Genomic DNA, 230,686 nt, shown 5'->3' with positions numbered 1-230,686 from the left:
CGGCCGCATTCATGGATGTGGTGTAACTGTCGTCAGCAACAGTGTACGCCTGCAGGTCGGTGTCGTATGGCCGTAGCTCGGCAACATCGCCCTTCAGCTCTCCGATCTGCACGTCCATTGCAGCACGCAGATGCGGATCTTCGACCTCTCGTGCAAGAGCCTCCATGTTCTCGATGGAGTTCACAATGTCCTTGGTCTGCTGTTCGTAGTTCTCGAAACCGGCCTGCCCCAGAGCGGATTGCATATACAGAACATAGCGATCACCGGGCGACTGGTAGTCGTCGGAATCCTGAAAACCTTTGTCGCCGGACAGATCCGCAAGGGACGAATAGTAGGGGTGATACAGGTCGTATTCCTGAGCATCGTTCATGTGCTGAGAAACCAATGCCTGCATATCGTTCAGATCAACCGGCTCCCCCGACCGCTCCGCAGCCTCCAATTCGATTTTCAGTTCTTCAACCAGATCTTGTTGCGCCGTATGTTCGTCAACACGGCGGTTGGCCTGGTCCTCGATGTCGAAGCTGTTTGAAGCGATGGCGGCACGATCATAGCCCAACGCCTGCTGCTCTTTCTTGATGATGTCGATCTGCTCTGAAACGCGATCTTCACGCGGGGCCGATTGATCAAATTGGGAATAGGGTGCGAAGTGTTCGACTTCGTTCAAAAGATAGTCTGTACGCGAAACCATAGTTTTTCCTTTGCGAGTTGATGGATAACTCTTTGATGGTCCTGCAGATGGCGTTGGCGCGCTCATCAGGCAGACCGGGTGAAGTCCTTACAAGCTGTGTCCGTCATCGTCGCCGCGCCCTTGCAAGAGCGGGTGCGTTGCGTGGGCGTGAACGTCCGAGAGTTCTTCTGAGACTGCGATGATCCTGGAAGAAGCAAGCTGGTGCAGTTCGTCAACAACGGCCTCCGCGCGGTCGTGGCTGTCCGACAATCCCTGAGCCTGGAAGTGGGCTGCGGCGGTCGAAATGTCGTCGCTGCGCCATCCCATTGTAGTGCCCAAAGTGACGTTGTGATGATCGTCAAAACGAGCAACGAACGCCTCGCCATCGAGGCCGTAGCTGCTGGCCGTGTCGGTGACTTCCTTGCGGATCGCTGCCCACTGTTCGGCCTCTGGATAGTCGAGGGTATCCATTTCGGCGGTGCCCATTCCCATCATCGTTGAGTAGCGCCGGTCCTCGATGATGAAGGCTTGAAGGTCCGGATCGTTGGTACGCAGATCCGCAACGTCGCCCTTCAGTTCGCCAATCTGAATGTCCATAGCGACACGCAGATTTGGGTCGTCAACCTCACGGGCCAGCCCTTCCATCTTGTCGATGGATTGCAGCAATTCTTTGGTCTGAGTCTGGAAGTCCTCATAAGCCCCCTCGCCCAAGGTGTCCTGCATATAGACCTCGTACCGGCGTGCTGCCGGGGCATAATCTGCGGACGCCTGGAACTCCTTGTCATCGACAATATCAGCAAGGGCAGACAGATACGGATGGCTCTGTTCGTTGTCCCGAACGTCGCTGATATGGGCAACAACCTGAGCCTTCAGCTCGGGCGCGATTGTTTCCTCAGAACCGCCTAATTCGATGTGTCGCCGCAAGTTGCTCATGACCTCGGGGGACACATAAGACGGGCCTCCTGGCTCACCGTAATCATCAAAGTGATCAGCTTGATCCAGCAGATGTTCCATTTTCGATACCATAGGTTCCTCTCCTTCAACGAGCATGATGGCGTACTCTTCGATCCGGTCTTTGACGGCGTTGGCGCGCTCATCAAACAGATCCGACATTCTTGCGATGGATAGTGTCATCACATCGGCGGCCATGTCGCGGGCCGTAACTTCGACTTCCGGGGTGCTTTCAACAACCGACATTCCGGCCTGAACTTTCCACGTATCGGTCTCGACTTCCTGCCGCAAACCGCGCTCAAGGCGGGTCGTTGCGGTCAGCTCAATTCCGTATTCCTCAGCAACCTCGACCTGGATAGAGCGCTGGACGTCGATGTTCATTTCACTGCTCATACCCATAGCTAACCACTGCCCATGTTCGACGCCTCGGTTGTTCACAACGATGTGGACATGGGGGTTGTCAGTGTCGCTGTGGAACACTGTCAGGTAGTCCCAGGTATCGCCAAAATCACCGCTGCCAAATAGCCGATCAGCGAACTCCAAACCGGCCTCATGAGCGGCATCCGGATAGGTGCCTTCGGGAAAAGAAACGATCATGTGACGGGTGTAACCGTAGTTGGTTTTCCCGTTAAAATCCTCGGCCCAGGTCTCGACCAAATCACTGACCTGATCCGCATCAAGCGGGGTCACGCCGTTGTCGCGGATGTCTAACACACCCTCTGCCCTGACGGTCAGATAGTTGATCTGGCGGCGCAGCTCATGCGCGTTTTTCACCCCACCCTTGCGGACGTGCTTTACAACCGCCTCAGGCTTGCCAACCACAGCACCAAGCCGCGCCTTGATGGATGAGGCCCGCGAGATCATGAACTTCATGCGCTTGGCGGTCTGCAGCTGCTGAGTGATCTTCTTGGTACGATCGACACCTTTCTGAGCCTCGCGGAACGCAAGCTCCAGCAAGTCGCCTGCTGTCATATCACGGGCAGCGGCATTCATTCTTCAGGTCTCCAATCGTCGTCACGCAAGATCCGGCGAATGGCAGATTCCGGCTCTCGATTTTGGCGGGCCGCTGTGATCATCGCCTTCAAGTCCTGCCGGTGCTGGATGATCGCACGATGGAGATTTTCGACGTCACGCCGGTCGTCATCCGTCCAGATCACGCTGCCACGCTTGGCCGATTTTGCAAGCTGATTCAGGTTCGTGTATCCACCCTGAACTTGCCGCAGATGCTTCTGCCAGAGATCCACAACAGCGGGGTCAGGATCGAGATAACCGATCAGCCGATAGATCAGACGCTGGATGATCTGATTGCGGCTCTTGGCCCCGAGCGCAGACACAGACCCCTCCAAACGCTCCAGCGCATCCACTGGCAACCGCACAGAGAAAACGGTGGTTTCTTTGGTCCTGCTCTCGCTCAAAACCTGCTCACTCGATTATCAACTCTTGGTTGAGTCATTTTGTAACACAACTACCTTATCCTGTCATACTCTCCAAGAGGAAACCGGGGGTGGTTTTAGAAATCCGTATTTTCTCAAATCGCCCTCGGAACAGTTTTGCTCTTGGAGGCAATCTCCACGCCGGGAAAAGGGTCCCGCCCCTTTTCCAACCAACAGGCGTGGGTGCCGGTGGACTGGCGCAGGGCAATCACGCGAAGCGTGAGCTGCCCGAACAGCGCCCGTCACATACCGGCACGTTCAAGTTCAGTATGGCATTTTCGCGCGCCTCAGCGTGCTCTGTTTCCCGCCGCTTGCGCGGCGGGTGTGGCAGGGGTGCGAACTGCCGCGTTGCGGCCGGACGGTGCCCCTGCCAGGCCGTTGGTCCGCGCGCCACGTGTGGCGCATGTGTGGTCCGGCTCTTTGGCCGGAGCAAAGAAAAGGGCGGCTTGCGCCGCCCTGCCCTCGTGTCATTCGGTGACGGGCTCGTCATCGACCCGCTTCGGGAAGGCCACCATCTCGACGCCGGGGAACATGCTGTGCCGGACCTGGATTGAGGTGATGTTGCCGGTCTCATCGGTATTGACGAAGAGAACCCCGCAATGGTCCCAGAAAGTCTTGCCTTCTTTTTCGCCGGTCTTGACGTTCAGTTTCAGAGTTTGAGTTGCCATTGTTTGATCCTCGCTGTGGCGTGTTTCGATGAACATGGGAAAAGCGGGCATCAAGGGGATGTCAGCAGGGAATTTGGTCCGCGCGGAATGCGCCGCAGGCGCAGGGGAAATTCCTTGTTGAAGCGCGGTGCCCGGGCCAGGCACCGCGCGTCTTCCCCAACTGCCCGCTTATGTTCATCCCTTCAGAAACACCGCAGCCGAGGATCATCTTCGGCAACGGTTTTGAAACTGTCAGGCCAAGTGAAAAGGCAAGACTTTCTGGGATCGCTGCGCACGGGTCATCCGAACAAAGCGATTTGGTTTATGGCGGCAACATCACCTCGGTCCGACACATGCGCGGTGCTCAGTTCCGGGTGCGTGTGGCCTTTCTGGGTCAGAATAACCCTCGTGGCGCAGGAGGGAGGATCACCGGTGGCAAAAGCCGCCCTTTCCATCTGGCGGAGGCCAAAGAGCCGGACGGTCCGGCCCTGGGCCGCGCTTGCGCGGATCAGGTCATCAGCCGGACTCAATTTGGCGGGGTAGGTTTCGTCGCAACATCTCAACGCCTCGCGGAATCTATCTACCACGCGCCTGGCGGCAGAATCTGCGCATGGGAAAAAACGCGCGATGCCGCCCCAAGAAAGAGGCCCACCGAAGCGGGCCACAAGTCTAACCAAAGGAAAGTCTCGGGGTATCGAATACAGGCTAGCGCTTGCGCGCGCGATCGACAACACCATCGGCTGTGATCGTGGCAATGCGATCCTCGGTGCGCCGGGTCATTTCCACGCCGTCACCCGTCATATGCGCCTCGGCAAACTCGGTGAACTTGAAGATGCTGCCATCGGCTTCGACATGGGTTTCATCTTCCGCCGAGCGGCGCTTCACCGATCCGTCATGGCGGATTTCAATGATCGTGTTGTCGGCCATGCGGACCGTCACGGAATGCTCATCCACCGCCACGCCTTGCCACCACATATCCGCGTCCCGGCGCACAACAATGCGGTTTGGATGCAGCTTAATCTGCACATCCTGTGCGGCTTCCGGATCAGCGGCTTTCACCACAACAATCGCTTCCTGTGCGCTGGGGTCACCATGGATTGACGCGCTCCCGTTTTTGGGCGGCCAGAGCTTAGGCTGTTCGCGCGGCTTGCCTTTCTGATCCGTATGAAACCCGACAAACATCTGCGCGGATTTCCAAACGCGGCGGGCGGCTTTCTCGAGCTTGTTCGATGAGGTATCCATGGGTCTTACCAAATCCGTTCTGATCAAGTGATCGCTTTTGAGAATGAGCCGGGTGACCGACCTCTGATAGCTATGCGCGACGGGGTGTTTGCGCAATGCCACTTTGAGTTTTCATCATTGAGGCTGGCACAGCCAGAGATTGATAGGCAGGGCGCAACGCGCCCTGCCCCGTTAGGTTCAAATGCAATCCGGCACCCACACATCGATCCGGGCTTTCTGTGCCTCGGTCACGCCTAGTGCATCCTGATGTTCTTTGTCGTTGAAGAGCTTGTGCAGCGCCTCGTTCTTTGCGCCTTTCTTGGATTTCGCGAAAGCCTTGAACGTGTCGGTATCGACATTCAGGTCGAGCAGGTCTTTGTAGAGATCATCCAGCTGCCAGCCTTTCAGGCGTTTAAAGCAGTTCTCAGCCGTCGGGGTCCAGATCGCGCGCATGTCTGCGCCAATCTCAGCCTCGATCTCCGCCATGAACTCCGGGCGTTGAGTCAGAAACCGCCGCGCCAGAAAGGCTGTGATCTCTCCATTACGGGTTTTCTTGCCCAGACCGCGAAACGCTTTGAACGCCTCCTCGCTGCCTTGTGCGGCCATCTCCTGAAATTGGTCATAGGCTGCCTCTGCCGCTTCGTCCCGCTCCCCGCCAAGGCGCGGGTCGAGGATGAACTGATCATCAATCTCAGGCGCATTCCGCTCGGCGCCACCATAGCCAAACCCAAACAGGTTGCTGGTCAGACCGGAGGCCGGGGTTGCGGAGAAGGCAAACAGGCTCAGCACATAATCAGGTTTGTCCAGCAAAGCCGTTTGAATTGCCGCCAGACGGATGGCCACCATGTCATCAATGAACTTCTGCGAATAGGCCGGTTTTGGTGCCTCCTTGGTCTTTGTCTCTTTGACCGGGGCCAGAACGCCGACCTCAATGGCGGCTTGAACATGTTCCGCCGCGACATAGGCCGATGATGTTTTGATCTCGCCGTTGTTGCCGACATAGACAAACACACCGGACAGTTTGCGCTGATCGTCGGAATAGAAGGGTGCTGCATAGTCCTCGAGCGCGACCAGCTCCTTTTCACCATCCGCGTCCAGAGCCTCTGCCTCATAGAGTTCGACAAGTTCGTCATACCGCTCGGCCTGTTCTTTGGTGAACTCCCGGCTCACCATCTCCAGACGGTGCATGCCTTCGATGCCCGAAAACCCATACGGAATGTAGCTGTCTTCATGGGTGTCCACCCAGTCCCAGCCTTCTGCTTCGCGTAGCTTTGCTGCTTCTGCCGCCAGTTTCTCAGCAAACAGATGATCCAGTAGCGCGCCTTGATTGAACAGGGTTTCATCAGCGAAGAGATCAGCGGTGACCGTGCCGCCTGCTTCAACATAAGCCTCCTGCCCGACAAACATGGCCTTGCGGTTGGTGCTGCGGACAGCCTCCGATGTCAGGGCCTGTTTGACATCATACTCACTGAACCATCGGCATTCCTGGGCCTGTTCCAGCACCTCCAGAATTTTCTCTTCTTCGGTGCTGACGGTCATGGCCTTGGCCAGCCCCATGCTGATCTCACCCGCCTTGAGCGCATCCAGAACGGCGGCGGGCAGACCCGCCAGCGCAAGACGGCGGCGCACATGGGCTTCGGTCACGCCAAACGCATTGCTGATCTTAGCAACAGACAGGGATTTCCCGGCCATCTTGCCATAGGCACGGACCTCGTCTACCGGGTCCAGTTCCTCACGGGCGGTGTTTTCCGCATTGGCCCATTGTTCGGCCACGAAGGGATTGTCGGTCACCTTCACTGGAACCTGTGCCAGATCAGCACGCTCGGTCACGGCGATCTTCAAGGCCCGCAGGCGGCGGCCACCGGCAACGATGGCAACTTTGCCGTCCGCATCACGCAGACCGCTGAGGTTCTGGATCAGGCCGCACATAACCAGACTGTCGGCTAAGAGGGCGATGCCTTCCTCAGCAACCTCCTGACGTGGGTTCAGATCAGACAGGTAGAGATCGGAGAGCGAGATGGTTTCGATGGTTTCCGGTGCGATGAATGTTTCAACTTTGCTCATGGGGCAAATCCTTGTTTGAGTGTGTCGCTTCGTGTTAAGGGTGCCCTACCCCTTCCGGGGTAGAGCGGGGCCGCTTAGGCGGCTGCGTGTTGTTTCAAGAAGGCGAGGCCGATCTTGGCGGAGAGACCTCCCTTCTTGACCAGCTCGACGGCTTCGCGCCGTCGTTGCTGCAAGGTTTCCTGACTTATTTTCATCACCCCCTTTCTGAGCTGCGTTGGAAATCAGTATTCGCTGGGGCACATGATGGTCAGGACGCGACGCGTCACTGACGTGTCAAACGGGCGGTCGGAGCCGTATCTGTAATCCGCGTCATACAGATCGATTTTCCAGAACAGCTTTTGACCGCTGACTGTCACCGTTCCGAACGTGTGATCGCCATAAGGGTCATTGCCTTCATCAAACTGGTCATCCGACGCCACTGCAGCCAAAGCCGCAGTCTGAAACTCCACCCCTTCGCCGGACACGCCGGGCGTGACAAACACCTGACCCTGAATGCCTTTGGAGTGCATCTCAATTGCTGCCGTCGGATCGATCAGGGATTTCCGAAACAGATCATTCTGGACCGCAATCTCTGCCGCCTGAAGGCTGGTATCGTTCTCGATGTCATTTGTTGCTTCACTGTTCAAAACCGTCTCTCCTATGTCATGCGATCTTCGGGGCTGATCCCCTTTTGGTGCTGGTTTTGAGCCAAGCCCTGAAAGGGCGTCGTCTCTAAAACCTGCCTCGTGGCGAACGCGGAGGGGGGCGAGACAGGACAAATCGACAAGAGTGGTGCGGCCCGCAGCGCCGCGCGCGAGGACACGGTCTTGTCTATTTGTCTTGTCCGAGGGGGGAGGCTGCGCCTTCCCCCTGACGTCGGGGGGCGTTTGGCTTGTCCAAATCCCGCCTGACCCACCAAAAAAAGCCAAAGGATCTTCGATCCTGCGGAGGCGCAAAAGGGATCGTCACCCGAATGGGCAGATCACCACGGCATGGAGCGACCATGACCCAAAGCCCCTGCCCCGGCTCACACGAGACGGGTCAGGGACTATTGCGTCAGGGAGATCATGCCGGGGTGTTCTGGGTGGAAGCCGGCATGCCGGCTGAAACCTAGAGCCCGCTCACGAGCCGACAGGCTCGGGATTTGCTATGGAAACAGATTGCAACCCGAAGTTACTCACCGACCGGAACATAGCCTCGGCGGCGCTTTTGCTTTTCGATTTTTTGGAGTGCATCAGTGGCCTGGGCTTCGCCTTCGTAAGTCACCATCATGGCTTGCCCATTTGTGCCTATACGTCCCCAGGTGCGAAGGACGGACACTTCGCCAAACAGCGTCGGCTGCAATTCTATTCCGTAAAACCGCGCCATGTTGACGTCTGGATCCACATGGATCAGGTGGACAGGTGTGGTAGCTGTCAGCTCCATGATACGATTGTCGGTCAATTCAGACCGTCTGTCCAATGACTTTGCAAGATCCATTCGTCGGAATGGATTCTGATCCTCAATGGAACGGACCTACATTTACTGAGCGGACAGCCGCACAGTTTTCTCTCTTTAATGACCGTTCTCACGCAGAAGAGAATTTTTCACGGCCGGAAACTGCCGCATTTAGTCAGATGATGAAATTCCGCGTGAGATAGCCAGAAGCAATGTGGAAATGTTGCCGCCTCAGATTAGGGCGCATACGATGTTCACTACTCTTCCCAGTGGACATAGAGGGATGAACGAACATGGCGCAATCATTGGAAGGTGGGTGCTTCTGTGGTGAAGTGCGCTACCGGATCACCGGTGAAGCGGTACTGCAACTCATGTGTTTTTGCAGAGATTGCCTATCGATGACCGGTACAGATGGCTACGCCGGGTACATGATAAAGTCAGAAAATCTACAGCTACTGAAGGGCAAACCACGGACCTTTGAGAAGACCTCAAAGGAAGGCCGACCTGTTATCAAGCATTTCTGCGGTACCTGCGGGTCAGGCTTGTGGGGTGTGACAGCCTTCGGATTGACGAGCATTGCAGCTGGGACACTGGATGAACCAAACAACTTCAGCCCATCGAAAAAGGTTTTTGCGAAAGATGCCCCCAACTGGGCCAGAGTTCCCCACCACTTGGAAGATATGTAGGGGTTTAGGCTTTGGTATCACGTACATTTCTTTCTGCGAGTTGTTCCTTCTGGTGACCCGAATTGCTACGATTGTAGTTGAGGCAACAAGCAGGACATCAAGATGCGCAATGCAATCTTCTCACCCTTAGCGGCTTTGCTCCTAGGGGTCGTCACGGGCGTTGAGCCGGCTGCGGCGGCGTCACTGGGACCATATGAGGTTTTTGGAGTCGAAGACGGTGACATGCTAAAAATGCGCAGCGGACCTGGAACAGGGTTCAATGTGATCGTTGGTCTTCCAAATGGAACCGCACTACGAGTTCACAGCTGCGAGCAGACCGGTGGCACACGTTGGTGCCGCGTTTCATTGGAGCGTGCTCGTAGACTAAAGGGGTATGTCTCTTGGGCATACTTGCGGAAAATCTAATACGACGATGATCAGCGATGCCATCTTACTGTAATAATAGAATGCTGGCAGAAAAGGCCGCAGTGAAGCTTTCTTGTTGCCGGTGATGGGATCAAGCGGGAAACCACGATCGTGTTTCCGGCCCTTTGCTGCCCTTGACTGTCCAGCTCCGATGCTGCAGCCGCATCCCGCATTCCGGACGTTCTCTGCAACTGCGAAGTTTCGGGCGATTCGAACTCACGTTGCAGACAAAACGGTCAGTCAGGTTGAAGGTAAGTGGATATTCTCAGGACTTTGCCCTTGGCTGGACGTAACGAACGAAGAGGCTGTTGCCCTGTCTCTTCGTTTCGAAGCCTTTGATCGCAGCTACGAGATCGCTCAGTTTTCCCTTTCCGTAGGTCCGAGCATCAAAATCTGGATGTGCAGCGACTACTGACTGGCCAAGTTGCCCAAGGTGAAACCACTCGTCATCTTGTTGGATACGTGCCATAGCATCCAAGAGTAACTTTGCCGCTTTTTGGGGCTGCTCCTTTGCAGAAGCTAGTTTCTTGGCTTCGCCTTCGTCTGCTACAAGGTTTTCAATAAAAATGAACCGGTTGCACACGTTCCGAAGTGGCTCCGGAGTTTTTTCTCTCCGATGCCAATCACCATTAAGCCATCCTCTCTGAGACGATTGGCTAAACTGGTGAAATCACTGTCGGAAGAAACCAAGACAAACCCGTCGAACCGACCTCCATGTAGGATGTCCATCGCATCTATCACAAGACCAATATCGGATGCGTTCTTACCCGACGTATTGGCGGTCTGCTGGTGTGCAACAAGACCCAGCGATAAGATTACCTCGGACCAACCTTTCAACCGACTACTGGTCCAATCGCCATAAACTCGTCTAAGCGCGGGTTCGCCTATTGAAGCGACCTCCTTGAGAATTGCTTCCGCAAATTTGGCTGGTACGTTGTCGGCATCAATCAGCGTCGCCAATAACGGTTGAGCACGTTCGGTCATCTGGTTGGCACCATGATTTGTCTACTCTTGTCTTAACTTGTCGCTACTTATCGAACTGCCGACACGAAAACCAGAACACTCACAAAAACAGAGACCTGGAGTTTACTTAGCGGTCAGCGATAGGCTCGCATCTGCCCTTCTCTGCGACAAGCCCGAATTGGTACTATGAGCCCCAACCGGACCTTAACTGCACTTTGAGTTTTTGCTCGCGCAGAAGGCTCTAAACCACGCAAACCGGACCTTCCCACGCGCTTCTCAGATGGCAGGGCAGCGGGACCAAGCGCCATTTCGCTGCAAAAGGCTTCAAAGTCCGGTGAAGACGTATCAAGACCACCGTGCCCGGCACCTGGGGTGGAAACCGGTCATTCGCTGTAATCGAAAAACTCTCTTTGATTGTGACAGGTTTCGGGTTCCGAGCAGAAATTGAAACAAACTACAGGGCTATGGGAAGCTCGAGCGTGACGCTTGCTCCTTTTTCGGCTTGGTTGATTGCGGCCACTCCTCCGTGGCGCTTCGCGACAGCTGAGACAATCGACAACCCTAAACCGCTACCTTCGGAATATTCCAGCTGCGAAAATCGACTGAAAACGGCTTCGCTTTGTTCGGGTGAAAGGCCGGTTCCGTCATCGGATACGGTAAGCTTTATGTTCTCGCCATCAGAACGCAGCGCGACTGAAATTTGGCTCAACTTAGTCCCACCGTGCTTAACTGCGTTGTCCAGCAGGTTTTTGATGGCCTCAGTTAAAAAAACCTGATCTCCTGAAACCGGAATTGTCGAGTCCGGCATCGTAACATCAAACTCGATCCCTTTTGCGAGGATCTGTACACCCATGTCAGCGCAGGCTTCTTCCACAACCGCACGGAAATCAATCTTGTCCATCTGATCCTGATGCGTAGGTTGCCGCAACCGCTCCAACGATAATAGCTGCTCGGCCACCGTGGCGGAGTTTTTCGCTGCCGACACAAGCTCGATAATCCGTTTGTCCTTGTCCTCATCCGATTTTGCGTCCCGCAACGCCTCGGCCATGGACTGGACCGCTGCCGCCGGATTTCGCAGCTGATGCGCGGCTTCTGAGATAAACACCTGATGGGCGTTGATGCTGTGCTCGACCTGTCCAAACAGCCTGTTCAAGGTCTGAACAATGCCATGAACCTCGACCGGGACCGGGCGTTTGATTTCGCTCAGGTCGTCAGGTGAGCGTAGGTCGATCGCATCCTGCAAATCCAGCAAGGGCCGCAGCCCTCGCGCGACGCCGAACCACACGACAACAGCAAGGGTGGCCAGCAGGATACCCATCAGGATCGCGGCGCGGATCGACAGTTCGTTGGCAAAGGCGTTGCGATCCGCAACGCGTTGCCAAGCTGTTACTGTCGCATCGCCCACAAGGTTATCAAGTGTGACGCGCTCGGTCATTTTCAGTACGCGCACCGGCTCATCCCGATAGATCGCCTCGAAAAACCTCGGCTGGTACGCGTCTTGCTCAGACGGGTTTGCAGCGGCCGGAGGGTATGCATACCCTGTGACGTAGATGCCACCGGGTCCGGTCACGTGATAAAAAATCTCTCCGCCCGATGCGTCGCGGATCAAGCTGCGCGTGGTGGGCGACAGGGCATCGCCTTCTGACACCGCCACATCGCGAGAAATGGCCAGACCGGCGGACAATAGGCTGTCGTCAAAAAGCTCCTGTGCCGTTTGTTGAGCAACCGTGTAGCGCCAGTATCCAAGCAGGATTGCGAGCAGCACCAATGGCGTCAGGATCAGAATGAAAAGCCTGAGCCTGAGTGAGCCGTGCCGGATCACTTCTGCACCTCTAGCAGATATCCAAGGCCACGGGCGGTCTTGATCCGGATGCCAAGGTTCTGAAGGCGTTTTCGCAGTCGTGACACATGCGGCTCGACGGCCGAATCGTCGACATCGGCTCCCACGCCGTAGACGTAGTCGATCAACTGACTTTTGGGGACGATCCTGCCGCGACGTTCCAGCAGGCATTCAAGCACAGCCATTTCCCGACGCGGCACATCGAGAACTTGGCCCTTTGCGCTCACCTGCCGGGCGGTGCGGTCGAATTCCAGGTCTCCGATCGTTTCGCGCGCACCGTAATCCAGTTGTTTGCGGCGGGACAGGGCACGGATGCGGGCCTCGAGTTCATCCATCTCGAAGGGTTTCACTAAGTAATCGTCGGCGCCCATATCCAGACCCGAAACGCGGTCGCTGGTCTCGGTGCGCGCGGTCAGCAGGATGACGGGCGCGCTGTCACCCCGGTTGCGAAGGGACCGCAAAATCTCAAGCCCAGACCGACCCGGCAGGTTGATGTCCAGAACGATCAGATCTGCGCCTTCTTGCTCCAGATACAAATCGGCCGCGCCGCCATCTGTCAGCACGTCAGCGGCATGGCCCCGATCCCGCAGGCGATAGGCAATGGCGTTGGCAAGGGTCTCATTATCCTCGACAATGACGATCCGCATCAGGTCTCCCGCAAGTTTCGCGCAAGGTTGGCGCCCCATGATTGCCAGATGGGAGGGGGAATCAACCCCGCAGTTCTAATTGCAATCACGGTGGCGCGGAGGGCGCCGACGTGGTTGTCTGGTCAACAGGGAGGAACCAATGGCCATTTCCAACTTCACTCGTCGTGCCGTCGTGGGGCTGATCGCCGCTGCCGGATTCGCTGCACCTGCCGCTGCCGAGGTCGATTTCTCGGGCAAGACCATCGAATGGGTCATTCCGTTCTCGGAAACGGGCGGGTCGGCTAAATGGGCCAACTTCTTCGCGCCACTATTATCCGAGGCATTGCCCGGTCAGCCGACTGTGGTGGTCAAGTTCATGCCGGGCGCGGGATCAACCAAAGGCGCGAACTGGTTTCAGGAAAAAAGCCATGATGACGGTACCCTTTTGTTTGGCACGTCCGGGTCTACTCAGTTCCCGTATCTGCTGAGCGATCCCCGCGTACGCTATGAATACAACGATTGGATTCCGGTAATGGCATCTGGAACGGGTGGTGTTGCGTATCTGAACGCCGAGGACGGAACCAAGTTTGACGGCTCTGCCAATGCGCTGAAGGACACCAATTTCATCTACGGCTCGCAGGGTGCAACCCGTTTGGACCTTGTGCCTCTGCTGGCCTGGCAGATGTTGGGTATGAATGTGGAACCGGTATTTGGGATCAAAGGCCGCGGGGATGGTCGGCTGATGTTTGAACGTGGTGAAGCCAATATAGATTACCAGACGTCCTCGGGCTATCTGGGTGGTTCGGTCCCGCTGGTCGAAGCCGGTCAGGCCGTTCCCATGATGACTTGGGGCGCATTGGATGCTGATGGCAATATCGTTCGTGACCCGACCTTCCCGGACATTCCGACTTTCAAGGAGGTCTGCGAGGCCACCGATGGCTGCGAAACCAGTGGTGAGGCATGGGACGCATGGAAAGCCTTCTTCGTGGCAGGTTTCCCGGTTCAAAAGCTGGCCTTCCTGCCCGGTGACACGCCGCAAGACGTCGTCGACGCCTATACCGCAGCGTTTCAAGCAGTGACCGAGCGGGGTGATTTTGCTGATATCTCCTCGAAGCACGTCGGCAAGTATCCGGTGTTCGTCGGCGACGGCTCGAAATCTGCTCTGCAGACGGCGACCAATGTGGATGACAATGCCAAGCAATACGTCCTGAACTGGCTGAAAGAGGCCTACGGCGTCGAGCTGAACTAAGCTGACACGTCGTCGCGCCCAACGAAGGGCGCGCGTTTCTCTACATACAAAACAGTTTATGAAAGGCGGCCGCTATGGAGGTTTTCGCCACCGCTCTACCTGCGCTTGGTGACGCGTGGGGTTTGATCCTGCAACCCATCGTTCTGGGGTATCTCATTCTCGGCGTCGTCATGGGGCTGGCTGTGGGCGTCTTTCCGGGGCTTGGCGGTATTGCCGGTCTGTCCCTGCTGTTGCCTTTCATGTTCGGAATGGACCCGATCCTTGGTCTGGCGCTGATGATCGGGATGGTCGCGGTGGTGCCGACCTCGGACACGTTTGCGTCCGTCTTGATGGGCATCCCCGGCAGTTCTGCTTCGCAGGCCACCGTGCTGGACGGCTTTCCGATGGCGAAAAAGGGCGAGGCTGCACGGGCCTTGTCAGCAGCCTTTTCCTCGTCCCTATTCGGAGGGCTCGTCGGCGCGACCTTCCTGACCATGTTCATACTTATCGCGCGACCCATCGTTCTGGCCTTCGGCCTGCCCGAGATGTTGATGATCACAATTCTCGGCCTGTCGATGGTCGCCATTTTGGCCGGGCGGATCCCGCTGAAAGGAGTCGCCGCCGCCGGTCTGGGCCTGATGGTCGGCACGATTGGTGAGGCGGATGCAGGCGGTTCGCTGCGCATGGCAACTTACGACATTCCTTATCTGACGGACGGTTTGAAGCTGGTCATCGTTGGCCTGGGTATCTTTGCGGTGCCCGAGATCGTATCGCTGCTGCGTCAAGATCGGTCGATTGCCAAGGGGGCCTCACTGGGCGCCGGTTGGCTGGACGGCGTCAAAGACTGGTTCGCAAATATATGGCTGTCGGTGCGTTGTTCGATCATTGGCGTGATTGTTGGAGTCATTCCCGGCCTCGGCGGCTCGGTTGTCGACTGGATCGCCTACGGTCACTCGGTGCAATCGACCAAGGACAAGAGCAATTTCGGCAAAGGCGAAGTGCGCGGCGTCATCGGCCCGGAAAGCTCGAACAACGCCAAAGAGGGTGGAGGGCTGGTGCCAACTCTGCTGTTTGGCATCCCTGGTTCAGGCTCGATGGCGATCTTCATCGGCGCGGTGGCTTTGCTGGGGTCAGGCGATATCGAGGTCGGTCCGAGCATGCTCAAGGACAATCTCGACATCACCTATTCGATCGTCTGGCTGCTGGCGTTGGCCAACGTCGTCGGGACCATCCTGTGCATCGCGGCATCGGGCGGGATCGCCAAGCTGACCACGATCCGCTTCACCTATCTGGCGCCGTTCCTGTTCATGTTGATCAGCTTTGCGGCGTTCCAATCCGGCCAAAACTTCGAAGACTTGCTGGCCCTGTTCGTGATCGGCCTGATCGGCATCTTTTTACGCCGTTTCGACTGGTCGCGCCCGGCCTTCCTGATCGGTTTCGTTCTGTCGAACCCGGTTGAGAAGTTCACCAATCAGGCGTTCCAGATCGCCTCATTCCGGTTCCGCAAAAGCTTTGGCGAGGGGATGGAATATGTCTTCAGCCCTATCGTCATCGTGCTGATCGTGGTCACGGTTGTTTCGGTCATTCTGGGTATCCGGCAGGCCAAGATGATCATGGCCGAGGGTGATGTTCAGGCCGGTACCAAACGCGCGCCGCTTATCTTTCTGCTGGTGATCATGGCCTATCTGATCGTCGCATTGGTCAACGCCAACATGATCCCCGACTACAATATGACCGACAAGATCATCCCGCTGGTTATCGGCAGCGTCTCGCTATTCTGTTGCGTGGTCCTTCTGATCCAGATGATGCGACGTCCCGAAGGCGACGTGATCTTTTCCGACAAGGAAATCGCCGGTGAAGACGCCAGCGCACCCCACGGTCTGTGGTCCACTCTGGCGTGGTTCGCCAGTATGATCGCGGCCACGTGGGTGGTGGGCTTCATCCTCGCCCTGATAGGGTTCCTGATCGCCTTTCTCCGTATCCGCGCCGGGTCCAGCTGGCAGATGACTCTGATCCTGACCGCCTGCGGCATCGGGTTCATGTGCCTGATGGCGGGCGCTCTGAACCGCGATTTCCCGCCAGGCCTGTTGCAGGACATGGTCAGCCTGCCCTGGCCGTTGAAGTGAGGGGTTCAAAATGACTCAAACCGCAATCCCTTATATCTTGATGCGTGGCGGCACGTCGAAAGGCCCGTATTTCCGCCGCTCGGATTTGCCTGAGGATCTGGACGCGCTGGCCGAGGTGCTGATCGCCGCTCTTGGGTCCGGGCAGTCGCTGAACATCGACGGCATCGGCGGCGGCGCGGCGGTGACCACAAAGGTCGCGATGCTGTCGGTCAGCGAGGATGACTGGGCCGATATCGACTATTTCTTTGCGCAGGTCTCGGTCGAGGACAAGCTGGTCGATTTCAAACCGACTTGCGGCAACATCCTGTCCGGGGTTGCCCCTGCTGCCATCGAGATGGGCTTGTTCAAACCGCAGGGTGATGAAACTGAAGTTCGCATTCGGGCCGTCAACACTGGGGCTCGGGTCGTGGCCAAGGTGAATACACCCGGGGGCGAATTGACCTATGAGGGTGATGCGGAGATCGCCGGCGTTCCCGGTCATTCAGCGCCGGTGCAGTTGAGTTTCATGGGCGTGGTGGGCTCGGCCACCGGAGCGTTCCTGCCTACGGGCAACCTGCGCGATGCAGTTCAGGGCGTCGAACTGACCTTCATGGATGTCGCTATGCCGATGGCTATCGCCCGCGCCACAGACTTCGGATTGACGGGCTATGAGAGCGCCAAGGAACTTGACGCAAACCGCGCGTTCTTTGACCGGATGGAGGCCGTTAGGATCGAAGCAGGGCAGCGGATGGGTATGGGGGATGTGTCCAAATCGGTCACCCCTAAGTTCGGCCTTGTTGCTCCGGCCAGAGAGGGCGGAACGCTCGCAGTGCGGTATTTCATGCCGTGGAAAACCCACCCGACCATGGCGGTCACCGGCGCGCAATGCATGGCGTCTTGCGCTTTGACTCCCGGAACCGTCGCCGACGGTTTGCTGGATCGCCCCACGAACAGCCCGGCTGAAGTCGTTCTGGAACACGCCTCGGGCAATATCGACGTGTTGGTGGATTTTTCCACCACCGACGGGTTCACAGTGAACGCGGCGGGTTTGGTGCGGACCGCGCGCAAGTTGGCGGACGGGCATGTTTATGTGCCTGAGTCTGTTTGGAACAGGAGTTGATCAAGTGCAACCCAAATAGTATACTATTGTATACATAATGGGAGGACACGATGGACAACTACTCGGAATGCCTCGATATCGCGCGTCAGGAACTCATGTTGGCGCAGTCGGCCCTACGGCGGGACATCGCGGTCTATCCGACACCGATTGCTGGCTGCGATGAGCAGTTCAACCATCTGCTGGATCAAAGCGAACGGGTCCGCAATGCACTTGCCGCTCTCGACACATGTCATTTTGTGCCGACGCCAAGAAAACTGAACACCGAGCAGGGTATAGAAAGCCGATGAAGGTCCACATTCTTGATGACTGGTTTGACACGCTGCGTGGCCTGCCTTGCTTTGAGAGACTCACGGGTCATGAGGTGTCGGTATGGACGGATCATGTCGAAGACACTGACACTCTGGCCGAGAGATTGCAGGAAGCAGAGGTGCTGGTGCTGTTCCGCGAACGTACCAAAGTCACTCGCTCCTTGCTGGGGAAGTTACCGAACCTGAAACTGATCAGCCAGCGCAGCGTTTATCCTCATGTCGATGTCGAAGCCTGTACAGATCACCGCGTGTTGTTGTGTTCGAACATGCATGGTGGAACGCCGTCTTATGCTGCAGCTGAACTTACTTGGGCGTTAATCATGGTCGGGATGCGGGATTTGCCCGCACAAATGGCCTCGGTCAAAGCAGGGCACTGGCAGGCGGGCGTGGGCAAGACGCTGCGGGGGCGTCAGTTGGGGCTCTATGGCTATGGCCGCATTGCTCGCGCCATTGCAAGTTATGCCGAGGCCTTTGGGATGAATGTGGTCTGGTGGTCATCCGTAGAAGGCCGGGCGCGTGCGCAGGCCGATGGCGCGCAGGTCGCGCCCAGCCGTGAAGCGTTCTTTGGCAGCAGCGATGTTGTCTCGGTCCATGTGCGCTTGAAACCGGATACGCGCGGGATCATCACCGCATCGGATTTCGCACAGATGCAGCCGGAGGCACTGTTTGTGAACACCTCGCGAGCCGGGCTGATCGCACCTGGTGCTTTGCTTGAGGCGCTGAACGTCGGTCGCCCCGGCAAAGCGGCGATTGATGTGTTCGATTCCGAGCCACTGATTGATCCGACCGACCCGCTTTTGTCACATCCCAACCTGATCGCGACCCCACATATCGGCTTTGTGACTGAAGACGAGTTCGACCTGCAATTCGCGGATATTTTCGATCAGGTGAACGCCTATGCCGAAGGCGCTCCGATCAACATGATCAACCCCGAGGTTTGGACCAACGCAGAATAAGATTTGCGGCGATGGGCGCACCGATGATCACCAGCACGATCCTTGTCAGATGGTGGGTGATCACAAAGCCCAAATCCGCGCCCGAGACGATGGCCAGCACCGTCATCTCTGCCTGCCCACCGGGCGCGAAGGCCAGAAACGCCTCGACAGGTTGGCCCAGTCCCAAGGTGGTGACAACGGCGGTGAAAGCGGCTGCCAGGACGGCAAGGACAATGACATAGGCGAAGCCCGCTGCCACTACCCGGCGTAGTTCGACCCATGTGACACCTACGAATTTCACACCAATTCCGCAGCCAATGAAAAACTGCGCTGCAAGTATGGCCTCGCGAGGCGGTCGGGTATGAATGAAGTCGCCCAGTGACAAGGCGGCCGTAAGGATCATTGGCCCCAGGATTGACGCCCCGAACAGGCCGATCCGCTCCCCGCCTTTCCAGCCGATAATGGCGGACAGAACCATCAGCGCCAATTCATGTATTGGCAGGTTGTGCGCGGGCTCGCCAATCGGATTGGTGAGTTGGGCATCATAGAGCACGGTGAGGAACAAGGGGGCCAACGTCACGATGATCAGCACGCGCGTACCGTGGATCAAGGACAAGGTACGCGGATTGGCCCCCGCCTCAGTGCCAAAGATGATCATGTCTTGCAAACCGCCCGGCATGGCTGCGTAGAAAGCCGTTGTGGAGTCAAAGCCCCAGAATTTGCGAAAGAATGGCACACCTACCAGCGCGATTAGCAGGATGAAGAACGGGATCAGCGCAATTGACGCGGCCATTTTTGGCAATTCAGCAAACAGAGCCGGCGTAATCGATGCCCCTACCGCCACGCCCAGTATAGTGCGGGCGGCAACCGAGACCTTTCCAAAGCCTTCCATCGGTGCGTGCGCAAGAGCTGCAATCAAACATGCGCTCATTGGCCCGAACAGAAAAGGTAGCGGCAGGTTTAGCGCCCAAAATACCCCAGTGCCCGACACCGCCAGGCCGAGCGTGACGGCCCGTTTCGTCAGAAGAGAGGGGGTATCGGTTTGGCTGTGCAAGGTAAGCGTTCCAGCTTCGTTGACTTATAATGTATCCATGTGTATACAACTGGACGCAAGATGACAAGAGAGCCTGCGATGACCCTTCAGGACGACCCGTTACAACCTGGCCCACAAGGCAATTCTGCGTATCAGCGCCTGCTGTGCGAGATTCGCGAGGGCACTCTTTTGCCCGGCGACCGGCTGCGCGAGATTGAGCTCTCGGAACGGTTGGGCGTCAGCCGTACCCCGGTGCGCGAGGCGATAAGGCAGTTGGAAGCCGACGGGCTGGTCACACATGTGCCACGGCAAGGTGCCACCGTGCGCAGTCTGGATTACGCCGAGGTCATGGAACTCTATGAGATGCGCGCCGTGCTTGAAGGGACAGCGGCCCGTCTGGCAGCCCGCGCGGCGTCTGATGTCGAACTGGACGAGCTTGAAGTTCTGAACGACCGGCTGGCCGAGGCGGGTACTGGCCCCGATGCGGCCCAAATCAACAAGATCTTTCACGAAACACTTCTGGATGCGGCCAAGAACCGATTTCTGGCAAAATCCATGTTGTCCTTGCAAAAGGCGCTGTTGATCCTGGGTCCCTCGCAATTGCTGGATAGCGACCGCGCCGAGGCCGCAGTGGCCGAGCATCGGCGCATCATGGCGGCTTTGAAAGCCCGCGATGGCGCAGCGGCCGAGACAGAGATGCGCGCGCATATTCAGGCTGCGCAGCGGATGCGCATCCGCGCGTTGCAGGACCGCGACCGCTCAATCGACGAAAGCCAGTAGGTAGACAGGATATGGCCACCCCAAAGGAAGCTTACAATATCGCTGTGATCGGTGGCGGCAATGCGGCTCTCTGCGCTGCGATGACTGCAGCCGAGGCAGGCGCCCGTGTTCTGATCCTTGAAACGGCGCCAAAACCTTATCGCGGCGGAAACTCACGCCATACGCGCAATTTTCGCTGCATGCATTCGGGCCCGTTGGGTCCGCTCGTCGAGGCGTATAGCGAAGACGAATACCTCTCGGATCTGCTGAAAGTCACCGGTGGAAAAACCGATGAACATCTTGCCCGGTTGGCGATCCGCACGTCGGAAGAATGCCTTCCCTGGATGCAAGAACACGGGGTCCGGTTTCAGCCGTCGCTTTCCGGCACATTGTCATTGGCACAGACCAATGCGTTTTTCATGGGGGGCGGCAAATCTCTGGTGAATGCCTATTACCGCACGGCGGCAGGTTTGGGTGTAGATGTGCTGTACGAAGCCGCCGTCACGCATTTGGAACTGAATGGTGATCGGATCGAGTGGGTCGACTATAGCTATGAAGGCCAGTCTCATCGCATCGCGCCCAAGGCGGTCATCGTTGCCTCCGGCGGCTTTCAGGCCGACACGGATTGGCTCACCCGAGCCTGGGGTGAACCTGCCAAGAACTTCCTGATCCGGGGAACGCCTTACAACCGAGGCGTTGTCCTGTCTGATCTACTGGACCAAGGAGTAGGAAGCGTTGGCGACCCGACCCAATGCCACGCCGTTGCCATCGACGGGCGCGCGCCGAAATTCGACGGCGGCATCGTCACCCGTCTGGACTGCGTTCCGTTTTCCGTCGTCGTGAACAAACATGCTGAGCGGTTCTATGACGAGGGCGAAGACGTCTGGCCCAAACGCTACGCGATCTGGGGCCGTTTGGTGGCGGCGCAGCCGGATCAGGTGGGATATGCCATCATCGACGCCAAATCGCTGAACCTGTTCATGCCATCCGTGTTCCCTCCGCTAAAGGCGGACACGTTGGACGAATTGGCCGGGATGATGGACCTGCCCGCGGAGAAACTGAAAGCAACCGTCAGCGCATTCAACGCCGCCTGCGGTGACACCAGCGGGTTTCATCCGACCGAACTGGACGGGGTGGCGACCTCGGGCCTGATCCCGCCCAAGACCAACTGGGCGCGCCCAATTACCGAACCGCCGTTTTACGGCTACTCGATGCGGACCGGCGTGACCTTTACCTATCTTGGGTTGAAGGTTGACGAGACAGCCCAGTGCTCGACCCCAAGCGGCAAGATCAAAAACCTTTGGGCGGCCGGGGAAACGATGGCCGGGTCCATCCTTGGGCAAGGCTATCTGGCGGGCTTTGGCATGACCATCGGAACTGTCTTTGGACGCATCGCAGGACGAGAGGCCGCCGCTTATGCAAACTGATCTTATTCAGGAAGCCCGCCGCCAGGCCGAGATCTGCAACGCCTGCCGCTATTGCGAGGGTTATTGCTCGGTCTTCCCGTCGCTGCACGCAGAGCGCGCGTTCTCGGATGGGGACATCACGCAATTGGCCAACCTGTGCCACAACTGCCGGGGCTGTTACTACGCCTGTCAGTACACCGCCCCGCACGCGTTTGACCTGAACCTGCCCAAGGCGCTGGCTGAAGTGCGGCGAGACAGTTGGGAAAGCTTCGCCTGGCCGCAGCCGCTGGCACGCCGGTTCCACACCCATGGCGGAGCCATCGCCCTGGCGTTGGTGGTCGGATTTGCCCTGTTGTTCTGGGCGACCCGCGCCATCGGTTCCAGTGGAGGCGAAGGGTTTTATGCCGTCCTGTCCCACAACGCGATGGTCGCGATCTTTGCGCCTGCATTCCTGCTTCCTCTGTTCAGTATCGCCTTCAGCCTGAGGCGCTATTGGGCAGAGGTTGGTGGCAAACCGATCCAGATGTCTGATCTGACGGTTGCGCTCAAACGCGCGGGCAAGATGCAGGATCTGGCCGCAGGCCATGGCGAGGGTTGTAACTTTGAGGACGAAGACCGGTTCAGTCAGGGCCGACGTCACATCCACCACGCTGTTATGTATGGTTTTCTGCTGTGCTTTGCGTCGACCTCGGTGGCGACGATCATGCACTATGTCTTCGGAATGTACGCGACTTACGGGTTCTGGTCGTTGCCGAAACTGTTCGGGATTTCCGGGGGGCTTCTGCTGACGGTGGGGTGCGGTGCGATGGCGCTGCTCAAGCTAAAGTCAGACCGAGACCTCGGCGATCCGTCGGCCTGGGGCGGGGATATCGGCTTCATCCTGTTGCTCGGGTTTGTGGGGCTCAGCGGGCTGGTTCTTTACGCCCTCGGTTCAACACCTCTGATGCCCGCACTGCTGGCCATCCACCTCGGATCGGTCCTGACCTTCTTCCTGCTGACGCCCTACACAAAAATGGCACACGGCTTCTATCGGCTTGCGGCGCTGGTCCGAGACGCACAACGAAAAAGAGATGCGTCCATGGTCCGTTAACAGCCCGTCGCGTCTGAGTGAGCAGAAAGAACATGCAATAGGATCAAATATGATTGTGAAGAACTCTGCGTTGCGGCACTTCGAGTGGCGGTCAACGTCCGGAATGGGCCGTCCATTGTAGGACCAACGGCAGCGACGCACGCTTCGCACGTATTTGGGCCGACCGCAGCAATTTGCACTCTGGGCTCTTCGCGGTCATTGGGTCAGTTGCAGCATTCTACCCATCGAGAACCACAAACCCAAACAGGGACGGCCCTTTGCGGCCCTTCTCCCCGCTTGCAGTCTCCGCAGTGCGGCGTCGCCGGACCTGCCATTCGCTGCGGCCGCACATTCTCAAGAACGGCAAATGCCGGCAGAGCGGACGAAGCGCAGGTCTGGGAAATTCGAAATTTTTTGGCAGACTTCGGGACGCCTAGCGTTTCCAGAAAATCCATCGTGTATATGCGAATGTGATCAGCGGCAACGACTCAAGTGTTTGTGTTTCGGTTTCCCCGGAAGCTCTTTGGTGAAGAGCCGGTCCACTCCCTGAACGCACGGCGAAAGCTTCTCGGCTCTTTGTATCCCAGCATTTCGGCGATCCGTTCGACCGGAATGTCCGATTTCTGAAGCATTTCGCGCGCCTGCTCCTCGATGAGCATAGAGCGGATTGTCCTGTATGCCGTCCCTTCCGCCCTAAGGGCCCTCTGAAGTGACCTGGGGCCGATCGCAAGATGGGCCGCAACTTTGCTCTCGGAAAGCACACTTGTCGGAAGATGAGCGCGCATGATTTGCAAAACCGCGCCTTCAATGGACTGAACCGGCTCAACCCCCATGAGCGCACCCAGGTCCCCCAATGTAATAGTCTTCCGAGACTGCAAGGGGTGCGGGTTTCGCGTGTCAAGGTCGCAAAGCCGAAGCGCGACGGACGGTGACTGGGCTCCCGTCCTAACAGGTGCGCCGAACAGATCTGCAAGCTTTGACTTGTCGTCACCATTGCCATCGGGAAGTTCAAACCAATCGGGCTGCCAGTCCGTGCCGAGGAAATGCCTGGCCACCTTGGAAATAACGAACAGCGCCCCTTCGTCGAGGTGTCGGTGGCCGACGACCGAGAAGCCTTTCGAGTCTCGTCCGACGACAACGTGCGTGTCAGTCTGTCGGATCACGATTTCAGAGCCAGGATGCGTCAGCGACAGCGCGCGTCGCCCGCGGTCAAGCGCAGATCGCAGATCCGGTGCGCCCAGCACGTAGTTCGCATAAGCTCCGTAAGCCAAGTAGTCGAAGGCCCAGCCAACCCTGGCACCCAGATGGCGATCGCTTATCATGCGGGCGACGGACTCCAGAATGACGGCCTCAGCAGCGTAGGAAACAAACCCGGTTCCTTCTGACAGCATCTTACGGTCGAGACCAGCCGTTCGGAGCGCACTCTCGACGACGTGTTTCGGGACGAAGCTGTCAAGAATGTCCACGACGTGCGCCAGTTCGATGATGTTGACCAACTTCTGTCTCATAGCGTCTCTTTGTCACAAAATGACCGGTCGCACTATGATAAAACGCCAGGAAAACGAAGACTTGAGGGGCGACTCATGAAAGGTAAACAGTTGGCAAACCGCATATTTTTGTTTCTTGCATTCCTGGCCGCGATCGTCTCTGGTCCCGCTCATGCCCAAAACTTCGACACCACAGTGGACCAACTTGCCGACAGCAGGGAAATCCCAGTCACGGTAGACAACTTTATCCGTGCCGCGACAGATATCGAGTTCGGCAAATATGTTGCCCTCGCTGGAGGGGTAAACAAGTTCTACCACTTCCGCGAAATGATGCCCGTCCATGCTCAGACCACCATCAGCGCGAACCGGGACACTCTCTATAGCGTCGCGATCATCAATATCAGCAAGGGCGCGACGGTCACCCTTCCGGATGTCGGCGACCGCTACATGTCGGCGATGGTCATCAACCAGGACCACTACCTGAACAAGGTCTTGCACGGTGGCGGCGCCTATACACTCGATATGGACACGTTTGACACGCCATATGTCGCCGTCTATCTGCGCGTCCTGCTGGATGCGACCGATTCCGCGGACCTGGCCGCCGTGCACGCGATCCAGGACCAGATGTCGATCGACGCTGCCTCGTCCAAACCCTTCATCGTCCCGCCCTATGACGAAGAGGACTATATAGGGCTCGTAAGGGCCGCCGTCGGTGTCGGCGCCTACCTTCCGGACAGTTTCCACATGTTCGGCAAGAAGGAGGATGTCGATCCAGTGCGGCATTTCATTGGGACGGCCGGTGGCTGGGGTGGGTTGCCAGAGGATGAGGCACTTTATCTCGGGATCTCGCCGAACCTGCCGGTCGGGAAATACAAGATCGAAGTGCCGGCCGACGTGCCCGTCAAGGATTTCTGGTCGGTCAGCCTCTATGATGCAAACCGTTATTTCGCGCCGAACGCGATGGACGCCTATGTCATCAACTCCGTCAGCGGGACGTACAATGAGGACGGCTCGATGACCGTGCATCTGGGCGGCTGCGAGGACGGGCGCGTGAATTGCCTGCCGCTTGTCGAGGGGTGGCAATACACCGTGCGGCTCTATCGTGCAGCGCCGGAAGTGCTGGATGGAAGCTGGGTCTTCCCGGGTGTCGAGCCCGCGAACTGACAGAAAGGACAGAAAAATGAAACACCTTCTCCTTGCCGCTGCCCTCTGCGCACCCGCACCAGTTCTCGCCGAAGATATCACGATCCGGAACCTCATGCGCGCCGAGAGCGATACGATGTTCCGGCTCACTATGAAGAACAACGGAACAGGTGTCGGCGAGATCGCCCATGAGCGCGAGGTAACCTCCGCCGACAAGCCGCAGCCAGTCATCCGGCCCAACCAGGACACCTTGTATTCGTCCGCCCTCATCGATCTGTCCGAGCCGGTGACGGTGACGCTGCCGGAGGGCGACGGACGGTTCCAGTCGGTGCTGGTGATCAGCCAGGACCACTACAACTTTGCCTATGCCGAACCCGGTGCATACGAGCTGACCGAGGACGAGGTCGGGACCCGCTTCGCGATGCTCCTGTTCCGCACCTTCATCGACGCGGGCGATCCCGACGATACGGCGCGCGCCCATGCGGTGCAGGACGGAATTCGCCTCGAAGGCGGCGGAACCGGCCCCTTCGAGGCTCCGGACTGGGATCTCGACGCCCTTGCCGCTGCACGGAAGGCGGTCAGTGACCTCGCCGCTGCCGTCGGCCTTGATGCCAGCATCGCCTTTGGCCGCCGCGACGAGGTGGACCCGCTGGGCCATCTGATCGGGATGGCGGGCTGGGCGGGGCAGCCGGCCACGACGGCCAGCGCCTTTGTCGACGCCGTCGATAGGAATGACGGCGCGACCCCCCATGCCGTGACGCTGCAAGACGTTCCGGTGGACGCGTTCTGGTCGATCACCGTCTACGACGCTGACGGCTTCCTCGCGCCAAACGATTTGGGGCGGAACAGCTATAACAACACCTCGGCCACCCCGAATAAGGATGGTTCCTTCACCATCCATTTCGGTGGCTGCGAGGATGGCCGGATCAACTGCATCCCTCTTACGCCGGGCTGGAACTACACGGTCCGGCTATACCAGCCACGCGCCGAAATCCTCGATGGCAGCTGGACCTTCCCGGATGTCCTGCCCCTAAACTGATGACGCGACGGCCCGCGCACCGCGTGGGCCGATCGACGAGAGGAAGGAGCCTTCGATGTTGAAAAAGCCACCTGTCCAAACGGCCAGTTGCGCCGTCTTCCTGGCGTTTTCCTTGGCGAACGGTGCATTAGCCGAGGATAAGCCGCGCCTCATCCTCCAGATCACTGTGGATCAGCTGCGGGGCGACCTGCCTTTCCGCCACTACGACCAATTTGGCTCGGGCGGATTCCGCTATCTGATGGATCAGGGCGTCTACTACGACAACGCCCACCACGCCCACGCCAATACTGAAACCGTCGTCGGCCATACCACGCTGGCCACCGGCGCGCATCCGTCGGCCCATGGCATGGTAGGCAACCTCTGGTACGACCGCGCCACGGGGCGCACTATCTACAATGTCGAGGACGCCGACTATCCACTCCTCACTCGGGGCGCGGACGTGAACCCCGACACCGAGGTCGACCCCACCCAGCTTGCCGCCAGTTCCGATGGCCGTTCGCCCCGCGCCATCCTGACCACCACCTTTTCCGACGAGCTGTCCATCGCCACCCAGGGCCGCGCCAAGGTCTTTGGCGTCTCGGTCAAGGATCGTGGTGCCGTCTCGATGGCGGGCCACACCGGCAAGGCGTTCTGGTTCTCCAAATCCGCCGGGGAATTCGTCACCTCCAGCTATTATTACGACAGCTACCCGGATTGGGTGACCGATTGGAACGCTAAGGATTTCCTGCAAAACTATCTCGGCACTTCGTGGCAGCTGACCCATCCCATCGATAGCTATCTTTTTGGCGATCGCGACGATCAGGATTGGGAAACCGATCTTGCCGGGTTCGGGCGCACCTTCCCGCACCCCTATTCGACCGTCGATCCGCTTTCGTGGAAGAACGATCCCTATTTCCCCACGCTGCTCACCTTCAGCCCTGCCGGGGACGAGATCACCGCCGATTTCGCCAAGACCCTGATCACAGCCGAGGGCCTGGGGCAGGATGATGTCACCGATTACCTCTCCGTCAGCTTCTCGGCGACCGATTACATTGGCCACGGCTTCGGCCCCTCCAGCCTCGAGGCCGAGGAAAACCTGCTCCGGCTCGACCGCACCCTGACCGATCTCTTCGCCTTTATCGACGCCGAGATCGGGCTCGAGAACACCCTGATCGCGCTGTCCGCCGATCACGGCACGCCCGAGGCGCCGGGATACCTGGCCGAGCTGGGAGAGATGGGCGGCTACGTCAACCCCGAGCACTGGGCGACCCAGCCCGCCGCCGATCGCATCCGCGCGCGCTTTGGCCTTAGCGATCCGCTGATAGCCGGCTATGACCACCCCTACCTCACCCTCTCGGAAGAGGTGCACAGTCGCGACGACATCGACCTTGTCGCGCTGGAAACCGCCATCGCCGAAGAACTGTCGACCTTCGAAGGTATCGCCTTCGCTGTGCCTTCGTCCCGCATTCGTACGGGCGCCCTGCCCGACAATGCGCTGATGCGCGCCGTGGCCAACAACTACAACCCCGACCGCTCGGGCGACATCTATCTGGTGGCCAGCCCCGGCTGGTTCATCAACGATTTCGACGGTCTCTCGGTCACAGTCACCCACGGCTCGCCCTGGCGTTATGACACCCACGTGCCCATAGCTTTTGCCGGTTTCAGCCTCGCGCCACAGCGGGTCTCGCGTCGAGTGCATACAGTCGATCTGGCGCTGACGCTTGCCGCGGTCGCAGATACGCGCCCACCCGACGGCGGCGCAGGAGAAGTGTTGGGGGAAGTCGTCGGGTACTAGGCGCCTCGCGGTAATGCAAAGCGGAGACAGTAACTGGGTCGGATTGAACGGCATCTGTGGGTGGCTCCTGCATTGCAAGAGTTTTTTAGCGATTTTCGCGGTCGTTTCGTCAGTACTGTCGTCTGTCCGGCCTGTTTGTGTTTTGGCATTGCCTCCACTGGCCCTGATGAATTCCGCGAGCGAGGTTCCAATCGGCTTATCGACCTCAGAGGGCCGGAGACATTCCCGGAGTGTCCTTGCTCTTGGTTGACTTACTTCCGCATCATCACTTCAACGTCTTGCATCTCGTGGGCAGTCTGTGCGGTCAGAACGCTGGCTGCCGGTATTCCTGTTTCTTTGTCAGCATTGCCCAGATGGAACGCGCTGCCTTGTTTGCCATCGCGACTGTTGCCAGCCGAAACGGCTTGTCGGCAATGATCTTGGCTGTCCAGAGATCGACTTTCTCTGGCGACCGTTTTGCCATGACCGCGCGCGATGTCATACCCACAACCAGCAGCTTTCGAAGGTAGCGATCCCCTTGCTTGGTGATCTTGCCCAGTTTCTCTTTGCCGCCGCTCGACTTGTTGAGCGGGGTGAGGCCCAGCCAGGCGGCCAGATCTCGTCCTGTTCGGAACTGATGCGCATCGCCGATAGTGGCGACAATCGCTGAAGCCGTGATCGGGCCGATACCAGGCATACGCATCAATCTACGCGCATCTGCATTCAGAAGGGCATGTTGCTGGATCATCTTAGAATAGCCATCGATGCGTTCGTTTAGGCCGAGGATCTGATAGCACTGGATACCGAGCATGCCGTTGGCGATCTCTGGCATTTCTGGATGGTCGCCATCACGGTGACGCTTTGCAAAAGCCGTCACTGCTTCGATCCCAATGGGCAAGATATGCCCAAACTCACGCAAAAGGCTGCGGATCATGTTGGCCAGTTGGGTGCGCTGCCGGACGGCCAGATCTCGAGTCCGGTGGATTGAGAGAATGGCTTGCTGCTCTTCCGTCTTGATCTCGACGAAGCGCATGGTTGGTCGACGGACCGCTTCACAGATTGCCTCAGCATCAACGGGATCATTCTTGCCGCGCTTCACGTAGGGTTTGACGTAGCCAGCCGGCATCAGCTTCACATCATGACCGAGCGTGCGCAGCTGACGGCCCCAATGATGGGATGAACCGCAGGCATCCATGCCTACGACGCAGGGCGGAAGCGTCTCAAAAAAGGCCAGTAGCTTCGCGCGCTTGATCGGCTTGTTGAAAATAACCCGGCCGCTCTCAGAAATGCCGTGCACTTGAAAAACGTCCTTGGCCAAATCGAGGCCGACGGTCTTTACTGTCATTGGGTGGCTCCTTTCCTAGCAGTCGTTGATAACTGCACTTTGGCACATTCGATGCCGGTGGAGCAGGAGCCACCCACCTCATCCGCTTCCAGCTTTTCGCGCTGACAGGTTCGCGGTAGCAGAGATGGACCGCTTTCCGGTTTTAAAGCGGGCAAAGGCGATGCTATGCTGTGTGAAGCAAGGCATTTGGGTTTGTCGGTGGTGTGGGGATGACCTGCCCGACTATCGCAGGACTGATGCGCGGTATTGCTCTGAGGGGTGTAGAAAACGGTCAGCGAGGGCACGCAGGAAAGTCAGGAAAAGAACTCAGGAAGTGTAAAGATCCACTGGATATCTGGTTTGGTTTCGGCACTAGCCACACTAAGATTACCTAAGGTTTCTACTCATTCCCCATGAAGCCCAACGCGCCTTCGTTGTTCAAAACCTCAATTGCTGTATCAAGGGCCGCTTGGTCCGAATTGAACTTGTCGTCCCAGACATAACTGGCGTCTTCATGGTCCACCACTTCCAACGTCCATTTGTCCTGGTTGTCCAAGCGGTAGATTTCGATTTCAAACCGATACCCGTCTAAAAGCACAGCCTTGCACCTGTCTGACATCACCAGCTTCGGTTCATCTACATTCATGTCCGTGCCATCCTGACTATAAGCTCTGTGGTTTGGCGGACTTGCGACAGCCTGTGGGTTTCCGTCCGTTTCCAGAATATGCTGTAACACCGCATGCCCGACAATTCCAAGCGCACAGAGTTTCCTTGTCCTGCGCGGTTTCTCTCTTCCAGCGGCACGAGACTTTCTCTTTGTTTGCCCCGAATACGCGGAGCATCAATCGCAAGGTCAAATACAGTAGGATGACGCCCAGAAGTATTCCGGCGATGAGCCAAAAATCCGGGCCGCTACTCTGCACTGAAATAGATTTCAAACCGCCTCCAATAGGACCCTAACAACCAGCCAGATTTTCCCATGACTTGGCCGGTATCGATAATGCGTCACCCCCAAACTCGTACCCCTTTAGCGAATGGAAACAACCTTACATTTACTCAGTCCGAAGCGGCGTGTGAGCTTCGCTGCCTTCAGCGCTTTTACCAAGCGGGCGCTAAAAAACAGGCTCCAGTACAAGCGCGGATCAACCCACAAATCGGGTCCCTCCAAGGCTATACCTGAAACAACAATGTCGAAGTCTTTGGGTTTCATGCCCCGCTTCATCCAAGTATCTGGTTTATTCCCCATAGGTTTGACCATATTCGACCGATCCGGAACAAACGCCGTTTTTTGTTCACCAAGGGCGAGTGTAAAATACTCGCCTTCAACTGGTGTCACACGGTCGTGTTGGCAAACGTTCAAAGGATAGATTTTCGTTTTTCCCAGTTCTGCTTCGCGAAGTACATTCGCTACCGCGCGAGATACGACTGGACCATATGGCCCATTGAAAATTTCGGGCAGCGCCTGAAGCTTTTTGTTCGGATACATTCCAAAAACTAATTTAGGAAAGGCCTCACGGGATTGAACGATCCAGCCCTGTTTTTGTTGTCTACTGCACCAGCAGTCGGCAAGTTGCTTAAAGCCTGCTCGGAGGTAATGGGCTTCATCAACGTTGTGTCATACATGACCTGGCTAAACCAGACGCCTTCATTCTCTTCCACTAATCACCCATTCACAAAAATCGCAAACCGGATCAAAAGATAGTATTTAAACAAATCAAAGGACAACGAGTATGTCCGGCGGTGGTGGTACGACGCGCCGAACTCGTACCCCCTCATTGAAATCATAATCCCCATCAAGACGCGCCGCTCCGCACTGATATTTGCGGAGAGTGTTCAAATTGCGTCCATGAGATGAAAAGTGCGTTGGCGCTCCGGCACTCGGAAAGTGCAGTTCAATACTCTGGCGGTTCGATGAAGTACTCGTGGGGCGGCGCGCCGAACTCAACAACCCCCTCAAATCCAGATGGAAAAACTGGAACGCTCTAAAATCAACACGCGCCATCCACGGATAGAGGATCGCATTGTGGCGAAATTGTGTCCACATCTCGTTTTGAAACTCACTGTTCGCCTTTAGGAAACAAACTTTTTCGGTGAAGTTTGCAATGTTACGGGAATCCCCCAATTTCGGGCTTTGCTTGAGTTGGATAGATTGGGATCAGAATAACCACTTACCCCCTCGTGACGAAGATAGGGGCTGGCCTCGACCCCCTCAGCCAGCCCTTATTCCTTTTCTGGCCACCCCGGCAGATTTTTTGGAGCAGGAACGTCATTCCGAACCAGCCAGTCACGCATCTCCGCCCAGTGGTCCTGTGACCCAGCTGTGTATCGCCGTGAATGTAAATCGGCTAACTGCTGTTCAAGGGAAGGCCACAAGTGCAGCTTGACCCAAGCGGCGATCCGCGCCTGGGCCAAAGCACTTGAGTCGGTCGTCATGATGCCGTCAGTGCCGAGAGCGGAGATTGATACATGCTGAAAGGAACTTGCCACTGCGGCGAAGTTGGCTGGACTCTCGATGCTGTGCCAAAGTCGGTCATGGCCTGCAATTGCACAATCTGTCGGCGTTACGGTGCCCTTTGGGCCTACGGGCACATTGGCTATGACATTCAAACTACCGGGAAAACAAATACATATCTGCGTCGCGATAGCGGGGATATCCATTTCCACTTCTGCGCCAATTGCGGGTGTGTGACGCACTACGTTGCGTGTTTCTCGGACGAAAACGGCCGCAAACTGTCTGCGGTTAATGTTCGAATGTCTGATCCTTCACCAATCAGTGAGATTCCAATCCGTCACTTCGAGGGGCACGACAGCTTTCGAGAACTTCCTCGTGACAGCCGAACTGTAAAGGACATGTGGTTTTGACGTGCTTCCAGGCAGCGGACTTTGGAGCGACTGCTGCGAAGGCCCTTTTCGTCGTCGTCCCGCAGGGCGGATGATATGCAAATCGTTCGCCGCGGCGAGAGTGAGAAGTCAGTTCCGTTGACCTGAATGCTCCACCCTTTGGGCTTTTCATTCATCCGTGCCGACATCAGAGGCAACGCAGTATTAGCTGTCGCACGGCGAGATGATACATCGGGGACGACCCATTGCTGACCTTCACCATTCCTAACAGATGCTGCAGTGCGCCCACCAAAGCGGATGAGGTGGGTGGCTCCTGCTCCACCGGCATCGAATGTGCCAAAGTGCAGTTATCAACGACTGCTAGGAAAGGAGCCACCCAATGACAGTAAAGACCGTCGGCCTCGATTTGGCCAAGGACGTTTTTCAAGTGCACGGCATTTCTGAGAGCGGCCGGGTTATTTTCAACAAGCCGATCAAGCGCGCGAAGCTACTGGCCTTTTTTGAGACGCTTCCGCCCTGCGTCGTAGGCATGGATGCCTGCGGTTCATCCGACCGTGTTGCACGGATCGTTTCATCGGCGTAGCCAGTTGCTTGATTTAATGACGGGATGGCGGGATGCCTTTCAAGCACAACGCGACGCGGCGGGACAAGTTTGAGAAGGCCAAGTACCGGGTCACGAACTGGCCTGAGTACAACGAGGCGCTTCGCCAGCGTGGTGATGTTACGGTCTGGTTCAGCGAGGATGCGGTATCCGGGTGGTGCGCCCCAAGGTCGGGGAAACGTGGTGGTCAGCGGCAGTATTCTGACCTGGCGATTGAGACCTGCCTGACCCTGCGCGCCGTCTTCGGCCTGCCGCTTCGGCAAACGCAAGGGTTTGTACGAAGCCTACTACGGCTCATGCAGATCGACGTTCCCGTTTCGGATTTTTCCACGCTCTGCCGGCGCGCACAATTGCTTCGGATCACACCGAACACCCGGCCCACGAACGGCCCAGTGACGCTGATCGTAGACAGCACAGGGCTTCGCGTTCACAGCGGTCGAGACTGGATGCAGAAGAAACACGGGTTACCGAAGGCCCGTAAAACATGGTGCAAACTGCACATCGGCTTCGTTCCCGAGAGCGCGGAGCTTATGGCCTCCTGCCTGACAACCGAGCACATCGGAGACGCCGGCGCACTGCCCGAATTGCTGGCTGATGTGGCAGGTCCTGTTCATCGTATCATCGGCGACGGCGCCTATGATGGTGCGCCGACCACAGCGACGATCCGGCAGGCGTTGGGATCGGATGTCGAACTGATCGTACCGCCGCCGAAGAATGCCGTCCCAGGTGATTGCAAAACACGCAACGCCCATATCGACATGATCGCCAAGGGAGGTCGTATGGCCTGGAAGAAGGCCACTGGCTATGGCCAAAGATCACGCGGCGAGGCCCAGATCGGGCGCTACAAACAGGTCATCGGACCGGAGCTGCGCAGCCGCAAAATGGAGAGTCAGACAACCGAAACCAAGATCGCTGTCAAAGCTCTCAACCGCATGACCCATCTCGGTCGTGCGACCTATGAACGTGTCGCATAACGAACCGGGGAAAGGGGCAAATGCGGCCCAGCCGCTATTCGTGCAACACAGTCTTAAAAGCCAAAGCCCATGACAAATGCCACGGCAATCGCAAGAAGGAAGAGGGTTTCGACGACAAGAATAAGGCCATAGCTGGGCTTGACGCGCAGAATGGTGGCAAGGCTGGTTTTCACCCCAAGGGCAGAAATCGCGATGACCAGACACCAGCCGGACAGGGTGGCGATTGCATCGGTGATCACCTGCGGCACCAGCCCGGTATTTGTCAAAATCGCCAGCGCGACAAACATGACAAGGAACCACGGCAGGATGATCTTCTGGGATTGTGCGCCGCGAAAGCTCGCCATGACCACAATCATCACCACCGGCAACAAGGCCACGCGCACCATCTTGACGAAGGTCGCAATCACCCCCGCCTCGTCACTGATCGAATATCCGGCACCAACAACCTGGGCCACATCGTGAATGGTCGCCCCGATCAGAAATCCGCTTTCCAGATCGCTCATCCCCAGGGCCGCAAACAAGACCGGATAGGCAATCATTGCGATGGTCGACAGGGCGGTGACGCCGATCACAACAAACAGCGTATCCTGTTCGCGGTCATCTTTCGCGGGCAGAACCGAGGTGATGGCAAGGGCGGCCGAGGCCCCGCAGATCGCCACAGACCCGCCCGCCAACAGGCCAAAGGCCAGTTTGCGACCGAAGAGAAAGGACAGGATTGCCCCGCAGGCCAGTGTTGCCATGACAAAGCCGACAACCGCGCCCACCGCGCCCAGCCCGACACTTTCCACATCCCCAATGCTTAGATGCAGGCCCAACAGGCCGACCCCGAATCGCAACAGCGTTTTGGCGGAAAACTCCAGCCCCGGGGTGAATTTCTGATCGTCATAAAGAAAGTGGAACGCCATGCCGATCAGCAGTGCAAACAGCATCGCAGGCGCGCCGTAATGTTCGGACAGAAAGGTCGCGGCGGCGGCAATCACGCACACCAGAAGAATGCCACCAAAGTGGGTGTCCCAGCGGGACCTGATCAGCGACACCATGGTTCGCTCCTGACTGCGGGAATGTGAAATTGGCGCGCGCAGCCTGTGTCAGGCCGCACACACCTGGTACTGTCTGGCGTCAGCCGACCCAGCGATTGCTGTGATCAAAGGCCGCGTCGTAACCAAAGAGCGCGACCGACCCGCCAGTGTGCAGGAAGACGACACGTTCGCCTTTCTTGAAGTGACCTTTGCGGATCAGATCAATGAAACCCGCGGCCCCCTTGGCGGAATAGACCGGGTCGAGAAGGATCGATTCCAGCTCGGCAAACATCTGGATCGCCTCGATGCCGCTGTCGGTCGGGATGCCATAACCTTCGCCGACGTAATCGGTGTTGGCGACCACATCTTCGCGCTGCACGACACCGGCACAGCCCAGCTTTTCGGCGGTGGCACAGGCGAGGTTATAGACGTTTTCTTCCTGTTTCGGTTTGGGCGCACGTACGCCGATGCCCAGAAGAGGAATCTGTGCGTTCATTGCTTTCAAACCCACAATCAGACCGGCCTGCGTGCCTGCGCTGCCGGTGGCGTGAACGATGTGGTCGAGCTTCAACCCGCGATCATTGGCTTGCGCCAGCATCTCAAACGCGCAGTTCACATAGCCCAGCGCACCGGTCGGGTTCGACCCGCCCCCGGGGATGGTGTACACTTTTTTGCCATCTGCGCGCAGCTTGTCGGCAGCCGCTTCCATCTCGGCATTCATGTCCAGACCACCGGGGCGCTTTTCGGTGGTGGCGCCATGCAGATGGTCCAGCAGAACATTGCCGTTGTAATTGTAGTTGTGGTTGGTGGAGCCGGTGCGATCCTCCAAAAGGATGTGGCACTCCATGCCCAGTTTCGCCGCAAAAGCAGCCGTTTGGCGCGCGTGGTTTGATTGGGTTGCCCCCTGGGTCATCACCATCTCTGCGCCCTGCAACTCGGCCTCGGCCATCAGGAATTCCAGCTTGCGGGTCTTGTTGCCGCCGGTGGACAGGCCGGTGCAATCGTCACGTTTGATCCAGATTTCCGGGCCGCCGAGCTCTGCGGTCAGACGGTCCAGGCGCTCAAGCGGGGTGGGCAGGTGGGCGATGAAGCGGCGGGGGTAACGGGAGAGATGCATCGGAAAACTCCTAAATTGGTTTTCTCGCATTTTATGGAGGTCATTCCCACTATTCTAATTCGAAATATGCGCTATAAAATGCACATCTTGCATAATATCAGTGTGCCGCTATGGTGACATCATGCAGTTGGATTGGATTGATGACATCCTGGCGGTGATCGACACGGGGTCCCTGACACGGGCGGCAGAGCGGCGGTTTCTGACCCAATCGGCGTTCACGCGGCGCGTGCGATTGATCGAAGAGCGCATCGGTGCACCCCTGTTTGACCGGTCCTGCAAGCCGGTCACCATCCTGCCCGGCGTGCAGGCGACGGAACCAGAACTGCGAGAGCTTGGCGCGCGGCTGCGTCGCCTGCAACACGACTTGAAAGCGGCCGCAGAGGGCGCAAAGCGGGATGTGACTTTTGTGTGCCAGCACGCCATCACCACCACAATCTCGCCGTGGGTGGTGCGGCAACTGACCCAATCGCAGGACATTTCCGTGCGGGTGCGATCCGGAAATCGGGACAATTGCCTGATGCTGCTTTTGTCCGGCGAGGCCGATTTCGCAATGACATATGAACGCCCGGAGGCCCCCGGCCCTGCGGTGCCACAGGCGTTTGAAATGCGGCGGCTGGGCGGCGATACATTGGTGCCGGTGGCGTCACCCGATCTTGCGCTCCACGTTGATGACCCCGAGATCCCGTTCATCTCATATCCCCCAGATGTTTTCCTGGGGCGCCTGTTCAGCCAAAGCATTCTGCCCCTGTTGCCCGAAGGCGTGATGCTGTCCCCAAAGGCGGAAACTGCACTGACGCTTGCCGCCTGTGAATACGCGCTGGATGGCATTGGGGTGGCGTGGTTGCCGCTGACCCTGGTCAAGCGGCATTTAACCGAAGGGCGGCTGCGGCGGTTACATGACCTGCCGCATCAGGATCTGGGCATCATGCTGATCCGCCTCTCTGATCAACAGGGCGAGGGGACCGCGCAAATCTGGTCTGATCTGACAAATATTCCCGAACCGTCCGTGGGACTATAGCGCGTTCCAGACCTGCTCGCCGGTTTTGTCCAGACGCTCAAGCGAGCAGAACAAGGACAGGGTCAGCGTGGCCGGCCAATTTTCCCCGCCAACCTGTGTCATTACCGGGGATCAACTTAATTGAATTTACGCGTTGGGATAAGGGCGGAGGGTGACGGCATTAACCAGGCGACGTCCTGAGCAGAAAAACGACCGCCCTTTTCGGGGCGGCCGCTGTGATGTGCTTTGTCACTTACGCCCGCGAAACGTCGGGTGATTTTAGCACATGGGGCGTATCGTAGGCATCCAGATCCAGTTGATCTTCGGATTTCGCAATAATAACGGTGCAGGCTGCGTCGCCCGTAACGTTGAGCGATGTACGTGCCATGTCGAGAATGCGGTCGATGCCTGCGATGATGGCAACACCTTCCAAAGGCAGGCCAACCGAGCTCAGAACAAGCGACAGCATCACCAGCCCGGCACCCGGCACACCAGCGGTGCCGATGGAGGCAAGTGTCGACGTCAGAATGATTGTGACATATTCCGACATGCCCAGCTCTATCCCAAAGGCCTGTGCCACGAAAAGAGCCGCAACGCCTTGGTACATGGCGGTTCCGTCCATGTTGATTGTCGCGCCAAGCGGCAGCGTAAAGCTTGCAACCGACCGGTTCACGCCAAGGTTCTGCTGAACCGCCGTCATCGTGACCGGCAGTGTCCCCGAAGAGGAGGTGCTGGTGAAGGCCACGATCTGCGGCTCGATGATGCCTTGGAAGAAGCGAATTGGGTTCAAGCGCGCAAAGATCGAAACAAGCCCGCCATAAACAATGACGGCATGCAGAACGCAACCAATATAGAGCGCAGCAATCACGGTTCCCAAAGGCAACAGGAGATCCAGACCATAGGTTCCGGCGACCCAGGCCATCAGTGCAAACACACCATATGGTGCAAAACTGATCACAATCTCAGTCAGCTTCAAGATGACGGAATTTAGGGCTTCAAAGAAATCCCTGACCGGCTTTCCAGCGTCACCCACCAGGTTGATGGCCAGACCGAACATAATCGCAAAGAAAATGATCTGAAGCACGTTGCCATCCGCGGCAGCGGCGATTGGGTTTTTGGGAACGATCCCGATAAGTTGCTGGATGAAAGGCGGAGATGCTTTGGGTTCCATTGCGGCTGCGGTGCTCAGATCAATTCCTGCGCCGGGTTGCAACAGCAGGCCCAAAGCGAGTCCAATCGTGATCGCGAATGCAGTTGTGCCCAGATAGAATACAATCGACTTCAGGCCAATTCGCCCCATGCGGGCCATGTCGCTGACCGATGTCATACCGCAAACGAGCGATACGAAGATCAACGGGACAATCAGCATTTTGATAAGCGACAGGAACAGGGTTCCAATGTTCTTGATCATGCCCGCAATTGCTGCGTTTCCGGTTGCGTTCAGCAACACGCCCGTAACCACCCCAAGAACAAGCGCGATCACGATTTGCTTCCAAAGAAGCATATTCCTCCAAGGTGCCATAAACCCTGTTTTGCGACTGGTATTCATCAATAGGTTCTCCCTTTCCATGGCAGTCAACTGGAATGAGCTGCCTGCAGTCGCCGCAAGGTAACACCGTCGTGCCGGTCATGGTTGCGCAAATAGAGAAACGGCATTGCAATATTTGCAATACCGTTTCTTCTGTCGGATAAAGTTTCGGTGGCGCCTAGAATTTTGCGAGCTGTACACATTTGCGGGCGAGCACATCGGTCGGGTCGACAGGAAGCGCCCCCAATGCGTCTGCGCTTTCAGTCACGATGAGCGGCAATTCCGTACAGCCGAGAATGATTGCCTCGGCTCCGCGCGCAACCAGATGGGAAAAGGCCCGGCTAATCTGTTCTTTGCAGAGGCCGTCGGTATATCCAGCTTTGACGCCAAACGGGCCATAAATTGAATCCATGACTAGGTTTTGATGATCGTCATCGGGAATGATGTGGGCAAGGCCTGCCTCATCAAGTGCTGTCTGATACAAGCCACTTTGTATTGTTCCATCCGTGCCGAGGACCCCGACCACACGCGTCTCTGGGGCGGTTTCTTTAATGTGTTCAGTGGTCGCGGCAAGGATACTGATGATCGGAATATCAAGGTGGCGCTGAATCCGATCGACATACGCGTGGGCGGTGTTGCAAGGGATGACCAGCATATCAGCACCACCGCGTTCCAGTTTTTTGCAGGTAGAATAGAGGGCGACAGTTGGATCGGTGCCTGCGCGGACCAGATTTTCAGTGCGGTCAGGAATCTGCGGGTTCTGTTCAACCAAGACTTTTATGTGATCCTGATCGCGGGTCGCCTCGGTCCCTTTGACCAGTTTGGCAAGGAAATCTACGGTTGCGGCAGGTCCGACACCGCCGACCACTCCAACTTTGAACCGGTGACGGCGGTCTGGCTGGGTCTCTTGCAGGGCGTAATCCGCGTAAACCGCTGCCGTGTCTATGGCCGTCATGTTGTCTGGCAGGTCAAGCTGGTTGAGCAACAAGGGCAGTTCAGAAAGACCGGGCACAAACACGGTCGCGCCTTGTTCGAATAGGTTGGTCAGGGCGGCATTTATGGGTTTCAGAACGTCTTCATTGCAGTGTCCTGCTTTGAAACCGATGCGTCCATATACGGCCTCCATGACGGCACTTTCCAGATCTTCCCGGGGATGGAGGATCTGTATTTCCCTGCCAAACAGGTTCTCGAACAAACCAGTTTTCCTGACAAAAGGCGTCGTGATGACACCAATCTTTGTCGGCTCGGGACGCAGTCTGGTAACGGCGGCGGCGATCGCCTCTGTCATGCTGATCAGCTTCAGTTCAAGCTCGTCCTGCAGTTCATGCAGAAAGCTATGGGTGACAAAACATGGAAGCAGCGCCACGTCACATCCATCCCGTTCCATGCGGGACAGTGTGTCAAAAACATAGAGTTTTCGGTGTGTTGGGCTGTAGCTCAGCTCTTTGGGGGAGGCTGGTTCGCGCAGCGGTTTCTGGTGAAATATCAATTCCCTGTGGTCTTCTTCCGACCTGACCGGTGTCCTTTGAACAATTCTGTTCAGCAGGTCGGCTCCGGCAAGGGCGCCCAGGCCGCCAACGATTCCTATGCGTAAAGATTGGTTTTTGTTCATTGGGCAATCTCCGGAGCCCTGCCGTGCATGTGCTGCAATGCAGTCTCGGCAAGTTCTCCTGGCAAAGCGGGTTTTGCGGCCTCTTGCAGGTTCAAGCCATGCGCCTGTGCATATTTTGCAAGTTTGGTGGCAGCCTCATATCCGATCACCGGGGCCAGTGCGGTGACATGTACAAGGCTGTTGCTCAGCAACATCTCGCATCTTTTCTCATCCGCAACGATACCGTCCACGCAGCGGGTGCGCAGCACATTCATTGCATTGGTCAGAGACCCCATGGTTTCCAACACTTTATGGATGATGACCGGCTCCATCGCGTTGAGCTGGAACTGGCCGGCCTCGGCGGCCATTGTGACGGTCAGGTCATTTCCGATTGCCTGATAGCAAACCTGATTTACAACTTCGGGAATAACCGGGTTTATCTTGCCGGGCATAATGGACGATCCTGCCTGAACCGCGGGCAGAATGATTTCTCCAAGCCCAGCCCGCGGCCCAGAGGACATTAGGCGTAAATCATTACAGATCTTAGACAGTTTGATGCCAACCCGCTTGAGCGTGCTTGAGAACATCACAAAGGCACCCAGATCAGATGAAGCCTCAATCAGGTCCGGGGCCAGTTTAAGTGGCTCGCCGGTAATGTCGCGCAAATGCGCCAAAGCGACTTCGCCAAACCTTTCGGGGGCATTGATGCCGGTGCCAATGGCCGTGCCTCCAAGGTTCACTTCTGTCAGAAGGCGCGACAGGTCCCTCAACCGGTCGGCATCCTCGTTGATTGTTGTGGCAAACCCCCGGAACTCCGCACCAAGTGGCATGGGTACAGCGTCCTGAAGTTGGGTACGCCCGACCTTCATAATATGCTGAAACTCACATGCCTTTTGGTCGAAGGATTTGGTCAGCAGATGCATTGCTTCAATCATAGGCGCGATCCTGGACAGAACAGCCAGACGGATTGCTGTGGGGTAAACGTCATTTGTGGATTGTGACCGGTTCACATCATCATTCGGATGAAGCTGGCTGTAATCGCCATGATCTGCCCCAAGCTTTTCCAGCCCAAGATTTGCAATGACTTCATTGGCATTCATGTTGGTCGATGTGCCAGCACCACCCTGCATGACATCAACAACAAACTGATCGTGATGGCCCCCGGCAATGATCTTGTCACAGACATCCGTAATGGCCGACGCTTTCCGGTGGGGCAGGACGCCCAGGTCCTTGTTGGCCATAGCACAGGCTTTTTTGACCGACGCCAGTCCGACAATCAATTCCGGATAGTGGCTGATCGCCACCCCCGTAATCGGGAAATTTTCCAGCGCCCGTTGGGTCTGGCTGCCCCAGGTCGCTGCCAGCGGGATCTTTACCGGGCCAAGGCTGTCGGATTCGGTTCTGTGTTGTTTCATGATCTGAGACCTTTTTGTGGTCATGCGGCCTGCATCAAATGCGAGGGGCCGAGACTCTGTGAGTGTGTTGGTCTGACCGTACCGCCATCAAGTCCGCCCACCCATGACAACTTTCGCAAAGGTGTTGCGAATTTTGCAACATGCTTCTACCGTGTGAAGTTTCTGCAATTGGAGAATTTAGATGGAGATCGATTGGCTGGAAGACTTCTTGGCACTTTCAGCTGCTGGGGTATTTGCCCGCGCGGCGGATGCGCGCAACATAAGCCAGTCGGCTTTCACGCGGCGGATCAAAAACCTGGAAAACTGGACCGGGACCCCATTGTTTGACAGGAGCGTACACCCGGTTGAGCTTACGTCAGCAGGTCATGCATTCAAGCAAACCGCAATCGACACGGTTGCCGCACTAAAGCAATCCAAAAGCGATATCCGTGGCTTATCTCGTCAGGAAGCATCGGTGCTTGATTTCGTCGCGCTTCATTCGTTGGCAATTTCCTTCTTCCCGAACTGGCTGACACGAATGTCCAGCCATCTTGGTCCCACCAAAACCAGGCTGGTCGCGGAAAACTTCTCCGGCTGCGCCGAGGCAATTTTATCCGGAAGCGCAGACTTTATGTTGTGCTATTCCCATCCGACCGTGCCCACTATTTCAGATGAAAACCGATACCCGTCTTCGACCATCGCAAAAGACCGGATCATAGCCGTCAGCGTTGTCGATGCTGATGGGCGAGCCAAATACAGCTTCGAAGGGGAAAGCCCGGTTCCATTGCTGTCATACACTCCTGACAGTTTTCTGGGCCGCGTGTCCCAGGTTTGTCTGGATCGCGGAGGTCTGAGTCACATTGTGAGCCCCATCTATGAAAACTCCGTTGCCGAGGCGCTTAAGTCCGCTTGTCTTGCGGGAATTGGCGTTGCATTCCTTCCCGAAAGCGCGGCGGATCGAGAGTTGAAAGACGGGAGTTTGCAGAAGATCAGCCAACCAGAATTCGAGCTTTCAATCGACATCAAACTCTACCGTTCGATCGAGAGGTCCCGAGCAGAGTTGGAACGCTTTTGGATGATGGCTCAAAACCTGTAAGGCACATCGCAAGTCTGTAATGGAGAAGGGTGATGCTTACGGCGGGTTTCCTGGCCCTTACTCTGTTTCGGCGACCATCTTTCTGAAGTTCGTACCGCGCGGGTTGGAAACGTGGGTGTAAAGAATAATATCCAGCGGCAGGCGGCCGTATTCCGGAGAGAGGATGACGGCATCGCCAGTAATTATGTGATTCTGGATGAGCGAGTGAGGAACCCAGGCAGCGCCGCTTCCTTCCAAAACCATCTGGGAGATCCCCACCGAAAACGCGCTTTCCACAGCCGATCTTCCCGTCCAGGCACGGTCCGCTTTAGCTTGATGCAGTAAAACAATCTGCCCAAAAAAGCTGTCTGCGGGGAAATCAATGCAGGGGGCGTCCGGTGGTAGGATCTGACCTTCCAGCAGCTCATATTTTAATGCGCCTCCGACGACCGGAAGCAAAGTGTCCCGCCGCCAAATGTAACGATCAACGGTGTCGTCGAAAGGCACCTGGGGCAGCTCACGGAATTCATAGCTCACCAGAATGTCGCATTCATGGCGCAGGAATGTGGACATCGCTGTCACCTGGTTCTGCGTGCGCAATCGGATTTGCGGCAATCCGCTGCGTGCGCGGAGTTTGCGAAGAATCTCCGGAACGACGGACACCGAAAGCGAGTGCTGCGTCGCCATCACCAGCGGTTCTCCGATGCCTTCCGGGTTATTAAGATGCCCATGCAATTGCCGCAAATGCGCGAGCAGCGACCGGATTTGAGGTTCGCTTTGTAGTAGCGTCGGAGACAGCTCTACCCGGTTGGCCTCACGGACCAGCAAGCTTTTTCCGATCCAATGTTCCAGTGATCTAATGCGCCGTGAAAAGGCGGGTTGTGTTACATTCCTGCGCGCGGCAGCGGCGGTCAGGCTGCGCTCTTCCAACAGGATCAGAGCGTCTTCTAGAAGGCGTGTATCCATGCTTACCCATACCTTATGTACGGGTACACTGCAATATTGGCATTATCCTACACGATTTTTTGCGTTTAGCCTTACTTAGAATACGCAAGGGGAATGTACACAATGCAAACCGCAGCGGCAGAAGGTGCTATGGCAGTGGGCGGCAACCTCGCGCTTGTAAGGCGCGCGCTTGAGAACTTTCCACGTGTGCGTTTTGGTCATTTTCCGACCCCTTTGGAGCCGCTGGAAAGGTTGAGCGACGAGCTGGGCGGGCCGCGCATCTGGGTCAAGCGCGATGACTGCACGGGCCTTTCGTCGGGCGGCAACAAGACTCGCAAACTGGAATTTCTGATGGCCGACGCCATGAAGCTGGGTGCTGACACAGTGATCACACAAGGCGCCACCCAGTCCAATCATGCACGACAGACAGCAGCCGCAGCAGCCCGGTTGGGGCTGAACTGCCATATCCTGCTTGAGGATCGCACCGGGTCGAATGACGAGACTTATAACTTCAACGGTAATGTTCTGCTGGATCAGCTACATGGCGCAACCGTTTCCAAACGAGCAGGTGGTGCCGACATGAACGCTGAAATGGAAGCCTTGGCCAGCACGCTGCAAGATCAGGGCCGCAAGACCTACATCATCCCGGGCGGCGGCTCCAATCGCGTTGGGGCGTTGGGTTATGTGAATTGTGCCGCCGAGTTGGAAGAGCAAGCCGGAAACATCGGTCTCAAGATTGACGCCCTGGTTCATGCCACCGGCAGTGCGGGAACCCAAGCAGGACTGGTGGCTGGACTTGCTGCCCTTGGCAGCAACATTCACTTGCTTGGGATCGGTGTTCGGGCACCTCAGGGGAAACAGGAAGGCATGGTCTATGACCTGGCCTGCAAGACCATGGATTACCTTGGAATGGGGGCCGTGATTGAACGTACCTCGGTGCGCGCGAACTGTGATTATGTTGGCCCAGGCTACGGCCTGCCGACCGACGGCATGCGTGCGGCGCTTCTGAAACTGGCTCAACTCGAAGGGCTTTTGTTTGACCCGGTCTATTCGGGCAAAGGGCTCGATGGCCTGATTGATCAAGTTCGCAAAGGCTACTTCGAAGGAATGGATAATGTTGTGTTTCTGCACACCGGTGGAAGTGCAGCGTTATTTGGATATTCCGGCATTTTCGATCTGCCGGGCTATCAGGACTAACAAAAGCAACAGAAACTAAGGGAGAAAACCATGAAATATATGAAACCAGCGGCCGTATTGGCTTTTGCCTTGGCCTTTTCTGCTCCGGCTGTGGCTGAGGATCGCACGGGAACTTTGGCCAAGATTGACGCCTCGGGCGAAATTGTCATTGGACACCGGGAAAGCTCTGTTCCGTTTGCCTATCTGGACGAGAACCAAAATCCGGTTGGGTATTCGATCGACCTTTGCATGAAGGTGGTCGAAGCGGTTTCCGCCGAGCTGGGTAAGGAACTGACGATCAAATATGTGCCGGTGAACCCCAAGACCCGGATTGCACTGATGGCCAATGGCACGATTGACCTTGAATGCGGCTCGACCACGAACAACCTGACCCGTCAGGAGCAGGTCGAATATCTGCCCACGACCTTCATCACCGGTACCAAACTGATGGTCCGTAAAGACTCCGGCATCAATTCGGTTGCAGATCTGGGCGGCAAGGCCGTTGCGTTGGCGCAGGGCACCACCAACGAGCGTGCCGTCAAGGCGGCAATTGAAGAGCTGCGGCTGGACGTGAAGGTTCTTCCGGTGCGGGATCATGCCGAGGGCATGTTGTCTTTGGAAACTGATCGTGTGGATGTCTATGCCACGGATCACATCCTTCTGTTCGGGCTCATTGCAAAATCCAAGACCCCCGAAGATTTCGCGGTGGTCGGTGATTTCCTGTCTTTCGATCCCTATGCGTTGATGGTGCGCCGCGACGACAGCGCCTTTGAACTGATCGGCAAGAAGGCTATGGCAGATGTGTTCCGCTCGGGTGAGATCAACGACATCTATGCCAAGTGGTTCGATCCGCTGGGTGTCGGTCAGACAGACCTGCTGAAGGCTGCGTTCCAGCTTAATGCGCTGCCGGAATAACCTCCTCCTGTAGCAACACTGTCGGGCCTGCACCGTGCGCGGGAGGCCCGGCACCATTCTTATCAGGGTAGAAAGCATGAACTACAACTGGAACTGGGGTGTCCTCTTTGAAGAGGAATACCTTGGCTGGCTGATATCGGGGCTGGGGTGGACCTTTGCGGTCGCGCTTGTGGCCTGGGTTCTTGCGCTGGCCGTCGGTGTTCTAATTGGCGTCGGGCGCACACTGCCATCGCGGCCTGTTGCCTTACTTTGCACCACCTACGTTGAACTTTTTCGTAATGTGCCGCTTCTTGTACAACTGTTCCTGTGGTACTTCGTCATGCCTGAGATCGTTCCGGACGATCTGGGTCGTTGGATGAAGCGGGACATGCCAAATCCCGAGTATGTTACGGCTGTTATCGGTCTAGGACTTTACACCGCAAGCCGCGTTGCCGAACAGGTTCGTGCCGGGATCAATGCCGTCGGTCACGGGTTGACCAGCGCAGCCTATGCCAATGGCTTCTCGACTGCGCAGACATATCGCTACGTGTTGTTGCCGATTTCCTTCCGGTTGATCGTGCCGCCGATGACCTCTGAATTCCTGACTATCTTCAAGAATTCCTCACTGGCGCTGACCATCGGCCTTCTTGAACTGACGGCGCAAAGCCAGCAGATCGCGGAATACACTTTTCAGGGATTTGAGGCCTTTACCGCAGCGACGGTCATCTACGTCGTCATCGCTCTTGGTGCGACAGTCATCGCGCAGACTCTTGAAAAATACACCCGCATCCCGGGTTTTGTCGGAAAAGGCTGAATTATGGGTGATTTTGATCTTTCCGTCATCTGGAACAATCTTCCATTTCTGTGGCAGGGCTTGCAGCTCTCGCTATGGCTTACCTTTCTTGCTGTGATCGGCGGTATCATTTTGGGGACCGGCCTTGCCTTGATGCGGCTATCTGGTATCGCGCCATTGGCTCTCCTCGCCGCAGGTTATGTGAACCTGATCCGCTCGGTGCCGCTGATCTTGGTGATCTTCTGGTTCTACTTCCTGGTGCCTCTTGCTTTGGGTCGACCGATTGGCGGCTTCTATTCAGCGCTGATCGCCTTTGTCATGTTCGAGGCGGCCTACTATTCAGAAATTATCCGGGCAGGCATTCAGTCAGTCCGCAAAGGACAGGTGCATGCCGGACAGGCCACTGGCCTCAGCTACTGGCAGATCCAGCGCTATGTGGTCCTGCCACAGGCGTTCCGGAACATGATCCCGATCCTTGTGACGCAGGGCATCATTCTGTTCCAGGATACCAGCCTTGTCTTTGTTGTCAGCTTGCGCGACTTCATGACCGCCTCATCTATTGTCGCCCGAACCGAGGGCCGGCTTGCTGAGATGTATATCTTCGCCGCCCTTGTCTACTTCAGCATTTGCTTCGCCGGTTCACTTGTTGTCCGGCACCTTCAGAAGGCCAAAACAGCATGATCAGCATTGAAAACATCTCTAAATGGTACGGCAACTTTCAGGTGCTGACCGATTGCACCACCAACGTCAAAAAAGGCGAGGTTGTAGTGGTCTGCGGTCCGTCCGGATCAGGAAAGTCCACCCTTATCAAATGCGTTAACGGGTTGGAGCCGGTGCAGCAGGGCCGCATTCAGGTTGAAGACGTGGATGTCACCGCAAAAGGCACCAATCTTACCAAGCTGCGCTCGCGCATTGGTATGGTGTTCCAGCACTTTGAGCTTTACCCACATATGAGCGTGCGCGAGAACCTTTGTCTGGGTCAGCAGAAAGTCCTGGGCCGGTCACGTGACGAGGCCAACGCCAAAGCTGAAGCTCTGATCAATCGGGTTGGGCTCCTGCCACATATCGAAAAATTTCCCGGGCAGCTTTCAGGTGGACAGCAGCAGAGGGTCGCCATCAGCCGGGCGCTGGCTATGGACCCGATTGCGATGCTGTTTGATGAACCGACTTCGGCCCTTGATCCGGAAATGATCAATGAGGTTCTGGATGTGATGGTCGAACTGGCAAAGGACGGTATGACAATGATGGTTGTCACGCACGAGATGGGCTTTGCACGCAAGGTGGCGGATCGGGTGGTGTTCATGGATGCCGGTCTGGTAATTGAAGACCGTCCCACCGAGCAGTTTTTTGGCAACCCGGAAAGTGATCGAGCGCAGGATTTTCTGAGCAAGATTCTGAACCACTAGGCCTGCGATGCCGGGCAAGCGTTTGAAACTGGTTTCAGATTATAGGAGACACACAGCGTGTTGATGAGTAAACTTTTCCCCTGCTCTCGCTGGAAAAGAGGTTGAAAATGACAAGGGGTACGGCCAGCCAATCAGATATGCGGGACGCGCTGGCAGCACGACTAAACCACCTCGCCAAACAGGTTGGGTCAGTGAAATTCTTGACTGATGTTGCAGGTGTGAACCGTACGCAAATGAGCCGATACTTGGCCGGAACTTCGGTGCCCAGGGCCGAGCTTTTAGCTCAGGTTGGAAAGCGCCTAGCAATCCCCTTGGATTGGTTTTTTGAAACTGGAGAGCCGGGTAGAGACCTTGCAGAGCTCAAATTTGGGATGTCTTTCCGGAACGCAGTTGTCGATAGGAAATTTGGTTGTGTCGCGAATTTTGACCGAGGTTGACGAAATCGCGTGCCCTGGTGCTTGTTGCTTTCAAATCAATCGCGAGCAGGTTTCAGAATGGTTTCTTTGAAAGGCTGCCACTTCCCGAAGGATGTGGTTTTGTACGCTGTGTTTTTCTATTTGCGCCACACTGTTTCCTATCGCGACCTTGAAGAAATTATGGCTGAACGGGGCGTTTCCGTCGATCACGCCACGTTGAATAGATGGGTTGTAAAATATTTTCCGATGATCGCTGCGCGGGCGCAATCGAAAAAGCGTCCAACACAGAAATCTTGGAGAATGGACGAAACCTACCTCCGTGTGCGCGGTAAGTGGGTGTATCTCTATCGGGCCGTCGACAAAGCAGGGAACACCCTTGATTTTATGCTGTCTGAGCGAAGAAACGGTCCCGCAGCAACCAGGTTCTTTACCAAAGCGCTGTCATCAAACGGAATCCCAGACAAAGTCGTCATCGATAAGAGCGGAGCCAACGCAGCCGGCATTCGAGAAGTGAACAGGATTCTGAAGCGGTTTGGTTGCCAAGCCAAGGTGCAGACAATCAGGTCCAAATTTTTGAACAATATGATCGAGCAGGATCATCGGTTCATAAAACGGCGTGTTCGACATATGTGTGGGTTCAAATCATTCGCATCCGCGTCCGCTACGTTGGATGGCATCAAAGTCGTCAACATGATCCGGAAACAGCAATTCTTCAGCGCAGCCACCTCTGGCTTTCGGGTGTTTGCTGAGATCGTAGGATAAGTGTGCCTGGTAAGACGCTTACTTTGATCGTTCCAAAAATTTGCAACACAACCGTTCCAGGTTCTGATGGAATGGACATCCCCTGATCTCTCATCTGGTAGGTTTTGGAGATGGAAACCATCAGGAGGGTAGCAAAATGGCGAACTTGGACCTTGTCGGCATAGATCTGGCGAAGAATGTGTTTCAACTTCATGGGTGCAGCTCCACGGGCGAGGTGGTGTTTCGTAAACAGCTGAGACGCCACAAACTTCTGACGTTCATTGCTGAACTGCCAGCGTGCACCATTGCGATGGAAGCTTGTTCTGGGAGCCATTATTGGGGCCGGGAATTTGAAGCACTCGGACAACCGGTTCGTTTGATCGCGCCCAAATATGTCAAACCGTTTGTGAAACGCAGCAAGAGTGATTTGATCGACGCTGAAGCCGTTTGTGAGGCAGCCCTGCGACCAACGATGCGGTTTGTGCTGGTCCGCAGCGAAGACAATCAGGCTGCGGCCCTGGCATTCAAAGCGCGGGATTTGTTGGTCCGGCAACGCACGCAGATCATCAATGCCTTGCGCGGCCACCTGTCCGAGTTCGGTTTTGTGGTTGCCAAAGGCCCAACACACGTCCGTAAACTTGTTTCTGCAGTCGAAGACGGCACCATTGAATTGCCGGAGATGTCCCGCCCTCTCCTGAGCATTTTTGTCGATACGCTTGACGCTTTGAATGGCCGCATCAGACAGCTGGAGGCGCAAATCGCACAGCGTGCCAGGGAAGATGAAACATGTCAGAGGTTGACCGCGATACCAGGCGTTGGCCCGATAATTGCGACCGCGCTTGCTGCACTTGCGCCACCCCCTTCGACATTCAGACGGGGGCGCGATTTTGCAGCATGGGTAGGCTTAACCCCACTCCAGCATTCGACTGGTGGCAAGCAGCGCCTGGGGCGCACGTCAAAAATGGGAAACCGGACGTTGCGACGCCTCCTCATTATTGGCGCCAGTGCCGTGGTTAGGTGGGCTGAACAAAAAGGAGCCGTCCCGGGATCCTGGCTCGCAAGGATGCTGGAGCGCAAGCCACCCATGTTAATCAGGGTAGCACTGGCCAATAAAATGGCGCGTATCGTCTGGGCGCTGATGGCACATGGCGAAGAATACCGGGATCAATCGTTACACGTTAGAGCCGTGCAAACGATCTGATCTCGGAGGCGTGGGAAGGTCAAACGGAAGGTAAGGCGCAACAGTCGAAGAGACGAGATCAGGAAAACCAGCTTGCGACACAGTGCCTGCAGCACGTGGTTCTGAATTGGACTTGATCCGAGAACTCCATACGGGCCCGCGGCATGTGTAGGCCGCACTATGAGGCCGCATACATGTCAGCACCCGACTACGCGAATTGCCAACCAAAGATTCTTCTTGCCCAAAGGGGGATGTCCATACATGTCGCAAATTTTGCTCCCAACTGTCAGTTCGAGCGCATTTCTGCTAGCGCTCAAACGAACATATCTTCGGCAACCTGGCTGAAGCCCGAAAGATCATCAAAAACTGGAGGATTGACTACGATACACAGCGACCGCACATTTCTCTCGGCGGACTGGCACCAGCCGTTTACGCTAATCTTAACCGTACCGCCCGGCCTGCTTCGCTTGAGTTGCGCAACGGTTCCGCTCAGCAGGCCTTGACCGCAACCTAATCACGAGAAAGAAACGGGAACGGATTCTACATCCGATCGGCCCGGATCAAGGGGCCGAGTCATTGAATATCACTCTCAGGGCACCTCGAGATCATAGAAGTGTGCGGCGGTTTCTCTGAAAACCGCCGATTGTGCTTCAGCCGGAACCAGATCACGGTAAGCCTTTACCAGCGATGTGTAATTGCCATAGAGTTTGTCGACCGGGAAATTCGAGCCAAACATGACCCTTTTAGGTCCGAATTGTTCAAGGCAAATCTCCACGATCGGGCGAATACTGTCAGGCGTCCAGTTGTGATCGAACATGCCCAGACCTGAGAGCTTGCATGAGACGTGCGGCAGATCGGACAGCGCGCGCAATCTTTGAGCCCAGCTTTTCAGGCCCGCCGGAGTGCGGTCATATGGTGATCCGGCATGGCATAGAGCGACTCGTGTATTCGAGGCTTGAGCAAGAAATCGGGTAGTTTTTCCGATCAATTCGGGAATGAGTTGCAGATCAAAGCTGAGATCGCGCTGTCCAGCCTCCTTCAGTCCGTCCAGAAATCGCGGATCATCCAGCAGAGAATTTGTGCCCGTCTGCGCGTCCTCTCCGGGTGCGCGCCCGACGATCTGGCGCACACCGCGTACAGTTGGAAGGGCCTGAAACGTATCAAGCTGGGCGTGTAGGTCAGCCGAGGTCAGGTCACAGAACACAACCTGCGCCATTGGCCAGTCTGGATTGGTTTCGGCGACAGCTTGAACCCACCGGGCTTCGTCCAGACCGTTTTTGGCCCCCACCTGGATATGGATCGAGGCACCGACTCCGCAGGGCGCGGCTTCGGACCGGAACTCGCGCAGCAGATAATCCCGTTGAATCGGCGTCGGGTCGCCAAAGAACCTTTCCACCCCGCGCGCCATCAGCCAGGGGTAGTTTACAGCTTCAAGGTCCCAAAGGTGGTGATGGGCATCGATCCAGCCGGTCATGTTCGCGGTACTTTCGACATGCGCCCCAAAATATCGACACCCTGTTGTTTCCAGAAGTGCAGCAGGTCAATGAAAACCCAGTTCTCGGCCAGCTTGTCACCCGCGCGACGATAGATGTCGATCACACGGAATTCACCGGCCTTGTCTGTGGCGGGCATACCCATGAACCCGCCGGTGGGCCGCGCCGTGAAATTCGGCCAGCCGAAAAAGCCGCCATAGTGACCCTCAGCCAAGCGGCAAATGTGCTTGGTCTTCGAGCGGTCCGTTAAAGATGCGCGGAACGGGCCTGAGTGCTGCTTTGCATAACGCTCAATCGTATAGGTCGCACCGATCCCGGCGGGCCCCCACCAAATCATGTCTTCGCTCCATGTCTGGCGCAATTCTTCCTCAAGGCTCAAGCCGCTGTTCCATTGGCCGAGATTGGAAATCATGGCATTGATCGTGTCGAGAGTTTTCTCGCCTTCTTCGGCAGGCTGCGGGCTGAACATCAACCCGTCATGCGTCATCGGTCCGGGTTGAACCAGATGGGCTGCAGTTTGAGGCGGGAAGGGCTGCAACCCGACCTGCATCATGAAATGCGGGATGTCGAAATACATCGCCGTTTCGGCGATCTTGCCATTCTCGATCTTGTTGAACTCACAATAGCGCAATAACGCCATCTTGCCCGTGGGGGCGATGCCCAGCCACGCATTGTCGAACAGGCCCATCAGATGCCCCATTGAAACAACCCAGACCGAGGTGAATCCGTCCATCTCGTTTTTCCCGGCCATGAACACGTCCATCCGGCGCTGCATTTTCCTTAGACTTTGCTTCAGGGGACGCCAGAATGCCTGTGCTACGTCATGGGTGCCCCGAAGCTCATCAAACGGGTGGAAACCGCGCCACAGGTAGTCTTCTGTGCAGAACTCAGACAACGTGTTGGCGATATCCGATTCTTTTACGCTGCTGAGCGCCGAGTAGTAATCCAAGATGATCGCTTTTTGGATTTCATGGGACATTATTACTTTCTTTCAGTTCTTTAGTCGCTGTCATGGGGCGAGTTGCGAAGAAGATGAAGTCGATGTTTGCACACGCATGCAAAAAAAGCTTGCCAGATGTTTCTTTTGTTGTCTATGGTTTTGCAAGCGTATGCACGATGAGTGCAGCAGGGAGGACAGAATGGCCGAAATTCAACTTCGCAATGTTGGAAAGCGTTGGGGATCGTTTGTTGGAGTTGACAATTTTGACCTGACGATAGCCGACAAGGAATTCCTGGTACTTCTTGGGCCGTCAGGTTGCGGAAAGACCACGACAATGCGCATGATTGCTGGTCTCGAGGACGCGTCTGAGGGCGATATCCTGATCGATGGCGCCCGAGTAAATGACATGGAGCCCAAAGACCGCGATGTCGCGATGGTGTTCCAGTCATACGCGCTCTATCCGAATATGAATGTATATGAGAACATTCGCTTCCCGCTGAAAGTTCGCGGTATTGACCCTGCTACCCATGACGAAAAAGTGCGGCGCGCTTCGGCTATGGTCGAGCTGGATGACTTCCTGCACCGCAAACCGGCGGAACTGTCTGGCGGTCAGCGTCAGAGGGTTGCCCTGGCTCGTGCCATTGTGCGCGAGCCGAACGTGTTCCTGATGGACGAGCCACTATCTAACCTTGACGCAAAACTGCGCGTTTCTACCCGCGCGCAGATCAAGAACCTGAGCCACGAATTGGCGGTCACCACGATCTATGTGACCCACGACCAGATCGAGGCAATGACCTTGGCTGATCGGGTGGTGATCATGAAACAAGGTGTGGTTCAGCAGGTTGGCTCCCCAACCGATATTTACGATGAACCTGCAAATACATTTGTGGCCAGCTTCATCGGCAACCCGGCAATGAACCTTGTCGATGGCGAGGTTCAGGGTGGCGTGTTCCGCGCCCAAAGCACAGAGGTGCACGGGGTGAACGCGCCGGACGGTCCTATCACGCTGGGGTTTCGCGCCGAGGACGCAAATGTTGTGGAAAGTGACGGCGAGATCAACGCGCCGATCTATACGCAAGAGTTGTTGGGCGACAGCACCATGGTTTCGGTTCGGATCGGTGGTGCGCTGGTCTCGGTCAAGGCCGACAAAACCTATCGGGCCGAAATCGACGATCAGGTCTCTATTCATATCCATACCGATCACTGCCATCTGTTTGATGCGAAAACCGGGGCTCGCCTGGAGGGCTGAGAACCGCAAACCACACCCGTTGGGACGGGGTAATCTGGGTGCAGACTTCGAAGATGCACCATCCATCTAGGGAGGAATATTGATGTTTCTAAAGAAAATTGCATTGGCCGGCTCGGTAGCCGCCTTTGCCGCAAGCGCGGGATATGCCTGCGAAATCGGCGCACGTGTCAATATAGTCGGCAATGAATTTGCGGCCATCCAGGCCGTCGCAGCCGGAGCGAAGGAATGCACCGGGGCGTCGGTAGAATCCAACCTGACATCCGAGCACCAGACCATCAACGTGGCTGGCCTGTCGGGCAATCCGTCGGAATACACGACCGCAATCATCGCCAATAGTTCGGTTGTGGCACTGATGAACGAAGACGTTATTCGTCCGCTCAATGATCTGGTGGAAAAGTATGGTCAGGACCTGCAGCCTGGGCAGCTGATCAAGATTGGCGACAACATCATGGCTATCGCCTTCATGGCGAACGCGCAGCATCTGATGTACCGCAAGGACATCCTTGAGCAAGCCAGTGTGGAAGTCCCGACTACCTATGAGGAGATGCTCGAGGTGGCCGAGGCCATTCGTGCGCAGGGTATTATGCAAAACCCGGTTGGTGGAGCCTATGCATCGGGTTGGAACCTGGCGCAGGAATTTAACAATATGTTCCTTGGTTATGGCGGCAGCCATTTTAAACCCGGTACGGCCGAACCCAACGTGAATTCTGAGGCCGGTGTCAACGCCTTGAATATGATGAAGGCTTTGTCGGAATACATGAATCCCGACTTCCTGACTCATGACTCCAACGCTACCAATGCCGAATACCGTGCTGGCAACGTTGCAATCATGAATATGTGGGGTTCGCGCGCATCGCAGCAAACCACCACCGAAGGTGTGTTGCAGGAGGTAATCGACGGCCATGCGATTGGCGCGCCGCTGACAGTTGGTGGCGGAGATATCCCTGCAACGACCCTGTGGTGGGACGGTTGGACTGTCGGAAAGAACATCTCAGATGAAGAGGCCGAGGCCACATTCATTGCAATGAAACATGGCATCCGTCCTGACATGCTGAACGATGAAACCACGCCGTTGGCGGTCTGGCTGATTGAAGGCTACCAGCCGGGAAAAGATGCCGAGGGTGTGTTTGCTGCGGCCAAAATGGGCACACCACCCTATCCGATGCTACCGTACATGGGGCTCATGCACAGCGCACTTGGCAACGAACTTGCTGATTTCATGCAGGGCAAGGAAAGCGCGGAACAAGCGTTGGCTGATGTAGAAGCCGCCTATCGTGCCGCCGCCATCGAGCAAGGCTATCTGCAATAAGAAGCCTATTGCGCGGGTGCCTTTGATACCCACCCGCGCAATCCTACTCACGCGAGGATTGCAACATGCGCCATAAGACATTCCTTTGGTTCTTCCTGCCCACAGGACTCGCGATGCTGCTGTTCATTGCAATGCCAATTGTCTCGGTGGTGACTCAATCGATCTTCGCGCCCCACCCGGCCGTTCTGTTAGAGGTGGAAAACTGTACCCCGCTTATCGGATGCACAACTGAGACCACTGTTGATCAAGAGGCCACCGCGGCGCTTCGCGCCGAGCAACCTCTGGGCCGGTTTGTGGGATTGGACATTTACTTTAACCGAGGCCATCTGGCGATACAGGAAATTGGTCAAATCTGGGCCGCAAATGAAACATGGGGCGGCTTTTTCTCGGAACTCGGCAATTTGCCCTTTTACCGGGCGATGGCATTCACGCTGACCTTCGTTGCTGTCGTGACACCGCTCACAATTGTATTGGGGCTGGTGATTGCGCTGGCAGTAAACTCCCTGCACAGGCAACTCAAAGGTCTGATGATCTTTTTCTCTCTTCTGCCCATGATCGTGACCCCGCTGATCGGCTCGCTCATCCTGTTTTGGATGATTGACAGTCGCGGGGTGATCGGCAACGCCCTCGTATATCTTGCTGGAGATCCGGATTTCAGCCTGAAAGCATCAACAGGGCTGATGTGGGTAGCGCTGATGGTCTATGGTGTTTGGCACGCTGCGCCGTTTGCCTTTGTCGTGTTCTATGCTGGCCTGCAAACCTTGCCCCAAGACCAGATTGAGGCCGCCCAGATAGACGGGGCGACGCGCTGGCAGCAGGTCAAATTCGTGGTTGTGCCCCATCTCATGCCCCTGGTCACATTTGTTGCGCTGATCCAGTTGATGGACAATTTCAAGGTGTTTGAACCTATCATCGGCTTCAGTGCACAAGCGCATGCGCAATCACTCAGCACCTTCATCTTCTACGATCTCGGTGGCGAGACTCGGCAACTGTCTTCCGCTGCTGCTACCTCTGTGATGACGATTTTCGGGGTCGCAATTCTTCTGTCGCCCGTGCTTGTCCGCACCTGGCGCGATTTCAAAGGAGCAAGATAATATGGCCAGCCGCGCGCAAAGAATGCCTACAAGCCTTCGGATCGCCTCATCCCTGTTTGTGCTCCTATGGTTTATCCTGGCCGCCTTTCCGTTCCTCTGGACGGTTTGGGGGTCGTTCAAGGTCGAGCTGGATTTCTTCTCGATCGCTGACTGGACCAACGCCCTGACCGGTGCCCGAACCGAAGCGGTTTATGGCTCGCCGTTCACCACCACCGGATATGAGGGCGCATGGATTCAGGAAGAGTTCTGGCGCAATGTTCTGAACACCGGGATCGTCTGTTTCTTTGTTGTTACCATCTCACTGACTATCGGGACGTTAGGGGGCTATGCCCTTTCGCGGTCTACTTACAACTACACATTCTGGCTTTTGATCACGGCGTTAATTTTCCGTGCAATGCCGCCAATCACTCTGGTCTCGGGTTATCTGTTACCCTTCTTTGAATGGAATGTTTGGGGAATTCTTCCAACCACCATTATCGTGCTTGTGGCGATCAACCAGCCGTTCACTCTTTGGATGTTGCATTCCTTCTTCAAGAACATCCCGAGCGAGTTGGATGAAAGTGCCAAGGTCGACGGATGCAACCAGTTTCAGGCTTTCCGACGTGTGATCATTCCGGTGATGTGGCCAGGCGTCATCACGACCGGGCTGTTCTCGTTCCTTCTGGCCTATAACGACTTTGCCGTGGGGGCGATGCTGCTGTCTGAAAGCAACCGTACTATGGTGCCTGCCATTGCCGCATTCCTCGGTACAACGCAAACCGAGGGCAACGTGATGTTCGCTGTTGCAGCCGTGGTTTCAGCCACTGTTCCACTGTTCATACTGGTGATGTTCTTCCAGCGTCAGATCGTCGGCGGCCTGACCGCCGGGGCTGTGAAAGGCTGACATAAATGGGGCGCACTCATCCTCAGTCCGTATCTGCCCATGCGCACGCAGCCAGCCTGAACTTGGCTGCGCGCCGGGCCCGACGGCCGGGACGAATTCCATTTGCCATGATGCGCGCGGGTCCTCGTGCCTGCACACCGCCACAGCGAATAGGAAAACGTCCTAAAAAGGAAAGCGCCATGAACAAGCGCGCAAATCGCCCAGCGATGGGTATTGCTACCGGAACCACGTTTGAAAACAAACAGCTTTATCGTCAGTTTCTCGAAAGCTTTGATAAGGGCCTCGGCGAGACCATGGAGACGGCCGCCAGCGAGATTTTCGCCGCAACGGCCACTACCGAAGCGAGCCATCCGATCAATGCAGCCCCCGATGGCAACGGCTACGTCAGCTCTGTCATCTTGCCGATTTCAGAGGCGTTCGAGGGGCTCACCCGTCAGAACTATGTGGTCACAGGTGGCGAATACCTGGGAAGCGAGTGGGTCACCTCGACCGGGTATTTCCACGGTCATTTCAAGCGACCGCTTTGTGGTATTCCACCCAGCGGCAAACTGGCATTTCTGCGCTTTGGTGAATTCCACCGAATGGAAGATGGCAAGATCGTCGAATCCTATGTCTTTCTCGGCTTTGCCGAGTTGATCATCGCGCTTGGCCTCTGGCCGCTGGAACTGCAGGGCTATGAAGGTGTCGTGCCGGGTCCGGCAACGCATGACGGCATCGTCATTGGGCCTTCAGACTCAGCGCAGTCACGCGCCACAGCAGATCTGGTCGAGGACATGTTAAAACAGCTAACGACCGAGGACCAAAGCTGGCGGCCTTATTGGGATGACCGAATGGTGTGGTACGGTCCCGGCGGGCTGGGATCCTATGCCACGGTCGATGCCTTCGCTGATTTCCAATCCCCCTTCGAGGACACGTTCGAAGGCTGGGGTGACGGCAGGGACGCAGGCGTCACCGGGGTCGGCTCGAATTGCAAGGCCGGGGATGGCGACTATGCATTCCTGTGCGGCTGGCCGCAGATCACCGGCGTCCACGTCAAATCCTTCCTGGGCCTGGAGCCAACGGGAAAGCGCGTTTTTATGCGTGACTGCGACTGGTGGCGCTGCGCAGACGGCAAGATCATCGAGAACTGGTGCATGCTCGATATTCCACATCTGCTGTTGCAACTGGGTTACGACCTTTTTGCCCAAATTTCTGAACAGACCCGATGAGCTGTTCCGCCAGACATAACGCCATTGCGCGCCACCCGGCGCTCAACCGGATGCCAAGGGATTTTCTGACGGCCGACCAACCCTCCCCGTCCAGACAGAAAGCCCCTTGGTAACCATAAAAGGAAAAGACACATGAAGGGCTCCCGCCCCGAACAGGCCGTGCTGACACGTAACACGGACATGAGAAAAACCGACGAGACCCGCGCCGTGATCGAGGGGATGGTCGATGGTTTGAACGATCACCGCATCGACGATATCGGCGAATTCTTCGCAGAAGGGTTCCGCTGGATCGGCAACCGGGGCTGCGGCACCAAAACTGGGCTCAAGGAGTTTCAGAACAACTGGCAACGCCCGTTCCAGGCAGCGTTTTCTGATAAGATTTGCATCGATGAGGCCCGGCTTTACATGGGCGAATGGGCTGCGGCCTTTGGCCGACAGGAGGCAACTCATTCGGGCGAGTTCCTGGGCATCGCTCCGACGGGAAAGCGGGTCGAGATCCGGTACATGGATTTCTGGAAAGTCGTCGATGGCAAGATCGTTGACAACTGGGTGAACGTCGATTTCGCCCATGTCGCCGCGCAGCTTGGCGTTGATCTGTTCAATGGTGAAGGCTGGGAAGCATTTGACCGGGGAGAAAAAACTCCACCCCGGCCCGAAAACTGAGGATAGAGACAATGGCTATTGAATACCTGAAACGCGGCAAACCTGAAGCTGATCGGGCGGAAGACGATGCCAAAACCCGAGCTGTTGTCGAAGCAACGCTGGCGGATATCGAAACCCGCGGCGATACCGCTGTGCGCGAGCTGTCAGAGAAGTTCGACAACTACTCGCCGGAAAGCTTCCGCCTGAGCCAGGATCAGATCGACGAGTTGATCAACTCGCTGACTGAACGCGAACTGGCCGATATCAAATTCGCGCAGAAGCAAGTGACGAACTTTGCGCAGGCACAACGCGACTCGATGCTGGATATCGAGGTTGAAACTCTGCCAGGAGTGATCCTTGGTCACAAGAACATCCCTGTTCAGTCAGTGGGATGCTATGTCCCCGGTGGCAAATTCCCGATGGTGGCTTCGGCGCATATGTCAGTGGCAACTGCCAAGGTCGCCGGTGTTCCGCGCATCATAGCTTGTACCCCACCCTTCCAAGGCAAACCCAATGCGGCCGTGATCGCAGCGATGCATCTAGGAGGCGCGCATGAGATCTATGTTATGGGCGGTATCCAGGCCATCGGTGCCATGGCGATAGGGACTGAGACCATTGATCCGGTTCACATGCTGGTTGGCCCCGGCAACGCCTTTGTGGCCGAAGCCAAGCGCCAGCTGTTTGGCCGGGTGGGCATCGACCTGTTCGCGGGTCCGACCGAGACGATGGTCATCGCCGACGAAACCGCAGCGGATGCGGAGCTCTGTGCGACCGATTTGCTGGGACAGGCCGAGCATGGCTATAACAGCCCCTGCGTTCTGGTCACCAACTCGCGCAAACTGGCCGAAGAGACACTGAGCGAGATCGACCGTATCCTCGAGATCCTACCCACCGCCGGCACTGCCAAGGTCAGTTGGGAGGAATACGGCGAGGTCATCGTCTGCGACACCTATGACGAGATGCTTCAAGTGGCCGATGACATCGCGTCAGAGCATGTGCAGGTCATGACTGACCGCGACGACTGGTTCCTGGAAAACATGACCTGCTATGGCGCGCTGTTCCTTGGTCCGCGCACCAACGTGGCCAACGGCGACAAGGTGATCGGTACCAACCATACACTGCCGACCAAAAAGGCCGGGCGCTATACCGGCGGGCTCTGGGTCGGCAAATTCATGAAAACCCACAGCTATCAGAAGGTCGTCACTGATGAGGCCGCAGCGATGATCGGCGAATACGGCTCACGTCTGTGTATGCTGGAAGGCTTTGTCGGCCATGCCGAACAATGCAACATCCGTGTCCGGCGTTATGGGGGCATCAACGTGCCCTATGGTGAAGGCGCACCATACCGCGAGACGGCCGATGCGACTTCGTAAGCGTGACGAATCTTGCGCAGGGATTCGACCGGGGCCCTACAGAATTTTTTGGATAAGAAGTTAAAATAATGCGAGATTTCGCAATGGATACTCACTCTACCCACAAGGTCCTGATCGCGCCCCTGCGCGAGGCAATGTATAAATTCGACGAAGCCGGAGTACGAGCGGCGCTGGAGGCGGTGATTGCGCCCGATGCTGCCATCCACATGTTGTATCCATTCGGAGATCTGACCGGCCCGCAGGAACTCTATGACACCTGTTACGCGCCACTTCTGAAATCCATGCCCGATCTTGAGCGTCGCGATTGGATCGTCATGGGTGGTCGGACAGAACAGGGCAACGACTGGGTTGGCTGCGGCGGCCACTACTTCGGCACCTTCGTCGCCCCCTGGCTGGACATCCCGCCGACCGGGCATCTGACCCACATGCGGTTCCACGAATTCTACCGCTTTGAAAATGGCAAGGTTGTCGAGATTCAGGCACTCTGGGACGTTCCCGAAGTCATGATGCAGGCGAATGCCTGGCCAATGGCCCCGTCTCTGGGGCTGGAGTTCTGCATTCCCGGCCCGGCGACTCTGGATGGCGTTGTGTCCGGACCGTGGGATGAGGTGAAATCTCTGGCCTCGTGCAATCATATCGTCGACATGCTGAAACATCTTGAGAAACACCCCAGCCAGGGTGGGCCCGAAGTGATGGAGATGGAGCGGTTCTGGCATCCGCGCATGAACTGGTACGGTCCCGCAGGGATCGGGACAGCGCGCGGTATCGCGGGATTCCGCAACTGGCACCAGATTCCATTCCTCAACGGAATGCCCGATCGTGGTCAGTATGCCGACGAGATCACCTTTCACTTTTTTGGTGATGGCGACTACGCCGCTGTGACCGGCTGGCCGAACATGATCCAGACCGTCACCCATGACGGCTGGATGGGGATTGCGCCTTCGGGCAAACGGATCACTTTGAAGTCACTTGATTTCTGGCGTCTGGAAGGTGGGCTGATCCGCGAGAATTGGGTGTTGGTCGATCTGCTGGATGTGTATCGGCAATTGGGCGTAGATGTTTTTGCCCGACTGCGTGAGTTCAATAAGGCACGTGTACCCGGCACCATCCCATTCCCGGTCGGCGAGGTCTGATATGCCACATTTTCCCAGCACCCCCAGTTTCGACCTGAGCGGCAAGCGAGCTTTGGTCGCCGGAGCCTCGTCGGGCATAGGCATGGCCTGCGCTGTGGCGCTGGCGGAACATGGTGCTGAGGTCACTTTGGCGGCGCGCCGTGCTGGTGCGCTTCAGGATATTGCAAAAGATATGTCGGCGCAGGGTTGGTCTGCCAGGGTTCTGGAACTGGATGTTTCGGACGTGGCGGCAACCGCTGAAGCCGTGGCGCAAAATGGGCCGTTCGATATTCTGCTGAACTCAGCTGGGCTTGCCCGACACAGCAAGGCCGTGGAAACACAGCCGGAAGATTTCGATGCGGTGATAGGCGTCAATGTCAAAGGTGCTTATTTCCTGACCCAGGCTGTTGCCAAAGGCCTTCTCGACGCTGGCCGCCCCGGTTCGCTGATCAATATCTCTAGCCAGATGGGCCATGTTGGTGGTCGCGAACGCGCGGTTTATTGTGCGTCGAAATTCGCGGTCGAAGGCTTCACCAAGGCGATGGCGCTTGAGTTGGGACCGTCAAAGATCCGGGTTAACACGATTTGCCCCACCTTCATTCTGACGGATCTGACAAAGTCGACTTTTGACGATCCGGACAAGCGGGCCTGGATTCTGGACAAGATTAAACTGGGTCGCCCCGGAGAGGTTGAAGACATAATGGGGGCGGTGGTTTATCTGGCCTCGGATGCATCGTCGCTGGTGACGGGCACGGCATTGATGGTTGACGGAGGTTGGACGGCAGACTGATGGCGACACAAAAAGTTACATCACTGGAAGTTGCCCGTCTCGCCGGGGTCAGCCAATCTGCGGTCAGCCGTGTGTTCACCCCCGGCGCGTCTGCGTCGAAAAAAACCGTTGAAAAGGTGCGCAAGGCGGCCAAGGAACTGGGCTATCGCCCGAACGTTCTGGCCCGCGCTGTAGTGTCCGGGAAAAGCCGGATCATCGGGCTTGTCGTGGCCTATCTGAACAACCAGTTCTATCCCGAGGCGCTGGAGAAGCTGACAAACACGTTACAGGAACGTGGATACCACGTGCTGATATTCATGGCCTCGCATGAATCTGGAAACATCGACAATGTGGTCGAGGAAATACTCGACTTTCAGGTCGAAGGGATTATCGCCGCTTCGGTGGCTTTGTCCTCAGATTTGTCAGACCGCTGCCGAACGGCCGGTATACCGATGGTGTTGTTCAATCGGGCACAAGACGACACGGCGATGTCGTCAGTTACATCTGACAACGTTGCCGGTGGTCGAAAGGCTGCCGAGTTCTTGTTGGCAGCTGGGCACCAAAAGATCGGATATATCGCCGGGTGGGAAGGAGCTTCGACCCAGCGTGACCGCGAAACAGGGTTTGTTGCGACCTTGCAGAAAGCCGGGGTTACGCTGCACGCCCGCGAAGTAGGAAACTTTTCGACGGAAGAAGCCCGGCAAGCCACGCTGCGGATGTTCGAAGCCGATCCGCCTGATGCGGTGTTTGTCGCCAACGATCACATGGCCGTTTCCGTGATGGACACGCTGCGGTTCGAATTGGGGCTGAATGTTCCGGGCGACGTTTCGGTCATCGGGTATGACGATGTCACTGTCGCCTCATGGCCAGCCTACAACCTGACCACCATTCGACAGCCCGCCAATCGCATGGTCACGGAAACTGTCGATATTCTGCTCGGCAAGATCGAGGACCCCGATGCCGGCCCGCGTCGGGTCGAGATTGACGGACCGCTAATTGTGCGCGGCTCCGCCCGCATACCTGAAGGATGGAAGACATGAAGGGATTTGATCCCAAGTTCAAAGATTTCCCCGACTACATAATCGGGATTACCAAAGAAATCTGGGAAGATCGTGGCATTGCCACGCTGCACGACTATTACGCCCCGGACATCGTCGTGCGATCACCTGGGTCGGTGGTTGTCGGAAACCAGAATGTCATTGCTGCCACTATGGCAACTCTGGCAGAATTCCCTGATCGAACGCTGTTGGGTGAGGATGTGATCTGGTCGGGAACGCCGGAAGAGGGCATGCTGTCGTCGCATCGCCTTTTGTCCACAGCGACCCATCTGGGTGACGGTGTGTATGGCAAGGCGACCGGCAAGAAACTGGTCTACCGCATTTTAGCCGACTGCCACGCCATCAACAACCAGATCAACGATGAGTGGCTCATCCGCGACCAGAGCGCGATCGTGCAGCAGATGGGTTGGGACCCCAAGGAATATGCCCGCGATCTGATCGCGCGCGAGGGTGGGGCTGACGCCTGCGTGCAACCTTTCACACCGGCGAACGATCAGCCCGGCCCCTATAAAGGCCGTGGCAATGACAATGAATGGGGCCAGAAATACGCGGATATCCTGACCCGGATCATGAATGCCGATATGAGGGTGATCGAGGCTGAATACGACCGCGCTGTTCTGTCAGAATATCCCGGGGGCAAGACCGGCCACAGTTGGGGGCCGGTTGATCGGTTCTGGATGGGCCTGCGCGCGGCGTTCCCACGTGCCGAATTCAAGATCCACCACCAGATCGGCCGTGATGACCCGATGATGCCGCCGCGCGCCGCGATCCGCTGGTCTTTGCATGGCACACATGACGGCTGGGGCGTGTTCGGTGTGCCCACAGGGGCCGAGGTCTTTGTGCTGGGCATCAGCCAGGCCGAGTTCGGTCCATGGGGTCTGCGCAAGGAATACACCTTGTTTGACGAAACCTCGATCTGGAAACAGATTCTTCTGAAAACCGGCGATCTCTAGAATGTCGCACCGTATCTCAAATCTGGATGCCGGGCAGGCGTTGCGGCGGTACCACGCCCATCGCGCCAGCCTGCGCGCCCGGCGACTGAACAATCGTCCGCCGGGTGGTTTGGTTTGATCCGATCAAACCCAAATCAAAAGGAGAAAAGATATGAGTACCATCGAAAGCCGCATCGTCCGTTATGGCGAACTGAAGCCATGTAAAACCGCGTTCATCGACGCGCACACTCCGGGCTCGAACCAGAAAGAAAATTTTACCATCATTGGCGGTGGGGTCAGCGAAAGCCCGGATCAGCACGTCCACATCACCGACAAGATCGGGTTCAACATCGGTGCAGCGGGTCAACCGCCGAAATGCCGCAACTCGCTGCACAGCCACACCACCGCCGAGGTGTTCTTTGTTGCTAAAGGTCGATGGCGGTTCTTCTGGGGTCGTTATGGCACGGCTGGCGAGTTCATCGCCGAAGAAGGCGACATCTTCAACATCCCGACCGGGATCTTCCGCGGCTTCGAGAATGTCGGCCAGGACTATGGGATGATCATGTCGATGCTTGGTGGCGACGATGCCGGTGGCGGCGTGACCTGGGCTCCGCAAGTCATTCAGGATGCGCAGGCCCATGGCCTGATGTTGGGCAATAACGGCGTCCTTTACGATAGCAAAAAGGGTGAGGAACTGCCACACTATGTGCAGCCGATGCCGCTACTGACCGAGGAAGAGCTGAAAGCCTACCCTGAGGTTCCCGTTGATGCGGTGATCGGCAAATACGTCGCTCGCTACTGGGACCTGATGGCGCTGGCGGCGGACAAACCTGCGGTTGTGATCGGTGAAAATGGCCTGATCAAAGACAAGCCCGGTTTCGAGGTTGATTTTTTGACGCGCGGTTCGGCTGTGGCTGAACTGGTCAAGGCGGACAAACCCGTGGTTCTGATGCCGGCGAGTGGCCATTGGCGCATCAAGATCAATGAGGTCGAGGTTACCCTGTCCAACGGTGATACCGCTCTGGTTCTGCCCGGTGAAAGCTACAGCGCTGAACCGTCTATGACCGGGCAAGCGGGTCTGTACCGGATCACCGCAACCGACGACCCTGCTGGGGCGACTTGGACAGGAGAATAACGCCGAAATTACACGTCCCGGTTTCAATCGGGGCGCGCGCAGCACATCCATCGCCGGCTTTCCGGCCCGGCGATGGACCTAGATTTGAATGGAGATCCTAACATGACCCGCGTTTCAACCACCCATGTGGGAAGTCTGCCACGAAATCAGGAGGTCGTTGACTTCATCTTTGCTCGCGAGCGAGAGGAACCGTTCGATCAGGCTGCATTTGACGCCTGCATGACCGCGGCCGTGTCCGAAACCGTGCGGAAACAAGTCAAGGCTGGGGTAGATATCGCCTCGGACGGTGAGACCTCAAAGATCTCTTACGCCACTTACGTCAAGGACCGCTATACCGGCTTTGCAGGTGACAGCGCGCGCAATGCGCCAGCTGACCTCAAGATGTTTCCGGGCTTTCTGCAACGATTGGCCGATGACGGTGGAACGCCCCAGTATGCTCGACCCATGTGTGTGGGCGAGGTGCGCTCAAAAGGGCAAGGTGAGCTGCAGAAGGACATCGACAATCTCAAAGCCGCGATGGCCGAGCACGGGGTCGAGCGCGGTTTTATGAACGCCGCCAGCCCCGGAGTTATTTCCCTGTTTCTGCAAAATGATTTCTATCCGACGCGCGAGGCCTATCTGGCCGCGCTGGCCGATGCGATGAAGGAAGAATATGAGACCATCGTTGGTGCGGGTCTGGATCTGCAATTGGACTGCCCCGATCTGGCCCTGTCGCGCCATATGCTGTTCACCGATCTGTCCGACGACGAGTTCGTGAAAATCGCCAACATGCATGTTGAGGCATTGAACCACGCATTGCAGAATGTCCCATCTGACAAAGTGCGTGTCCATATCTGCTGGGGCAACTACGAGGGGCCGCATTGCTGCGACATCGGCATGGACAAGGTGTTTTCGACGCTGATGTCGACCAAATCGCGCTATGTGCTGTTCGAAACCTCTAACCCGCGACACGCGCATGAATGGACGGTGTTCCGTGACCGCAAGGGTGAAATTCCGGGTGACAAGGTTCTTGTGCCCGGTGTGGTGGACACCACGACGAATTTTGTCGAACACCCGGAACTGATTGCTCAGCGTACCGAGCGGTTTACGAACATAGTTGGAAATGAGCGTGTAATCGCCGGATCAGATTGCGGCTTTGGCACCTTTGCGGGCTTTGGTGCGGTAGATCCGGATATCGCCTACGCCAAGCTGGGCGCGCTTGCCGAAGGGGCTGCCCTGGTCAAATGACGCCGCTTATCCTCCTGCCCGGAATGATGTGCGATGCGCGGTTGTTCGCACCGCAGATTGACGCTTTGTCAGGCAAATACCCGATCCTGTGCGCACCAATCGGAGGACAGGACACAATGCAGGCGCTGGCCGCCGATGTGTTAGCCTATGCGCCCGAACGCTTTGCTCTGGCGGGACTCTCGATGGGTGGCATTGTGGGGATGGAAATCCTGCGTCAGGCACCGGACCGTGTGGCTGGTTTGGCGTTGATGGACACGAACCCGCTTGCTGATTTGGACGAGGTCAAAGCCAGGCGCGGCCCTCAGATCGATGCGGTCGGACGTGGCAACCTACGCAAGGTCATGGCCGAAGAGATGAAACCGAACTACCTGACTGAAGGTCCGCGCCGCGCCGCCATTCTGGACCTGTGCATGGATATGGCCATGGATCTTGGCCCGGACGTTTTTGTCAATCAATCTAAAGCTCTGCGTGATCGCCCTGACCAGAGCAACACTCTGCGCAACTTCACCGACGCAGCACTCATTCTCTGCGGGCGCGACGATGCCCTGTGCCCTGTTTCAAGGCATGAATTGATGCACGATCTGATGCCACAGAGCCGGTTGGAAATCATAGAAAACGCCGGCCACCTGCCGACACTGGAACAACCGCGACAAACAACGGCGGCTTTGATCCGCTGGCTGGAGTTGATATGAACCAATCCTTGCTGGACCTGCTGAAAAAGATCGACACGCCGACTGTTTGTAACGCAATCGAAGTGGCGCAGGGCAAGCGCGGATTCAATGAATTCACCCGGGGCACGATGTTATGTTCTGATCCCGATGCGGGCGCGATGGTTGGATATGCCCGTACCGCGAAGATTGCCGCCGTGAACCCGCCGTCAGAACCGCCTGAGGAGATCCGCCAACGTCGGATGGATTATTACAGGCATATGGCAACTGGGAGCGACCCGGCTGTCACCGTGGTTGAGGATTTGGATTATCCAGATTGCATCGGCGCCTTTTGGGGTGAGATCAATACGACGATCCACAAGGGCTTCGGCATCAGTGGTGCGCTGACCAACGGGGTAATGCGCGACCTGGGCGATCTACCCGGTAACTTCCCGGTTGTTGCCGGGTCAATCGGGCCCAGTCACGGGTTCGTACATGTGCGCAAAATCGGCACCTCGGTTTCTATCTTTGGTCTGAAGATCCAGAACGGCGATCTTGTGCACGCGGACCGTCATGGTGCGCTGGTTATCCCGCCCGAAGTCGTGGGCAAGCTTGAACGGGCGATCATCAAATTGCTTGAAACCGAAAAACTGATTCTGGATCCCGCCCGCGCAACCGGGTTCGATTTCGATGCCTTCGAAAAAGCATGGGCGGCGTTTGAAGCCTCTCGGACTTAAACTTGCGATCTGTATTCCCCGGTTCTGAAGGTGTAGACCCCGCTGGGATCTGTTGCAAATCTTCGACTTCAATATTCCGATATCCATTCACTCGAAGCACTTATGAGCGTCAACAGTCAAAGGTTTGCAACAGATCCCCGCCCCTGCGCATGGGACGCACTGCTAGCTTCTGTTCCTAAATCGTACCAACGCCGCGAATTGCAGCTTTGGCAACCTGTTCAAACATCGATCGATCGTTTGACGCTGATGCGACGATCATGCCCCCTTCAAGGGCGGCGACGATGAGGTTTGCCTTGTCAGCGGCATCCTTGACCCCATGCTTGACGAGCAGATTTTGGAGCCATGCCTTGTTCATCTCGAAGAAGGCTTTTGTGCGTTGGTTGATGTTTTCCGGCAGTCCGATGGCCTCGGCGCCCATGACGGCGCAAAGGCATATCGATTCGTTCAGCACAAGCGCTTTGGAGTAGAGCGAAACGAAGCAGTCCAGAGCGGTTTGCAGATCGTTCAGGTCAATCTTGTCCAGTTCTGCCTTGAATTGCTCGGCGTAGCGGGTGACGAGAGCCTCCCCGAGATCCGGTTTGGTGGGGAAATGGTAGTGTACGCTGGCACTTTTGATTCCCACATCGTTCGCCAGGTCACGGAAACTCATCTCCGAAAAGCCCGCACTGCGCACGCGTTTCTCGGCGGCGATGAGAATTTTTTCTTTCATTGTCAGTGGCATGACTACCTCCAATCTACCGATTGATAGATAAACGTTGACAGCCCAGGAATCAACTTCTAACTGTTATCTACCTAGTGATAGATAGATATTGATGAAAGGATCACGCTGATGGCTACTGGAAACAAACAAAAACGCGTCTTGCTGGTCATGTCGTCCGTTGACGAAATGGGCATCTCGGGCAAGCAAACCGGCACCTGGTTCGAAGAGGTCGCAACCCCGTATTACGTCCTGACGGAAGCGGGCTATGAGGTTGTCTTTGCCTCGCCCAAAGGCGGCAACGCGCCGATTGACCTGCTGTCGATGAAGGCTCCGTTCACTACCGAAAACACTGACCGCTTCTTCAACGATCCGGTGGCCATGTTCGCGGTACAGAATACCCGCAAACTGCGCGAGATCGACTATTCGACCTTCGATGCGCTTTTCGTACCCGGCGGTTATGGATTGATCTGGGATCTGGCGTCGGACAGCCATGCTATCAAGATGATCCGGGAGTTCTACGAATCCGAACGGCCTGTCGCGATGGTCTGCCACGCGCCGGCCATACTGCGGGATATCAAGAAGTCAGACGGCAGCTACCTGGTTGAGGGCCTCAGCCTGACCGGTTTCAAGAACGACGAAGACAGTGAGATCGAGCTTCTGCATCACCTTCTGTTCTCTCTCGAAGATGAACTGAAACGCCGTGGCGCCACCTACGTCAGCAAGGCCAACTGGGAGGCCAACGTGGTCGAAGATGGCGCCCTGATGACCGGCCAAAGCCCGGCGTCGGCACCACCACTCGCGGAAGCGCTCAAGCAGCGCCTGGCTGCCTGACGCCTTACGTCGGGGCGGGCACCTGTCCGCCCCGGCAATTCGAAATGGAGAAGTCCCATGTCCGCCGATCTGCAACCCATCGACAGTGTCGAGATTCTCGTTCTCATCGACAACCGGACGGACAGCCTGTCCAGCGTGCCCGAGGGGTTCACCCATGAGTGGATCAACCTCCACAACGTCGGGATGAAGCAAATCTCGGGCGCCGGTCAGTGTTGTGCCAATCACGGCTTGGCGTTGATCATCACAGCCCGGCGCGGTGTGACGGAACATACATTGCTCTTTGACGCCGGGCCGGTGGATTTTGCCGTCGAGTTCAACGCATCACGCCTTGGCAAATCCTTTGCAGCCATCGAGGCGATCGCCCTGTCGCATGGGCATTGGGACCATGCAGGCGGCATTCCAGCGGCAATCGACCTGATCCGCAAGGATGGCCAGACCGGCGAGTTACCGGTTTATCTGCATCCCGGGATGTTCCGCAAACGCGCCTTTCCGCTTTCATCGGGGGAACTGATCGAAATTCGCGAAATCGCCACGCCCGAAGCCCTGGCTGCGCAGGGGGCTACACCCGTTGTTACGGATCAACCGGTCAGCGTGCTGGACGATATGTTCTATATTTCGGGCGAAATTCCCCGTGTCACGGATTACGAGGTCGGATTTCCGGGTCATGTCCGCCGCACCGAAGACGGCGCGGGTTGGGAAGACGACCCGTTGCTCATGGACGAACGCTATGTGGCGGTGAACATCGCGGGCAAAGGGCTGGTGGTGTTTTCGGCCTGTAGCCATGCGGGTATCGTCAATGTCCTTCATGCCGCTCAAAGGGATATCCCCGGAGTGCCGATCCATGGCCTAACCGGCGGCTTTCACCTTGCCGGTGGCAACGAAAAGATCATCGACCGGACCGTCGCCGACTTTGCGCAGTTCGACATCGACCTGATCATGCCCGGCCACTGCACAGGTTGGCGTGCGACAAACGCGCTGGAACGCCAATACGGCGAACGGGTTGTGCCGATTGCCGTCGGCATGAAGATCAACCTTTGAGAAAGGGAATGAGCCATGGAAATCAATGCAAACTTTGATGAACGCGCTGTCGTCCACTCGGAGAACGAGCCCTGGGTCCCCTCGCCAATGAAGGGTGTCGACCGTCGCATGCTCGACCGGATCGGCGACGAGGTTGCACGGGCAACAACGATTGTCCGCTATGCACCAGGCAGCGCCTTTTCGGCCCATACCCATACCGGTGGCGAAGAGTTTCTGGTGCTTGACGGCGTCTTTCAGGACGAGCACGGGGATCTTCCCGTCGGCACCTATGTGCGCAACCCGCCGACCACGTCGCATACGCCAAGCGCGGCGGACGGAGCAACGATCCTGGTCAAGCTTTGGCAGTTCGACCCGGAGGACCGCACACAGCTGACAATCGACACAAACGCGCAGGACCCGCGCCCGGTTGCAGATGGCATATCCGAAATCCCGCTCTTTGAGGATTCCCGTGAACGGGTCCGGATCGAGATCTGGGACGCATCGGCACATGTAAACGTGACCGGGCACAAAGGGTTCGAGGCACTGGTGATCGACGGCAGCTTCACCGAAGGCGGAGAAGTCTTCCAGAAGAACTCATGGCTGCGTCTGCCACCGGGTATGGCGCTCAACGCCACGGCCGGGTTGGAAGGTGCCCGTCTTTGGATCAAATCCGACCACTTGGCGCAACCGCCAATCATCCCGACCCAAGGATAGGACAATGGACAAACCTCTCGCGATCGTCGCCGGTGCCGGCCCCGGCCTTGGACAGACGCTGGTCACGTCATTTGCTCAGAACGGATATACGGCCTTTGGGCTGAACCGGACCGTGCCGCAAGGCGCCTGTACCACGCTGGCTGTCGATCTGACCGAACAGCGCTGGAACAGGGCGAAGCTCCGGGACATGATCTGCACCCATGGCCCGCCCAAGCTTGTGGTCCACAACACGGCGAACCTTGTCATCTCGCCCTTCGAGGAGACAAGCACGGATGACTTCGAGGCGACCTGGCGTTCCGTGGTCCTGTCAGCGGTCATTCTGGCGCAAGGTGTTTTGCCCGCGATGGCCGACACCGGGGGCGGCACCTTCATCGTGTCTGGCGCCACGGCCAGCCTGCGCGGTGGCAAGAACTTCTCGGCTTTCGCTTCGGCCAAGGCAGGTTTGCGGGCATTGACCCAATCCCTGGCTCGCGAATACGGGCCGCAAGGCGTGCATGTGGTGCATGTGATCCTGGACGGGATCGTCGACACCAGGGCCAGTCGGGATCTGCACAAGATGGATCCGGCGCGGATGATGAAACCCGCCGATATCGCAAAGGTTTATCTTGATCTGGCCAGCCAGCCGCAATCCACCTGGACCCACGAGCTGGATCTCAGACCCATGCGGGAGGCATTCTGATGCAAACCGACACTCTTATTGTTGGCGGCGGCCTGTCCGGCCTCGCCCTTGCTGATCACCTGACAGGCCAGGGCACAGATTTCCTACTGATCGAGGCGCAGGATCGCCTTGGCGGGCGCATCCTGACCAAAGAGCTCTCGGGCGGAAAGTTCGACTTTGGGCCGGCCTGGTTCTGGCCTGGCCAGCCGCGCATGGCTGCGCTCGCGCGGCGTTTCCGAATCCCGGTGTTCGAACAGTCTTCAACCGGCGATCAGATGTATCAGGACCAATCCGGGGCGGTTCACCGCGCCCGCGGCTATGCGTCGATGCAGGGGTCCTACCGACTTGCCGGGGGCATGGGCGCCATGATCAAGGCGCTTGCCGGATCTCTGGATGCCGGTCACGTCCTGACGCAAACCAGCCTCAGATCGGTCCGGCATTCTCCCGGTAAGATCACCGCACTTCTCGATCATGACGGCACGGCCTATACCGTTGAAGCCCGGCAGATAATGCTGGCCATCCCGCCGCGGGTGATTGCGGATACCGTCACATTCGAGCCGGCGCTAGATGCGGCTCAGCTTCAGGCCCTGAAGAACATCCCGACCTGGATGGCCGGGGAGGCCAAGATCCTCGCGGTTTACGATGAGCCCCATTGGCGCAACGCCGGGCTATCAGGTGACGCCATGAGCCATCGCGGCCCCATGGTCGAAATCCACGACGCGTCTCCCATGGAGGGCGGCCCCTACGCTCTGTTCGGTTTCGTCGGCTATCCCGCCGACACGCGCGAGGCACACAAGGACACCATGATGGATCAGGCCCTGGCGCAACTCACGGCCATGTTTGGCCCCAAAATGGCGCAGCCCCTTGATCTGGAACTGCAGGATTGGGCCACAATCGCGGAAATCTCCCGCGCGCAGGATCACGTCCCGGTTCGCTTTCACCCAAGCTACGGTTTGCCTTCTGTCCTTGGCAGCCTTGCGGAAAGAGGTGTCCATTTCTGCTCAACCGAAACCGCACGCGGGTACGGCGGATTTCTCGAAGGTGCCCTGGAAGCTGCTGAGAGAGTTGCAGCATTCGCAGATGAAACCATCATAGCTGAGGCCTGACCGAGCTTTCACTGTCGCCCTTTGTCTTGAATGATCGCTCACGTATGGAAGATGGTTCGATGGCGGGATATCACGGCGCTGCTACAAAGACCGCTCACAACCGCAGTTGGAGGTGGTTAAACATCAGATCGAATGCCTACTATATTTCGGCCCTCGTGGACGGCCCATTCTTGCCGTTCACACGGTTGTTCGTCTTCTGCGGTTGCAGCCCACATTGCCGCCATTCGCTGCGCTAGCTCGATCACGACGGCGGCAGATGTCTGGACGGCGGGACGCAGCGTGAATTCGCTGCACGGGCGCAAGTGTCTGCTTTCAGCGCCTGACGCAGCAACGTTGCAGTTAGATATCAACCTATCTGGGTTGTGGATTCACGCGGGCATGAGCGACGCGAGGATATTATTTGCGTCCTGTCACGACATTCACCGCGTCAGGGTAGACAAGTCTATCGCCCACAACATATGCGTCGAGCATTTCCGCGACCTCTTGAATCAAGGCACTTTGCGCATCTTCTTCGAGTGCGAGAAATGCGCCTGCAATAGGCATAGACGCCAGATGCATGGGAACAAATTCTGGCGCAAGCGGAACATCGATCATCAGCTCTTGCCTCTGAACGGCCACATCCGAAAACCCTTGATCCGCGACCTGTTTTCTTAATTCTTCCACCGGTGGCGTCTGCCGTTGAGCGCTCTGCTTTTCTGCAATCTCGGGGGAGATGTGGTGGGCAACGGCAGAGCAGAGGGCTTCAGTGTAAGCGCTATGACCATCCCAGATTGAGAAGGCCAAACGCCCGCCTGGAACCAGGAGCCGCAAGAACTCACTCAGAGCTTTGGGCTGTTCCGGAAAGTAATGGTAGCCATGCTGCGAAAGAATGACATCGTAAGACCCTGATGGCAGTCCGCTGCTGCATACATCGCTCTCAATCCATTGAATATCGAGATCACCGGCTAAATCTTTTGCCTTGGCGAGCATTGGCGCGTTGATATCCAGACCATCGACCTTCCCGCTTGCTCCAACCTTTGACTTTGCCAGTCGGGTTGTCACACCTGTTCCGCAAGCAACATCCAAGACACGTTCCGAAGAAACTAGTGAAGCCTGTTCAACAAGCGCCTCAGCCCATCGGCCAAACCAAAGGGGCACCATGATTTCTTCGTAGATTTTGGGTCCGTTACCTGCCAATTGAAATGTCATGGAAAAACCTTTGTCGCTTTTTCTGTTAGCGACAGCGTATGCGCGTACCCATTCTCAGGTCAAACCGCCGTTGATTGTGTTGTGTTCAGGATGTCCTTTGATCTGGACATTCATGCAAAGCGCAGCATCGGTCATTTTGGGCTCATTCCGGACCTCAGTGACGTTGCAGCACAGGACCCTACCCCGCCATCAGCTGATCGCCCAGACGGCCCTAACCGGACATTGCTCACAACAAAATTCGCTTCGATGCAGCTTGCGGTTAGCGGTCATTCAATCAAGCAGTGCATTCTGCTTGCTTGATGAAGGCGTTCAAGCCAACATCATAATCACGCCATTTAGAGCCCACACCAGGCGATGTTCTCGCCGAAAAATTGAAGAGATGAATTTTACTTAGGATCATATCAAATGGGCGCTCGATATAGTTGAGCACTTGCCGCTAAGGTTCGCTCCCTGATAGTAAAGCACTGAGCAAGGATTAATCGTGTATTTGAATGAGTATTGAACCACTGCGGAAACGCAAAACAAGCGGCGAACTCTATACGCGACGATCGCCAACAAATCAGTACATCGAGAAGAGCCTTGATTGGTCCTTTGAGGATTTGCTTGACCGCGCGTCCATTCGGGATCGGCGACATAGCGACTATATCCCGTCGGAAGTACTCGTCTACTATCTGCGCCAGACAAAGTCTGACAATTCAGACGGTCGGTTCATTCAGCTCTACGACATTCTGCGCGATCGGGTTGAAGCCGCGTGTCCGCGGGCAAACCGCCAGGTTGGCAAGGAAATCCACGAAGATGCGCGTCTTTCTGAAATTCGTGACGCAACCGTCGATCATGTCACGGAGTTGATGTTCACCGACCGGCAGGACTATGACGAACAACTCGATATCTACGAAGTTGTCTTCGACAAGGCTGTTCGCGCGGCGCACATCACGAAGCTCCGCAAAGTAAGCTGGCGGGAAAACGCTAATGAGGACATGGAGGACGAAGTCACCGGCGAGGTGCGCGCTGTCGTCGAAGCCGCTTTGGAGCGATACAAGAAAGTCGGCCTCACGTCTGAAGAGGATCTCGATTACCGGATTCATCTGCGTGACGCGATTAACGCTCTACCGACAGACGAACGAGAGGTAGTTGATTTGATGCTCGCAGACATTCCTATTGAGACGAACAAAGATGGCGAACCCTCGATGACGGAGCTTTTGGGCTGCGTTGAAAAGACTGTGCGCAACCGACGGGATCGTGCTTTTACAAAAATCCGGCAAGCGCTGGAACTGGAGGTTGGTGATGGCCAATAGAGAAGACGTCCTCAACGACTTCACCGTGGAAGAAGAGATGTCGCCTGCAATTCTCAAGGCATACCTCCAGCGCTTCCCGGAATTCACCCAGGACCTCCTTGCGCTCTTCAACGAACTATCGATGAGCGATTTGGCGTCGGCTGAGGCAAGCCTTCCACTTGAAACCAAGGCCGTAAGCGCGGAAGTGCTGCGCGTCCAACACGTCCGACAATCCCTTTTTGGAACAGGTGTAAGGGAAATTGCCCGTGACCTCGGTCTTCCTCGAGCTTTCTTCACCGGCTTGACCGCCGAAGTTGTCCAAATCGCCTCGATGCCAACGAGCCTGTTGAAAACTCTGGCAAATAAGCTCGGAGTACACATGCAGGATGTCATCAGCGGCATGCAGCAAGGTGATGGGCACGCCGTTGCGATGAAATCAGATGTAAAGCCAGGTGCCGTGCCGCCAATTGACTTCCAAGATTACGTTGATCGTGCCGGTCTTTCCGAGGAGGAGCAGCGCGTGTTGCAGTCGCTGCTAGCTGACGATGGATCGGATTGAAGCGATACGCGTACGCGCGACCGATCTTCATAATCACCGTGTGAACGAGGGCGGCGATCCCACACAGCCTTACGAATTGGTTTTGGCTGAAGCCGGAGCTCGCGATCTTGAGGTGAGGAGACTTCCAGCGGGTCATCCGCAGCTCAAAGGCGGCAAAGCTCTTCTGCAACGGGCATCTGCCACCATCCTGCATGAAGACACGGGTGATGTATTTCTGGATGCTTTCCTGGTCGCGCACGAAGTCGGGCACCACGAATTTGGTGGTGAAGTAGACATACCGCCAATAATGGAGGTCGATCCGGCTCGGTCTGCAGACCCGTCATCCGTCGGTGCCGATCGAGTAGTCGACTACAGCAATCGCGCACGCGAGGAGGTGCAAATGGACCTCTTTGCACGCGAGTTCTTGTTTCCACGCGCCATGGCCTGGTCGTGGCATATCGACGAAGGTTTGAGCGCAAGTGACATCACCAAGAAGCTTGGTGCCCCCTATCCGATGGTGGCCGTTCAGCTTTTTGATGCGCTCTTACTTCCGCAGAGTGAGCCGGATGATGATGCGGCGTCGCCGCCCAAACCCTTGAACGAAGAACAGAGACACGCGGCTGAACATGAAGGCAAGGCCTTGCTCCTGAAAGCTGGGCCTGGCACCGGAAAAACTCAGACGCTCGTCGGCCGGCTGTCGGTATTGAAGGACCGCAGCGTCGATCCGGAGAGCATCTTGCTGCTCACCTTCTCCAACAAGGCTGCCGGTGAAATGACGGATCGTGCCATGCTGGCCTGGCCGGAGGCAGCCGGGTCTGCGTGGATCGGAACATTTCACTCTTTTGGGCTCGACCTTCTGCGCCGGTTCCATGATCGGGCAAGATTGCCTCCAGACCCGCGCTTGATCGATGCCACGGAAGCTATAGCGCTTCTTGAGGACGAATTCCCGCGCCTGAGGTTAAAGCATTTCAACGATCTTTGGGACCCAACCGACAATTTGCGGTCCATCCTTTCGGCAATCTCGCGGGCGAAAGACGAAGTTGTCGATCAACATCGCTACCGCGAGCTGGCGCAGCAGATGGCTGATGCGGCGGAGACGGAAGAAGACAAGATAGCTGCGGAGAAGTGCCTCGATATCGCCTCCGTTTACGACCTCTATGAACAATTGAAAGCCGAGCGCGGTGCGGTCGATTTCGGCGATCTTGTTGCCCGCCCAACGGCCTTGGTCGAATCCGACGAGGCCGTGCGAAAGGAGTTGCGAGGGCGATATGAACACGTCCTTGTAGACGAGTATCAGGACGTGAACCGCGCAAGCGTTCGGCTTCTGCGCGCTCTCAAACCGGAGGGCAAGAATCTCTGGGTCGTGGGAGACGCCAAGCAGTCGATCTACCGTTTTCGGGGCGCGTCCTCCTACAACATCAATCGGTTCGAAACAGAAGATTTCCCTGGTGGGACGTCACTTGAACTCAGCATGAACTACCGGTCATCCCAGGAAATCTGCGACACGTTCAGCACTTTCGCGACGATACGTATGGCGACTTCGGGCTTTCAGGCAAACGCCTTCAAGGGCAAAAGCGGTGGATCGCCCTCTTTCGTTTCTGTTGTCTCCAAAGATCACGAGATTGACGAAATCGCAGCACGCATAATGGCTGCCTGCGGTAACACGACCGCGTTTCGCGACCAGGCCGTGATCTGCAAGGGAAATGCGCGTTTGGCAGAAATAGCCGCTGGCCTTGAGGCGCGCGGAATCCCGGTGCTGTTCCTCGGTCCTTTGTTCGACCGGCCGGAGATCAAGGAAGCATTGTCTCTCCTATCGCTTGTAATCGATCCAAGGGCTATGGGGCTGACCTGCATTGCTTCGATGTTGCCATTTCAGATGTCTATCGAAGACGTCGCCGTCGCTATCGAAACGGTTCGGGCGGCAAAGAAGCCTCTGCCGCTCGATTGGCGCACCCTTTTGGAAACAGCGCCAGGAATGAGTGAAGGCGGTCGGGCCTCAGTGAAGTCCCTTGTCGATGCGTTTGAGGGAATTGAGCCGACGGCAACCGCGTGGCAGGTGATCACGAAAATCTATCTGGACCGCACCCGCCTTGCCGCCGACATAGCCAAACAGGCGCGTGAGGGGAACGCCAACCCTGCGCTTGCCCTCTGGCAATTCCAAAACTTCCTGCGCTCAGCCCTTCCCGAAAAATCAGGCTACCCTATCCGCGATCTCCTGGAACACATTCGGCGTCTGGTGATACTGTCAGACGAACGGGATTTACGCGATCTGCCTGCCGCCGCCCAAAACATAGACGCTGTTCGTCTGATGACGATCCACGGGAGTAAGGGTCTCGAGTTTAAGGTGCTTCACCTCCCGTCTTTGACAAGCGGCTCGATCCCACGCTCCGCCAAACAGAGCCGTGGTCTTCCTCCACCCGACGGCATGATCGAGGGGCCAGTATTTCGGGGAAGCGACGCAATAGATGCTGGCCATGATGAGGAACAGCGTTGTTTGTTCTTCGTAGCGCTATCTCGGGCCGAAGACGGTCTGTTCCTCTACGCGCCGAACAAGAAGTCCAACGGTCATCGGCAGAGCCGGTCCAGCTTTGTTGACGACATCTCGGGCCAACTGGACGATCAACACCCGATTTCCAACGTAAGAGATGTCGTTGGTGAAGCTGAACGCTTCACATTGGAGGTTGATGGCATTGCCCGCATGTCGCCGTCTCAACTCGCGACCTTCGACAAATGCCCGCGCCGATTCTTCTTCGCTCATGTGCTGCAGGTAGGTGGACGGCGCTTGGAGTCAGCGCCGATGCGCATGCACAACGCCGTGCAGGCTGTGGTCGATGAGTTGACAGCTCGTCCCGATGACAATCCTGATGAGACCGAGATGCGGGCGATTATCGACGCCGCCTGGGTTGCTCACGGACCCACAGAACACGGCTACGCATCCGAGTACCGGCAGATTTCCGACGAGTTGCTGCGGTTCTTTGTCCAACTCCGGCAAGGTGAGCGCCGGCGGGCACCGCAATCTCTCTCACTACGCTTCGATGACGCTGAGGTCGTGGTCACAGCGCACGAACAGGTCGAGACGGGTCATTCGACAGTGTTCCGGCGTATTCGCACAGGCCGCAAGACCGGCACGGCTTTGGACGCTCTCGATGCGGCCGCGTTTCAGATTGCAGCTGACGGGCGTGGCGAGGCGGAATTCGTGTATTTGACCGGCGGTGATCGGGATCGTCTGAGCATTTCCGAGGGCAAAATCAAAACCCGAAAAAAGAAGATCGCGGACGCCGCGATCTCGATCATAGAGGGGCGCTTTCCACCCAACCGCAGCGACCGATGTGCGCGTTGCCCCCACTTTTTCATCTGCAATCCGCCACCATCGGGCACGCTCAGAAAAAAAATCGGATCAGGCTTACCGGATTCTTCCTGACGCCGCGATTGTCCTTGTGAAGGCGCAGACATGGTGTCTGTGACCTCTAACTGAACAAGGACTAACAATATGAAACCGCAAGGAAATGATCCTCGCTTCACTGTACTCATCGCCGATGAGGACCTTAACTTCAAAAAACATGTCTTCGACGATCCCAAGGTGCTGGGGCGTCAGCTGATCGAAGCGACTGGTGGTCGCCCTGTCGATGAGCATGTGGCCATTGCGATCCTGTCCAATGGCGATTTCGAAGACATCCGACTAGACGAAAGTTACGATCTGCGCGGTCGTGGCGTCGAGAAGGTGCTTGTCGCTCGTTCGGATCGGAGCTTCAAGTTCAAGATCGATGACGCCGATCTCGAATGGCCGCGTGCCTGCATCAGCGGCTTCGTGCTGCGCAAGCTCGCGAAGTTGCCGCCTAACTACAACCTTTGGCGGGAAATCCCGGGTCAGCATGACAAGAAGATCGCTGATACGGATGTGATCAACCTTGCCGATGCCGGTGTTGAGCGGTTCGTGTCGCTGATCGATCAAACGACGGAAGGGGATGCCCTTCCGTCAAAAGATCAGACCTATCTTTCGGGTCACGGCTACGTGTTCGAAGTGGTTACGGAGGCTGCCAACACGGGGATCATCCTGAAGAACCTGCCGCTGCCGGACGGCAAGTTCAACCACGGGGCTGCAGACGTTCTGATCCTGCTTCCCAAGGGGTATCCCGACTGCCCGCCGGACATGTTCTATGTCTCGCCGAAGCTGACTTTGGCAGGCACCGGTCGGGTGCCGAAAGCCTGTACCGTTGAGCATCGCTTCGGTGGTCGCGTGTGGCAGAGGTGGTCCCGCCATAACAATGCGTGGCGCCCGGGGGTCGATGGTCTTCAAACCATGGTTGCCCGCGTGCAGACGGCCTTGGCGGGGGCCCGAGTCTGATGCGTGATTTGGACATGATCCTCTTGGACCCGCATGAGGCACAAATTCGGTCCCTGCTGGTGGCAGGGGCCGGGTCGGAGCGCTCAGCCTATATGCTCTTTGGCATCGTCGATATCAAAGTCGATCCATGGACAACCGAACCGCGGCGGCGTCTGGTGTCACATCGTTTCGATGCGATCGGCGATGACGATCTCGTATCAGCATCGGCGCGGCATGTGACTTGGCAGACCGATGGCCTCATGCGGCTCTTGAGCGAGGCCAAGGCGACTGGCCTCGTCCCGGCCCTCGTTCATACCCATCCAAACGGCCAGGCTAAGTTCTCTGAACAGGACGACCGCAACGAAGCCGAACTTGCCCGCACCGCCCTTCTGAAAGGCGTGCCAGGGTTGATCAGTGTGGTCGTCGCCGGAGACGGTGATATCGCTGCACGCATCTGGGCGCGAAAGGACAAGGCTGAAGACATCAATCGAATCCTGCATTCCGGACCGCGGTTGCGTATTTCGGGTTTGCAGGGAACGCCCGCAGATTTTCTGGATCGTCAGGTCCGGCTCTTCGGCAAAGAAGCCTCAAGTCAGGTGGCTGGCTTTCGCTGTGGCATCGCTGGTGGGGGCGCGACAGGCAGTACCGTCTTGCCGTTGCTCCTGCGGCTTGGCGTTCAGGAGGCTGTCCAATTCGAGAAAGACATCGTGGACGAAACAAATCTCAACCGCCTTCACGGAGCGCGGCGCTCGGATGTCGATGCAAGAATGCCTAAGACCGCTATTCACACGCGAACCGTGAAGGAATCCGGGCTCGGCATGACGTTGGTAAGTGTGGACGCCTGGGCCGGACACCCAGAAACCTGGGACTCGCTAAAAGCGTGCGATGTGATCTTTTGCTGCACAGATGACCACGCCGGACGGTTGTTTCTCAATCGCTTCGCGCGGTTCTATGGCATCCCCGTTATCGATGTCGGACTCGCAATGCAGCGGCGGACGGACACAGCATATGATCTCTTCGCCCGCGTTTCGACACTCGTGCCTGGGCATCCTTGCCTACTTTGCGGCGGCTACGTCGATCCACGGCAAGCGCGTGAAGAAGCGATGCAGCGCGATGACCTCGATGCATATGAGCGGTTGAAAGAAGAAGCCTACGTTCTGGGTGAAGGTGATCCGTCCCCGGCCGTCGTCACCTTTACGACCGAGGCGGCGACGATGGCAGTCAATGAATGGTTGGCCGGGGTGACCGGGCTTGCTGGAGAGGCTGGAATGGTACCTACGCGCATGCGGCGCTTTCACGCCAGAGACGAGCGCAGACCGTTTTTTGAGTCGCAACCAGATTGCCCTTGTTGCAACCAGCCAGCAACACTTGGTCGGGCAGATATGCAACCGTTTCTGGACGTGGTGAGCTGAAATGAAAAACATCATCTCACACCTATTGCGACTGCTGCGCCTGCTACGTTTTGATGTTCTCACGATACGCGCTTCAACCTTGCCAGACAGGTCAATGATTGAAGCGGGTAAACTCACACTCGTAGAAAGTGGCAATATCAAGAAATGGGCATGTTTGAAGTGTCCCGGTGGATGCGGAGAAGTAATCAGTCTTTCGCTCAACCCTAACCTGCGACCGCGGTGGAGGGTCTCAGAAGACTTTTGGTCACGACCTACGGTGCATCCATCGGTTCACCAAAAGAATGATTGCGGGTGCCATTTTTGGATCAAGAAGGGACAAATCACTTGGTGTCGGGGCGGACGACCATCCAAAGGTCCTAAGGCGGACAGATGAGACTCAAAGGTGGGTACAAGCGGAAGGTCTGCTTCGGAGTTGGTTCAAGGATTGACGACACAGTGCAGCGAAAGTCGGCTTTCCGCCGAACTTACAAAATCACCCAGATACTCTGCTAACTTGTAAGTCAGAAAAAAGTATTATATTTTCTGACAAGGAGAAAACTATGATCACTTCATCGATTAGACAACGCATCATCGGAAAAGGCCGGGGCTCAATCTTTGCGCCAACCGACTTTCTGGATATTGGCTCCCGCGCAAGTGTGGATCAGGCATTGTCGCGTTTGGCGGATCAAGGGATGATCCGACGGTTAACGCGTGGGCTTTATGACTATCCGAGAAAGAGCGCCCGATTAGGGCTGTTGTCTCCGTCAGCCGATGACATTGCCAAAGCGATTGCACGCAAAGACAATCAGGTTCTACAGCCCTCCCCTGCCATGGCAGCCAACCAGTTGGGGCTGTCGACCCAAGTGCCGTCCAAGCCGACTTACATGACCGACGGCCCGACCCGCACCAAGACAGTTGGTCGACAAGTCATCCAGTTCCGGAATGCATCATCCAAAACGCTAGTTGGTGCAGGCCAGAAAACCGGCGCCGTATTTCAGGCGTTACGCTATGTTGGCAAAAACCGGGTGGATAGCCGTGTTGTCGACACGCTGGCCCGCAATCTGGATGTTAAGGACCGCGCATTGCTCGCAAGACAAAGTAGATATGTTCCGGCCTGGATGCACCCGGTAGTGCAGCAAATCGTGGCATGGGTCTGATCTTGGACCAGTTTGCCAACGATACTCCAAAGAACCGTGAAGAAGCGTTTCAGGAAACGGCCGCAAAGCTTGGCATTTCCAAGGCAATCGTTGAGAAGGATTTCTGGGTCTGCTGGTCGCTGAAACATCTATTCGCCCTGCCCTCTTTTGGCACTCACATGATCTTCAAGGGTGGGACATCGCTATCCAAGGTCTATGACATCATCCATCGGTTCTCAGAAGACGTGGATCTGTCTCTCGACCGGGCACAGCTCGGTTTCGACGGCACACGTGACCCCGAGCACCCTGCCCTTTCAGGCAAAAAACAAAAGCAACTGCTGCAGGAGCTTCAGGATACGGCCACCAAAGTAGTCTCAGGACCGCTTCTGAAAGAAACCAAGATCAAGTTTGGCGCCGTGCTTGATCAGCACTTTTCCCTCTCGGTCGATCCTAATGATGCACAAACCTTGCTTTTCGCCTATCCATCCGAGACAAGTGCGGCCAGCGGCTACATCCAGCCGGTAGTGCGGTTCGAATTTGGCGCCCGTGGGGTTCACCTTCCAGCCGAGTCCCGCAGGATATCACCTTATGTGCATCAGGCATTTCCAGACCTGTTGGAGGCGAGCGACGTCGATGTGAAGGTCTTGGGTGTTGAACGCACATTCTGGGAGAAAGCCACGATCCTGCATATGCTCTATCATCAGGACATCACCAAACCTCTGGCTGACCGTATGTCGCGCCATTATTACGACATGGCTCAGTTGATCAAACACGAGACCCATTCTCGCGCTATCGAACAGATCGATTTGCTGGATCAGGTTGCACACCATAAGTCCGTCTTCTTCAAAGCGGCTTGGGCTAACTACGAGAATGCCAGGCCCGGATCACTAAGATTGCTACCGAACCCTGAGCTGAAAGCAGCGCTGCGCCGGGACTATGTGGGGATGCAAGAAATGATCATCGGGGATCCCCCCTTGTTCGACAACATTCTGAAAACCATCGGGATGTTCGAGGCCAAACTCAACGGTTGAAATCAGCAATTTCGGTTGTCTCACGGCACAGCGTGCGACTTACAAATCTGGATTGTTAGCCGAGCAAACACACTTTCTGAATTCGCCCGAACTCGAGCTGGACCGCTCCAAGTAAAGGTTTCAAATGGTGAGATTGAATGTACTGTGCGATGAACTTGCTGGGTGCGCGCAAGGTGATTGTCTGATCTTGTATTTCAACAAATTTGAGATCGCAGTACCAACTTTTAAACAATAGTGCTTCAGACTCTGATAGGCGCCGAAGCGCCCTGCCCCACGGATCCTGAAGGTCTTGTCCCTCATGTTCAACAGCTTCTGGTTTTTCTTGGCCAAATTGTACATGAACAACCTTTTCGGTCGGTTTTGGAGTTTGTGTCTCCATGCGCGATACAAAATCAGAACCAACATTTCGCCAAATCGGTTCGCTCAGACGGTAAATTTCCGTGTAGTTGAGTCGGTACGCTGCGACGCGGCCTCTAACCCCAGGCCTAAGCTGGAGAAGTATACTTGAATCCGTCAATCGCTTAATTTCTCTCTTGACGGTTCGTTCGTCCACGGACCAGAGGCGGGCCATTTCTTTTTGTCCGACCGTCAGCTCATCAGTGCGCCAGTTGTATCGGGCCGTTATCAACGCAATGAGCCGCATCATCGAACATTGAAAACCGGGTGTGCCATTCAATCCCGCAACAGAGATTGCAGTCAAAAGATCGTACTTCTGAGAACCGGCCTGAAATCCTGTAAATCGTTTTATTTCCATTTTGATACTGCCACTGTGCCTCGAGCGGATCGGTTTCGCTGACCGATTCCATCAATTGGGTTCAGTGTGATGAAATCCCGTAGTTTGTCAACGGGCTTTGAAAAACAGGATGACCGCCTCTTTCTTCAAAATCAAAAGAAAATTCGGTTAATAGGTTATAGGTGACACTATGCTGTCACCATATTGGGGGTCGAGTGTCACCATATATCTGGTAATTGGTCGCTGCCTGTCACCAAAACATAGCTTCGCTTTCGAAATACCTCCCGTTTTTACCGAGTCGGAGGCGAAAAAGCGGAAACTCCATTCTTTACGTTTTGCAGTTTTCCAAAATCGCGTTATTAGAAGACATTCGTGATATAACAAGAGCAGCACCATGCGTGACCACACCGACCTTCAAGCTATGAACGAACGAAGCCTGGCCCAACAGGCTGCCGTCCGCCGCGCTACTTTCTCGCCCGCTGACGAGAAAGTGCTTCGACCATTCTCGATCTGGGAAATTAGCCAGTTCATGTTTGATGTCCCGGCGGACACCTTGAGAAAGAAGTTGGCCGAAGATCCGTCTCTTCCGCAAGGGGCGACTGAAGATGACGGGCGGCAAAGATGGTTTTCTCTGGCTGAGATAAATGAGTTGAGACGGCGCCTGAGATTTAGAGGTAAAAGCCTTCTGCCTCAAAGGCCGGCAGGCCGGGCTATGAGAGTAGCGGTTTCGAACTTTAAGGGTGGTGTCGGCAAAACTGTCGTTGCCCAGCACTTGGCGAATGCGGCCGCGCTTGATGGTTACCGTGTTCTGGTGGTGGATTTCGACCCCCAGGCGACACTCACGCATTCGATGGGTCTGGCTGAAGTTAGAGAGTGGAATACTGTCTGGGGCATTATGTGCCGCGATCTCTGCCGTGAGGCGAACCGGATCGCGGACGAATATGATGATCCCGCAGATTGCCCCTACCCTACTGCCGACGAATTGCCTGAAGATGTTCAGTCGATTGGCGCGCAACGTGTACAAGACTTCATTCAAAGAACTTCTTGGTCGACGATCGACATCATCCCGAGCTGTGCGAACGCGGCCTTCGTTGAATTTGCGTCCGCTCAGTACAGGTCCATTCATAAGGCATGGAGTTTTTTTGGATGCGTAGCAAGATATCTCGATGAGTTGCCTGACGACCAATATGATTTGATTGTTTTCGATTGCCCGCCGGCAATTGGATACCAGTCTTTGAATGCGGCCTTTGCTGCTGACATCCTCTATATTCCGTCTGGTCCTGGTTATTGGGAGTATGACAGCACAACGAGTTATCTTGGTCAGCTTGGCGATGCCTTGGAAGACATAACCAGCGGGTTCGAACGTATTGCACAGGATGCTGGTATCACGCTTCCTAAAAGGTTCGATGACATACGTGTTCTCATGACTCGCTTCGAGGCTAGCAACTCTTTGCACGTCGCGATGATGGATGCTTTCAAAAATGTCTTCGGCGCCGATGTCTGTCAAAATCCCATCGAAATGACACGTGCGGTCGAGCAATCTGGTAGGTTCCAGATGTCTGTTTACGAGCAGGACTACAGACAGATGACTCGGGACACATGGAAACGGGCGCGTCAGTCATTTGATAATGCATACAGCGAATTTAGGGATGTCGTCCTAAGGGCTTGGGAGGCACGTACTAAAATTGAGGAGCGGGTAGAATGAGCGGGAATAAATTTGGCTTCACTCCAATTGATGAAGATGACCTCAAGAAAACACGCCGCCGCGAAGTGGGGCCGATGGGGGCTGCGGTTCGCGAGACAGCAAACAGCCTAAATGAAAGCACTGAGAACCGTGTCGAACAGCGACGGCAAAATGCCTCCGATGCTAAGGAGTATCGTAAAGCTCGTGATGAGGGGCGAGTCTTGGTTGCGGTTGGCATCAATGAAATTCATACGACAGATCTGCCACGAGATCGCTTGGATCTTTCGGCTGTCGCAAGTTCCGACGAGATGGATGAACTCAAGGCTTCAATTCAGGAACGCGGCCAGAAGGAGCCCATAGAGCTTTATAAGGATTCAGATGGACGCTTCCAACTCAAAAAAGGTTGGAGACGAGTAACTGCTCTTAAGCAGCTTTATGAAGAGACCGGTGATGAACGCTTTTCCAGTGTTACGGCGCGAGTTGCCAAATCCCAGAGTGATCGCATCGACCTCTATATTGACATGGTTGAAGAGAACGTTGTTCGGGAAGACTTGACGTTTGCTGAGATGGCGCAAGTGGCAATTCTTGCTTCTAAAGATTCAGAGTTGGGGGCAGGGGATGCAGAAGCTTTGGTCGGAAGGCTGTACTCATCCCTGCACAAGATGAAACGCTCCTATATTCGTAGCTTTGTTTACCTGCTCAGTGAACTTGAGGGTGCGTTGCCGTTTCCAAAGAGTGTTTCCAGAAACCTTGGCGTTGAGGTTGCGCGGAAACTTCGAGCGTCATCGGCTTCAGCTGCTGCATTAAGAGATGTGTTAGTGCGCGCATCCACAGCCGGTGAGCAAAACGAAATACTTGATGCTTTCGTGGCAAGTTCTGATGCTGAACCAGCTAGCGGCAAGCGGCGTGAGAAGGTTGAGAGCGTGAAGTATGAGTTCCACGTGGGCGCTTCAAAAATCACTGCGCGCAAGGGAGAGTGCAGGATATTGTCTGGTCAGGACTTTAGTTCGATTGACCGGTCAAAGCTCCAGAGAGCGGTTGAGGCTTTCGAAGCTGTTTTGAACGAGTAGTAACCCGCGGGTTACCCATGCTCAGATTTCTTAATTTTGATGGCGGTAACCCACGGGTTACCGCTTTCTTCGTTTAGCACCAGCTTACCCCAACAAGTCTGTCGCTGGGTTCTCTGCGATATCGACATCGTCATAGTACTTCTGTGCCTGCGCCATGGAGCGGTGCAGCGACAGGCGCATGGCGGCCTGGATCGGGGCGCCGTCCAGCGCCGCTTGGGTCAGGAACCCTGAACGCAGACCGTGCGGCGAGGCGAAGTCTTCCGGCAACCCCGCCAACTGGAGGCGATGTTTGACGATCTGATAGATCGCATCCGGGGAAAGGCGGCGTTTCAGCACCCGGTCGGCCTTGGAGACAGGGCGGAACAGCGGCCCTTCGCGGATCTCGCCCACCTCAACCCAATGCACCAGCGCCTGGGCCGCGCGGCCTTTCAGCACCAGCCGCGGCGTTTCACCTTTGGTTGTCGTCTTGGTCTCCAGCAGTGAAATCCAAACCAGGCTTTTCTCGTCGAACTCCTTTAGCGAGACGTCTTCAAACATCAATCCGGTGATCTCCGAGCGCCGTCTACCACCAGAAGCCCAACCCAGCATCAAGATGGCGCGGTCGCGGCAATCCCGCCGGGACCCCCGACAGGTGGACAGCAGCTGCTCGAGCACATCGCGGGTAATCGGGTGCTGCGATTTTGGGGCAAGGGGCCGGGCTGCGGCCCGGCGCGCCTTGGCACGGGCCTGCTTAACCTGCGGTGCACCGAAAGGGCTGGTCAGGTTCTTCATTCGATGAAAGGCGAGCCAGGAGGCGATGCGCCGGTCCAGCGTCGAAGGGGCAGGGCAGATGAGGGACTTGCGCAGCCCCTGAGCAATCAGCGCTTCTGCGGTTTCGCGCGCCACATCCGTTTCTGGCGCGTCATTCAAATCACGGGCGTGATCGAGAATGAAGGCGAGGGCGGTGGCCTCAGATTCCGGCCAGTCCAGCGTCGCTGCGAAGCGCGCGGACTTCCAGGCGGTGACATAAAGCAGATCCCGTTCATAGGCCCTGAGCGTGTTTTCCGGTGTGCCGCGCACATAAAGATCAGTGAGCGCCTCCTGATCTGTGTCCGAGAGGGCAGGGGCGGCGGCGGGGAGGTATGGGGCAGGGGGCTTCATGTGTCGATTTTCCCTAATCTGTAGACTGCTCTTGCTTGTTTTCACCATGTCTCATGGTTGGCCTTATGCTGTTCTGGTCCTTTAAGAGTAGACTCGGGCTGAGTTTGTGCCGGTCCATGTTTACAAAATCCCAGGTTACTGTGCTGCATCTACTTAGGTTTGCTGCCGGATCGGGGCAGGGGTCTACGGGTTATGGACCAATGCCATCGCGAGTCCAGTGGTTAAGGAAAACCGACATGAGGCACATTCTGCGCGCATTTTCCGGCGAAATCAATCAATCATGATAAGCGATACTTATCAGGTATGATAGAGGTGTGTGAATATAGTCAAGGTAGTGAGCGAAAGGCCAGTATTTTGCGCGTATGATGTCTGAGCCATTTATCTGAACCTGTAGAACTGAAAGGGCTCACCCACATGATTTTGTGAAATTTTGGACAAAGTTCCGGTACTACTTGACAACACCTCAACTTGAGAGAAAGTTTCTCGCAAAACACTACTTAAAAGAGAAACATGTTGATGAACAATAAATTACTAAGAGCTTTGGCGGTGATTGTTTCATGCTGTCTCCCTTTAAGTTTAGTCGCCCAGCAGATGTGTGAGACACAGGGCGAGCATATGTGGATGAAGATTGCCGCGGAACGTTACACGTATGTGAAATCACCCGCTGAAGCGTGCAAATTGTGGCCTCACTTGAAGGAAACGGGATACGAAGAAGCCGGTTACAAAATACACAAACAGCGCTATGGCGAGGAGCTCAGATGCTACAATCGACGCCCTGACCCGAATGGCGGATGGATCTATGGACGAGGTGATACGCAGCTTTATTGTGTTACGACTCAGGGAATTGCGCAACCGGCTGAGTATTGCAAAGCGGGACCCTCTTGCGTCTGCCAGACAGGATCCTGTGATAACAATTGTGGATCTGCAGGAAATCCGGGGAATTATTCCGCTGGCAACCCGATCGAGTTGGCCCATGGTGTCAAATCAGAGGTGACAACAGATTGGAGTTCACACAAAGATCCCCGGTTTTCGATAACGCGACATTACAGTTCAGAGGGCGGGAGATTCGAAAATCCATATACTTTCGGGCTCGGATGGGAAGGGGCATGGTCGTATATGCTTTTTCAGCCACAATCACGTCTCTCGGCCTCAGTGCTTTACAGCCCTGGAAACGTACAAACGACTTTCGGGAATGATAGTAGAGACATCGGTGCGCAGCAAATCGAGGGAAGCCCACTAACATTAACCTATATCGGTGCTACCGACGACGAGGTGCCCTACTCTTGGAACTATGCGCCCACGCCCGAAAACGACAACTTCAAAGTTTCTGATGGGACCGGTCGCGAAATTACTGTCTCTGTCTTTGACCCGCCACCCAACACACCATCCAGCCGCGGAAAATACCGTCGCGCAACCAAAGTTAAGTGGCAGGACGGATATCAAATTACCATTGATCGCCATAACGACGGACGCATTCGCTCGATTACGGACAATAAAGGCCAGAGAGCAGACTACACATGGAATGAGGGTACCCATGATCCATTTGGTCTTAGTAATGTGATTTCGAATTTTGAGCCTACGATGGTGAGAAATGTCGCCAGAATTGAAGTTGATTCATCCTATGATGGAGTGAATTTCTTACCGACAATTGCCATTGATTACACATACGCTGATGCAAATCGCCATAACGGTCTGGATTTGACTTCCGCAGTCGTTACAGATTTGCAGACGGGCGCGGTGTTGCAATCAACAGGCTACACGTATGACTCGGCACTGGAAGGTTCGGGGGAACTTCCGTTGTTAACCGGAATATCAGACGGTCGATTAGATACCAATGGTGCTCCGTTTCAGTATGCTAGCTTTGAGTATTCTGCCTCTGAAACAGATCCTCAGACAGGGGTTCCGCGCGCCGTTTTCACGGGACATGCAAACGGATCGTTGGGATTCTCAATCGTAAATGACACTAATAGTGCAGCACCTGCGGGCGGTGTAAAAGTCACCAACCCGTTGGGAAAAGAGACCAACTACTCATACGCGTGGGTAGGCGGGATAAAGCGTCCGGTCACAATAGAAGGTGTGGCGACGCAGAGCTGTTTGGCGACTACGAAATCTCTTGGTTACACTCCAAACTCTGGGGCGCCAGAAGGATTTATCTACGAGCGTATTGAAAGGAATGGTTCGAGAACAACTTACGAACGAGATGCGCGTGGGCTCGTCTTAACCAAAACCGAAGACGCGGATGGCACCACGCCGCGCATTACGTCCTATAATTGGCACTCTGAGCTGCAAATTCCGCTTAGCAGATCAACTGGCGAATTGTCTGAGAGTTTCGCTTACGATGCTGATGGTCTTCTGATTTCGTATACACAAACGGACGTACTTGTTGGCAGTCCAACCAATGGGCAAAGCCGAACGTGGAGCTACAACTACACCACACTTGCCAATGGCTTGAAGGTACTTCAGTCCGTCGACGGACCGGGCTTATTGGCAAATGGTGTTACAGATGTGACAACGTACACGCATAGTGCAACAGGTTCTGTCACCAGCATCACTGATCCAAATGGTTTGACGACAGTATTCAGCGATTTTGATGTCAACGATCAACCGCAGCGGATTGAAGAACCGAATGGTGTGGTTTGGGCCGTAACTTATGACAGTCTTGGCCGGGTCGTGCAAACCGTCGAGAATTCCGGTTCACCAAAGGAATACATCAATTCCTATGCGTACGATGTTGCCGGTCAGTTGATCTCGCTGACCAACACCAGCGGTCATACCTGGATCTTCACCTATGATCAGGCTCGGCGTCTGCAATCTATTTCGGATCAGGCCGGTCAAAAGATGATCTATCATTATGATGCTGCCGATAACGTGACCAAGATCGAGTATCAGGCTACGACCGGCGGCGCCCTGTTTGAGCAGGACTATCTTTTCGATGAGCTTTCGCGGCTTCGAGGGCTGTCGGGGTCAAACGGGCAAACCACAGCATTCTCGCATGATGTCGAAGACAATCTCTCTAGCGCGACTGATGCGCTATCGAATGTGACGACCTTTGGATATGATAGTCTGAACCGACTTGTAACGCAGGTTGATCAAAGCAACGGCGCGCAAACCGACATGGATTACAACGACGCGGATCAGGTTACTCAATACACCGATCCGCGAACCTTGAACACCAACTTCACCTATAATGGGTTCGGTGAGGTGATCCAGGAAATCAGTGCTGATCGAGGCTCCATTGGCTACACCTATGATGAGCGCGGTTTGGTGACATCGATGATCGACGGCCGGGGAACGGTTTCGAACTACAGCTACGATAACGGTGGGCGTATTACAGCACGGACATTCCCGGCCTCCGCAGGTGAAAATCAGATCTTTACCTACGATGGTACTGCCAACGGAAGCGAGGGCGAAGGTCAGGTTGCATCTATCACCGATTCCGCCGGTACGATCAGCCGTGAATATGGTGATGGAGGTCGGCTGGAGCTGGACCGGCGCCAACTGCAGGCGACGACCTACGACACAACTTATGGCTACAACACGACCGGTTTGCTTGACCATGTGACCACGCCGTCGGGTCTACGTATCGGTTATACCTATGACAGCCAGGAACGGATCACGGGCCTGACAATCCAACGTCAGGTGATAGACCCGCAGACCGGGCAATTCCTACCCGCGCAAACGGTGTTGAGCGATGTCCAATATGCGCCCTTCGGTCCGGCTACAGGGTTTACCTATGGCGATACCGCAATCCATACGCGCAGCTATGACAGCTCGTATCGGTTGATCACGCTGAAGGATCAGCTGGGCGCAACGGTGTTGCGCGATCTGACCCATGGCTGGACAACCCGCGACAACCTCAGCTCAGTCATCGATAATCTGAACAGTCTGGACAGCGAGACGTTCCAGTATACCGCCCAGCAACGTCTGACCGAGGCGACGGGACCTTATGGGGATATCGACTATGCCTATGACAAAGTGGGCAACCGGCTGAGCAAGGTGCAGGACGAAAACGGCTCCCTGACAACAGCCAACTACAGCTATCCGGCGACCTCAAACCAGTTGGCAGATATCAGTGTCGGACTGAACACCCGCACCTTTACGCATGACATGGCTGGCAACGTCACCTACGACAACCGCTCGGGCGGTGGCTTTGGCTATACCTATAACGCGGCGAACCGAATGTCGGAGTTCTCGATCAACGGCGTGGTGCAGGCTGAATATGTCTACAACGCACTCGGCCAGCAGGTGCTCCGACGCCTGACGCAGTTGGGCAAGACCCTGCATGTCATCCACGATGCGGACGGCAACCGTTTGGCCGAGTACGAGTACGATCCGATGTCGGGCAGTTCAACCTTGCTGCGCGAATATATCTGGTTCAACGGTGAGGCCGTGGGCGTTGTCGAAAACGACACGCTCTACTTCATCCGCACCGACCACATCGGACGGCCGGTATTCGCAACAAATGCAAGCGGGCTGAAGGTCTGGGAGGCCTCCTATCTGCCCTTCGGAGGCGTCCACACCTCCACAGGCGCCAATTCTGACCTCCGCTTCCCCGGCCAGTGGTTCCAGTCCGAAACCGGCCTTCACCAGAACTGGATGCGCGATTACGATCCAACAACAGGACGATACATCCAGGCCGATCCTCTCGGCCTTGTCGATGGACCATCCGTGTACGGATACGCTTTACAGAACCCAAACCGCTATATTGACCCTAGAGGAGAGCAAACGTTTGGTGATGGTCAGCGTCCCTTCTCGTCGCCTGTAAGGTTGCCGTTTGATTACCACCCACGGACGTCAATAAATAACCCTACTGATCCATACCATCAGTTTCCCCAGACCTTTGATCCACATGTATGGTACGAGGGAAACACGTGTGTACCGGGCCGATCATCGGGTAATAACTTTTCGTTAAACCCTTCTGGACCTGATCTGGACTGGGGATACTTCGAATGCAGATGTGTTGACGGAATGCTCAATGGGACGCCTGGTAGGTACGAGGTCGGTGTCAGGATACCGTTTGTTTGGGAAAGCCCTTTTGGCCTCGGAAGCCGTCAGCCCACTGTAGTGCATAGGAGCTTCAGACCTTATGACACTCTCCGTTGAAAATGATGGCCTCTTCGCTGAAGTAGAACCCGAAAGTGAGTTTCACTTAGGTAACGAATGCTACGTTCTTCAAGAGAAAGACAGGCCTGGTTTGAATGGCTTTTTTCTATTGATTGAACCGATAGCACTTCCCTTCTTCTTTGAAGGAGACAGGGAGGCCTACAAGTTTTTCAAATCTAGCGCCAATCCGGATCGCACTGTGGTTTGGAGGCGAAACAGGTTCGTTTGCTGCCTATGGGCCAATGCGCAGAAGATATTCTTCGAGCCAGGTCCGTTTGATAGTTTTGAGAATGGAGACCGTCTCAAATTCTTTAACGATTCCTATCCTATCCCTTTAGAAAATCCAGATTTAGTGTTCATTGATCCAACTTCTGGGAACCTGTCGTTTGGCGAAGACGGTGTTCAAGTGAATGAGCCAAGGGATTTTGTACAGAAGTCCTTTAGATAAACGGCTTCGGGTCGTTCAGAGTATTTTTGGAAGTGTCGCGGTTTGCTGCCGCTCCTTTGATAGCATTTATTGCAGCAAAGGAGCGGCAGCAAACCGCGACACGTCCACAACACAATGTGCGACATTATTGAATGGTGTAGCCAGTGGAAACTGAAGTTGAGTTAAAGGACGAGATTTGGCACGCGTTTCATGAGCAAGACGCGATCACTCCATCGCCTGTAAACGCGTACAAATACGGGTCTGAAGGGTATGAAGAGACTAGGGCTTTTCTGGGGAAGGACTGGAGTGAGTTGAACGTAGAAATGTTCGAGGAATCCCGCGTTTTTTCGTTTATTCCGGCAAATTTTGCGTTGCATGTTTTGGGGGCGTATATGTGGCTGGTCATATCCGAAGGGAAGTATGAGGAAAGTATCGATACACTACACACACTGATTGACCGCCCAAAGTACAAAAAAAAGGGAATTACGTTCCAAGCTTGAGTTTTTCTTTGGTGAGATGACGGAACCGCAGAAGGAGATATTAAAAAAATTTCTACTAACGTACCAAGATCGCTCCAACGAAGACGTTGCGCACTACCTGACGAACTATCTTAGCCGGATCTAGAAGAAGCAGGCAGGCCACAAAGCCAATAGACATACAACAACAAAGGAAAGACATGAGAAAGCAGGGTTGAACCCTATGCAGAAATTGAAGGCGGCTTAGGTATCCAAAAATACGCACCTTAAACGTCGGAGAGTGGCCACGAATCAAAACCCTGAACAGAACTGGCACATAATACGCAGACTCCAAGGCGAGTAGGCGAGCACCATTGTCCAAAGGGTCTTGAATTGTATTAACAACGGCACTTTAAGCGCTAAACTCAATAAACTTCGAACGAAATCAGAAGATCTTTTTTCTCGACTAGTTAGTTCGAGACGTCGCTGTCTTCCCCCGAACCACCCCGGCTTCCGTCCCGGCCTAGGCTTGAGACGCTCGGTTGCCCCTGATCCCCGGGTTCCGCGTAAATATAGGCTCTACCCCACGGGTCGATAAGACCTTCCTCACTGTCCAGGTAAGGCCCAGCCCATGACGGATCTCCCGGAGGGGCAGATACAAGAACATTTAGGCTTTCGGAACTGGTCGGATAACGGCCCGTGTCTATGTAGAACAACTGCAATGCACTGCCGATTTGCTGGATTTGCAGTTTCGCGGTCTCTGACTTGGCGCGCCCTAAATACCCGATCAGTCGGGGGCCAGCGACCGCAGCGATCATGGCAATAATAGACAGCACAATGAGCACTTCCAGAATGGTTATACCACTACGCTTGTTCCACCCGCGACTATTGCGTTTCATGCATTGCCTCCAAGCAACCAAACACTCCAGGCAGAGAGACAAAGAAACGGTCCGAATGCAACCTTCGATTGACCTAATTCTTCAATTGATGTCGAACGAACCACCGCAAGTAGGCTGAGGACAACAACTCCAGCAAGTGCTGCTGACAAGACCACATAGATGGTTCCATAGGCCCCGCACCAAAGCCCAATTCCAGCCATGAGTTTTACGTCACCAAAGCCCAAACCATGAACGCCACGTGCTTTCAGGTAAAGTTCAGCTACCGCCCAGAACAGCAGAGGCCACAAAATTCCTCCTAAAACTCCGTCGATTAACGTCACTGTTGGATGAAACACAAGAGAAAGCGCTCCTGAGACGAGCAATAGTATGGCCGCCATATCCGGGATCTCAAAGGTCAGGAAGTCCCATACGCTAGCCCATATCAATAGAACTGCGAGTAACCCTGCCAACCAACTCAGTGGTATTGATGTCACTGCGAGCAGGCCATAAACCAGAAGATGAATTAAAACGAGCCAAATGGTTTGCATGCTCAAATCTGATAGGGGGTTGCAAAGATGGTTGCAAGCGGACGTCGAAAGCAGGGCTTTGCCCTCATCGTCGTGTTGTCAACGCTGAGCATTGTCGCGCTGCTTTTTGCAATCACAAGCAGTCGTTTTCTAGCAAACCTTAAGGTCAATGAAGCCGAATTGATACTTGCGAAACGCCAACAGGAAAATCAGGCACTGGCGGAGCTTGCGTTGGCCGTTTTCGCGGAGAAACCAAATCAAGCTGGCCGGCGGGAACCATTGGTGCTTCAACTGAACGACCGCGAACTCACGATTGCTTTGCAAGATGTAGGTGGACTGGTCGATCTTAATACCGCCGCCCCAGATCTGCTGGATGCTTTAGCCTCTTTGCTGGACATCTCTGACGATGCGGTTGAGCGGTATCGGGAGTGGAGGCGCACTCCATACCGACTGAACAGCGTCGTTGATTTCGCGCGGGTTGCGGAGATTCCGTATGAAGATGGGCTTCGCCTTCGAGAATTTGCGACAGTACATTCTGGTCGTTACGGCGTTTCGCCTGATTTGGCACCTCAGGTTTTGGTCGAGCGATTGGTAGCGGCTGCCCCTCTTGGCAGCATACAGGGCGCGGAGCTTCCTGTTTCCTGGCGTACGGCTGGTTCTGGGGTGACATTTCGAGTTGATTTGTTGGAGGGTGGTCGGTTTGTACGTCCCGTTGGTGTTATTCATTTGGGCAGTTCTGGGAGTGGAGGTCGCATCCTGGAGCTGTATTGACTGTGCAAAACGAGTGATTTGGGTTGTTCTTGTGTGGTTAGAAAAAACTTGTTGTAAAATCGCCTTTAGGTAGTACGTTTTCAAAAAATCGTTATTTAAACGAGGGATACGGAATGGGTATTTTGCACCGCGCATTTTGCGCGACGACTTTCCTTTGCGCCGGATTTTCATTTTCAGCCTTAGACGCCTCTGCAGATACCTCTCTTCCGATAAAAGCCGTAGCTGGTCAGACGATCACGCTGGACCCTGTGGACGGGGTCGTTTTACCAGCCGGGCCAGCCTTGCAGCCCTCCTGGACATGGATTGACCGCCCGGCTGCCAGCGTGGCGGATTTCAGCGATGCGACCGTGCTGCGGCCCCAGATCCTGCTCGACATTCCAGGCACCTACCGTGCACGAGTGTCCTTTACTGACGCCTCGGGGGCTATTGTTGCGACCTCTGACGTTGTGTTTGGCTCGGACAATCTGCCGCCTGTGGCGCGTGCGCGGGTGCGCGGAGTGCCGGATGGTTCAAGCCCGGTGACGCTGGATGGTTCGGCTAGTTTTGATCTGGAGGGTGGCGCGCTCAGCTATAGCTGGGCCATTGAATCTGCGCCTGCGGGCAGTGCCGCGCAGTTGATGGGTGACGGACCACTTTCGGCCATTTCGCTGGATCTGGAAGGTGCGTACCGGGTTGCCCTCACGGTGCAGGATCCGACCGGTGCTGTTTCTGAGCCTGAGTATCTCGACCTCCGCTATCTACCGAACAGTGGTACCACCGATGTCTACCGCCTCAGCTACGAAGTGAACCAGACGGCTGCGACAGGTGTTGCTGATACGTTTGATCTGGGCGAGCGGGCGACCGCTCCCGGAACCCATGACAGAATTTCGGGCTTTGTTCTGGATGATGGCACCGGTTCTGTTGCCGACACGCTGACCGTGACTCTGAACGGCATCACGTATAGCGCGAGCAGCCCGACTGAGTTCCTCGCCCTAGTCGATGTGCTGGAGCTTGATACGGATACGAACACCAATGCACGGGTCTCGCCAGACCCGGCTCAATCGGATCTGACCTTCATCTTTGGCACCGCCGGAGGGTCGGTGACGCTGACCGGCCTTGTGGGTGATGCGCTGACCCGCGCCGATCTGGAAGCGCGCGGTGTGGATTATTATGAAGGGGTAGGGGGCCGGATTGTGGCGCCTGTCCCATCCGCCCGCTTCGATCAGCTGCACGCTGAGTCTGGCGTTCCCCTGACCATTGAACCTTACGCATCGACCGATATCGATGGCGATGTTCTGGTTGCCGACATGGGCGTTCTGGTCGCGCCATCCGGCGCGTCGCCGCAGATCAGCACTGACATTGACGGGCTGTCGCTTGTGACTGTGGATCAGCCGGGCGATTATCTTGTGGCTCTGGACGTTTCTGACGGAAGTTTCTCCGCGCAGGACCATGTTCTGGTCGTTGCCGGTGCAAACAAGAACCTGCGCCCGGTCGCACGTATTGCGCCGGTGACTTCAACGCAGGTCGGGGCGGCGCTTACGCTTGACGGGTCACAAAGCTACGATCTGGACGGGGATTTCATCCAGCACAGTTGGGCGCTGATCTCCGCACCGGCAGGCAGCACCGCAGGTATCGGTGGTGAGCAGATCGGCACGGCTGTGCTGACCCCTGACCTGCCCGGTGCCTATGTAGTACAGTTGAGCGTTGAAGATGATACGGTTGCAGGCGTTCCGGAGACGGCTCTGATCCTGGTGAGCCCACCGCTTCCCACCGCCAACGCGGGCCGGGATCAGGCTGTTGGTGATAGCGGCCATCTGGCGCTTGATGGTACTCTGTCGACCGGCAATGGTCTGACCTATGTCTGGTCTTCTCTGGGGTTGATGGGGGATGGCTCAAGCGTCGAGATAACCGACGCCACGCTGGCGTTGCCGGAGATCGGTCTGAGCATTCGCGAAGGCCGGTTCCGGGATGTGATCCGTCAGAACGAGGTTTACCACCTCAAGCGCTCCGACACAGGTGACACCTGCCAATTCGACATCCGTCAACCCGCGGATATCTCCGGTGCCAGCGAATCGGAGCCGATTCAGTTCACCCTGCATTCCCGCGGTCGGCAGGCCGGTATGCAAGGCGCTATCTTGGTCTGGGAGGTCGAGAACAAACAGACCTATACGCGGGATGTCACATTGCAAGACAGCAATGGTGTCGATCACGGCACCTGGACGGTTCCCGGGCGCACCTCGCTGCACGTGACAACGGATAACATCGGCAATGCACGTATGTATGCCTATGTTGATGGCGTTGCCCGCGACGATGACCGTGCGAAGAAGAACCCGTTCAACCGCAACAACCCGGTTTGCACTGGTCCGGGCTCTGGCGTTGTTCAACTGATCGTATCGGATTCTGCGGGTGTGTCTCTTGCGGATACGATCTTTGTTGGCAATACCAACCTGCGCCCGGTTCTGGAGACCAGATCGACGATTTCTCTGGTCTCGGGTCAGACTGTCGATTTGAATGCGTCGGACTATAGCTTCGACGGGAATGCGGATAGCCTGTCTTATGGCTGGTCGCTGATTGCCCGCCCAGCAGGGAGCAGCGCGGATCTCGGCGCGCCGATTGTATTGGGTGACGCGCTGAGTTTTGCTCCGGACCGGGTTGGTGTCTACCTGCTCCAGATTACCGCGGCAGACGATGCCATGATTGCCGAGCCGTCGGTTGTGATGGTCGAAGTTGTCAACTCGCCGCCGGTTGCAGCGGTTTCGGGCGATACCGAAGCTTTTGTCGGTGACCTTGCCACGATCAGTGCCGCGGTTTCGGGTGATCCCGATGGCGATGCTCTGTCTTATGCCTGGACACTGGTTTCCGCTCCGGACGGCAGCACGGCCGGGATCATGGGGCAGGGCCAGTCCGCCATCACATTCACGCCGGATCGCCGGGGCGAGTATGTGTTCAGCCTGGTTGTCTCGGACTATGAGTTCGCCAGCGCTCCTGTCACATGGACCTTGACCGCGCCCAACCGCGCGCCGGTGGCCCTGTTGGAAGGCCCCGATCAGGTCGATGTGGGGCAGGAGGTGATTTATTCCGCCGCCGGGTCAAACGATCCGGATAACGACCCGCTGATCTTCAGCTACGCCGTCACCACAAAGCCTGCAGGCTCGGATCCGTTCTTCGAGGATATTGGCAACGGCGAGGCCGGCTTCATCGCCGACCTGCCGGGTGATTATGTTCTGGAAGTCACCGTCTCGGACGAGCTGCTGGAAGCCACGCATACGCTTGCCGTCAATGCCAGTGCCCTGAATGCAGCCCCGGTTCTTGGCCAGCTGCGCGACAGCTATACGGTCGAACTGGGCCTGGAGCTAGCGCTTGATCTTGAGGGCAGCGACCCGGACGGGGATCCGATCAGCTTCTTTGCAACGCCGCTGCCGCTGGCAACCGGCGTTACGCTCAACGGCAATAATGGTGAGGTTCGGTTCCGCCCTGAGACCGGGCAACTGGGAACCTATAGTTATACTGTTGGGGTGTCAGATGGGGTTCTGACCGACGAGGCAACCCTCACGATCGAGGTTGTGGAAGCCACCGCCGGGGATACGGCCATTCACGGTCGTGTTCTGGACGCCACTGATTTTGCAGCCGGGACAATCACGCCGCTAGCCAACATGCCGGTTCGCCTGCGCGATGCCGCGCTGATGACGACAACTGCAGCCGACGGGACATTCAGCTTTGGTAGCCTTGTGGAAGGCACGGATCAGGTGGAGGTGGAACCCTCCGCGGATGGTGGCCCGGGTGGCTATCTGGGCGAGACCCGCGTAATCACGGTGACCGAGAACCAGGATCGCGATATCACCCCGGATTTCCATCTCGTGCCGCTGACCGATGGCTGTGCAACAGTTGTCGCCGGTCAGGAGACGGTGCTGACCGGAACGGCGTCCGGCGTAACAGTCTCCATCCCGGCCGATTCCGTACAAAGCGATGCGGGCGGCCTGTACACAGGTGACGTCTGCCTCGGCTCACTGCCGCAGCTCTTTGACCATCCCGGTTTCAACGAGGACACTCAAGCCTGCCGGATTTACGCGCTGGATGCCTCCGGTGCGGTCTTCACCCAGGGCATGACCATCACTGGACCGAACCTGGACAACTTGCCGGAACAGACCCGGCTCGAGATGTGGCGGGTCAGCCAATTGAACGGCCTGTTCCGGCGTGCTGCGGACGCAAGCGTGGATTCCGGTGCGGCCACCGTCAGCGGAACGCTGTCCGGTGTCTCGGGCGGTGCATTGTTCACCTTCCTGCCGCAGGCACCACAAACGGTCGCATCTTCGGACCAGCCGACAGGGATGAAGTATCTGACCCCGTTTGAGGGCGACAATGCCACCAGCTACACCCTGCCAGGCTACACCGCCTTCGGTGAAGCGCAGGAGATTGCACTCAGCTATCACAGTCAGGCCGCCAACCCGACCATCATCGTGGCGGGCGATGTCACCATTGCCGACGACGCATCGTTGCCGGTGGCACTGCAAACACGCATCGAAGCGGGCGGGTTGTCGATCAGCGACGGGCGCAGCTGGACCCCGCGCGAAGGTTTGGACGGAACCATTCCGGCCCTGATCGGAGAACAGGTGGTTCTGCGCCAGTCCATGCCGGTCGACGGGTCGGGCCTGACCTCCGGGCGCTATGCCTACCAGTTCAACAGCAAGGCGATTTATGACTGCTCGACCGTGGGCGGCACGCATATGGCCGAGTTCTATGTGCAGAACGAAAGCGACAGTCCCTATGGCAATGGCTGGGCCATTGACGACCTGCAGAAGCTGGTGGAAGGGCCCGACGGTAAAATCTCGATCATCGATGATGATGGGGTGACCACATTCGATCCTGAACCCACCCTGACAGAGTTCGAAGACGAACCACTTGTCTTCCCCGCCACTGGGCCGGTTGGCATAGAAGCGATTGATCTGGACGGTGACGGAGATCTGGATGTCGTGTTCGCAGACAGCGGTACGGGTAGCCTCAAATCAATAATCAATTTTGGTAACAGAGACCTCCGGCAGGAGGGAACCCTCGAAATCGGTAATCCTAGTGAGGTCACGCAAACAGGGGTGTGGACTCCAAATCTTTCGGCCATGGCATTGGGTGAGTTGAACAACGATGACCTGTCGGATGTAGCTTATGTTTTGCAGGTCCAAGATGGCTTTGGATATGCCACCAATGATGGCTTTGGGAATCTGACGAGTGAGTTCCAGTCCTTGGGAATTGGGCGAAAGCCGAAGGATCTGAAGGTCACCGATCTCAACAAGGACGGGTTCGAGGACATCGTCTACGGAGCTAATACGAGTTCCTTTTTTGGCACGAGTGACGAGATTTGGGTCAGTATTGGCGGGTCTGACGCGCGTCAGTTGTTCCAGATATCCAACTATACGTTCAATGGTCGCGGAACGCTTCAGGTCATGGTCGACGATGTCGACGGGAACGGCTGGGATGACGTAGCCTATCGGACGCAAGAAGGTGTGGACATTCTGTTCACGCGCGCTGAGGACGGTTTCCTACGCTTTACACTACGAAATCTGCGCGCGGGTAATGGCGGTTTGAACTACTTAGGCGACTTCGCAAAGCTGCACGATTTCAACGGCGATGGCAAGCTGGACCTGGTCTACAGCTCGGACACACAATTGCAGGTGCTGTTGAACACCACAGGCCAAGCTTTTGCGGACCCCATCGTTCTGGCTCGACCGCCTGAAGCCGATGCATTTCTGTTCGTAAGCTTGGCGGATGCCAATGGCGATGGCGTGACCGATCTGGTTACAACAAGCCTGGGACAAGTCTTTGTATACATCAGTAATGGCGACGGAACTTTTCAACCCTTTGAAACCGGCTTGCTTGACTATGGTTTTGTTGACACCGATTTCGCAGACATAAATGGTGATGGCAGCCTGGATCTGCTGTCAACGCAGCGCTTCACGGTTACAGTGCATTTCTCCAAACCTTCGGCAACGGGCAAGTTTGTATCGGGGCGGGGTGAGTTCTCGACCCTTGCGCGCCTGGCGGACGGCACCTGGCAGCGGCGCTACAAGGATGGCAACATCGTTCTCTATGACGTCAATGGCTTGCAAACGGCAACACTGGACCCGCAGGGCAACCGAAAGGAATACGCCTATGATGATCTGGGTCGCCTGGCGACCATTACCGATCAGGTGGGCGGGATCACCAGCTTTGCCTATGAAGAGCTGGGGCGTCTGGCATCTGTAACCTATCCGGATGGCCGGGTCACCACGCTCGCATATGACGACATCGGCAATCTCAACGAGGTGACGGAACCCGTCGGGTCAAAGGTCAGCTTCGCCTATGACGCAAACGGCCGTTTGGTTTCCACCACCAACCAGAATGGCAATGTCACCAGCTATACCTATGACGGTATGGGGAACCTGAACGGCGCAACGATGCCGGATGGCTCCAGCGTCGCCAACCAGGTGGCCTCGTCCCTTGGATTGATCGATGGTCTGGGCGGCGCGGCCACCAGCCCGCTGATCTATGTGGCGCCCGAAGATCGGGTGACCGCTGTCACCGACCGCAAGGGCCAGACCACCGAAGTGATCGTCAACCAGTTCGGGTCGGTCATTCAGACCGCCGATCCGCTGGGCCGGGTGACCAAGATCGAACGGGACGCGCAGAACCTCGCAGTTCGGGTGGAACGACCCAGCGAGACCGCGCCTGGCGGCGTGCGTGTGGACTCGATCACCTATGACAGTCTCGGCAATGTCGAGACGATGACAGAATCCGTTGGCACTCCGGCGGAACGCACGACCTCCTATACCTATGAACCCACCTACAACAAGGTCGTGACCATGACCGATGGGGACGGGTTCACCACCACCTACACCTATGACGAGTTTGGTGAAGTGGCTGGCATGACCGATGCCGAAGGTGGTGCACGCGCCATGACCTATACACCCGAGGGCAAACTGGCTACGCGGACGGATGAGAACGGCAACGTCACATCCTTCACCTATAATGCCGATCAGAACCTCGCCAGCACCACCTATGCGGATGGCTCGGTCACGCAATTGACATATGACGCGGCTGGCAACACCACCGTGATCGCAGAGGCTGCCGGTTCGCCCATCGAGCGGCAGGTGCGCCGAAGCTATGACGGGCTCAACCGCGTGCTGTCGGTCGAAGTCACCGGTGCAGATGGCGCCAATATCGGCGGGGTCACACAGTACACTTACCGGCCCGCCGGCAACCTGGAAACGGTGACCGATCAGACTGGTCTTGTCACCACCATGTCCTATGACGGGCTCGAGCGTCTCGTGGCGATCGACGACCCGGCCGAAGGCCTGATCCAGCGCGTCTATAACGCGGCCGGTGAGGTTATCAAACACATCAACGGGGATGGTGAGACCCATCTCTATGCCTATGATGATGTCAGCCGCCTGATCCAAACCACGGATCCCGAAGGCCATGTCAAATCCTTCACCTATGACAGCCGCGACAACGTCGCGACCGTAACGGATGGGCGCGCAGGTGTAACCAGCTTTGCCTATGACACGCTGGACCGGATGGTCTCGCGCACCGATCCGATCAACCAGACCATGACCCGGGCCTATGACAGCCGCGGCAACCTGATAACACTCACCCGCGAAGGCGGATTGGTTGAAACAGCCACCTATGACGGACTCAGCCGCCGCACGCAGGTGGTGACCCCCGACGATACGCTGATCTACGGCTATGACCCGCGCAGCAACCTGACGCTGGCCGCCGACGATGACAGCCGGGTCACTTTCACCTATGACACCCGCAACCGGGTGGCCACCACCACCACCGACGGCACTGTCGGGCCGCAGCCGCAGGTCACTCTGACCTACAGCTATGACCTGCTCGACCGCCGCACGCGGATGGAGGACTCGCTGGGCGGTGCCACCACCTATGATTGGGATGCCGAGGACCGGCTGACCGATCTGACCTCGCCCTGGGGCAGCACCTACAGCTTCGGCTACGACGATGAAGGTCGCCGTACCGCGTTGACCTCCACCAGCGGCCGGACGTCCACCTATGGCTATACCAATGGCCTACTCTCGGCACTGACCCATGCGCAGTCAGGGGTGACGCTGACCGATCTGGATTATACTTACGACCCCGACGGCCAGCTGACGGCGATCCTCGACAAGCTCGACCCGGCGCAGTCGAAACACATCTCCTATGATGACCTCAACCGGCTGGTACAGGTCCGCCAGGGCATCCCGCCCATCGATGGCGGCGTGCCAGTGCCGATCGAGGATTACCAGTACGACCAGGAGGGCAACCGCACCTTCTCGAACACCTCTTCCGGCTATGAGAGCAACGCTCACAACCAGCTGCTTGAAGATGACACCTACCGCTACGCCTACGACCTGCGCGGCAACCGTATCAGCCGGACCCACAAAACCACCGACGCGGTCGAGACCTATGCCTATGACAGCCAGAACAGGCTGATCGGATACGGTTCTGACACCGCAACCGCCAACTACGCATACGATGCCCTCGATCGACGAATCGCTAAAACCGTCGGCGCGGATGTGGAGGCCTTCGTCTATGACTCGTGGAACCCTTATGCCACCACGGCCAACGATGCGGTGCTCGATTTCGACAACGGCACGCTGGCCAAACGCTGGCTGCATGGTCCCCGTACCGATGAGCCGCTGGCCTTCGAAGGCTATACCGGAAGCACCGATGCAGGTTCCGGCTCGGCCTATGGACTCTTTGCCAACCGTCTGGGCTCGATCCTGACCGCGGTCTCGATCTCCACCGGCGCCGTCGCAGCCGATTACGACTACGACGCCTTCGGTACCCAGACCCAGACGGTCAACACCATCGAGCAGCGCTACGGCTATACAGGTCGCGAGCACGACCTCGAGACCGGGCTCATCTACTACCGCGCCCGCCACTACGACCCCACAACAGGGCAGTTCATCCAACGCGATCCCATCGGCTTCGCTGCAGGAGATTTGAATCTGTACGCGTATACCTTCAACGATCCATACAACTGGACTGACCCAAGTGGGTTGGCTGTAACTGCAGACTATTCAGCTCTTACCGGTGCGATGGTTGCAAGTACTGCTATTGTCGGATGCGCGGCATACGAACCTTGTAACCAAGGCGTATTCGGGAACATAGCGTCAGGTATATCGGCGCTGATTTCCAATATCTTTGCACAATTCAATAACATTCTAAATAATCAGAGCAATGGTAGCAGTGGGAATTCAAATACGAATTCGAACGCCGACTCCGGTGCGACTGCAGCGGGAGCAACCCCGCCCGGAGGGGATGGGGATGATGACGGGGATGGAGACGACGAAAACGTATCGTATGGTCGAAATGAAAACCAAAAGCATCACACATGGCGTCACATTGACGAAGCAGGCATCAACCGTAACGCAGTAAGGGAGGCAATCCGTAACGACATGAGGGCCAACCCGTTGCCAAACACTGTTCAAAACAACATCCGGTTCGTACAGGTCAACGGTAATAGAATTCAATATAACGCGTATCGATTTTCTGATGGCAGTGTGAATGTAGGTAGGATTCATTTAGTTCCATGAAGCGTTACCTAAGACCGTACGAAATTCTAGTGGTCGAGTTTCTCGAAACTCAGAATGCCGAAACGTTTCCTTGCGACTTTAGACAGTTCCAAGTTGATGAGAGCGATGCAGGAGGCGTGGGCACTATCTGGTTTCAGAAATTGAATGAACCGGCAAAAAAAATCCTTTCTTGCAACTACAGTGACGAAGATGGTGTATTGGTTATCTTTGATTTGCATTTAGGCGAAGCCAATGTATTGGGCACTTTGGAGTATTGGCGCGTCGACTACCTTCCAGTGAAGAAATGGCCTACTAGCAAAAAGCAGCTCAAACCAGGTGTTAAATAGCGGTCCGAATCCAAATGATCCATGGACCAATGTTGATGTGAATGGGGACCCTCTTTGATATGCGAGCGGAATTTACATCGCAGAACCTATATACGGAACCGGCTTTGTTGCGCAAATCGGTTGAGGGATTCACTACATGAATCCAGCATGATAGCTGGATGGTATGAGCAGTTGGGCCCCTACGAAGTACAAGACCACGAATTGGTCGGCTTACAATGAAGCACTGAGGCGGCGCGGTTCGCTGACGGTGTGGTTTGATCCCGACATGGTGTGGAGGCCGCCCCCGACGGGGAGGCGCGGGCGGCAGCCGAGTTTCAGCGATGCCGCGATCCAGACCTGCCTGACCATGAAGGTGCTGTTTGGCATGCCGCTGAGGCAAACGACGGGGTTCGTGCAGAGCCTTCTTCGGCTGGTCGGGTTGGACTGGAACGTACCAGACTTCAGCACCCTGTGCCGCCGCCAACGGAAGCTGAACGTGGCTATCCCATACCGCGGTGGCAATGGCCCGCTGAACCTGCTGATTGATAGCACCGGCATCAAGGCCGAGGGTGAAGGCGAATGGAACGCCCGCAAACACGGTGGTCCGAAGCGGCGCATCTGGCGCAAGATACACATCGGAATTGACGAGGAAACGCTGGAAGTCCGGGCCGTCGAGGTCACGGGCAGCAACATCGGTGATGCACCTATTTTGCCCGATCTCCTGGATCAGATCCCGGCTGACGAGCAGATCGGATCGGTCACTGCCGACGGCGCCTACGACACCCGCAAATGTCACGAAGCGATTGCCGCTCGCGGTGCCGCTGCTGTCATCCCGCCCCGCAAGAACGCGAAGGCGTGGAAACCGACAAGCCCTGGCGCCGTCGCTCGAAACGAAGCCCTGCGCACTTCGAAGTACCTGGGCCGTGCCATCTGGCGACGGTGGAGCGGATACCACCGCCGGAGTCGCGTCGAGGCCAAGATGAACTGCATCAAGCTGCTCGGCCAATCCCTGATGGCCCGAGACTTCGACCGCCAGGTCGCAGAACTGCAAGTGCGTATCGCCGTGCTCAACGGCTACACCGCACTTGGCATCCCCGTTACAGAGCCCGTAGGATAGGTCCGTCCGGGGAAAGGGGAGCCACGCTCAGATCCTGATTTATGCAACAGCGCCCCTCGGATTCGAGGGAAAAATCAATTTTTCTACAATCCAAAAGCAATACTTCTATTTTTCTTAACTTTTTGGTGCCGTGGTCGACTAGTCGCGCCCGAGTGGAAAATTAGGTATCCCTGATGTCAATATTTGGACTACATAAGCTGGAAACCTACGAAACCGTTAAGCTAGTATGTGAGGGCGAGGCGCAAATGGATGCGCCTCGATATCCGGGTGAAATATGTCTGAGATTTGCGTCCAAGACATTCAGATTTAGAAACGTATCCTCTGTTTTCTATTTTGACGAGATTTTTACCTCAAAAGCCACCTTTCCATATATGTACAATGTCGAACAAGATGCGGGTTTGTTCGAGTGTTGTGGGTCTAGTTACCTTAATCGACTTCGAGAGGACGTCGAGTTTTCGGGCGGTATGTTTTCGAACCACAAGCACTTCGTCTATTTCGATCAACATTTTTTTTGGCACATAACGGCCGGCTTATTGGAAGAAGTGACTGATGTTTATTAATCGACGGGTTAAAAATTGGACAGCCAGCTGACGGCGGTCCTCGACCGGCTGGTTCCGGCGAAGTCCAAGCATATCATCTAAGGATGACCTCAACCATATGGTGCAGGTTCGTCAGGGTATCCCACGCATCAGCGGCGGCGGGCAAGTGCCGATCGAAGATAATGACAATGATAGCCAGAACCTGGCTACCGGTTAACTAGCCAAAATCTATACCCAATACGCGGTTAAGTTCAAACGCATCTATCTTGCCGATGCTCTTCAACTCATTGGCCTGATCCTGCATCGTGCGAAACCCCTGCGCACGCGCAGCTTGAGACAGGGCGCTTTTGGTGCCTCCATCGGAAATTGCAGAACTCAAAGCGGAGTCTATTTCGAGCAGTTCTGACACCACCGTACGCCCCTTTGTTCCGGATTTGCCGCATGTTTCGCAGCCTGCACCTTGGCAGGCCACACAAACGGTTCGCACCAACCGTTGAGAAAGAACTCCCCGCAATGTGGCAGACAAAAGATACGGGGGTATCCCAAGGTCGATAAGCCGCGTCACTGCAGACAGCGAGTCATTGGTGTGGATCGTAGACAGCACCAGCCTACCGACTAGGGCGGCGCGCACGGCAATCTCTGCCGTCTCTTGGTCCCTGATTTCACCCACCATTATGACGTCAGGATCCTGACGCAGGATGGCGCGCAGAGCCCGTGCGAATGTCATCTCAACAGCGGGTTCGACCTGCACCTGATTCACGCCGGGGAGGGTGTATTCGATTGGGTCCTCCACCGTGACGATTTTCCGATCCGTGGAGTTAAGACCACTCAATGCGGTGTAGAGGGTCGTGGTTTTGCCGCTGCCCGTAGGCCCTGCCACAAGGAAGACACCGTTAGGCATATTCGTAATGCGCTCAATCTGTTCGATGCGGGTCTGGTCGTAGCCCAAAGCCGTCCAGTTCAGAGACACGTTTGACCGGTCCAGCAACCTCAGCACGATACTTTCGCCAAACTGTGTTGGCAGCGTGGACATCCGAATGTCGATGACACTGCCGCGTACCGAAATCTGGGCCCGCCCATCCTGCGGCCGGCGTTTCTCGGATATATTCAGATCAGCCATGACCTTGAGCCGTGAAATAACCGAGGCTCGCTGACCTTCTGGCACAGTTCTGGCGGTGCGGAGATTACCGTCGATCCTGAACCGGATCGCTGCTGACGTCTCTCCAGCTTCGATATGGATGTCCGATGCGCCCATCCGAACCGCATCTGAAATAATGTCATTTACCAGCTTGATGGTCGGCCCGTCATTGGCCAATGCGTTCAAACGTTCGACGTCAAAATCCGACACATCCTCTTTGAGGTCGTTTGCGGAATCGCTTTGGGCCAGCAACGTCTTGATCGTGGTCGGCGTCGCGATGACCATCTGAACCGGCAGCCTGAGATGAAAGCCCACGCTTTGTATCGTTTCATGGGCGCGAGGATCAGATGTCGCGACCAGAATGGCACTGTCATTTTCAAGCACAGGTAGAACTTCAGCTCTTTTCAGAAAGTCTCTGGGAATAGGTAGGCTCTCGGAAAGTTCGGGGTTAAAGTCGGGCTCTGTGACAAATCTAACGTCCAGGAATTTTGCAAGCTCCTGATAAAGATCGTCTTCATCGACGAGGCCAAATTCAAGCAAGGTTTTTTCAATAGGCGTGTCGGTCTTGCGGCTTGCGTTTTCAGCTCTCTTAACAGCAGTTTGTGTTATCTTTTCATTGCTCTGTAGCCAGTCCAGGAATTCCGAAGTGTTCAAATATGCCACAACCATGCTCCCTGTTCACAAAGTTCTGTCAAAGCTTAAAGTTGTAGAGTAAACAAGTGGAATAATTAGGGCAATTAGCCAATAAAAACGAGCAGACAGATGATCAGGCGGACATTTGTAGATGTCAAAGCCAAGCTGACCGATTGGGCGGGCGGCTTGTTACCGGAATGGATCGGCGCCATATTATGGGGTCAACCCATGGCTGTGCCTGTAAGATTTGGTACATCGCATCTGAATCAATCTGACGTCAACGTTTCAATCGACGCGCTATCGCGAGAAGTAGCCCAAAAAGGGCAGGGTAGCAGTGCTCCCGCTATAGATATTTTTGTCCCCACAGAATTTTTCTTTGAGCGACGGCTGAGTTTCCCGCTCACGGCCCGTAGCAAACTGGAAGAAATGGCTCTTCTCGACTTGAGAAGTCGCACACCATTTGAACTGAGCAATATCCATTGGAGATTGGGGAAGCCCATCATTCAAGACGATACCATTGACGTTTCACAGTGGATTGTTCGACGTGACGATGTTGCAAACTGGAAGCTCAACCTGAGGAAAAATGGTTTTCGAGTCCGAAGATTGTATGTCGACACAGAAAACGCACCATCCGCCATTGCCGACTTTTCAGACGAGCTCCTGCCATGGCGCCAAAACCTCCGGAAATTGAACGCAGCGCTGGTCTCAGTGACAGCACTCGCACTGTTCGCGGCATGGCTTTATCCCGGCTGGTCAGCGCGCAGCGAAGCCCGCACGCTTCAGATTGAGTTGGATACGTTGCGTACGGAAGCGCTTCTGGAGAGACGCAAAGTGGAAGACATTCGAAAGGCAGAAGCTCAAAAAGCAGCGTTTGTCGATGCTGTTCTTTTGAGGCCTCTCCTTTTGGATACTGTCAGGGAATTGACTGTAAGTCTGGAAGACGATGTTTGGGTTTCAACACTGACCTTCAACACTTCGCATGTGGTCATTACCGGAGAGGCCGGAAATTCCGCCGCAGAAACAGTGCTTTCCCTTGGAAAACGATCAGTTTTTGGTAATCCGCGTTTGAGCGGACCTGTTTCACGCACAGCTCGCGGGGCAGAGCGGTTTGAGATCACACTCGATCTTGGCGTGTCGGGGTAATGCAGCGGGAGCGCGTCATATCTGCGCTCGGCGCTCTTGTAATATGCGGTAGTGTTGTCGCTGTGACAGGAATTTTCATAGTGACACCGCTGAATTCCTGGAAGGCAAGCGGGCTTGAGGCACGTTCTCAGGTGCAAGCTGATATCCATCGCACACAGGCTACGATTGCCAACCTAAAGCAGCAGAGCGCTACAATTTCTCAGAATGAAGAAGAGGACTTCCTCTGGCGGGCTGAACAGATTGGCGCGGCAACGGCTCAAATTCAAACCGCTCTCTCGGCATCGGCCTCCAGCAATGGCGTGAGTTTGAGGTCGATTACACCACTGAAAACAAGGCGAGTGGCCTCGGTTGAAGCTGCGGGCTTTCGCCTTGAGTTCGACGCAACTCTGGACCAGGTACTGGGTTTCTTGCAGCAGATCGAATACTCGTCTCCAGCTTTGCTCGTTGAAAAGGCTTCTCTGCGGCAACTTAGCCGTCCAGATAACAACCAGACACAGCCCATTCTGAATGCCCAGCTTGAGCTGATTGCCCCTATTCATCTCGAGGAGGCGAACTTCGAATGAAATCCCTTCTGCTTGCAATTTGCGGGACCTCCATGCTGATCGTCATGGCAGCATTGTCTTGCTTCGTTGCAGGCAGAACGGTGACGTCAGCCATGGAACGATCCGATCTTGCCGCGCAAACAGAACAGAGCCAAGCGGTGGAATCTGCAGACGCAGATAGCACGGCACGATCTCCACGGTCAAAAATCTACTATGCAGCGATCGTTGAGCGCCCGTTATTCGCGCCCAATCGCCGCCCGAACGCACCTCTCAAACCTGATGAGGTGCAGGAAGCCGCCCTCTCAGCGGAGCCTGTCTTATCGTCTGAGCGACCGGAAATCTCTGTGCATGGCGTAATGGTAGACGCAAGCGGCAGTAAAGTGCTGGTCTCAGCAACTGGCGAGAACCCGCAGTGGGCGAAACCCGGCACAAAGATCGGTGGATGGACCGTATCTACTATCGGACCGGACTGGGTCGAACTCAGCCTGGCCTCTGAAACCTTTCGAATTGAGATGTACCAATGATGATCAACTATAGGCACCATTTTCGGACAGTATTTATTGCTTTGAGCCTTTTATTAGTTGCAGCCTGTAGCGATGAAAATTCGGAAGGTGGGTTCAGTTCACGGTTTCTAGCAAACAATGAGTCTTCAATTCGAGGATCTTCGCAAACAGGAGCCGATAGTTTGCGACTTGCTTTGAATGGTCCTGCGCCGGAAAAGCGGTATTTGGGTACAGACGAGTTTCTCGCTGCGTCCCGTGGTCGGCGGGAGATCGTCGAAGTGTCAGATGACGGGGCAATTACCCTCAATCTGGTGGACGTTCCCATTGATCAGGCTGCAAAAGCGGTTCTGGGCGATGCCCTCAACAAGAATTATACAATCAAACCTGGCGTTGAAGGTACGGTTACCTTGCAGACGACTCGCCCGCTTAGCGAGAGAGCTCTGCTTGAAACATTTGAAATCGTACTCGGTTTCAACGGTGCTACCCTCCAAACCTCCGGCGATCTGATCACAATCGTACCTTTAAAAGGGTCCTCCCGGAGAGTCACTCGCCTTGGTCAATCGCAACAAGTAGGAGCCCGTCTCGTTGCCGTTCCACTGGAATATATCGGAACCACGGAGATGATCAGGTTGCTGGAGCCAATTGTTGGTGACTCTGTCGAGCTTATGCCAATTCCGAACCGGAACATAATCCTGATTTCTGGTGCCCGGGATGAAATGGCTGCCGCGATTGATGCCGTAAACCTTTTTGATGTGGACGTTCTGAAGGGCAAATCGGTCGGTCTTTACCGTCTGAAAGCTGCGGAGCCGGAAGCCGTTGTTGAAGAGATGAACCTCATCTTCGAGACAGAAGATGGTGGTAGCCTGCAAAATGTTGTGACGTTTATCCCCAGCAAACGACTGTCTGCGGTTATTGTTGTAAGTACGCGCTCAACTTATCTGGCAAAAGCCGAACAGTGGATACGCGACCTGGACAGAACGGCCGGTGGAGCGCGCAGGCGCCCAGCGGTATACAACTTGCAACATCGCATCGCAAAAGATCTAGCTCCAATCCTGGGTGAAATGTTGCAGGATATTGCAAAAGCCGATGAAGCATCGGGCGAGGGCGCACCGCGTGTGGTCGCAGATGACGCAAAAAACGCAATTATCGTTTGGGGCAATGATACAGAACAAGAAAGTTTCTCGCGTCTCCTGCAGGCATTGGACACCGTGCCGGTTCAGGTTCTCCTAGAAGCTACAATTGTAGAAGTCGCCCTTAGAGACGAATTGAATTTTGGTCTGAGGTGGTATTTCGAACAAGGAAACTGGAGTAATGTTTTTACGGATGCCTCCAGCGGCGCGGTGGCCCCCACATTTCCAGGGTTATCCCTTTTGTTTCAAACCAGTTCAGCCCGCGTGGCAATTAATGCTTTGGCATCGATTACAGATGTCAATATTATCTCTTCGCCTAATTTGTTGGTTCTAGACAATCAGGAGGCGCGCCTTCAGATCGGTGATGAAGTGCCGATTGCTACGCAGCAGTCTCAGGATGTGACCAACCCGGACGCACCGATTATTAATACAATCGCGTATCGGGACGCTGGAATCATCCTGAAGGTCAAACCCAGAGTGGCCCAATCCGGGCAGGTCATACTGGATATCGATCAGGAAGTGAGCAGTGTGCAGAATACGACTACTTCCGGTATTGACAGCCCAACGATTTCGCAGCGCCGCGTAGAAACCAATGTAGTGGTTCATGATGGTCAAACCATCGCTCTTGGCGGCCTGATCGAAGACAGCAGAACGCGAACGGACAGCAAAGTTCCTGGGGCAGGTGATATCCCCGTTCTCGGCGCACTGTTCAGAAACCGCGAAGACAATGTCGGAAAACGGGAACTTCTGATTTTGATAACGCCGAAGGTTGTACGAAATGGGCAGGAGGCAAAATCGATAACAGACGAACTGCGAAACAGAATCTCAGGTGCCAACGGGTTGCTGCAGAATGGTATTCCATCCCAGTCCGTTTGGCACCGGATTACAGAATGACGGAACTAAAACTGCCTTTTAGTAAGGAAACGTCAACGTGCCGCGCTATTCATACACTGCATTCACCGGTTTGGGAAAGTTAGAGAAAGGCGAGCTTCAGGCTGCGGATGAACTTGCGTTATTGAGCGCGCTAACAGGTAAGGGCTTACAACCTGTCTCAATTGAGGAAGGCGCTTTCAATTTGCCTTGGTGGCAAAAGGATATCTCGCTAGGGCCAGAAAGCACTAAAGCGTCGCCCGCAGCGTTGGAGCACTTTTTCCGAACCCTTGCTGGCCTTCTGGATGTTCATCTACCTTTGCGGCAGGCTCTCAGGTTTTGTTCCGAGAATGTCAAAGATAAACAGATGGCTCAATCTGTGTCACGCATTGAACAGGACGTGGCGGACGGTAAGACGATTGCTTATGCGATGCGCGAAGCGGGAGGCTATTTTCCTGAACGCCTGATCACTATGATCGAGATTGGTGAAGCGGCCAACAACCTACGCAGTGTCGTAGCCCGTATCGCGACAGGATTAGAGAGCGAATCGAAACAGCGCCGGGAAATTCGTTCCGCGATGATCTATCCGGTTATCCTCATAATTATGTCGCTGTTTGTAATGGCATTGCTGGTCTTCTATTTGGCCCCAACCCTCGTGCCGGTTTTCGACAATGCAGAGTCCGATCCGCCTTTAATACTTGGTGTTATGACAAACCTGCGCGATCTGCTTGTCGACAAATGGCTTGTGGTTCTCGGTCTGGGTGGCGGAGTGTTTGCTTTTTGGCAGATACTCAAAACGCGCATCAAGACGGTATCCTCTCCGCTTCTGCTGAAAACCCCGGTCATCGGGCGATATCTGCGCGTTTCGGAAACCCTGAATATCCTTGATGCCATAACTATGATGTTGTCCAGCGGGTCCACACTTCCAAGTGCAGTGGCAACAGCCCAACAGGCGACCGATCAGCGCGCCTACCAAGACCTTCTCGCAAGGTCAGAAGAACGTATTATTGCGGGTGACACGCTATCCTCCACCTTCAAGTCAACACCGCTGATAGACCCGATGACTGTGGCTATGGTTGAAGCTGCTGAAGCATCGGACCAGGTGGTTCAGGTTCTGGATCACCTCGTTGATGATCTCCGCTTGCGGAACGCTCAGATACGCGCGCAATCTGTTCGTCTGATCACCCCGGCACTTACGCTGATCATTGGACTTGGTGTTGGCGGCGTCATCATGTCCACCATTTCTGCCATTATGTCCCTGAACGATGTCGCGTTCTGAGGATGCCTTGCAGCTATCAACACACGCCAGAGACACGTCGGGATATTCATTGTTTGAAGTTTTGGTCGCTCTCTCAATCCTGGCAATGGTAGTAGCTGTTTCTGCAGCTGGATTTCGACCTCCGTCGGATGAGGTGAAATTGAACCGACAGATCTCTGACCTTGCCTCGAAAATCAGTGACGCGCGACTAAAGGCAATACGAACGAGCCAAGCGAATGGGATCGAAATCGTGAATTGCGATGATGAGCCAGTGAATTTGAACTTGTTTCCGGACGGGACCGCATCAGGGGGCGAGATTTGCCTGGAAGAGGGAACTCAGCGGGAAACCCTCATCTTGTCTCCTTTGACCGGGTTACTTTCGAGGGCTGCTCGCGATGAATAAACGAGCCGGGTATTCGCTGTTTGAGGTGCTAATCGCCTTTGCCGTTATGACGATGGTGCTGTCCGTGGTTTTGCCGCGGCAGGCGGAGTTTTTGGGACGCTCAACTACAAGCTCTCAAAAGGCCGTTGCAGCAGATATCGCGTATTCCCGATTGAGTGAGTTAGGGGTCGCTCGAGCCCTATCTCCTGGCGAAAGCACAGACGGGATAGGGGATTGGACTCTGTATCAACGTATTGAACCGCTTATCGTCATGGGTTCCGAAACTGATTTGGTCGAAGTTGCAATTGAAGTCACAAGCCGGACTGGTAATGTACTCTTCCAGACCTCAGGAATTCGAGCGCTGAAATGAATGCCCGATCCGGCCTTAGTTTGTTCGAGCTTTTGATTGCTTTGGCATTGCTGGCCTTGATCGCAGTGGGATTGTCCGGAGCACTCAGATTTGCCGTCGCGGTCCATGACCGTTCGCGTATGGATCCACAACAATACGAACAAGTTGCATTGAAAGCTCGATTGCGATCCTGGTTAGCCAACGCAACCCCACCGACCGGCATAGCACCATACCCGGTTGAATTTGTTGGGACGGCCACGCGCCTGGAGTTTACGACGATCCATGCCAAAGGGTTCGCTCCTGACGCAGCTGCTCTTAGAGTCCTCGTCGAAAGTGACGGTGTCGACCTGTTGATGACCATCACTGAGATGGACGATGACGGTGAGACTTTGGCAGCTCATACAGAGATCGTCGCTCAAGGCATCAACCCGGCACTTTCCTATTTTGACGCCCATCCTGACGATAGCGCGTGGGGTGGAACTTGGTCGGATGCGTCAAGGTTGCCAGATCTGGTGCGAATAGAGGCTGCGAAAAACGACAATGCAAACTGGCACACATTCATCGTGAACCTGCTCCTTAAGTAGGTTAATATATAAAGCCGTCGCAAGATTTGGCATTGATACAGAATTTTCGTTTGTGAGCGGCCTTGTTGCACAAATACGATGAGGGATTCAGGTTGTGAATCCAGCATGATAGTTGGGCACCATGAGCAGTTGGTCCCTTACGAAGTACAAGACCAGGAACTGGCCTTCGTACAACATGGCACTGAAGCAGCGTGGATCGCTGTCGATTTGGTTTGATCCCGAGATGGCCTGGCACCCGCCTGCGACGGGCAAACGGGGACGTCAGCCCGAGTTCAGCGACGCTGCTATCCAGGTTTGCCTGACAATGAAGGTTCTATTCGGTCTGCCCCTTCGTCAGACGACCGGTTTCGTTGAGAGCCTGTTGCGGTTGGCTGGTCTCGACTGGAAGGTGCCGGATTTCAGCACCCTGTGTCGGCGGCAGAAAACATTGAACGTCTCCATCCCGTATCGTGGCGGAGCAGGCCCCTTGCACCTCCTGATCGATGCGACCGGGATCAAGGCGGAAGGCGAAGGGGAGTGGAACGCCCGCAAGCACGGCGGGGTCAAGAAACGCCTTTGGCGCAAGCTCCACCTCGGTATAGACGAGGGAACGCTGGAGATCCGAGCCGTCGAAGTCACGTCGAGTAACGTCGGCGATGCACCGATGCTACCCAATCTGCTGGAACAGATCCCACCCGACCAAGAGATCGCCACTGTCACTGCCGATGGTGCTTACGATACGCGCAAGTGTCACGATGTAATTGCGGCCCGAGGGGCCGCCGCCGTCATCCCGCCGCGAAAAAATGCACGACCTTGGAAACCCGACACTGCGGGAGCAGTCACGCGAAACGAAGCACTACGGGCCTGCAAATATTTTGGGTGTGCGCTGTGGCGGCGGTTGACTGGATATCACCGCCGAAGTCGCGCAGAAACCAAGATGAACTGCGTCAAACTGCTTGGCCAAGGCCTCATGGCCAGAGACTTCGATCGGCAAGTCGCTGAACTCCAGGTCCGGATTGCGGTGCTCAACCGCTACACCGCTCTTGGTATACCTGTCACTGAGCCCGTAGGATAATTCCGTCCGGGGAAAGGGGAAGTGTGATCACGCCCTGATTTGTGCAACAAGGCCTTAAGCCAGGCTTTTGTGTAGTCGTTTTTTCGTATTTTGCGCGCTTAGTAGCGAGCTCTAAGGCGCACAGCTGATGTACCTGTCAAAATAATTCATCAGTTTCATAATGTTAAAGGTATTAATTCAAACTTTTGATGGGCGGATCATCATTATGAATTTTCATTGTAGCTTGCGCTGGATGTTAATCAACCTACCCGTGTTGGGTGCAATATTGCACCAGACGTTCGAGGAGAGGTTGGAAATGGGGCATCAAACTCCAATACGTATTATCACTCCTGAGTCCATCAACCATCCTTGCACCGATGATGCGGACTTCTTCCGTGGCCGACGCACCCTTCTCAAAAACACCCTCGAAGAATGCCGATCTGTAGCAATCTCCTCGCGAGAAGCAATGGAACACTTTTGGCGCAAGCGTAGTTTCCCAGTTTTGGCAATTCTAGCTCCCGCCCTGATTGATTCTGAAGGACAGGTTGAATTTCCCGGCGATCCAGTTTGCCTATATTCTGGTCTTTCTACAGCGATTTCACAGGTAGTTACAGCCTTTGAAGAACAATTATCAGATAATGACCCCTATAACGATTATTGCCCTCAATGGGGCATACTACCGGATGCAGCGTACCGGGAGGCGCTGACAGAAAGCACACAGCGCCAGCGAACGGATTCCAAAGATTTTCTTAACACCGACCAGACAGTTTTTGACCCCCGAGTCTGGAATAAGAAAACTGCGCAAGAGTTGGAAGATCTTTTAGTCTTTATGCAGCCGCGAATTGTGTTTATCAGCTCAGTCTCGTGTGCGCATAGATATGCAGTCGATATCGCGCGCGTCGTTAAAGAAACCCACCCCGAAGCTATTGTTGTTATGGGTGGTCGCCATGCAGATGAAACTACGACATTCGATCGGCGAGAAAATCTTGTCACGCATGCTTACAGCAGCACAACTCAGGCTACTCTGGATGGCAGGATCGCACCAAACATAGATTTGGTATTATCCGGTAATAGCCCGTTTGGCGTTGACTACCTCATTAAAGCACTTTCGCTTGCCTACGATCCGGTAACTGCTCGCATTGAGCGGGAAGAAATCGACAAATGCCTCGAGCTTATGGGGCGACGCTATGCCGGTGTCCGCGGTCAAGCCATTATAACTTCCCTGATTCACCCAATGCCTCGTGTCACAGTGTTTTGGGGTTCGAAATTTACGCTAGAAGAAACGCCACTTGTCTATGAGGCCTTTGGTGTAAGGGCGCACTTTCCGATTTTCAGGGGTGAAGGCAGCAAAGTCATGAAGACAGCCCACATGTTGACGGTCGATGCTTGCCCTTATCGGTGTAACTTCTGCTCTGAAGGCATTGCCGTTGTTGGTCGGATGCAGAAGTTATCTGCTGATCCCGCGCAAGTTGCGTTTGAACGGACGAAGCGTGTGATTGCGCTTGGAGCCGAAGCACTGTTTTTTGATGACAGTGTGGCTTTCGGTGGCAAAGTAGGAGATCTACGCAAGTATTGTGAACAGCTTATTGCTGCGCGGCAAAGCATTCAGGAAAAAAGTAGTTCCGAAAATTTAAGCGAGCATGATGATAGAATGCTGCGCCTTCAATGGGGCGCACAGTTAACTGCAGAATTTTTGTCATCTTTCAGGGATGCCAATGCCGCGTTGGCATTGGCTAGACTGATGGCGCAAGCTGGGTGTCGTTACATCTATTTCGGGATTGAGACGCTGTCTGAAGAAGTGATCACCGAAATCCATAAAAATCGCCGCAAATCTGACGGTCCTACTTGGCGCCAAAAGATCGAACTTTCACTGAAAGCTGTAAAAGCCGCAAATATCCAAGTGGGCACCGCTGTCCTGTTCGGGATGAACGGCGAAAACCGCGCAAGCATCGACAATACCATTGACGGCGTTGCTGATCTTATTCGTGCAGGGCTGATTGATTTGGCCAGCCCGAATATCATGACCTACCATCCAGGCACAGAAATTACCCGTTTGCACCAAATGGAAAACAAACTGGACTACCATTCGCTGAAGCATGACGTGCGCCCGCCTTACAGTTTCTTCGAGCAAGCCTTTCCCGGTGTTGTGTCAAATCAGATTACTGAAGGCGATATTTGGTACATTCATCAACGCGCGACAGATGCTTGGGGTACTAGGCGCAACGACAACTCATCCATACAACCCTCAATTGAGCCGGGAGGCTAAGATGACTTTCTACAAGCCGGGAGAAATGGCAAAAATTCAAAGTAACGGCTCATATGGTGAATGGGCTGGTTTGCATCTGCTTATCGATTTTTGGGATGCTGAGAATACTGACAATTTAGAATTATGCCGCCAGGGAATCGAAGACGCGGCAAGAGCTTGCGGAAGCACACTGATCGATACTCAAATCCGAAAGTACGGAGAAGAAGGCGGCATCTCGGGTATAGGGCTATTGGCTGAATCCCATATCAGCATACACACCTGGAGCGAATATCGTCGCGCATCTTGCGATGTCTTCGTCTGTGGTAATAACGATCCATACGAATGCGTGCCTGTTTTGCAGCAACTATTCAAGACGTCGCAGATCAAGTTGACCGAGATCAAGCGGATGCTGGCCTTTACCTCGTGAAGCGAAAAAGGAAGCAAAAAATGTCCGAAAAATCTGTGACTTTCGTAAAAGAACGCTATGCAGGTGAACAACGTGTGATGTTGGCACCACAAAGTGTCGCGACCTACACCGACAACGGTTTCAAGGTGTTCGTTGAAACCGGAGCAGGCATAGGATCCGGGTTTGAAGACAAAGATTATGCACTAACAGGTGCCATAGTCGTTTCCCGCACGGACGCGTGGGCGAAACCATACGTGATCAAATACAAGGGGCCAGAGCCTGAAGATTTCCCGTACTTTCATCAGAACCTGACGCTTGCTTGTACATTTCATGCCGAAGGACAGATCGATATGGTTCGGGCGCTAAAAGAGAGCGGTGTCACCGCGTATTCCTTCGAGTATTTTGAAACGCCAGATGGTATTCGTCCGATTTCGATTTCGGACATGGAACTAACCGGAAAGTTGGCATTTCTATACGGCGCCTACCACTTGCAAAGTCACTTTGGCGGATCGGGTGTATATTTAGGACACATACCTGGTGCGCCCCGACCTAAAGTGACTGTAATCGGTTATGGGCATTGTGGAAGCGCAGTCGTTCGCGCGGCTGAAGCCGCTGGTTGTGAGGTCACAGTGTTAGGGACCAACATTGCACGCTTGCGCCGGTTTGCCTCGCAAGTATCGCCGCTAGTGACGTGCCTGTTGAACACCCCAGAGAACCTCAAACATGCCATTCACGACGCTGATCTGGTCGTTGGAGCAGTTTTGATCGCCAATGACGAGACACCGATAATGATTAACAATGAAGATCTTGGATGCATGAAAAAAGGGGCGATGATCATCGACATCACGGGTGGGCCGGACGAATGCTGCGGATGGTTGCCAACATTCTCGCGTCACTCCAACTATGACAATCCCGTCTATTCTGTGAATGGTATATTGCATTGCAAGTTTGACCGCATGCCTTCCCGAGTTCCAGTGACGGCAACAATCGCTAAAAGTAATAACATCGTGCCTTACGTCATAAACTTGGGTAATGCGATATTTGAGGGACGTCCTGATCCCCTATCTGAAACCGGGTGTCTGGTTGCTGATGGCAAACTCATGAACCCGCATGTCATTGCGAGTTTGCCAAAGTCAAACTCCTGTCCCTCCCAAAGAACTGGGCGCCTCAATGCGCAATGACGGGCCCGGTAATCTTGGCATTTACGAACCGATTTTTGGGAATGCCAAGACATACCGATCAATTGGCTATGCCGAGCGGGCTCGCTTCTACAAATGGGAACATACGATTAGCTATGATCAGGAATTCTACACACAATTTTTGCCAACACCTGAGACAGTTCTAGAAGTGCCATGCGGTACTGGTAAAAATCTAATCTGGTGGGCCAAAAGAGGGTGTTTTGCCACTGGTGTCGATATCGAACCACAAATGCTACATCAAGCCCGTGCTCAAATTGGCCTGAACAAACTTGCGGATAGGGCGCAGGTCATTGCGGGTGATATGCGCAGTTTTGTAATTTCCAAAAGATTTGATCTTATCGCTGTTCCCGCTGATGCGTTTCAGTTTTTGATGAACGAGGCAGACATCCTCGCGTGCTTGCAGACCCTTAGAAAGAGGTTGAAACACAGTGGGCGTTTGGTTTTGGACATTGGCATGTTCGATCAAAACAAAGAAAATGGCGGTGATTGTTTTGCTTATTTCAACCCATGCCAACCCAATTTGAGTATAGTTTTCGATTGGCAACGGCCCGTCGATAACGACGGGCGATTGCTGCGGTTTCACGCTCAGGATATCCAGGAAAGTCAAGTTGTTTTTCATTTTTATTATCAACTGCATAAAAATGGACTGCAGGATCGAATGCAAACCACAATCACGTTGCGTCGTTATGAAACCACGGATGAACTGGTAGCGTTGGCAGCGCATGCAGGGTTAAACCTACGTGCGTGTTATGGCGACTATCACGGTGCTTCGATGACGCTGTGTTCGCCAAGGAACATCTTGGTTTTTGGTCGAAACAATGTCGACAATTGAGGCACGTTATATAACCGTCTTGCTCGTAACGTTTGCCTACACAGTCAGCGTCATAGCAACATTTGGTATCGCCCGAAATCTGTTGATAATAGTGTGGCCATCAATGATTGAGGCATTAGGCATCTCATATGTTGAAGCGGGCTCCATCAATGCAGCTCATCATCTTTTTTACTTATCAGCTAGCATTGCTGGAGGAGCTCTGATTACGCAAGCAAGATTGATGCCAACAATCTTGTTCACAATTCTTGCAATTGCACTGCTGACCTCTTGTATCACATTTACGCTGTCATTTTTTTCCTTGCTGATAGTTTATAGCGGCCTTGGCGCATTGATCGCTTTGAACTGGTTGGCGCTTGTGCGTACAGCCGCTCGATGTCTCAGCGAGCATGAATGCGCCTTTGTACTATCGGTTTCCTCCAGCGGCACTGCCGCCGGGTTTTTGTTAGGAGGTGGAGTATCAAGCTGGCTTCTTGCAACTTTTGGCGTAACCAAAATGTGGATTGTAGCGGGTGCGGCCATAGCTGTGATGGGCATGTGTGTGTTTGTAACCTTGAATTTGCTGACGGCACCCCGGCGACATACTGTCACGAAAGAGGTAAAATATATCAATTCCGAAGGTCGAAATGAAAACGCAAATACGTTGATTCTATATATAATTTCATTCTTGTTGGGATTTTGCATCATTGGGGCGCAGGTTTACCTGAGCAGCAGTATTCTAGTCGATAGAGCGATCGACCATCATGCTGCGAGTATTATTTGGGTTCTCTTTGGTGCAGGCGGATTGTTAAGTGGGTTCTTTTTGAGTGCTGTTGCGAAAAAGGTAAATGTTAAAACCGCGATGGCCATTGCCCTAGCAAGTTCGAGCATCGCGCTACCAATCTTAGCATTTGGGTCAGATGCAGTGCCGTTGATATTGAGTGCGTTCGTTTTCGGTTTATGTAGTTTCGGTATTTTTGGATTGTTGCCTGTCGTTTTAGGGAAATTGGTTCCACCAGATCGCCATATTGTTCACTATGGGCGTGCAAACTTTTTCGTTGGACTCGGGTCACTTTCAACAAGTGCCCTAGGCGGCGCATTACGGGACCACTTCGGTTCCTTCGCACCTTATTGGGTACTCCTGATTTTTGGATTGGGTGTTGCAGTTTATCTGATGCAGCGTTTGAACCAGGTCATTCAACAAATCCCAATCTGACGCCTTTGCAGGAGGAAGACCTAAGAGGGTCGTCGGCCGACCCATTCTGCGACTTGTGGGCACTCAGAGGCGAGGCTTAGCGTCACATGCGACGAACTCGACTCTTTTGAGGAGTCCGTGGGATAAAATACCCCAAGCGCATATCAAGAGCACTAACAAACAGAATTGGTGAATCAAAAGTTTTGATGAATACATCAAGTGAATGAATTTTTTCCAAAAAGTTGAGTTTGCTAGCGTTGATCCATCGCTGCCAGTTTGATGGATAGGAGAGCCGTCAAAACCGACAACGTCGCATATTAATCTGATCGTTCCCGAAGTGTTGCTGGCTACTGTCTAAAAGATACTTACGTCGAGGTTGAACGGTACCGGGTACGCGAACACTACGGTTGCATTAAGGAGGTGCTGCATGTGCAGAGCCGCCACGTATCACATCGGGATCGTTGGTGCAGGCCCGCGCGGTGTGGTCCTATTGGGCCAAGTTGTTTCGGTATTTCGAAGGGTTTCGAAACTTCGGCACATCAAAATCCATCTGATCGATCCTAATGCGCCTGGAATTGGATGCCATCCGGAAACCACGCCGGACTATCTTGTCACAAACACCCTCGCAGGTGATTGCACGGCCTTTGGTCCTGATACTGGTTTTGATGAATCCCAAGGACTCTCATTTTCGGAGTGGGCGAAGATGCAGGGCTATCGCTGGGTAGCAGGAAGAGTATCGGATGTAGGAGCAGAGACAGGCGTAGAGATTTCTCTCAGCGACCATATTCCACGCCGACTTCTTGGTTTGTACTTTAACTGGTGTTGGAAGGCGATTTTACGCGAATGTCCTGTCGGCCTTGAGGTGATACATCATCGCAGTACAGCAACAGCGTTGTCACAACTGCCGCGGGGATATCGGATCACGCTGAGTGATCAGAATGAACTTGATGTAAATGCACTGGTTTTGTCTACTGGACATTCGATTATAGAGCACAGTGATCGTGAGAGACGATTGTCAGCATTTGCTCGTGATCATTCATGGGCTGCGAACCCGCCTCGCTTCATCAGCGGGGTATACCCGGTAAGCCAACTTGACATTGTCCGACCGCAAGAAAAGGTTATCGTAGAAGGGCTTGGCCTAACAGCGATAGACGCAGTCATTGCGATGACAGTAGGTCGCGGTGGTGTATTTGAGAGTGACAACTCTTGCTATAATCCATCCGGCCGAGAACCGCGTATTTTGCTTTATTCGCGCAGTGGTGCGCCACCACTTGCTCGCAACACGGCAAAAGAAAGATGTATGTCGCCCTACAAACCGAAGATATTCACTGTGAACGCAGTGCGAACATTAAGGCGGGATGGACACAGCAGGCTCGATTTCCTGACTCATGTACTTCCTTTATTGAAAATGGAGATGATGCTGGCAATTTCCACATTTGAATCAGATATCGAACCATCCCGAGCTCAAGAGACTGTTGACGCGTTTTTTGCGCCTTTCGCTGGCCGCATCTTTTGCACTTTAGAAGATTACCGATCGCAGATGAGGGAGTTTCTGCTAGCGGATCAGGAAGCAGCGGCGACGTTCTCGCCTGAGCGTTACGCATTAACTGCAGTCCGGTCTTGCTATCCAGCAATTTGTGAGGCGGTGGAGCATCGCGGGCTTAGTACCGAGAGCCATTCTTGGTATAGGCAAAATTTCCTCCCTTTTTTGACGAGAGCCGTTTTTAGCATGCCCCTTTTTCGGGCGCGCCAATTATCCTCATTGATTGCATCCGGCATTGTACAGTTTGGGGGTGGACCAGGTGCGATCTTGATGTGCAACCATCAACGAACCTCATTCGATATTGTGACTCGATTTCACGACAAAGTTGACGTTTGTTCTGCGAAGACTCTTGTCGTTGGACGGTTGCCAAAATTCACGCCCGAAAACGATCACTCGCCATTGACCAAAAGCCTTCTTGCAACCGGCCTTGCCAGGGCAGCAAAGACAGGGGGTTTAGAACTGGGCGGATTTGATGTTTCACGGGATGATCAATTGATAGGCGCTAATGGTCAAACTTCGGAAAACCTATGGATTGTTGGGTACCAATCCGAGGGTTTGAACCTATTCAAACACGCACTGCCTCGTACTGATCGTCCAAGTCATCACGTGTTTGACCGTGCAGCGCGTATCGCGCGGATGCTGTTGTCTGACCTAGATTCAGCCTGACGCTATTCCCATTAGTTTGAAGTGTGACAGGCTTAAACCAATTCACGCAATGTAACTCGGGTTTTGAAAAGGCAACCGGGCAATTCCTTCATCAAAGATGGCAACCTCTAGCCGATCGGGTGCTGAGAACGTGGTGGAAGCCACCAGTCTATCTCAATTGAGAAGTGGCTAACGTATTAATTTAGTTGTGAAATTGAGTGACTCTTGAACATCTTAGCGCCTTGATAAAGGACGTTGATGTTCGCATCAAACTAATGAATTTTCATCAAGTCCTTCTGGCTCATAGTCTCGATTTTGTAGATGCGTGATTGGATTTGGAGTTGGCGAGACATGGTACGGTTTGACGAAAAATCAGGCTGCAATGTAATCCCGATTAAGAGCGTTAAACATGACGCAAATTTGGCGTTGATCCGCTCCCAAATGAATAATCCACTTTTGGCCGGGAACCAGAAACCCGTGTTGTTCTTCCACGGAGCAACTGTACCTACAATGATGACATCCGCTTATAAAATTGATGGGCTGTCATGGTTTGACGCGTTAGCTGCATCCGGTCGATTGGTATGGGGGCTTGACCTCCTTGGTTATGGTGAGTCCGACCAATATCCAACAGTAGATCTGGATGGGGATCATAGTGATCCAGAAAACTATGGTGTTGCTGGATCTCTGATCGACGAAATCGACAATGCAGTAGAGTTTATTCTCTCAGAGTCGCGTGAGACCAAATTGCATGTCATTGCAATTTCAAGGGGTGCCATTCCTGCAGGATATTATTGTGCGGCATTTCCCGAGAAGATTCAGTCGTTAACGTTCCATGGACCAATTACCCGCCAAGGTGGTAACGCTACGGATCTCGTAGAAAAGTTCTTTGGAACAACATCCATTCCCAGAGTATCGCATTTTGCGCTCAGCTCAAAAAACCGCTTTGAGTTGTTGCGGGATGACAAACCTGAAGGGACAATTTCACCTCTGGAACCAGGGTTCACCGCGAACTGGGTGCGAGACTACTGCTCAAGAGTGCATGGGGATCCTAATGCCGTCGATCAACCCGTGTTAGCTCCGATGGGTTTTGCCGTAGATATTTTTAATGCTTGGAATGACATCTACTTTGATGAAACCAAGTTAACAATGCCTACGTTCATCCTGCGCGGAGAATGGGATCACGTGTTGACTTCAGCTCCAAGCTGCCAGGCATTGTTCGACCGGATTCCGTCGATCGAAAAAAAATATCTTCAACTAGCCCAGTCGACACATTCGATGATGTTCGAGAGATGCCGAACGATCGTGCACAGTGAGACGGCAAATTTCCTGAAACACTACGACTAAGCTCTAAGCAACAAGTGAAAGAGAGAGGAAGTTCAATGCAAAAGAGAGCCCGAATTATTAAATTGGATGGAAAACCCGATCAGGAGTTTTATCGGGAGCGTACAAAACGCAACGAGCTCTTTCTAGGTATCGATAGGGCCCAAATGGAAATCTCGCAGAAAAAACTGCAAGATTCGGTGGTAGGTGTCGCAGGTGCTGGTGGATTGGGCGGTGGTCTTGCAATGATGCTCGCTCGTTTAGGCGTAGGGCACATCAAAATTTGCGACCCTGATAGCTTTGAAGTTTCGAATATCAACCGTCAACTGGGGGCAGCCCCAGACACTATCGGAAAAAACAAGGCGGTAGTTGTCGGCGAACTGATTCATGAGACGATGCCAGATGTCACGGTCGAAATTTTTCCAGAGGGAATGAGGAAGCACGTCGCAGAAGAGTTTGTTGACGGGTGCGACTTGATCGTGGATTGCGTCGACTTTTATTGCATCGATGAGCGATACGATATGCATAAAGCTTTCCGTGAAAGCGAACGCTGCAAGGGCTGTGTTGCGGGCACAGTCGTCGGATGGGGAGCCAATGTCTACCACTTCACTAAAGACGGCCTGACCCTCGAAGATTTTTACGACATCCCGCCTGACGCGACACAAACAGAAGGTGTTGTGGACAAATTGGTCAAGCTTCAGGCATCGTTTCTGCCACGCTTTCCCAGCAAAGATGCGATTTATGACTGGATGAATGAGGCAGGAAATGTGCCGATTTTGTCTCTGGCTCCACCGTTGGGTCAATACATGATCGTGGCGCGATCTGCACTCATACTTATGGACCTGGACAAAGCTCCGTACTGCACAGAACTTCCCCCGATGCCCTCGTATCTATGGATGGATGCGTCCACGCTTGAGTGCGGCGTCTACGAGTTCGATGGCAAGTTTGTCAACGAAACCGAATATCAAGAGCATTTCGAGGGTTTCGTGCCTGAGCACTTGAAACGTACCGAACTCGCCTGAGCTTCGGGCGTCCATTCTCTCTTAATAGGGGGTTCCCATGACCACAGAACAAACTCTCAAATTCGTCACAACTGAACAGGCCGTAACCGAAGAGCAAATGCATGGTGTCACGAGTCTTTGGCGCGATGTGTATGGTGGTGAGTTTGGATGGTTGGACAAGAAAGCTAATCCGCTCACGGACGGGTATCACGACCGGTCAGATTACTTTTTGTCCCTGTTAAATGGTCGGGAACCCGTTGGTACAATGAGGATAGTGGCAGCCCAAAATTTGGGCTTCCACATTACTGATGCAACGGATGTAGCCGGTGTATCTGATGTGGGACCTCGCATAATCGAGGTCCAGCGCCTTATGGTCAAATCTGAGTTTCGGGACAAAAGGCTAACGGGAGCGCCATTCGGCATCTATGGGTGTATGGTACGAGCCTGCTTGCGTCATGCCATTCTTAATGACGTGGACATCATTTTAGTTGACTGCCATCGCGACATTGATGTCGGTCCACTGAAATCATTGAAAGCTATGGGTTTCCAAGAGACAGGGGACACATACGTCGATGATATGAACGGACTGACTTGTGTGATCCTAACAATGGATACCAAGTCGTGGATTCGAAACATCCTGTCAAACCCTTCTCCGTTCAATAGCTATCTGATTGATCCGTCCATCTCCGAGACACTCGAGCAAGAAACACGCGCTCCCTCGAAAAAGACTCAACGGCACTTCAGCCGTTGCTGAGAATCTCAACTAGAAGACTGTGAAATATGAAACGCAACTCCTCCATACACGGGATCGTATTGATAGTTTTGGCTCTGCAGGTCCTTCCGTTTTCAGACATTATCGCAAAATATCTGTCTGAGACGCTCCCTGTGATCCAAGTTATCTGGGCCAGGTTCTTTTTCCACTGCCTGTTTTCAGGAACGTATTGCGCCGTCAAATATGGCCGATCTAGCGTGATGCCAAAATTCTCAAGCATTCTGTTCTATAGAAGTGTTGCGCTGTTTTGTGCTGTTGGTCTCTTCTACGTGACCATTCACAACTTGCCGCTGACGACATCTCTAACCCTTTGGTTCGTTGAGCCATTTATTCTGACAGCAATGGCCGCCGCATTCTTCGGAGAACGAGTAACGAACTTCCAATGGGCTGTGGTCTTGGTCGGCTTCTGCGGGATTCTCATAGCCATACGACCCGACATAGTTGAATGGCATTGGGCATATATTGTTGGGCTTTGCTCAGGTGTATTTTACGCTCTGTTCCTTCTGCTCACCCGATTCATCGACAAAGACACACCTCAATTGGTGTCTGTATACCAAACCGGCTTATTTGGGTGCATCGCAGCGTCACTAGTTGTCGCGCCGTTCTGGGTTACGCCAAGTATCGAACAACTGGTGTTATTAGCGGCTACTGGCTTGATCGCGGCGATAGCGCACTTGTTAATCGTGAAATCATTTGAGTTGGCCGATGCCAGTACAATCGCACCTTTCACTTATTCCGAAATACTTATGGCATCAGTTCTTGGATATCTCGTTTTCGGACATGTCCCTGACATCTGGTTGTACGTCGGCCTGATGGTCATAGTCACAAGTGGGACTGTTCTTGCTTACACAAAAAACAAACCGGCAACCGCACAGTAATTTCTTAACTCGTTGAGGAATTGAAATGTTTGACACAAAAGTACCAGGAATTGAATCGGAAGTGAAAAGCTATTGCCGATCGTATCCAGTGGTTTTCACCAAAGCCAAGGGAACGTATCTGGTTTGCGAAAACGGTCGAAAATACTTAGACTTCCTAAGTGGTTGTGGGTCTCTGAACTATGGACACAACAATGATCACCTAAAAGAGGAACTACAGACTTATATCGCTGGTGATGGCGTGGCAATGGGGCTGGACCTCTATACGCAAGCCAAGGAAAGTTTCATTGACGCCTTCAGAACATCAATCCTGGAACCTAGACATCTTTCTTATCGTCTTCAGTTTACAGGCCCAACAGGGGCCAATGCAGTTGAGGCCGCAATAAAGCTTGCGCGAAAAGTTACAGGACGCACCTCTGTTTTGGCCTTTACCAATGCCTTTCACGGATGCTCATTGGGAGCGCTCAGCCTGACCGCCAATTCGTACAACCGCGCGAGTTCTGCCGCGCTCCTTAACGGGGTTCATCGCGTTTGGTACGATGGCTATTTTGGTTCAGAAACCGACACGGCCGTCTTGCTTGAACGGCAACTCAATGATCCCTCCGGCGGGATGGATGAGCCAGCGGCAATAGTTGTTGAGCTAATTCAAGGTGAAGGTGGTCTCAATGTAGCAACCCGACGGTGGCTCACCAAGATTGCAGAAATCGCCCGAGAGCAAGGCGCGTTGCTTATCGTTGATGACATCCAGGCGGGCTGCGGTCGATCAGGAAATTTCTTCTCATTCGAAGGCCTGGGAATCAAGCCCGACATTGTCACAATGGCTAAGGCTTTGTCCGGATTTGGGTTGCCAATGTCTATGGTTTTGATCAGCCCAGAGCTCGATCATTGGTCTGCGGGTGAACACAATGGAACATTTCGGGGGAATTGTCATGCGTTCGTAACAGCCCGCGCGGCTATAGATACATATTGGAAAGACGACACATTCTCGACCTCGGTCAAACGCAAAGCTGCCGTGTTATTTGAGCATTTATCAGAGTTTTCACCAACCTATGGTTATCAACCCAAGGGATCTGGGTTGATGCAAGGCATAGACGTTTTCGACTCCAAATATGCTCAAAGAATTAAAGAGCGTGCATTTGAAAACGGCATGATCATCGAACTGTGTGGCCCAAGGGACGAGGTCTTAAAATTTCTCCCACCTCTAACCGTTTCTCCTGAAGAACTTCAGTTGGGTTTGGAGTGTCTCATTGACGCGGTGAAAGCAGCAATTCCGGAGAGCGCCAGCTCGGAAACTTAACTTACCAAATTGAATTGGAGTGAAGTCATGCAAGGCCTGATGATGCAAATGGACTTGACAATCGGATCTCTGATTGATCATGCAGCGCGGTATCACAGTGCCGGGCCTATTGTTTCCATTGGCTCCAATGGGCTGAAGACAAAAACAACATGGTCAAACATAAACAATGAGGCAAAAAAACTTGCCGGAGCCCTGTCCGCCTTCGGCCTAAACTCTGGAGAAGTTTGTGGGACAATCGCCTGGAACAATCACTATCACTTGCAAGCGTATTTCGGCATCTCAGCGTCAGGATTAATTTGTCATACTATCAATCCTCGGTTAGCGCCGGACAATCTTACTTATATAATCAATCAAGCCGAAGATCAGATTCTGTTTGTAGACAAATGCTTTTTGCACCTGATTGAGCGCGTTGCCAGCAAACTGCTGTTTGTCCGAGCGATTGTCGTTTTTGGAAGCGCGGAAGATGTTCCAAGCATCAATGAGATCCCGGTTATCAGTTACGAGGATTTCATAACTCTCGGTAACCCATTGCACTGCTGGCCGGACGTTCATGAGGGGTCTGCCTCAAGCCTTTGCTACACCTCTGGCACTACGGGTTTACCAAAGGGGGTTTTGTATTCCCATCGTTCAACGCTTTTGCACACTTTAGCAGGTAACCAACCAGATTTTTTAAACATCGCAGCGAAGGACTCAGTGCTTCCAGTAGTTCCCATGTTCCATGTAAACGCTTGGGGTGTGCCTTACATTGCCGCGTCTTCGGGATGCAAGCTGGTGCTTCCCGGCCCTAACTTAGGCGGGGATGCGCTGGTCAACCTTATGAATGAAGAACAGGTTAGTTTGGCGCTTGGCGTCCCAACAATCTGGGAATCGCTGCTAGTGGCCCTAAAAGATAGCAAACAGACGCTACCTCATTTGAAGCGTACGATCGTTGGTGGGTCGACCTGCCCGGCAAAGATAATCGATCATTTCGAAGCTGAATATGAGATTGAAGTGATCCATGCCTGGGGTATGACCGAAACTAGCCCGTTGGGAACGTTGAACCGTCCAATCGCGGTTAGCCAGGTGGATTCAGGTTGTGGCCAAGAAAAGTCACAACGGTACTGCCAAGGTCGGCCACCCTATGGTGTTGAATTGTCCATAGATAAGGCTCTAGACTCCAATGAATTGAACTCCGGCGACACTGGAACTCTAAAAATTCGCGGGCATTGGACCATTGATCGGTACTTTAAGAATACCGATCAAGTTTGCAACGATGGATGGTTTGACACTGGTGACATTGGCCATGTTGACAAAGACGGGTTCTTAACAATTATTGATCGAACTAAGGACCTAATAAAGTCGGGAGGAGAGTGGATTTCCTCCGCTAAACTCGAAAGCGTAATCACTCAACACCGGGACATCGTGTCTGCTGCCGTCATCGCCGGCCAGCATCGAAAATGGGGTGAACGGCCCATCGCCGTGGTTGTGACACGCGGTAATTCAGACATATCCGAGCTGCAGTTACTGTCATTCATCCGGGATCGCGTTGAGCGGATTGAAGTGCCCGACGCATTGGTTTTTGTTGATGAACTCCCTTTAGGAAGCACAGGAAAAGTTCTTAAGAATGTTCTGAGAGACAAGTATGCTCGAATGCTCGTTGACAGCAATGCGCGCCTCGCCTCCAAAGCCTTTGAAACCATCAACTGAAGCGGAGCCTGCCCACAATTTCCATTCGCAGTTGCTGTCTGTGCGTTGGAGAATAGGAAAGGTTGCCTGCCAAAAGTCGCCAAGTTCACGACAGTCATTCAACTTTTAGGATGATAGATCGTGCTGGCACTCAGCCTTGGCAAGAAAGTGTTTTGGAATCAGCGCCATTTGTGTTTTAAATGATTGTGGCTTGTAAAATTAAGAAAGATCATCGTTACTCATAGATTTCAAGGATTTTTTAGGAGGAAGAATGTACGACAATATCGACACAGGTCTTCTTAGGACATTCGTGACTATCGCTGAAACTCGGAGCTTTACTCGCAGCGCGGAAAGACTCCTACGCACGCAATCGGCCATCAGCATGCAAGTAAAACGACTTGAGGACACTCTACGATGTCAGTTGTTTTACCGGTCCGGTCGTGAGGTGAAAATCACTCAGAAAGGGCATATTCTTCTAAAATATGCCGAAGCGATCCTCAACCTGAATGATGAAATCCACAATGAAATTCTGTCGAAAGACAATCATAGTTTAATTCGCCTTGGCACTTCTGATGACTATGCCACGATACTCTTGCCGCAGATTCTTCAAAGTTTCAGCGAATCCTATCCGGCCGCACATGTCCACGTTTCATGTGGTAACTCAGACAAAAATTTGGAGTTGTTGAACCACAACGAACTCGACTTTTGTGTCGCTACTACAACATCTGACGAGACATCCGGAAAAACTTTAAGGAGCGAAAAGCTAGTGTGGATAAGTTCACCAGATTTTCGGTTACCAACAAGCGGCCCTCTGCCCGTGACGGGTTTTCCTGAAGGGTGTATCTGTCGAAATTTGATGTTGAAGGCCCTCAATTGTCAGGGCCGGGAATGGCGCTTCACCTTCTCATCCAACAGCATTTCATCGATACATTCTGCAGTTCACTCAGGTTTGGCAATCTCCGCTGTGGAGGAAAGTACTGTTCCTGAAGGGGTGACAATTCTTGACGAAGAAACGGGTTTGCCCGACCTCCCCGAAATTCGAATAGCAGCTTTCCGGCAAGGCGACCAAAACAACAAGCTCTTTGATCGGTTTTATGATCATCTATGTGACCAGATGTTTGGGCAGAAGAGATCGCAACTTCGAACCCGCGCCGCTTAAAGTTCACGACTTTAACCCAAAGTTGAATGCTCGGCAGCCCACGTGTTTCATCGAGCTCAGCCTCTGGACGACCTCTGTCCCGTTGAAGAGATTTCGTGCGTGTCAAAGGTACTTTTAGCGGCTTGAGATTGTCCCGGTTTTAGTGCGAGATCATCGGTGTTTTCGGCTCAGACTGCCTGAGACAGGATCACGTCGCTAAGACTGGGCATAGCAAGTTAGGCTAGTGGTCCGAGGACTGCCGTTCTCGCCTGGGCTCCGGTCGGCCTAGCCGACTAGAGCTGATCCCCGTAGGCGACACCTCCGAAGGCTTTCACCGCTCCATTTTGACCCGCAACCTGCGCGCACGGTCCTGAAACGCAGGCTCACCGCCTTCGAGGATCTCGCACACCTCGGCGCGGATATCACGGTCGTCCAACCCGGCTCCATGGTACGTGATAGGCGGTAACCCACCCAAAGCGTGCGGTCCTGCTTCAGCAATAATGATCTGATCTGCGTCGGTATTAACCACCAGATTGGCGTTGTGTGTGACCATGATCACCTGACGGCGCTTCTTGGCTTGGATGAAGAGAGGCACCAATTCGTCATTCACTGACTTTGGGTCCAGATTTTCTTCCGGTTGGTCGATGATAAGCGGGCGGTCATCCTGGTCATCCAACGCCAGATACAGAAGTAGGAGCACGATACCGCGTGTGCCTGGCGACAGCTTGCGAATATCGACACCGTCATAGCCGATCTCATATCGAACGGTGATGTGATCCGTGGCAAACAGCCAATGAGCGAACTGGTTCATCCAGTTCCGCAATTCGGCTTTCTCGGTCTTCTCGAAGGGCGCATGAGAAAGAAGTTCTGCCGCATGGGCCGTCATGAACGCTTCCATGGCCGTGCGCACATCGGCTGCGGACCCGGTTTTCCATGCGGGCGCGAGCTGCTCTGCGGCAAGAGCTGTGAGGGACCCGACACCTTTCGTTGCGCCTTTGCGGCGCTTGTCGAAAAGGTTTTCCTCGCCAAAACGGCCCCATTTTTCCACATCCACCAACCGCGTGACCGAGAATTGCAGTTTGCTGAGCGTGCCCGATGTGGCTTCAAGCCGCTTCAAAAGTGGCTGGTACAACTCCCGCAATGCGGTTTGCTCATTGATGACGGCCTGGAAAATTCGCTCATAGCAATCGATGCGTTGGCCTTGCAGTTCTTTCCGACGCGCTGCGGCGCCTTCGGCCGAGGTCAGTGTCGTTTGCAGCTTTTCGAGCGCTGCAGTTTCCCGCGCGATGGTCGCGGTCGCAGTTTGCAATTGCTTCCGGATATGCTCGTCGGCAGTGATGAATTTCGACAGACGTGCGATCTCGGCCGTCAGCCTATTGAGGGTCACAGCCTGAATGTCTTGATCGCGTGCGATCAGCGGGGTGTTTTGATCCTCAGCGACGACGGTATCGCCTGTGAGACGCTGAATTTCTTGATCTGTGTCTGCAATCACCTTGAGCAGGGTTCCATCCACGTCACCATTGTAGACCAGGAGGAAATGGTCCCACTGGGTGTCTGACATACTGCCTTTGAGGTGTTTTTCCTTGGTTTGTCGCAGCATCTCTGGCGCGGTCGTGGCGCGGACACTGGCCACTTCATCCTGAAGGTCGACATAGGTGCGGCGCTTCTCAGACAGAGCATTGATGGTCCGACGCAAATTGGCCTCGGCTGTCACCAGCGCGTCGTGCCGTGCAATAAACTCTGGCTTGCCGGTGAGTTTGAGTTTGCCTTTGTCGGCAGTCTGATCCGCGATCAGCTTCGTCTTCTGGGCGACCTGCTGTATCAGGCCGACGACTTTGGCCTCGTTCTCCAACTCGGTGGCGATGTGGTCGGACAGGTCAGCAATGGCAGCTTCCTCCCGATCCCGCGATTGCCGGAAGCGGTGCGTATTTTGGTTTCGAAGCTCGGTAAAGTTTGTGGCGCCATCGGTACTGTTTGGATCATGCGCCTGATAGACGACGCGTTCGATCTCATGGACCAGGCCATCGGAGATGCCGGTGGACGAACAAAGATCCTCGACAAATTGTTGGGAGAGATACCGCGCACGGGGATAGGCGGCTAGCTGTCCCGCGTCAGAGCCATCAAGAGCGCGATCAACACTCTCGCCGCTGCCCCAAGTGAGGGTGGCGCGGGCTGAGCCAATCAAAGGTCTGGCGCGTGCAAGAAACGACGGCGTCTGCAAGTTGTCTTCGTCGCCAGCCCAAACGGCAGGTGGCACGGCATCGCAGGCGGCAGCAATAATATCGGCGAGGGCAGTCTTGCCCGAGCCGCGTGCACCGATGACGGTGATAAGTCCCGGGTTCAACGGGACAGTGGGTGTGGCGGCCCAATCGGCACCGGAAACAGCGATCGAACTGATCACCTGTGAGGGAAGGGCACCAGTTGGGGGCGCATCTGCAACGAAGGCGCGGTATTCGGGATCGATGCAGGCTTGGCGCAAGGCATCAAATGTCGCCGCGCCCTTCACCCAGGAGTACCGATTATGATCTGGCTGACCGACTTCATCGGGTCGATGCGCGTCTGAGCCATGAAGGCAGGGCTTGCAGCCGTCATAGCGATCTTTGAGGCCTTGGACGGAAATAGCATCGCGCTTTCCTGTCCAGAATTCCCGCTGGGCGACGCTGCTTGCAAAGATGATATGGGCAAACTTCTCGATTTCGGCGCGCAGGGTTGCATCGGATGCCTGACGCAATCCGGATGTGCCGTCATCTTTTCCACCCGCGACAGCGATCAGAACGTTTCTCTTCGCCCAATCGGATTTCCGGTAGACGTTCTTGAGCTGTGTGAATTCGACTTTGAACTGGTTCGCACCGGCGGCTAAAAGCGCCTTTTCGGATGCAGCCGCTCCCATGGACTTGCGCCCCAGCCGGAGAAGATCGTCGCGGGAGCATTTGAAGATGTCCCCGTGGGCTTCAAATTCGAGCAACCCGAGGAATCTCTCTGCCTCTTCAATATGATCGTCTTCGGTTGGGTCGATGAGGAGATGGATGTTGACGAAGCCATTGGCCGCCCGCGTTGTAAGGCGCAGCTCGATGTTGGGAAAGATCGTGGTAACGTCAGTCAACCGGCTGTTCACTTTGTGTTGGAGAACCTCACGATACGTGTCGAGGAGGTAGTAGTCGGTGACACCAAGCGCCTCAATCTTGGGATCACTGGCTTCAATGGCAGACAGATAAGTTTCCCAGGCATCAGCGCTACCAAATTGGTCGTTCAGTGTCGTGCCGGGAGCATGGATATGCGGATCCCATCGTCTCCACATCGATCCAAGGGTCAGGGTATGGGTTTGCGCGTTCATGCATGGTCTCTTCGCATCAAATTTTGGTCTAGAAGTCTTTTCAGCAATATATGGTGTCTATAAACCGACAATTTTTGAAGCAGCAAAGATGGCTAAATTGTTCGCTTCGCTGAATTTAGGCAAGTATGAACTAATTGAAAGTGGTTCGATCCCCTTAGCTCAATGCCTCAATCACTGATCGTTGCCGCTATCTCCTCATAGGTCATACCCTTGGGTGCGGAATCCAAATAGGCTCGAATCCGACTGCGATCCTCAGCCATCGCGAGCATCTGAGCGTGCTCTCGTTCTTTTTGATCAACTAGGGCAGCATTACCGGCGATGCGGAACTTCTCTAGTGCCGCACGGCCTGTCTCGGACATTTCCCGGTGGTAGCTGTAGACTTGGCCTCGACCGAAGAAGCGATCAAGATAGATCAGCTGGCCGGGCGGGTTGATGTCCGGCCGGGAGGTAAAAGCGAGGCTAACGTCGGTCTTCTTACCGCTGAACTCCAACCACGCATGTGACATTAACACGTCATCGGTCCCGTCGTTGACATAGCCTATCACCGGTTCGACGAGGATGCCGTGACTGTTTTTGATGTATTCGTGGAGAAAGAAGGCCGAGTGGTAGCACATCTCACTAACGCGATTTGGATGGATGAAGCGATCATAGAGGGCTCGCGCGGAGTCATAGACGACACGCTCTTCCTCCGTCATCGCATCGAGCCATTTCTGCAGATTTGCCGCTTTCCGCTTTGCCTCGCCCATTCTCTTCCCCATTAGTGTTACGGTGAAGATTGCCGTGGCGCCCGCAGCATGTCCATGCCTTAAGAAGCGCTTATTGGCGTACCGATTGAATGGTCGTTGCTGGTAGCGGGCACCATCCAGCCGAACAGCTCGCAAGGAAACGCTCGTTATTTGGTTGGTAACGATGTGCAGCGGTTTTCTGGCCTCGCTGCACCAGAATACCCGATCTGGAATCCTATGACAGCATTGCCCTGCAGTTCCCTTTCCTGCCATCGGTCTCGCGACCCTAATCTGAGTCTCAGAAATGTTAGCCCGTCGCAGACATTCTGAACCGAAAATTACAATGATTTCGAGCGCGACAATTTATAATCTCAAGCCGCTGCAGGTACTGCGCGATCTAACCCAGGAGTTGATGCAAAGGATTTCTTCGGCCGGAGCGCTGACGCATCAATTTAGTCGATAGTACCATTCTAGTTTTGAATTTCATCCTGCCAAGCGCGCCGCGCTATCATTGAGCGCGAACCAGCAGGGGTTTTTGGCCCTAAAGATATTTCTGGCATTCGTGCCTTCGAAGTAAGTGCCTGCGCAACTGAAATCAGGGGATTCCAATGCCATATGTAGCTCCGCCAAAACTTGCTCAAAGGATGATCGCTGCCGGCGAGCAAAAAATCAATTTGTCGGCGAAAGATACACTAGTCCGGGCCTACATGGCAGGAGCGATTTTGGCTTTGGCGGCCGCCTTCGCGGTTACGGTAACTGTTCAAACCGGTGTGCCAATTGTTGGTGCGATACTGTTTCCGGTAGGGTTCTGTATGCTCTACCTGCTCGGATATGACTTACTGACAGGTGTATTTGTTTTGACACCAATGGCGTATTTTGATGGCAGACCGGGTGTAACCGTCGGCAAAATCCTTCGGAACTGGGGTCTTGTTTTTATTGGCAATTTTCTCGGTGCTCTAACTGTAGCGCTGATGATGGCAATCGTATTCACATTTGGTTTTTCGGTTGAACCGAACGCTGTTGGTCAAAAGATCGCAACAATTGGCCACGATAGAACTGTAGGATACGCAGAACACGGCTTTGCAGGGATGGTGACAATCTTCGTCAGGGGAATGCTGTGCAACTGGATGGTTTCGACTGGCGTTGCTGGAGCACTAATTTCAGATAGTGTCATAGGAAAAGTTGTCTCAATGTGGATGCCGATTATGGTCTTTTTTGCGATGACCTTCGAGCATTCTGTAGTCAATATGTACTTGTTTCCATCCGGACTTATGCTGGGAGGCCAGTACTCTATCAGCGACTACATTTTTTGGAACGAGTTGCCAACCGTGTTGGGCAACTTGGCAGGGGGCTCAATCTTCACCGGGTGCGCAATTTACTCTACGCACGGACGGCCACGAGCGGACATTGAACTTGAAGGTGATACTGCGCAACTTGCAGCGGAATGATGCCAAGAACATTGGTTGCTCGAGCTTAGCGATTTGAGTCGGCACCCGAGCAGAAAAGCAACAAGTTTCACTAGCGCGTGTTTGCTGGAGCGAAGTGCTTCCGGAAAATTAGCTGTGCGGTTTGGGTGGGAGAAAGAGTGTGCCAAATCCTAGTGATAGTTCATTATTGAAACCAAATCTGGAAGCCTTCAAAATTGCTCTCAAAGAGCCAAAGACAGTTCGTATCTTGTGCGAACTATTGGATGGGCGATCTCATACCGCCAAGGAGTTGGCCACTGTTGCTGAGGTTGGATGCAAAGAATCCATCGAACATTTGTCTACTCTGATCGACATCAAAATGATTGCTTCTGAGAAAAGCGGTCGTTGTACTTACTACCGGCTTTCATCTATTGGGACAGCAGAGTTGCTCGAGAAGATTACTCCTCTATCTCCCACCAACCACCTGTATAACCGAGGAAATTCAGCTCGAGACCAGATATTTATTGCTCGTTCTTGCTACGCTCATATTGCAGGTCGACTTGGTGTCCTGATCGCTCGCAGCATGCTTGCTCGAAAGTGGATTTCCGCTGAAGGTGCGTCAGTCCGCCTCACGCATAAAGGGGGGGGAAATTTGGCAAGATTGGGCGTATTACCCACCGATACCACGTATCCGAAAGTCAAATTATGCTTGGATTGGACTGAGCGGCGCAAACACCTGTCGGGGTCCTTGGGTGCAGCGTTGTTCCGTCATGCGCTTTCCCAAAAATGGTTGAGTCGGCCAGAAACTGGTAGAGCCCTTTTTATCGAACCACGTGGTTTTGAAGCTTTCAGGAAACACTTTGGAGTGACAAGTGCGGCTTTGCTGCGTCAAACTGTCCAAAACTCCCCACTAGATCTGGTGGGTTCCAGCCTGCAGCCTGAAATTGACACGTGTCAGATCTGTTCAAGTTCGCGCAAGATGTAATCTGAAGCGAGATCGATCAAACGCATATCTTCTACCGTTCTCCGATGAAGTTTCACAAACACGTCTTTGAGAACTGGAAAACCATCAGATTCATCCAACAACCGAACGCCTTCTGGAACAACACAGCGCTCCATTACCGAGATTCCGGAGCCCACCTTAACTGCAGAAGTAATCAGAGATATACTTCTCGTGGAGTAAGAAATTCGCCAAGCTCTATCAGCTTTCTGCAGTGCTTCAAGTGCGATTGACCGGCAGACACAACCTTTGGGAAAAAGCACAAGCGGAAGTGCGTCTTCTTTGTCGTCCACAAAGTCTAGCGCTGCCACCCAATGGAGCGGCTGCCGCATCGCCAATTCTCCTCGCATGTCATCTTCTGTGTGAGTGGCTATCACAACGTCCAATTTATCTTGCGCGAGATCATTCAATAGAACATCGCTATTGTCGCAAAGCACCTCCGTTTGAACAAGCGGGTAGTCTTTGGAGAATTTCGCAAGAATTGCAGGCAACAGACTCGTAGCGTAATCGTCAGGTGCACCAATGCGCAATACGCCATCAGCTTCAGGTTCGTGAAGTCTGGCCAGTGCTTCGTCGTTAGTCTTCAATATGCGGTTGGCATAAAAAAGGAGAAGTTCTCCTCTTCGAGTGACGCTTATCGAATTTCGCGTTCTTTGAAGCAACTCACCACCGGCGATATCTTCCAGCCTTTTGATCTGAAGGCTTACAGCTGATTGGCTTCGGCCGAGTACGTTTGCAGCGTCGGTAAAGCTCTTCAGTTGCGAGACTGTTACCAACGAACGAAGGAGATCAATGTCTAAGTTGCGAATCATGGTGTCCATTAACATACCTCATCGTACCAATTGGAATAATCAATTTTTCCAATTCTAAAGTATGTGCTGTAATGGCAATAACCTTCCAAAACCGGAGTAGACTCATGTTGCAAGTGTGGGCCCATTCGTTTTTTGTTGCCACTGGAAACACGGTCATGGCGAAGAGCAGGGAGCGGCCACCAAGGTTACCGGAAACCGGTAGTACCAACGCAGCGAACGTACAAGAATCTCAAGATTCCGCTTCAAACTTAACGGTTCTTGAATCGCAAAAAGATAGCCCGTTTTCGATCAGCCCATCGGATAGTTCATTCCCAAAACCCCAGACCACCAAATACAAATTGGATGAATGCTCCTCGTAGAAACATAATGCTCATACTGATTTCTCTATACGTTGACCGGGATGTGTCGCAAACTCTGGGGTCTGGTTGACGATCCGGATGTGTCGCAAACTTTTAGAGCGACCAGTGCCATCGACTTACTAAATACACCTATCCTGCGATCTCGGCGAATAACTTGAAGCCAGACGTCGTATTGCTCGGGAGTTGCTGCTTTCGGATCATGTTGGCAACTTCGATTCCGTCGAGCGTTGCCGCCGCTGAAGCGAAGGCCTTGAGCCCCATCATTGGCCGCGTGCGTCTCTTGATGAAACGGTGGTCCTGTTCCACGATATTGTTATCTGGCATGAATGAGCTCGACGCTCCGATCAGAGGTTTTGAAGGCTTCGAAGTGGATTACTATTGGTCCACCGGGATTGGGGCGTTGGGAGCACGAATGGCGGGCAGGCCGAAGTATTTGATGAGCTTTGAGCTCGAGTTGTTATCTGGCCGCCCCTTCGACTTGCCCGGTTGCGCTGCGAGCGCGAATCCGTAGTTGTCGTGTGGCCCGCTGGCTCCCTTGGTTACTGACCTTGGAAAGGAGCTCATCATGAAAATCATTGCACTTGATGTGCATCGTACCTTTGCACAAGTGGCGATCCTGGAGAATGGCAAGATCCGGGATGCCGGTCGCCTCGAGCTTGAGCGAGAACACATCCTGAAGTTTGCAGAGCGACTGAATGCGGAGGATGAGATCGTTCTGGAAGCGACAGTCAACACAAAGGCCATCGTGCGGCTGCTGTCGCCTTTTGTGAACCGTGTTGTCATCTCCAACCCGCTGCTCGTTCGCGCCATCGCCTGGGCCAAAGTCAAGACCGATAAGATCGATGCAAGCGTTCTGGCGAAGCTTCACGCCAGCGGCTTTCTGCCGGAAGTCTGGATGCCGGATGAGGAAACAGAGCGGCTGCGTCGGGTCGTGGCCGAGCGGGTGCAGCTGGTTTCCCAGATGACCCGTCTCAAGAACCGCATCCATTCGGTGCTGCATGCCAATCTGATCCCGCCATACAATGCGTCTCTTTTTTCAAAACGGGGCAGGAATTGGCTGGAGTCCCAACCTGTCGCGCAAGACCAGCGACGCGTCATCCTCCGCCATGCCGTCGAATTGGATCGTCTCGGTCGCGAACTCAAACAGATCGACGAAGATCTCGCACAAACGGCGCTTCAGGAGCCGCGCGTGAAACAGCTGATGACAATCACAGGCGTCAACATGATCGTCGCGCTGAGTGTTCTGGCCGCTATTGGCGAAATCGGGCGCTTCTTGTCTCCGGAGAAACTCGTCAGCTATTTCGGTCTTAATCCTCGGGTACGCCAATCTGGTGACAAAGCCGCGTATCATGGCCGCATCACAAAGCAGGGCCGGTCGCACGCGCGAGCGATGCTGGTGGAGGCGGCCTGGTCGATCTCCCGTACACCCGGACCGCTCAGAGCCTTCTTTCAGCGGGTCAGGGAAAAGCGCGGCAGTCAGATCGCAGCGGTGGCAACAGCACGAAAGCTGACAGTGGTCATCTGGCACATGCTCTCAAAAGGCGAAGAATACATTTGGAGCCGTCCCGCTTTGTTGGACTGGAAGCTGAGAAAGTTGGAACTGACGGCTGGCTACCCCTCTAACCGAGGTGGAAGAAAGAAAGGCTCAGCTGCCGACTACAGCCTCAAATCAGTGCGCGATCGGGAGAGAGAAGCTGTCGGTCACGCCGAAGACGTTTACCGCCGTTTCGTGGCCAAGTGGAAACAGAAATCCCCGATGGCCAAGCCAGTCTCACCTCGGTAGATCACCCAAAAATAGACGCACGGAACCTGAAAAAGCTCTTGTCAAATACATCCGTTATATGCTTGGACCTGACCGTTTGGATTTTGGCTGGGCAGCCAAACCGAATGAGGATTTTGTTCACCTCTCGAATGCCCGCCGCGTTGGCTCCACTTTTGTCGATGACGATCTTGCTCGGGATTCCATTTGAAGCCAGCGCTTTGCCAAAGAACCGTGCTGCTGCTGGACGGTTCCTAAGCTCAGACAGCATAAAATCAAGAGTATTCCCGGCTTTATCGACGGCCCGATATAGGTACATCCATTTGCCGCGAACACGAATATAGGTCTCGTCCATGCGCCATGAACTCAGCGTTGGACGCTTCTTTGATTGCGCTCGAGCTGCGACGATCGGCGAGTATTTCACAACCCACCTATTCAATGTGGCATGATCAACTCGCACACCGCGCTCAGCCATGATCTCTTCCAAGTCACGATAGGACACCGTGTATCGCAGATAGAAGTACACAGCGTACAAAACTGCATCCTTGGGGAAATGACAGCCCTTTAGCGAAATCATAATCAAACAACCTGTTCGAAATTTTTCTACGAGTACAAACCTCAGATCACGCAGGATCGTCAACCAGACCCCAGAGTTTGCGACACATCCCTATAAACCTGGAAAGGTCATCTATGATTGGCGCCATTATCTGGCGGTGATCCAGCGAAAACCCGGGGCCCTGCGCAACGGCGCGCCGTTCACGGAGATGCCTGATGCATTCCGCCGTCTGCAGGATCACATGCTGCGAAAGGAGGGTGGTGACCGGGAGATGGTCGATATCCTATCCCTGGTTCTGCATCACGACGAAGACACCGTTCTGTGCGCCGTCGAACTGGCGCTGGAAGCCGGCGTGCCCACCAAGACGCACATCCTGAACCTGCTCCACAGGCTGATCGGCAAGAAGCAGCCCGACCTTCCCGAGGTCGATCCGCCAGACGCCCTGACCTTGGAAACGGCACCAAAGGCCAACGTCGACCGCTATGACAACCTGAGACAGGCTGGGGAGAAGCGCCATGCGTCATGACCCTGCAGGCGCCTCGATTGGGATCATGCTGCGCAGCCTTAAGCTGCATGGTATGGCGCAGGCCGTTGATGATCTGATCGCCCAGAGCGCGCCAGCGTTCGAGGCCGCAACGCCGATGTTGTCCCAGTTGCTCAAGGCCGAGGTGGCAGAGCGAGAAGTGCGCTCCATTGCCTATCACACAAAGGTGGCGCGCTTCCCGTCCTACAAGGACCTCGCGGGCTTTGACTTCAAATCCAGTGAGATTAATGAAGCCACCGTCAGGCAATTGCACCGTGGCGCGTTCATGGAAAACGCCGAGAATGTTGTCCTGATCGGCGGACCGGGCACCGGCAAAAGCCACATCGCAACGGCCATCGGCGTCCAGGCCATCGAGCATCACAGGTGCAAAGTGCGCTTCTACTCGACCGTGGAACTCGTTAACGCGCTGGAGCAGGAAAAGGCGCTCGGAAAGGCCGGCAGAATGGCCGAGATGCTCACCAAGATTGATTTGGTCATCCTCGACGAGCTCGGCTACCTGCCGTTCAGCTCATCCGGCGGCGCGTTGCTGTTCCACCTCCTGAGCAAACTCTACGAGCGCACCAGCGTGATCATCACCACAAACCTCAGCTTCTCGGAATGGGCCCAGGTCTTCGGCGACGCAAAGATGGCAACCGCGCTCCTCGACCGGCTCACTCACCGCTGCCACATTCTGGAAACCGGCAACGACAGCTACCGCTTCAAGGCGAGCGCCGAGGCTGCCAAGAAGACAAGAAAGGAGTCCGCTACATTGACCAGGTCATGAGCAAAGTCGCATACTGAGGGTGGGTCAAATCTCGGTGAAAATACCGGGTCACTCCTCAGCGGAAATCAACAACAGAACCCTCAGCGGCTATCCAATCCTCTGTGTTGATAAGCCCTTTCTGAACCGCCTTTAAAAGTAATAATTTACGGATCATATTGAACAAATCTCGCTTCACTTTGCGCGAGAGACCTAATGTGCTTGAGCGCGATAACAAACTCTTCGTCATTTTCTACTGAACCAACGCAGAGCCGAACGTGCCGGAGCACAGCTGAAGTGCCAGCTGCTAAGAAACTCTCTGCAGCTGAAATACGGATGCCTTCTGACCGGGCCGTTTCAGCAAAGGACACGGATGTCCACGGTTCTGGCAGTTGCAGCCAAATTTGAGCATTGTCCTCATTTGCTGAATAGTCCAAGCCTGCCAGAATATGCTTGGCCACCTTGTGGCGTGCCTGAAAGAAGCACTTGTTTTTGTTGTAAATCGCCAGTGCGGTGCCGTCGGTTATCCACAGTCTTGTCAGCTCCAGAAGCAATGGCGAGACACTGTAGTTCAAGGATTGAGCTATGGCTTGGCACGCAGAAACCGATCCCTTGGGTGGAACTAGATATGCAATACGAAGCCCAGGCTGCAATATTTTGGAGAAGCCGCTGAGATAGTATGTGCTTCCTGGGTATGTGTTCGCAAAGGTCGGGTTTTCTTCCGAAATCCGCGGACCGATATATGAGTCGTCTTCTATGACAGAAATGGAGTGTTTTTCCGCGATCTTGGAAAGCTCTCTGATCCTTGCGCGTCCTATGCCGCGTGTGGTTGGGTTGTGCGCGCGTGGTATGACGAAGAAGCATCTAATGTCCGGGCGAGATCGAACTGCCTGATCAAGGTCTTCTGGCATTGGGCCGTCCTTGTCGGACTTGATGGTGATCATCTCTATGCCAAGGCTTCGGCAGGCGCTGATGAAGCCTGGGTAGGTTAGCTCTTCAACCGCAATGACTCCGTTTCGGCCGGCAGTGGCGAGCAGTGCTGTTACGATTGCCGCTTGGGCGCCAGGTGTTACGATGATGTCATCACCGGATAGATGAAGGCCGTGTTTACCGACCCAATGAGCAAGCGCTTCTCTGTGTTCGCTGTATTCCGCCTCCTTGTGATACCGAAAGAGTTCACTGAGATAAGAGGTAGGAGCAAGAGACTTGGCAAGTGTCTGCCGTAGAACCTCGTTTGGAACAGCCGGTGGCCCATTTGTCGCGAGATCTAGCATTTTTCCGTTTTGTTGGAACGGTTGGTATACTCCCCTTGGAGCGGCTTTGACGAAAGTTCCTTTGCCAACATGGCGAACGATCAAGCCTTCCTTTTCGGCCTGGTCGAATGCTCGTTTCACAGTCGCTGCGTTCAAGCCCAGTTCGGAAGCGATGCTACGAAGCGGAGGGATTTGCTCGTTTGGTTTGAGGATGCCGTCGATAATATCCTGGCGGAGGGCCTCAAGAATGGCCTGTGTTCTAGCGCCCTTGGAGCGGTCTAGGTCGGGGGTCCAGATCTGCATCTTAGCCTCATTTCTTACACGAATCGTCTATACTTGTTGCGCAACAATATCAAAAGACTTTTCGCCGTTAACTTAGCAAGAAACTCCAGTCTTTGGAGTCGTCTATGTAATGTGTTTTGGCCTTTATTAAATAATATCAAGGAGATGACCTCTATTTTGTGCCCTGGTATTGTTGCGCATCAATATTCCTGTTGACGCAACGAAGAAGCAACAATAGACAGTGTTTGTTGCTACATAGTTGCGCGCCGATGCGACAAAATACGGGAGATTGCAGTGGACTGGCTTTATTGGAATGATGGTGAATGGCGGACTGACGAACAGCGCCTGCTGAGCCTGAAAGACAACTCGTTCTGGATGGGGAACTCGGTATTTGACGGCGCGCGCGTCGTTGACGATCTTGCTCCCGACTTGGATCTTCACTGCGCACGGGCAATTCAGTCTGCGGAACGCATGCTGATGAAACCGAAGATTTCAGCCGAAGAGCTGACCGAGATCTGCCGGGAAGGGGCCCGAAAATTCCCGAAGGGAACGCCGCTGTATATCCGGCCGATGTTCTATGCGCGTGATGGTTTTCTGGTTCCGGATCCGGATTCGACCGAATGCGCTATTTGCATCTTTGAGCTTCCGATGCCGTTTGAAAACGGCATGACGGCTGCAATTTCTCCGTTCAAGCGGCCCGCATCCGATATGGCGCCGACCGACGCCAAGGCATCCTGTCACTATCCGAACATGCAACGCGCTATCGTTTGGGCAAAAGGGCAAGGTGCGGACACCGCGCTTATCCTGAACCCCGATAACACAATTGGTGAATTCGCCTCTGCCAACATCTTCATTGTGAACAAAGGTTGCGTACTGACGCCTGAGCCGAACGGAAGTATCCTGAATGGGCTGACGCGTCAGCGCGTCATTGGATTGCTCAAGGATGACGGTCTTGAAGTGGTGGAAACCAAGCTGACTGCTGCTGACGTCTACCAGGCTGATGAGGTCTTCTGCACCGGCAATCACGTCAAAGTCGCTCCGGTTATCCGAATTGATCAACGCACTTATCAAAACGGCGGGGTCTCCCAACGCGCCCGTGCGCTCTACTGGGACTTCGCCAGGACCCAACCCCTGTAAATAAGGAGAAAACAGTGGCAGCTTATCTTATCGCCCGGGTTCGGGTCGATGACCCGGAAGGCTACAAGGCCTACGCTCTAAAGAGTAAACCGGCCATTGAGGCATTCGGTGGAAAGTTCATTGCCCGTGGTGGTGAAACCGAAATCCTTGAAGGTGAGGACAACGTCACGCGCGTCGTGCTCGTCGAATTCCCGGACATGGACACTGCGCGCAAATGGTACGCCTCTGAGCAATACCAGGAAGCGAAAGCCATTCGCGCGCCAATTTCTGAAGCCACTTTCACAATTGTTGAAGGTGCCTGAACGGAACCCTGATCGAAAGGAAATCAGATGGACTACAAAATCAAAGGCAAAAAAGCCGTTGTCATGGGGGCATCCCAGGGTCTTGGCAAAGCGATCGCCCAGGCGCTGGCGGCCGAAGGCGTAAAGGTTGCTGTTATGGCGCGTTCGAAAGACAAGCTGGACAAGCTTGCCGCCGAGATTGATGGCGTCGCGATCGCCGCGGACCTTTCCAAGCGCGAAAACCTGATTGCCGCTTTGCAAGAAGCGCGCGAGGCAATCGGTGATCCTGATATTGTTGTTGTCAACACGGGCGGCCCGCCCAAAGCAACCTTCCTGGAAGCGGATCCGGATGGATGGCGCGAGCAGACCGAGACGCTGTTCCACTTCACCATCGACACGATCTATGACGTGCTGCCCGCAATGCGGAAGCAGAAGTGGGGTCGGATCATGGTTGTTACCTCGATCTCTGCGCAAGAGCCCGAAGCCGGCCTTAGCTATTCGTCGGTCCTGCGCGCAGGCCTCCACGGGCTGATCAACGACATGTCGCGTGATGTCGCTGAAGATGGCGTGACCGTGAATGCCATCATGCCCGGTCTGATTGAAACTGACCGCGTGATCGAACTGAACATGCAGATCGAGGATTTCCGCGACAAGATCCCGGCACGCCGCTTCGGCCGTCCGGAAGAGTTTGCAAGCCTCGCCTGCTACCTGGCCTCTGAGCAGGCTTCCTACCTGACGGGACAAGCCATCGCGACCGATGGTGGGTACCTGAAAGGTATCTGACGGTCTCCGTCTAACCTCCCTAAACGGATGACCAAAGACCCGGAGGCGCCAAGGCGCCTCCGGACAGAAAAACTGTTGCCTGATGGTTAGAGAACTGGAGTAAGACATGTCGGATGTGGTGATCACTGGCTCGGCCCGGACCCCGATGGGAGCTTTCCAAGGTGAGCTGAAAACACTTACAGCTTCTGAGCTTGGTGGCGCTGCGATCCGAGCAGCTGTGGATCAATCGAAGCTCAATCCTCCCGAGGTCAATGAAGTTCTGATGGGCTGTGTTTTGCCGGCTGGGCAAGGTCAGGCCCCGGCTCGGCAGGCAGGGTTTCATGCTGAATTGCCGCAGGAAGTGCCGGCCACGACGCTCAACAAGATGTGTGGATCGGGGATGAAGGCCGCAATGCTCGGTTTCTCTCAGATTGCTTCAGGGCAGGCCGATCATGTTGTTGCGGGTGGAATGGAGAGCATGTCCAACGCGCCCTATCTGCTTCCAAAGATGCGGAGTGGCGCGCGACTTGGTCACGCAGGTGCTACGGATCACATGTTTCTCGATGGCCTTGAGGATGCCTATGATCGTGGCACGCTCATGGGGGCCATTGCAGATGACTTTGCCAGAAATCTCCAGATTAGCAGGGACGCGCAGGACGAGTTTGCACTGCAGTCACTGGAACGTGCAAATACGGCGCGCGAAGAGGGATACTTTGTTGGTGAAATTGAACCAATCCATCTAAAAACAAGAGACGGTGCAACGAGCATTCGTCACGATGAGCAACCGCGAAGAGCGCGTCCTGAAAAGATCCCCCATCTAAAACCGGTCTTCAGGCCCGATGGCACGGTTACAGCTGCGAATGCCTCGTCTATCTCGGATGGCGCTGCGGCGCTGGTCCTGAGCAACCATGAGGTAGCAGCAGCAAAAGGTTTGCCCGTTCGTGCACGTATCGTCGGAGTTGCGAACAAGGCTTTAGCACCGAAAGATTTCCCGTTTGCTCCCGTTCCCGCCGCACAAACACTTCTCGAGCGTATCGGCTGGGATGCCGCATCGGTTGATCTTTGGGAAGTGAACGAAGCATTTGCCGTAGTGCCCATGGCGTTCATGCGGGAACTCAATATCCAGCATGAACGGATCAACGTACATGGTGGGGCATGTGCCCTCGGCCACCCCATTGGTGCGTCAGGTGCGCGGATAATCGTAACCCTTCTCAATGCCCTGGAACTGCGGGGGCTAAAACGCGGCGTGGCAGCGATTTGCATCGGTGGTGGTGAAGGTACGGCCATCGCGATTGAAAGGGATCTGTGATGTTGACCGAAGAACAGAAGCTCATTCAGGACATGGCCAGAAACTTTGCCCGGAACAGGTTGGCCCCTGGAGCAAAGGCAAGAGAGGCCGCAAAACGGATCGAACCTGACATCCTTCAGGAACTTGCCGAACTGGGTTTTCTGGGCATGACCATCGACCCGGACGAAGGCGGGGCCGGTGCGGACTATGTCTCTTACGCGCTTGCTTTGATGGAACTGGCACGCGGTGACGGCGCTGTTTCCACAATGGTTTCGGTGCATAATGCGCCCTATCTTGCCATTCTTGACCGGTTCGCAAATGCCGAGCAGAAGGCGCGCTGGCTGAAATCGGGGGCCGAAGGCAAATACATCGGCTGCTTTGGTCTGACCGAACCGGGGGCCGGATCAGATGCTGGAATGCAAAAGACAACGGCACAACGGACCAACACCGGCTATGTGATCAACGGCAGCAAGCAGTTCATCACCTCCGCTGCTATCGGGTCCACAACCATACTTTTTGCATGCACCGATCCCGAAGCAGGGAAAAAGGGCATCACCGCCTTTGTCGCCGATCATGATACTCCCGGGTTCACGGTACAGCCGGCCGAACACAAGCTGGGCCAGTTGGCGTCTGATACGTGTGCCCTAACTTTTGAGGACATGGAGCTTTCAGACGCCAATCGCATCGGTGAAGAAGGGCAGGGGTACTCCATCGCCTTGTCGTCTCTGGAAACGGGACGCATTGGAATTGCCGCTCAATCCGTCGGCATGGCCCAGGCGGCGCTTGACCATGCACTGAGCTATTCGCGCGAGCGCGAGACATTTGGTCAACCGATCCTGAACCACCAGGCTGTGCGCTTCAGATTGGCGGACATGGACACGCAAATCGAAGCCGCGCGTCAGATGGTTCTGAATGCGGCGCGGATGAAAGATGCCAGCGAGCCCTGTCTGCGCGAGGCCGCGATGGCCAAGCTCTTTGCATCGCAAATGGCCGAGAGCGTCGCCTCTGACGCGATCCAGATCCATGGCGGCTATGGCTACCTGACAGAATATCCGGTGGAGAAAATCTATCGCGATGTGCGGGTCTGTCAGATCTACGAAGGCACGTCCGACATTCAAAGGCTGATCATCTCGCGTGAACTGGAGAAGGGAGGTGCCGCATGAAAATTGAACCAGGAATGTCTGCGGTTGTAACCGGTGCAGCTTCGGGCCTGGGGTTGGCGGTTGCAAAGCATCTGTCCGCCTCGGGTGTCAAGGTTGCCTTGTTCGATCTGAGTGAAGAGACGGGCAAGCCGGAGGCAGAGGCCTTGGGCGGCATCTTCTGCAAGGTGGATGTGACTGATCCGGAGACCGTTGAGAAAGGGTTGATCCTTGCGCGTGAGGCACACGGCCAGGAACGGATCTGCGTCAATTGCGCCGGTATCGCTCCCGCTGCCTCAACAGTTGGGCGAAAGGGAGCCCATGATCCCGGGCTTTTTGCCAAGACCATCGGCATCAATCTCATAGGCAGCTTCAATGTTGCCAGCCAATCTGCCGCGGGGATGGCCGGTATTGATCCGGTTGGATCAGATGAAGAGCGTGGTGTCATCATCAATACTGCCTCTGTTGCTGCCTTTGACGGTCAGATCGGCCAGGTTGCCTATGCAGCGTCCAAGGCCGGTGTTGCAGGCATGACCCTGCCGATGGCACGGGATCTGTCCCGGTTTGGGATCAGGGTTGTAACCGTCGCTCCGGGCATCTTCGGCACGCCGATGCTGATGGCAATGCCAGATGATGTGAAAGCGGCTCTGGGCGCCTCGGTGCCGTTTCCGCCGCGTCTGGGTGATCCGCCTGAATTTGCTGAGTTTGTTGGCCACGTCGTCGCTACGCCACTTCTGAACGGTGAAACGATCCGTCTCGACGGAGCAATCAGGATGCCGCCGAAATGACCACCCCTTTGACTATCCGCATCCCTACACCGCCCGCTCGCCCCAGGGAAACGCCGGACTTTGGCTATCTGGGATTGAAGGAGGCGCCGATCCCTCCCGTGCCTCCGCTCGATGCCACGGCTGCTGATCTGGCCGGACAAACCGATGGTCTGGTGCGTGTCCTTGATGACAATGGGCAGGCGCAAGGGGCTTGGGCAGACTATCTTGCCGAAACAGGCGATGAGAGCGCGCTGCGTCTGGGGCTGAGGGACATGCTGACCATGCGTGCGATCGACAAGCGTATGCAAACCGCGCAACGCCAGGGCAAAACGTCGTTCTACTTGCAGTGCACCGGTGAAGAGGCCATCGGTTGCGGCTTCCAGCGGATGCTGTCGAAAGGGGATATGAACTTCCCCACCTATCGGCAGCAAACGCTATTGGTGGCAGCGGATTATCCGCTTCGCGACCTGTTTGGTCAGCTTTATTCCAACGAACTCGACCCGATGGATGGGCGGCAATTGCCGATCATGCATTCGTCTAAGGAATTCGGGTTCTTCTCCATCTCCGGCAACCTCGGCACGCAGTTTGTTCAATCCGTTGGCTGGGCCATGGGCTCGGCCCTGTCGGGGGATGACAAGATTGCTGCCGCCTGGATTGGGGATGGGGCCACGGCCTCATCGGATTTCCATTCCGGCTTGCTCATGGCGGCTGTTTATCGCCCGCCGGTGATCTTGAACGTGGTCAATAACCAGTGGGCGATTTCGGCGCATAACAGCATTGCCACTGGCGGTGAAACCAGCTTCGCGGCGCGCGCCATCGGTTACGGTATTCCGGCAATCCGGGTTGATGGAAACGACTATCTGGCTGTTCTGGCAGTGTCGAAATGGGCGATTGAAAGAGCAAGGGGAAACCATGGCCCCTGCCTGATCGAATGGGTGACTTACCGCGCGGCAGCGCACTCAACCTCGGATGATCCATCAGCTTATCGCCCTAAAAATGAAGCAGAAGCCTGGCCCTTAGGGGATCCGGTGGAACGTCTTAAAGCGCATTTGATCGTCAACGATCTTTGGAGCGAAGAGCGCCACACCCAGCAAGAGGTCGAAATTCAAGCCGAGGTGGCGGCCTGTCAGAAAGAGGTCGAAGCGCATGGCACGCTTCTGAACCCGGTGGAAATGAGCCCGGCGGATATTTTCCGTGATCTCTATGCGGATATTCCTGAACACCTGCGCCGCCAGCGGCAAGAGATGGGACGCTGAACATGGCACATATGTCGATGATCGAGGCACTGCGCGGTGCCATGGATGTTGCGATGGCGGCGGACCCGAAGGTCGTCGTCTTTGGAGAGGATGTGGGTTATTTCGGTGGGGTCTTCCGCTGCACCCATGGCTTGCAGGAAAAATACGGACAGACCCGCTGTTTTGACACACCCATCAATGAAAGCGGCATCGTCGGTATGGCTGTCGGCATGGCCGCTCAGGGCATGAAACCCTGCGTGGAAATCCAATTCGCCGATTACGTTTATCCGGCCTACGACCAGATCACCCAGGAAGCCGCGCGCCTGCGGCACCGGTCAAACGGCCAATTTACCTGTCCGCTAGTGGTTCGAATGCCTTGTGGTGGTGGGATCTATGGTGGTCAGACACACAGCCAAAGCCCTGAGGCGCTGTTTACGCATGTCGCTGGGTTGAAAGTTGTCATGCCGTCCACGCCTTATGATGCAAAAGGGTTGCTACTGGCGTCGATCGAGGACCCGGATCCGGTGATCTTCTTCGAGCCCAAGCGCATTTACAACGGACCTTTCAATGGTCATCACGACCGTAAGGTGGAAACCTGGGCCAGCCATCCTGCCGGTGAGGTTCCTGAGGGGCACTATACGGTACCGCTTGGCAAAGCTGCCACTGTGCGTGAAGGCAAGGACCTGACCGTTCTGACATACGGTACCATGGTACATGTCACCACCGAGGCAGTACGCGAAACCGGGATAGATGCCGAGATCATCGATCTGCGCACGCTTCTTCCGCTGGACCTGGAAGCCATCGAAACGTCGGTGCGCAAGACGGGCCGCTGCGTGATCGTGCATGAAGCCACGTTGACCTCGGGTTTTGGCGCCGAGTTGTCGGCCCGCCTTCAGGAAGAATGTTTCTATCATCTTGAGGCACCCATCACCCGCGTTTGCGGTTGGGACGTGCCTTACCCCCACGCGCAGGAATGGGATTACTTCCCCGGGCCGGATCTTGTTGCCCGGGCCTTGCGCGAAACACTTGAGGAGGCTTGAGCATGGGTTTTCTTGCTGTTCGTTTGCCAGATGTCGGCGAAGGTGTCGCCGAAGCTGAACTTGCTGAAGTCAATGTATCTGTTGGTGACTTTGTGCGCGAGGATGATGTTCTTGCCGCAGTAATGACTGACAAGGCTACAGTAGAGATTCCTTCCACATCCGAAGGCAAAGTCACATGGATTGCTGCCGAGGTCGGATCGATCCTCGCCGTTGGTGCCGAATTTATGCGCCTAGAAATCGACGGTGAAGGCAATGTCGAAGGCCCGGAACCATCAGAAGATGAACAGCGGCCTCAAACCTCTTATGCAGGCCTGAAAGAGGATAAGGCAGGTTCACAAGTTGACACGGCTGTTGCGGACCCACCGTCCACCCGGGAACCAAAACAGTCTGTCGCACCGGCGCCGCGGGATACTAGCGCTCTCAGCCCCGTGGCGCCGGTTCTCGAAACACGAAAGGCCCAGGTCAGGGCGGAAGGGGTGCCCCCGCTCGCATCGCCTTCGGTCCGCGCGCGTGCGCGACATAATGGCATTGACCTGCGGTGTGTTGCGGGCAGCGGTCCCGCTGGACGGATCACGCATGACGATCTTGACAGCTGGCTTGAAACAGGCGGGGCGGGTGCAGGCATTGCAGGTCCTGTTCCAAACACCAGTGTCAAAGAGGTCCGCGTTATTGGCCTTCGGCGTAAGATTGCCGAACAGATGGTACGCTCGAAAACATCTATCCCGCACGTGACCATCGTCGAGGAAGTCGACATGACGGCGCTGGAGGATCTGCGGGCCAAGATGAACGCTTCGAAAAGGGGGGATCAGGTTAAGCTGACGCTCTTGCCGTTCCTGTTTAGCGCAATGGCTCGTGTCGTGGCGGATCAGCCGGTGATCAATGCGCGCTATGATGATCAGAATGGCATCCTGAGCCAGTTTGGTGGTGTTCATATTGGCATGGCAACTCAGACGCCTACCGGGTTGATGGTTCCGGTTTTGCGGCATGCCGAGGCAATGGGGCTGTTTGACATGTCTGCCGAAGTGATCCGGCTGGCTAACGCGGCCCGGGACGGCACGATCACACGGGAAGAGCTGACAGGGTCCACAATTACCGTGACATCGCTTGGGTCGCTTGGGGCGATCGCCACGACGCCAATCATCAATCATCCCGAAGTTTCAATTGTGGGGGTGAACAAGATGGCAGTGCGTCCGGTTTGGGATGGAAACGGGTTTGTCCCCCGTAAAATGATGAACCTCTCCTGCAGCTTCGACCACCGGATTGTCGATGGCTGGGATGCGGCTGTTTTCGTTCAAAAGCTCAAAGAGCTGATGGAAACACCCGCATTGATATTCACGAAAGGCTGAAATGATGGACGAAATTTCGTGTAAATTGCTGGTCCTGGGCGCAGGGCCAGGCGGATACGTGTGTGCCATTCGTGCCGGCCAGCTTGGGGTCGATACGGTAATCATCGAAAAAGAGGCCCCCGGCGGCACCTGCCTGAATGTCGGCTGCATCCCGTCCAAAGCCCTGATCCATGCGGCTGACGAGTTTCATAACCTCACGCGTGCTGCAAATGGGGGCCATCTTGGCTTGAGCTGCGAGAACCCTTCAATTGATCTTAGGAAAACCATCGCTTGGAAAGATGGGATCGTAAAAGGGCTGAGCGGTGGTGTTTCCGGCCTGCTGAAGAAAGCGAAAGTGCGCCAGATCATTGGCACAGCCCGCATTCTGGATGGCAAGACGGTCGAAGTAAGCACCGAGGACGGCCCGGTTCGCGTGAGTGCCCAGAATCTCGTGATTGCAACAGGGGCCGCACCGGTCGAACTGCCTCATCTCTCCTTTGGTGGACAGGTAATCTCGTCTACCGAGGCTCTGTCCCTTGCGTCGGTGCCCAACCTCATGGCCATTGTTGGTGGAGGGTACATCGGGCTTGAGATTGGCACGGCTTACGCGAAGATGGGGGCCCAGGTCACGGTCATTGAGATGCAGGACCGTATTCTGCCGCTTTATGACAAAGATCTGACCGCGCCGGTTGGAAAACGTCTCGCGGACCTGGGGATCAATGTGATGACCGGCACCCGGGTTGAAGGGCTCTCGGATCAGGGTCTGCTCTTGCGTGAGTCTGACGACGAGAACAATGAGCAGTTCCTGAGCGCAGACAAGATCCTTGTCACAGTCGGACGGCGCCCAAATACAACTGGCTATGGCCTGGAAGGGCTGGGGCTTTCGATGGCCGGTGCAGCAATCTCCATTGACCCATCCTGCCGAACATCGATGCGTGATGTGTTCGCAATTGGTGATGTAACCGGTGAGCCGATGCTTGCGCATCGGGCCATGGCTCAGGGAGAGATGGTCGCAGACATCGTGGCCAGTGAAAAACGCCAGTGGGACAAACGTTGCATTCCCGCTGTTTGCTTCACCGACCCTGAAATTGTGACATGCGGCATGTTGCCGGAGGAGGCGCGCAGTGCGGGTCACGATAGTGATGTGGCCAGCTTTCCTTTCAAGGCGAATGGGAAGGCCCTGACCTCTGATGCAAGCGACGGCTTTGTCAGGATCGTTTTTGACAAGAAAAGCCACGTGGTGCTTGGCATCCAAGCGGTTGGGGCCGGGATATCGGAGTTTTCCGCGGCCTTTTCGGTAGCAATAGAAATGTGTGCCCGGCTCGAGGATATCGCGGGGACCATCCACGCCCATCCAACACAATCAGAAGCATTTCAGGAAGCGGCGCTGAAGGGGCTTGGTGCAGCCCTGCACATGTAACCCGCAGCCAGAACAACATGAAGGAGATGCGGGAATGATCTTCCAGCATGAAGAATTCGACAACCATGAACGTGTGATCTTTGTAAGCGATGCCGCCACTGGATTGCGCGGTATCATCGCGATCCACAATACCAACCGAGGCCCCGCCTTGGGAGGCTGCCGGATGTGGGAGTACAATGACGATCGTGCTGCGCTGACGGATGTTCTACGCTTGTCCCGAGGGATGAGCTACAAGGCCGCCCTTGCCGATTTGGAGCTTGGTGGCGGCAAGTCTGTCATCATTGGCAACCCCAAAAGCAAAAAATCGCCTGAGTTGCTGCGCGCATTTGCACGCGCGGTTGGGGATCTCAAAGGCAAGTATTTCACGGCCGAAGACGTGGGCATCGGCCTGAATGACATCGCGGTTATGCGCAAGGAAACCGATTGCGTTGTTGGTGTTCCACATGACCAGGGAGGCAGCGGAGACCCATCTCCAACGACTGCTTGGGGCGTGTTTCTTGGGATCCGCTGTTCGGCAAAAAAGGCACTGAGTGCCGATGATCTCAATGGGGTGCGCGTTGCGGTCCAGGGGCTGGGTAACGTCGGAGGCCATCTCGCGCAGTATTTGCATGATGCAGGCGCGAAACTGATCCTCGCGGATATTGATGAGAAACGCCTGGGTGAATATGCCCGGAAGTTCGGCGCCGAGGTCGAACACCCGGATAGAATCCATGCGTCTTCCGCCGACATCTTTGCGCCCTGTGCGCTTGGTGCTGTCATCAATGATGCGACACTCAAAGACCTTAAAGTCAAAGTGGTCGCCGGGGCTGCCAACAACCCTTTGCAGACCGCTGCCCATGGCCGTCAGCTGTTTGAAAACGGCGTGCTCTATGCTCCGGACTATGTCGTCAATGCCGGCGGTTTGATCCGGGTAGCATCCGAGAGAACAGGCTTCGATGCTCAGTGGGTTGACGACAAAGTCGCCGGGATCGAAGCGACCCTAAATGAGATTTTTGATCTTTCTGATGCTGAGGGAATTCCGACCAGCCAAGCCGCCGATCGGGTTGCTCAGAGCCGGATCGATACCTCTAAAGAGCAAGCTGAAGGGGTGGCCAGATGATAATTGGTGTTCCGAAAGAAACCTTGCCGGGTGAGAACAGAGTAGCTCTTACGCCTGAATCCGCTCTTCAATTGGCGAAGCTTGGATACGTTTGCTTCTTGGAGAAGGGTGCAGGTATCAAGGCTGGCTTTTCCGATCAGGACTATCAAAACGCGAATGTCGAGATCGTCGACCGAGCAGAGAAAATTTGGAAAGAATGTGACGTCATAGCAAAGGTGAGGCCGCCTGTCGGTCCGGAGCTTAATCAACTGCGCCAAGGTCAGACACTGATCTCCTTCTTCAACCCGGCGGGGAACGAAGAGGGGATGGAGCTGGCCAAATCCAAGGGTGCCAATGTGATCGCCATGGAAATGGTGCCGCGTATTTCGCGGGCGCAGAAGATGGACGCGCTCTCCTCCATGGCTAATATCGCGGGCTACCGCGCCGTGATCGAGGCGGGCAACAACTTCGGCCGCTTCTTCACCGGCCAGATCACGGCGGCGGGCAAGGTGCCGCCCGCCAAGGTTCTGGTGGTCGGCGCCGGCGTTGCCGGTCTGGCCGCCATCGGCACCTCGACCTCGCTGGGTGCCGTGACCTACGCCTTTGACGTGCGCCCCGAGGTGGCGGAACAGGTCGAATCCATGGGGGCCGAGTTCGTCTATCTGGACTTCGAGGAAGAGCAGCAGGACGGCGCTGCCACCGGCGGCTATGCCTCGGTCTCTTCCCCTGAGTTCCGCGAAGCGCAGCTGGCCAAATTCCGCGAGCTGGCGCCGGAAGTGGACATCGTCATCACCACCGCGCTGATCCCCAACCGCGAGGCGCCGGAGCTGTGGACCGAAGACATGGTCGCGGCGATGAAGCCCGGCTCGGTCATTGTGGATTTGGCCGCGGAAAAGGGCGGCAACTGCAAGCTGACCGTGGCGGATGAGAAGATCGTGACGGAAAACGGCGTCACCATCATCGGCTATACCGATTTCCCGTCCCGGATGGCGGCGCAGTCGTCGAGCCTTTATGCCACCAACATCCGCCATATGATGGCTGACCTGACGCCGGAGAAAGACGGTTTGGTCAACCACAACATGGAAGACGACGTGATCCGCGGTGCCACCGTCACCTTTGAGGGCGAGATCACCTTCCCGCCGCCGCCGCCCAAGGTGCAGGCCATTGCGGCCAAGCCCAAGGAGGTCGCGCCGGAACTGACACCGGAAGAAAAGCGCGCCAAGGAGGTTGAGGCCTTTAAGGCGCAGACCAAAAGCCAGGTCACCTTGCTGGCGGGCGGCGGCGCGCTCTTGCTGCTAGTGGGCCTCTTTGCACCGGTCAGCTTCATGCAGCATTTCATCGTCTTCGTGCTGGCGGTGTTCGTCGGCTTCCAGGTGATCTGGAACGTCTCGCATTCGCTGCACACGCCACTGATGGCCGTGACCAACGCCATTTCGTCGATCGTCATCCTGGGCGCGCTGATGCAGATCGGGTCGGGGTCGTTCCTGGTGATCCTGCTGGCCGGTCTGTCGGTCTTCATGGCCGGGATCAACATCTTCGGCGGCTTCCTCGTCACCCGGCGCATGCTCGCCATGTTCCAGAAATCTTAAAGAAGGGCCGGACCTATGGATTACGGTTTCACCACCGCCGCCTATGTCGTTGCGGTTGTTCTTTTCATCCTGTCGCTGGGCGGGCTCTCCAACCAGGAAAGCGCCAAACGCGCGGTCTGGTACGGCATCGCCGGCATGGGGCTGGCGGTTTTTGCCACCCTGATCGGCCCCGGCTCCGGGTTGTGGCTGCTGTCGATCCTGCTGATCGCGGGTGGCGGCCTCATCGGCACCTATGTCGCCAAGAAGGTGCAGATGACCGAGATGCCGCAGCTGGTTGCCGCGATGCACTCGCTGGTTGGCCTCGCGGCGGTCTTTGTAGGCTTCATCGCCCATTTCGAGATCGGCAATGTGGCGGCGGCTGTTGCAGCGGGCAGTACCGAAGAGCTCGGCACTTTCGCCAAGCTGATTGCCAAGAAAACCCCGGCGGAAATCTCTTTTCTGCGGGTCGAGTTGTTCCTGGGCATCTTCATCGGCGCCATCACCTTCACCGGTTCGATGATCGCATTTGGTAAACTGGCGGGCAAGGTTAGCTCGGCTGCCACTAAACTTCCGGGTGGTCATATGCTGAACTTTGCGGCCGTGCTGGTGTCCTTTTTCTGTCTGTTTGGATACGTCGATAGCGCGGAGTTTCTGGCTCTTGCTATTATGACCCTGGCGTCACTGTTCATCGGCTACCACCTGATCATGGGTATCGGCGGCGCCGACATGCCGGTGGTGGTCTCGATGCTGAACAGCTACTCGGGCTGGGCCGCGGCGGCGATCGGCTTCTCGCTTGGCCATGACCTGCTGATCGTGGTCGGCGCCCTTGTGGGTTCCTCCGGTGCGATCCTCAGCTACATCATGTGCAAGGCGATGAACCGCAGCTTTGTCAGCGTGATCCTGGGCGGCTTCGGCGGCACCACCGGTCCGGCGATGGAGGTCGAGGGCGAGCAGATCGCCATCGACGCCGACGGCGTGGCCGCAGCGCTGGATGAGGCTGATTCAGTGATCATCATCCCCGGCTACGGCATGGCGGTGGCACAGGCGCAGCAGAACGTGGCGGAACTCACCCGCCGCCTGCGGGCAAAAGGCAAAGACGTGCGTTTTGCCATCCACCCGGTCGCAGGCCGCCTGCCGGGCCACATGAACGTGCTTCTGGCGGAAGCCAAGGTGCCTTATGACATCGTGCTGGAAATGGACGAGATCAACGAGGACTTCCCGGAAACCGACGTTGCGATCGTCATCGGCTCCAACGACATCGTCAACCCGGCGGCCCAGGAGGACCCCAACTCGCCCATCGCCGGCATGCCGGTCTTGGAGTGCTGGAAGGCGAAACAGGTGTTTGTCTCCAAACGCGGCCAGGGCACGGGGTATTCCGGTATCGAGAACCCCCTGTTTTTCAAAGAAAACACTCGGATGTTCTACGGCGACGCTAAGCAGTCGCTGGACAGTCTGCTGAACCTGATTGGTTAGCAGTTTTTGCCACAGATGTGGCTCAACAGGAGGAGAAAACTTATGCGTAAACACCTTTCGACGGCTGCCGCTGTTCTTATAAGCACGGCTGCCTATGCCGAAGAGGTCAAAATCGGGGTCTTCATGGGCTTTACCGGTCCGATTGAATCGCTGGTGACCAATATGGCCCCAGCTGCTGAACTTGCAATTGCCGAGGCCGATGCATCGGGTAAGTTTCTGAACGGAAGCAAGGTTGTTCCAGTTCGTGCCGACACGACCTGCACTGATGCGGCTGCTGCCACAGCTGCGGCAGAGCGGCTGGTAACGTCAGATCAGGTTGCCGGTATTGTTGGTGGTGATTGCTCAGGTGTCACAACAGCTGCGCTGGCAAATGTCGGTGTCCCGAATGGCGTTGTCATGATTTCGCCCTCGGCGACATCCCCGGCATTGTCCACGGTTGAAGATGGCGGCTTTTTCTTCCGGACAGCTCCTTCTGACGCGCGTCAGGGCGAGGTCATGGCCGAGATCGTGCTTGAGCGAGGCTTCAAGGAGATCGCAGTCACCTATACGAACAATGACTACGGGAAAGGTCTGGCAGATGCGTTCCGTGAGGCGTTTGAGGCGCGTGGCGGCAAAGTAACCACCGTTGTGTCCCACGAGGATGGCAAAGCTGACTACTCGGCGGAAGTCGCATCTCTGGCTGCGATCGGTGGCGATGCCCTCGCGGTGGTTGGATATCTTGATCAGGGCGGTGCAGCCATCATTCAGGGGGCTTTGGACTCTGGAGCCTTTGAAACATTTGTTCTTCCGGATGGCATGGTTGGGGATGCACTTGTTCAAACCATTGGGTCGGGCCTCAATGGATCCTTTGGACAGGCTCCGGGGACAGACAGTCCCGGCGCAGCAAAGCTTCAGGACCTCGCTGATGGGTTTGATGCATCTTCGCCGTACGCCGCTGAATCTTATGACGCTGCCGCATTGATCCTGTTGGCCATGCAGGCCGCAGGCTCAACCGAGGCTTCGGTCTACAAGGATAGCGTTTTCAATGTTGCCAACGCCCCCGGCGAAAAAATCTACCCGGGTGACCTTGGTAAGGCGCTCGAGATTATCGCTAGCGGCGGTGACATCGACTATGTCGGAGCGTCCAACGTCGAACTGATCGGTCCGGGCGAAAGTGCAGGCAGCTATCGTGAGGTTGAAATCGATGGCGAAGCTTTGAAGACGGTCGGCTACCGCTGAACACGTCCAACCCAAGTGTGGCCCCAAGCAAATTGGGGCCACTCATCAGGGAGGAAATCAATGATAACAGTAAAGAACCTGCAGAAACGGTTCGGTGGACTGGTCGCTGTGGATGGTGCATCCCTGTTGATCGAAAAGGGATCAATCACGGGTCTGATTGGACCGAACGGTGCAGGAAAAACAACGCTATTCAATGTTATAGCGGGTGAACACAGCCCAAGCGGTGGTCAAGTCCTGCTTGATGGTGAAGACATTACCGGGCTCGAGCCACATGTGCTTTTTCATAAGGGGCTTTTGCGGACATTCCAGATCGCACATGAATTCTCGTCCCTTTCAGTGCGCGAAAACCTGATGATGGTGCCCGGTCAACAATCTGGCGAACGCCTGTTCGATGCACTGTTTCGTCGAAATCGGATTCGAGAAGACGAAAGAGCACTCAGAGAGCAGGCAGACGAAGTGCTCGATTTTCTGGAGATTTCGCATGCCGCTGACCTGCCGGCTGGGTCTTTGTCCGGTGGCCAGAAGAAACTGGTCGAACTGGGCAGAACGATGATGGTCGACGCCAAAATCGTTTTTCTGGATGAAGTTGGTGCGGGCGTTAACAGGAGCCTGCTGAAAAAGATCGGCGACGCAATCATTCGGCTCAACCAAGAGCGCGGCTACACGTTTTGCGTGATCGAACATGACATGGATTTCATCGGGCGCCTGTGTGACCCCGTCATCGTAATGGCTGAGGGGAAAGTGCTCGCTGAAGGCACGGCAGACGAGGTCCGCGCAAACGAGCAGGTCATCGAAGCTTATCTGGGCACGGGCCTTAAGAACAAGGTGATTGCATGACATATCTGGTAGCGGAAAACATGACCGGAGGATATGGAGGCGTCGATATTCTTCACGGGTGTAATCTGGAAGCAGGCAAGGGTGACATTGTCGTCATTGTGGGTCCAAACGGTGCTGGTAAATCGACTGCCATGAAGGCCGTATTCGGCATGCTCCCAATTCACACAGGTTCGGTGTCCCTTGATGGAGAGGACATTACGAAGCTCACCCCTCAGGCGCGTGTTGAGAAGGGTATGGCCTTCGTGCCCCAAACCAACAACGTTTTCCCCAATATGAGCGTTGAGGAGAACCTTGAGATGGGGGCTTTTCTGGTCACTGAGGGTGCCGGGAAAACCATGGAGGAGGTGTATGAGCTTTTTCCGATCCTGAAAGAAAAACGCCGACAAAATGCAGGCGAGCTTTCTGGTGGACAGAGACAGCAGGTAGCAGTGGGGCGTGCTCTAATGACCCGACCGAAGCTCCTAATGCTGGATGAGCCGACGGCGGGTGTGTCTCCCATCGTGATGGACGAACTCTTCGACCGGATTATTGAGGTTGCGCGCACCGGGATTTCGATCCTCATGGTTGAGCAGAATGCCCGTCAGGCTCTTGAGATCGCGGACCAAGGTTATGTGCTCGTCCAGGGACGTAACAAATACACGGATACTGGAAAGGCACTTTTGGCTGACCCGGAAATCCGCAAAAGCTTTCTGGGGGGATGATATGGAAGATGTCCTGAATGCATTGGTCCTGTTGACCAACTTCACTCTGTTGCCCGCCGTTGCCTACGGGTGCCAGCTGGCCTTGGGCGCGCTAGGGGTAACCCTTGTCTATGGTGTCCTCAGGTTTTCGAATTTTGCTCATGGCGACACGATGGCGTTTGGAACCATGATTGTAATCTTGACGACCTGGTGGTTGCAGGGGCAGGGGACAAACTTGGGGCTGCTACCCACGGCTTTGCTGGCCCTGCCAATTGGGATCGCAGGATGCATGCTATTGGTGCTGCTGAGCGACAGGTTGATCTATCGAAACTACCGGAAATCCAAGGCTGCGCCGATAATCTTCTTGATCGGATCCGTAGGCATCATGTTCATTCTGAATGGTGTGGTTCGGTTCGTGATCGGTCCGGACGATCAGAGGTTTGCCGATGGTGTGCGTTTTCTCGTCACCGCGCGAGAGTTCAGGGAGGCGACAGGGCTTGCGGAAGGGCTTGGAATCCGGACCAGCCAGGCGCTGACCATTATCACCGCTGTCATAGTTGTGGCCGTGCTTTTTTGGTTTCTCAATCGAACGAGAGCAGGCAAGTCCATGCGGGCTTATTCGGACAATGAGGATCTGGCCCTCCTGTCGGGCATTAACCCGGATCGTGTTGTGATGATCACCTGGATGTTGGTTGCGGTTTTGGCAACGATTGCAGGCACGCTTTACGGTTTGGATAAGAGTTTCAAACCCTTCACTTACTTTCAGCTGCTGCTGCCAATCTTTGCTTCTGCAATTGTAGGTGGTCTCGGCAGTCCACTGGGGGCCATAGCCGGAGGGTTCGTTGTGGCCTTCTCTGAGATCATGGTGACCTACGTTTACCGCAAGTTCTTCGTTTATCTGGGGCCTGACGGCTGGGCACCTGAAAGCGTTTTCCAACTCCTATCCACAAACTACAAATTCGCGGTCAGCTTCCTGATTTTGCTGCTGGTGCTGCTTGTTCGCCCAAGGGGTCTATTCAAGGGGAGTGCGGTTTGATGGAAAAGTATCAAAATATTCTGGCTATGATGGTGGTGGCTGTCCTGATCCTTGGTGTGGGCGTCCTTCAAAGCTGGAACGTTGCCCTGAACATCCTCAACCTGTGTCTGATCTCTTCGATCATGGCGCTTGGTGTCAATATTCAATGGGGATATGCCGGGCTGTTCAATGTGGGGATCATGGGGTTTGCTGCTTTGGGTGGCCTGGCGGTGACTGTCATTGCCATGCCGCCGGTTGAGGCAACGATCAAGGCCGCAGGAGTCGGTCTTTGGGTTGGCGTGGCATTGCTGATCGGAGGTCTTGTGGCCACTGTGGCGGCCTTCCGATTGCTGCCCCGGGGGTGGCTTAGGAATGCAGTTGTCGCATATATCGTGATCGGGGGCTATGTATTGCTCAGGATTTTCTTTGATCCTGTCACGCATGTGATCGAAAACACTGATGCGGCCAGTACCGGATATCTTGGTGGTTTTGGCCTGCCCGTTCTTATTGCCTGGCCCGTCGGCGGCATTCTCGCAGGCTTGGCGGCTTGGGTGATCGGAAAGATCACGCTTGGGCTCAGGTCCGATTATCTAGCGATTGCAACACTTGGGATTTCCGAAATAATTGTGGCTTTTCTCAAGCATGAAGATTGGTTGACCCGAGGCGTGAAGAACGTGGTGGGCATACCGCGGCCGGTACCTTACGAGGTCGAACTTCAGGCAAGCAGCTTGTTTCAGGAAAACGTTGCATCAATCGGAGCTGATCCGGCCCTTGCTGCAAGTATTGTGGTGAAGCTCTGCTATGCCGCATTGTTTGTTGTTGTACTGGCAATCCTCGTGGTTTTGGCTGAGCGGGCCCTTCGATCCCCTTGGGGTCGGATGATGCGCGCCATTCGCGACAATGAAGTGTCTGCCAAGGCAATGGGCAAAGATGTGAAGATGCGGCACCTTCAGGTGTTTGTCGTTGGGTCAATGGTTGTCGGATTCGCCGGTGCCATGCTGACGACTTTGGATGGACAGCTGACACCCTCTTCTTACCAACCGCTGCGCTTTACCTTCCTAATCTGGGTAATGGTAATCATCGGAGGGTCTGGGAATAATTGGGGCGCAATCCTGGGTGGGTTCCTGATCTGGTTCTTCTGGGTTGAAGCGGAGCCTCTTGGTTTGGCGTTTATTGACCTGGTGACCTCGGGAATGGCCGACGACAGCTCCCTTCGAATACATCTGCTGAACTCTGCAGCGCATATGAGACTCATAACAATGGGTATCATTTTGCTCTTGGCCCTTCAGTTCCGGCCGAAAGGACTTCTGCCGGAAAGGCAGCTGAGTTCCTGACAGGCGATTGGTGTGCCGCCGCAAGGGGGCACACCAAACAATACTTACATGCAAGGTGAAGAAGATGACTGAGACTATCGAAGTTTCGCAAATCGATGGCGTCGTGCTGATCAGGTTGAACAGGCCCAAGCAACTAAACGCCCTAAATGGTCAAATCGCGAAAGAGCTTCTCACGACGCTTGCCGAATTTGATGAAGATCCCTCCGTCGGCTGCTTCGTGCTTACCGGCAATGAGAAGGCTTTCGCGGCAGGTGCGGACATCATGGAGATGGCAGAATTGACCTATGAGGATATGGCCGCGCGGGACTTCTTTGTTGAATGGGAAGCCTTTGCAAAATTCCGAACCCCGAAAATTGCCGCTGTAAACGGGTATGCCCTTGGTGGTGGTTGTGAACTGATGATGATGTGTGATTTCGCTATCGCTGGTGAGAGTGCCAAGTTTGCGCAGCCTGAAATCAAACTTGGCGTGATTCCGGGGCTTGGTGGAACCCAACGAATGACGCGACTTGTAGGGCGGTCCCTTTCTATGGACATGCACTTGACCGGGCGGATGATGGATGCGGACGAAGCAGTACGATCAGGGCTTGTCGCGCGTGTTGTCCCGGATGCCGATGTTGTCGACACAGCCTTGAAAGCTGCCCGGACGATTACGAGCTACTCCCGGCCCACTGCGGCTCTCGTGCGGGATTCTGTCAACCGTGCGGAGGAAGTTAGCCTGAGTGAAGGGCTTTTCTTTGAGCGGCGTATCTTTCATTCGCTCTTCGGCACACATGACCAGAGGGAGGGAATGGCAGCTTTTCTGGAAAAACGTGCACCCGACTTCCGCAAAGGCTGATGCTGGTGAAAATGGACACCCTGAAAGGTTCAAACCCATGAAAACGGTTGATGATATTCGTGCACAAAAAGGGCGAACCCCCATTGTTAGCCTGACTGCGTACTCCACGCCGATGGCCAAGCTCATGGATAATCACTGCGATTTTGTTCTGGTCGGCGACAGTCTGGGCATGACGGTTCACGGGCTAGACGACACGCTTGGCGTGAGCCTTGAGATGATGATTATGCATGGCAAAGCTGTTGCAAGGGGCCTCAGTTCCGCCTTGATGGTCATCGACTTGCCTTTTGGGTGCTACGAACGCAGCCCGGAACAGGCATTTGGCAATGCCGTAAGGCTCATGGTCGAAGCAGATGCAGGAGCCGTGAAGCTCGAGGGCGGAGAGGAAATGGCCGACACTATTCGTTTTTTGGTCCAGCGCGGTATCCCGGTCGTGGGGCATGTCGGACTGACACCGCAATCGGTCAACACCCTAGGTGGTTACAAAGTTCAAGGGCGTAATGAACAGGCAGATCAAGTGGTTACGGCAGCGCGTGCAGTTGCTGACGCTGGTGCGTTTGCGGTCGTGCTTGAAAAGATCCCACGAAATCTGGCTAATCGGATTACAAAGGACATCCAAATTCCGACGATTGGCATCGGCGCATCGAATGGATGTGATGGGCAGATTTTGGTGTTGGACGATATGCTTGGGATATTTGCAGAGTTCAAACCCAAGTTCGTGAAACGCTTTGCTGAATTGGGCCAGTCTGCGTCCGAAGCTATTGAACAGTACGCACGCGAAGTCCGCGCGCGAAAGTTTCCCGCAGAGGAGCATATGTTTGCCGAGAATGCTTCTGGGAGTGACCTAATCGAGAGCCAGCCTCGAGAATAATCGCCATGGGGTTTGTGTGTGCCGCCCAAGCCCTTTGCTACAACCTCAACGCACTGAGAGTGGAAGATGGGCCGGCTGGCCATGGTCTCATCAACCGCAAAACCAGAAAGACCTTATCATGACAAATACCGTTCTAGTGACTGGATGTTCCAGTGGGTTTGGAAAGAAGATTGCCAGAACCTGCTGGAAGAACGGCTGGAATGTTGTTGCAACCATGCGTGCTCCCCAAAAGGAACTGGATCTGCATCCAGGACAAAGACTTCTTCTTGAGCGCATGGATGTCACAGATCCGCAGAGTATTGGTAAGGCATTCGCGAACGGCAGAGATCGGTTCGGAACAATACATGCCGTCGTCAACAGTGCCGGCTTCGGTGGCGTAGGGGTCTTTGAGCAATTCGCTCTGGATGAGATCAAAACAATGTTCGAAACCAATGTATTTGGTGCAATGAACGTGATGCGCGAGGCGCTGCCGTCGATGCGCGCTGCAGGGTATGGGACGATTGTCAATGTGACGTCCCTTGCGGGCTACATGGGGTTGCCAGGAAACTCTGTTTACTCGGCGAGCAAGCATGCGCTGGTTGGGCTGACCGAAGCGATGGCCTTGGAATATGCGCCTCTCGGAGTTCGGTTGTTCAGTGTGGCCCCTGGCGCCTACACCCAAACCGGATTTGCGAGAGCTGCAAATGTTCGAACAGATCGAGGAGACGAGCAGATATCAAATCTGGCGGCGACGCTGAACGCCCGCAAGCAAGCTGCCCAGAACTCATCAAACAAGATGAGAGGCGAAGAACCTGACCCGCAAGAGGTGGCAGATCATGTTTACTCTTGCCTGATATCTGATCAACCTGTGCATACTCCAAGCGGGCGCGATGCGTTGACCATGTTCAAGAGTATGGAACTCCAGAATCGTCAGAATTTTCTAAAGCAAGTTTCCGATATCCTTGTTCCCGCGCCGAATATGTAATCCTGGGCGACGTTCTGGCCCCTGATCCGTTGTTCGCGCTTAGTTTCATTGACGCAGAAAACTGGAGATGATCCCATGGGTCAGCTCATTCGCGGAGATTTGCCAATCGGGTTCGTGTAAAAAACGCTCCTCGCCCAGATCAAATGCTTCGTACACAATTGAGACGGCCTCAGGGATTGGAACTTTCTTTGTGCTTTCGGAGTATTCAGAAAACCTAGCCGTTACATCCTGCCATAACTCATTTGCAATCCGGTTAGCGAGACCATAGTCCAACTCTTTATTGTGATAGAGTTCAGCCAGTGACCTAGCGAATTGATTGTACCATAGGGTTTCCAATTCTTCACCCTGCCAAGGTCCAAGGTCCGGTACAATAAATGGCAACTTCTCAATGCTTTCTACGTTTGAAATTAGAGATCGTAGTTCGTGCTTTGTCATCTGGTTCCTTTTTCGATATTACAGGGTTGGAGGGTTAAATCTGTAACGATCAAATGGAATATTGTGTCGGACAGAAGCCTCTTGTCCTCTCTAAGGCAGCACGAAGGATTTTGATACCACTTCCCCTTCCGTACGATATGTGCGAAATCCCATTGCTTCATAGTAGGATACTGCGTTTTCGTTAGTCTCTTTCATTGTTGCATCAATGAATTCCAACCCTGCATTCTGGGCGCATTTTAGCGTTTCTTCAAATAGCCGTCGCCCAACACCCAGTCGGGGAAGTGACAGATCGACATATGTGCCAATCACCCCCCATCCAGAAGGAACGCCATAGTCATTGTTTGGCCCGACCCTCTTCAATGACTGAAACCCAGCGATGCGATCGGTATCCAGTTGCGCCACCAAACAGGATATCTGGTCGGGGTGATCAATGTAGAATGACTTGATATGTTCAGGGGTGCCCGACCGAGAGCTTCGCCAGGTATGGAGAATCTCGGAGAGAAGACTACTCATCTGGTCAAGATCAGTGGCTGTGGCAGGTCGTATGATCATCATTTTCCCAAACTTGCATGTTTCCTAGCCTGTGCGGTTTCTGCAGTAACAATATCCAGAAAGGCGGGAAAATAGTTGAGTTCTTAGATTCAGGTATTGGGGCAATTTTTGATTGAACTGCCACCCAGGCTCCTCGTGTGGCTTTTATCTTGGTAGGCCCTTCTGAAACTAGAACGGCAACATTAATCTTTCCCTTCTTGGCTCTATGTAGATGCACTAGATGACGCCTCCAAGCAGCCACAAGGAACTCAAAAATTTAAGGTATTGTGCTAGCATCTGCGCATTTGCTCGATCGATAAACGAGATTGGTCCTTAACGGTTTCAATTACTGTAAAGGAATGAGTGTGAAGCACGCCTGGCAATCCGCTAATTTTTTCTCCAAGTACATCTCGAAGCTCGCTTACGTCCTTGGTTCGCAGTTGAAGCATAAAATCAAAATTGCCTGAGATCATCAGGCAGCATTCGATCTCTGGCATTGCACTAACAGCTGCCCGGAATTCCTTCAGTAGGGCGGAGGAGGTGCTTGTCATAGATACATGTACAACGGTCAGTTGCTTTAGGCCGAAATGGTGGGGGTCTACCTGCGCAGAATACCCTTGTATGAAGCCAGCGCGCTCCAGCCGTTTCACTCTTTCTGCACAAGGCGTCTTGGTGAGATTGACATGTTCAGCCAACTGAACAATCGAAATTCGACCTTCTTCCTGAAGCTTGTCCAGAATCATCATATCTATGTAGTCTATATTCCTGTCCATGTCGGTATTTTTACCTCTTTTAGACTGCATGCAAAGGCTTTTAGACCAACAATAATCCAAGAATAGGTCCAAAGACTAAGAAAAATGCCTACCTTGTTGGTCAACCGCGTAGTGACGAACTGTTGATGAATGGTTTTGGCTACGAGCAACCGCAATGAAAGCGAGGTACGACATGTCGATGAAGATTTTAGTAGGATTGGACGGGGAACAAGTTGGCGGCGCAGCGCTTGATCATGCCATTGAAATTGCCAAGCAAGTAAGAGGCTGCACGCTGCAGGTAGCCTACGTTATTGAATGGTCACCTTTCTCCTTTCAAACTGTGGAAGAAAACGAAAAACGCCATCAACGGCGCGAAGAAGAGATAGCTCTGGCCAAGGCCAAGATTGTGGAACCGGCTGTCAGCTACGTGAGTGAGCAAGGCATTGAGGCTGTTGGGACTGTGCGGCACGGAAACGTCGCAGATGTCTTGAACGCAATTGCTATCAAGGACGACGCCAGACTCATAGTAGTGAACCGTGCAGCAAAAAGGGGCGTCTCGGCGCGCATTTTTGGAAGCGTTACCGGCAATCTAGTCATGAGCGCCGCAGTTCCAGTCACTGTGGTTGGCCCAAAAAGTTGAAGCCGCGATGGATCCACTCTTTGAAGTTCCCATCGGACATACTCAAGACCATTGAACGCGATCACACTTAGAAAGACTGCGACATGAAATTGGACAGCACGGGTTTCGAAACAGTCTTGGCCGAGCATTATGACCTCGCGCCATCACCTGATGTCGCAGCGTCCATGGCTGACATCTACAAACGCATGAGCAGGGTCATCACCCCGCCTGATTGGGCCATCTTCGCGCCTTACATCAAGGCGATCAATGCGCTGAAGAAAGAGCGGAATGCCGTTATCCTGGGCCACAACTACATGACGCCCGAAATCTTCCACGGAGTGTCTGATTTCGTGGGTGACAGCCTGCAGCTGGCGATGAAGGCCAGTGAGGTTGAGGCGGACGTTATAGTGCAGGCAGGCGTGCATTTCATGGCCGAAACCTCGAAAATCCTGAGTCCTGAGAAAACCGTGCTGATGCCCGACATGGAGGCTGGCTGCTCACTGGCTGAGAGCATTACCGCCGAAGGTATTGAGGAGATGCGCGCCAAATACCCCGGCGCTCCGGTCGTGTCCTATGTGAACACAACGGCCGAAGTGAAAGCGGCTTCTGACATCTGCTGCACATCATCTAATGCGGTTCAGATTGTGAATGCGATGGACAGTGACACCGTCATCATGACGCCCGACCAGTATCTGGCGCAGAACGTGGCCAAAGAGGCCGACAAAAATGTGGTCTATTGGCCGGGGTCGTGCATCGTGCATGAACACTATACCGCCCAAGACCTGCGCGATTTCCGCGAGTGGAACCCGGGCACGCGTCTGATCGCTCACCCTGAATGCCCGCCTGACGTGGTGGCCGAGGCTGACTTCTCAGGCTCAACCAGCGGCATTTTGAAATATGTGACCGACGAGAAGCCTAAAAAAGCGATGCTGATCACCGAATGCTCGATGGCATCCAACATTGCCGATAACCTGCCCGAGGTCGACTTTGTCGGCCCCTGCAACATGTGCCCTTACATGAAGAAGATCACATTGGAAAAGATCCTTTACGTGCTGCACACGATGGAAGGTCAGGTCGAGGTGGATGCCGATGTGGCCGAAAAGGCGCGCAAATCTGTTCAGGCGATGATCGACCTGTCCAAGAAGCTGGGTCTCTGACCAACCATGAAACGCATCGTCACGGATCGCGTTGTTATCGTGGGGGCCGGGATGGGCGCGCTTTACGCCGCACTGAAACTGGCACCCCTGCCGGTGGTCATGATCTCGCCCGAGGTTCTCGGCGAAGGGGCCAGTTCGGTCTGGGCGCAAGGCGGAGTGGCAGCGGCGATCGACGCGGCGGACAGCCCGGAAAGCCACGCTGAAGACACGGTAAACGCTGGGGCTGGCACAGTCGATCCGAAAGTGGCGGACCTAGTAACGCGCAAGGCGCGCGACTACATCCTTGACCTCACCACCATGGGCACGCCTTTCGACCGGACCGAACAAGGCGATTTCGTGTTGTCGCGCGAAGCGGCCCACAGCTTTGCCCGTGTTGTCCGTGTCAAAGGCGATCAGGCTGGCGCGCAGATCATGGCGGTTCTCATTGAACAAGTGCGCTCCTGCCCCTCGATCCAGGTGCTGGAAGGCACCCTGGCAGTGGACTTGCAGGTGCATTCAGGGCGGGTGACTGGGGTCGCGATCCAGGCTACGGATCAGGAGCGATCGGCGCCGGTGATGCTGGAAAGCCTGGCCATGCTTCTGGCCGGTGGCGGGTCTGGCGGGCTTTATGCGCTGACCACCAACCCACCGCGCATTCGAGGACAGGTGATCGGTATGGCGGCCCGCGCAGGTGCGTTGATTTCGGATGCCGAATTTGTGCAATTCCACCCCACCGCTATGGATGTTGGCGAAGACCCGGCGCCCTTGGCAACCGAAGCCCTGCGCGGCGAAGGGGCGATCCTGATCAACAAACATGGCGACCGCTTCATGCAAGCGATCCACAAGGATGCCGAATTGGCCCCGCGTGATGTTGTGTCCCTTCGCTGGCCTGCTGGTATTGGGCTTCTGGTAGATCGGCATCAGCCCCATAAGGCGCATCAGCCGACGTATCCGCTTCTCGTTCACGAGGTGCCCGTCATTGCGCAGGTACCAGGTCATCTGGCGGACACCGAAGAACGGCGTCTCCAAGAACTGCTTATCAATCCGCCGCATCAGGCCCAGGTTCTGCTCCGTCTCGCCCTTGGGGGTGTAATAGAAGGACGAGCGTGCGATCGACAGTAGCTTGCACTGCTGTCCGATGGACAGTTGTGGGTGGTCAGACTCGATCATACCGCGCCTCACTTCCCGCCCCAAGGCTTCAGCTTTCGTTCCAAAAAAGAGTTGGCCACCGCCAGCTCCCCGATTTTGGCGTGCAGCTCCTTCACCTGCTCTTCGTCAAACTCGGGCTTCCTGCTGCCTCCGCGCTGGAACACCCCGGACGCGCCTTCGAGCAGGGCTCGCTTCCATTGATGGATCATCGTCGGATGCTCCCCAAATCGGCTCGCCAATTCGGCCGCCGTCTCCTCACCCTTCAGGGCTTCCAGCGCGACCTTCGCCTTGAACTCGGGTGCGTGCTGCTTCCGTTTCGACATCTCTGATCTCCTTCTCGTCGAAGATCAGCAGACTGCAATTCGTAGCTTATGTCAGTGTCCGAATTTCGGGGGGTAGCTCAGTCGGCTTGGTAGTCATCAACAATTGCCTTCAAAAACAGGTTGATATCAAAGGCTATTCGAAACTGCTCTAGCAGTCACCTTATACCAAGATGTGTGCCGATTGTTTTCTCTTTTCAGTAGTGTCTGTTCGGGTGACGTATCAAAGGCAGCTATCTGCGCAACTGCTGCCGCCTGTGCGCTTCGCAGCATTTGTCACTTTGGGCTGATTTCGTTGAAAAAGTCGTTGCTTTTGACATAGCGCGTTGAACTACAGCGCTGATTTTGTTGGCCGAGTGGTGCCTGGTCCTGTTTTTAGCCCGTGGTGGGCCTTATTGGCTTGAGTTTCGCCAGCTTCCGAAGGTTCTGGGCGGTTGCTGCGAGGGTAAATTCGTCTTGAACGCCGCATGGGCCTCGTAGTCGGAGCCGTCCGAGGCCGAGGATGCGTTTGAGATGTGCGAAGAGCATTTCGACCTTCTTGCGTCGCGCCTGAGCTTTCGGATTGAACTTGGAAGCGGTGCATTGGCGTGCAAAGTCTCTAACGACTTCGTACTTCTCGCGATGGACTGAACGCGTTTCGGCTTTGGGACAGCACTTTGCCTTCAACTCGCATCCTGAGCAGTCCGACTTCAATGGCCGATAGTTTCTAGCTTTCCAAACAGGCGCAATCCGCTTTGGATCAGAATAGGTCCGCCAAGTGTGCCGCATCTCCTTACCACCCGGGCAGATGTAGCGGTCGTTCTCATCGTCCCAGGTGAAGTCGGACCGCGAGAAGGTGCCGTCCTTGCGTTCGCCTTTGTCAAAGACCGGAATGAACGGCAGGATTTTTCGCTTCAGTGTCAACCAAACCAGATTATCGGCGGCACCATACTCGGTATCAGCTGCAATCCAATCCGGCTTCAGACCAAAGCGCTCTTCGGTACGGTCGAGCATCTTGCGCATTGCGCCCACTTCGGCGGTCTTGTTCGAACGGCTGGCGTCGACGTCCACGATGATCCCGTGGTCCGTGTCGATCAGGTAGTTGTCAGAATAGGCAAAGAACGCGGGGCCTTTACGCGCTGCCGTCCATTGGCTGGCAGGGTCAGCATGCGCGGTGAACTTGGGCTTGGCTGCAGTCGCGGCACCGAACGCCTCATCGCCCAGGGTGTCGAGGTACTCGCGCACAGCACGGGGCGCCTCTACGGGATCAATCTCACGGGCCGCCCAATCCTCGGGATTGCTCGAGTTCTGCTTCTGAACATCCGCGCTGATCAAACTGGCATCGACAGCGAAGCCCTGGCCGCCGACCAAGCCTTCTTCCATGCAGCGCGCGACGGTCGTTTCGAAGACATGGCGCAGCAGATCACTCTCCCTGAAGCGGCTGTGGCGGTTCTTGGAAAAGGTAGAGTGGTCCGGGATACGGTCGGTCAAATCGAGGCGGCAAAACCAGCGATAGGCCAGGTTTAGATGTACTTCTTCGCAGAGCCGCCGCTCGGAACGGATGCCAAAGCAGTATCCGACCAACAACATCCGGAGCAACAACTCAGGATCGATGGATGGGCGGCCAGTGTGGCTGTAGAAATCCGACAGGTGCGCGCGAACACTGCTGAGATCAATGAACCGATCAATAGACCGCAGCAGGTGATCTTGCGGGACATGATCTTCCAGCGAGAATTCATAGAACAAAGCCGCCTGCGCTTCCTGCTTCGGTCCCATCATCGCCAATCCTCCCGCCCGTGGAGAGAATTGAATCAGCCAATCAAGCCTCGATCAAGCAGGAGTTTTTCAACACAATCGGCTCTTCGATAGCTTTCGCCGCGTGACGAACGAATGGCAGTAACTAGATCAAGACGGCGAAAACGGTGGTTAGCGCCGGGGACAAAAACGTCTGAGTTTTGTCCATAATAGCGCCTGACATGAGTGCCAATTGCTTCATCCGCTCAACGCAGCGCCGTGTCGCTTGACGAGGTCACGAAGGAAATCAGCCACCACGCGAACGCGGCGGGACTGGGCGAGGTCGGACTGGGTTACGAGCCAGATCGACTGGTCGATCCCAAGGTCGGCATCGAGACAGATCAGATCATGGGGTCGAGCCAGGAAATGCGGCAGGACGGCCAGTCCGAGACCGCTCGCGCAAGCGGTGATCTGGGTCGCAAGCGAGGTCGTCCTGATTGCAGGCGCTCGGCCTTTGAGCACCCTTTCGATCCATTGAGCAGCAGGAAGACTGGCATAGGTGTCAGACCAGTCGATGAAATCGTCGGCGTCGAATGCGCTCGCATCCATAGCCTCGCTTCGCGCGGTGACATAACCGGGCGCACCGTATAGACCGTAGCCCAGTGTGCCCAATCGTTGCCGCGTGACGTTGCCGCGCTCCGGCTTCACCATGCGAAGCGCGATGTCGGCATCGCGACGGTGCAGATTGACCGTAGCAATGTCCGTCACGATCTCCAGGGTCAGTTGCGGATATTCTGCCCGGAGCCGCGCAAGCTCTGGCAGGATCAGGCCGGTCGCGAGGTTTTCCGCCGTGGCCAGCCGCACAGAGCCCGAAACAACCGCGTCCTGCCGCAGTCCGGAGGTAAGCGACAGGGCCGCCGCCTCCATCTCTTCCGCTCGTTCTACCAAGGCCGTGCCATCGTCAGTCAGCCTGTAACCCGATTGTTGGCGCAGGAAGAGCGGCTGGCCGACTGCCGCCTCCAGTCGTTCGATCCGTCGCGACACAGTGGCAAGTCCCAGTCCCATGTGCCCGGCCGCGCCGCTCAATGTGCCGACGCGCGCAACGGCCAAGAAAGCGCGGATGTCGTCCCAGACGAGGGTATCTGTCAGTCTCTTTCCGATTTTGGAAATCTCCTTACCCATATCAGCAGTGTTTATCGTTAATTGGAGATGCCACTTCTCACGTCAACAGACAAGGAAATCTGCAAAGGAGAGCGGCATGGAACATCGGACACTGGGAAAAGGCTTCGAGGTTTCGGCCATCGGCCTCGGTTGTATGGGGATGAGTGAGTTCTACGGCCCGCGCGACGATGAGATGTCGATGCGGGTGCTGTACGAGGCGATAGCTCTGGGCGTCGACTTTTTCGACACTGCCGACATGTATGGGCCGCACCACAACGAAGAGCTGATCGGTGCATTTTTGAGCCAATCAAAAGCTCGACCCAAGATCGCGACCAAGTTCGGAATCGTCCGCGCGCCTGGTGAATACCGGCGCAGCCTCGACAATAGTCCGGACTATGCGAGAGCGGCCTGCGAGGGATCGCTGAAGCGTCTCGGGGTGGAGCGAATCGACCTCTATTACGTCCACCGGATCGACCGGGACCAAGACATCGAGGAGACGATGGGCGGCCTTTCGCGGCTGGTCGAGGAAGGCAAGATCGACCGGATCGGTCTTTGCGAAGTCAGCGCCGCGACCTTGCGCCGCGCCCATGCCGTGCATCCTGTCACTGCCGTGCAGACCGAATATTCTCTCTGGTCGCGCGGGGTCGAAGCCGAGGTTCTGCCCGCCTGCCGTGAATTGGGTATCGGGTTCGTGCCGTATTCGCCGCTGGGGCGTGGGTTTCTCACCGGACGGTTTCAGGATGGAGCCGAGTTCGAGGATGGAGATTTCCGCGCCTCGTTGCCGCGATTCCAGACGGAGGCCATAGCCTCCAACAAGCACATCGCGGACCTGGTAGGCCGGATCGCCGCGCGCAATGGCTGCACTACGGCCCAGTTGTCGTTGGCGTGGCTGCTGGCACAGGGAGACGACATCGTTCCGATCCCTGGCACGAAGCGGATCGCCTACCTGCGCGACAACTCTGCTGCCGTGGACGTCAGCCTGAACGATGCGGACCTTCAGAAGATCGAACAGGGGCTTGCCGCCCTCCCGACATCCGGTGCCCGCTACACCGAAGAGGGCATGAAAGGGGTGGACGCATGAGCCGGTCCGCCGAACCGTTATCGCAGGCGATGGCCGCTGCGCGGGACAACCCGCGCTTTCACTACGCTTGTGCCAATGTCCGCATAGTGCGACAAAGTGCAGAAAATCCTTGCAGCAGAAGGTATAGCTTTGCCAAATAATCGGATTTCTTATCTACTTGTCCCTCCAAAACCAGAGGCTTTCGTAAAGCTGCGTTCTGACTGCGGGTGGGGCGAGATAAGCCGCGAAACAGCGACAGTAGCCTTGAAGCGAAGTGTTATTGATCTGTCGGTTTTTGAAGGGGACCGTCTCATTGGCATGGGGCGCGTCGTTGGGGATGGGGTGCTGTATTTCTACCTCCAAGATATCATCGTGCTACCGACCCATCGGAATCGTTCAATCGGGAGGCAAATCGTGTCAAAGCTCCTGGAAGAGTCATTGGCGCGCGCTGCGACCGGTGCGACGATTGGTTTAATGTCTGCGAAGGGTAAGGAGGCATTTTACCAGTACTTTGGGTTTCAACAGCGCCCCACTGACCAGTTAGGTGCAGGCATGACGCAATTCGTCTTGTGAACCGCGCCGAGTTTGCCGGAGGCTGATTTGTCTTAGTTATGCGGCCATGTCTGATCTTTCCAGTGAATGGGCACAGGTCTTCAGTGAAGGGCTCTGAAGGTGTAGACGCCCCCGCTGGCCTCGATGTGCCATTGTGGGTTTGCAAACAACCTGATTGGAGGCGTCTATGGAAGAGATTAGCATGATTGGCCTGGATTTGGCGAAGAACGTTTTCCAGGTGCACGGAGCAGATCACTCAGGTCACCCTATTCTGCGGAAGAAACTGCGCAGAGGTCAGGTCCTTGAGTTTTTTGCCACGCTGCCGAGATGCGTGGTTGCGATGGAGGCTTGCTCCAGCGCGCATTACTGGGGCCGGGAGATTGGTCGCCTTGGTCACGATGTCAGGCTCATCCCACCTGCGTATGTGAAACCGTTTGTGAAGCGGCAGAAAAACGATGCCGCTGATGCGGAGGCCATCTGTGAGGCTGCGAGCCGTCCCACCATGCGTTTTGTCCCCGTGAAAAGCGAGGAGACCCAGAGCGCAGCAATGGTGTTTCGGGCTCGGGAACTTCTGGTTCGGCAACGCACACAGCTGATCAATGCCCTGCGAGGCCACCTTGGAGAGCTGGGTCACGTGGCTCCGCAGGGGGCCCGCAACATTCGCAAGCTGGTCGATATGGTGGAAGATTGTGAGACCGCGTTACCGGAAGCGGCGCAGGCTTGCCTGAATGGGTTGATTGAAATGCTGACCCGGTTGAACAGCCAGATACGAGAACTGGATGCGGAGATAGCCCGCCGCGCGCGGAACAACGAAATGGCGCGCCGACTGATGACAGTGCCGGGTATCGGGCCGCTCATCGCCACTGCGTTGGTTGCCCTTGCGCCTCCGCCTGAATCGTTCCGTCGAGGGCGCGACTTCGCCGCCTGGCTCGGCCTTGTACCCCGGCAACATTCGACCGGTGGCAAGCAACGTCTCGGGGCGACGACAAAGATGGGAGAACGCTCGCTCAGGCGGTTATTGATCATCGGCACCAACAGCGTGGTTCTATGGCGAGCACGCAAGAAATCGGGAACAGATCCCTGGCTTGCCCGTATGATCGAGCGCAAACCACCTCTACTGGTTCGCGTCGCCCTGGCAAATAAGATGGCGCGAATTGTTTGGGCCATTATGACCAAAGGAGAAGTCTACCGGGCTCCGGTTGCGCTCGCCTAACACGCGTGCACAACTGTGAGACGGCGGAAACGGAAGAGGACTGAGGCGGTATGGCAACCGGATCGAAAGATCGGATCAGGAAAACCAGCTTGCAACAGAGTGCTTCGAGCACGTGGCTCTGAATTGGGCCTGATCTGCTAACACCATACGGGCCAGCGGCATGTCAATTCGCCGCGCTACAGGCCGAACACATGTCAGTACCCGAGCCGGGATTAAATGCCGACCAAAATTACCTCTTGCGTTTAGGGCGTCTACACATGTTGCACAAATCGGCTGATGGCCGGTGTTCCCCTTTCCCCGGACAGACTTATCCCACGGGCTCTGTGACAGGGATGCCGAGCGCAGTGTAGCCGTTCAGAACGGCGATACGGACCTGAAGCTCCGCGACCTGTCGGTCGAAGTCCCGCGCCATGAGGCGCTGCCCCAGCAGTTTCACGCAATGCATCTTCGTTTCGACGCGGCTTCGACGGTGGTATCCGCTCCATCGCCGCCAGAGGGCACGACCGAGGTATTTCGATGCCCGCAGTGCTTCGTTTCGTGCGACCGCGCCGGCGGTGACGGTCTTCCACGGTTTGGCGTTCTTGCGGGGCGGGATGACAGCGTGGGCGCCGCGGTCAGCGATTGCATCGTGGCATTTGCGGGTGTCGTAGGCACCGTCGGCAGTGACGCTGCTGATCTGCTCGTACGCGGGGATCTGGTTGAGCAGGTCGGGTAACACCGGCGCATCGCCGATATGGTTCCCTGTGATCTCTACGGCCCGAACCTCCAGCGTTTCCTCATCAATCCCCAAGTGGATCTTGCGCCAGACCCGCCGTTTGGAGCCACCATGCTTGCGGGCGTGCCACTCGCCTTCGCCCTCGACCTTGATGCCCGTGCTGTCGATCAGCAGGTGCAGTAGGCCCTTCGACCCGCGATACGGGATGTTTACGGCCAGGGTCTTCTGGCGGCGGGACAGCGTGCTGAAGTCAGGCACCGACCAGTCGATGCCGACCAGCCGCAGCAGGCTTTCGACGAAGCCTGTCGTCTGCCGAAGCGCCATGCCGAACAGCACCTTCATCGAAAGGCATGTCTGGATGGCGACATCGCTGTAGGTCTGCTGGCGGCCACGCCTGCCTGTCGGCGCGGCATCCCAGCTCATCTCAGGGTCAAACCAGATCGTCAGCGAGCCGCGGCGCTTGAGCGCTTCATTGTAGGCTGGCCAGTTCCTGGTCCTGTAGGTCGGGGGTGTAGGTCTGCTCATGCATCCCAGCTACCACGCTGGATTCATGAGATGAATCCCACACGGAATTTGTGCAACAGAGCCTATGCCGTCGAGAAATCCGTGCGCGGCCTGCCTGCTGAAGCCCGGCTTGCCGCCCGGTGCGCACTCTCCGCGCCGGTCATCGCGGCCTTCAGGCCCTGGCTCGAGGCGCAGCTGTCGCGCATTCCGCGTTCGTCCAAGCTTGCCGAGGACATCCACTACACCCTGACGCGTTGGCCCGGACTGACGCGGTTCCTGGAAGATGGCCGTCTGGAACTGGACACCAACCCGGTCGAGAACCAGATCAGGAAAATTGCTCTAACACGGAAAAATGCGCTCTTCGCCGGGCATGAGGTTGGTGCTGAAAACTGGGCATTGCTCGCCAGCCTGATCGCGAACTGCAAAATGTGCGACGTCGATCCGGTCAGCTACCTCTCCGACACGCTGCGCGCGTTGCTCGACGGTCATCCCAAAAGCCGCATCGACGACCTTATGCCCTGGAACTTCTCTCTCTCGTCAAGCCGCGCCGTGTAGCGGGGGCGCCGAAGCGCTTACACAAAACCTGGCAACTGCTCAGTTGCCACACTTGCTGAATTTGAGCTTCGTCGAAATGTAAGGGCCGTCTTCCTTAAACGGGATCGAGGAGGGGCATTCCCGTTTTGCCAGTCTTTGGTGAGACGGCCGCGTCCCAAAGTTTCCAGGGCCACAGTTGGCTCACGACCTCGATCAGAGTTTCAAAATGTTGGTCACCATTTCAGGACAACTGCGCCCGAGCTAGGATCATTTCGTTGTGCGGCTTGCCCGGTTTGATCATCGGAAAGACCTGTTCGTCTTTTGCAACACGACAATCAAACACAACTGGCCCATCATGCTCCAGCATCTCAATAATTGCCGCATCCAGCTGATCCGGGTCATCACAGCGAATTCCTTTAACGCCATAGGCTTCAGAGAACTTGACGAAATCCGGCAATGATCCTGACCAGGAGGTGTCGAAACAATTGCCGGTCGACATCTGTTGCAACTGATCGACCATGCCCAGACGACTGTTGTTCAGAATGAATTGCTTTACTGGCAATCTATATTGAACCGCCGTCCCCAATTCCTGCATGTTCATCATCCAGGATGCTTCACCCGCGACATTGATAACAAGACTTTCGGGGTGCGCCATCTGAACACCGATGGAGGCCGGAAAGCCATATCCCATGGTGCCCAACCCTCCGGATGTCATCCAGCGATTGGGGGCGTCGAATGTCATGTATTGTGCCGCCCACATCTGGTGCTGGCCAACCTCGGTGCAGATATACCGGTCAGCCTCACGGGTCAGGGCCTCCAGCCGAGACAGGGCAAACTGAGGCTTGATGGTCGGCCCCTGCTGGTCAAAGCCCAGACAGTTCAGCCCTTTCCACGCCGAAATCTGATCCCACCAATCCGACAATGCCTCTGTGTTGGTTCTCGCCCCACGCGCTTTCCAGACATTGAGGACAGCTGCCAGAACGGTGGCAACATCGCCCACGATCGGGATGTCCGTCTGGATGATCTTGTTAATTGACGTCGGATCGATGTCGATATGAACTTTTCGGGCGTGCGGTGCGAAGCTTGTGATTTCTCCTGTTACACGGTTGTCAAATCGCGCGCCAATATTGATCAGCAAATCGCAATCATGAACCGCCATGTTTGCCTCATAGAGGCCGTGCAATCCCAACATGCCCAGCCATTTCTGGCCAGAGCCGGGATAGGCGCCCAACCCCATCAGGGTGGATGTGATGGGAAACCCGGTCATCTCGACAAGCTGGCGCAATTCGCGCGATGCGGCGGGACCAGAGTTGATAACTCCGCCACCGGTGTAGAAAACCGGTCGTTTCGCGGTTTCGATCTCGCGCACAAGTGGTTCAACCATATCCAGGCTGATGCCCCCGGAGGTGCTCTTTCTTTTCGAACGGACTGGGTTAGCCCGCGCCGAGACGGTCCCAACCTGAACGTCTTTTGGGATTTCAATCAACACCGGGCCCGGCCGCCCGGTTGTTGCCACCTCAAAGGCGCTCCAAATAGTCTCTTCTACTTGGTCAGTCGCAGTGATTTGCCAGTTGTGCTTGGTGCAGGGGCGTGTGATTCCCATAGCGTCTGCTTCCTGGAAGGCATCTGTTCCAATCATGAATGTTGGCACCTGACCGCACAGAACCACAACGGGAATGCTGTCCATCATCGCATCGGCCAATCCAGTGACTGTGTTCGTCACGCCAGGGCCCGACGTTACCAAAACGACTCCCGGCTTACCTGTTGAGCGAGCATAGCCTACGGCTGCGTGCACCGCTGCCTGCTCGTGACGGACCAGGATGTGATCAATCTGGCTGTGACTGAAAATCTCGTCATAGATCGGCAGGACAGCGCCACCCGGATACCCGAATATCTTGTCAACACCGAGCTTGATCAAAGCGTCGACAATAACTCTCGCTCCGGTCAGGATGTTTCGGTCACAGTTGGAAACGCTGGGCGAGTCCAACTGCACTTTCTTGGTGCGCACTGGGCGTAAGCTTTCAGGGCGGATGTTCATGGCGGGAAACCTTCTATGTTCCCACATTATCCGCGGGCCGGTGCGGAACTTTCCTCTTTGCTTGAGATGATTTTCGGATTTTTCAGCAGAAAATGCTGTATAAGGGGAAAAATGAGGAATCTTCTGCGTTAGTTTCTCGCAGAATTAGAATTTGAGTAGGCGACGATGGACCTGGACAGCTTTGACATCAGAATCCTGGAGGAACTGCAACGCAACGCTAAGATTTCAAACGTGAATCTTGCATCCAAGGTCGGACTATCTGCATCGCCGTGCCTAGCCAGGGTCAAATCCTTGACCGAGTCAGGGTTGATAAAGCGTCATGTGACCTTGTTGGATCCTGTTAAGGTTGGATTGGACCTGAACGTGTTTATCCATGTCACGATGACTCGTCAGGATGACAAAGTCCTCGCCGCATTTGCCACTGCGGTTCGCGGTTGGAGAGAAGTCTTGGAATGTCATTTGATGACAGGGGATTCCGACTACCTGTTGCGGCTGGTAATGCGAGATGTAGACCACCTGAAAACATTTATACTTGAAAGGCTTACGCCATTTGAGGGGATCTCTAGTATTCGATCTTCGATTGCTCTCGATCAGATCAAATACGAGACTGCACTTCCGATATGACTGGGTAGCGTCTCATTTCGCAACTGGCGGCTACTGCTACACATGATGGAAAATCGGGGGAGCCCGATCCGCTTCCTTCGTATCCATCAGACGAAGATGCCATAATAGGTATTGATGATACCTAATATATGTGGCATCTGTGAAACCGCTAGGAAGGAGAGTTTCTCATGGATGGCGCACAGTCTCAGATGCCTCAGATGTTCGAAATTACCGCTGCAGAGATCCGCAAGCTGGTTGCAAGCTTCTATGCCCGGATCCGCAAACATGAAGAGCTGGGGCCCGTTTTCAACGCTGTCATTGGTGACTGGCCGGCACATGAGGCGAAGATTGAAGCCTTCTGGCGGGGCGCAATCCTGCGCGAGCCGGGCTATTTGGGCAATCCAATGCAAGTGCACTTGGCCAATGCGGCGATCAAGCCAGAGCATTTCCCGCTGTGGCTGGATTTGTTCCGGGATACCGCACATCGCGAGCTGAAACCGGAAACGGCCGCGGCATTTGCAAGCCTGGCCGACCGCATCGGCAAGGGGTTGTCCTACGGGATCGAGAACTTCCGCAAACCCGAGGGGGCGCCGCCCGTTCTGAGGTAACACCCCGGGTCGATTGCCGGGTGACTACTGCCAGGTGTTCTAGGGATCGAAACCGTCATTCTGTCAGGAACGGCGATAAGGAGAGGCGAAGATGACTGCTGGCGTCTATTCCAAGGCAAGGGTGATCCAGGAGGATCCGGGGCAGGTGGTGCAGCGCTGGCTGATCGCCGGATGGCGGGATCTGCGTGCAAACCCCGGATTTTCCCTTGGTTACGGGATCGCACTGGTTCTAGGGGGCTGGGCATTGATCTGGCTTCTATCAGCGAGCGGGACTGGCTGGATGCTGCTACCGCTGCTTGCGGGCGGGGTGCTGATCGGGCCGGTTGCCACGGTTGGGCTTTATGCGGTGGCGCGTGGCAAGCGGGAGGTGGCCTCGAAAGGGCAGATCGCGCTGGTGGGGGCCATCCTGATGATCTTTGCCCTGACCTGGATCCGGGCCGCCACGGTGCTGTTTGCCATTGTCTATGGGCTGCGCCCCTTTGCCGGTTTCACCGAAACGCTGCAACTGCTGCTCAGCACGCAGCAAGGCTGGGTGCTGATGGTGACGGGTTCGCTGACGGGCGGGCTGTTTGCGGCGCTCGGCTTTGCGGTCTCGGCCTTTTCGCTTCCGATGCTGGTGGACCGCGACATCGACGGTTTCTCGGCCATGGGGCTGAGCTTCAATGCGGCCACCCATAACTTCTGGCTCTGCGTCTGGTGGGGCGCTGCCATCACCTTTCTGACCGCCCTGGGCATTCTGACCGGGTTGTTGGGGCTTGCGATTGTCTTTCCGCTGCTTGGCTATGCTAGCTGGCATGCCTATGCGGATCTGTTCCATGGAGATGCATGAATGGCTGAGGCTCTTCCCAAGGGCGCGGTGCATTACGCCACCTCGCGTTTCACGCAGGACACCCTTCCAGAGAAACTACGCAAGGATCATTGCACCAAGGCAGGCGTCTGGGGCGTATTGGCGGTGCAAAGCGGTCGGCTGCTGTTCCGGCGGGAAGACAAGGCAGGGGTGATTGTTGAAACGGGCGGAACCGCCGTCTTTGCCCCGCAGGAAGTACATTCGGTCGAGGCGCTTGGCGTTGTGGCGTTCGAGATCCGGTTTCACCGGCAGGGGGTATCCGATGTCGCGTGATCTGGGCATTGAGGATGGTGTCATTTTCGGCGCTCTGTTTGCGGTGCTTCTGGGTGGGCTTGCCATCCTGGGCTGGGGCGTGCCGCTGGGCTATGTGCTGCATGGCTGGGTGATTGCGCTGGCCGCGGGCTGGGGCATCATGTGGATGCTGAACCGGGTCAGCGACGGACCGGGAGATGTGCCGTTAGAGTATAACGACAAGGTCATCCGCTACGGTGTCATTGCCGCCTTGATCTGGGGGATCATCGGTTTTGCTGTTGGTGACATTCTTGCCTGGCAGCTGGCCATTCCGTCGCTTAACCGCGACATGTCCTGGTCGAATTTCGGGCGGCTGCGGCCGGTGCATACTTCCGCCGTCATTTTTGGCTTTGGCGGCAACGCGCTGATTGCAACGTCCTTCTACGTGGTGCAGCGGACCTCGCGCGCGCGGCTGGCCAGCGAAACGCTGCCCTGGCTGGTGTTCTGGGGCTACAATCTGTTCCTGGTGGTGGCGGCCTCGGGCTACCCGCTGGGCATCACCCAGTCCAAGGAATACGCCGAACCGGAATGGTATGCGGACCTGCTGCTGCTGGTGGTTTGGGTCGGCTACCTGACCCTGTATCTGCGCACGCTGGCGCGGCGGGCTGAGCCGCATATCTATGTGGCCAACTGGTATTACCTTGCCTTCATCGTGGTGATTGCGATGCTGCACACGGTGAACAACCTGTCGGTACCGGTCTCGATCGCCTATCCCAAAAGCTACTCTCTGTTTGCCGGTACCCAGGATGCGATGACGCAGTGGTGGTACGGCCACAATGCGGTCGGCTTCCTGCTGACGGCCGGTTTCCTGGGGATGCTGTACTACTTCCTGCCCAAAGCGGTGAACCGGCCCGTTTACTCCTACCGGATGTCGATCGTCGGATTCTGGGGGATCACCTTCCTGTACCTGTGGGCCGGCTCGCACCACCTGCATTACACGGCGCTGCCGGATTGGGTTCAGTACCTTGGCATGACCATGTCGATCATCCTGCTGGTGCCCAGCTGGGCCTCGGTCTTCAACGGCATCCTTACGATCAACGGCGCCTGGGACAAGGTGCGCACTGACCCTGCCGTACGCTTCATGATGGTCGCCATTCTGTTCTATGGTCTCTCCACCTTTGAAGGTTCCTTTATGGCGATCCGCCCGGTGAACTCGCTGAGCCACTATACAGATTGGACCGTGGGCCATGTGCATGCGGGCGCCCTGGGCTGGGTGGCTTTCATCACCTTTGGCGCCATGTACAAGATGGTGCCCTGGGTCTGGAAACGCGAAGGCGTCTATTCGATGAAGCTGGAGGCCTGGCACTTCTGGCTCGCCCTGTCGGGCACGCTGATCTACGTCGGCGCGATGTGGAATAGCGGTATCACGCAGTCGCTGATGTGGCAGACCTATGACGGTGATGGCGCCTTCCTCTACTCCTTCCTCGACAGCGTGATTGAGATGCATCCCTACTACGTCGCCCGTGCGGTCGGCGGGCTGCTATACCTGATCGGTGCCTGTATCGGCGCCTATAACATCTATATGACCGTAAGCGGGCCGCGGAAATCCGAAACCCGGCAAACCGGGCCTTTGGCCCAGCCCGCGGAGTAACGCCCATGAGCACACGGCACCAAAAGCTTGAACGCCACTCGCTGGGCTTTGCCATTATGATCCTGCTGGTGGCCTCGATCGGCGGCATCGTTGAAATCGCACCGCTGTTCACCATTGAAAACACGGTGGAGGAGGTGGAGGGCATGCGGCCCTATACGCCGCTGGAACTGGCCGGGCGCGACATCTATGTGCGCGAGGGCTGTTATGCCTGCCACAGCCAGATGATCCGCACCTTGCGTTCGGATGTGGAGCGCTACGGCCATTACAGCCTGGCAGCAGAAAGCATGTATGACCACCCGTTCCAGTGGGGGTCGAAGCGCACCGGGCCGGATCTGGCCCGGATCGGCGGCAAATACTCCGACGACTGGCATGTGGCGCATCTGGAGGCGCCGCGTGAGCTGGTCCCCGGATCTGTGATGCCCGGCTATGCCTTCCTGTCCGAAAACCGGCTGTCGACCGGTCACCTGCCCGCCGCGTTGAAGGCGCTGAGCCGGGCAGGGGTGCCTTACACCGACGCCCAGATCGAAAATGCCGAAAAAGACGCGGATTGGCAGGCAGATTTCGAGCAGAACCACGAAGGCGAGCTGCAGGAGAGTTACGGCGTAAACGTCCAGGTGCGCGACTTTGACGGCCAGCCCGGGCGGCTGACGGAGATGGACGCGCTGGTGGCCTATCTGCAGATGTTGGGAACGCTTGTTGACTTTGACTCTTTGAATCCCGAGGAGGTGAACCGATGACCCATGATGCAGTTCTGGTTTTCTCCAAAACCTGGGGCGCTATCTACCTGCTGAGTGTGTTCCTAGCAGCCGTGGTCTGGGTCTACTGGCCCTCGCGGCGCCGGATGTATGACGATGCGGCGCAATCTCCGCTGGACGGGCGGGAGGACCAGCCATGGCTATAAGGGAAAAGGATCCGGTCTCTGGCACCGATCTGACTGGTCACGAGTGGGACGGGATCAAGGAACTGGACACACCGGTTCCTTGGGCGGCACGGTGGTCGCTGTGGGGCAGTATTGCTGTGGCGGCTGTGTTTTGGGTGTTCTACCCGTCTTTCCCTTCCGTGAAGGATTATGCCAAAGGGATGATTGGATATTCCTCAAGGGCTGAGGTCACCGCTTCGCTGAAGGAGGCGGAGGCACAGCGGGAGCAGGCGTTTGCTCCTTTTGAATCCGAAGACATTGCAGCTCTTGCAGATGATCCCTCGCTTAAGGCCCGCTATGGAGACGCCATTTCAAAACTCTATGCAGACAATTGCGCGGCCTGCCATACCGCCACTCTGACCGGGCAGGTCGGATTTCCGAACCTTGCAGACACCTATTGGCTGTGGTCAGGAGCCCCGGAAGAGATTGAATACACAATCCGCTATGGCATCAATGCGGCCCATGACGAAACGCGTAGCGCTCAGATGCTGGCCTTCGGGGCTGACGGGATGATCGAAAAGTCGCAGGTCAAGGAGGTGGTAGAGTTTGTTCTATCCTTGTCTGGGCTGGAACATGACGTGGCGGCTGCCGAGGCAGGCAGTGTGGTTTTTGAAGACAACTGCGCTGCTTGCCATGGCGAAGACGGCCGGGGTGGATATGAAAACGGGGCACCGGATTTGGGGGATGACCAATGGATCTACGGCAACAGCAGGGAAGACATCTATCGCAGCATCTATTATGGCCGCATGGGCGTTATGCCCGCCTGGGAAGGCCGCCTGAGCGATGCACAGATCCGGATGCTGACGCTGTATCTGCTGTGGAATGGTGAAGATGCACCAAGCTGAGGAGAATCCACGGTTCCGCCGGGCCATGTATCTGCTGATACTGGCCCTGCTGGCCGGTTACATTGGTTTCAAGGCGTGGCACCTGTCGGTAGCGTTTGAAGCCTGGAACGGTCAGCCGCTGGAAGGCGTGACGTTGGGCGCCGCCAAGTAATCCGCCTCCAAAATAGGTATTATAGTGGTGTATTAATGACTTCAGGCGGCTCCGCGCCCGGCCTCCAACGCGCGAATCAGGCTTTTCATTCCTCGGTTTCCGTCCAGGACATCCCGCAATGTCCTGCTGTCCAGCGCGGCAAAGAACGCCTCTTGCGCCTCGTTCAGAATTGGCAGCAACCCGCAGGCCGGGGTCATCACACAACAGCCGCCACCTTCTTTCATACATTCCACCAGCGGCGTTCCGCGCTCGGATTTACGCAGTAGCCCGCCGACGGAGATTGCGTCCGGTGGCAGCGCCAAACTCATGCCTCCATTGCGTCCGCGGACCGACGCAACATAACCCTCGTGGGTCAGCCACTGAGAAATCTTGGCCAAGTGGTTGAAAGGCAGCTTCTGCATCTCTGCAATTTCGCGGGTCGACATTAGCCTTTCCTCGTGCGTGGCGAGGTGGATCAGGATGCGAAGGGCGTAGTCTGAAAACTTTGAAATCTGCATAAGCATTCTTCCCACAAAAAACACGCACTGAAAATACGTATTTTATTGACAGGCGTTCTTGACCTCAATAATAGGTATCTAGAATGCCTATTTAAAGGGAGTGCGCATGCAGCTAGTTGTTCTTTTGATCTCTCTGATCCTGATGGTGGTGCTGTCAGCGATCTTTTATATCGCGGCCAAGGCTTCGCAGGGCGAAGCCCCTGGACCAAATGCCAACATCAAACGCACCGGATTGATCTGGGCAATGACGATCCTTGGCGTCATCGTCTCGGTTGGCTCTCTGCGCAGTTGGCCGCACGCGCTGGCCAGCACTGGCGACGCGCTGGAGGTGAATGTCAGCGGTGGCCAGTGGTGGTGGGATATCGACACCACGGAAATCCCGGTTGGCACGCCGGTCAATTTCAACGTGACCACCGAGGATGTGACCCATGGGATGGGCATCTATAACAGCGAGCTGACACTGCTGACCCAGGTCCAGGCGATCCCCGGTTACACCACCAAGATTACCTACACATTCACCGAACCGGGGAGCTACCGGGTTCTGTGCATGGAGTTCTGCGGAGTGGCCCATCACGATATGGTCAATGAATTTGAAGTTGTAGCGGTGGAGGGATAAATGAGCATTGTATCTGAACAAATAGTCGCAACGCCTGCCGCGGTTGAACCCCAGGCTGGAGTGGTCAAGCTCACGATGATCCTGTCGGGTGCGGTCTTTGCGCTGATGATGGTCCTCGGGCTGATCATGCGTGCCGCTCAGGGCCAGTGGATCGAGCTAGATCCGGCCCTGTTCTACCAGATCCTGACCGCACATGGCGCAGGTATGGTCGGCACCGCCACGCTCTCAGGGGCGGCCATCATGTGGTATTTCTGCGGTCGTCACGTCATGCTGACAGCAGGCATCTTCTGGGCCTTTCTCGGCTTGTTCCTGCTGGGCGTCGTGCTGGTCCTGGGCGCCATCTTCATCGGCGGCTATGGCGGTGCCTGGACCTTTCTGTTCCCGCTGCCCGCCCTGTCGGGTGGTGCCTGGGAAGTCGGCGCTGCCGCGGCTTTTATGCTGGGGTATGTGTCAATCGGTGTTGGCTTTCTACTCTACTATCTGGAGCTTGGCCGCCAGATCCATGCCCGTTACGGGAGCCTGGTGCGGGCTCTTGGCTGGAACCTGATTCTGGGACGCGAGGACAACAACCCGCCGCCTCCTACCATCGTAGCCGCCGCAGCCGTCACCATCTTTAATTCCATCGGCATTATCCTGGGGGCGGCCGTTCTGGTGGCCAGCCTGGTGCATCTGCTGGTGCCGGGGTTTGAGGTTGACGCGCTTTTGGCCAAGAACCTGATCTATTTCTTCGGCCACGTCTTCATCAACGCCTCGATCTATATGGCGGTGACCGCAGTTTACGAGATCCTGCCGGAATACACCGGGCGCCCGTGGGAATCGAACCGGGTGTTTGCTGTTGCCTGGAACGCGGTGCTGATCTTTGTGATGGCGGTCTACTGGCACCACCTGCTGCAGGATGTGGTGATGCCGCCCTGGATGCTGGTGGTGGGACAGCTGGTCTCTTACTTCAGCGGCATTCCCCTGATCGCGGTCACCGCCTTTTCCACCTTCCTCTACGTGCGCGGCTCCAAAATGACCTGGGATCTGGCCTCTTCGCTGCTGGTGCTGTCGGTTGCGGGCTGGTCGGTGGGGTCGATCCCGGCGTCGATTGACGGGATGATCAGCGTCAACAAGGTGATGCATAACACCATGTGGGTGCCGGGCCATTTCCACACCTATCTGCTGTTGGGCGAGGTAGCGATGGCCTTCGGCTTCATGGTCTGGCTGGTGCGCGGCAAGACGATCTCGCAAATGGGCGGGCTCGACCGTGCCGCTTTTGCCACCTATCTGGCGGGTGCTGCCGGTTTCGTGACGGTGTTCCTGTTCTCGGGCGCCGCCTCGATCCCGCGCCGCTGGGCGGTGCATTACGAGGAATGGCTGACCCATGACCGTATCGGCACCCTGTTTGGCGCGCTGGTGGTTCTGGGAACGCTGATCTTTGTGCTGCGATTTGTGGCGCGCCTGGGCCAGAGCAGCAACTGATGCTGACGCGCGCCTTTCCATCATGTCTTGCCGCCCTGATCGGCGGCGCGATCCTGTGGCACGCCACGGACGGGGCGCGCGCCTTCACAAGTGAAACGGCCCGGCGGCTGGATGTCGCCCGCTTGCCCCGTCCGGTGCCTGAGCTTACGCTGGAGGATATGGCAGGCCACAGTGTGCCGCTGACACCGCAACAGGGCGAAGTGGTGCTGGTCGAATTCATTTACACGGTTTGCGGAGACATCTGTCAGATCGCCGCTGCGGATCTGGCAGAGGTCCGGGACCGATTGCAGGCGAAGGGTGTCAAGGCCCGGCTGATTTCCATCAGTTTTGACCCGGAGCGTGACACGCCAGAGCAGATGGCCATCTATGGCGACGCACATGGCGCAGACGGGGATATCTGGACTGTCGCGCGACCCAACCAACGGGACCTTGAAAGCCTGCTGAAGGTGTTTGACGTCATCGTTATCCCTGACGAATGGGGAGGATATCAGCACAACGCCGCAATTCACGTCATCGACGCTGGCGGGAGGTTTTCGGCGGTATTCGATACGGATGCGGTCGAAGCGGTGACAGCTTTTACGATTAGAGCCGCATCATGAGGAAATCACGCCTGAATAGTTCCGGTGTGCCGCTGCTGGCGATGGCCGAAGCCATTGCGATGCGCGGCAGTGCGGTCGAAAGCCCGATACAGCATGTGCTGGTACAGATGCCACTTTTGGTGCTGGCGGGCGTGCTACTGAGCTGGGATCTGCGGGTGCGGCGGGAACTGGCAGTGCCGCTCCTGTTTACTGCGCTCACGGTCTTTTTGTTCTGGATTCTGCCGCGCAATGTAGACTGGGCGCTGACGCCCACAGGCGAATTGGCTAAGTATATCACCTTGCCATTGTTGATTGGATTGCCCCTGCGGCTGTCGTGGCCCTGGCTGGGTCCGATCCTGTGCGGATTTCTCAAGGCCAATGCGCTGTCGATGCAGGGGGTCTTGGGGTTCCTTTACACCCATGCGCCGGTGAGGATCTGCAACTCCTACCTGGTCTCTGCCCAGCAGGATCTGGGCTTCGCCTTCCTCTATCTCGCCGTGGCTCTGGCCTGCCTTTGGGCCATCCCGGTTTTATTCGGACATCTGCGCTGGCTGCCGCTGAGCACTAACGGATGCACCAAATGTGGAGCTTGAAGTAAGATGACTTATGCTGAAACTGTTCTGGGTTTTGCCCAGATGGCGCAAAACAAAAGCGCCAGTCTGCGGGCCGATCCTCTGGCCTTCCTGATCCTTGCCTTGAAAGCGGGCGCCTTTGTGGGTGCGGGCATCCTGCTTATATTCTCTGTGGGTCAGGGCGTGGATGGCGCAATCCGGCCCATTGTCATGGGGGCAAGCTTCGGCATTGCACTGACGCTGGTGGTTTTTGCGGGGGCTGAGCTGTTCACCGGCCACACCATGTACATGACGCACGGCCTGCTGACCGGGCAGAGCAGCCTGCGCGATCTTTTGCGCTGCTGGGCAGCCAGCTGGGCGGGCAACCTGATGGGAGCGCTATTGCTGGCACTGCTCTTTGTGGCGGGCGGCGGCGGGCTAATCTTGGGGGCGGGCGAAGAAGCTCTGCTTTTCAAAGTGGCCGCAAAGAAGATGCACGGGACCGGCCTGCAGCTGTTTGCAAAGGCTGTGCTGTGCAACTGGCTGGTGTGCCTGGCCCTGTGGTGCTCGGCCAGGGCCAGGGATGAAGTGACCAAATGCATCGTCATATTCTGGTGCCTCTATGCTTTTATCGCGGCTGGCTTCGAGCACAGCGTTGCCAACATGACCGTGTTCTCGGTTGCGCTGTTGTCCGATCACCCAGACACTATCTCATTGGTGGGAGCAGCGCATAACCTGGCATTCGTCACGCTTGGCAATGCCTTCGCAGGCGCGGGTATCATGGGATACGGGTATTGGCGCGCCGCGTCGAAGCCAAGTGTGCGGCCTGCGGCAGCGAACGGCTTGCAGGACGGGCGGGACCAGAGGGAGGCAGGCTGATGGAGGCAATGACCCTCGCACACCCTGATTCAGTCCCGCAGGTGCGCTCATGTGCGGAAACGCGGCGAGTCAAGCTGCGTCTGCTGTCACTATGTTTTGGGCAGGGGTCGCTGTCTCCGGAAATCTGATTGCCGCACGGCGTTGATAATGGGCCGCTCTCCCTTGTGGATCGTTGCAAACGCACCTTGGCACATTGATGCCGTCGAGGGGCGGGCACATCATCAACGCCGTCTGGTACTCTCCTGAGACCACTTACAGGCTATCCATTAAAACAGCCGTATTCCGTTTTTTTTCCACGTATCGTCCGACAGGCTTTGGCCCCCTTCCAGTGCAGAAGATACAAGTGTGGCCAGTTGGCTTGCGGCCCATTCCACAGCTTTCGTTGAATTTGGGGTGGTCAACAAATTCAATGTACAGGCAGGCAGTTTCGGACCCAGATCTGCATCTGGCCATCCCCCTAACTGAACACGCCAGCCTGACGGGACGATGGTCACACCCCCATCCTTCAGTTGATGGGCAATTTCATTCCAGCTGTCACAAATGGACAGGGAAACAGCATCAGGTGCTGCGCCTTCGAACCTCCGTAAGGCAAGTTCATGAAAATGACACCCTTCGGCCAACAGGACCAGTTCGATGTTTGTATCCTGAGAAAACTCAGGGACACAGCCTGCCCAGTTGAGTTTTTGATCCCATGTCCTGGTGGCATGGGGCAGGGGGGCGCCTGTCTTGGCAACCCCCAAATCAAGCGAACGGTCCGCACAGCCCTGCAAAATCTCCAGAGAATTCATCGGCTCCAGTGTGACGCCGTTTTCCACTAGTTTCTGGCGCAGTCGTCCGCATGCTGCGTACAGATCCTGAGTGATGCCCGCACGAACACGCGAGGCGCTGTCGGTTTGAAGGTTATCAATGCTAGGGTCAGGATGCATTGATTTTCGCCGCGCCGCGTGATTCACGGCTTCGAAAAAGGAGCGGTGACATGAGCGAACTTTTCTGGCTGAGCGACGCACAGATGGCGCGTCTTAAACCCTTCTTTCCGAAATCGCATGGTAAGCCTCGGGTTGTTGACAAGCGTGTGTTGAGCGGGATTATCTTCATCAACCGCAATGGGTTAAGGTGGCGCGATGCCCCTGCAGCCTATGGCCCGCACAAAACGCTTTACAGCCGCTGGAGGCGATGGAGCGAGAAAGGCATCTTCGCACGTATGTTGGCTGGTCTGGCCGCCGGGCACGGCGAACAGAAGACTGTGATGATCGATGCGACCTACTTGAAGGCACATCGAACGGCGACCAGCATGGCCGCCAAAAAAGGGGGCGCGGTCGTCTGATCGGCCGAACCAAAGGCGGGATAAACACCAAACTGCACGCCATCTGTGACAGCCAGGGGCGCCCGTTCGACCTGTTCGTAACCGCCGGTCAGGTCAGCGACTACATCGGCGCGCGGGCGTTGCTCAGCAGCATCCCAAAAGTCGACTGGCTGCTCGGAGATCGCGGCTATGACGCCGACTGGTTTCGAGAAGCGTTAAAAGACAAAGGGATACGCGCCTGCATTCCCGGCCGTAAGCAACGCAAGACCCCGGTCAAATACGATAGGCGCAGGTACAAACGCCGCAACAGGATCGAGATCATGTTCGGCAGGCTCAAGGACTGGAGGCGGGTCGCAACCCGCTATGACCGATGCCCCAAAGTATTCCTTTCCGCCATCGCGCTCGCAGCAACCGTCATCTATTGATTATGAATCCTGACCCTTCTGTATCTCGAGTTTGCTAACTTGACCCCCGTCAGCCACCTTTGCCGAGGTTGCTGACGGGGCGGTGTATGGCGTCTGAGCCTTGTGGCATGACCACGTTTTCTAGCGAGCCAGCACCGTCTCTCTTCATCGTCTCGAACAGTTGAATGCGGCCGGTCTGGACCGCGGAGCAGAAGGAAGAGGGTATGAACAAAGTATCACACGAACAGATCATCGGCATAGACGTCAGCCGCGATTGGCTTGACGTTCATTGTCTGCCGGACATTCGTAGGTTGCGGCTCCCGAACAGCGATGAGGGTCACGCGCAGCTTGTTGGTCTGGCACAATCAACGCACGCGCTTGTTTGTTTCGAGGCGACTGGAGGGCAGGAATGGCGTCTGTGGACCGCGCTGGATGCAGCCGGTATCGCGACTCGGCAGTTGCCGCCAGCTCAGATCAAAGCCTTCGCTGCCAGCCATGGCACACGCGCCAAGACGGATCGGATCGACGCGGAACTCATTGCGCGGTTCATGGCATTTCGACCAGACGCAGCGCGCGAACTGCCACATGGGAAATTGCGCCTTCTCAGAGCCTTGGCATCCAAGCGTGCGCAGCTTGTCGAGACGCGCAAGAGACTTCTGGCGCAGATCAAGGCGCATGAGAAGTTGGGAACGGATGGGATTTTCACTGAAGTTGATGCTGAGCTGAGGGCGCTGTTGGATCGACAGATCGGTAAATTGGAAGATCAGATTGCGCAGACCATCGCCGCAGATCAGGGCCTTGCAAAAACCGCTGATATCTTGCGTTCTGTTCCTGGGATCGGCCCCGTTGCCAGCACTATTCTTATCGCGGAAATGCCTGAACTGGGCCAACTCTCGGGAGAACAAGCTGCCGCGCTCACGGGTCTGGCTCCCATTGCTCACGACAGCGGTGCGATGCGTGGCAAGCGCGCCATTGGTGGGGGACGGCGACAGGTACGACACGTCATGTTCCAGGCTGCTCTCGTCGCGAGTCATCACAATCCGCATCTCAAGATCTTCGCAGATCGTTTGCGCGACGCGGGCAAGCCACACAAAGTCATCATCACAGCAGTCGCTAGAAAGCTCGTCACAATCGCGAACGCACTCCTCAAATCTCGGCAAAACTGGTCGGCTCAGACCCCCTGAGAAATACAGTTGCTAGGAACATGCCTCCCGAACTGCCGCCGCAGCTTGCAACACCTGATCGCGCGAAATATCGAGATGCGTAACCACTCTGAATCTTTCCCGGGTCTCTGCGTTTAGCCTAACCCCCGAATCGGCGAGTTTGTTGTTGATGTCAGATGTGTTTTTCCCGGTTCCTGATACGTCCAGAAACAAGATGTTGGTCTCGATGATATTTGGATAAACGTGAACACCCGGGACGTCCTTCAGGACATCGGCAAGCAGTCGGGCATTGCTGTGATCATCCGCCAAACGTCGGATGTTGTTCTCCAGCGCATAGATGCCAGCTGCCGCCAGAACCCCGGATTGGCGCATGGCCCCTCCAAGACGGTGTTTCCACACCCAGGCACGCTGAATGAATGACGCATTGCCAGCAAGAACCGCGCCCACGGGACATCCAAGCCCTTTCGAAAGATCTATCCAGACACTGTCGAACCCCTGACAGATCGCATTGGCCGATTGATCGCTGGAAACAACCGCATTCATCAATCGGGCGCCGTCCATATGCATCACCAGTTTCGCGTCTTTGGCCAACGAAACTAGCTCCCGTAACGTTTCGACCGGCCACACGGAACCGCCTCCCGAATTGGTTGTCTGCTCAACAGAAATCAAGCGGGAGACCGGAGACCGATCTCGCGGGGTGCGGATGAGAGAACAGACATCGGAGGCGGAGAAAATTCCGGTGTCTGTTCTGACGGGCCTGATCTGTGCACCTGCCAAGGCTGCAGCTCCCGCGCCTTCCGAGCGAATTACATGCGCGTTTCCAGCGGCGATGATTTCATCGCCGGGGCGGCAATGGACCAGAAAGGCAATCTGATTGCACATGGTGCCCGAGGGCAGAAAAATCGCATCGTCCATGCCTGTCAGGTCCGCCACCATCCGGCACAGTTTCAGAGTTGTCGGATCTTCTCCGTGCTGCTCGTCTCCGGTTTCTGCCTCACTCATCGCACGCAACATCCCGGAAGATGGACGGGTTGCCGTATCAGAGATCAGGTCGATAACAAACTTGCCCATAGTGTTCACACCTCAAATTCATGTTCAGCGAGCAGCAATGCAGCCTGAGCGCCATGCATGTCGCGATCAAAACGGCTGCCCTGAACGACCGGGCGTGGGAAGCTCAGCTTGATAACATTGAGATCCGCAATCTCGAACCGTTTCATGCTATCAGCGGGAACCTGAAACAGCTCAAACACGATATCGTTGCGCAGCAACCGACGCAGAGTGTCAAATGTCCCCGATGACCCGCAAAACACGTCAATCGTGATCCAGAACGGACCGGCGTTCTTGGAGCGGGCGCGGGCACCAAGATCTGCAAGATTAGGCATGTCCTACCTCCGTCATTTCGAACCTGAAGGCGGACATCGGATCTTTGAGCGCCATCACGTGGTTCAGGCAAAACTCGTAAAGCATACCACGATCCGATTGAGCGGGGGAAAACGGAAACGCAAAACTGACCAAAGGTTCATCTTCACTCAGCGGTAGATGCAGCAAGAAGGGGTTGGCTATCTTGCCAATCTCCGAGCAAATCTCCTGCGTATCGGCGTTGATGATGCCCAATATGCCGACTTCGACCGGCAATGAGGTTCGGCGCTCAAGTTCTCCAAATACGGAGTTCACACCGATCAAGCGAAATTCGAGATCATAGTCGCTTTCTTTCAGCCCCATCTGGTCCCCGACGAGTGACCGGACAGCGCGTTCCAGATGTGCGGCCCAATCCTGGACGTTGTCCACATAGCGTGCGTCGCGAATCATCGTCATAATGGTGGTCTGGCAGCCGGCTTTGCGAGCCCCTTCGAGCTTGACGGTATAGATATCCGACGGGATCCAGTTGGCCCCTTCCACCCGTACAGTCCGATTGTCAATCGCACTGTAGTGGGCTTTGGTCACATCCAGACAGCCGCCCGGCTCGTAGAGGTGGAAAGGATCGGAGTTTTCGTAAAGCATATGGGCCGAGACCGAATGGGGCGTACATCTTGCCTCGGGCGAGGCAGGTGCAACAGTGAAGCCGGTCTTGTCAAATTCGATCAACAGGACGCCGGAACCCGGCATGGTCGAGCAAATGGCGCCACATTCTCCGATTTTTGCGCCATGCCAGGCTGAACCGGAATGGTCACCACGCAGCAGAGGCAGGGCCGATATTACCGCCGTATCGGTCGTTCGACCCGCGATTACGATATCGGCACCTGCCTCTATCGCCGCCCCTATCTGCTCAGCACCTGCCAAGGCGACGATGTTACTGCATTCCGTGAGTTGGTCGACAGAGATGCCCGGATCTGGTGACAGAGGAGAGATCAGACCGTTTTCCAATGCCGTTGCGATTTCCGACGGCGCCTGGCTGGAATAGATGCGCACGACTTTCAATCGTTGCCCGAGTTCTTTGGCGATTTCGCAAGTGATGTCATACATCCAGTCGACCGTCGCATCCGTTCCACAGGTGCCTGCCGATCCGATCACCAGTGGAACACTTGCCTTCGCCCTCGCCTGCATGAGTTGTTTCCATTCGGCCTTTGTAGCCGAACGGGAGTATTTTGAGGTTCCGCTACCAAGGTAGAACGGCCCGCTGTCGGTTGATCCCCCATCGATACAGATGATGTCGGGCTTTTTCTCGACGCCGCGCGCCAAGGCGGCGGCGTCGAAGCCAAGTCCAAGAGCACCAGCGGGCACTAGAACTTTCGTCATAGTCTCAGTCCGTGATCCGCTGTGGCTTTTTCAGAAGTTCACGAAGGAACATCGGGGCGATAAAGCCTGCTACAGCTGCGACCCAAAGCACGATGGAGATCGGCGAGGAGAACATGTATGTCCAGTCCCCATCCGAAATGACCATGGCGCGACGCAGGCTGTCTTCCATGTTGTTGCCCAGCAAGATACCCAGGATGATCGGAACCGTGGGCACATCCAGTTTGCGCAGAACAAAGCCAGCCACACCAAAAATGATCATCAGGAGCAGGTCGAACTCACTGCCTGAGAGCGAATAGATCCCGACGAAGGAGATCATGCAGACGCCAGGTAGCAAGATCCACGGCGGCACCGACAGGATGCGAACAAAGATTTTCACCATCGGTACGTTCATCAGCAAAAGCACGATATTGGCAATCAGCAACGCAGCGATGAGACCCCAGACCACTTCGGGACGTTCCTGGAACAACAATGGGCCAGGTGTGATGTTGAGCGTAAGGAGCAATGCCAACAGAACTGCTGTTGTCCCTGAGCCTGGTACGCCGAGTGTCAGCATCGGCACCAGCGCCCCGCCAGCAGCCGCGTTGTTGCCGGCTTCAGGTGCAGCAACACCCTTCGGGTTGCCCTTGCCAAAGGTGTCCTTGTCCTTCGCGATTGCCTTTTCGGACGTATACGCAAGGAAGCTGCCGAGCGACGCACCAGCCCCAGGCAGGACGCCCGCAATGAAGCCGATCACGGTGGAGCGCATCATGGTCCAGAAGCTGTCGATGATATCGCGTACCGGAATGGTGATCTTCTCAAGCTTCACCCCAAGCGCTGAGCTCGAACCATGGCTTTCGATGAAAAACAGCACTTCGGCCACGGCAAAGAGGCCAACGATGGCGACAAGGAAATCGACCCCGTCCATCAGGTGTAGATTGCCGAATGTCAGGCGAGGCAAACCAGTGGCGTTATCAAGACCGATCATTGCGATGCCGATGCCGATGCAGGCAGAAAGCGCTGATTTCGCCTGATTGTTCGATGCCACACCGCCAAGTGTTGCAAAAGCCAGCATATAAAGTGCGAAATACTCAGCAGGACCGAATTTGAAGGCGATCTGCGCGAGCATTGGCGCCATGAACATCAGTCCGAGGGTGGCAAAGAAGGCGCCTACGAAAGAAGCAACACCTGAGAGCACAAGAGCATCGCCCGCCCGCCCGTTCTTGGCCATTGGATAACCATCAAGTGTGGTCATCAGCGCTGGTTCATCCCCCGGAATGTTCAGGAGAATCGATGAGATCCGCCCACCATACATGGCCCCGTAGTAAACGGACGTCATAAGCACGAGTGACTGTGTCGCATCCAGGCCAATCGAGAAGGTCAGTGGGATAAGGATTGCAACGCCATTTGAAGGGCCAAGGCCAGGCAAGGCCCCGATGATAGTGCCAAGAAAGCATCCAATCACGGCCAGAAAGAGGTTAGTTGGCGTCAACGCGACCGCAAAACCATCTGCAAGTAAACTGAAGAGTTCCATGGAATTTCCCGGGCTCAGTTGTTAGAGTTTCGGTAGCGGGTAAAGGCTCAACCCAAGACCGAAACGAAATACGGTGAAGAGCACAAACGCAATTCCACATCCTGCCAACACGGAGAACTTGATATCAGGGCGGACAAGATAGCTCAGAACCGCAGCAGCAACGGCAGTGGGCAGGAGATACCCAAGCGGCACCAATGTTAGCGCATAGAGCACAAGCGCTCCAACAGCGATCACCAGCTTGAACAGCGCCGATAATTTGGGCCATTCCGGCTCCTCGTCAGGCTTTGCCAGGATTGCGATTGATGCGATAAAGGCTACACCCCCGATCATGTAGGGGAATACCCGAGGGCCAAGCGGGTCGGCCAAAAAACTGGTCTGGATCTGTGTGGCGCTCGCGATATACGCGAGCGCCAGCATGGCTGATGCCAATCCGAAGATTCGGTCACTCATCACTGAATGACTCCGATATCCCGGGAGATGGTGGCAATCTCTTCGATGACGCCAGCCAAATAGGTCTCAAATTCCGGACCCACGATCTCAAATGGTGCAAGCCCATTGGCTGCACGTGCCGCCGCCCATTCATCAGAGGCCGCGACCTGTGCCAGTTTGTCGGCCCAAGCATCATAGACTTCGTCCGACACGTCCTTGGGCACATAAATTCCACGCCAGTTGCCGACCACAACGTCAACGCCCTGTTCTTTGGCAGTTGGAATACTCTCAAACCCGGGAACGCGAGCTTCGGTCATGACAGCCAGAACTCGCACATCACCGGATTTCAGGAACCCGACGGCCTCAGACAAATCACCTGTCATAGCTTGCGTGAAGCCGCCGATTGTCTGCGTAATTGCGTCGGTACCGCCATCCAGACCGATGTACTTCACGTCTTTGACGTCTGTGAAGCCCGCCCGGTTGAGCATAATCAGAACTTTCAGGTGATCAAATCCACCGACTGAAGAACCGCCAGCGAAGCTTACCGAAGACGGATCGTTTTTGACTGCGTCGACCAGATCGTTGATTGTCTGAAAGGGGCTGTCTTTCCCCACCACGATAACCCCCGGGTCAATGCCGATTGCCCCCAGGAAACGAACCTGGTCTGCCGTCATCCCGCCGTAGAGATTCTGTGCAAGCCGCGTCGCTGTCGCTGAAGACGCTGCAACAATCAGATCTTCGTCGTCACTTCGCTCGTTTACGACATGGCTGTAGGCCAAGCCGCCACCGCCACCTGACATGTTGGTGACCTGAACGGGTTTGTCCACGGCACCGATATCATACATAATCTTGCCGATTGTCCGGCAGGTGAAATCCCAGCCGCCGCCTGGATTTGCCGGGGCGATGCATTCAGCGGCGTAAGCAGAGCCACCGATACCAAACGAGATGAGAGTTGCGCCGATAAGCGACGCGAGCTTCCGATTTTTCATATTTCCTCCCAATGTGCATTGCACACAAACCAAAACTGCGTCAGACTTCTGGTGATCCATGTTTTGCTCCGGAAAATCTGACGCGTCCGACACTAAGGGCGCAGTCTGTCACGAACGTGTCGCGGAGAAAGATCATGCGGTTTCTCTTGGTGGAAGATAATGAAAACTTGGCCCAGGCGATCAGTAAACGCTTGGAAATGGACGGGCATGCCATTGATCATGCAAGCTGTTTGGGCGATGCGGAACATTTCCTGGACTATGCCAGCTATGATATTGTGTTGCTGGACCTGACCCTGCCTGACGGCAATGGAAAACGCTTCCTGACAAAATTAAGAAGCTCTGGCAGAGATATTTCCGTAATCGCTGTTACCGCCCAGTCGGACGTTTCCAGCAGGGTGGAGGTGCTGGATGCGGGGGCCGACGACTACATTCCCAAACCGGTAAACTTCTCCGAGCTGGAGGCCCGATGTCGGGCGGTGTTGCGCAGAAGGGGAGGCGCTTCGCACAGCATCCTGACCTTTGCTGACCTGCAATTTGATCCGCTTGGTGCAAAACTGATCCTGGGGGATGAGAATATTAAACTGAGAAACCGTGAGTTGCGCCTCCTGGAAATTTTCTTTTCCGCCCCCGGTCGGGTTTTTTCCAAAACACAGATTGGTGATAGGCTTTTCTCCTATTCCGAAGAAGTCGCCGACAATGTCATCTCACTTTACGTCGCGCGGGTGCGCAAGAAAATCGAAGGAAGCTCGGCCCAGATCGAGACGGTTCGTGGTGTCGGATATCGGCTGGTGGAAAAAGAATGATGGCAGAAAAAAGAGCAGCCTCGATCCAACAACGACTGGTATTTCAACACCTCGTGCTCGGTGCGCTGGTTTCGGCCTGCCTTTTTTTTGCTATTCGCATCGTCGCATTTCAGACCGCCGAAGCGACACAGGATAATCTGCTCAGAGCAGCCACAAACGCGATTTCACAACAGATCAGCTCTTCTGAAGAACAAGTCATCGTCAACCTGCCACACATTGCCTTTGCACTGCTTGAAACATCAAGTCAGGACAGGGTTTTCTATAATATTCTGCTCAATGGTGTATCAATCACGGGCTACGATGATTTCCTGCCTGAGGAAGGTTTGGACCAGGCTTCCGATCAGTGGTCATTTTCAACAAACTACAAAGGGTTTGAATTGCGCGCTGCGGTGCTGAGCACGGCGGCGCCCGCCAGCGGGCATCCACAAAGCGTTACCATCATTCTCGGGCAAACGCGCTACGCACAGCAGGAAGTGGCGGACAGGTTTGCGCGATGGGCATTGTTCATCAGTGGCCTGATCTATTTAGGTTTGGTGGTTCTCGGGATCGGTGCCGCTCGGTCTGCCGTTTGGCCTCTGCACCGGGTGGCACAGGCTGTCGCCCGCCGAGGACCCAATGACCTTCGACCAGTAGAAAAGCCGACGCCGGTCGAGTTGGCACCGCTTATGTCATCCCTTAACGAGTTTATCCGTCGGCTGCGCCAAACTCTTCAGCGAACTGAAACCTTCATTGCTGAAGCAGCTCATCATATCCGAACGCCCCTCGCAACGGTCATGACAGAAACAGAAATCGCCCTGCGGAACACGACCTCGGACGACACGCGGGCGGCACTGCGAAAGGTGATCGTTTCGATCGAGGAAAGCGCACGTTCCGCAAACCAGCTTCTGGCCTATGCAACAGTCAGCCAGCGCTCCGACTCGATCGACTTGGAAGTGGTGGATCTCCGTGAAAAGGTTCGTGAGGCATTTGATGCCCTTTCCCCGACTGCAGACCTGAAGGACATCGATATGAGCATTTCAGAATCCGGAGAGTGCTTCGATATCCATGGGGATATGTTGATGATCGAAATCTCTTTAAAGAACCTGATCGACAACGCGATAAAATACTCCGATCCAGATACTGAGATATCAATCCATGTCACGGGAGCAATGGAATGTGTGGAAGTTGTGATCAAGGATCAGGGCAGAGGATTGGGCGGGGCCGATCCAAAAAAACTGATGGTACGCTTCCAGCGTGGGCCAAACTCCGGCGGCGTGATTGGGACTGGCATCGGGCTCGCCATCGTCTATGAAGTGGCGCGCTCGCATGGCGGGCAATTCGAACTCAAGAACAATGAGGAGGGCGGGATATGCGCTACCTTGTCTTTTCCCTGTTTGCATTGATCGGGCATCTTAATCTGGGGGCAGCGCATGCCTTCGAGATTGAGGATCGGGTGGTCTTTCGTAGCCAGAGCGAAACACAGGTTCTGAAGATCCTTTCGGTCACCGACCTGGCTGATTTCCAGCCTCTTATCAAGGACTTCCAACGGCGAAATCCCAATGTGACACTTGATTACACGCAGGTTTCAGGTCAAGAGCTTTACAAAGCGATTTCAGAGCAACAGCAGCCATTTGATGTTGCTATTTCTTTTGCGATGGATCTGCAAATGAAACTGGCCAATGACGGCCTCGCGCAACCCTATTCATCAAAAGAAACCCTGGCTGCACCAGATTGGTCACGCTGGAAGCAGGAGCTTTTTGGTTTTACAGCTGAACCAATCGCCGTGCTTGCCTCACGAGATGGATTTACGGGTTTAGAGTTCCCAAAGAACAGGCAGGAACTGATCTCTATCTTGCGAGACAACCCCGCACGTTTTACCGGAAGGGTTGGGACCTATGATGTTCGGACATCAGGGTCAGGTTATATGCTTGGGACCCAGGATGCGCATCAATCCGAAACATATTGGCGGCTTGCAGAAGTAATGGGCAGTCTGCGACCAAAGCTCTATTGTTGTTCCTCGGAAATGATCGAAGACATTAAGAGTGGAAATATCTTCGTCGCTTACAATGTTTTGGAAAGTTACGCGCGATCGCGTCTTTCAAACGAAACGACCGTCCAGGTTATTCGGATGGAGGATTTCACTCACGTCGTGCTTCGCTCGGCTTTGATCCCAGTAAATGCAGAAAGCCCGGAATTGGGTGGTGCGTTCATAGACTATTTGATTAGCCCGAGCGGGCAGATGACGCTAGAGCAGGAAGCTGGGCTGCCACCGCTGAGTCTTTATCTTCCGAAAAGTAGAAGCCCGCTTAGGTCAATAAGGTTCGGCGTGACACTCATAACAAGTCTTGATCGACTGGCAAGGGAACGTTTTATTTCTGCCTGGGAAGAGGCGATGCGAGCAGAATAGGGGGCCCTCATTGTATACTTCTTTGGGAACGCATCGAAGGCGCGGAGATCATGCTTTCAAGCATCTGGGTGGCCACAATTACGGGTTGCCATGTGACCGCGATTTGGCCACCAGCGATGCTTGGATGGCCGATAACTCATGTCAATCGTATTCAACACCTAAGTCCCTACACGCAATCATTATTGCGTCAGTAGCATGGAGGCCCTCGTCGATATTTGAACAGCGACCGGTTTCTCAATCTTGGCCATGATTTTTGCCGTGCCTGCGGTCAACCGGCGCAGACTCTTGATATCCTGTGCGGTCTGAACGAATGGCATTGCCATCCATTGGATCCCCAATTCGAGCGTAAACCGTAAATCGTCTCGGTCTTCTGGCGTGATTGCATTAACTTTAAGCGTGGGTTCGGGAAAACTTTTCCCTTGCGGTGGAGCAAGGTCGCTTTGTTGGGAACCTCGGCTGGGTTTCGTACTCTACCAATCCGGGAAACGTGTCGCGAAAAAGCCGGGCAGTTGGACAGTAAACAGCCGCTTCATCATGGACCTGAGGGCAATGCCCGTTGTTATTTTTGCGGGGCTTCCATCCTTTGGAGAGTAACCAATCGCTTGTCGTGTTTCGGTGATATCCCAGCGCATACCTGGGTTATCTGACATTAGGTTCAGGGCTGCGAAAGAAATATCCTTGGCATCTATTGCGGCGCGCATTCCGCTTAGAAAGTCTCGATCACTCAACCACATTTCCTGACCCCACCGGCCCATCGCCATGTGTGTGCCGGGTTGGTTGCCGTGAGTCCATTGCGTCCAGCCGATGCGCAAGCAGATGACCGACAGTCCGTGATGCTCGGCGAAGTAGGCCCCTGTCCGTTCACAGAACAGCTTTGACATGCCGTAGGCGTTTACTGGCCCTGGTGGTGTCGTGCTGTTGAGCACCTCATGCGTGAACCTTTTGTCGCCGTGGACCCAGTTGGAGCTGGCAAGAACCACGCGGCTGACGCCCATGGCTGCCGCATGGTGATAGAGGGAAAGCGTTGCATCCATATTGTGTTTGATCGCGGAGGCCCAGGTGGCGGAGGGCTCTCGGTCACCAGCTAGATGCACGATAACGTCCACTCCCTTAAGCAAACTGACCCAACTGCTGTCGTCGGACAGGTCTGCAACGTGTATGTCGGGATGATCTACGGGGCGAATGTCGATGCCGGATACGTCGTAGTCTGGTTCGCTTTCTAGCGCGTCGAAAAGTTTGCGGCCGAGATGCCCACCAGCGCCTGTAATCAAGACATGCATGACAGGAACTCCTTGTTGTTTGTGAGACCCAATGGCATTTGGGATGCATCTTCCTCCGCCAAGACGCGGAACGTCTGCCGAAAATTCAGTGTTTCATTCGGTGCGATGTTGCGTGCCGGGGAGTGCCACTCCGCTTCGCAATAGGCGTAATCGCCCGAGTTAAAGACCTCAAACGGATAGTCGTGCGCAAATTGTTCGCCCTGTTGATGTTCTGGTACCGAGCACATCAGCAAGGGGGCATCATGGCCACACCGCATCAGTGTACGACCGTTGGGGTTCGGTAGCCCGACCTTGAATTCCTGCTGTCTGTTGCAATCCACGACAATGCTTTTGCCGTGCGTCGCTATCATCCCTTCGGCAGAGCCAAAAACAGGATAAAATGCAGGGTCTTGCAATTCGACACCGACCTTGGTGGGGGTGTTAAGCATCATGACTGACCAAATGCCGGTCAGGCGCGAGGAGGTCCCATGGTTGACCACGATGTGTTCTATTTCCCAGCTTTCCGCCGAGGTTAGCGTGATGCGGCGCGACACTGACAAGTGCGAGGTCGGGCATACTGCGCTGGTCATGTCAATACGAGTGCTGCTTCTTGAAGTGATCTGGTAAGAGCCGCTGTCCAACACGGGAAACGGAGCGCCGTTTACCCAGGATGCATCTGGGGCGATCCACGTCTTCTCTCCGCCCCAGAGCGGAAAACCAAATTGTGGAGAGCGTGTGGGCAGATCAGTAAGCCGTGTGTCATCGACATCCAAACCGTCGAGATCTGCGTTCTGAAATAGGAGGGAGCGACCTTGGAAGTTTATATCCCATAGGCGGCCCCCGATGCCGGGCAGGAGTGTCAGCTGCAGATCGTTTTGCTGCAGGTGAAGAACGCTCCATCTGTCCGACATGTACCCCCTCCTATCGGTTTCCCGGCGCGATCGAATGCGCCGGGACAATCCCTTAGGTGTGCTTGAACTGGACGACGTTCTCGGCAGTAATCGGCATAACCCCGGTTTCAACGCGCTCGGGTAGAGGATTGATGCCAGCCGCCTTCCAATCGGGCAAGACCTTCAGCGCATCAGTGTTCTGCCAATGCATCATGTGGAAGGCGAGAAAGATCTCCAGATAGGATTTCTGAGCCACAGCGCCGTGAATTGTGCCGTCTTCGATATAGGGAAGCATATCATCATTTCGGTCCATCGCGACGATCTTGATGTCCTTGCGTCCTGCCTCATTGACGGCAATTGCCGCGCCTTTGCCGCTGTCGCCGTCCGTGCCGCCAATGCCAACAATATCCGGGTTCGCCTGAATTGCCTGAAGGTAGGCTGTCGGCGCATAGGACGGGTCGGCCTTATCGTTGACGACGTCGACGACCTCGATATCTGGGTATTTCTCAGCAAAGATTTGTTTGTACCCCTCGACCCGCTCCAATGTGGAGGGGGCAGGGAAAGTGCCGAGGATAACCTTGCCTTTCCCGCCAATCGCTTGTGCGAGCATTTCACCGCCGACACGTCCTGCCTGAACGCCGTTGATACCAAGGAATGTGGACCGGGGACTGTCGGGAATATCGCCAATACAACATGTGACCGGAATGCCCGCCTCGACCGCACGTTCGACGCCGGGAGCCAGAGTGGCCGGATCACCGGGGAAGATAAGGATGCCTGCGGGACGTCTTGCGATCAGTTCATCCAATTGGCGTGCTTGTGCGGCCGTGTCGAAATCCAACGGGCCGGTGAATGTGGCCTTGATGCCCATTAGCTCTTCAAGGTCTTCCATCGCATTGCGATAGTCCACCCAGAACGGCACCTGCGTTACGATGGACAGGAACACATACTCTTTGCCGGCCGCTTGTGCCATGGCTTCTTTGGACAGCATGGGCAGTCCGAACGCTGCGGCCAATCCAGCGGTGGTACCCGCTGTCAGCAGCCTGCGCCGATTCACATTCAATTCAGTCATCGTAGTCTCCCTGTTTTGGATCTTTGGTTGTTGTTGGGTTTTGGAAAGCTTATGGATTAGCCCCGTTTGCTTCGGATCAGCATGTCCAAGGCCACCGCTGTAACGAGCACACCGCCGATGACGATCATCTGCCAGTAGATCGATACGGCCAGCATCGTCATAGTGTTGTTGATCAACGCGACAAAAACGACGCCGAGGAAAGCACCGAGAATAGTACCTTCGCCGCCGCGTAGGGATGCGCCACCGATGACCGCAGCCGCCAGAACCTGAAGTTCGATACCGTTGCCTGCCGTGGGCGTACCGCTCATCAGGCGGGAGGCCAGCAATACACCCGCCAAAGCAGCCAGAATACCGGTCAGTGCGTACAGAATGATACGCACGCGTGTGACATGGATGCCTGACAACATCGCGGCCTTTTCATTGGCGCCGATGAAATAGACCTGACGGAAAAAGCGTGTATGGCGGACGGCCAGGTCAAACAGGACGACGAGCAGAATGGTGAACAAGACGATTACCGGAAAGCCGCCTATTTCAGCTTTACCGATCCAGGCAAATGATGCCGGCAGGCTTGAGACAGAGAAACCTTCCGTCAGGACAAGAGCGATGCCTCGCGCAATCGACATCGTGCCGAGGGTTGCGATAAGCGGATTGATCCCGAGGCCGGTCACCAGCAAACCGTTCACTACGCCGACAATTCCACCCAGCACCAATCCGCATACAACAGCGAGCGGAATTGGCATGCCGGTCAAAAGCAGCATGGCTACGACGGTAGAAGACAAGGCCATAACCGATCCAACGGAAAGATCGAACCCGCCGGATGCAAGTAGGATCGCCATACCGATCACGATGATCGCGGTGGGGGCCATACCCACGGCCACGGCTCGAAAGTTCGAGAAGCTGAGGAAATAGGGATTGACGTTGGACATCACGATGATGATGGCGGCGATCAGAACGATCAGAGTCAGTTCACGAATATCGACAAAAGCTTGCAAAACACGGCGCAGCAGCGGACGCTTCATGGGCAAGTTGGCTTGAGCGGTCATGGTCACGTCGCGACTCCTGATTGATTGGTTTGGGGTGCGTCCACAATTGGAACGGAATTTCCGGCGGCCATTTGAAGAAGCGTGGTTTCGGTTGCCTCAGCGGCTGCGATGTCTCCCATGAGGCGACCGTCGTGGACGACAAGGATGCGGGTTGAGAGAGAAACAAGTTCGGGAAAATCGGATGACACGACGAGGATGGCCATGCCCTCGGCTGCTCGACGCAAAAGTTCCGTGTGGATTTGGAATTTGGCTCCGACATCGACCCCTTTTGTGGGCTCCTCAATGATCAGAAGAGCTGGCGCGCGCTTGAGCCACTTGGCCAACATAATCTTTTGCTGATTGCCCCCTGAGAGATCACCAACAAGTTCGTTAATCCCGCTGGTTTTGACACTGAAGGCGTCAATGGCTGTTTGGCTGGCTGCTTTGATCGAGCCCGAACGCATGAACCCAGCAGACGCATGATCGGAAAGACTGGCCGCGATCAGGTTGTCGCTGAGTGATTGTTCCAGAAAGAGGCCTTCAGTCTTGCGTTCTTCGGGAACAAACCCGACCCCAGCACGCATCGCCTGCCGCAAGGACGCAAAGTTAACAGGCTTGCCGTGAAGTCTGATCTCCCCGGTCGCGCCATGCATCAGCCCGACAATCGATCGAACAATCTCGCTGCGGCGAGCGCCCATCAACCCCGCCATGCCTACAATCTCTCCGGCTTTAATGGAGAAGGAAATGTCTTCGAATTCACCTGGATGGGTTAGGTGTTGGACATGCAAAACCTCTTCGCCGTTAATCTTGCCTGACCGCGTGACATCACCGGGGTGAGCGCCGCCGATCATCTCGGCAACGACTTGTTCCTGAGAAGTTTCCGAAACCGGTAAAGTGCTGATGTGGCGCCCATCTCGCAAAACGGTAATGCGATCCGAGATCTGGAAAATCTCGGCCATATGGTGGCTGACATAGACGATGCCAATCCCTTTCTTTGTCAGGGACTTTAGGACTTCGAATAGTGCGTCTACTTCGTCGGGTGCCAATGCCGATGTCGGTTCATCCAGCAAAAGGACGCGGGAATTCAACGACAGCGCCTTGGCGATTTCAACAATCTGGCGGGAGCTTATTGGCAAGTTTTCCACGGGTGTTGAGACGTCGATATCCAGACCGAATTCCGCCAGTAACGCCTCCGCACGGCGGCGCAGTTCAGGCCAGTCAACTACGCCAAACCGGGTGGGTACGCGCCCCGCGTAGATGTTTTCCGCAACAGAGAGCGCGCCAGCGAGGCTGAGTTCTTGAAAAACACAGCCGATGCCCAGGGATTGCGCGTGCGATGGGCTTTCGACTCGCTGTTCCTTGCCGTCGCACAGGATACGCCCAGCTGAAGGTTGGTGAAGTCCATAAAACAGGCCGAGACAAGTGGATTTTCCGGCGCCGTTTTCCCCACAAAGTGCGTGAACTTCGCCGGGCCTCAATTCAAAGTCGACGCCATCCAAAACAATGTTCGTGCCGAAGCTTTTGCCAACCCGGTCCAGCTGGATCAGTGGCTGTTGCCCCGGTGAGTCAGGTTTCATTGCTGGCGTCATACAAGCTTCCTCCCGCCTTTTGATTGGCATCTGATATCTCAGATGTCAACTGAAAAGAAAGGACCGGGAGGTGCCCAAAAGAAAGGGGCGGCGCCGTTCTGGCCCGCCCCCGTCACAACGAAGCTACGTTTTTGCTAGGATGCGGTCGCACCTTCGAGGACGATGGCGGCGCTTTTGTAGGCTTGTCTGGTGCGGTCAATATGCGCTGTGAGAAGAGATTTGATTTTGGCCATGTCGCCTTCGCGAACGGCAATAGAGATTTTCGCATGCTCATCAAAGGAGAGTTCAGTATGATGCGGCAGCTTCGCCAAATGAGTTCGCAACGCCGCAATCTTACCAATATAGCGTGTATAGCTGGCCGTCAGGTAATCGTTACCGGCATGTTCAAAAATCAACTGATGAAACGTGGTATCCAGTGAAAGGTAGCCCTTTTCATTACCTCGACTGCGTTCCTTTTCCATGTCCGTCACAACACGCTGCATCTCGTCGGCAAGACCTTCCGGGTTCCGCAACAACGCAAGTTCAAAGGCGGCAGTTTCGATGGCCTGTCTGAAGTCGCAGATCTGGGTCACTTCCGGCTCAGACAGCGAAAACACGCGCGCACCTTTTTGAGGTTCGATACTGACCAACCCTTCGTCACGTAATTGAGCGAGTGCTTCGCGGACTGGCGATTTCGATACGCCCAGCTCTTCGGAGATTTTTCGCTCTGACAAAACCTGACCCATCTTCAGGGAGCCATTGATAATGCTATTCCGCAAATGTTCCAGTGCGAGTTCGCGCAACGATTTGGGTCTCTCAAGCGCCATCTGATGATATCTCCAAAAAAAGGTGTTGCCAGACGCAAGATATCTGATACACCAGATTAGGCAAGCTGGTATATCAGATATCAGAATATGCTAAGGAGATCAAAAAGTGCGCGCAGAGTTGGTCGTCGATTGTAGGAACCAGCACGGAGAGGGGATTTTCTGGAATCCCACCGATGGTCTTGTCTGGTGGACCGATATTGAGGGCTGTGCGCTTTGGTCCTTTGATCCTGCGACCTCAGAATCAGCATCTCATGAGATGCCGGAACGCGTGTGTTGCTTCGCGCCGCGTGCGTCTGGCGGTCTGATCGTTGCTTATGCGGATCGGGTTGTATTGTTCGATTCGCCCAATAGCGAGGAAACCCTCGTGACGCGATTCGAGCCGAACAATCCGGAGACACGGCTGAACGACGGGCGAACCGATCGCGAGGGGCGATTGATTGTTGGAGGCATGAACGAAGTTTCTGGCAAGGCCGACTCGTCGGTCATCTGCGTCGATACAGATTTGAGTGTACAGACAATCATCGAAGGAGTGTCTTGCGCCAATTCGACTTGCTTTACGTCCGACGGTGAGACGATGTTCTTCGCGGATACCCCGGATCGGGAAATCGTCGCATTTGATTACGACACCCGCAGTGGAACCGTTTCGAAACGTCGGCAGCACGCTTCTTTCAATGATGAGCCTGGCTTGCCTGATGGGTCCTGTGTCGATGCCGAAGGGGGCGTCTGGAACGCCGAATGGGAAGGCCATCGCGTTGTTCGCGTCGCACCTGACGGCACGATAGATCGCGTGGTCGAGGTGCCGGTCTGGAAGCCCACCTGTTGCGCTTTTGGTGGCCCTGATCTCGACACGCTGTTCATCACGACCTCAAGGCTGATGAGTGACGAAGCAGCTTTAACAAAAGAACCGGAATCTGGCGGCCTCTTTGCTGTGAAACCCGGCGTTCGTGGCGTGATCGACGCGCCGTTCAAAGGATAACCAACGAAATTCTGGAGGAGAAAACTATGTTGAAAACGCTAATGACCACTACGCTTGCCGCGGGGTTCGCAACGCTGGCAACGGTCGCTCTGGCGGAAAATTATCCAGCGCCGGTTCCACTTGAGGACGGGGCACAAGCGCCAATCGATGCGATAGAGCCCAAGAACGAAACGTTCCGGGTCGCGTATATGCCGCCGGCGACAGAGTTCAACTATTACATCGCCATCGGTGAAGGCATCAAAGCGGTTGCTGCTGAGGCCGGGGTCGAAGTGTTCATGCTTGCGCCCCAGTCCGGTGCGGACATCAACGGCCAAATGGGCATGATCCAGGATGTGCTGACGCAGGACGTGGATGCGATAATCTTTGGAACACACGATGAATTTGCTGCGGCACCACTGCTGAAGCAGGCCGTCGACAAGGGCATGGCAGTTCTGATGATCAACTCGGACATCCCGAACTTCCCGACACCCATTCATGGCGTTGTCGGATATTCTCAGCGCAACGGCACACATGCCATCGCGGATTGGGCTATCGAGAAATACGGCGATCAACCATTAAAGGTCGGCATCATCGAAGGTCAGCCTGGCTATCACTCGACCGAGCGTGTAGGTGGCTTCCTCGACGGTATCGAAGGCAACGATAACTTCGACGTTGTGGTCTCAATTGACGGTAAATGGAACGTTGAAGGCGGCAACACTGCCGGTATGGATATCCTGCAGTCGAATCCCGATCTCGACATGATCTTTGCGGCGAATGACTACATGATCATTGGGGCATCATTTGCTGCGAAAGCACTCGGCCGCAATGACATCGTTCTTTTGGGCAATGATGGTGACACGTCTGGCCTTGAAGAGATCGCAGCCGGCAACATCACGGCAACCGTCAACACCTCACCATTCCTGATGGGTAAAGCGGCCATGTACGCAACTATTGATGCCCTCAACGGAACATATCCCGGCGGCTGGATCGAAACGCCTACATCAATTGAAGACAAAGACGGTGCGATCAGCGTGCTGCAAGAGCCAGAAAAGCTCTTCCCGCAGCCGTCCAAAGAGTACTGAACTTTTCTCTCCGCTTCCCGGTGGCGCGTGCGCGTGCTGCCGGGTCGCAATTCAACCGAGTTTTAGTTTTGTCGAGGCAATCGCAATGACACCCGCAACGCCACTTTGGGAATTTGTCGATATCACCAAGGCCTATCCCGGGGTTTTGGCGAATGACAAGGTCTGCATTCGGCTTATGCCCGGTTCCATTCATGGGCTGTTGGGTGAAAACGGCTGTGGCAAGTCGACGATGATCAAGACACTGTCCGGCGTGCAGCAACCCGATAGCGGTCAAATCCTGCACAATGGCAAGCCGGTCACGATCAGCGACCCGCAGGCGGCACGTGAACTGGGTATTGCAACGGTTTTTCAGGAATTCTCGATCGTGCCCACCTTGTCAGTTGGCGAAAACATCTTCCTTGGCAATATGCCTCGGTCCCGATTTGGTGTGATCGACTGGACCAAGGTTCACAACGAAGCCGCGCGCGTTTTGGCGGAAATGGATGTTGATGTTTCACCCGACACCATCACAGGCACGCTTTCGGTTGGTGAACAACAGTTGGTTGAGATCGCGAAAGCAATCGCGATGGAAGCTCGCATGATCATCCTGGATGAGCCGACGGCGGCATTGGGTGAAGATGAAATTGAGCGCCTGCACCAGCTACTGCGCAATATGCGCGAGCGCGGCACCGCTATTCTTTATGTGTCGCACAGGCTGGATGAGGTTGAACGGATCGTTGATGAAGTGACGATCTTGCGCAACGGCTGTGTTGTGCGAGCAAGTGGCGAGACCAAGATCAACGTCTCTGAGATTGTCAGCGCCATGGTCGGTGAGGACATTGGTGAGCATTATCCCAAGGAGCAGAATGCGACCAAGGATATCGTGCTGGAGGCGGCCGGACTGGCCACCAATTTGGGCGTGAAAGATGTATCGTTTTCGTTGCACCGGGGTGAAGTTCTGGGCTTGGGTGGTGTATTGGGCAGTGGCCGTACAGAAATCGCTCGCGCCCTGTTCGGGACAGACGAGCTGACGGGTGGACAGATAAAACTGAACGGCAAACCGGTTCGCTTCCGCCGGGAAATCGATGCGATCCGTGCCGGATTGGCTCTTGTTCCGGAGAACCGTAAGTTTGACGGGTTGTTCTTCAATTTCCGCGCAAGCGGAAACGTCACCGCAGCGTCCCTTGGCGGACTAAGCCGGTTCGGCGTGTTGAATCTCAAGGCGGAAGAGCAGGCCACCCATGACCTGATCCGCGATCTGGAAATCTCGACCCAGGCCGAGGAAAAGACAGTCAACTTCTTGTCTGGTGGTAATCAGCAGAAGATTGTGATCGCACGCTGGCTTTTTTCAGCCTCGGACATCCTGATCCTTGATGAGCCGACGCAGGGGATCGATATCGGCGCCAAGATCGCTGTTTACAAGCTGATTAACAGGCTCACGCGGGCGGGAAAATCGATCATTCTGATCAGTTCAGACCATGATGAGTTGCTTGCGATGAGCGATCGGATTGCCGTCGTGCAGCACGGAACGATAGTGCGCACGGTCGATGCATCCGACCTTACTCATGACGATCTTGTGCGCGCGTCCGCCGACACTCCTCAATCCAAGCCTAAGGAGGCTTTCGCATGAAGCGGATCTTTGACACCCAGTTGATCGGACCATTTGCAGCAATGGTGATCGTCGCACTGATCGTGGCACTTACGACCGAACGCTTCCTGAACCCGGGTAACCTTTCAAACCTGTCCCTACAGGTAAGCATCGTGGCCTTGATCGCAATCGGGTCTACTATCGTGATCTTTGCTGCGGGCATCGATCTGAGTTCCGGGTCTATGGTGGCTTTGCTGACCATGATCCTTGCGCAAATGTTGAAATTTGTTGGCATTCCACTGGTTCTGGCGTTGCCACTCATTCTCCTCATGGGCGGATTGCTTGGTCTGTTCATTGGGCTGATAACAGCCTATGGGCGTATCCCGTCTTTCATCACAACACTGGCGGCGTTGATTGCCTTCAGGGGCCTTGCCCTGACCTTTAACAATGGATCGCCGATCTTTTCGCTGGATCCGGCGCTGGAGCCAATTTTTTACGGCAAGCTGTTCGGCGTTCCGATGCCTTTCTTCTACCTCGTGTTCTTCTACGTCCTTGCCGCGTTCACTATGAACTTCACGAAACTCGGCCGTGAGATCTATGCCGTGGGTGGTAACCCAGCCGCTGCCGTTCTGACGGGTATTAACGTACGTAAAGTTCAGACGACGACATTTGTCATCGCGGGTTTTATGACTGCGGTTGGTGCGATCCTGATGTCAGCGCGCCTCAACTCTGGTTCGCCCAACTATGGCCAGACGCTGGAACTGCAAGCCATTGCCGCTGCTGTTGTCGGCGGGGCCAGCCTTGCAGGCGGACGCGGCAACATCCTCGCCACGCTGATGGGGGCGATGACAATCGTTATCGTCCAGAATGGTTTGAACCTAAACGCTGCGCCATCTTCGGTTCAGAACATCGTGTTGGGCCTGATCATTCTGTTGGCCGTTGGCATAGACATGTGGCGCGCGGAAATTTCGGGCTTGATGGGTCGAATGTTCGGCCGCCCTTCATCGCAGCAGTCATCTAACGTTAAGAAGGAGGCCTGAGATGGATCTGGGGCTCAAGAATAAACTGGTCCTGGTGACTGGCTCTGGTTCCGGCATCGGCAAAGCCACTGCCCGGGTCTACCTGGAAGAAGGCGCGCGGGTCATCGTGCATGGCCTGACCGAGGCGGAAGTGTCCGACTGCGTCGACGACCTGTCATCTCTGGGCAAGGTCGAAGGCATTGCGGCCGACTTAACCAAAACCACTGATGCGGAAACTCTGGCAGAGTTTGCTCGTGCGCGCGGTGCGGTGGACGTTCTTGTGAATAATGTTGGCATCTTTTCGGTCAAACCGTTCGAGGATCTCACGGATGACGACTGGATGCATTACTTCAACATCAATGTCCTGTCCGCCGTTCGGATGAGCCGGATTTTCCTGCCTGACATGCTCGGCCGGGATAAGGGATCCATCATCAACATGGCCAGCGAAGCGGCAGTGAAACCACTACCTCAGATGGTGCATTATTCTGTCACTAAAACTGCCATGTTAGGTCTGACACGTGGCATGGCAGAATTGACAAAGGGGACAAAAGTCCGGGTTAACTCGATCCTGCCTGGTCCAACCTGGACCGAAGGTGTCGAGGCCTATTTTGACGGCCTCGCCAATCAGAAGGGTGAGCCGCTCGAAACGATCGTCGACAATTACTTCAAATCAGATGAGCCCACATCGCTCATACAGCGCTTTGTCCAACCAGACGAAGTCGCCCGCATGATCGTCACGATCTCAGCAAGCACAGCCTCCAATGGTTCTGCGCACCGGATCGAAGGCGGCATCGTTCGCAATATTCTTTAACTGCTAACTGGAGGAGCCTGCTATGGCCGCTCTTACTTTCTCTCACATTGGCATCACAGTTCCCGACCTGGAAAAAGCTGTGGAGTTTTATTCCAAGGCATTCGGCCTGTACGTGCTGATGGAACCAACTGAAATCCTGCATGACGAAAGCGCCATCGGTCAGATGTGCGACGATGTATTTGGGGAAGGCTGGGGAAGCTTCCGCATCGCGCATTTGTCGATGGGCGACGGTGTTGGCATCGAATTGTTTGAGTTCCCAAAGACCGTCGAAGAAGAACGCCCGTTTGAATATTGGCGGCGTGGCTTGTTTCATTTCTGCGTACAGGACGAGGATCTGGAAGGCCGCATCAAGGTTATCGAAGACCTGGGCGGGCGCCAGCGCATGAGCCAAGTGCGCAAGTATTACCCAGGTGAAAAGCCCTATCGCATGGTCTATATGGAAGACCCGTTTGGCAACATCTTCGAGCTCTACAGCCACTCGTACGAATTGACCTATTCGGCGGGTGCTTATGACTGATCGCGCCGACTTTTCCCCCAGAACGGACAAACCCAAGGTCGTGATAACCGATTACGACTTTGGTGATGTTGCCGTTGAGACGGAAATCCTGGAAGCCGCGGGAGCCGAGGTGATTGCGCTTCAGGCCAAGCGCCAGGAAGACCTGTTCGATGTCGCGCCGCATTGCGCAGCGATGATGAACCAATATGCCCGGATCGGGAAAGAAACGATTACGCGGATGCGGAACTGCGAGGTCATCGCGCGTTATGGCGTAGGCGTAGATATCGTGGATGTCGGCACGGCGACGGAAAAGGGCATTCTCGTCACCAATGTGCAAAACTATTGCACCGAGGAAGTCGCCGATCACGCGATTGCCCTTTGGCTGACCCTGGCGCGCAAGTTGCCCGACTATGATCGAGCCACTCATGCAGGGGTCTGGCAATGGCAAAGCGGGCAGCCGGTCTACCGGTTGCGCGGGCGGACGATGGGTGTCGTTTCGCTGGGTAAAATCGGGCAAGCCATCGTTGCGCGGGCGCAATCTTTCGGAGTTACGGTCATCGCTTACGACCCGTATTTGCCAAGAGAAGTTGCCGCGAAGATTGGGGTCGAGCTGGTGAGCAAGGCCGAATTGCTGGCAAGGTCCGACTATATCCTGATGCAGGCGCCGATGACGCCGAACACGCATCACTTTTTGTCGGATGCCGAATTCTCGGTCATGAAACCCGGCGCGATACTTGTGAACACTGGACGCGGACCAACGGTCGACAACAAAGCCCTGTTCCGGGCGCTGACCGAAGGCCATTTGGCCGCTGCAGGGCTCGACGACCCCGAAGAAGAGCCGGCCAAGCGCGCCAACTGGACGCCTGATGATAACCCGTTGTTCACACTGCCCAACGTCCTCGTAACACCACATGCCGCCTATTATTCCGAGGAATCAATACACGCAGCGCGGGTTACCGCGGCTACGCAAGTGGCCAAGGTCCTGACAGGACAAAAACCCGACTACACAGTCAATGCCGACGCATTGGCAGTATCTACCGCATAACAGGAGACAAGAATGCCAGACGTCAGCACAGCCCTTAGGGTTTTCAATGATTTTAAAAGAAACCCGGAACTTCTCCAAAAATTCGACAAGGTGTTGGAGGCGTACTCTGCTGCTGCCATTTTTGCGGATGTGCAGTACCGAACAGGCGTGATGGACAGCGCCATCAAGCCCGCTTTCCGCGCCAAGGTGACAGGCCAGGCCGTGACGGTTCAGCTTTCAAAAGGTGATCTGGTCGACCCATTGCGAGCGCTTGAAATGGGACAACCCGGGGACGTGATCGTTGTGGACGCGGGTGGTGATCGTCAAACGTCAGTCTGCGGCGGTTTAATGGGTGGCCTGGCCAAGAACCGCGGCATTCGGGGTATGATCGTAGATGGCACTGGGCGTGACACAGATGAGTTGGAAGACATCAACTGGCCAATCTGGACGCGCGCGATCACGCCGCGCGGAACGCACACGATGTTCTCGGAACGTAAAGACGAACTTTCGATCAATGTGCCAATCGCCTGTGGGGGCGTCGTGGTAAACCCCGGAGATTTCATTGTAGCTGATCTGATGGGCGTCGTCGTGGTTCCACAGGAAATTGCCGAAGAAACCGTGCGCCTTGCTCAAGAGCAAGCTGACCGTGAGGAGGAAACCCGTAAATGGGTGGCCCAAGGCAAAACCGTTGAGGATCTGCTAAATGAATTCGGTCGCATCTGAGCCAGCGCTGATCGGCGTAGATTGGGGCACTTCATCGCTCCGTGCTTTTCTTATTGGCACGGAGGGCGAGGTGATCGATGGGGTCTCGTCACCTGAAGGTATCATGCAGGTTGCGGGACAATCCTTTGAGGCGGCCCTTGATCGTCTCATCGGCCCTTGGGTCGCCAAGGCTAACCTGCCGATCCTGGCATCTGGCATGATCACCAGCCGCAATGGCTGGGTAGAAACGCAGTATGCAGAAATGCCGCTGGGTGCCGACGGTCTTGCACGGGCGTTGGTCCCTCACGAAGCGGCCAACGGAGCGCGAATTCATTTTGTGACAGGCGCTTCGACAGAACATGCCGGAGGACCGGACGTAATGCGCGGTGAGGAAACCCAGATCATCGGAGCATCTTCGCTAGGCTTGAGCGAAGGCATGTTCGTGATGCCGGGAACGCACAGCAAATGGGTTCACGTTGCAGATGGGACGATCCAGGATTTCTCGACCTACATGACAGGTGAGATCTTTTCGGCGCTGAAAGAACACACAATCCTTGGCACCTTGATGAAGGTGGACGCTTTCAGCGAAGACGCATACGTGATGGGCGTCAAGGTGGGCCTCAGTGGTGAGTCGAACCTGCTGCACAGCCTGTTTCATGTTCGGACGCTTCCTCTCATGGGCAAAATCCCAAAGGTTGCCACGGCCGACTACTTGTCGGGCTTGTTGATCGGGACCGAGGTTGCTGCCGCGACCGGCGAATTAGAAGACGTCGGCACGATCACTGTTGTTGGACGCAGCGACTTGTCCGACCGATACGAAATAGCGCTTCGAACTGCTGGTTTCGACAGCCGTCGCGCGCCAGATGATATCGTTGCGAAAGGGCATTTTCTGATTGCTCGCGCTGCGGGGTTGGTTGGATGAATGACCTCACCGCAGCTCTTGCCGAGAACCCGCTGATTGCGATTTTGCGGGGGCTAGCACCAGAAAATGCGCGCCCGGTGTCTGATGTACTCTTCGATGCCGGGTTTCGGATAATCGAAGTGCCGCTCAACTCACCGGACCCGCTGGAATCGATAGGGCAGATCGCCGTGAAACATGGCGCTCAGACCATCGTCGGCGCTGGCACAGTGTTGACTGTGGATCAGGTCGCGGCGGTTGCTGATGCAGGCGGGCGTATCATCGTGTCGCCCAATATGAACCCGGACGTCGGGCGCGCGGCTGTCGCTCGGGATCTTTATTGGTGTCCAGGAGTCATGACCCCCTCCGAGGCCTTTACGGCGTTGGATATCGGCGCATCGGTCCTCAAATTCTTTCCGGCGGAAATGGTGCCGCCAGCTGCCATTTCTGCCATGCGCGCCGTATTGCCTGCAGATGCAGTCGTCGCTGCGGTAGGGGGCATAACGCCGGATACGATGGCGCCGTATCATGCCGCGGGTGTAGATGGATATGGGCTGGGATCCGCACTGTTCAAACCGAGCTATACATTGGATGATATCGGCAGGCGCGCGCGCGCCTTCACCAGTGTATTGGAGGAACTTGGATGAAACAGGCCCTTGTAACGGGCGGAACGCGAGGGATTGGTGCGGGTGTTGCACGGTCGTTGGCAGACGCAGGTTGGTCCGTCATTGCCGCATCCGCCTCCCAATCCGAATTGGATGCATTCGAGCCTCAGGACGGGTTAAAGGTGCAGCTCTTGGATGTCACCGACCAGACGTCCATCAATGATGTATTCGGCGAACTCACGGGTCTCGATGCCTTGGTGAACTGCGCAGGTATTCTTTTGCGTGGCGAAGAATATGACATCGACGTCTTCGCCAAGGTGCTCGATGTGAATCTGACAGGCACCATGCGCTGCTGTCTTGCCGCGCATCCATTGTTGGCTGAAGTGAGTGGGGCCATCGTCAACACCGCCTCTATGCTCAGTACCTTTGGTGGGCCTTTGATTCCGGCGTATTCCGCTTCTAAGGGCGGCGTGGCACAGTTGACCAAGGCGCTCGCAGGTCGCTGGGCCGAAGACGGTATCCGGGTCAATGCCATCGCGCCGGGTTGGATTGAGACAGAGATGACCCAGGGCCTTCGGGAAGACCCTGAAAGAACAGCGGGGATCATGGCGCGTACGCCTATGAAACGCTGGGGGAAACCCGAAGAAGTCGGTGCGCTTGTGCAATGGCTTTTGAGTGAAAACGCCAGCTTTGTGACCGGATCAATCTATCCGGTCGATGGCGGCTATCTCGCTATGTGAGGAAAATCAATGAATGACGATGACACCGCCCGAATGCCATATCAGTTGCCGTTTCCCAAGGATGCGCAAGACGAGATCGTGATCCCGAATGCCATGAGCGAAGACGACAGGCTATGGGTTCCGCAGGCAGAGAACGTCTGGTTCCGACCGCTCTGCTTGAACCGCTCGCAAGGTTATTGGATGAACCTTCTCAAAGTGCGCAAAGCTGGTGTTCTTTCGCGGCACCGCCATCCACAGCCAGTCCACGGTTTTGTCCTGAAAGGGCGTTGGCATTATCTGGAACATGATTGGGTTGCGGAAGAGGGGGGATATGTCTTTGAGCCGCCGGGTGAGACTCATACTTTGGTCGTTCCCGACGATGTTGAAGAGATGGTCACCTATTTCCAGGTCAATGGCGTGATGTGCTATGTTGATCCGTGGGGCAAGGTCACTGGCTACGAAGATGTCTTTACCAAGATTGATCTGTGCCGAAAACATTTCGGGGAAGTCGGTCTTGGAGAAGATTACGTTGAACAATTCATCCGGTGATGCGCCGCGTTTCGCGCTTGTAGCGCATGATGCGCGAAAGGACGAAATCGTTGAATGGGTGGGTCTGCAATTGGCCCGCCTGTCCAGAGTACAAATCTTTTCGACTGGGACTACCGGTAGTCGCATTAAGCAAGCCTATCCAGAACTGGATGTGACCTGCCTGAAAAGCGGACCACTCGGAGGCGACCAACAGATCGGCGCCATGATCTGCGAAGAGAAATTGGATGCACTGATTTTCTTTGTCGACCCTCTCTCACCCATGCCACATGACGTCGACGTTAAGGCTCTGACCCGTCTCGCAACGGTATATGATCTGCCAATGGCATGTTCGCGCTCAACCGCGGATCTGATCGTCAAGGGGCTGATTGACGAGGATGACAACGCGTCTGCGTGATACGCCACGCGCCGCAAGCGCCGATCAGCCAGTTCTCAGAAGGTGCTCTGCCAGACTGCCGAGGTTTTCGCTGCCAAGCTGGCTCATGTTGGCCTCAATGTCAGCTTTCAGGATGTGAACGAGATGGTCGATCCCTCGTGCTCCGAACGCTGCAACGGCATATTGAAAGGCGCGTCCGACCATGACGAAATCTGCACCTTTGGCCAGTGCGCGCATGATGTCCAATCCCCAGGCAACGCCAGAGTCGTAGATCAGTGGCACATTTGTTCCTACTGCCTCTCGGATGTTCGGAAGTTGGTCAATCACGGCGGGCCCGGCTTCGAATTGACGCCCGGAGTGGTTTGAGACCCAGATGCAATCCACGCCTTCGGCCACCATTTTTTGCGCGTCCTCCGGCCGCAGGACACCCTTGACGATCAGATGACCCTCCCATTCCCGCCGCAGTTCGCGCAGGTAGTCCCAATCTGGAATCCCACGGATCAGAGCGCCTGCATGGGTAAAGCTTTCTCGCCCGCGGGTCGGGACGTAATCGTCAAAGAACCGCATACGTGGCATGATGCCCTCGCGCAGATGTGCAAGGCACCAGGCGGGTCGTGATGCCATTTCAGTCAGCGTGCGCAGGTCAGCTTTTGGAGGCACCGTCAGATTGGCGCGGCGCTGTCGTTCGCGCCGACTCTCTTCTGGAACGTCCACCGTGATAATCAGCGTATGAAATCCCGCTGCCTTAATCCTCGGCAGCATCGCGCGGCGCAGATCGCCGGAGTTCACCGGGTAGTGCTGAAACCATCCGTTTTTGCCAATATGAGGCGCCACATCTTCAGGTGAAGCAACAGCCACACTGGACAACGAAAACGGAATGTTGTGAGCAACTGCTGCTTTAGCAAGCATCCGCTCAGCTCCCGCCCACATCAGGCCGGACATGCCTACCGGTGCTATCCCGAAAGGCAGATCGTATTTTTGACCCATCAATGTAGTCTGCAGGTCGGCCTTTGTTCGGCCGCATAGCACACGCGGCATGAAACCGATGGCATCAAGTGCATCACGGTTGACCTTCAACCCCAGCTCCCGGCCGGTCGCGCTGTCGAGATATTCGAAGGCAAACTTCGGAATGCGCTTTTGTGCGGTTTTTCGAAGGTCTTCTATCGACGGGTGGGAAAGATCCAGATCCATCCGGGTCCTCTGTTCGTTGTCTAACGTTTGAAGCTCCTCAGTCGGTCACCAAAGGAATGGCAAGGCCAAGGAAATTGCGGGCACATAGGTGATGAACATCAACAAGATCAGCATGCCGACAAAGAATGGTAGGATCGCCCGGCTCAGGCTTTCGATGGAAACCTTGGAAATGCTGCTGGCCACGAACAGGTTCACACCCAATGGCGGTGTGCAGAACCCAATCGCCAGGTTGACCGTCAAGATGACACCAAAAACGATCGGATCGACACCCAGCGCGGTTGCAACCGGCAGCAGGATCGGTGTCATGATGATGATCGACGAAATCGTCTCCATGAACATTCCGATCACCAACAACAGCAGATTGATCAGCAACAGGATGATGATGGGGTTGTCGGACAGACTGGTGATAGTTGTTGCGAGTTCTGTCGGGATTCTTGCGAGCGTGATCAACCTGCCAAAGGCGGTCGCCATGATCACCAATATCAGAATCGTCCCGCTGGTCTTTGCACTGCCCGCCAAAACCTCTGGCAGGTCCTTGAGGGTGATGTCGCCATACACGAAGATGCCGATGAAAGCGGCATAGACTACGGCCACGGCACCGGCTTCGGTTGGGGTAAAGATGCCGCTATAGATACCCCCAAGAATAATCACGGGCACGAGAAGCGCCCAGATGGAAGACCGGAAACTCTGCCAGACGCCAGGGCCTGAGAACGTGGTTGTCGATTGCTGAACAACCTCGTCCTTTCGCAGCAGAACACGAGCGACCAACATGAACATGAGGGCAAAAAGGATGCCAGGAACAACACCTGCAAGAAACAGTTTGCCGATCGAAACCTCGGCAGTAACACCATAGATGATGAAGGGAATACTTGGCGGTATCATAACGCCGATCATTCCTGAGGATGCCGTCAATGCGCCGCTGAACTTGCGTGTATAGCCGACCTTTTCCATCTCGGGGATCATGTTCGACCCGATGGCGGCTACAGTTGCAGGAGACGAGCCGGATATGGCGGCAAAAAACACACAGGCGAGCACGTTCACATAAGCCAACCCACCCCGGATATGACCGATCAGTGCATTGGCAAACCCAACCAGTCGGCGAGACATTCCGCCGTGCTGCATAAGGTCTCCTGCCAATATGAACAGAGGGACGGCAATTAGAGGAAACGAGTCCGCGCCTGTTACCACCGACCGTGCCAGAAGAACCATGGGTGGCGTGCCATCTACAAAGACCATCACGATCATAGTGGCCAAGCCCAGACAGATGCCAATAGGCACGCTGAAGAGCAACAGGGCAAAGAGCGTCAGGAAAAGCGTTGTTGCAAGCATGCAGGGCTTCTCACGTTTTGGTCCCTGCGATCAGACGCAGGGTTCGGATCAGATGTTGAGTGACGCGGATCGCGGACAGGCCCGCGCCAATCGGCGCCGAAGCATAAAGGATCGGAATCGGTAGTCCCAAAACGACCGAAGTCTGGCTGGCGACAAAAGGCTGTCGGATAAGTTTGATGCATTCAATTGTCAGAACGATTAGAAATCCAAGGACAAGAAGCGCGATCACAACATCCGCGTAAAGCCTTGCGCGCTCGCTTAGGACATCACGCAGGACCGTGATACGCACATGATCGCCTGTGTGGAATGCATAGCTGACACCAAGCCAGACAAACCATACAAACAGCCAAAGCGTTAGCTCTTCGCCCCATGAAAGAGAGGCATTCAGAATGTAGCGCATGAACACATTGCCAAAGATCAACAAGACAATCGCGGCCAAAAGTGCACTGGCTAAGACCTTTTCGGCATTCATATCGATCCATTTGATAACCGACACCGTTCACCTCCCCTTGAACGAAAGGGGCACCCGAACCTTAATGGCACGGGTGCCCGTATTGGCTGAGTAGTCCGAGGGTCAGCTTCCGCTCGCTGCGGAAACCGCTGCTACCCAGTCGTCATAGGCTTCGGCGCCAACCTCGTCGCGATACTGCAGACGGACGCTTTCGGTTTTGTCGGCAAAGGCCTGTCGCTGCTCTGCAGTCAGTTCCAGAACCTCGACACCAGCAGCACGAATCTGTTCCAGTTGTTCCGCATCTTCGCTCGCGACCAGTTCAGCCTGATATTCACGTGCGGCGGCCATCGAGTCCCGGACCAGTTGCTGATGCTCTGCGGACAGCGAGTCAAAGAACGGTTTGGAGATGACGGGCATATAGACCGCAAAGACATGGCCGGTGGTCGAAAGGTATTTCTGAACCTCGTAGAAACGCTGTGAGGTAATGATCGCCAGTGGGTTTTCCTGGCCGTCGATCACGCCTTGCTGGAGAGCAGAATAGACCTCACCAAAGTTCATTGGCGTCGGGTTGGCCCCGAGCGTTTCGAATGTCGCCACATGCGCCGGAACCTTCATGGTACGTAGCTTGACACCCTCGAGATCTGCGGGGGTTGCAACCGGGCGAACATTGTTGGTCACATTGCGTACACCCAATTCAAGCCAGCCAAGACCGACCAATCCCTGGTTTTCGACCCGTGCAAGCATGCCGTCACCAGCATCACCGTCAAGAACATCAAAGGCGATGTCCTTGGAGGAATACATGTAGGGCAGTTCAATTACTGCAAAAGCCGGATCCCAGCCCGCGAAGAAAGAGGAAGGAGGAATGGCCATTTCCAGAACGCCGGTTTGAACACCTTCGATCATTTCGCGATCAGGGCCCATCTGCGACGAAGGGAATATCTGTACGTCGATCTCACCATTCGAGCCAGCTTCGACCAGTTCTTCAAATTTCAGTAGCGCGCGATGCATATGAAACGCTTCTGCTGCGCCATGCCCAACCTTAATGACTGTTTCAGCGGATGCTGCAAAAGCAAGCCCGGCTGACATGACGAGGCCAAGCGCCAATGTTGATTTCTTGAACAAGGTATCCTCCCACGGATTTAGTTATTTTCGATCTATTATCTGAGATATCAGATATAATATAGAAATCAAGCTTACATGTGCTATTGTGTTAAAGAGACGAAATAGGACGAAATGAAAATGACCGAGACTTTGCAGATTAAGCGCCCGGATTCGTTGAGTAAAACTGCTGAAGAGCACATCCGAAAAGGCATTATCAATGGCACGTTTCAATTGGGTGAATCGTTGCCGGAAGTGAAGCTGTCAAATGCCATGGGCATCAGCAAAACTCCGATTCGCGAAGCGCTATCGGCTTTGAATCTTCAGGGGCTAGTTCAGATATTTCCTCATCGAGGAGCCTTTGTATTCTCTCTTTCTCAAGAGGACGTGGTACAGCTTTGCCAGTATCGGCTCATCCTAGAATCTGCAGCTTTGGAGCAGGCGCTTGAAAAGAACCCGTCGGTTCTGATCAATGAGCTGGCTACAATTGTTTCTAAGATGTCGGAAGCGCAGGAAGCGGATGAATTCGAGCAGTACTTGGAACTTGATGCAGAGTTTCACGACGCGTTTTTCAGGTCCTGCGGAAACAGTTACCTGCGGGATGGATATCAAAAAGTCAGTGATATCGTCCAAACTATGCGGACACATCTGTCCAAGCGTTCCAATCGAACGAAGAAATCTTACAAGGAACATCAAGCGATCACATCGCTATTGGGCGAGGGTAAAGTAATAGCAGCAACGAACACCCTCAAACGTCAAATCACTCGCGGTGAGCGTTCTTATTCCGATTTGGTTGTTGTCAATCAAACATAGGAGGCTCAGTGATCTTCCCCGGATAACGGACAGTCCCCAAAATGGGAAGTTAAAGAAAGTGTCCCGCGAGTAACGGCATATCTACAAGCTGACACCACGTTGGATTACCAATTGAACTATTGACGAACAGCGGAAGATTTAATTATCAATACTAATTGTATTAAGCAAACGCAGGTATGGGGCACAAAGTTCAACATACTCCTGATAGTCAACTAGAGAAGAAGCATCGGGCAAAGCTACACGCGAAGAATGTGTCCTATACCGCTAGAGAAAGCTCTGTATGGCGTATATCAGCGAACTACACTACTCAAACGCATACGCCGGTGCATCCGGTGTTTCCGAATTCCTTGAGGTCGCATTGAGCGCGGGAGAGGATCCTGCAGATTTCACAGTCTCATTTTATCAACACACCGGCACTGTGGGGGTAGAAGTCAATCTGGCCGATCCAGGTGTGGTAGCTACCTTTGACCCAGACACCGGTAGAACATTCTATGTGATCTCGGAAGACAACTTTCCCATACAATTGACTGATCCCAATGGCGGAGGCGCTTCAAACTATGAAGCCTACGCTTTGACCAACATTGGCTCCGATCCAGACGTAGTCATCGATTTTTTCGACATTGGCGGAGGAACCACAAATATCACTGCAGCAAATGGGCTGGCCGCTGGCGCCACTTCAACCAATATTGTCGTTCCAACTGGTCCTGGTGCTTCAACATATTCTATTCAGTTCACAGAGGGAAACCCCAACCCTATTTTCGAACCTGTCACAGAAGGCGGTCCGATCTGCTTCCTGAGAGGGACGAAAATTGTCACCCATGTAGGTGTGAAGAAGATTGAAGAACTACAGGAAGGTGAATTCATTCCTAACGTTGACGGCGATCTTCGTATGCTACGGAAAATTTTGCGTCGACGTTTCGGCACTAGGACCTTGCACGAAAATCCAATGTTATATCCTGTTCGAATCTCGGCAGGTGCATTGGGAGGCGGACTGCCAGAACGAGATCTTCTCATCTCACGGCAGCATAGGATCGTCATCTCCTCGAAGATCGCAAAGCGTATGTTCAATACCCATGAAATTCTGGTTCCGGCAATCCTTCTAACCGAGCTTCCGGATATTTATGTCGATGAAACACTGAACGCCGTGGAATACTTTCATCTGGTTTTTGATCAGCACGAGATCGTTTGCGCCGAAGGCGCGATGACAGAAAGCCTTTATCTTGGGACGCAGGCACTATGCTCTCTAAATCAACAGGCACGTCAAGAATTGAAGACGATTTTTCCAGAGCTAGAGCTCCCGGAGTTTTTGCTTAAAACAGCTCGACCAATACCAGCTCGCTCGCGTATTAAGCGCCTGATCAACCGACATAAGAAGAACTCCGTTCCGCTTTTTAGAGCCACTTGAAGGATTCCAGTTATGCTTTCTAGCGAAAATGGTGAAATTTGGTCTCAGCTCGATACAAAATCCTTAGTGCTTTGGGATAGAGCTCTCAAGTGGCCACCAACAATGAATACTGAAGAAGCGGTCCTAGCCGCTGTGTTTCTCAGGCGCTGTGAGCAATCCATATCCGATACTTGTCGTTAATGTAAGTTATCGGCCCGATTCTCGTCAGGGTTCAGATATAGACCGTGCGAGATGAGGCAAAGCAGTTCTTATTTTGCAATATGATTACCTGAGCATTGGAATGACAATTACAGATAACTCCCACACAGATGAAATTAAGTTCGATCAAAACCTGAATGGGATTACACTTTTGCGTGGGATCTGTCGTAAATTCTCCTTAAGATATGCCTCATATGCACATATCGATGAGAACAAGAAGGTTGTGCACGGATTTACAACTTACCCCCAGAAATGGGTCGATTACTATATAGGGCACAACCTTGCGGAACTTGATCCTCTCGCCATACTGGGAGCAAAAACAATCGCTCCAACAGATTGGTCCGAGTACTCAGATGTACCTGACTATCAAGGCCTTTTCAAAGCAGCTGCTCAATTCGAAATTGGAGCGTCTGGCTTTTCTATTCCCATTATTGGCCCCTTCGGAATTAGAGGTCAGCTTTCTATAACCGCCGACCATAGGGCTGAAGATTGGCTGAGGTTTGCTCAGAGTATACTTCCAGAACTCCGCCGGAAAGCCCAAGTGGTTCATTTGTTAGCGTTGGATGCCATCGACACTCGCTTGAAATTGCCCGTTGATCCACTCTCGGAAAACGAAACGAAAGTTCTCAGAATGTTTGCAAGGGGATTCTCACCTACGGATATCAGCTCGTTTTTTAGCGTGTCTCTTGGTACGATAAAGGTGTTGGGCGATTCAATTTTAACGAAGTTAATGGCTGACAATATCGAGCAAGCTGCAGGACGTGCCGTCGCTCTTGGTGTACTGGAATGGTCCGAATACTTTGCACACCCTGTCTTGGAGATTGCTGATAGGGACAGCTGGGTGTCGCTGGGTGGCATCGTTCGTTGGAGAGGAGCAGTTCACGGGGCAGTGTCAATTAGCGATGGGCTTCAAATACGAAATCAGAAGGGTTTCAAACCAACCACTATAGAAAGGTTGTCAGAGGTTTTTAGCATCTCAACGACGGAATTAAGAAGCGCTTTGGGAACCCGCGAGAATCAAAAAATCTCTGCTCGTCAACTGTGACTCAGCATGGCTTTGTTGCACAAATGGCTTGAAGGGCGGTCTTCCCCTTTCCCCGGACGGACTTATCCTACGGACACGGTGACGGGTATGCCAAGTGCG

The 230,686-nt window shown here is 55.2% G+C and carries 211 protein-coding genes and 7 pseudogenes (1 of these 218 cut by a window edge); 153 read left to right on the top strand and 65 right to left on the bottom strand.

Translation table 11 applies throughout. The features are described from left to right. From ACR0M9_RS10200 to ACR0M9_RS10165, 8 genes are all read right to left on the bottom strand, one after another. Positions 1–688: the 5' portion of a hypothetical protein gene (locus ACR0M9_RS10200; protein ID WP_480773504.1), read on the bottom strand. 350 nt of this gene lie to the left of the window's left edge; the window shows 688 of its 1,038 coding nt (coding positions 1–688); the start codon lies at positions 686–688; its stop codon lies off the left edge, out of view. A gap of 87 nt (positions 689–775) precedes the next feature. Beyond that, positions 776–2,611, bottom strand: a complete 1,836-nt coding sequence (locus ACR0M9_RS10195) for a relaxase/mobilization nuclease domain-containing protein (protein ID WP_480773503.1) — start codon at positions 2,609–2,611, stop codon at positions 776–778. After that, on the bottom strand, positions 2,608–2,982 hold the full coding sequence (locus ACR0M9_RS10190; protein WP_480773502.1) for a hypothetical protein: 375 nt from the start codon (positions 2,980–2,982) through the stop codon (positions 2,608–2,610). The genes ACR0M9_RS10195 and ACR0M9_RS10190 overlap by 4 nt, the downstream gene beginning before the upstream one ends. 536 nt (positions 2,983–3,518) lie before the next feature. Then, entirely contained in the window at positions 3,519–3,719 is a 201-nt protein-coding gene (locus ACR0M9_RS10185; protein ID WP_480773501.1) for a hypothetical protein, read from the bottom strand. A gap of 684 nt (positions 3,720–4,403) precedes the next feature. Next, positions 4,404–4,940, bottom strand: a complete 537-nt coding sequence (locus tag ACR0M9_RS10180) for a hypothetical protein (protein ID WP_170591526.1) — start codon at positions 4,938–4,940, stop codon at positions 4,404–4,406. A gap of 177 nt (positions 4,941–5,117) precedes the next feature. Then, positions 5,118–6,983, bottom strand: coding sequence for a ParB/RepB/Spo0J family partition protein (locus tag ACR0M9_RS10175; protein ID WP_480773500.1), 1,866 nt, complete (start codon positions 6,981–6,983; stop codon positions 5,118–5,120). Between the two features lie 221 nt (positions 6,984–7,204). Beyond that, complete coding sequence (locus ACR0M9_RS10170) at positions 7,205–7,609, bottom strand: DUF3768 domain-containing protein (protein ID WP_480773499.1); 405 nt, start codon at positions 7,607–7,609, stop codon at positions 7,205–7,207. A 526-nt stretch (positions 7,610–8,135) separates the two neighbouring features. Then, a complete protein-coding gene (locus tag ACR0M9_RS10165; RefSeq protein WP_171722480.1) occupies positions 8,136–8,387 on the bottom strand; it encodes a WGR domain-containing protein in 252 nt (83 codons plus the stop codon). Between the two features lie 305 nt (positions 8,388–8,692). Between ACR0M9_RS10165 and ACR0M9_RS10160 the strand changes: the two genes are divergently transcribed. Together ACR0M9_RS10160 and ACR0M9_RS10155 are read left to right on the top strand one after the other, a co-directional pair. After that, positions 8,693–9,085, top strand: coding sequence for a GFA family protein (locus tag ACR0M9_RS10160; RefSeq protein ID WP_171722476.1), 393 nt, complete (start codon positions 8,693–8,695; stop codon positions 9,083–9,085). Between the two features lie 102 nt (positions 9,086–9,187). Further along, complete coding sequence (locus ACR0M9_RS10155) at positions 9,188–9,490, top strand: SH3 domain-containing protein (RefSeq protein ID WP_171722475.1); 303 nt, start codon at positions 9,188–9,190, stop codon at positions 9,488–9,490. 265 nt (positions 9,491–9,755) lie between these two features. Here ACR0M9_RS10155 and ACR0M9_RS10150 read toward each other — a convergent pair. The 3 genes and pseudogenes from ACR0M9_RS10150 to ACR0M9_RS10140 all read right to left on the bottom strand — a co-directional run bounded on the left by ACR0M9_RS10150 (position 9,756) and on the right by ACR0M9_RS10140 (position 12,940). Beyond that, a pseudogene (locus tag ACR0M9_RS10150) lies at positions 9,756–10,474 on the bottom strand (NYN domain-containing protein). A 433-nt stretch (positions 10,475–10,907) separates the two neighbouring features. After that, complete coding sequence (locus ACR0M9_RS10145; protein WP_480773498.1) at positions 10,908–12,275, bottom strand: sensor histidine kinase; 1,368 nt, start codon at positions 12,273–12,275, stop codon at positions 10,908–10,910. Continuing rightward, positions 12,272–12,940 (bottom strand): response regulator transcription factor, encoded by a 669-nt coding sequence (locus ACR0M9_RS10140; RefSeq protein ID WP_480505559.1) that lies wholly within the window; start codon positions 12,938–12,940, stop codon positions 12,272–12,274. Before ACR0M9_RS10140 ends, ACR0M9_RS10145 begins: the two co-directional genes overlap by 4 nt. Before the next feature lie 139 nt (positions 12,941–13,079). On the opposite strand from ACR0M9_RS10140, the gene ACR0M9_RS10135 reads away from it, so the two are divergent. From ACR0M9_RS10135 to ACR0M9_RS10115, 5 genes are all read left to right on the top strand, one after another. Beyond that, a complete protein-coding gene (locus ACR0M9_RS10135) occupies positions 13,080–14,168 on the top strand; it encodes a tricarboxylate transporter (protein WP_480773497.1) in 1,089 nt (362 codons plus the stop codon). Between the two features lie 74 nt (positions 14,169–14,242). Then, the gene (locus tag ACR0M9_RS10130) at positions 14,243–16,273 is read left to right on the top strand and encodes a tripartite tricarboxylate transporter permease (RefSeq protein ID WP_480773496.1); all 2,031 of its coding nucleotides are present in this window, start codon (positions 14,243–14,245) and stop codon (positions 16,271–16,273) included. 10 nt (positions 16,274–16,283) lie between these two features. After that, complete coding sequence (locus ACR0M9_RS10125) at positions 16,284–17,372, top strand: 4-oxalomesaconate tautomerase (protein ID WP_480773495.1); 1,089 nt, start codon at positions 16,284–16,286, stop codon at positions 17,370–17,372. 50 nt (positions 17,373–17,422) lie between these two features. Then, positions 17,423–17,659, top strand: coding sequence for a hypothetical protein (locus tag ACR0M9_RS10120; protein ID WP_480773494.1), 237 nt, complete (start codon positions 17,423–17,425; stop codon positions 17,657–17,659). Then, complete coding sequence (locus tag ACR0M9_RS10115; protein WP_480773493.1) at positions 17,656–18,636, top strand: D-2-hydroxyacid dehydrogenase family protein; 981 nt, start codon at positions 17,656–17,658, stop codon at positions 18,634–18,636. The genes ACR0M9_RS10120 and ACR0M9_RS10115 overlap by 4 nt, the downstream gene beginning before the upstream one ends. On the opposite strand, the gene ACR0M9_RS10110 is transcribed toward ACR0M9_RS10115, so the two are convergent. Further along, complete coding sequence (locus ACR0M9_RS10110) at positions 18,605–19,669, bottom strand: AbrB family transcriptional regulator (protein WP_480773492.1); 1,065 nt, start codon at positions 19,667–19,669, stop codon at positions 18,605–18,607. The genes ACR0M9_RS10115 and ACR0M9_RS10110 overlap by 32 nt on opposite strands. Before the next feature lie 78 nt (positions 19,670–19,747). Here ACR0M9_RS10110 and ACR0M9_RS10105 point away from each other — a divergent pair, with 78 nt between their 5' ends. Genes ACR0M9_RS10105 through tcuB form a run of 3 tightly spaced genes read left to right on the top strand, consistent with a single transcriptional unit; the run spans position 19,748 to position 22,903 of the window. Next, positions 19,748–20,428, top strand: a complete 681-nt coding sequence (locus ACR0M9_RS10105; RefSeq protein WP_480773491.1) for a GntR family transcriptional regulator — start codon at positions 19,748–19,750, stop codon at positions 20,426–20,428. Between the two features lie 11 nt (positions 20,429–20,439). After that, positions 20,440–21,834: an FAD-dependent tricarballylate dehydrogenase TcuA gene (tcuA, locus tag ACR0M9_RS10100; protein ID WP_480773490.1), complete on the top strand. Its 1,395-nt coding sequence runs from the start codon at positions 20,440–20,442 to the stop codon at positions 21,832–21,834. After that, positions 21,824–22,903: a tricarballylate utilization 4Fe-4S protein TcuB gene (gene tcuB, locus ACR0M9_RS10095; RefSeq protein ID WP_480773489.1), complete on the top strand. Its 1,080-nt coding sequence runs from the start codon at positions 21,824–21,826 to the stop codon at positions 22,901–22,903. The genes tcuA and tcuB overlap by 11 nt, the downstream gene beginning before the upstream one ends. A gap of 467 nt (positions 22,904–23,370) precedes the next feature. Here tcuB and ACR0M9_RS10090 read toward each other — a convergent pair whose 3' ends face one another. After that, the gene (locus ACR0M9_RS10090; RefSeq protein ID WP_480529167.1) at positions 23,371–24,390 is read right to left on the bottom strand and encodes a helix-turn-helix transcriptional regulator; all 1,020 of its coding nucleotides are present in this window, start codon (positions 24,388–24,390) and stop codon (positions 23,371–23,373) included. Positions 24,391–24,465: 75 nt separating this feature from the next. Between ACR0M9_RS10090 and ACR0M9_RS10085 the strand changes: the two genes are divergently transcribed. Genes ACR0M9_RS10085 through ACR0M9_RS10075 form a run of 3 tightly spaced genes read left to right on the top strand, consistent with a single transcriptional unit; the run spans position 24,466 to position 28,325 of the window. Further along, positions 24,466–25,533: a DUF1214 domain-containing protein gene (locus ACR0M9_RS10085; protein WP_480773488.1), complete on the top strand. Its 1,068-nt coding sequence runs from the start codon at positions 24,466–24,468 to the stop codon at positions 25,531–25,533. A 16-nt stretch (positions 25,534–25,549) separates the two neighbouring features. After that, on the top strand, positions 25,550–26,551 hold the full coding sequence (locus tag ACR0M9_RS10080; RefSeq protein WP_480773487.1) for a DUF1214 domain-containing protein: 1,002 nt from the start codon (positions 25,550–25,552) through the stop codon (positions 26,549–26,551). 55 nt (positions 26,552–26,606) lie between these two features. After that, complete coding sequence (locus ACR0M9_RS10075; RefSeq protein ID WP_480484742.1) at positions 26,607–28,325, top strand: alkaline phosphatase family protein; 1,719 nt, start codon at positions 26,607–26,609, stop codon at positions 28,323–28,325. A gap of 304 nt (positions 28,326–28,629) precedes the next feature. Here the strand turns inward: ACR0M9_RS10075 and ACR0M9_RS10070 are convergent, their stop codons facing one another. The 3 genes from ACR0M9_RS10070 to ACR0M9_RS10060 form a co-directional block, all read right to left on the bottom strand. Beyond that, the gene (locus tag ACR0M9_RS10070) at positions 28,630–29,649 is read right to left on the bottom strand and encodes an IS110 family RNA-guided transposase (protein WP_480773486.1); all 1,020 of its coding nucleotides are present in this window, start codon (positions 29,647–29,649) and stop codon (positions 28,630–28,632) included. A 379-nt stretch (positions 29,650–30,028) separates the two neighbouring features. Next, the gene (locus ACR0M9_RS10065) at positions 30,029–30,274 is read right to left on the bottom strand and encodes a hypothetical protein (protein ID WP_480484741.1); all 246 of its coding nucleotides are present in this window, start codon (positions 30,272–30,274) and stop codon (positions 30,029–30,031) included. Between the two features lie 381 nt (positions 30,275–30,655). Further along, positions 30,656–31,114 (bottom strand): hypothetical protein, encoded by a 459-nt coding sequence (locus tag ACR0M9_RS10060; RefSeq protein WP_480773485.1) that lies wholly within the window; start codon positions 31,112–31,114, stop codon positions 30,656–30,658. Between the two features lie 980 nt (positions 31,115–32,094). Between ACR0M9_RS10060 and ACR0M9_RS10055 the strand changes: the two genes are divergently transcribed. The 3 genes from ACR0M9_RS10055 to ACR0M9_RS10045 all read left to right on the top strand — a co-directional run bounded on the left by ACR0M9_RS10055 (position 32,095) and on the right by ACR0M9_RS10045 (position 34,044). Continuing rightward, entirely contained in the window at positions 32,095–32,490 is a 396-nt protein-coding gene (locus tag ACR0M9_RS10055; RefSeq protein ID WP_480773484.1) for a GFA family protein, read from the top strand. Between the two features lie 358 nt (positions 32,491–32,848). Continuing rightward, entirely contained in the window at positions 32,849–33,052 is a 204-nt protein-coding gene (locus tag ACR0M9_RS10050; protein ID WP_480484738.1) for a hypothetical protein, read from the top strand. 32 nt (positions 33,053–33,084) lie between these two features. Beyond that, positions 33,085–34,044, top strand: coding sequence for an IS5 family transposase (locus ACR0M9_RS10045; protein ID WP_480773483.1), 960 nt, complete (start codon positions 33,085–33,087; stop codon positions 34,042–34,044). Positions 34,045–34,097: 53 nt separating this feature from the next. Here ACR0M9_RS10045 and ACR0M9_RS10040 read toward each other — a convergent pair whose 3' ends face one another. After that, positions 34,098–35,084 carry a YeiH family protein gene (locus ACR0M9_RS10040; RefSeq protein WP_480484736.1) on the bottom strand — a complete coding sequence of 329 codons (987 nt, stop codon included), beginning with the start codon at positions 35,082–35,084 and terminating at the stop codon, positions 34,098–34,100. A 79-nt stretch (positions 35,085–35,163) separates the two neighbouring features. Continuing rightward, positions 35,164–36,180, bottom strand: coding sequence for a D-cysteate sulfo-lyase (cuyA, locus tag ACR0M9_RS10035; protein ID WP_480484735.1), 1,017 nt, complete (start codon positions 36,178–36,180; stop codon positions 35,164–35,166). A gap of 121 nt (positions 36,181–36,301) precedes the next feature. Here cuyA (ACR0M9_RS10035) and ACR0M9_RS10030 point away from each other — a divergent pair, with 121 nt between their 5' ends. Further along, a complete protein-coding gene (locus tag ACR0M9_RS10030) occupies positions 36,302–37,198 on the top strand; it encodes a LysR family transcriptional regulator (RefSeq protein ID WP_480484734.1) in 897 nt (298 codons plus the stop codon). A 232-nt stretch (positions 37,199–37,430) separates the two neighbouring features. Here the strand turns inward: ACR0M9_RS10030 and ACR0M9_RS10025 are convergent, their stop codons facing one another. The 3 genes from ACR0M9_RS10025 to ACR0M9_RS10015 form a co-directional block, all read right to left on the bottom strand. Then, positions 37,431–38,681 (bottom strand): dicarboxylate/amino acid:cation symporter, encoded by a 1,251-nt coding sequence (locus ACR0M9_RS10025; RefSeq protein WP_480529164.1) that lies wholly within the window; start codon positions 38,679–38,681, stop codon positions 37,431–37,433. A 202-nt stretch (positions 38,682–38,883) separates the two neighbouring features. Continuing rightward, positions 38,884–40,317: a cysteate racemase gene (cuyB, locus tag ACR0M9_RS10020; protein WP_480773482.1), complete on the bottom strand. Its 1,434-nt coding sequence runs from the start codon at positions 40,315–40,317 to the stop codon at positions 38,884–38,886. After that, positions 40,314–41,711, bottom strand: coding sequence for an aspartate ammonia-lyase (locus ACR0M9_RS10015; RefSeq protein WP_480484731.1), 1,398 nt, complete (start codon positions 41,709–41,711; stop codon positions 40,314–40,316). The genes cuyB and ACR0M9_RS10015 overlap by 4 nt, the downstream gene beginning before the upstream one ends. Positions 41,712–41,892: 181 nt before the next feature. Here ACR0M9_RS10015 and ACR0M9_RS10010 point away from each other — a divergent pair, with 181 nt between their 5' ends. Next, complete coding sequence (locus tag ACR0M9_RS10010) at positions 41,893–42,786, top strand: LysR family transcriptional regulator (RefSeq protein ID WP_480773481.1); 894 nt, start codon at positions 41,893–41,895, stop codon at positions 42,784–42,786. 57 nt (positions 42,787–42,843) lie between these two features. Here ACR0M9_RS10010 and ACR0M9_RS10005 read toward each other — a convergent pair whose 3' ends face one another. Continuing rightward, complete coding sequence (locus tag ACR0M9_RS10005) at positions 42,844–43,731, bottom strand: LysR family transcriptional regulator (RefSeq protein ID WP_480773480.1); 888 nt, start codon at positions 43,729–43,731, stop codon at positions 42,844–42,846. 129 nt (positions 43,732–43,860) lie between these two features. Between ACR0M9_RS10005 and cuyA (ACR0M9_RS10000) the strand changes: the two genes are divergently transcribed. The 8 genes from cuyA (ACR0M9_RS10000) to ACR0M9_RS09965 all read left to right on the top strand — a co-directional run bounded on the left by cuyA (ACR0M9_RS10000) (position 43,861) and on the right by ACR0M9_RS09965 (position 50,830). Further along, entirely contained in the window at positions 43,861–44,907 is a 1,047-nt protein-coding gene (gene cuyA, locus ACR0M9_RS10000) for a D-cysteate sulfo-lyase (protein ID WP_480508395.1), read from the top strand. 30 nt (positions 44,908–44,937) lie between these two features. Beyond that, positions 44,938–45,801 (top strand): amino acid ABC transporter substrate-binding protein, encoded by an 864-nt coding sequence (locus ACR0M9_RS09995; protein WP_480773479.1) that lies wholly within the window; start codon positions 44,938–44,940, stop codon positions 45,799–45,801. A 76-nt stretch (positions 45,802–45,877) separates the two neighbouring features. After that, a complete protein-coding gene (locus tag ACR0M9_RS09990) occupies positions 45,878–46,594 on the top strand; it encodes an amino acid ABC transporter permease (protein WP_480484727.1) in 717 nt (238 codons plus the stop codon). A gap of 3 nt (positions 46,595–46,597) precedes the next feature. Beyond that, on the top strand, positions 46,598–47,254 hold the full coding sequence (locus ACR0M9_RS09985; RefSeq protein WP_480484726.1) for an amino acid ABC transporter permease: 657 nt from the start codon (positions 46,598–46,600) through the stop codon (positions 47,252–47,254). After that, positions 47,251–47,979, top strand: a complete 729-nt coding sequence (locus ACR0M9_RS09980; RefSeq protein ID WP_480484725.1) for an amino acid ABC transporter ATP-binding protein — start codon at positions 47,251–47,253, stop codon at positions 47,977–47,979. Before ACR0M9_RS09985 ends, ACR0M9_RS09980 begins: the two co-directional genes overlap by 4 nt. Before the next feature lie 494 nt (positions 47,980–48,473). After that, positions 48,474–49,157, top strand: a complete 684-nt coding sequence (locus tag ACR0M9_RS09975) for an IS6 family transposase (RefSeq protein WP_480773478.1) — start codon at positions 48,474–48,476, stop codon at positions 49,155–49,157. Between the two features lie 136 nt (positions 49,158–49,293). After that, positions 49,294–50,337: an IS110 family RNA-guided transposase gene (locus ACR0M9_RS09970; RefSeq protein ID WP_480773477.1), complete on the top strand. Its 1,044-nt coding sequence runs from the start codon at positions 49,294–49,296 to the stop codon at positions 50,335–50,337. A 304-nt stretch (positions 50,338–50,641) separates the two neighbouring features. Next, a complete protein-coding gene (locus ACR0M9_RS09965; RefSeq protein ID WP_480484748.1) occupies positions 50,642–50,830 on the top strand; it encodes an integrase core domain-containing protein in 189 nt (62 codons plus the stop codon). Positions 50,831–50,905: 75 nt separating this feature from the next. Here the strand turns inward: ACR0M9_RS09965 and ACR0M9_RS09960 are convergent, their stop codons facing one another. Then, a complete protein-coding gene (locus ACR0M9_RS09960; RefSeq protein WP_480773476.1) occupies positions 50,906–51,790 on the bottom strand; it encodes an amidohydrolase family protein in 885 nt (294 codons plus the stop codon). Continuing rightward, positions 51,787–52,788 carry an ester cyclase gene (locus ACR0M9_RS09955; RefSeq protein WP_480773475.1) on the bottom strand — a complete coding sequence of 334 codons (1,002 nt, stop codon included), beginning with the start codon at positions 52,786–52,788 and terminating at the stop codon, positions 51,787–51,789. Before ACR0M9_RS09955 ends, ACR0M9_RS09960 begins: the two co-directional genes overlap by 4 nt. Positions 52,789–52,948: 160 nt before the next feature. Between ACR0M9_RS09955 and ACR0M9_RS09950 the strand changes: the two genes are divergently transcribed. The 15 genes from ACR0M9_RS09950 to ACR0M9_RS09880 all read left to right on the top strand — a co-directional run bounded on the left by ACR0M9_RS09950 (position 52,949) and on the right by ACR0M9_RS09880 (position 68,124). Beyond that, complete coding sequence (locus ACR0M9_RS09950; RefSeq protein WP_480773474.1) at positions 52,949–53,998, top strand: ABC transporter ATP-binding protein; 1,050 nt, start codon at positions 52,949–52,951, stop codon at positions 53,996–53,998. 82 nt (positions 53,999–54,080) lie between these two features. After that, complete coding sequence (locus tag ACR0M9_RS09945; protein WP_480773473.1) at positions 54,081–55,307, top strand: ABC transporter substrate-binding protein; 1,227 nt, start codon at positions 54,081–54,083, stop codon at positions 55,305–55,307. 65 nt (positions 55,308–55,372) lie between these two features. After that, positions 55,373–56,401 carry a carbohydrate ABC transporter permease gene (locus ACR0M9_RS09940; RefSeq protein WP_480488923.1) on the top strand — a complete coding sequence of 343 codons (1,029 nt, stop codon included), beginning with the start codon at positions 55,373–55,375 and terminating at the stop codon, positions 56,399–56,401. A 1-nt stretch (position 56,402) separates the two neighbouring features. Continuing rightward, positions 56,403–57,284 (top strand): carbohydrate ABC transporter permease, encoded by an 882-nt coding sequence (locus ACR0M9_RS09935; RefSeq protein ID WP_209507350.1) that lies wholly within the window; start codon positions 56,403–56,405, stop codon positions 57,282–57,284. A 179-nt stretch (positions 57,285–57,463) separates the two neighbouring features. Beyond that, positions 57,464–58,492, top strand: coding sequence for an ester cyclase (locus ACR0M9_RS09930; RefSeq protein WP_480773472.1), 1,029 nt, complete (start codon positions 57,464–57,466; stop codon positions 58,490–58,492). A 132-nt stretch (positions 58,493–58,624) separates the two neighbouring features. Then, positions 58,625–59,155, top strand: a complete 531-nt coding sequence (locus tag ACR0M9_RS09925) for an ester cyclase (protein WP_480773471.1) — start codon at positions 58,625–58,627, stop codon at positions 59,153–59,155. Between the two features lie 11 nt (positions 59,156–59,166). Next, a complete protein-coding gene (gene hisD / locus ACR0M9_RS09920; RefSeq protein WP_480773470.1) occupies positions 59,167–60,507 on the top strand; it encodes a histidinol dehydrogenase in 1,341 nt (446 codons plus the stop codon). Between the two features lie 83 nt (positions 60,508–60,590). Further along, positions 60,591–61,640, top strand: coding sequence for an ester cyclase (locus tag ACR0M9_RS09915; protein WP_480484717.1), 1,050 nt, complete (start codon positions 60,591–60,593; stop codon positions 61,638–61,640). Between the two features lies 1 nt (position 61,641). After that, complete coding sequence (locus tag ACR0M9_RS09910; RefSeq protein WP_480773469.1) at positions 61,642–62,409, top strand: SDR family NAD(P)-dependent oxidoreductase; 768 nt, start codon at positions 61,642–61,644, stop codon at positions 62,407–62,409. After that, positions 62,409–63,428, top strand: a complete 1,020-nt coding sequence (locus ACR0M9_RS09905) for a LacI family DNA-binding transcriptional regulator (protein ID WP_209599322.1) — start codon at positions 62,409–62,411, stop codon at positions 63,426–63,428. Before ACR0M9_RS09910 ends, ACR0M9_RS09905 begins: the two co-directional genes overlap by 1 nt. Continuing rightward, a complete protein-coding gene (locus ACR0M9_RS09900; protein ID WP_480488929.1) occupies positions 63,425–64,399 on the top strand; it encodes a nuclear transport factor 2 family protein in 975 nt (324 codons plus the stop codon). Before ACR0M9_RS09905 ends, ACR0M9_RS09900 begins: the two co-directional genes overlap by 4 nt. A 151-nt stretch (positions 64,400–64,550) precedes the next feature. Beyond that, positions 64,551–65,513, top strand: a complete 963-nt coding sequence (locus ACR0M9_RS09895; RefSeq protein ID WP_480539873.1) for a cupin domain-containing protein — start codon at positions 64,551–64,553, stop codon at positions 65,511–65,513. A gap of 102 nt (positions 65,514–65,615) precedes the next feature. Then, entirely contained in the window at positions 65,616–66,740 is a 1,125-nt protein-coding gene (locus ACR0M9_RS09890; protein WP_480773468.1) for a cobalamin-independent methionine synthase II family protein, read from the top strand. Further along, entirely contained in the window at positions 66,737–67,432 is a 696-nt protein-coding gene (locus ACR0M9_RS09885) for an alpha/beta fold hydrolase (protein WP_480773467.1), read from the top strand. The genes ACR0M9_RS09890 and ACR0M9_RS09885 overlap by 4 nt, the downstream gene beginning before the upstream one ends. Continuing rightward, on the top strand, positions 67,429–68,124 hold the full coding sequence (locus ACR0M9_RS09880) for an RraA family protein (protein WP_480773466.1): 696 nt from the start codon (positions 67,429–67,431) through the stop codon (positions 68,122–68,124). The genes ACR0M9_RS09885 and ACR0M9_RS09880 overlap by 4 nt, the downstream gene beginning before the upstream one ends. A 175-nt stretch (positions 68,125–68,299) precedes the next feature. On the opposite strand, the gene ACR0M9_RS09875 is transcribed toward ACR0M9_RS09880, so the two are convergent. Beyond that, positions 68,300–68,845, bottom strand: a complete 546-nt coding sequence (locus tag ACR0M9_RS09875; protein WP_480484710.1) for a TetR/AcrR family transcriptional regulator — start codon at positions 68,843–68,845, stop codon at positions 68,300–68,302. A gap of 108 nt (positions 68,846–68,953) precedes the next feature. On the opposite strand from ACR0M9_RS09875, the gene ACR0M9_RS09870 reads away from it, so the two are divergent. Genes ACR0M9_RS09870 through ACR0M9_RS09850 form a run of 5 tightly spaced genes read left to right on the top strand, consistent with a single transcriptional unit; the run spans position 68,954 to position 73,150 of the window. Then, positions 68,954–69,655 (top strand): type 1 glutamine amidotransferase domain-containing protein, encoded by a 702-nt coding sequence (locus ACR0M9_RS09870; protein WP_480474287.1) that lies wholly within the window; start codon positions 68,954–68,956, stop codon positions 69,653–69,655. 57 nt (positions 69,656–69,712) lie between these two features. Then, positions 69,713–70,693, top strand: a complete 981-nt coding sequence (locus ACR0M9_RS09865) for an MBL fold metallo-hydrolase (protein WP_480474286.1) — start codon at positions 69,713–69,715, stop codon at positions 70,691–70,693. A 15-nt stretch (positions 70,694–70,708) separates the two neighbouring features. Further along, entirely contained in the window at positions 70,709–71,386 is a 678-nt protein-coding gene (locus tag ACR0M9_RS09860) for a cupin domain-containing protein (RefSeq protein WP_480773465.1), read from the top strand. A 4-nt stretch (positions 71,387–71,390) separates the two neighbouring features. Beyond that, positions 71,391–72,065: an SDR family NAD(P)-dependent oxidoreductase gene (locus ACR0M9_RS09855; RefSeq protein WP_480773464.1), complete on the top strand. Its 675-nt coding sequence runs from the start codon at positions 71,391–71,393 to the stop codon at positions 72,063–72,065. After that, a complete protein-coding gene (locus ACR0M9_RS09850; protein ID WP_480773463.1) occupies positions 72,065–73,150 on the top strand; it encodes a flavin monoamine oxidase family protein in 1,086 nt (361 codons plus the stop codon). Before ACR0M9_RS09855 ends, ACR0M9_RS09850 begins: the two co-directional genes overlap by 1 nt. Positions 73,151–73,546: 396 nt before the next feature. Here the strand turns inward: ACR0M9_RS09850 and ACR0M9_RS09845 are convergent, their stop codons facing one another. Then, the gene (locus tag ACR0M9_RS09845) at positions 73,547–74,338 is read right to left on the bottom strand and encodes a class I SAM-dependent methyltransferase (RefSeq protein ID WP_480623452.1); all 792 of its coding nucleotides are present in this window, start codon (positions 74,336–74,338) and stop codon (positions 73,547–73,549) included. Positions 74,339–74,829: 491 nt separating this feature from the next. Between ACR0M9_RS09845 and ACR0M9_RS09840 the strand changes: the two genes are divergently transcribed. The 8 genes from ACR0M9_RS09840 (at position 74,830) to ACR0M9_RS09805 (ending at position 84,032) form a co-directional block, all read left to right on the top strand. Further along, entirely contained in the window at positions 74,830–75,633 is an 804-nt protein-coding gene (locus tag ACR0M9_RS09840; protein ID WP_480773462.1) for an RNA polymerase sigma factor, read from the top strand. Next, on the top strand, positions 75,623–76,171 hold the full coding sequence (locus tag ACR0M9_RS09835; protein WP_480773461.1) for a hypothetical protein: 549 nt from the start codon (positions 75,623–75,625) through the stop codon (positions 76,169–76,171). The genes ACR0M9_RS09840 and ACR0M9_RS09835 overlap by 11 nt, the downstream gene beginning before the upstream one ends. After that, complete coding sequence (locus ACR0M9_RS09830) at positions 76,158–79,571, top strand: UvrD-helicase domain-containing protein (RefSeq protein ID WP_480773460.1); 3,414 nt, start codon at positions 76,158–76,160, stop codon at positions 79,569–79,571. Before ACR0M9_RS09835 ends, ACR0M9_RS09830 begins: the two co-directional genes overlap by 14 nt. 69 nt (positions 79,572–79,640) lie before the next feature. Then, on the top strand, positions 79,641–80,495 hold the full coding sequence (locus ACR0M9_RS09825) for a multiubiquitin domain-containing protein (protein WP_480773459.1): 855 nt from the start codon (positions 79,641–79,643) through the stop codon (positions 80,493–80,495). A 14-nt stretch (positions 80,496–80,509) separates the two neighbouring features. Further along, positions 80,510–81,886, top strand: a complete 1,377-nt coding sequence (locus tag ACR0M9_RS09820; protein ID WP_480773458.1) for a ThiF family adenylyltransferase — start codon at positions 80,510–80,512, stop codon at positions 81,884–81,886. A 1-nt stretch (position 81,887) separates the two neighbouring features. Then, complete coding sequence (locus tag ACR0M9_RS09815) at positions 81,888–82,259, top strand: ubiquitination-like system serine protease family protein (RefSeq protein WP_480773457.1); 372 nt, start codon at positions 81,888–81,890, stop codon at positions 82,257–82,259. Between the two features lie 166 nt (positions 82,260–82,425). Next, positions 82,426–83,022, top strand: coding sequence for a DUF6088 family protein (locus ACR0M9_RS09810; RefSeq protein ID WP_171127191.1), 597 nt, complete (start codon positions 82,426–82,428; stop codon positions 83,020–83,022). Next, a complete protein-coding gene (locus ACR0M9_RS09805) occupies positions 83,013–84,032 on the top strand; it encodes a nucleotidyl transferase AbiEii/AbiGii toxin family protein (RefSeq protein ID WP_170702628.1) in 1,020 nt (339 codons plus the stop codon). The genes ACR0M9_RS09810 and ACR0M9_RS09805 overlap by 10 nt, the downstream gene beginning before the upstream one ends. 55 nt (positions 84,033–84,087) lie before the next feature. On the opposite strand, the gene ACR0M9_RS09800 is transcribed toward ACR0M9_RS09805, so the two are convergent. Beyond that, positions 84,088–84,786, bottom strand: a complete 699-nt coding sequence (locus tag ACR0M9_RS09800; protein ID WP_480773456.1) for a DnaA N-terminal domain-containing protein — start codon at positions 84,784–84,786, stop codon at positions 84,088–84,090. Positions 84,787–85,159: 373 nt separating this feature from the next. On the opposite strand from ACR0M9_RS09800, the gene ACR0M9_RS09795 reads away from it, so the two are divergent. Then, entirely contained in the window at positions 85,160–86,470 is a 1,311-nt protein-coding gene (locus tag ACR0M9_RS09795; RefSeq protein WP_170702626.1) for an AAA family ATPase, read from the top strand. Continuing rightward, complete coding sequence (locus tag ACR0M9_RS09790; RefSeq protein WP_170702625.1) at positions 86,467–87,519, top strand: ParB N-terminal domain-containing protein; 1,053 nt, start codon at positions 86,467–86,469, stop codon at positions 87,517–87,519. Before ACR0M9_RS09795 ends, ACR0M9_RS09790 begins: the two co-directional genes overlap by 4 nt. 84 nt (positions 87,520–87,603) lie before the next feature. On the opposite strand, the gene ACR0M9_RS09785 is transcribed toward ACR0M9_RS09790, so the two are convergent. After that, positions 87,604–88,659: a tyrosine-type recombinase/integrase gene (locus ACR0M9_RS09785; protein ID WP_480773455.1), complete on the bottom strand. Its 1,056-nt coding sequence runs from the start codon at positions 88,657–88,659 to the stop codon at positions 87,604–87,606. Between the two features lie 516 nt (positions 88,660–89,175). Between ACR0M9_RS09785 and ACR0M9_RS09780 the strand changes: the two genes are divergently transcribed. From ACR0M9_RS09780 to ACR0M9_RS09770, 3 genes are all read left to right on the top strand, one after another. Continuing rightward, on the top strand, positions 89,176–93,762 hold the full coding sequence (locus ACR0M9_RS09780) for an RHS repeat domain-containing protein (RefSeq protein WP_480773454.1): 4,587 nt from the start codon (positions 89,176–89,178) through the stop codon (positions 93,760–93,762). Continuing rightward, positions 93,746–94,210, top strand: a complete 465-nt coding sequence (locus tag ACR0M9_RS09775; RefSeq protein WP_480773453.1) for a hypothetical protein — start codon at positions 93,746–93,748, stop codon at positions 94,208–94,210. Before ACR0M9_RS09780 ends, ACR0M9_RS09775 begins: the two co-directional genes overlap by 17 nt. Positions 94,211–94,353: 143 nt before the next feature. Then, positions 94,354–94,689 (top strand): hypothetical protein, encoded by a 336-nt coding sequence (locus ACR0M9_RS09770; protein WP_480773452.1) that lies wholly within the window; start codon positions 94,354–94,356, stop codon positions 94,687–94,689. A gap of 425 nt (positions 94,690–95,114) precedes the next feature. Here ACR0M9_RS09770 and gspG read toward each other — a convergent pair whose 3' ends face one another. Next, positions 95,115–95,543: a type II secretion system major pseudopilin GspG gene (gene gspG, locus ACR0M9_RS09765; protein ID WP_480508665.1), complete on the bottom strand. Its 429-nt coding sequence runs from the start codon at positions 95,541–95,543 to the stop codon at positions 95,115–95,117. Continuing rightward, positions 95,540–96,070 carry a prepilin peptidase gene (locus ACR0M9_RS09760; protein WP_480508663.1) on the bottom strand — a complete coding sequence of 177 codons (531 nt, stop codon included), beginning with the start codon at positions 96,068–96,070 and terminating at the stop codon, positions 95,540–95,542. The genes gspG and ACR0M9_RS09760 overlap by 4 nt, the downstream gene beginning before the upstream one ends. 27 nt (positions 96,071–96,097) lie before the next feature. On the opposite strand from ACR0M9_RS09760, the gene ACR0M9_RS09755 reads away from it, so the two are divergent. From ACR0M9_RS09755 to ACR0M9_RS09740, 4 genes are all read left to right on the top strand, one after another. Then, positions 96,098–96,820 carry a hypothetical protein gene (locus ACR0M9_RS09755; RefSeq protein ID WP_480546702.1) on the top strand — a complete coding sequence of 241 codons (723 nt, stop codon included), beginning with the start codon at positions 96,098–96,100 and terminating at the stop codon, positions 96,818–96,820. A 113-nt stretch (positions 96,821–96,933) separates the two neighbouring features. Then, positions 96,934–106,362, top strand: coding sequence for an RHS repeat-associated core domain-containing protein (locus tag ACR0M9_RS09750; RefSeq protein WP_480773451.1), 9,429 nt, complete (start codon positions 96,934–96,936; stop codon positions 106,360–106,362). Continuing rightward, a complete protein-coding gene (locus ACR0M9_RS09745) occupies positions 106,359–106,688 on the top strand; it encodes a DUF6984 family protein (RefSeq protein ID WP_480508657.1) in 330 nt (109 codons plus the stop codon). The genes ACR0M9_RS09750 and ACR0M9_RS09745 overlap by 4 nt, the downstream gene beginning before the upstream one ends. 163 nt (positions 106,689–106,851) lie before the next feature. Further along, positions 106,852–107,784 (top strand): IS5 family transposase, encoded by a 933-nt coding sequence (locus ACR0M9_RS09740; RefSeq protein ID WP_480547734.1) that lies wholly within the window; start codon positions 106,852–106,854, stop codon positions 107,782–107,784. A gap of 756 nt (positions 107,785–108,540) precedes the next feature. On the opposite strand, the gene ACR0M9_RS09735 is transcribed toward ACR0M9_RS09740, so the two are convergent. After that, a complete protein-coding gene (locus ACR0M9_RS09735; protein WP_480773450.1) occupies positions 108,541–110,130 on the bottom strand; it encodes a GspE/PulE family protein in 1,590 nt (529 codons plus the stop codon). Between the two features lie 93 nt (positions 110,131–110,223). Between ACR0M9_RS09735 and ACR0M9_RS09730 the strand changes: the two genes are divergently transcribed. From ACR0M9_RS09730 to ACR0M9_RS09625, 22 genes are all read left to right on the top strand, one after another. After that, positions 110,224–111,237, top strand: a complete 1,014-nt coding sequence (locus tag ACR0M9_RS09730) for a PilN domain-containing protein (protein WP_480773449.1) — start codon at positions 110,224–110,226, stop codon at positions 111,235–111,237. Beyond that, the gene (gspM, locus tag ACR0M9_RS09725) at positions 111,237–111,800 is read left to right on the top strand and encodes a type II secretion system protein GspM (RefSeq protein ID WP_480546714.1); all 564 of its coding nucleotides are present in this window, start codon (positions 111,237–111,239) and stop codon (positions 111,798–111,800) included. The genes ACR0M9_RS09730 and gspM overlap by 1 nt, the downstream gene beginning before the upstream one ends. Beyond that, on the top strand, positions 111,797–112,303 hold the full coding sequence (locus ACR0M9_RS09720) for a hypothetical protein (protein ID WP_480773448.1): 507 nt from the start codon (positions 111,797–111,799) through the stop codon (positions 112,301–112,303). Before gspM ends, ACR0M9_RS09720 begins: the two co-directional genes overlap by 4 nt. Next, positions 112,300–114,306, top strand: coding sequence for a type II secretion system secretin GspD (gene gspD / locus ACR0M9_RS09715; protein ID WP_480508645.1), 2,007 nt, complete (start codon positions 112,300–112,302; stop codon positions 114,304–114,306). Before ACR0M9_RS09720 ends, gspD begins: the two co-directional genes overlap by 4 nt. Before the next feature lie 37 nt (positions 114,307–114,343). Then, positions 114,344–115,561, top strand: a complete 1,218-nt coding sequence (locus tag ACR0M9_RS09710) for a type II secretion system F family protein (protein ID WP_480773447.1) — start codon at positions 114,344–114,346, stop codon at positions 115,559–115,561. Then, entirely contained in the window at positions 115,548–115,943 is a 396-nt protein-coding gene (locus tag ACR0M9_RS09705; RefSeq protein WP_480773446.1) for a pilus assembly FimT family protein, read from the top strand. The genes ACR0M9_RS09710 and ACR0M9_RS09705 overlap by 14 nt, the downstream gene beginning before the upstream one ends. Next, positions 115,936–116,292 (top strand): prepilin-type N-terminal cleavage/methylation domain-containing protein, encoded by a 357-nt coding sequence (locus ACR0M9_RS09700; RefSeq protein ID WP_480773445.1) that lies wholly within the window; start codon positions 115,936–115,938, stop codon positions 116,290–116,292. Before ACR0M9_RS09705 ends, ACR0M9_RS09700 begins: the two co-directional genes overlap by 8 nt. Further along, the gene (locus ACR0M9_RS09695) at positions 116,289–116,855 is read left to right on the top strand and encodes a prepilin-type N-terminal cleavage/methylation domain-containing protein (protein ID WP_480508637.1); all 567 of its coding nucleotides are present in this window, start codon (positions 116,289–116,291) and stop codon (positions 116,853–116,855) included. The genes ACR0M9_RS09700 and ACR0M9_RS09695 overlap by 4 nt, the downstream gene beginning before the upstream one ends. Positions 116,856–116,976: 121 nt before the next feature. Beyond that, positions 116,977–117,909, top strand: coding sequence for an IS5 family transposase (locus tag ACR0M9_RS09690; protein WP_480773444.1), 933 nt, complete (start codon positions 116,977–116,979; stop codon positions 117,907–117,909). A gap of 160 nt (positions 117,910–118,069) precedes the next feature. After that, positions 118,070–120,154, top strand: a complete 2,085-nt coding sequence (locus ACR0M9_RS09685; RefSeq protein WP_480773443.1) for a radical SAM protein — start codon at positions 118,070–118,072, stop codon at positions 120,152–120,154. 1 nt (position 120,155) lies between these two features. Continuing rightward, positions 120,156–120,560 carry an adenosylmethionine decarboxylase gene (gene speD, locus ACR0M9_RS09680; protein WP_480773442.1) on the top strand — a complete coding sequence of 135 codons (405 nt, stop codon included), beginning with the start codon at positions 120,156–120,158 and terminating at the stop codon, positions 120,558–120,560. A gap of 20 nt (positions 120,561–120,580) precedes the next feature. Beyond that, positions 120,581–121,720 (top strand): NAD(P)-dependent oxidoreductase, encoded by a 1,140-nt coding sequence (locus ACR0M9_RS09675; RefSeq protein WP_480773441.1) that lies wholly within the window; start codon positions 120,581–120,583, stop codon positions 121,718–121,720. Next, positions 121,710–122,570: an SAM-dependent methyltransferase gene (locus ACR0M9_RS09670; protein ID WP_480773440.1), complete on the top strand. Its 861-nt coding sequence runs from the start codon at positions 121,710–121,712 to the stop codon at positions 122,568–122,570. The genes ACR0M9_RS09675 and ACR0M9_RS09670 overlap by 11 nt, the downstream gene beginning before the upstream one ends. Then, a complete protein-coding gene (locus tag ACR0M9_RS09665; protein ID WP_480773439.1) occupies positions 122,557–123,762 on the top strand; it encodes an MFS transporter in 1,206 nt (401 codons plus the stop codon). The genes ACR0M9_RS09670 and ACR0M9_RS09665 overlap by 14 nt, the downstream gene beginning before the upstream one ends. A 406-nt stretch (positions 123,763–124,168) precedes the next feature. Further along, on the top strand, positions 124,169–125,950 hold the full coding sequence (locus tag ACR0M9_RS09660) for an FAD/NAD(P)-binding protein (RefSeq protein WP_480773438.1): 1,782 nt from the start codon (positions 124,169–124,171) through the stop codon (positions 125,948–125,950). A gap of 330 nt (positions 125,951–126,280) precedes the next feature. Further along, complete coding sequence (locus tag ACR0M9_RS09655) at positions 126,281–127,273, top strand: alpha/beta hydrolase (protein ID WP_480773437.1); 993 nt, start codon at positions 126,281–126,283, stop codon at positions 127,271–127,273. Between the two features lie 35 nt (positions 127,274–127,308). After that, positions 127,309–128,271: a ThiF family adenylyltransferase gene (locus ACR0M9_RS09650; RefSeq protein ID WP_480773436.1), complete on the top strand. Its 963-nt coding sequence runs from the start codon at positions 127,309–127,311 to the stop codon at positions 128,269–128,271. A gap of 37 nt (positions 128,272–128,308) precedes the next feature. Next, the gene (locus tag ACR0M9_RS09645) at positions 128,309–129,004 is read left to right on the top strand and encodes a GNAT family N-acyltransferase (RefSeq protein ID WP_480773435.1); all 696 of its coding nucleotides are present in this window, start codon (positions 128,309–128,311) and stop codon (positions 129,002–129,004) included. Positions 129,005–129,030: 26 nt separating this feature from the next. Further along, complete coding sequence (locus tag ACR0M9_RS09640; RefSeq protein ID WP_480773434.1) at positions 129,031–129,900, top strand: DMT family transporter; 870 nt, start codon at positions 129,031–129,033, stop codon at positions 129,898–129,900. Between the two features lie 25 nt (positions 129,901–129,925). Continuing rightward, positions 129,926–131,194, top strand: coding sequence for a diaminobutyrate--2-oxoglutarate transaminase (gene ectB, locus ACR0M9_RS09635; protein ID WP_480773433.1), 1,269 nt, complete (start codon positions 129,926–129,928; stop codon positions 131,192–131,194). Between the two features lie 27 nt (positions 131,195–131,221). Then, complete coding sequence (locus tag ACR0M9_RS09630) at positions 131,222–132,880, top strand: long-chain-fatty-acid--CoA ligase (protein WP_480773432.1); 1,659 nt, start codon at positions 131,222–131,224, stop codon at positions 132,878–132,880. 250 nt (positions 132,881–133,130) lie between these two features. Beyond that, positions 133,131–134,018 (top strand): LysR substrate-binding domain-containing protein, encoded by an 888-nt coding sequence (locus ACR0M9_RS09625; protein WP_480773431.1) that lies wholly within the window; start codon positions 133,131–133,133, stop codon positions 134,016–134,018. A 310-nt stretch (positions 134,019–134,328) separates the two neighbouring features. Here ACR0M9_RS09625 and ACR0M9_RS09620 read toward each other — a convergent pair whose 3' ends face one another. Together ACR0M9_RS09620 and ACR0M9_RS09615 are read right to left on the bottom strand one after the other, a co-directional pair. After that, positions 134,329–137,331: a TrlF family AAA-like ATPase gene (locus tag ACR0M9_RS09620; protein WP_480773430.1), complete on the bottom strand. Its 3,003-nt coding sequence runs from the start codon at positions 137,329–137,331 to the stop codon at positions 134,329–134,331. Between the two features lie 167 nt (positions 137,332–137,498). Further along, the gene (locus ACR0M9_RS09615) at positions 137,499–138,077 is read right to left on the bottom strand and encodes a hypothetical protein (RefSeq protein ID WP_480773429.1); all 579 of its coding nucleotides are present in this window, start codon (positions 138,075–138,077) and stop codon (positions 137,499–137,501) included. 587 nt (positions 138,078–138,664) lie between these two features. Between ACR0M9_RS09615 and ACR0M9_RS09610 the strand changes: the two genes are divergently transcribed. Beyond that, a complete protein-coding gene (locus tag ACR0M9_RS09610) occupies positions 138,665–139,504 on the top strand; it encodes a formate/nitrite transporter family protein (protein WP_480773428.1) in 840 nt (279 codons plus the stop codon). A gap of 139 nt (positions 139,505–139,643) precedes the next feature. Beyond that, positions 139,644–140,447: an ArsR/SmtB family transcription factor gene (locus ACR0M9_RS09605; protein ID WP_480773427.1), complete on the top strand. Its 804-nt coding sequence runs from the start codon at positions 139,644–139,646 to the stop codon at positions 140,445–140,447. On the opposite strand, the gene ACR0M9_RS09600 is transcribed toward ACR0M9_RS09605, so the two are convergent. Beyond that, a complete protein-coding gene (locus tag ACR0M9_RS09600; protein ID WP_480773426.1) occupies positions 140,417–141,289 on the bottom strand; it encodes a LysR substrate-binding domain-containing protein in 873 nt (290 codons plus the stop codon). The genes ACR0M9_RS09605 and ACR0M9_RS09600 overlap by 31 nt on opposite strands. A 473-nt stretch (positions 141,290–141,762) precedes the next feature. Continuing rightward, positions 141,763–141,948 (bottom strand): annotated as a pseudogene (locus ACR0M9_RS09595) (DDE-type integrase/transposase/recombinase); the annotation flags it as partial. Between the two features lie 250 nt (positions 141,949–142,198). Here ACR0M9_RS09595 and ACR0M9_RS09590 point away from each other — a divergent pair. Next, on the top strand, positions 142,199–143,416 hold the full coding sequence (locus ACR0M9_RS09590) for an IS110 family RNA-guided transposase (protein ID WP_480773425.1): 1,218 nt from the start codon (positions 142,199–142,201) through the stop codon (positions 143,414–143,416). A gap of 4 nt (positions 143,417–143,420) precedes the next feature. Here the strand turns inward: ACR0M9_RS09590 and ACR0M9_RS09585 are convergent. Beyond that, positions 143,421–143,972, bottom strand: a pseudogene (locus tag ACR0M9_RS09585) (IS6 family transposase); the annotation flags it as partial. 94 nt (positions 143,973–144,066) lie between these two features. Here ACR0M9_RS09585 and ACR0M9_RS09580 point away from each other — a divergent pair. Both ACR0M9_RS09580 and istB read left to right on the top strand, forming a co-directional pair. Then, positions 144,067–144,474, top strand: a pseudogene (locus ACR0M9_RS09580) (IS21 family transposase); the annotation flags it as partial. Continuing rightward, positions 144,464–145,255 (top strand): IS21-like element helper ATPase IstB, encoded by a 792-nt coding sequence (istB, locus tag ACR0M9_RS09575; RefSeq protein ID WP_480773424.1) that lies wholly within the window; start codon positions 144,464–144,466, stop codon positions 145,253–145,255. The pseudogene ACR0M9_RS09580 and the gene istB, both read left to right, overlap by 11 nt. 143 nt (positions 145,256–145,398) lie before the next feature. Here istB and ACR0M9_RS09570 read toward each other — a convergent pair whose 3' ends face one another. Further along, a complete protein-coding gene (locus ACR0M9_RS09570; RefSeq protein WP_480546722.1) occupies positions 145,399–146,787 on the bottom strand; it encodes an aminotransferase-like domain-containing protein in 1,389 nt (462 codons plus the stop codon). A 273-nt stretch (positions 146,788–147,060) separates the two neighbouring features. On the opposite strand from ACR0M9_RS09570, the gene ACR0M9_RS09565 reads away from it, so the two are divergent. The 21 genes from ACR0M9_RS09565 (at position 147,061) to ACR0M9_RS09465 (ending at position 169,030) form a co-directional block, all read left to right on the top strand. Beyond that, positions 147,061–147,903, top strand: coding sequence for a branched-chain amino acid aminotransferase (locus ACR0M9_RS09565; protein WP_480546724.1), 843 nt, complete (start codon positions 147,061–147,063; stop codon positions 147,901–147,903). 14 nt (positions 147,904–147,917) lie between these two features. Then, positions 147,918–148,205, top strand: a complete 288-nt coding sequence (locus ACR0M9_RS09560; protein ID WP_480546726.1) for a DUF1330 domain-containing protein — start codon at positions 147,918–147,920, stop codon at positions 148,203–148,205. Between the two features lie 27 nt (positions 148,206–148,232). Further along, a complete protein-coding gene (locus tag ACR0M9_RS09555; RefSeq protein ID WP_480546728.1) occupies positions 148,233–148,967 on the top strand; it encodes an SDR family oxidoreductase in 735 nt (244 codons plus the stop codon). A 106-nt stretch (positions 148,968–149,073) separates the two neighbouring features. Next, positions 149,074–150,255 carry a thiolase family protein gene (locus ACR0M9_RS09550; protein ID WP_480546730.1) on the top strand — a complete coding sequence of 394 codons (1,182 nt, stop codon included), beginning with the start codon at positions 149,074–149,076 and terminating at the stop codon, positions 150,253–150,255. Next, the gene (locus tag ACR0M9_RS09545; RefSeq protein WP_480546732.1) at positions 150,255–151,397 is read left to right on the top strand and encodes an acyl-CoA dehydrogenase family protein; all 1,143 of its coding nucleotides are present in this window, start codon (positions 150,255–150,257) and stop codon (positions 151,395–151,397) included. Before ACR0M9_RS09550 ends, ACR0M9_RS09545 begins: the two co-directional genes overlap by 1 nt. After that, a complete protein-coding gene (locus ACR0M9_RS09540; protein ID WP_480546734.1) occupies positions 151,394–152,161 on the top strand; it encodes an SDR family NAD(P)-dependent oxidoreductase in 768 nt (255 codons plus the stop codon). Before ACR0M9_RS09545 ends, ACR0M9_RS09540 begins: the two co-directional genes overlap by 4 nt. Continuing rightward, positions 152,158–153,396, top strand: coding sequence for a thiamine pyrophosphate-dependent dehydrogenase E1 component subunit alpha (locus ACR0M9_RS09535; protein WP_480546736.1), 1,239 nt, complete (start codon positions 152,158–152,160; stop codon positions 153,394–153,396). The genes ACR0M9_RS09540 and ACR0M9_RS09535 overlap by 4 nt, the downstream gene beginning before the upstream one ends. A gap of 2 nt (positions 153,397–153,398) precedes the next feature. Beyond that, on the top strand, positions 153,399–154,415 hold the full coding sequence (locus ACR0M9_RS09530) for an alpha-ketoacid dehydrogenase subunit beta (protein WP_480773423.1): 1,017 nt from the start codon (positions 153,399–153,401) through the stop codon (positions 154,413–154,415). A 2-nt stretch (positions 154,416–154,417) separates the two neighbouring features. Next, a complete protein-coding gene (locus tag ACR0M9_RS09525; RefSeq protein ID WP_480546740.1) occupies positions 154,418–155,761 on the top strand; it encodes a dihydrolipoamide acetyltransferase family protein in 1,344 nt (447 codons plus the stop codon). A gap of 4 nt (positions 155,762–155,765) precedes the next feature. After that, a complete protein-coding gene (lpdA, locus tag ACR0M9_RS09520) occupies positions 155,766–157,160 on the top strand; it encodes a dihydrolipoyl dehydrogenase (protein WP_480773516.1) in 1,395 nt (464 codons plus the stop codon). Positions 157,161–157,194: 34 nt separating this feature from the next. Beyond that, a complete protein-coding gene (locus ACR0M9_RS09515) occupies positions 157,195–158,259 on the top strand; it encodes a Glu/Leu/Phe/Val family dehydrogenase (RefSeq protein WP_480546742.1) in 1,065 nt (354 codons plus the stop codon). Further along, positions 158,256–159,827 (top strand): Re/Si-specific NAD(P)(+) transhydrogenase subunit alpha, encoded by a 1,572-nt coding sequence (locus tag ACR0M9_RS09510; RefSeq protein ID WP_480546744.1) that lies wholly within the window; start codon positions 158,256–158,258, stop codon positions 159,825–159,827. The genes ACR0M9_RS09515 and ACR0M9_RS09510 overlap by 4 nt, the downstream gene beginning before the upstream one ends. A 15-nt stretch (positions 159,828–159,842) precedes the next feature. Continuing rightward, entirely contained in the window at positions 159,843–161,279 is a 1,437-nt protein-coding gene (locus ACR0M9_RS09505) for an NAD(P)(+) transhydrogenase (Re/Si-specific) subunit beta (RefSeq protein ID WP_480773422.1), read from the top strand. 42 nt (positions 161,280–161,321) lie between these two features. Further along, positions 161,322–162,497 (top strand): ABC transporter substrate-binding protein, encoded by a 1,176-nt coding sequence (locus tag ACR0M9_RS09500; RefSeq protein WP_480546748.1) that lies wholly within the window; start codon positions 161,322–161,324, stop codon positions 162,495–162,497. A 60-nt stretch (positions 162,498–162,557) separates the two neighbouring features. After that, entirely contained in the window at positions 162,558–163,334 is a 777-nt protein-coding gene (locus ACR0M9_RS09495) for an ABC transporter ATP-binding protein (protein ID WP_480546750.1), read from the top strand. Beyond that, positions 163,331–164,035: an ABC transporter ATP-binding protein gene (locus ACR0M9_RS09490; protein ID WP_480773421.1), complete on the top strand. Its 705-nt coding sequence runs from the start codon at positions 163,331–163,333 to the stop codon at positions 164,033–164,035. Before ACR0M9_RS09495 ends, ACR0M9_RS09490 begins: the two co-directional genes overlap by 4 nt. Position 164,036: 1 nt before the next feature. Then, the gene (locus tag ACR0M9_RS09485; protein ID WP_480546754.1) at positions 164,037–165,050 is read left to right on the top strand and encodes a branched-chain amino acid ABC transporter permease; all 1,014 of its coding nucleotides are present in this window, start codon (positions 164,037–164,039) and stop codon (positions 165,048–165,050) included. Continuing rightward, the gene (locus tag ACR0M9_RS09480) at positions 165,050–166,363 is read left to right on the top strand and encodes a branched-chain amino acid ABC transporter permease (RefSeq protein WP_480546756.1); all 1,314 of its coding nucleotides are present in this window, start codon (positions 165,050–165,052) and stop codon (positions 166,361–166,363) included. Before ACR0M9_RS09485 ends, ACR0M9_RS09480 begins: the two co-directional genes overlap by 1 nt. 64 nt (positions 166,364–166,427) lie before the next feature. After that, entirely contained in the window at positions 166,428–167,198 is a 771-nt protein-coding gene (locus ACR0M9_RS09475) for an enoyl-CoA hydratase-related protein (RefSeq protein ID WP_480546758.1), read from the top strand. Positions 167,199–167,235: 37 nt separating this feature from the next. Beyond that, positions 167,236–168,066 carry a 3-methyl-2-oxobutanoate hydroxymethyltransferase gene (panB, locus tag ACR0M9_RS09470; RefSeq protein WP_480546760.1) on the top strand — a complete coding sequence of 277 codons (831 nt, stop codon included), beginning with the start codon at positions 167,236–167,238 and terminating at the stop codon, positions 168,064–168,066. A 118-nt stretch (positions 168,067–168,184) separates the two neighbouring features. Then, positions 168,185–169,030, top strand: coding sequence for an SDR family oxidoreductase (locus tag ACR0M9_RS09465; protein WP_480773420.1), 846 nt, complete (start codon positions 168,185–168,187; stop codon positions 169,028–169,030). A 45-nt stretch (positions 169,031–169,075) separates the two neighbouring features. Here the strand turns inward: ACR0M9_RS09465 and ACR0M9_RS09460 are convergent, their stop codons facing one another. The 3 genes from ACR0M9_RS09460 to ACR0M9_RS09450 form a co-directional block, all read right to left on the bottom strand. Further along, the gene (locus ACR0M9_RS09460) at positions 169,076–169,465 is read right to left on the bottom strand and encodes a hypothetical protein (RefSeq protein ID WP_480546764.1); all 390 of its coding nucleotides are present in this window, start codon (positions 169,463–169,465) and stop codon (positions 169,076–169,078) included. A 90-nt stretch (positions 169,466–169,555) separates the two neighbouring features. Beyond that, positions 169,556–169,978 (bottom strand): N-acetyltransferase family protein, encoded by a 423-nt coding sequence (locus tag ACR0M9_RS09455; RefSeq protein ID WP_480546766.1) that lies wholly within the window; start codon positions 169,976–169,978, stop codon positions 169,556–169,558. A 308-nt stretch (positions 169,979–170,286) separates the two neighbouring features. Then, complete coding sequence (locus tag ACR0M9_RS09450; protein ID WP_480546768.1) at positions 170,287–170,799, bottom strand: Lrp/AsnC ligand binding domain-containing protein; 513 nt, start codon at positions 170,797–170,799, stop codon at positions 170,287–170,289. Positions 170,800–170,941: 142 nt separating this feature from the next. On the opposite strand from ACR0M9_RS09450, the gene ACR0M9_RS09445 reads away from it, so the two are divergent. From ACR0M9_RS09445 to ACR0M9_RS09435, 3 genes and pseudogenes are all read left to right on the top strand, one after another. Continuing rightward, positions 170,942–171,388 carry a universal stress protein gene (locus ACR0M9_RS09445; protein WP_480546770.1) on the top strand — a complete coding sequence of 149 codons (447 nt, stop codon included), beginning with the start codon at positions 170,942–170,944 and terminating at the stop codon, positions 171,386–171,388. Positions 171,389–171,471: 83 nt separating this feature from the next. Continuing rightward, a complete protein-coding gene (gene nadA / locus ACR0M9_RS09440; protein WP_480773419.1) occupies positions 171,472–172,524 on the top strand; it encodes a quinolinate synthase NadA in 1,053 nt (350 codons plus the stop codon). A gap of 6 nt (positions 172,525–172,530) precedes the next feature. Further along, positions 172,531–173,382: pseudogene (locus ACR0M9_RS09435) on the top strand (FAD-binding protein); the annotation flags it as partial. 84 nt (positions 173,383–173,466) lie between these two features. Here ACR0M9_RS09435 and ACR0M9_RS09430 read toward each other — a convergent pair. The 4 genes and pseudogenes from ACR0M9_RS09430 to ACR0M9_RS09415 form a co-directional block, all read right to left on the bottom strand. Beyond that, positions 173,467–173,556 (bottom strand): annotated as a pseudogene (locus tag ACR0M9_RS09430) (hypothetical protein); the annotation flags it as partial. Between the two features lie 125 nt (positions 173,557–173,681). Next, positions 173,682–173,975: a transposase gene (locus tag ACR0M9_RS09425; protein ID WP_480773418.1), complete on the bottom strand. Its 294-nt coding sequence runs from the start codon at positions 173,973–173,975 to the stop codon at positions 173,682–173,684. Between the two features lie 372 nt (positions 173,976–174,347). Beyond that, complete coding sequence (locus tag ACR0M9_RS09420) at positions 174,348–175,730, bottom strand: transposase (protein ID WP_480546776.1); 1,383 nt, start codon at positions 175,728–175,730, stop codon at positions 174,348–174,350. 213 nt (positions 175,731–175,943) lie between these two features. Then, entirely contained in the window at positions 175,944–176,867 is a 924-nt protein-coding gene (locus ACR0M9_RS09415) for a LysR family transcriptional regulator (RefSeq protein WP_480546778.1), read from the bottom strand. A gap of 76 nt (positions 176,868–176,943) precedes the next feature. On the opposite strand from ACR0M9_RS09415, the gene ACR0M9_RS09410 reads away from it, so the two are divergent. From ACR0M9_RS09410 to ACR0M9_RS09400, 3 genes are all read left to right on the top strand, one after another. Further along, on the top strand, positions 176,944–177,927 hold the full coding sequence (locus ACR0M9_RS09410; RefSeq protein WP_480773417.1) for an aldo/keto reductase: 984 nt from the start codon (positions 176,944–176,946) through the stop codon (positions 177,925–177,927). Positions 177,928–178,023: 96 nt separating this feature from the next. Next, positions 178,024–178,479 carry a GNAT family N-acetyltransferase gene (locus ACR0M9_RS09405; RefSeq protein WP_480546782.1) on the top strand — a complete coding sequence of 152 codons (456 nt, stop codon included), beginning with the start codon at positions 178,024–178,026 and terminating at the stop codon, positions 178,477–178,479. A 166-nt stretch (positions 178,480–178,645) separates the two neighbouring features. Next, positions 178,646–179,671: an IS110 family RNA-guided transposase gene (locus ACR0M9_RS09400; protein ID WP_480773416.1), complete on the top strand. Its 1,026-nt coding sequence runs from the start codon at positions 178,646–178,648 to the stop codon at positions 179,669–179,671. Positions 179,672–179,978: 307 nt separating this feature from the next. Here ACR0M9_RS09400 and ACR0M9_RS09395 read toward each other — a convergent pair whose 3' ends face one another. Further along, complete coding sequence (locus tag ACR0M9_RS09395) at positions 179,979–180,911, bottom strand: IS5 family transposase (RefSeq protein WP_480773415.1); 933 nt, start codon at positions 180,909–180,911, stop codon at positions 179,979–179,981. 30 nt (positions 180,912–180,941) lie between these two features. Between ACR0M9_RS09395 and ACR0M9_RS09390 the strand changes: the two genes are divergently transcribed. After that, the gene (locus ACR0M9_RS09390; RefSeq protein WP_480546786.1) at positions 180,942–181,445 is read left to right on the top strand and encodes an IS66 family transposase; all 504 of its coding nucleotides are present in this window, start codon (positions 180,942–180,944) and stop codon (positions 181,443–181,445) included. A 220-nt stretch (positions 181,446–181,665) separates the two neighbouring features. Here the strand turns inward: ACR0M9_RS09390 and ilvB are convergent, their stop codons facing one another. Further along, positions 181,666–183,462, bottom strand: a complete 1,797-nt coding sequence (gene ilvB / locus ACR0M9_RS09385; RefSeq protein WP_480773414.1) for a biosynthetic-type acetolactate synthase large subunit — start codon at positions 183,460–183,462, stop codon at positions 181,666–181,668. Positions 183,463–183,627: 165 nt separating this feature from the next. Here ilvB and ACR0M9_RS09380 point away from each other — a divergent pair, with 165 nt between their 5' ends. The 9 genes from ACR0M9_RS09380 (at position 183,628) to ACR0M9_RS09340 (ending at position 189,317) form a co-directional block, all read left to right on the top strand. Then, the gene (locus ACR0M9_RS09380) at positions 183,628–184,086 is read left to right on the top strand and encodes an Lrp/AsnC family transcriptional regulator (protein WP_480546790.1); all 459 of its coding nucleotides are present in this window, start codon (positions 183,628–183,630) and stop codon (positions 184,084–184,086) included. A gap of 167 nt (positions 184,087–184,253) precedes the next feature. Further along, on the top strand, positions 184,254–184,673 hold the full coding sequence (locus ACR0M9_RS09375) for a group III truncated hemoglobin (protein WP_480546792.1): 420 nt from the start codon (positions 184,254–184,256) through the stop codon (positions 184,671–184,673). Positions 184,674–184,764: 91 nt separating this feature from the next. Continuing rightward, on the top strand, positions 184,765–185,502 hold the full coding sequence (locus tag ACR0M9_RS09370; RefSeq protein ID WP_480773413.1) for a DUF2189 domain-containing protein: 738 nt from the start codon (positions 184,765–184,767) through the stop codon (positions 185,500–185,502). Continuing rightward, complete coding sequence (locus tag ACR0M9_RS09365) at positions 185,503–185,793, top strand: TehB family protein (protein WP_480546796.1); 291 nt, start codon at positions 185,503–185,505, stop codon at positions 185,791–185,793. After that, positions 185,783–187,402, top strand: coding sequence for a cytochrome-c oxidase, cbb3-type subunit I (gene ccoN, locus ACR0M9_RS09360; RefSeq protein WP_480546798.1), 1,620 nt, complete (start codon positions 185,783–185,785; stop codon positions 187,400–187,402). Before ACR0M9_RS09365 ends, ccoN begins: the two co-directional genes overlap by 11 nt. A 5-nt stretch (positions 187,403–187,407) precedes the next feature. Beyond that, positions 187,408–188,139, top strand: a complete 732-nt coding sequence (ccoO, locus tag ACR0M9_RS09355) for a cytochrome-c oxidase, cbb3-type subunit II (protein WP_480546800.1) — start codon at positions 187,408–187,410, stop codon at positions 188,137–188,139. Beyond that, on the top strand, positions 188,136–188,303 hold the full coding sequence (locus tag ACR0M9_RS09350; RefSeq protein WP_480546802.1) for a cbb3-type cytochrome c oxidase subunit 3: 168 nt from the start codon (positions 188,136–188,138) through the stop codon (positions 188,301–188,303). The genes ccoO and ACR0M9_RS09350 overlap by 4 nt, the downstream gene beginning before the upstream one ends. Then, on the top strand, positions 188,294–189,166 hold the full coding sequence (gene ccoP, locus ACR0M9_RS09345) for a cytochrome-c oxidase, cbb3-type subunit III (RefSeq protein ID WP_480546804.1): 873 nt from the start codon (positions 188,294–188,296) through the stop codon (positions 189,164–189,166). The genes ACR0M9_RS09350 and ccoP overlap by 10 nt, the downstream gene beginning before the upstream one ends. Next, positions 189,153–189,317, top strand: coding sequence for a hypothetical protein (locus ACR0M9_RS09340; RefSeq protein WP_480546806.1), 165 nt, complete (start codon positions 189,153–189,155; stop codon positions 189,315–189,317). The genes ccoP and ACR0M9_RS09340 overlap by 14 nt, the downstream gene beginning before the upstream one ends. A gap of 41 nt (positions 189,318–189,358) precedes the next feature. Here the strand turns inward: ACR0M9_RS09340 and ACR0M9_RS09335 are convergent, their stop codons facing one another. After that, on the bottom strand, positions 189,359–189,814 hold the full coding sequence (locus ACR0M9_RS09335) for an RrF2 family transcriptional regulator (RefSeq protein ID WP_480546808.1): 456 nt from the start codon (positions 189,812–189,814) through the stop codon (positions 189,359–189,361). Positions 189,815–189,920: 106 nt separating this feature from the next. Here ACR0M9_RS09335 and ACR0M9_RS09330 point away from each other — a divergent pair, with 106 nt between their 5' ends. Genes ACR0M9_RS09330 through ACR0M9_RS09310 form a run of 5 tightly spaced genes read left to right on the top strand, consistent with a single transcriptional unit; the run spans position 189,921 to position 193,899 of the window. Beyond that, entirely contained in the window at positions 189,921–190,430 is a 510-nt protein-coding gene (locus ACR0M9_RS09330) for a cupredoxin domain-containing protein (protein ID WP_480546810.1), read from the top strand. After that, entirely contained in the window at positions 190,431–191,891 is a 1,461-nt protein-coding gene (locus ACR0M9_RS09325) for a cbb3-type cytochrome c oxidase subunit I (protein WP_480546812.1), read from the top strand. Beyond that, positions 191,891–192,490 carry an SCO family protein gene (locus ACR0M9_RS09320; protein WP_480546814.1) on the top strand — a complete coding sequence of 200 codons (600 nt, stop codon included), beginning with the start codon at positions 191,891–191,893 and terminating at the stop codon, positions 192,488–192,490. Before ACR0M9_RS09325 ends, ACR0M9_RS09320 begins: the two co-directional genes overlap by 1 nt. Beyond that, positions 192,487–193,062, top strand: a complete 576-nt coding sequence (locus ACR0M9_RS09315) for a hypothetical protein (protein WP_480546816.1) — start codon at positions 192,487–192,489, stop codon at positions 193,060–193,062. Before ACR0M9_RS09320 ends, ACR0M9_RS09315 begins: the two co-directional genes overlap by 4 nt. A 6-nt stretch (positions 193,063–193,068) precedes the next feature. Continuing rightward, a complete protein-coding gene (locus ACR0M9_RS09310; RefSeq protein ID WP_480546818.1) occupies positions 193,069–193,899 on the top strand; it encodes a formate/nitrite transporter family protein in 831 nt (276 codons plus the stop codon). A gap of 266 nt (positions 193,900–194,165) precedes the next feature. On the opposite strand, the gene ACR0M9_RS09305 is transcribed toward ACR0M9_RS09310, so the two are convergent. Then, positions 194,166–194,825 carry a hypothetical protein gene (locus ACR0M9_RS09305; RefSeq protein ID WP_480546820.1) on the bottom strand — a complete coding sequence of 220 codons (660 nt, stop codon included), beginning with the start codon at positions 194,823–194,825 and terminating at the stop codon, positions 194,166–194,168. A gap of 50 nt (positions 194,826–194,875) precedes the next feature. On the opposite strand from ACR0M9_RS09305, the gene ACR0M9_RS09300 reads away from it, so the two are divergent. Together ACR0M9_RS09300 and ACR0M9_RS09295 are read left to right on the top strand one after the other, a co-directional pair. Next, positions 194,876–195,627 (top strand): IS5 family transposase gene (locus ACR0M9_RS09300; protein ID WP_480773412.1). Its coding sequence is split into 2 segments (ribosomal slippage): positions 194,876–195,212 and positions 195,212–195,627, totalling 753 coding nucleotides; the frame shifts between segments, so codons are not numbered across the junction. 203 nt (positions 195,628–195,830) lie between these two features. Continuing rightward, positions 195,831–196,790, top strand: a complete 960-nt coding sequence (locus ACR0M9_RS09295; RefSeq protein ID WP_480773411.1) for an IS110 family RNA-guided transposase — start codon at positions 195,831–195,833, stop codon at positions 196,788–196,790. 12 nt (positions 196,791–196,802) lie between these two features. Here the strand turns inward: ACR0M9_RS09295 and ACR0M9_RS09290 are convergent, their stop codons facing one another. From ACR0M9_RS09290 to ACR0M9_RS09265, 6 genes are read right to left on the bottom strand one after another with little or no spacing between them, the layout of a single operon-like run. Beyond that, positions 196,803–197,840 carry a threonine aldolase family protein gene (locus tag ACR0M9_RS09290; protein WP_480773410.1) on the bottom strand — a complete coding sequence of 346 codons (1,038 nt, stop codon included), beginning with the start codon at positions 197,838–197,840 and terminating at the stop codon, positions 196,803–196,805. 5 nt (positions 197,841–197,845) lie between these two features. After that, positions 197,846–198,151, bottom strand: a complete 306-nt coding sequence (locus ACR0M9_RS09285) for a DUF4387 family protein (RefSeq protein WP_480546826.1) — start codon at positions 198,149–198,151, stop codon at positions 197,846–197,848. Then, positions 198,144–199,505, bottom strand: coding sequence for an acyclic terpene utilization AtuA family protein (locus tag ACR0M9_RS09280; protein ID WP_480773409.1), 1,362 nt, complete (start codon positions 199,503–199,505; stop codon positions 198,144–198,146). The genes ACR0M9_RS09285 and ACR0M9_RS09280 overlap by 8 nt, the downstream gene beginning before the upstream one ends. Before the next feature lie 4 nt (positions 199,506–199,509). Then, a complete protein-coding gene (locus ACR0M9_RS09275) occupies positions 199,510–201,015 on the bottom strand; it encodes a tripartite tricarboxylate transporter permease (protein WP_480546830.1) in 1,506 nt (501 codons plus the stop codon). A 21-nt stretch (positions 201,016–201,036) separates the two neighbouring features. Next, a complete protein-coding gene (locus ACR0M9_RS09270) occupies positions 201,037–201,465 on the bottom strand; it encodes a tripartite tricarboxylate transporter TctB family protein (RefSeq protein WP_480773408.1) in 429 nt (142 codons plus the stop codon). Continuing rightward, a complete protein-coding gene (locus ACR0M9_RS09265; protein WP_480546834.1) occupies positions 201,465–202,433 on the bottom strand; it encodes a Bug family tripartite tricarboxylate transporter substrate binding protein in 969 nt (322 codons plus the stop codon). The genes ACR0M9_RS09270 and ACR0M9_RS09265 overlap by 1 nt, the downstream gene beginning before the upstream one ends. Positions 202,434–202,567: 134 nt before the next feature. Between ACR0M9_RS09265 and ACR0M9_RS09260 the strand changes: the two genes are divergently transcribed. Genes ACR0M9_RS09260 through ACR0M9_RS09250 form a run of 3 tightly spaced genes read left to right on the top strand, consistent with a single transcriptional unit; the run spans position 202,568 to position 205,622 of the window. After that, entirely contained in the window at positions 202,568–203,236 is a 669-nt protein-coding gene (locus ACR0M9_RS09260) for a response regulator transcription factor (RefSeq protein ID WP_480546836.1), read from the top strand. Further along, positions 203,233–204,618 carry a sensor histidine kinase gene (locus ACR0M9_RS09255; RefSeq protein ID WP_480773407.1) on the top strand — a complete coding sequence of 462 codons (1,386 nt, stop codon included), beginning with the start codon at positions 203,233–203,235 and terminating at the stop codon, positions 204,616–204,618. Before ACR0M9_RS09260 ends, ACR0M9_RS09255 begins: the two co-directional genes overlap by 4 nt. Further along, positions 204,585–205,622 (top strand): ABC transporter substrate-binding protein, encoded by a 1,038-nt coding sequence (locus ACR0M9_RS09250; protein WP_480546840.1) that lies wholly within the window; start codon positions 204,585–204,587, stop codon positions 205,620–205,622. The genes ACR0M9_RS09255 and ACR0M9_RS09250 overlap by 34 nt, the downstream gene beginning before the upstream one ends. A 179-nt stretch (positions 205,623–205,801) precedes the next feature. Here ACR0M9_RS09250 and ACR0M9_RS09245 read toward each other — a convergent pair. The 7 genes and pseudogenes from ACR0M9_RS09245 to ACR0M9_RS09215 all read right to left on the bottom strand — a co-directional run. After that, positions 205,802–206,035: pseudogene (locus tag ACR0M9_RS09245) on the bottom strand (pyruvate kinase); the annotation flags it as partial. Between the two features lie 57 nt (positions 206,036–206,092). Next, positions 206,093–206,902 carry an NAD-dependent epimerase/dehydratase family protein gene (locus ACR0M9_RS09240; RefSeq protein ID WP_480773406.1) on the bottom strand — a complete coding sequence of 270 codons (810 nt, stop codon included), beginning with the start codon at positions 206,900–206,902 and terminating at the stop codon, positions 206,093–206,095. Beyond that, positions 206,890–207,792 carry a hypothetical protein gene (locus tag ACR0M9_RS09235; RefSeq protein WP_480546844.1) on the bottom strand — a complete coding sequence of 301 codons (903 nt, stop codon included), beginning with the start codon at positions 207,790–207,792 and terminating at the stop codon, positions 206,890–206,892. The genes ACR0M9_RS09240 and ACR0M9_RS09235 overlap by 13 nt, the downstream gene beginning before the upstream one ends. 52 nt (positions 207,793–207,844) lie before the next feature. Further along, positions 207,845–208,840, bottom strand: coding sequence for a substrate-binding domain-containing protein (locus tag ACR0M9_RS09230; protein ID WP_010437236.1), 996 nt, complete (start codon positions 208,838–208,840; stop codon positions 207,845–207,847). 56 nt (positions 208,841–208,896) lie between these two features. Beyond that, positions 208,897–209,883, bottom strand: a complete 987-nt coding sequence (locus ACR0M9_RS09225) for an ABC transporter permease (protein ID WP_480519512.1) — start codon at positions 209,881–209,883, stop codon at positions 208,897–208,899. Between the two features lie 2 nt (positions 209,884–209,885). Then, a complete protein-coding gene (locus tag ACR0M9_RS09220) occupies positions 209,886–211,361 on the bottom strand; it encodes a sugar ABC transporter ATP-binding protein (RefSeq protein WP_480773405.1) in 1,476 nt (491 codons plus the stop codon). Between the two features lie 224 nt (positions 211,362–211,585). Beyond that, positions 211,586–212,257: a GntR family transcriptional regulator gene (locus tag ACR0M9_RS09215; RefSeq protein ID WP_480773404.1), complete on the bottom strand. Its 672-nt coding sequence runs from the start codon at positions 212,255–212,257 to the stop codon at positions 211,586–211,588. 106 nt (positions 212,258–212,363) lie between these two features. On the opposite strand from ACR0M9_RS09215, the gene ACR0M9_RS09210 reads away from it, so the two are divergent. The 13 genes from ACR0M9_RS09210 (at position 212,364) to ACR0M9_RS09150 (ending at position 223,078) form a co-directional block, all read left to right on the top strand. Then, a complete protein-coding gene (locus ACR0M9_RS09210; RefSeq protein WP_480546850.1) occupies positions 212,364–213,233 on the top strand; it encodes an SMP-30/gluconolactonase/LRE family protein in 870 nt (289 codons plus the stop codon). 26 nt (positions 213,234–213,259) lie between these two features. Then, on the top strand, positions 213,260–214,294 hold the full coding sequence (locus ACR0M9_RS09205; RefSeq protein WP_480546852.1) for a sugar ABC transporter substrate-binding protein: 1,035 nt from the start codon (positions 213,260–213,262) through the stop codon (positions 214,292–214,294). Between the two features lie 85 nt (positions 214,295–214,379). Next, positions 214,380–215,903, top strand: a complete 1,524-nt coding sequence (locus tag ACR0M9_RS09200) for a sugar ABC transporter ATP-binding protein (protein WP_480546854.1) — start codon at positions 214,380–214,382, stop codon at positions 215,901–215,903. Beyond that, on the top strand, positions 215,900–216,901 hold the full coding sequence (locus ACR0M9_RS09195; protein WP_050606102.1) for an ABC transporter permease: 1,002 nt from the start codon (positions 215,900–215,902) through the stop codon (positions 216,899–216,901). The genes ACR0M9_RS09200 and ACR0M9_RS09195 overlap by 4 nt, the downstream gene beginning before the upstream one ends. Position 216,902: 1 nt before the next feature. Further along, positions 216,903–217,691 (top strand): SDR family NAD(P)-dependent oxidoreductase, encoded by a 789-nt coding sequence (locus tag ACR0M9_RS09190; RefSeq protein WP_480546856.1) that lies wholly within the window; start codon positions 216,903–216,905, stop codon positions 217,689–217,691. Between the two features lie 22 nt (positions 217,692–217,713). Next, a complete protein-coding gene (locus ACR0M9_RS09185) occupies positions 217,714–218,208 on the top strand; it encodes a lactoylglutathione lyase family protein (RefSeq protein ID WP_108861949.1) in 495 nt (164 codons plus the stop codon). Continuing rightward, positions 218,201–219,232: a C-terminal binding protein gene (locus tag ACR0M9_RS09180; protein WP_480773403.1), complete on the top strand. Its 1,032-nt coding sequence runs from the start codon at positions 218,201–218,203 to the stop codon at positions 219,230–219,232. The genes ACR0M9_RS09185 and ACR0M9_RS09180 overlap by 8 nt, the downstream gene beginning before the upstream one ends. 12 nt (positions 219,233–219,244) lie before the next feature. Then, entirely contained in the window at positions 219,245–219,934 is a 690-nt protein-coding gene (locus ACR0M9_RS09175; RefSeq protein ID WP_480546860.1) for an RraA family protein, read from the top strand. After that, positions 219,915–220,835 carry a 2-dehydro-3-deoxygalactonokinase gene (locus ACR0M9_RS09170; RefSeq protein ID WP_480546862.1) on the top strand — a complete coding sequence of 307 codons (921 nt, stop codon included), beginning with the start codon at positions 219,915–219,917 and terminating at the stop codon, positions 220,833–220,835. The genes ACR0M9_RS09175 and ACR0M9_RS09170 overlap by 20 nt, the downstream gene beginning before the upstream one ends. Further along, entirely contained in the window at positions 220,832–221,458 is a 627-nt protein-coding gene (locus ACR0M9_RS09165) for a 2-dehydro-3-deoxy-6-phosphogalactonate aldolase (protein ID WP_480546864.1), read from the top strand. The genes ACR0M9_RS09170 and ACR0M9_RS09165 overlap by 4 nt, the downstream gene beginning before the upstream one ends. Next, positions 221,455–222,156: an SDR family NAD(P)-dependent oxidoreductase gene (locus ACR0M9_RS09160; RefSeq protein WP_480773402.1), complete on the top strand. Its 702-nt coding sequence runs from the start codon at positions 221,455–221,457 to the stop codon at positions 222,154–222,156. Before ACR0M9_RS09165 ends, ACR0M9_RS09160 begins: the two co-directional genes overlap by 4 nt. 9 nt (positions 222,157–222,165) lie before the next feature. Beyond that, positions 222,166–222,684 (top strand): 2,4'-dihydroxyacetophenone dioxygenase family protein, encoded by a 519-nt coding sequence (locus ACR0M9_RS09155; RefSeq protein ID WP_010437260.1) that lies wholly within the window; start codon positions 222,166–222,168, stop codon positions 222,682–222,684. After that, entirely contained in the window at positions 222,665–223,078 is a 414-nt protein-coding gene (locus ACR0M9_RS09150; RefSeq protein ID WP_480534696.1) for a methylglyoxal synthase, read from the top strand. Before ACR0M9_RS09155 ends, ACR0M9_RS09150 begins: the two co-directional genes overlap by 20 nt. A 24-nt stretch (positions 223,079–223,102) precedes the next feature. On the opposite strand, the gene ACR0M9_RS09145 is transcribed toward ACR0M9_RS09150, so the two are convergent. The 4 genes from ACR0M9_RS09145 to ACR0M9_RS09130 all read right to left on the bottom strand — a co-directional run bounded on the left by ACR0M9_RS09145 (position 223,103) and on the right by ACR0M9_RS09130 (position 227,150). After that, positions 223,103–224,248 (bottom strand): alpha-hydroxy acid oxidase, encoded by a 1,146-nt coding sequence (locus ACR0M9_RS09145; protein ID WP_480519309.1) that lies wholly within the window; start codon positions 224,246–224,248, stop codon positions 223,103–223,105. A gap of 45 nt (positions 224,249–224,293) precedes the next feature. Continuing rightward, positions 224,294–225,577, bottom strand: a complete 1,284-nt coding sequence (locus tag ACR0M9_RS09140) for a TRAP transporter large permease (protein ID WP_480519311.1) — start codon at positions 225,575–225,577, stop codon at positions 224,294–224,296. Between the two features lie 10 nt (positions 225,578–225,587). Then, complete coding sequence (locus ACR0M9_RS09135) at positions 225,588–226,073, bottom strand: TRAP transporter small permease (RefSeq protein WP_480546866.1); 486 nt, start codon at positions 226,071–226,073, stop codon at positions 225,588–225,590. Positions 226,074–226,151: 78 nt separating this feature from the next. After that, on the bottom strand, positions 226,152–227,150 hold the full coding sequence (locus ACR0M9_RS09130) for a TRAP transporter substrate-binding protein (RefSeq protein WP_480519313.1): 999 nt from the start codon (positions 227,148–227,150) through the stop codon (positions 226,152–226,154). Positions 227,151–227,267: 117 nt separating this feature from the next. Between ACR0M9_RS09130 and ACR0M9_RS09125 the strand changes: the two genes are divergently transcribed. The 3 genes from ACR0M9_RS09125 to ACR0M9_RS09115 all read left to right on the top strand — a co-directional run bounded on the left by ACR0M9_RS09125 (position 227,268) and on the right by ACR0M9_RS09115 (position 230,587). Continuing rightward, a complete protein-coding gene (locus ACR0M9_RS09125) occupies positions 227,268–227,939 on the top strand; it encodes a GntR family transcriptional regulator (protein WP_480546868.1) in 672 nt (223 codons plus the stop codon). A 280-nt stretch (positions 227,940–228,219) separates the two neighbouring features. After that, a complete protein-coding gene (locus ACR0M9_RS09120) occupies positions 228,220–229,344 on the top strand; it encodes a Hint domain-containing protein (protein WP_480773401.1) in 1,125 nt (374 codons plus the stop codon). 280 nt (positions 229,345–229,624) lie between these two features. After that, positions 229,625–230,587, top strand: a complete 963-nt coding sequence (locus tag ACR0M9_RS09115) for a helix-turn-helix transcriptional regulator (protein ID WP_480773400.1) — start codon at positions 229,625–229,627, stop codon at positions 230,585–230,587. Positions 230,588–230,686: the final 99 nt, after the last annotated feature.

Source organism: Ruegeria sp. CH2 (assembly GCF_056537065.1).
The sequence above is the reverse complement of the archived record's forward strand: the minus strand, read 5'-3'. Positions and strand labels throughout refer to the sequence as shown.

Excerpts from the sequence above, each read along its gene's own strand:
- ACR0M9_RS10195 (WP_480773503.1), bottom strand. The coding sequence starts at position 2,611 with ATGAATGCCGCTGCCCGTGATATGACAGCAGGCGACTTGCTGGAGCTT.
- ACR0M9_RS10185 (WP_480773501.1), bottom strand. The coding sequence starts at position 3,719 with ATGGCAACTCAAACTCTGAAACTGAACGTCAAGACCGGCGAAAAAGAA.
- ACR0M9_RS10180 (WP_170591526.1), bottom strand. The coding sequence starts at position 4,940 with ATGGATACCTCATCGAACAAGCTCGAGAAAGCCGCCCGCCGCGTTTGG.
- ACR0M9_RS10175 (WP_480773500.1), bottom strand. The coding sequence starts at position 6,983 with ATGAGCAAAGTTGAAACATTCATCGCACCGGAAACCATCGAAACCATC.
- ACR0M9_RS10165 (WP_171722480.1), bottom strand. The coding sequence starts at position 8,387 with ATGGAGCTGACAGCTACCACACCTGTCCACCTGATCCATGTGGATCCA.
- ACR0M9_RS10160 (WP_171722476.1), top strand. The coding sequence starts at position 8,693 with ATGGCGCAATCATTGGAAGGTGGGTGCTTCTGTGGTGAAGTGCGCTAC.
- ACR0M9_RS10155 (WP_171722475.1), top strand. The coding sequence starts at position 9,188 with ATGCGCAATGCAATCTTCTCACCCTTAGCGGCTTTGCTCCTAGGGGTC.
- ACR0M9_RS10140 (WP_480505559.1), bottom strand. The coding sequence starts at position 12,940 with ATGCGGATCGTCATTGTCGAGGATAATGAGACCCTTGCCAACGCCATT.
- ACR0M9_RS10135 (WP_480773497.1), top strand. The coding sequence starts at position 13,080 with ATGGCCATTTCCAACTTCACTCGTCGTGCCGTCGTGGGGCTGATCGCC.
- ACR0M9_RS10130 (WP_480773496.1), top strand. The coding sequence starts at position 14,243 with ATGGAGGTTTTCGCCACCGCTCTACCTGCGCTTGGTGACGCGTGGGGT.
- ACR0M9_RS10125 (WP_480773495.1), top strand. The coding sequence starts at position 16,284 with ATGACTCAAACCGCAATCCCTTATATCTTGATGCGTGGCGGCACGTCG.
- ACR0M9_RS10120 (WP_480773494.1), top strand. The coding sequence starts at position 17,423 with ATGGACAACTACTCGGAATGCCTCGATATCGCGCGTCAGGAACTCATG.
- ACR0M9_RS10115 (WP_480773493.1), top strand. The coding sequence starts at position 17,656 with ATGAAGGTCCACATTCTTGATGACTGGTTTGACACGCTGCGTGGCCTG.
- ACR0M9_RS10105 (WP_480773491.1), top strand. The coding sequence starts at position 19,748 with ATGACCCTTCAGGACGACCCGTTACAACCTGGCCCACAAGGCAATTCT.
- tcuA (WP_480773490.1), top strand. The coding sequence starts at position 20,440 with ATGGCCACCCCAAAGGAAGCTTACAATATCGCTGTGATCGGTGGCGGC.
- tcuB (WP_480773489.1), top strand. The coding sequence starts at position 21,824 with ATGCAAACTGATCTTATTCAGGAAGCCCGCCGCCAGGCCGAGATCTGC.
- ACR0M9_RS10090 (WP_480529167.1), bottom strand. The coding sequence starts at position 24,390 with ATGAGACAGAAGTTGGTCAACATCATCGAACTGGCGCACGTCGTGGAC.
- ACR0M9_RS10085 (WP_480773488.1), top strand. The coding sequence starts at position 24,466 with ATGAAAGGTAAACAGTTGGCAAACCGCATATTTTTGTTTCTTGCATTC.
- ACR0M9_RS10080 (WP_480773487.1), top strand. The coding sequence starts at position 25,550 with ATGAAACACCTTCTCCTTGCCGCTGCCCTCTGCGCACCCGCACCAGTT.
- ACR0M9_RS10075 (WP_480484742.1), top strand. The coding sequence starts at position 26,607 with ATGTTGAAAAAGCCACCTGTCCAAACGGCCAGTTGCGCCGTCTTCCTG.
- ACR0M9_RS10070 (WP_480773486.1), bottom strand. The coding sequence starts at position 29,649 with ATGACAGTAAAGACCGTCGGCCTCGATTTGGCCAAGGACGTTTTTCAA.
- ACR0M9_RS10065 (WP_480484741.1), bottom strand. The coding sequence starts at position 30,274 with ATGAATGTAGATGAACCGAAGCTGGTGATGTCAGACAGGTGCAAGGCT.
- ACR0M9_RS10060 (WP_480773485.1), bottom strand. The coding sequence starts at position 31,114 with ATGTATCCGAACAAAAAGCTTCAGGCGCTGCCCGAAATTTTCAATGGG.
- ACR0M9_RS10055 (WP_480773484.1), top strand. The coding sequence starts at position 32,095 with ATGCTGAAAGGAACTTGCCACTGCGGCGAAGTTGGCTGGACTCTCGAT.
- ACR0M9_RS10050 (WP_480484738.1), top strand. The coding sequence starts at position 32,849 with ATGACAGTAAAGACCGTCGGCCTCGATTTGGCCAAGGACGTTTTTCAA.
- ACR0M9_RS10045 (WP_480773483.1), top strand. The coding sequence starts at position 33,085 with ATGCCTTTCAAGCACAACGCGACGCGGCGGGACAAGTTTGAGAAGGCC.
- ACR0M9_RS10040 (WP_480484736.1), bottom strand. The coding sequence starts at position 35,084 with ATGGTGTCGCTGATCAGGTCCCGCTGGGACACCCACTTTGGTGGCATT.
- cuyA (WP_480484735.1), bottom strand. The coding sequence starts at position 36,180 with ATGCATCTCTCCCGTTACCCCCGCCGCTTCATCGCCCACCTGCCCACC.
- ACR0M9_RS10030 (WP_480484734.1), top strand. The coding sequence starts at position 36,302 with ATGCAGTTGGATTGGATTGATGACATCCTGGCGGTGATCGACACGGGG.
- ACR0M9_RS10025 (WP_480529164.1), bottom strand. The coding sequence starts at position 38,681 with ATGCTTCTTTGGAAGCAAATCGTGATCGCGCTTGTTCTTGGGGTGGTT.
- cuyB (WP_480773482.1), bottom strand. The coding sequence starts at position 40,317 with ATGAACAAAAACCAATCTTTACGCATAGGAATCGTTGGCGGCCTGGGC.
- ACR0M9_RS10015 (WP_480484731.1), bottom strand. The coding sequence starts at position 41,711 with ATGAAACAACACAGAACCGAATCCGACAGCCTTGGCCCGGTAAAGATC.
- ACR0M9_RS10010 (WP_480773481.1), top strand. The coding sequence starts at position 41,893 with ATGGAGATCGATTGGCTGGAAGACTTCTTGGCACTTTCAGCTGCTGGG.
- ACR0M9_RS10005 (WP_480773480.1), bottom strand. The coding sequence starts at position 43,731 with ATGGATACACGCCTTCTAGAAGACGCTCTGATCCTGTTGGAAGAGCGC.
- cuyA (WP_480508395.1), top strand. The coding sequence starts at position 43,861 with ATGGCAGTGGGCGGCAACCTCGCGCTTGTAAGGCGCGCGCTTGAGAAC.
- ACR0M9_RS09995 (WP_480773479.1), top strand. The coding sequence starts at position 44,938 with ATGAAATATATGAAACCAGCGGCCGTATTGGCTTTTGCCTTGGCCTTT.
- ACR0M9_RS09990 (WP_480484727.1), top strand. The coding sequence starts at position 45,878 with ATGAACTACAACTGGAACTGGGGTGTCCTCTTTGAAGAGGAATACCTT.
- ACR0M9_RS09985 (WP_480484726.1), top strand. The coding sequence starts at position 46,598 with ATGGGTGATTTTGATCTTTCCGTCATCTGGAACAATCTTCCATTTCTG.
- ACR0M9_RS09980 (WP_480484725.1), top strand. The coding sequence starts at position 47,251 with ATGATCAGCATTGAAAACATCTCTAAATGGTACGGCAACTTTCAGGTG.
- ACR0M9_RS09975 (WP_480773478.1), top strand. The coding sequence starts at position 48,474 with ATGGTTTCTTTGAAAGGCTGCCACTTCCCGAAGGATGTGGTTTTGTAC.
- ACR0M9_RS09970 (WP_480773477.1), top strand. The coding sequence starts at position 49,294 with ATGGCGAACTTGGACCTTGTCGGCATAGATCTGGCGAAGAATGTGTTT.
- ACR0M9_RS09960 (WP_480773476.1), bottom strand. The coding sequence starts at position 51,790 with ATGACCGGCTGGATCGATGCCCATCACCACCTTTGGGACCTTGAAGCT.
- ACR0M9_RS09955 (WP_480773475.1), bottom strand. The coding sequence starts at position 52,788 with ATGTCCCATGAAATCCAAAAAGCGATCATCTTGGATTACTACTCGGCG.
- ACR0M9_RS09950 (WP_480773474.1), top strand. The coding sequence starts at position 52,949 with ATGGCCGAAATTCAACTTCGCAATGTTGGAAAGCGTTGGGGATCGTTT.
- ACR0M9_RS09945 (WP_480773473.1), top strand. The coding sequence starts at position 54,081 with ATGTTTCTAAAGAAAATTGCATTGGCCGGCTCGGTAGCCGCCTTTGCC.
- ACR0M9_RS09940 (WP_480488923.1), top strand. The coding sequence starts at position 55,373 with ATGCGCCATAAGACATTCCTTTGGTTCTTCCTGCCCACAGGACTCGCG.
- ACR0M9_RS09935 (WP_209507350.1), top strand. The coding sequence starts at position 56,403 with ATGGCCAGCCGCGCGCAAAGAATGCCTACAAGCCTTCGGATCGCCTCA.
- ACR0M9_RS09930 (WP_480773472.1), top strand. The coding sequence starts at position 57,464 with ATGAACAAGCGCGCAAATCGCCCAGCGATGGGTATTGCTACCGGAACC.
- ACR0M9_RS09925 (WP_480773471.1), top strand. The coding sequence starts at position 58,625 with ATGAAGGGCTCCCGCCCCGAACAGGCCGTGCTGACACGTAACACGGAC.
- hisD (WP_480773470.1), top strand. The coding sequence starts at position 59,167 with ATGGCTATTGAATACCTGAAACGCGGCAAACCTGAAGCTGATCGGGCG.
- ACR0M9_RS09915 (WP_480484717.1), top strand. The coding sequence starts at position 60,591 with ATGGATACTCACTCTACCCACAAGGTCCTGATCGCGCCCCTGCGCGAG.
- ACR0M9_RS09910 (WP_480773469.1), top strand. The coding sequence starts at position 61,642 with ATGCCACATTTTCCCAGCACCCCCAGTTTCGACCTGAGCGGCAAGCGA.
- ACR0M9_RS09905 (WP_209599322.1), top strand. The coding sequence starts at position 62,409 with ATGGCGACACAAAAAGTTACATCACTGGAAGTTGCCCGTCTCGCCGGG.
- ACR0M9_RS09900 (WP_480488929.1), top strand. The coding sequence starts at position 63,425 with ATGAAGGGATTTGATCCCAAGTTCAAAGATTTCCCCGACTACATAATC.
- ACR0M9_RS09895 (WP_480539873.1), top strand. The coding sequence starts at position 64,551 with ATGAGTACCATCGAAAGCCGCATCGTCCGTTATGGCGAACTGAAGCCA.
- ACR0M9_RS09890 (WP_480773468.1), top strand. The coding sequence starts at position 65,616 with ATGACCCGCGTTTCAACCACCCATGTGGGAAGTCTGCCACGAAATCAG.
- ACR0M9_RS09885 (WP_480773467.1), top strand. The coding sequence starts at position 66,737 with ATGACGCCGCTTATCCTCCTGCCCGGAATGATGTGCGATGCGCGGTTG.
- ACR0M9_RS09880 (WP_480773466.1), top strand. The coding sequence starts at position 67,429 with ATGAACCAATCCTTGCTGGACCTGCTGAAAAAGATCGACACGCCGACT.
- ACR0M9_RS09875 (WP_480484710.1), bottom strand. The coding sequence starts at position 68,845 with ATGCCACTGACAATGAAAGAAAAAATTCTCATCGCCGCCGAGAAACGC.
- ACR0M9_RS09870 (WP_480474287.1), top strand. The coding sequence starts at position 68,954 with ATGGCTACTGGAAACAAACAAAAACGCGTCTTGCTGGTCATGTCGTCC.
- ACR0M9_RS09865 (WP_480474286.1), top strand. The coding sequence starts at position 69,713 with ATGTCCGCCGATCTGCAACCCATCGACAGTGTCGAGATTCTCGTTCTC.
- ACR0M9_RS09860 (WP_480773465.1), top strand. The coding sequence starts at position 70,709 with ATGGAAATCAATGCAAACTTTGATGAACGCGCTGTCGTCCACTCGGAG.
- ACR0M9_RS09855 (WP_480773464.1), top strand. The coding sequence starts at position 71,391 with ATGGACAAACCTCTCGCGATCGTCGCCGGTGCCGGCCCCGGCCTTGGA.
- ACR0M9_RS09850 (WP_480773463.1), top strand. The coding sequence starts at position 72,065 with ATGCAAACCGACACTCTTATTGTTGGCGGCGGCCTGTCCGGCCTCGCC.
- ACR0M9_RS09845 (WP_480623452.1), bottom strand. The coding sequence starts at position 74,338 with ATGACATTTCAATTGGCAGGTAACGGACCCAAAATCTACGAAGAAATC.
- ACR0M9_RS09840 (WP_480773462.1), top strand. The coding sequence starts at position 74,830 with ATGAGTATTGAACCACTGCGGAAACGCAAAACAAGCGGCGAACTCTAT.
- ACR0M9_RS09835 (WP_480773461.1), top strand. The coding sequence starts at position 75,623 with ATGGCCAATAGAGAAGACGTCCTCAACGACTTCACCGTGGAAGAAGAG.
- ACR0M9_RS09830 (WP_480773460.1), top strand. The coding sequence starts at position 76,158 with ATGGATCGGATTGAAGCGATACGCGTACGCGCGACCGATCTTCATAAT.
- ACR0M9_RS09825 (WP_480773459.1), top strand. The coding sequence starts at position 79,641 with ATGAAACCGCAAGGAAATGATCCTCGCTTCACTGTACTCATCGCCGAT.
- ACR0M9_RS09820 (WP_480773458.1), top strand. The coding sequence starts at position 80,510 with ATGATCCTCTTGGACCCGCATGAGGCACAAATTCGGTCCCTGCTGGTG.
- ACR0M9_RS09815 (WP_480773457.1), top strand. The coding sequence starts at position 81,888 with ATGAAAAACATCATCTCACACCTATTGCGACTGCTGCGCCTGCTACGT.
- ACR0M9_RS09810 (WP_171127191.1), top strand. The coding sequence starts at position 82,426 with ATGATCACTTCATCGATTAGACAACGCATCATCGGAAAAGGCCGGGGC.
- ACR0M9_RS09805 (WP_170702628.1), top strand. The coding sequence starts at position 83,013 with ATGGGTCTGATCTTGGACCAGTTTGCCAACGATACTCCAAAGAACCGT.
- ACR0M9_RS09800 (WP_480773456.1), bottom strand. The coding sequence starts at position 84,786 with ATGGAAATAAAACGATTTACAGGATTTCAGGCCGGTTCTCAGAAGTAC.
- ACR0M9_RS09795 (WP_170702626.1), top strand. The coding sequence starts at position 85,160 with ATGCGTGACCACACCGACCTTCAAGCTATGAACGAACGAAGCCTGGCC.
- ACR0M9_RS09790 (WP_170702625.1), top strand. The coding sequence starts at position 86,467 with ATGAGCGGGAATAAATTTGGCTTCACTCCAATTGATGAAGATGACCTC.
- ACR0M9_RS09785 (WP_480773455.1), bottom strand. The coding sequence starts at position 88,659 with ATGAAGCCCCCTGCCCCATACCTCCCCGCCGCCGCCCCTGCCCTCTCG.
- ACR0M9_RS09780 (WP_480773454.1), top strand. The coding sequence starts at position 89,176 with ATGAACAATAAATTACTAAGAGCTTTGGCGGTGATTGTTTCATGCTGT.
- ACR0M9_RS09775 (WP_480773453.1), top strand. The coding sequence starts at position 93,746 with ATGACACTCTCCGTTGAAAATGATGGCCTCTTCGCTGAAGTAGAACCC.
- gspG (WP_480508665.1), bottom strand. The coding sequence starts at position 95,543 with ATGAAACGCAATAGTCGCGGGTGGAACAAGCGTAGTGGTATAACCATT.
- ACR0M9_RS09760 (WP_480508663.1), bottom strand. The coding sequence starts at position 96,070 with ATGCAAACCATTTGGCTCGTTTTAATTCATCTTCTGGTTTATGGCCTG.
- ACR0M9_RS09755 (WP_480546702.1), top strand. The coding sequence starts at position 96,098 with ATGGTTGCAAGCGGACGTCGAAAGCAGGGCTTTGCCCTCATCGTCGTG.
- ACR0M9_RS09750 (WP_480773451.1), top strand. The coding sequence starts at position 96,934 with ATGGGTATTTTGCACCGCGCATTTTGCGCGACGACTTTCCTTTGCGCC.
- ACR0M9_RS09745 (WP_480508657.1), top strand. The coding sequence starts at position 106,359 with ATGAAGCGTTACCTAAGACCGTACGAAATTCTAGTGGTCGAGTTTCTC.
- ACR0M9_RS09740 (WP_480547734.1), top strand. The coding sequence starts at position 106,852 with ATGAGCAGTTGGGCCCCTACGAAGTACAAGACCACGAATTGGTCGGCT.
- ACR0M9_RS09735 (WP_480773450.1), bottom strand. The coding sequence starts at position 110,130 with ATGGTTGTGGCATATTTGAACACTTCGGAATTCCTGGACTGGCTACAG.
- ACR0M9_RS09730 (WP_480773449.1), top strand. The coding sequence starts at position 110,224 with ATGATCAGGCGGACATTTGTAGATGTCAAAGCCAAGCTGACCGATTGG.
- gspM (WP_480546714.1), top strand. The coding sequence starts at position 111,237 with ATGCAGCGGGAGCGCGTCATATCTGCGCTCGGCGCTCTTGTAATATGC.
- ACR0M9_RS09720 (WP_480773448.1), top strand. The coding sequence starts at position 111,797 with ATGAAATCCCTTCTGCTTGCAATTTGCGGGACCTCCATGCTGATCGTC.
- gspD (WP_480508645.1), top strand. The coding sequence starts at position 112,300 with ATGATGATCAACTATAGGCACCATTTTCGGACAGTATTTATTGCTTTG.
- ACR0M9_RS09705 (WP_480773446.1), top strand. The coding sequence starts at position 115,548 with ATGTCGCGTTCTGAGGATGCCTTGCAGCTATCAACACACGCCAGAGAC.
- ACR0M9_RS09700 (WP_480773445.1), top strand. The coding sequence starts at position 115,936 with ATGAATAAACGAGCCGGGTATTCGCTGTTTGAGGTGCTAATCGCCTTT.
- ACR0M9_RS09695 (WP_480508637.1), top strand. The coding sequence starts at position 116,289 with ATGAATGCCCGATCCGGCCTTAGTTTGTTCGAGCTTTTGATTGCTTTG.
- ACR0M9_RS09690 (WP_480773444.1), top strand. The coding sequence starts at position 116,977 with ATGAGCAGTTGGTCCCTTACGAAGTACAAGACCAGGAACTGGCCTTCG.
- ACR0M9_RS09685 (WP_480773443.1), top strand. The coding sequence starts at position 118,070 with ATGTTAAAGGTATTAATTCAAACTTTTGATGGGCGGATCATCATTATG.
- speD (WP_480773442.1), top strand. The coding sequence starts at position 120,156 with ATGACTTTCTACAAGCCGGGAGAAATGGCAAAAATTCAAAGTAACGGC.
- ACR0M9_RS09675 (WP_480773441.1), top strand. The coding sequence starts at position 120,581 with ATGTCCGAAAAATCTGTGACTTTCGTAAAAGAACGCTATGCAGGTGAA.
- ACR0M9_RS09670 (WP_480773440.1), top strand. The coding sequence starts at position 121,710 with ATGCGCAATGACGGGCCCGGTAATCTTGGCATTTACGAACCGATTTTT.
- ACR0M9_RS09665 (WP_480773439.1), top strand. The coding sequence starts at position 122,557 with ATGTCGACAATTGAGGCACGTTATATAACCGTCTTGCTCGTAACGTTT.
- ACR0M9_RS09660 (WP_480773438.1), top strand. The coding sequence starts at position 124,169 with ATGTGCAGAGCCGCCACGTATCACATCGGGATCGTTGGTGCAGGCCCG.
- ACR0M9_RS09655 (WP_480773437.1), top strand. The coding sequence starts at position 126,281 with ATGGTACGGTTTGACGAAAAATCAGGCTGCAATGTAATCCCGATTAAG.
- ACR0M9_RS09650 (WP_480773436.1), top strand. The coding sequence starts at position 127,309 with ATGCAAAAGAGAGCCCGAATTATTAAATTGGATGGAAAACCCGATCAG.
- ACR0M9_RS09645 (WP_480773435.1), top strand. The coding sequence starts at position 128,309 with ATGACCACAGAACAAACTCTCAAATTCGTCACAACTGAACAGGCCGTA.
- ACR0M9_RS09640 (WP_480773434.1), top strand. The coding sequence starts at position 129,031 with ATGAAACGCAACTCCTCCATACACGGGATCGTATTGATAGTTTTGGCT.
- ectB (WP_480773433.1), top strand. The coding sequence starts at position 129,926 with ATGTTTGACACAAAAGTACCAGGAATTGAATCGGAAGTGAAAAGCTAT.
- ACR0M9_RS09630 (WP_480773432.1), top strand. The coding sequence starts at position 131,222 with ATGCAAGGCCTGATGATGCAAATGGACTTGACAATCGGATCTCTGATT.
- ACR0M9_RS09625 (WP_480773431.1), top strand. The coding sequence starts at position 133,131 with ATGTACGACAATATCGACACAGGTCTTCTTAGGACATTCGTGACTATC.
- ACR0M9_RS09620 (WP_480773430.1), bottom strand. The coding sequence starts at position 137,331 with ATGAACGCGCAAACCCATACCCTGACCCTTGGATCGATGTGGAGACGA.
- ACR0M9_RS09615 (WP_480773429.1), bottom strand. The coding sequence starts at position 138,077 with ATGGGCGAGGCAAAGCGGAAAGCGGCAAATCTGCAGAAATGGCTCGAT.
- ACR0M9_RS09610 (WP_480773428.1), top strand. The coding sequence starts at position 138,665 with ATGCCATATGTAGCTCCGCCAAAACTTGCTCAAAGGATGATCGCTGCC.
- ACR0M9_RS09600 (WP_480773426.1), bottom strand. The coding sequence starts at position 141,289 with ATGTTAATGGACACCATGATTCGCAACTTAGACATTGATCTCCTTCGT.
- ACR0M9_RS09590 (WP_480773425.1), top strand. The coding sequence starts at position 142,199 with ATGAAAATCATTGCACTTGATGTGCATCGTACCTTTGCACAAGTGGCG.
- istB (WP_480773424.1), top strand. The coding sequence starts at position 144,464 with ATGCGTCATGACCCTGCAGGCGCCTCGATTGGGATCATGCTGCGCAGC.
- ACR0M9_RS09570 (WP_480546722.1), bottom strand. The coding sequence starts at position 146,787 with ATGCAGATCTGGACCCCCGACCTAGACCGCTCCAAGGGCGCTAGAACA.
- ACR0M9_RS09555 (WP_480546728.1), top strand. The coding sequence starts at position 148,233 with ATGGACTACAAAATCAAAGGCAAAAAAGCCGTTGTCATGGGGGCATCC.
- ACR0M9_RS09550 (WP_480546730.1), top strand. The coding sequence starts at position 149,074 with ATGTCGGATGTGGTGATCACTGGCTCGGCCCGGACCCCGATGGGAGCT.
- ACR0M9_RS09545 (WP_480546732.1), top strand. The coding sequence starts at position 150,255 with ATGTTGACCGAAGAACAGAAGCTCATTCAGGACATGGCCAGAAACTTT.
- ACR0M9_RS09540 (WP_480546734.1), top strand. The coding sequence starts at position 151,394 with ATGAAAATTGAACCAGGAATGTCTGCGGTTGTAACCGGTGCAGCTTCG.
- ACR0M9_RS09535 (WP_480546736.1), top strand. The coding sequence starts at position 152,158 with ATGACCACCCCTTTGACTATCCGCATCCCTACACCGCCCGCTCGCCCC.
- ACR0M9_RS09530 (WP_480773423.1), top strand. The coding sequence starts at position 153,399 with ATGGCACATATGTCGATGATCGAGGCACTGCGCGGTGCCATGGATGTT.
- ACR0M9_RS09525 (WP_480546740.1), top strand. The coding sequence starts at position 154,418 with ATGGGTTTTCTTGCTGTTCGTTTGCCAGATGTCGGCGAAGGTGTCGCC.
- lpdA (WP_480773516.1), top strand. The coding sequence starts at position 155,766 with ATGGACGAAATTTCGTGTAAATTGCTGGTCCTGGGCGCAGGGCCAGGC.
- ACR0M9_RS09515 (WP_480546742.1), top strand. The coding sequence starts at position 157,195 with ATGATCTTCCAGCATGAAGAATTCGACAACCATGAACGTGTGATCTTT.
- ACR0M9_RS09510 (WP_480546744.1), top strand. The coding sequence starts at position 158,256 with ATGATAATTGGTGTTCCGAAAGAAACCTTGCCGGGTGAGAACAGAGTA.
- ACR0M9_RS09505 (WP_480773422.1), top strand. The coding sequence starts at position 159,843 with ATGGATTACGGTTTCACCACCGCCGCCTATGTCGTTGCGGTTGTTCTT.
- ACR0M9_RS09500 (WP_480546748.1), top strand. The coding sequence starts at position 161,322 with ATGCGTAAACACCTTTCGACGGCTGCCGCTGTTCTTATAAGCACGGCT.
- ACR0M9_RS09495 (WP_480546750.1), top strand. The coding sequence starts at position 162,558 with ATGATAACAGTAAAGAACCTGCAGAAACGGTTCGGTGGACTGGTCGCT.
- ACR0M9_RS09490 (WP_480773421.1), top strand. The coding sequence starts at position 163,331 with ATGACATATCTGGTAGCGGAAAACATGACCGGAGGATATGGAGGCGTC.
- ACR0M9_RS09485 (WP_480546754.1), top strand. The coding sequence starts at position 164,037 with ATGGAAGATGTCCTGAATGCATTGGTCCTGTTGACCAACTTCACTCTG.
- ACR0M9_RS09480 (WP_480546756.1), top strand. The coding sequence starts at position 165,050 with ATGGAAAAGTATCAAAATATTCTGGCTATGATGGTGGTGGCTGTCCTG.
- ACR0M9_RS09475 (WP_480546758.1), top strand. The coding sequence starts at position 166,428 with ATGACTGAGACTATCGAAGTTTCGCAAATCGATGGCGTCGTGCTGATC.
- panB (WP_480546760.1), top strand. The coding sequence starts at position 167,236 with ATGAAAACGGTTGATGATATTCGTGCACAAAAAGGGCGAACCCCCATT.
- ACR0M9_RS09465 (WP_480773420.1), top strand. The coding sequence starts at position 168,185 with ATGACAAATACCGTTCTAGTGACTGGATGTTCCAGTGGGTTTGGAAAG.
- ACR0M9_RS09460 (WP_480546764.1), bottom strand. The coding sequence starts at position 169,465 with ATGACAAAGCACGAACTACGATCTCTAATTTCAAACGTAGAAAGCATT.
- ACR0M9_RS09455 (WP_480546766.1), bottom strand. The coding sequence starts at position 169,978 with ATGAGTAGTCTTCTCTCCGAGATTCTCCATACCTGGCGAAGCTCTCGG.
- ACR0M9_RS09450 (WP_480546768.1), bottom strand. The coding sequence starts at position 170,799 with ATGCAGTCTAAAAGAGGTAAAAATACCGACATGGACAGGAATATAGAC.
- ACR0M9_RS09445 (WP_480546770.1), top strand. The coding sequence starts at position 170,942 with ATGTCGATGAAGATTTTAGTAGGATTGGACGGGGAACAAGTTGGCGGC.
- nadA (WP_480773419.1), top strand. The coding sequence starts at position 171,472 with ATGAAATTGGACAGCACGGGTTTCGAAACAGTCTTGGCCGAGCATTAT.
- ACR0M9_RS09425 (WP_480773418.1), bottom strand. The coding sequence starts at position 173,975 with ATGTCGAAACGGAAGCAGCACGCACCCGAGTTCAAGGCGAAGGTCGCG.
- ACR0M9_RS09420 (WP_480546776.1), bottom strand. The coding sequence starts at position 175,730 with ATGATGGGACCGAAGCAGGAAGCGCAGGCGGCTTTGTTCTATGAATTC.
- ACR0M9_RS09415 (WP_480546778.1), bottom strand. The coding sequence starts at position 176,867 with ATGGGTAAGGAGATTTCCAAAATCGGAAAGAGACTGACAGATACCCTC.
- ACR0M9_RS09410 (WP_480773417.1), top strand. The coding sequence starts at position 176,944 with ATGGAACATCGGACACTGGGAAAAGGCTTCGAGGTTTCGGCCATCGGC.
- ACR0M9_RS09400 (WP_480773416.1), top strand. The coding sequence starts at position 178,646 with ATGGAAGAGATTAGCATGATTGGCCTGGATTTGGCGAAGAACGTTTTC.
- ACR0M9_RS09395 (WP_480773415.1), bottom strand. The coding sequence starts at position 180,911 with ATGAGCAGACCTACACCCCCGACCTACAGGACCAGGAACTGGCCAGCC.
- ACR0M9_RS09390 (WP_480546786.1), top strand. The coding sequence starts at position 180,942 with ATGAATCCCACACGGAATTTGTGCAACAGAGCCTATGCCGTCGAGAAA.
- ilvB (WP_480773414.1), bottom strand. The coding sequence starts at position 183,462 with ATGAACATCCGCCCTGAAAGCTTACGCCCAGTGCGCACCAAGAAAGTG.
- ACR0M9_RS09380 (WP_480546790.1), top strand. The coding sequence starts at position 183,628 with ATGGACCTGGACAGCTTTGACATCAGAATCCTGGAGGAACTGCAACGC.
- ACR0M9_RS09375 (WP_480546792.1), top strand. The coding sequence starts at position 184,254 with ATGGATGGCGCACAGTCTCAGATGCCTCAGATGTTCGAAATTACCGCT.
- ACR0M9_RS09370 (WP_480773413.1), top strand. The coding sequence starts at position 184,765 with ATGACTGCTGGCGTCTATTCCAAGGCAAGGGTGATCCAGGAGGATCCG.
- ACR0M9_RS09365 (WP_480546796.1), top strand. The coding sequence starts at position 185,503 with ATGGCTGAGGCTCTTCCCAAGGGCGCGGTGCATTACGCCACCTCGCGT.
- ccoN (WP_480546798.1), top strand. The coding sequence starts at position 185,783 with ATGTCGCGTGATCTGGGCATTGAGGATGGTGTCATTTTCGGCGCTCTG.
- ccoO (WP_480546800.1), top strand. The coding sequence starts at position 187,408 with ATGAGCACACGGCACCAAAAGCTTGAACGCCACTCGCTGGGCTTTGCC.
- ACR0M9_RS09350 (WP_480546802.1), top strand. The coding sequence starts at position 188,136 with ATGACCCATGATGCAGTTCTGGTTTTCTCCAAAACCTGGGGCGCTATC.
- ccoP (WP_480546804.1), top strand. The coding sequence starts at position 188,294 with ATGGCTATAAGGGAAAAGGATCCGGTCTCTGGCACCGATCTGACTGGT.
- ACR0M9_RS09340 (WP_480546806.1), top strand. The coding sequence starts at position 189,153 with ATGCACCAAGCTGAGGAGAATCCACGGTTCCGCCGGGCCATGTATCTG.
- ACR0M9_RS09335 (WP_480546808.1), bottom strand. The coding sequence starts at position 189,814 with ATGCAGATTTCAAAGTTTTCAGACTACGCCCTTCGCATCCTGATCCAC.
- ACR0M9_RS09330 (WP_480546810.1), top strand. The coding sequence starts at position 189,921 with ATGCAGCTAGTTGTTCTTTTGATCTCTCTGATCCTGATGGTGGTGCTG.
- ACR0M9_RS09325 (WP_480546812.1), top strand. The coding sequence starts at position 190,431 with ATGAGCATTGTATCTGAACAAATAGTCGCAACGCCTGCCGCGGTTGAA.
- ACR0M9_RS09320 (WP_480546814.1), top strand. The coding sequence starts at position 191,891 with ATGCTGACGCGCGCCTTTCCATCATGTCTTGCCGCCCTGATCGGCGGC.
- ACR0M9_RS09315 (WP_480546816.1), top strand. The coding sequence starts at position 192,487 with ATGAGGAAATCACGCCTGAATAGTTCCGGTGTGCCGCTGCTGGCGATG.
- ACR0M9_RS09310 (WP_480546818.1), top strand. The coding sequence starts at position 193,069 with ATGACTTATGCTGAAACTGTTCTGGGTTTTGCCCAGATGGCGCAAAAC.
- ACR0M9_RS09305 (WP_480546820.1), bottom strand. The coding sequence starts at position 194,825 with ATGCATCCTGACCCTAGCATTGATAACCTTCAAACCGACAGCGCCTCG.
- ACR0M9_RS09295 (WP_480773411.1), top strand. The coding sequence starts at position 195,831 with ATGAACAAAGTATCACACGAACAGATCATCGGCATAGACGTCAGCCGC.
- ACR0M9_RS09290 (WP_480773410.1), bottom strand. The coding sequence starts at position 197,840 with ATGGGCAAGTTTGTTATCGACCTGATCTCTGATACGGCAACCCGTCCA.
- ACR0M9_RS09285 (WP_480546826.1), bottom strand. The coding sequence starts at position 198,151 with ATGCCTAATCTTGCAGATCTTGGTGCCCGCGCCCGCTCCAAGAACGCC.
- ACR0M9_RS09280 (WP_480773409.1), bottom strand. The coding sequence starts at position 199,505 with ATGACGAAAGTTCTAGTGCCCGCTGGTGCTCTTGGACTTGGCTTCGAC.
- ACR0M9_RS09275 (WP_480546830.1), bottom strand. The coding sequence starts at position 201,015 with ATGGAACTCTTCAGTTTACTTGCAGATGGTTTTGCGGTCGCGTTGACG.
- ACR0M9_RS09270 (WP_480773408.1), bottom strand. The coding sequence starts at position 201,465 with ATGAGTGACCGAATCTTCGGATTGGCATCAGCCATGCTGGCGCTCGCG.
- ACR0M9_RS09265 (WP_480546834.1), bottom strand. The coding sequence starts at position 202,433 with ATGAAAAATCGGAAGCTCGCGTCGCTTATCGGCGCAACTCTCATCTCG.
- ACR0M9_RS09260 (WP_480546836.1), top strand. The coding sequence starts at position 202,568 with ATGCGGTTTCTCTTGGTGGAAGATAATGAAAACTTGGCCCAGGCGATC.
- ACR0M9_RS09255 (WP_480773407.1), top strand. The coding sequence starts at position 203,233 with ATGATGGCAGAAAAAAGAGCAGCCTCGATCCAACAACGACTGGTATTT.
- ACR0M9_RS09250 (WP_480546840.1), top strand. The coding sequence starts at position 204,585 with ATGCGCTACCTTGTCTTTTCCCTGTTTGCATTGATCGGGCATCTTAAT.
- ACR0M9_RS09240 (WP_480773406.1), bottom strand. The coding sequence starts at position 206,902 with ATGCATGTCTTGATTACAGGCGCTGGTGGGCATCTCGGCCGCAAACTT.
- ACR0M9_RS09235 (WP_480546844.1), bottom strand. The coding sequence starts at position 207,792 with ATGTCGGACAGATGGAGCGTTCTTCACCTGCAGCAAAACGATCTGCAG.
- ACR0M9_RS09230 (WP_010437236.1), bottom strand. The coding sequence starts at position 208,840 with ATGACTGAATTGAATGTGAATCGGCGCAGGCTGCTGACAGCGGGTACC.
- ACR0M9_RS09225 (WP_480519512.1), bottom strand. The coding sequence starts at position 209,883 with ATGACCGCTCAAGCCAACTTGCCCATGAAGCGTCCGCTGCTGCGCCGT.
- ACR0M9_RS09215 (WP_480773404.1), bottom strand. The coding sequence starts at position 212,257 with ATGGCGCTTGAGAGACCCAAATCGTTGCGCGAACTCGCACTGGAACAT.
- ACR0M9_RS09205 (WP_480546852.1), top strand. The coding sequence starts at position 213,260 with ATGTTGAAAACGCTAATGACCACTACGCTTGCCGCGGGGTTCGCAACG.
- ACR0M9_RS09200 (WP_480546854.1), top strand. The coding sequence starts at position 214,380 with ATGACACCCGCAACGCCACTTTGGGAATTTGTCGATATCACCAAGGCC.
- ACR0M9_RS09195 (WP_050606102.1), top strand. The coding sequence starts at position 215,900 with ATGAAGCGGATCTTTGACACCCAGTTGATCGGACCATTTGCAGCAATG.
- ACR0M9_RS09190 (WP_480546856.1), top strand. The coding sequence starts at position 216,903 with ATGGATCTGGGGCTCAAGAATAAACTGGTCCTGGTGACTGGCTCTGGT.
- ACR0M9_RS09185 (WP_108861949.1), top strand. The coding sequence starts at position 217,714 with ATGGCCGCTCTTACTTTCTCTCACATTGGCATCACAGTTCCCGACCTG.
- ACR0M9_RS09180 (WP_480773403.1), top strand. The coding sequence starts at position 218,201 with ATGACTGATCGCGCCGACTTTTCCCCCAGAACGGACAAACCCAAGGTC.
- ACR0M9_RS09175 (WP_480546860.1), top strand. The coding sequence starts at position 219,245 with ATGCCAGACGTCAGCACAGCCCTTAGGGTTTTCAATGATTTTAAAAGA.
- ACR0M9_RS09170 (WP_480546862.1), top strand. The coding sequence starts at position 219,915 with ATGAATTCGGTCGCATCTGAGCCAGCGCTGATCGGCGTAGATTGGGGC.
- ACR0M9_RS09165 (WP_480546864.1), top strand. The coding sequence starts at position 220,832 with ATGAATGACCTCACCGCAGCTCTTGCCGAGAACCCGCTGATTGCGATT.
- ACR0M9_RS09160 (WP_480773402.1), top strand. The coding sequence starts at position 221,455 with ATGAAACAGGCCCTTGTAACGGGCGGAACGCGAGGGATTGGTGCGGGT.
- ACR0M9_RS09155 (WP_010437260.1), top strand. The coding sequence starts at position 222,166 with ATGAATGACGATGACACCGCCCGAATGCCATATCAGTTGCCGTTTCCC.
- ACR0M9_RS09145 (WP_480519309.1), bottom strand. The coding sequence starts at position 224,248 with ATGGATCTGGATCTTTCCCACCCGTCGATAGAAGACCTTCGAAAAACC.
- ACR0M9_RS09140 (WP_480519311.1), bottom strand. The coding sequence starts at position 225,577 with ATGCTTGCAACAACGCTTTTCCTGACGCTCTTTGCCCTGTTGCTCTTC.
- ACR0M9_RS09125 (WP_480546868.1), top strand. The coding sequence starts at position 227,268 with ATGACCGAGACTTTGCAGATTAAGCGCCCGGATTCGTTGAGTAAAACT.
- ACR0M9_RS09120 (WP_480773401.1), top strand. The coding sequence starts at position 228,220 with ATGGCGTATATCAGCGAACTACACTACTCAAACGCATACGCCGGTGCA.
- ACR0M9_RS09115 (WP_480773400.1), top strand. The coding sequence starts at position 229,625 with ATGACAATTACAGATAACTCCCACACAGATGAAATTAAGTTCGATCAA.